Annotated in this window: 214 protein-coding genes, 5 tRNA genes, 1 pseudogene and 1 other annotated feature (2 of these 221 cut by a window edge); of the genes and pseudogenes, 131 read left to right on the forward strand and 89 right to left on the reverse strand. The window is 55.5% G+C overall.

The genetic code is table 11. The features are described from left to right. Positions 1-359: the final stretch of a class II fumarate hydratase gene (locus JYB84_RS03735; RefSeq protein ID WP_207322112.1), read on the forward strand. Its footprint begins 1015 nt before the window's first position; the window shows 359 of its 1374 coding nt (coding positions 1016-1374); its start codon lies beyond the left edge, outside the window; its stop codon occupies positions 357-359. Between the two features lie 49 nt (positions 360-408). Here the strand turns inward: JYB84_RS03735 and JYB84_RS03740 are convergent. The 5 genes from JYB84_RS03740 to rpsU form a co-directional block, all read right to left on the reverse strand. Then, positions 409-485 (reverse strand) — tRNA-Ile (locus tag JYB84_RS03740). Between the two features lie 224 nt (positions 486-709). After that, on the reverse strand, positions 710-2560 hold the full coding sequence (rpoD, locus tag JYB84_RS03745) for an RNA polymerase sigma factor RpoD (protein WP_207322113.1): 1851 nt from the start codon (positions 2558-2560) through the stop codon (positions 710-712). A gap of 124 nt (positions 2561-2684) precedes the next feature. Beyond that, positions 2685-4412, reverse strand: a complete 1728-nt coding sequence (dnaG, locus tag JYB84_RS03750) for a DNA primase (RefSeq protein ID WP_207322114.1) — start codon at positions 4410-4412, stop codon at positions 2685-2687. An 81-nt stretch (positions 4413-4493) separates the two neighbouring features. After that, positions 4494-4937: a GatB/YqeY domain-containing protein gene (locus JYB84_RS03755; protein ID WP_207322115.1), complete on the reverse strand. Its 444-nt coding sequence runs from the start codon at positions 4935-4937 to the stop codon at positions 4494-4496. 6 nt (positions 4938-4943) lie between these two features. Further along, complete coding sequence (gene rpsU, locus JYB84_RS03760) at positions 4944-5159, reverse strand: 30S ribosomal protein S21 (protein ID WP_006080725.1); 216 nt, start codon at positions 5157-5159, stop codon at positions 4944-4946. A gap of 211 nt (positions 5160-5370) precedes the next feature. Between rpsU and tsaD the strand changes: the two genes are divergently transcribed. Next, positions 5371-6384 carry a tRNA (adenosine(37)-N6)-threonylcarbamoyltransferase complex transferase subunit TsaD gene (tsaD, locus tag JYB84_RS03765; RefSeq protein ID WP_207322116.1) on the forward strand — a complete coding sequence of 338 codons (1014 nt, stop codon included), beginning with the start codon at positions 5371-5373 and terminating at the stop codon, positions 6382-6384. Positions 6385-6465: 81 nt separating this feature from the next. Here tsaD and plsY read toward each other — a convergent pair whose 3' ends face one another. Beyond that, positions 6466-7041: a glycerol-3-phosphate 1-O-acyltransferase PlsY gene (gene plsY, locus JYB84_RS03770; protein WP_207323084.1), complete on the reverse strand. Its 576-nt coding sequence runs from the start codon at positions 7039-7041 to the stop codon at positions 6466-6468. A gap of 301 nt (positions 7042-7342) precedes the next feature. Between plsY and folB the strand changes: the two genes are divergently transcribed. From folB to JYB84_RS03790, 4 genes are read left to right on the forward strand one after another with little or no spacing between them, the layout of a single operon-like run. Beyond that, entirely contained in the window at positions 7343-7696 is a 354-nt protein-coding gene (folB, locus tag JYB84_RS03775; RefSeq protein ID WP_207322117.1) for a dihydroneopterin aldolase, read from the forward strand. 40 nt (positions 7697-7736) lie between these two features. Next, positions 7737-8225, forward strand: a complete 489-nt coding sequence (gene folK, locus JYB84_RS03780) for a 2-amino-4-hydroxy-6-hydroxymethyldihydropteridine diphosphokinase (protein ID WP_207322118.1) — start codon at positions 7737-7739, stop codon at positions 8223-8225. A 15-nt stretch (positions 8226-8240) separates the two neighbouring features. Then, a complete protein-coding gene (locus JYB84_RS03785; RefSeq protein WP_207322119.1) occupies positions 8241-9041 on the forward strand; it encodes an undecaprenyl-diphosphate phosphatase in 801 nt (266 codons plus the stop codon). Positions 9042-9049: 8 nt separating this feature from the next. Then, positions 9050-9874, forward strand: a complete 825-nt coding sequence (locus JYB84_RS03790; protein ID WP_207322120.1) for a class I SAM-dependent methyltransferase — start codon at positions 9050-9052, stop codon at positions 9872-9874. A gap of 61 nt (positions 9875-9935) precedes the next feature. Here JYB84_RS03790 and JYB84_RS03795 read toward each other — a convergent pair whose 3' ends face one another. Both JYB84_RS03795 and JYB84_RS03800 read right to left on the reverse strand, forming a co-directional pair. Next, the gene (locus JYB84_RS03795) at positions 9936-10199 is read right to left on the reverse strand and encodes an Lpp/OprI family alanine-zipper lipoprotein (protein WP_207322121.1); all 264 of its coding nucleotides are present in this window, start codon (positions 10197-10199) and stop codon (positions 9936-9938) included. Positions 10200-10396: 197 nt separating this feature from the next. After that, positions 10397-11656 (reverse strand): multifunctional CCA addition/repair protein, encoded by a 1260-nt coding sequence (locus tag JYB84_RS03800; protein ID WP_207322122.1) that lies wholly within the window; start codon positions 11654-11656, stop codon positions 10397-10399. A gap of 164 nt (positions 11657-11820) precedes the next feature. On the opposite strand from JYB84_RS03800, the gene JYB84_RS03805 reads away from it, so the two are divergent. Both JYB84_RS03805 and JYB84_RS03810 read left to right on the forward strand, forming a co-directional pair. Further along, on the forward strand, positions 11821-13503 hold the full coding sequence (locus JYB84_RS03805; RefSeq protein WP_207322123.1) for an ExeA family protein: 1683 nt from the start codon (positions 11821-11823) through the stop codon (positions 13501-13503). After that, the gene (locus JYB84_RS03810; RefSeq protein WP_207322124.1) at positions 13503-14516 is read left to right on the forward strand and encodes a general secretion pathway protein GspB; all 1014 of its coding nucleotides are present in this window, start codon (positions 13503-13505) and stop codon (positions 14514-14516) included. Before JYB84_RS03805 ends, JYB84_RS03810 begins: the two co-directional genes overlap by 1 nt. A 66-nt stretch (positions 14517-14582) precedes the next feature. On the opposite strand, the gene nhaD is transcribed toward JYB84_RS03810, so the two are convergent. The 4 genes from nhaD to JYB84_RS03830 form a co-directional block, all read right to left on the reverse strand. After that, positions 14583-15830, reverse strand: coding sequence for a sodium:proton antiporter NhaD (nhaD, locus tag JYB84_RS03815; protein WP_207322125.1), 1248 nt, complete (start codon positions 15828-15830; stop codon positions 14583-14585). Positions 15831-16311: 481 nt separating this feature from the next. Next, positions 16312-17595 (reverse strand): glutamate-1-semialdehyde 2,1-aminomutase, encoded by a 1284-nt coding sequence (gene hemL, locus JYB84_RS03820; RefSeq protein WP_207322126.1) that lies wholly within the window; start codon positions 17593-17595, stop codon positions 16312-16314. A 29-nt stretch (positions 17596-17624) separates the two neighbouring features. Then, complete coding sequence (locus JYB84_RS03825; RefSeq protein ID WP_207322127.1) at positions 17625-18644, reverse strand: aspartate carbamoyltransferase; 1020 nt, start codon at positions 18642-18644, stop codon at positions 17625-17627. A 139-nt stretch (positions 18645-18783) separates the two neighbouring features. After that, on the reverse strand, positions 18784-20499 hold the full coding sequence (locus tag JYB84_RS03830; protein WP_207322128.1) for a chloride channel protein: 1716 nt from the start codon (positions 20497-20499) through the stop codon (positions 18784-18786). A gap of 127 nt (positions 20500-20626) precedes the next feature. Between JYB84_RS03830 and JYB84_RS03835 the strand changes: the two genes are divergently transcribed. Both JYB84_RS03835 and erpA read left to right on the forward strand, forming a co-directional pair. Then, the gene (locus JYB84_RS03835) at positions 20627-21430 is read left to right on the forward strand and encodes a DUF6776 family protein (RefSeq protein ID WP_207322129.1); all 804 of its coding nucleotides are present in this window, start codon (positions 20627-20629) and stop codon (positions 21428-21430) included. Continuing rightward, positions 21423-21773, forward strand: a complete 351-nt coding sequence (gene erpA / locus JYB84_RS03840; protein ID WP_207322130.1) for an iron-sulfur cluster insertion protein ErpA — start codon at positions 21423-21425, stop codon at positions 21771-21773. The genes JYB84_RS03835 and erpA overlap by 8 nt, the downstream gene beginning before the upstream one ends. A 78-nt stretch (positions 21774-21851) precedes the next feature. Here erpA and JYB84_RS03845 read toward each other — a convergent pair whose 3' ends face one another. The 4 genes from JYB84_RS03845 to JYB84_RS03860 all read right to left on the reverse strand — a co-directional run bounded on the left by JYB84_RS03845 (position 21852) and on the right by JYB84_RS03860 (position 25296). Continuing rightward, positions 21852-22265 carry a hypothetical protein gene (locus tag JYB84_RS03845; RefSeq protein ID WP_207322131.1) on the reverse strand — a complete coding sequence of 138 codons (414 nt, stop codon included), beginning with the start codon at positions 22263-22265 and terminating at the stop codon, positions 21852-21854. Positions 22266-22274: 9 nt separating this feature from the next. Then, entirely contained in the window at positions 22275-22655 is a 381-nt protein-coding gene (locus JYB84_RS03850) for a DUF2750 domain-containing protein (protein ID WP_207322132.1), read from the reverse strand. Positions 22656-22774: 119 nt separating this feature from the next. After that, on the reverse strand, positions 22775-23884 hold the full coding sequence (locus JYB84_RS03855) for an anhydro-N-acetylmuramic acid kinase (protein WP_207322133.1): 1110 nt from the start codon (positions 23882-23884) through the stop codon (positions 22775-22777). An 8-nt stretch (positions 23885-23892) separates the two neighbouring features. Beyond that, positions 23893-25296 carry a peptidoglycan DD-metalloendopeptidase family protein gene (locus JYB84_RS03860; RefSeq protein WP_207322134.1) on the reverse strand — a complete coding sequence of 468 codons (1404 nt, stop codon included), beginning with the start codon at positions 25294-25296 and terminating at the stop codon, positions 23893-23895. A gap of 124 nt (positions 25297-25420) precedes the next feature. Between JYB84_RS03860 and tyrS the strand changes: the two genes are divergently transcribed. Continuing rightward, positions 25421-26620, forward strand: a complete 1200-nt coding sequence (tyrS, locus tag JYB84_RS03865; RefSeq protein WP_207322135.1) for a tyrosine--tRNA ligase — start codon at positions 25421-25423, stop codon at positions 26618-26620. Between the two features lie 93 nt (positions 26621-26713). Here tyrS and JYB84_RS03870 read toward each other — a convergent pair whose 3' ends face one another. From JYB84_RS03870 to gltB, 7 genes are all read right to left on the reverse strand, one after another. Beyond that, the gene (locus JYB84_RS03870; RefSeq protein ID WP_407695873.1) at positions 26714-27187 is read right to left on the reverse strand and encodes a nuclear transport factor 2 family protein; all 474 of its coding nucleotides are present in this window, start codon (positions 27185-27187) and stop codon (positions 26714-26716) included. Between the two features lie 2 nt (positions 27188-27189). Beyond that, positions 27190-27813: a trimeric intracellular cation channel family protein gene (locus JYB84_RS03875; RefSeq protein WP_207322136.1), complete on the reverse strand. Its 624-nt coding sequence runs from the start codon at positions 27811-27813 to the stop codon at positions 27190-27192. Next, positions 27810-28187 carry a DUF2721 domain-containing protein gene (locus tag JYB84_RS03880; RefSeq protein WP_207323086.1) on the reverse strand — a complete coding sequence of 126 codons (378 nt, stop codon included), beginning with the start codon at positions 28185-28187 and terminating at the stop codon, positions 27810-27812. Before JYB84_RS03880 ends, JYB84_RS03875 begins: the two co-directional genes overlap by 4 nt. A 133-nt stretch (positions 28188-28320) precedes the next feature. Next, positions 28321-29310 carry a cobalamin biosynthesis protein CobD/CbiB gene (locus JYB84_RS03885; RefSeq protein WP_207322137.1) on the reverse strand — a complete coding sequence of 330 codons (990 nt, stop codon included), beginning with the start codon at positions 29308-29310 and terminating at the stop codon, positions 28321-28323. Between the two features lie 3 nt (positions 29311-29313). Further along, the gene (locus tag JYB84_RS03890; RefSeq protein WP_207322138.1) at positions 29314-30006 is read right to left on the reverse strand and encodes a 5'-methylthioadenosine/adenosylhomocysteine nucleosidase; all 693 of its coding nucleotides are present in this window, start codon (positions 30004-30006) and stop codon (positions 29314-29316) included. 187 nt (positions 30007-30193) lie between these two features. Further along, positions 30194-31624, reverse strand: coding sequence for an FAD-dependent oxidoreductase (locus JYB84_RS03895; RefSeq protein WP_207322139.1), 1431 nt, complete (start codon positions 31622-31624; stop codon positions 30194-30196). Positions 31625-31630: 6 nt separating this feature from the next. Further along, positions 31631-36079, reverse strand: a complete 4449-nt coding sequence (gene gltB, locus JYB84_RS03900) for a glutamate synthase large subunit (protein WP_207322140.1) — start codon at positions 36077-36079, stop codon at positions 31631-31633. A gap of 521 nt (positions 36080-36600) precedes the next feature. On the opposite strand from gltB, the gene JYB84_RS03905 reads away from it, so the two are divergent. The 3 genes from JYB84_RS03905 (at position 36601) to oxyR (ending at position 39136) form a co-directional block, all read left to right on the forward strand. Further along, on the forward strand, positions 36601-37524 hold the full coding sequence (locus tag JYB84_RS03905) for a TIGR01212 family radical SAM protein (protein ID WP_207323087.1): 924 nt from the start codon (positions 36601-36603) through the stop codon (positions 37522-37524). 161 nt (positions 37525-37685) lie between these two features. Then, positions 37686-38051, forward strand: a complete 366-nt coding sequence (locus JYB84_RS03910; RefSeq protein ID WP_207322141.1) for an Hpt domain-containing protein — start codon at positions 37686-37688, stop codon at positions 38049-38051. Between the two features lie 182 nt (positions 38052-38233). Further along, positions 38234-39136: a hydrogen peroxide-inducible genes transcriptional activator OxyR gene (gene oxyR / locus JYB84_RS03915; protein WP_207322142.1), complete on the forward strand. Its 903-nt coding sequence runs from the start codon at positions 38234-38236 to the stop codon at positions 39134-39136. Here oxyR and JYB84_RS03920 read toward each other — a convergent pair whose 3' ends face one another. Both JYB84_RS03920 and mutH read right to left on the reverse strand, forming a co-directional pair. Next, positions 39137-40219 (reverse strand): adenylate/guanylate cyclase domain-containing protein, encoded by a 1083-nt coding sequence (locus tag JYB84_RS03920; RefSeq protein ID WP_228289688.1) that lies wholly within the window; start codon positions 40217-40219, stop codon positions 39137-39139. 110 nt (positions 40220-40329) lie between these two features. Next, a complete protein-coding gene (mutH, locus tag JYB84_RS03925; RefSeq protein WP_207322143.1) occupies positions 40330-41004 on the reverse strand; it encodes a DNA mismatch repair endonuclease MutH in 675 nt (224 codons plus the stop codon). A gap of 693 nt (positions 41005-41697) precedes the next feature. Between mutH and rppH the strand changes: the two genes are divergently transcribed. The 9 genes from rppH (at position 41698) to JYB84_RS03970 (ending at position 49907) form a co-directional block, all read left to right on the forward strand. After that, positions 41698-42216, forward strand: coding sequence for an RNA pyrophosphohydrolase (rppH, locus tag JYB84_RS03930; protein ID WP_207322144.1), 519 nt, complete (start codon positions 41698-41700; stop codon positions 42214-42216). A 34-nt stretch (positions 42217-42250) separates the two neighbouring features. Next, positions 42251-44485 carry a phosphoenolpyruvate--protein phosphotransferase gene (ptsP, locus tag JYB84_RS03935; protein WP_207322145.1) on the forward strand — a complete coding sequence of 745 codons (2235 nt, stop codon included), beginning with the start codon at positions 42251-42253 and terminating at the stop codon, positions 44483-44485. A 51-nt stretch (positions 44486-44536) separates the two neighbouring features. Next, a complete protein-coding gene (locus JYB84_RS03940; RefSeq protein ID WP_207323089.1) occupies positions 44537-45337 on the forward strand; it encodes a sulfite exporter TauE/SafE family protein in 801 nt (266 codons plus the stop codon). 26 nt (positions 45338-45363) lie between these two features. Further along, complete coding sequence (gene lgt, locus JYB84_RS03945) at positions 45364-46173, forward strand: prolipoprotein diacylglyceryl transferase (RefSeq protein ID WP_207322146.1); 810 nt, start codon at positions 45364-45366, stop codon at positions 46171-46173. Continuing rightward, positions 46170-46964: a thymidylate synthase gene (gene thyA / locus JYB84_RS03950; protein ID WP_207322147.1), complete on the forward strand. Its 795-nt coding sequence runs from the start codon at positions 46170-46172 to the stop codon at positions 46962-46964. The genes lgt and thyA overlap by 4 nt, the downstream gene beginning before the upstream one ends. A 108-nt stretch (positions 46965-47072) precedes the next feature. Next, on the forward strand, positions 47073-48248 hold the full coding sequence (gene nhaA, locus JYB84_RS03955; protein WP_207322148.1) for a Na+/H+ antiporter NhaA: 1176 nt from the start codon (positions 47073-47075) through the stop codon (positions 48246-48248). A 2-nt stretch (positions 48249-48250) separates the two neighbouring features. Further along, entirely contained in the window at positions 48251-49153 is a 903-nt protein-coding gene (gene nhaR / locus JYB84_RS03960) for a transcriptional activator NhaR (RefSeq protein WP_207322149.1), read from the forward strand. 84 nt (positions 49154-49237) lie between these two features. After that, positions 49238-49477: an FAD assembly factor SdhE gene (locus tag JYB84_RS03965; protein WP_207322150.1), complete on the forward strand. Its 240-nt coding sequence runs from the start codon at positions 49238-49240 to the stop codon at positions 49475-49477. Beyond that, positions 49458-49907, forward strand: coding sequence for a protein YgfX (locus tag JYB84_RS03970; RefSeq protein ID WP_207322151.1), 450 nt, complete (start codon positions 49458-49460; stop codon positions 49905-49907). Before JYB84_RS03965 ends, JYB84_RS03970 begins: the two co-directional genes overlap by 20 nt. A gap of 40 nt (positions 49908-49947) precedes the next feature. On the opposite strand, the gene nadB is transcribed toward JYB84_RS03970, so the two are convergent. Continuing rightward, positions 49948-51549 carry an L-aspartate oxidase gene (gene nadB, locus JYB84_RS03975; protein WP_207322152.1) on the reverse strand — a complete coding sequence of 534 codons (1602 nt, stop codon included), beginning with the start codon at positions 51547-51549 and terminating at the stop codon, positions 49948-49950. Between the two features lie 186 nt (positions 51550-51735). Here nadB and rpoE point away from each other — a divergent pair, with 186 nt between their 5' ends. The 12 genes from rpoE to JYB84_RS04035 all read left to right on the forward strand — a co-directional run bounded on the left by rpoE (position 51736) and on the right by JYB84_RS04035 (position 61584). Continuing rightward, positions 51736-52314, forward strand: a complete 579-nt coding sequence (rpoE, locus tag JYB84_RS03980; protein WP_207322153.1) for an RNA polymerase sigma factor RpoE — start codon at positions 51736-51738, stop codon at positions 52312-52314. A 55-nt stretch (positions 52315-52369) separates the two neighbouring features. Next, on the forward strand, positions 52370-52942 hold the full coding sequence (locus tag JYB84_RS03985) for a sigma-E factor negative regulatory protein (RefSeq protein WP_207322154.1): 573 nt from the start codon (positions 52370-52372) through the stop codon (positions 52940-52942). A 10-nt stretch (positions 52943-52952) separates the two neighbouring features. Further along, entirely contained in the window at positions 52953-53891 is a 939-nt protein-coding gene (locus tag JYB84_RS03990) for a MucB/RseB C-terminal domain-containing protein (RefSeq protein ID WP_207322155.1), read from the forward strand. Further along, positions 53888-54358, forward strand: coding sequence for a SoxR reducing system RseC family protein (locus tag JYB84_RS03995; RefSeq protein ID WP_207322156.1), 471 nt, complete (start codon positions 53888-53890; stop codon positions 54356-54358). Before JYB84_RS03990 ends, JYB84_RS03995 begins: the two co-directional genes overlap by 4 nt. Before the next feature lie 106 nt (positions 54359-54464). Continuing rightward, a complete protein-coding gene (gene lepA / locus JYB84_RS04000; RefSeq protein ID WP_207322157.1) occupies positions 54465-56255 on the forward strand; it encodes a translation elongation factor 4 in 1791 nt (596 codons plus the stop codon). A 161-nt stretch (positions 56256-56416) separates the two neighbouring features. Continuing rightward, on the forward strand, positions 56417-57334 hold the full coding sequence (lepB, locus tag JYB84_RS04005) for a signal peptidase I (RefSeq protein ID WP_207322158.1): 918 nt from the start codon (positions 56417-56419) through the stop codon (positions 57332-57334). A 3-nt stretch (positions 57335-57337) separates the two neighbouring features. Continuing rightward, positions 57338-58018, forward strand: a complete 681-nt coding sequence (gene rnc, locus JYB84_RS04010) for a ribonuclease III (RefSeq protein WP_207322159.1) — start codon at positions 57338-57340, stop codon at positions 58016-58018. Beyond that, a complete protein-coding gene (era, locus tag JYB84_RS04015; RefSeq protein ID WP_207322160.1) occupies positions 58015-59025 on the forward strand; it encodes a GTPase Era in 1011 nt (336 codons plus the stop codon). The genes rnc and era overlap by 4 nt, the downstream gene beginning before the upstream one ends. Positions 59026-59031: 6 nt before the next feature. Next, positions 59032-59715, forward strand: a complete 684-nt coding sequence (recO, locus tag JYB84_RS04020) for a DNA repair protein RecO (protein WP_207322161.1) — start codon at positions 59032-59034, stop codon at positions 59713-59715. A 76-nt stretch (positions 59716-59791) separates the two neighbouring features. Further along, entirely contained in the window at positions 59792-60529 is a 738-nt protein-coding gene (gene pdxJ / locus JYB84_RS04025; protein WP_207322162.1) for a pyridoxine 5'-phosphate synthase, read from the forward strand. Continuing rightward, positions 60529-60912, forward strand: a complete 384-nt coding sequence (gene acpS / locus JYB84_RS04030) for a holo-ACP synthase (RefSeq protein ID WP_207322163.1) — start codon at positions 60529-60531, stop codon at positions 60910-60912. Before pdxJ ends, acpS begins: the two co-directional genes overlap by 1 nt. Positions 60913-61044: 132 nt before the next feature. Beyond that, on the forward strand, positions 61045-61584 hold the full coding sequence (locus JYB84_RS04035) for an Mpo1 family 2-hydroxy fatty acid dioxygenase (protein WP_207322164.1): 540 nt from the start codon (positions 61045-61047) through the stop codon (positions 61582-61584). A 36-nt stretch (positions 61585-61620) separates the two neighbouring features. Here the strand turns inward: JYB84_RS04035 and JYB84_RS04040 are convergent, their stop codons facing one another. Then, a complete protein-coding gene (locus JYB84_RS04040; protein WP_207322165.1) occupies positions 61621-62889 on the reverse strand; it encodes an HlyC/CorC family transporter in 1269 nt (422 codons plus the stop codon). A gap of 68 nt (positions 62890-62957) precedes the next feature. Continuing rightward, complete coding sequence (locus JYB84_RS04045) at positions 62958-63746, reverse strand: cytochrome C assembly family protein (RefSeq protein ID WP_207322166.1); 789 nt, start codon at positions 63744-63746, stop codon at positions 62958-62960. 253 nt (positions 63747-63999) lie between these two features. On the opposite strand from JYB84_RS04045, the gene ffh reads away from it, so the two are divergent. The 8 genes from ffh to JYB84_RS04085 all read left to right on the forward strand — a co-directional run bounded on the left by ffh (position 64000) and on the right by JYB84_RS04085 (position 70388). Next, positions 64000-65373, forward strand: a complete 1374-nt coding sequence (ffh, locus tag JYB84_RS04050; RefSeq protein WP_207322167.1) for a signal recognition particle protein — start codon at positions 64000-64002, stop codon at positions 65371-65373. A gap of 165 nt (positions 65374-65538) precedes the next feature. Next, the gene (gene rpsP / locus JYB84_RS04055; RefSeq protein WP_207322168.1) at positions 65539-65790 is read left to right on the forward strand and encodes a 30S ribosomal protein S16; all 252 of its coding nucleotides are present in this window, start codon (positions 65539-65541) and stop codon (positions 65788-65790) included. A gap of 20 nt (positions 65791-65810) precedes the next feature. Next, entirely contained in the window at positions 65811-66341 is a 531-nt protein-coding gene (rimM, locus tag JYB84_RS04060) for a ribosome maturation factor RimM (protein WP_207322169.1), read from the forward strand. Between the two features lie 15 nt (positions 66342-66356). Then, positions 66357-67109, forward strand: coding sequence for a tRNA (guanosine(37)-N1)-methyltransferase TrmD (trmD, locus tag JYB84_RS04065; protein ID WP_207322170.1), 753 nt, complete (start codon positions 66357-66359; stop codon positions 67107-67109). 27 nt (positions 67110-67136) lie between these two features. Beyond that, positions 67137-67490 carry a 50S ribosomal protein L19 gene (gene rplS, locus JYB84_RS04070; RefSeq protein ID WP_207322171.1) on the forward strand — a complete coding sequence of 118 codons (354 nt, stop codon included), beginning with the start codon at positions 67137-67139 and terminating at the stop codon, positions 67488-67490. A gap of 229 nt (positions 67491-67719) precedes the next feature. Next, positions 67720-68811: a 3-deoxy-7-phosphoheptulonate synthase gene (locus JYB84_RS04075; protein WP_207322172.1), complete on the forward strand. Its 1092-nt coding sequence runs from the start codon at positions 67720-67722 to the stop codon at positions 68809-68811. 13 nt (positions 68812-68824) lie between these two features. After that, on the forward strand, positions 68825-69964 hold the full coding sequence (gene tyrA / locus JYB84_RS04080) for a bifunctional chorismate mutase/prephenate dehydrogenase (RefSeq protein WP_207323090.1): 1140 nt from the start codon (positions 68825-68827) through the stop codon (positions 69962-69964). Between the two features lie 91 nt (positions 69965-70055). Beyond that, positions 70056-70388, forward strand: a complete 333-nt coding sequence (locus JYB84_RS04085) for a hypothetical protein (protein ID WP_207322173.1) — start codon at positions 70056-70058, stop codon at positions 70386-70388. A 124-nt stretch (positions 70389-70512) separates the two neighbouring features. On the opposite strand, the gene JYB84_RS04090 is transcribed toward JYB84_RS04085, so the two are convergent. Beyond that, on the reverse strand, positions 70513-72465 hold the full coding sequence (locus JYB84_RS04090) for a chorismate mutase (protein WP_207322174.1): 1953 nt from the start codon (positions 72463-72465) through the stop codon (positions 70513-70515). Between the two features lie 39 nt (positions 72466-72504). Next, positions 72505-72628 (reverse strand) — a sequence feature (Phe leader region). Positions 72629-72729: 101 nt separating this feature from the next. Further along, positions 72730-73071 (reverse strand): ribosome hibernation-promoting factor, HPF/YfiA family, encoded by a 342-nt coding sequence (gene hpf, locus JYB84_RS04095; protein ID WP_207322175.1) that lies wholly within the window; start codon positions 73069-73071, stop codon positions 72730-72732. A 276-nt stretch (positions 73072-73347) separates the two neighbouring features. Between hpf and JYB84_RS04100 the strand changes: the two genes are divergently transcribed. Beyond that, positions 73348-74019: a cytochrome b/b6 domain-containing protein gene (locus JYB84_RS04100; protein ID WP_207322176.1), complete on the forward strand. Its 672-nt coding sequence runs from the start codon at positions 73348-73350 to the stop codon at positions 74017-74019. A 43-nt stretch (positions 74020-74062) separates the two neighbouring features. Here JYB84_RS04100 and JYB84_RS04105 read toward each other — a convergent pair whose 3' ends face one another. Beyond that, positions 74063-74512 (reverse strand): c-type cytochrome, encoded by a 450-nt coding sequence (locus JYB84_RS04105; protein WP_207322177.1) that lies wholly within the window; start codon positions 74510-74512, stop codon positions 74063-74065. Positions 74513-74697: 185 nt separating this feature from the next. Here JYB84_RS04105 and JYB84_RS04110 point away from each other — a divergent pair, with 185 nt between their 5' ends. Further along, positions 74698-74994 (forward strand): Trp family transcriptional regulator, encoded by a 297-nt coding sequence (locus JYB84_RS04110; protein ID WP_207322178.1) that lies wholly within the window; start codon positions 74698-74700, stop codon positions 74992-74994. 4 nt (positions 74995-74998) lie between these two features. Here the strand turns inward: JYB84_RS04110 and JYB84_RS04115 are convergent, their stop codons facing one another. Continuing rightward, the gene (locus JYB84_RS04115) at positions 74999-75358 is read right to left on the reverse strand and encodes a hypothetical protein (RefSeq protein WP_207322179.1); all 360 of its coding nucleotides are present in this window, start codon (positions 75356-75358) and stop codon (positions 74999-75001) included. A gap of 143 nt (positions 75359-75501) precedes the next feature. Continuing rightward, complete coding sequence (slyD, locus tag JYB84_RS04120) at positions 75502-76086, reverse strand: peptidylprolyl isomerase (RefSeq protein WP_207322180.1); 585 nt, start codon at positions 76084-76086, stop codon at positions 75502-75504. 551 nt (positions 76087-76637) lie between these two features. On the opposite strand from slyD, the gene thrA reads away from it, so the two are divergent. The 6 genes from thrA to JYB84_RS04150 all read left to right on the forward strand — a co-directional run bounded on the left by thrA (position 76638) and on the right by JYB84_RS04150 (position 85276). Further along, positions 76638-79103: a bifunctional aspartate kinase/homoserine dehydrogenase I gene (gene thrA / locus JYB84_RS04125; protein ID WP_207322181.1), complete on the forward strand. Its 2466-nt coding sequence runs from the start codon at positions 76638-76640 to the stop codon at positions 79101-79103. Continuing rightward, complete coding sequence (gene thrB / locus JYB84_RS04130; RefSeq protein WP_207322182.1) at positions 79100-80038, forward strand: homoserine kinase; 939 nt, start codon at positions 79100-79102, stop codon at positions 80036-80038. The genes thrA and thrB overlap by 4 nt, the downstream gene beginning before the upstream one ends. 29 nt (positions 80039-80067) lie before the next feature. Beyond that, a complete protein-coding gene (thrC, locus tag JYB84_RS04135) occupies positions 80068-81351 on the forward strand; it encodes a threonine synthase (protein WP_207322183.1) in 1284 nt (427 codons plus the stop codon). 136 nt (positions 81352-81487) lie between these two features. After that, the gene (locus tag JYB84_RS04140) at positions 81488-83533 is read left to right on the forward strand and encodes a hybrid sensor histidine kinase/response regulator (RefSeq protein WP_207322184.1); all 2046 of its coding nucleotides are present in this window, start codon (positions 81488-81490) and stop codon (positions 83531-83533) included. Further along, on the forward strand, positions 83521-84612 hold the full coding sequence (locus JYB84_RS04145) for a response regulator transcription factor (RefSeq protein WP_207322185.1): 1092 nt from the start codon (positions 83521-83523) through the stop codon (positions 84610-84612). The genes JYB84_RS04140 and JYB84_RS04145 overlap by 13 nt, the downstream gene beginning before the upstream one ends. Positions 84613-84736: 124 nt before the next feature. Further along, positions 84737-85276 carry a hemerythrin domain-containing protein gene (locus JYB84_RS04150; protein WP_207322186.1) on the forward strand — a complete coding sequence of 180 codons (540 nt, stop codon included), beginning with the start codon at positions 84737-84739 and terminating at the stop codon, positions 85274-85276. A gap of 47 nt (positions 85277-85323) precedes the next feature. Here JYB84_RS04150 and JYB84_RS04155 read toward each other — a convergent pair whose 3' ends face one another. From JYB84_RS04155 to JYB84_RS04175, 5 genes are all read right to left on the reverse strand, one after another. Further along, positions 85324-85509: a DUF3545 family protein gene (locus JYB84_RS04155; RefSeq protein WP_207322187.1), complete on the reverse strand. Its 186-nt coding sequence runs from the start codon at positions 85507-85509 to the stop codon at positions 85324-85326. Positions 85510-85692: 183 nt separating this feature from the next. Next, on the reverse strand, positions 85693-87330 hold the full coding sequence (pgi, locus tag JYB84_RS04160) for a glucose-6-phosphate isomerase (protein ID WP_207322188.1): 1638 nt from the start codon (positions 87328-87330) through the stop codon (positions 85693-85695). A gap of 17 nt (positions 87331-87347) precedes the next feature. Next, entirely contained in the window at positions 87348-88304 is a 957-nt protein-coding gene (tal, locus tag JYB84_RS04165; RefSeq protein ID WP_207322189.1) for a transaldolase, read from the reverse strand. A 186-nt stretch (positions 88305-88490) separates the two neighbouring features. Then, positions 88491-89606: an OmpA family protein gene (locus JYB84_RS04170; protein ID WP_207322190.1), complete on the reverse strand. Its 1116-nt coding sequence runs from the start codon at positions 89604-89606 to the stop codon at positions 88491-88493. Between the two features lie 218 nt (positions 89607-89824). Next, a complete protein-coding gene (locus JYB84_RS04175) occupies positions 89825-92191 on the reverse strand; it encodes a phosphoketolase family protein (RefSeq protein WP_207322191.1) in 2367 nt (788 codons plus the stop codon). A 396-nt stretch (positions 92192-92587) separates the two neighbouring features. On the opposite strand from JYB84_RS04175, the gene JYB84_RS04180 reads away from it, so the two are divergent. Next, positions 92588-94033 (forward strand): alanine/glycine:cation symporter family protein, encoded by a 1446-nt coding sequence (locus JYB84_RS04180; RefSeq protein WP_207322192.1) that lies wholly within the window; start codon positions 92588-92590, stop codon positions 94031-94033. 100 nt (positions 94034-94133) lie between these two features. Continuing rightward, positions 94134-94907, forward strand: coding sequence for a peroxide stress protein YaaA (gene yaaA, locus JYB84_RS04185; protein WP_207322193.1), 774 nt, complete (start codon positions 94134-94136; stop codon positions 94905-94907). A gap of 82 nt (positions 94908-94989) precedes the next feature. On the opposite strand, the gene JYB84_RS04190 is transcribed toward yaaA, so the two are convergent. Continuing rightward, entirely contained in the window at positions 94990-96396 is a 1407-nt protein-coding gene (locus JYB84_RS04190) for a M28 family metallopeptidase (protein ID WP_207322194.1), read from the reverse strand. Positions 96397-96530: 134 nt separating this feature from the next. Here JYB84_RS04190 and JYB84_RS04195 point away from each other — a divergent pair, with 134 nt between their 5' ends. Further along, positions 96531-96827: an ArsR/SmtB family transcription factor gene (locus JYB84_RS04195; protein ID WP_207322195.1), complete on the forward strand. Its 297-nt coding sequence runs from the start codon at positions 96531-96533 to the stop codon at positions 96825-96827. A 50-nt stretch (positions 96828-96877) separates the two neighbouring features. On the opposite strand, the gene rpsT is transcribed toward JYB84_RS04195, so the two are convergent. Beyond that, positions 96878-97144 carry a 30S ribosomal protein S20 gene (rpsT, locus tag JYB84_RS04200; protein ID WP_207322196.1) on the reverse strand — a complete coding sequence of 89 codons (267 nt, stop codon included), beginning with the start codon at positions 97142-97144 and terminating at the stop codon, positions 96878-96880. Positions 97145-97395: 251 nt separating this feature from the next. Between rpsT and murJ the strand changes: the two genes are divergently transcribed. From murJ to JYB84_RS04260, 12 genes are all read left to right on the forward strand, one after another. Then, on the forward strand, positions 97396-98961 hold the full coding sequence (murJ, locus tag JYB84_RS04205) for a murein biosynthesis integral membrane protein MurJ (RefSeq protein ID WP_207322197.1): 1566 nt from the start codon (positions 97396-97398) through the stop codon (positions 98959-98961). A gap of 57 nt (positions 98962-99018) precedes the next feature. Then, a complete protein-coding gene (gene ribF / locus JYB84_RS04210; RefSeq protein WP_207322198.1) occupies positions 99019-99954 on the forward strand; it encodes a bifunctional riboflavin kinase/FAD synthetase in 936 nt (311 codons plus the stop codon). A 29-nt stretch (positions 99955-99983) separates the two neighbouring features. Next, positions 99984-102806 (forward strand): isoleucine--tRNA ligase, encoded by a 2823-nt coding sequence (gene ileS, locus JYB84_RS04215; protein WP_207322199.1) that lies wholly within the window; start codon positions 99984-99986, stop codon positions 102804-102806. Between the two features lie 9 nt (positions 102807-102815). After that, entirely contained in the window at positions 102816-103331 is a 516-nt protein-coding gene (lspA, locus tag JYB84_RS04220) for a signal peptidase II (protein ID WP_207322200.1), read from the forward strand. A gap of 3 nt (positions 103332-103334) precedes the next feature. Beyond that, positions 103335-103754 carry an FKBP-type peptidyl-prolyl cis-trans isomerase gene (fkpB, locus tag JYB84_RS04225; protein WP_207322201.1) on the forward strand — a complete coding sequence of 140 codons (420 nt, stop codon included), beginning with the start codon at positions 103335-103337 and terminating at the stop codon, positions 103752-103754. Between the two features lie 18 nt (positions 103755-103772). Continuing rightward, positions 103773-104702: a 4-hydroxy-3-methylbut-2-enyl diphosphate reductase gene (gene ispH / locus JYB84_RS04230; RefSeq protein ID WP_207323091.1), complete on the forward strand. Its 930-nt coding sequence runs from the start codon at positions 103773-103775 to the stop codon at positions 104700-104702. A 224-nt stretch (positions 104703-104926) separates the two neighbouring features. Continuing rightward, the gene (pilV, locus tag JYB84_RS04235) at positions 104927-105469 is read left to right on the forward strand and encodes a type IV pilus modification protein PilV (protein ID WP_207322202.1); all 543 of its coding nucleotides are present in this window, start codon (positions 104927-104929) and stop codon (positions 105467-105469) included. Between the two features lie 10 nt (positions 105470-105479). Beyond that, positions 105480-106481, forward strand: a complete 1002-nt coding sequence (locus tag JYB84_RS04240) for a PilW family protein (protein WP_207322203.1) — start codon at positions 105480-105482, stop codon at positions 106479-106481. 1 nt (position 106482) lies between these two features. After that, positions 106483-106953 carry a pilus assembly PilX family protein gene (locus JYB84_RS04245; RefSeq protein WP_207322204.1) on the forward strand — a complete coding sequence of 157 codons (471 nt, stop codon included), beginning with the start codon at positions 106483-106485 and terminating at the stop codon, positions 106951-106953. 4 nt (positions 106954-106957) lie between these two features. After that, on the forward strand, positions 106958-110515 hold the full coding sequence (locus JYB84_RS04250; RefSeq protein ID WP_207322205.1) for a pilus assembly protein: 3558 nt from the start codon (positions 106958-106960) through the stop codon (positions 110513-110515). Positions 110516-110520: 5 nt separating this feature from the next. After that, positions 110521-110922, forward strand: a complete 402-nt coding sequence (locus JYB84_RS04255; RefSeq protein ID WP_207322206.1) for a type IV pilin protein — start codon at positions 110521-110523, stop codon at positions 110920-110922. Beyond that, positions 110919-111212 carry a TapY2 family type IVa secretion system protein gene (locus JYB84_RS04260; RefSeq protein WP_207322207.1) on the forward strand — a complete coding sequence of 98 codons (294 nt, stop codon included), beginning with the start codon at positions 110919-110921 and terminating at the stop codon, positions 111210-111212. Before JYB84_RS04255 ends, JYB84_RS04260 begins: the two co-directional genes overlap by 4 nt. Positions 111213-111238: 26 nt before the next feature. Here JYB84_RS04260 and JYB84_RS04265 read toward each other — a convergent pair whose 3' ends face one another. Next, a complete protein-coding gene (locus tag JYB84_RS04265) occupies positions 111239-111721 on the reverse strand; it encodes a GspH/FimT family pseudopilin (RefSeq protein ID WP_207322208.1) in 483 nt (160 codons plus the stop codon). Between the two features lie 124 nt (positions 111722-111845). After that, positions 111846-112355: a GspH/FimT family pseudopilin gene (locus tag JYB84_RS04270; RefSeq protein WP_207322209.1), complete on the reverse strand. Its 510-nt coding sequence runs from the start codon at positions 112353-112355 to the stop codon at positions 111846-111848. 236 nt (positions 112356-112591) lie between these two features. Between JYB84_RS04270 and glnB the strand changes: the two genes are divergently transcribed. Further along, positions 112592-112930 carry a nitrogen regulatory protein P-II gene (gene glnB / locus JYB84_RS04275; RefSeq protein ID WP_207322210.1) on the forward strand — a complete coding sequence of 113 codons (339 nt, stop codon included), beginning with the start codon at positions 112592-112594 and terminating at the stop codon, positions 112928-112930. Between the two features lie 220 nt (positions 112931-113150). Further along, positions 113151-114440, forward strand: a complete 1290-nt coding sequence (locus JYB84_RS04280) for an NAD(P)/FAD-dependent oxidoreductase (protein ID WP_207322211.1) — start codon at positions 113151-113153, stop codon at positions 114438-114440. 5 nt (positions 114441-114445) lie between these two features. Here JYB84_RS04280 and JYB84_RS04285 read toward each other — a convergent pair whose 3' ends face one another. Next, a complete protein-coding gene (locus tag JYB84_RS04285) occupies positions 114446-115459 on the reverse strand; it encodes a LacI family DNA-binding transcriptional regulator (protein ID WP_207322212.1) in 1014 nt (337 codons plus the stop codon). Positions 115460-115869: 410 nt separating this feature from the next. Here JYB84_RS04285 and JYB84_RS04290 point away from each other — a divergent pair, with 410 nt between their 5' ends. After that, positions 115870-118494 carry a TonB-dependent receptor gene (locus tag JYB84_RS04290; protein WP_207322213.1) on the forward strand — a complete coding sequence of 875 codons (2625 nt, stop codon included), beginning with the start codon at positions 115870-115872 and terminating at the stop codon, positions 118492-118494. Positions 118495-118600: 106 nt separating this feature from the next. Then, the gene (locus tag JYB84_RS04295; protein ID WP_207322214.1) at positions 118601-120121 is read left to right on the forward strand and encodes a tryptophan halogenase family protein; all 1521 of its coding nucleotides are present in this window, start codon (positions 118601-118603) and stop codon (positions 120119-120121) included. Positions 120122-120170: 49 nt separating this feature from the next. Here the strand turns inward: JYB84_RS04295 and JYB84_RS04300 are convergent, their stop codons facing one another. Further along, positions 120171-120860, reverse strand: coding sequence for a SapC family protein (locus JYB84_RS04300; RefSeq protein WP_207322215.1), 690 nt, complete (start codon positions 120858-120860; stop codon positions 120171-120173). 542 nt (positions 120861-121402) lie between these two features. Here JYB84_RS04300 and JYB84_RS04305 point away from each other — a divergent pair. The 6 genes from JYB84_RS04305 (at position 121403) to JYB84_RS04330 (ending at position 130363) form a co-directional block, all read left to right on the forward strand. After that, a complete protein-coding gene (locus JYB84_RS04305) occupies positions 121403-124054 on the forward strand; it encodes a family 20 glycosylhydrolase (protein ID WP_407696013.1) in 2652 nt (883 codons plus the stop codon). Positions 124055-124321: 267 nt separating this feature from the next. After that, positions 124322-125215: an N-acetylglucosamine kinase gene (gene nagK / locus JYB84_RS04310; RefSeq protein ID WP_207322216.1), complete on the forward strand. Its 894-nt coding sequence runs from the start codon at positions 124322-124324 to the stop codon at positions 125213-125215. A 146-nt stretch (positions 125216-125361) separates the two neighbouring features. Next, positions 125362-126360, forward strand: a complete 999-nt coding sequence (gene nagB-II, locus JYB84_RS04315; RefSeq protein ID WP_207322217.1) for a glucosamine-6-phosphate deaminase NagB-II — start codon at positions 125362-125364, stop codon at positions 126358-126360. Between the two features lie 59 nt (positions 126361-126419). Further along, positions 126420-127553, forward strand: a complete 1134-nt coding sequence (nagA, locus tag JYB84_RS04320) for an N-acetylglucosamine-6-phosphate deacetylase (RefSeq protein ID WP_207322218.1) — start codon at positions 126420-126422, stop codon at positions 127551-127553. A 114-nt stretch (positions 127554-127667) separates the two neighbouring features. Next, positions 127668-128804: a transmembrane glucosamine N-acetyltransferase NagX gene (gene nagX / locus JYB84_RS04325; protein WP_207322219.1), complete on the forward strand. Its 1137-nt coding sequence runs from the start codon at positions 127668-127670 to the stop codon at positions 128802-128804. A 236-nt stretch (positions 128805-129040) separates the two neighbouring features. Then, positions 129041-130363: a sugar MFS transporter gene (locus JYB84_RS04330; protein WP_407696014.1), complete on the forward strand. Its 1323-nt coding sequence runs from the start codon at positions 129041-129043 to the stop codon at positions 130361-130363. A gap of 139 nt (positions 130364-130502) precedes the next feature. On the opposite strand, the gene JYB84_RS04335 is transcribed toward JYB84_RS04330, so the two are convergent. Together JYB84_RS04335 and JYB84_RS04340 are read right to left on the reverse strand one after the other, a co-directional pair. Next, a tRNA-Thr gene (locus tag JYB84_RS04335) sits at positions 130503-130578 on the reverse strand. A 6-nt stretch (positions 130579-130584) separates the two neighbouring features. Further along, positions 130585-130660: transfer RNA gene (locus JYB84_RS04340), tRNA-Phe, on the reverse strand. Between the two features lie 321 nt (positions 130661-130981). Here JYB84_RS04340 and JYB84_RS04345 point away from each other — a divergent pair. From JYB84_RS04345 to greA, 3 genes are all read left to right on the forward strand, one after another. After that, a complete protein-coding gene (locus JYB84_RS04345) occupies positions 130982-131542 on the forward strand; it encodes a cytochrome b (protein WP_207322220.1) in 561 nt (186 codons plus the stop codon). After that, complete coding sequence (locus JYB84_RS04350) at positions 131539-132114, forward strand: YceI family protein (RefSeq protein ID WP_207322221.1); 576 nt, start codon at positions 131539-131541, stop codon at positions 132112-132114. The genes JYB84_RS04345 and JYB84_RS04350 overlap by 4 nt, the downstream gene beginning before the upstream one ends. Before the next feature lie 202 nt (positions 132115-132316). Next, the gene (greA, locus tag JYB84_RS04355; RefSeq protein ID WP_207322222.1) at positions 132317-132793 is read left to right on the forward strand and encodes a transcription elongation factor GreA; all 477 of its coding nucleotides are present in this window, start codon (positions 132317-132319) and stop codon (positions 132791-132793) included. 78 nt (positions 132794-132871) lie between these two features. On the opposite strand, the gene yhbY is transcribed toward greA, so the two are convergent. Further along, positions 132872-133174 (reverse strand): ribosome assembly RNA-binding protein YhbY, encoded by a 303-nt coding sequence (gene yhbY, locus JYB84_RS04360; RefSeq protein WP_207322223.1) that lies wholly within the window; start codon positions 133172-133174, stop codon positions 132872-132874. A gap of 90 nt (positions 133175-133264) precedes the next feature. Here yhbY and rlmE point away from each other — a divergent pair, with 90 nt between their 5' ends. The 14 genes from rlmE to rpsO all read left to right on the forward strand — a co-directional run bounded on the left by rlmE (position 133265) and on the right by rpsO (position 146323). Further along, positions 133265-133894, forward strand: coding sequence for a 23S rRNA (uridine(2552)-2'-O)-methyltransferase RlmE (gene rlmE, locus JYB84_RS04365; protein WP_207322224.1), 630 nt, complete (start codon positions 133265-133267; stop codon positions 133892-133894). 45 nt (positions 133895-133939) lie between these two features. Further along, on the forward strand, positions 133940-135880 hold the full coding sequence (ftsH, locus tag JYB84_RS04370) for an ATP-dependent zinc metalloprotease FtsH (RefSeq protein WP_207322225.1): 1941 nt from the start codon (positions 133940-133942) through the stop codon (positions 135878-135880). A 57-nt stretch (positions 135881-135937) separates the two neighbouring features. Beyond that, complete coding sequence (folP, locus tag JYB84_RS04375; RefSeq protein ID WP_207322226.1) at positions 135938-136777, forward strand: dihydropteroate synthase; 840 nt, start codon at positions 135938-135940, stop codon at positions 136775-136777. Positions 136778-136844: 67 nt separating this feature from the next. After that, positions 136845-138182 carry a phosphoglucosamine mutase gene (gene glmM, locus JYB84_RS04380; RefSeq protein ID WP_207322227.1) on the forward strand — a complete coding sequence of 446 codons (1338 nt, stop codon included), beginning with the start codon at positions 136845-136847 and terminating at the stop codon, positions 138180-138182. A 168-nt stretch (positions 138183-138350) separates the two neighbouring features. Then, the gene (gene tpiA, locus JYB84_RS04385; RefSeq protein ID WP_207322228.1) at positions 138351-139133 is read left to right on the forward strand and encodes a triose-phosphate isomerase; all 783 of its coding nucleotides are present in this window, start codon (positions 138351-138353) and stop codon (positions 139131-139133) included. A gap of 1 nt (position 139134) precedes the next feature. Then, a complete protein-coding gene (gene secG / locus JYB84_RS04390; protein WP_207322229.1) occupies positions 139135-139467 on the forward strand; it encodes a preprotein translocase subunit SecG in 333 nt (110 codons plus the stop codon). Between the two features lie 12 nt (positions 139468-139479). Then, a tRNA-Leu gene (locus JYB84_RS04395) sits at positions 139480-139566 on the forward strand. A 78-nt stretch (positions 139567-139644) separates the two neighbouring features. Then, positions 139645-139721, forward strand: a tRNA-Met gene (locus JYB84_RS04400). A gap of 179 nt (positions 139722-139900) precedes the next feature. Continuing rightward, positions 139901-140356 carry a ribosome maturation factor RimP gene (rimP, locus tag JYB84_RS04405; RefSeq protein WP_207323094.1) on the forward strand — a complete coding sequence of 152 codons (456 nt, stop codon included), beginning with the start codon at positions 139901-139903 and terminating at the stop codon, positions 140354-140356. A 27-nt stretch (positions 140357-140383) separates the two neighbouring features. Next, entirely contained in the window at positions 140384-141883 is a 1500-nt protein-coding gene (gene nusA / locus JYB84_RS04410) for a transcription termination factor NusA (protein WP_207322230.1), read from the forward strand. A 25-nt stretch (positions 141884-141908) separates the two neighbouring features. Beyond that, positions 141909-144539 carry a translation initiation factor IF-2 gene (infB, locus tag JYB84_RS04415; protein WP_207322231.1) on the forward strand — a complete coding sequence of 877 codons (2631 nt, stop codon included), beginning with the start codon at positions 141909-141911 and terminating at the stop codon, positions 144537-144539. A gap of 52 nt (positions 144540-144591) precedes the next feature. Further along, positions 144592-145008, forward strand: coding sequence for a 30S ribosome-binding factor RbfA (rbfA, locus tag JYB84_RS04420; RefSeq protein ID WP_207322232.1), 417 nt, complete (start codon positions 144592-144594; stop codon positions 145006-145008). Then, positions 145008-145955: a tRNA pseudouridine(55) synthase TruB gene (truB, locus tag JYB84_RS04425; protein ID WP_207322233.1), complete on the forward strand. Its 948-nt coding sequence runs from the start codon at positions 145008-145010 to the stop codon at positions 145953-145955. Before rbfA ends, truB begins: the two co-directional genes overlap by 1 nt. Before the next feature lie 98 nt (positions 145956-146053). Then, positions 146054-146323: a 30S ribosomal protein S15 gene (gene rpsO, locus JYB84_RS04430; RefSeq protein ID WP_207322234.1), complete on the forward strand. Its 270-nt coding sequence runs from the start codon at positions 146054-146056 to the stop codon at positions 146321-146323. A 71-nt stretch (positions 146324-146394) separates the two neighbouring features. On the opposite strand, the gene JYB84_RS04435 is transcribed toward rpsO, so the two are convergent. Next, positions 146395-148437, reverse strand: coding sequence for a putative bifunctional diguanylate cyclase/phosphodiesterase (locus JYB84_RS04435; RefSeq protein WP_207322235.1), 2043 nt, complete (start codon positions 148435-148437; stop codon positions 146395-146397). A 194-nt stretch (positions 148438-148631) separates the two neighbouring features. Between JYB84_RS04435 and pnp the strand changes: the two genes are divergently transcribed. From pnp to deoD, 10 genes are all read left to right on the forward strand, one after another. Beyond that, the gene (pnp, locus tag JYB84_RS04440; protein WP_207322236.1) at positions 148632-150734 is read left to right on the forward strand and encodes a polyribonucleotide nucleotidyltransferase; all 2103 of its coding nucleotides are present in this window, start codon (positions 148632-148634) and stop codon (positions 150732-150734) included. Positions 150735-150898: 164 nt separating this feature from the next. Then, a complete protein-coding gene (nlpI, locus tag JYB84_RS04445) occupies positions 150899-151783 on the forward strand; it encodes a lipoprotein NlpI (protein ID WP_207322237.1) in 885 nt (294 codons plus the stop codon). Positions 151784-151904: 121 nt separating this feature from the next. Continuing rightward, the gene (prfC, locus tag JYB84_RS04450; protein WP_207322238.1) at positions 151905-153491 is read left to right on the forward strand and encodes a peptide chain release factor 3; all 1587 of its coding nucleotides are present in this window, start codon (positions 151905-151907) and stop codon (positions 153489-153491) included. A 142-nt stretch (positions 153492-153633) separates the two neighbouring features. After that, a complete protein-coding gene (locus JYB84_RS04455) occupies positions 153634-154398 on the forward strand; it encodes a TatD family hydrolase (protein ID WP_207323095.1) in 765 nt (254 codons plus the stop codon). A gap of 177 nt (positions 154399-154575) precedes the next feature. Further along, positions 154576-155835, forward strand: coding sequence for a NupC/NupG family nucleoside CNT transporter (locus tag JYB84_RS04460; RefSeq protein WP_207322239.1), 1260 nt, complete (start codon positions 154576-154578; stop codon positions 155833-155835). Positions 155836-156140: 305 nt separating this feature from the next. Then, positions 156141-156974 (forward strand): nucleoside-specific channel-forming Tsx family protein, encoded by an 834-nt coding sequence (locus JYB84_RS04465; RefSeq protein WP_207323096.1) that lies wholly within the window; start codon positions 156141-156143, stop codon positions 156972-156974. Positions 156975-157336: 362 nt separating this feature from the next. After that, positions 157337-158110, forward strand: coding sequence for a deoxyribose-phosphate aldolase (gene deoC, locus JYB84_RS04470; protein ID WP_207322240.1), 774 nt, complete (start codon positions 157337-157339; stop codon positions 158108-158110). Positions 158111-158252: 142 nt separating this feature from the next. Further along, positions 158253-159584 (forward strand): thymidine phosphorylase, encoded by a 1332-nt coding sequence (gene deoA / locus JYB84_RS04475; RefSeq protein ID WP_207322241.1) that lies wholly within the window; start codon positions 158253-158255, stop codon positions 159582-159584. Between the two features lie 11 nt (positions 159585-159595). Beyond that, positions 159596-160813, forward strand: coding sequence for a phosphopentomutase (locus JYB84_RS04480; protein WP_207323097.1), 1218 nt, complete (start codon positions 159596-159598; stop codon positions 160811-160813). A gap of 86 nt (positions 160814-160899) precedes the next feature. Beyond that, positions 160900-161610: a purine-nucleoside phosphorylase gene (gene deoD, locus JYB84_RS04485; RefSeq protein ID WP_207322242.1), complete on the forward strand. Its 711-nt coding sequence runs from the start codon at positions 160900-160902 to the stop codon at positions 161608-161610. 56 nt (positions 161611-161666) lie between these two features. On the opposite strand, the gene JYB84_RS04490 is transcribed toward deoD, so the two are convergent. After that, a complete protein-coding gene (locus JYB84_RS04490; protein WP_207322243.1) occupies positions 161667-162362 on the reverse strand; it encodes an AhpA/YtjB family protein in 696 nt (231 codons plus the stop codon). A gap of 79 nt (positions 162363-162441) precedes the next feature. Between JYB84_RS04490 and serB the strand changes: the two genes are divergently transcribed. Beyond that, entirely contained in the window at positions 162442-163395 is a 954-nt protein-coding gene (gene serB / locus JYB84_RS04495; protein WP_207322244.1) for a phosphoserine phosphatase SerB, read from the forward strand. A gap of 104 nt (positions 163396-163499) precedes the next feature. Continuing rightward, on the forward strand, positions 163500-164432 hold the full coding sequence (locus JYB84_RS04500; RefSeq protein ID WP_207322245.1) for an alpha/beta fold hydrolase: 933 nt from the start codon (positions 163500-163502) through the stop codon (positions 164430-164432). Positions 164433-164452: 20 nt separating this feature from the next. On the opposite strand, the gene JYB84_RS04505 is transcribed toward JYB84_RS04500, so the two are convergent. After that, on the reverse strand, positions 164453-166828 hold the full coding sequence (locus JYB84_RS04505; RefSeq protein ID WP_207322246.1) for a PilZ domain-containing protein: 2376 nt from the start codon (positions 166826-166828) through the stop codon (positions 164453-164455). A gap of 101 nt (positions 166829-166929) precedes the next feature. On the opposite strand from JYB84_RS04505, the gene radA reads away from it, so the two are divergent. Further along, positions 166930-168294: a DNA repair protein RadA gene (radA, locus tag JYB84_RS04510; protein ID WP_207322247.1), complete on the forward strand. Its 1365-nt coding sequence runs from the start codon at positions 166930-166932 to the stop codon at positions 168292-168294. Between the two features lie 8 nt (positions 168295-168302). Here radA and JYB84_RS04515 read toward each other — a convergent pair whose 3' ends face one another. From JYB84_RS04515 to ubiU, 16 genes and pseudogenes are all read right to left on the reverse strand, one after another. Continuing rightward, complete coding sequence (locus tag JYB84_RS04515) at positions 168303-168683, reverse strand: PilZ domain-containing protein (RefSeq protein ID WP_207322248.1); 381 nt, start codon at positions 168681-168683, stop codon at positions 168303-168305. Between the two features lie 176 nt (positions 168684-168859). Further along, a complete protein-coding gene (locus JYB84_RS04520; RefSeq protein ID WP_207322249.1) occupies positions 168860-169825 on the reverse strand; it encodes an AgmX/PglI C-terminal domain-containing protein in 966 nt (321 codons plus the stop codon). Next, positions 169822-170313 (reverse strand): ExbD/TolR family protein, encoded by a 492-nt coding sequence (locus JYB84_RS04525; RefSeq protein ID WP_228290881.1) that lies wholly within the window; start codon positions 170311-170313, stop codon positions 169822-169824. Before JYB84_RS04525 ends, JYB84_RS04520 begins: the two co-directional genes overlap by 4 nt. Next, positions 170310-170822 carry an ExbD/TolR family protein gene (locus JYB84_RS04530; protein WP_207322250.1) on the reverse strand — a complete coding sequence of 171 codons (513 nt, stop codon included), beginning with the start codon at positions 170820-170822 and terminating at the stop codon, positions 170310-170312. Before JYB84_RS04530 ends, JYB84_RS04525 begins: the two co-directional genes overlap by 4 nt. After that, complete coding sequence (locus tag JYB84_RS04535) at positions 170819-171514, reverse strand: MotA/TolQ/ExbB proton channel family protein (protein ID WP_207322251.1); 696 nt, start codon at positions 171512-171514, stop codon at positions 170819-170821. The genes JYB84_RS04530 and JYB84_RS04535 overlap by 4 nt, the downstream gene beginning before the upstream one ends. A 76-nt stretch (positions 171515-171590) precedes the next feature. Further along, positions 171591-171887 (reverse strand): hypothetical protein, encoded by a 297-nt coding sequence (locus JYB84_RS04540; protein WP_207322252.1) that lies wholly within the window; start codon positions 171885-171887, stop codon positions 171591-171593. Beyond that, on the reverse strand, positions 171880-172446 hold the full coding sequence (locus JYB84_RS04545) for a tetratricopeptide repeat protein (RefSeq protein WP_207322253.1): 567 nt from the start codon (positions 172444-172446) through the stop codon (positions 171880-171882). The genes JYB84_RS04540 and JYB84_RS04545 overlap by 8 nt, the downstream gene beginning before the upstream one ends. Further along, positions 172427-176605, reverse strand: a complete 4179-nt coding sequence (locus JYB84_RS04550) for a tetratricopeptide repeat protein (RefSeq protein ID WP_207322254.1) — start codon at positions 176603-176605, stop codon at positions 172427-172429. The genes JYB84_RS04545 and JYB84_RS04550 overlap by 20 nt, the downstream gene beginning before the upstream one ends. Continuing rightward, a complete protein-coding gene (locus JYB84_RS04555; protein WP_207322255.1) occupies positions 176602-177075 on the reverse strand; it encodes a hypothetical protein in 474 nt (157 codons plus the stop codon). Before JYB84_RS04555 ends, JYB84_RS04550 begins: the two co-directional genes overlap by 4 nt. Positions 177076-177259: 184 nt before the next feature. Beyond that, a complete protein-coding gene (locus JYB84_RS04560; protein ID WP_207323099.1) occupies positions 177260-177646 on the reverse strand; it encodes a CBS domain-containing protein in 387 nt (128 codons plus the stop codon). A 146-nt stretch (positions 177647-177792) separates the two neighbouring features. Beyond that, positions 177793-179556: pseudogene (locus tag JYB84_RS04565) on the reverse strand (GNAT family N-acyltransferase); the annotation flags it as partial. Then, positions 179550-180437, reverse strand: coding sequence for a UDP-2,3-diacylglucosamine diphosphatase (locus tag JYB84_RS04570; protein WP_207322257.1), 888 nt, complete (start codon positions 180435-180437; stop codon positions 179550-179552). The pseudogene JYB84_RS04565 and the gene JYB84_RS04570, both read right to left, overlap by 7 nt. A gap of 146 nt (positions 180438-180583) precedes the next feature. Next, positions 180584-184318 carry a two-component regulator propeller domain-containing protein gene (locus JYB84_RS04575; RefSeq protein ID WP_207322258.1) on the reverse strand — a complete coding sequence of 1245 codons (3735 nt, stop codon included), beginning with the start codon at positions 184316-184318 and terminating at the stop codon, positions 180584-180586. A gap of 169 nt (positions 184319-184487) precedes the next feature. After that, positions 184488-185846: a YjiH family protein gene (locus tag JYB84_RS04580; RefSeq protein ID WP_207322259.1), complete on the reverse strand. Its 1359-nt coding sequence runs from the start codon at positions 185844-185846 to the stop codon at positions 184488-184490. 432 nt (positions 185847-186278) lie between these two features. Beyond that, the gene (locus JYB84_RS04585; RefSeq protein ID WP_207322260.1) at positions 186279-187112 is read right to left on the reverse strand and encodes a U32 family peptidase; all 834 of its coding nucleotides are present in this window, start codon (positions 187110-187112) and stop codon (positions 186279-186281) included. A 13-nt stretch (positions 187113-187125) separates the two neighbouring features. Next, entirely contained in the window at positions 187126-188127 is a 1002-nt protein-coding gene (gene ubiU, locus JYB84_RS04590) for a ubiquinone anaerobic biosynthesis protein UbiU (protein ID WP_207322261.1), read from the reverse strand. A gap of 158 nt (positions 188128-188285) precedes the next feature. On the opposite strand from ubiU, the gene ubiT reads away from it, so the two are divergent. Next, positions 188286-188798 (forward strand): ubiquinone anaerobic biosynthesis accessory factor UbiT, encoded by a 513-nt coding sequence (gene ubiT / locus JYB84_RS04595; RefSeq protein ID WP_207322262.1) that lies wholly within the window; start codon positions 188286-188288, stop codon positions 188796-188798. 58 nt (positions 188799-188856) lie between these two features. On the opposite strand, the gene JYB84_RS04600 is transcribed toward ubiT, so the two are convergent. Both JYB84_RS04600 and trhP read right to left on the reverse strand, forming a co-directional pair. After that, the gene (locus JYB84_RS04600; RefSeq protein ID WP_207322263.1) at positions 188857-189108 is read right to left on the reverse strand and encodes a YfhL family 4Fe-4S dicluster ferredoxin; all 252 of its coding nucleotides are present in this window, start codon (positions 189106-189108) and stop codon (positions 188857-188859) included. Positions 189109-189516: 408 nt separating this feature from the next. After that, on the reverse strand, positions 189517-190908 hold the full coding sequence (gene trhP, locus JYB84_RS04605) for a prephenate-dependent tRNA uridine(34) hydroxylase TrhP (RefSeq protein ID WP_207322264.1): 1392 nt from the start codon (positions 190906-190908) through the stop codon (positions 189517-189519). 277 nt (positions 190909-191185) lie between these two features. On the opposite strand from trhP, the gene JYB84_RS04610 reads away from it, so the two are divergent. Next, entirely contained in the window at positions 191186-192028 is an 843-nt protein-coding gene (locus tag JYB84_RS04610) for an HDOD domain-containing protein (RefSeq protein ID WP_207322265.1), read from the forward strand. Positions 192029-192081: 53 nt separating this feature from the next. After that, complete coding sequence (locus JYB84_RS04615; protein ID WP_207322266.1) at positions 192082-193566, forward strand: putative bifunctional diguanylate cyclase/phosphodiesterase; 1485 nt, start codon at positions 192082-192084, stop codon at positions 193564-193566. Between the two features lie 9 nt (positions 193567-193575). On the opposite strand, the gene JYB84_RS04620 is transcribed toward JYB84_RS04615, so the two are convergent. Both JYB84_RS04620 and JYB84_RS04625 read right to left on the reverse strand, forming a co-directional pair. After that, positions 193576-194013, reverse strand: coding sequence for a thioesterase family protein (locus tag JYB84_RS04620; RefSeq protein ID WP_207322267.1), 438 nt, complete (start codon positions 194011-194013; stop codon positions 193576-193578). 63 nt (positions 194014-194076) lie between these two features. Next, positions 194077-194802, reverse strand: a complete 726-nt coding sequence (locus JYB84_RS04625; RefSeq protein ID WP_228289690.1) for a substrate-binding periplasmic protein — start codon at positions 194800-194802, stop codon at positions 194077-194079. A 308-nt stretch (positions 194803-195110) separates the two neighbouring features. On the opposite strand from JYB84_RS04625, the gene JYB84_RS04630 reads away from it, so the two are divergent. Further along, positions 195111-196382, forward strand: a complete 1272-nt coding sequence (locus JYB84_RS04630) for an HD-GYP domain-containing protein (RefSeq protein ID WP_207322268.1) — start codon at positions 195111-195113, stop codon at positions 196380-196382. A gap of 90 nt (positions 196383-196472) precedes the next feature. Here the strand turns inward: JYB84_RS04630 and ettA are convergent, their stop codons facing one another. Further along, a complete protein-coding gene (ettA, locus tag JYB84_RS04635; RefSeq protein ID WP_207322269.1) occupies positions 196473-198140 on the reverse strand; it encodes an energy-dependent translational throttle protein EttA in 1668 nt (555 codons plus the stop codon). A 224-nt stretch (positions 198141-198364) separates the two neighbouring features. Here ettA and glyA point away from each other — a divergent pair, with 224 nt between their 5' ends. The 12 genes from glyA to JYB84_RS04695 all read left to right on the forward strand — a co-directional run bounded on the left by glyA (position 198365) and on the right by JYB84_RS04695 (position 208626). Next, complete coding sequence (glyA, locus tag JYB84_RS04640; protein WP_207322270.1) at positions 198365-199618, forward strand: serine hydroxymethyltransferase; 1254 nt, start codon at positions 198365-198367, stop codon at positions 199616-199618. A 103-nt stretch (positions 199619-199721) separates the two neighbouring features. After that, the gene (gene nrdR / locus JYB84_RS04645) at positions 199722-200174 is read left to right on the forward strand and encodes a transcriptional regulator NrdR (protein WP_207322271.1); all 453 of its coding nucleotides are present in this window, start codon (positions 199722-199724) and stop codon (positions 200172-200174) included. Positions 200175-200205: 31 nt separating this feature from the next. Next, positions 200206-201333, forward strand: a complete 1128-nt coding sequence (gene ribD, locus JYB84_RS04650) for a bifunctional diaminohydroxyphosphoribosylaminopyrimidine deaminase/5-amino-6-(5-phosphoribosylamino)uracil reductase RibD (RefSeq protein WP_207322272.1) — start codon at positions 200206-200208, stop codon at positions 201331-201333. Between the two features lie 36 nt (positions 201334-201369). Beyond that, positions 201370-202023: a riboflavin synthase gene (locus JYB84_RS04655; protein ID WP_207322273.1), complete on the forward strand. Its 654-nt coding sequence runs from the start codon at positions 201370-201372 to the stop codon at positions 202021-202023. Between the two features lie 123 nt (positions 202024-202146). After that, on the forward strand, positions 202147-203250 hold the full coding sequence (gene ribBA, locus JYB84_RS04660; protein WP_207322274.1) for a bifunctional 3,4-dihydroxy-2-butanone-4-phosphate synthase/GTP cyclohydrolase II: 1104 nt from the start codon (positions 202147-202149) through the stop codon (positions 203248-203250). A 148-nt stretch (positions 203251-203398) separates the two neighbouring features. After that, on the forward strand, positions 203399-203875 hold the full coding sequence (ribH, locus tag JYB84_RS04665; RefSeq protein WP_207322275.1) for a 6,7-dimethyl-8-ribityllumazine synthase: 477 nt from the start codon (positions 203399-203401) through the stop codon (positions 203873-203875). Positions 203876-203890: 15 nt separating this feature from the next. Then, on the forward strand, positions 203891-204295 hold the full coding sequence (gene nusB, locus JYB84_RS04670) for a transcription antitermination factor NusB (RefSeq protein WP_207322276.1): 405 nt from the start codon (positions 203891-203893) through the stop codon (positions 204293-204295). Positions 204296-204393: 98 nt separating this feature from the next. Further along, entirely contained in the window at positions 204394-205353 is a 960-nt protein-coding gene (gene thiL, locus JYB84_RS04675; protein ID WP_207322277.1) for a thiamine-phosphate kinase, read from the forward strand. Beyond that, positions 205353-205847, forward strand: coding sequence for a phosphatidylglycerophosphatase A family protein (locus JYB84_RS04680; protein ID WP_207322278.1), 495 nt, complete (start codon positions 205353-205355; stop codon positions 205845-205847). Before thiL ends, JYB84_RS04680 begins: the two co-directional genes overlap by 1 nt. A gap of 103 nt (positions 205848-205950) precedes the next feature. After that, a complete protein-coding gene (locus tag JYB84_RS04685) occupies positions 205951-207372 on the forward strand; it encodes an NfeD family protein (RefSeq protein ID WP_207322279.1) in 1422 nt (473 codons plus the stop codon). Continuing rightward, positions 207365-208147: a slipin family protein gene (locus JYB84_RS04690; protein WP_207322280.1), complete on the forward strand. Its 783-nt coding sequence runs from the start codon at positions 207365-207367 to the stop codon at positions 208145-208147. The genes JYB84_RS04685 and JYB84_RS04690 overlap by 8 nt, the downstream gene beginning before the upstream one ends. A 35-nt stretch (positions 208148-208182) precedes the next feature. Further along, positions 208183-208626 (forward strand): VOC family protein, encoded by a 444-nt coding sequence (locus JYB84_RS04695; RefSeq protein ID WP_228290882.1) that lies wholly within the window; start codon positions 208183-208185, stop codon positions 208624-208626. Between the two features lie 3 nt (positions 208627-208629). On the opposite strand, the gene JYB84_RS04700 is transcribed toward JYB84_RS04695, so the two are convergent. The 6 genes from JYB84_RS04700 to mutY form a co-directional block, all read right to left on the reverse strand. Then, the gene (locus JYB84_RS04700) at positions 208630-209940 is read right to left on the reverse strand and encodes a sensor histidine kinase (RefSeq protein ID WP_207322281.1); all 1311 of its coding nucleotides are present in this window, start codon (positions 209938-209940) and stop codon (positions 208630-208632) included. Positions 209941-209965: 25 nt separating this feature from the next. Continuing rightward, on the reverse strand, positions 209966-210625 hold the full coding sequence (locus JYB84_RS04705) for a response regulator (protein ID WP_207322282.1): 660 nt from the start codon (positions 210623-210625) through the stop codon (positions 209966-209968). Further along, the gene (locus JYB84_RS04710) at positions 210625-210933 is read right to left on the reverse strand and encodes a PepSY domain-containing protein (protein WP_228289691.1); all 309 of its coding nucleotides are present in this window, start codon (positions 210931-210933) and stop codon (positions 210625-210627) included. The genes JYB84_RS04705 and JYB84_RS04710 overlap by 1 nt, the downstream gene beginning before the upstream one ends. Further along, positions 210920-211540: a cytochrome b/b6 domain-containing protein gene (locus JYB84_RS04715; protein WP_207322283.1), complete on the reverse strand. Its 621-nt coding sequence runs from the start codon at positions 211538-211540 to the stop codon at positions 210920-210922. The genes JYB84_RS04710 and JYB84_RS04715 overlap by 14 nt, the downstream gene beginning before the upstream one ends. A 185-nt stretch (positions 211541-211725) precedes the next feature. Continuing rightward, the gene (locus tag JYB84_RS04720; RefSeq protein WP_207322284.1) at positions 211726-211998 is read right to left on the reverse strand and encodes an oxidative damage protection protein; all 273 of its coding nucleotides are present in this window, start codon (positions 211996-211998) and stop codon (positions 211726-211728) included. A 78-nt stretch (positions 211999-212076) separates the two neighbouring features. Further along, the gene (gene mutY / locus JYB84_RS04725; RefSeq protein ID WP_207322285.1) at positions 212077-213129 is read right to left on the reverse strand and encodes an A/G-specific adenine glycosylase; all 1053 of its coding nucleotides are present in this window, start codon (positions 213127-213129) and stop codon (positions 212077-212079) included. Between the two features lie 196 nt (positions 213130-213325). On the opposite strand from mutY, the gene trmB reads away from it, so the two are divergent. From trmB to JYB84_RS04750, 5 genes are all read left to right on the forward strand, one after another. After that, positions 213326-214042: a tRNA (guanosine(46)-N7)-methyltransferase TrmB gene (gene trmB / locus JYB84_RS04730; RefSeq protein ID WP_207322286.1), complete on the forward strand. Its 717-nt coding sequence runs from the start codon at positions 213326-213328 to the stop codon at positions 214040-214042. Positions 214043-214109: 67 nt separating this feature from the next. Then, positions 214110-214436 carry a 50S ribosome-binding protein YggL gene (locus JYB84_RS04735; RefSeq protein WP_207322287.1) on the forward strand — a complete coding sequence of 109 codons (327 nt, stop codon included), beginning with the start codon at positions 214110-214112 and terminating at the stop codon, positions 214434-214436. A 3-nt stretch (positions 214437-214439) separates the two neighbouring features. Further along, complete coding sequence (glsB, locus tag JYB84_RS04740; protein WP_207322288.1) at positions 214440-215369, forward strand: glutaminase B; 930 nt, start codon at positions 214440-214442, stop codon at positions 215367-215369. A 176-nt stretch (positions 215370-215545) separates the two neighbouring features. Then, the gene (locus JYB84_RS04745; RefSeq protein ID WP_207322289.1) at positions 215546-216349 is read left to right on the forward strand and encodes a YggN family protein; all 804 of its coding nucleotides are present in this window, start codon (positions 215546-215548) and stop codon (positions 216347-216349) included. 421 nt (positions 216350-216770) lie between these two features. After that, the gene (locus JYB84_RS04750) at positions 216771-217712 is read left to right on the forward strand and encodes a LysR family transcriptional regulator (protein ID WP_207322290.1); all 942 of its coding nucleotides are present in this window, start codon (positions 216771-216773) and stop codon (positions 217710-217712) included. A gap of 488 nt (positions 217713-218200) precedes the next feature. Here the strand turns inward: JYB84_RS04750 and JYB84_RS04755 are convergent, their stop codons facing one another. The 8 genes from JYB84_RS04755 to JYB84_RS04790 all read right to left on the reverse strand — a co-directional run bounded on the left by JYB84_RS04755 (position 218201) and on the right by JYB84_RS04790 (position 225080). Next, positions 218201-220054, reverse strand: a complete 1854-nt coding sequence (locus JYB84_RS04755) for a DUF885 domain-containing protein (protein WP_207322291.1) — start codon at positions 220052-220054, stop codon at positions 218201-218203. Between the two features lie 135 nt (positions 220055-220189). Next, positions 220190-221326 (reverse strand): radical SAM family heme chaperone HemW, encoded by a 1137-nt coding sequence (gene hemW / locus JYB84_RS04760; protein ID WP_207322292.1) that lies wholly within the window; start codon positions 221324-221326, stop codon positions 220190-220192. 3 nt (positions 221327-221329) lie between these two features. Continuing rightward, a complete protein-coding gene (gene rdgB, locus JYB84_RS04765; RefSeq protein WP_207322293.1) occupies positions 221330-221929 on the reverse strand; it encodes an RdgB/HAM1 family non-canonical purine NTP pyrophosphatase in 600 nt (199 codons plus the stop codon). A 98-nt stretch (positions 221930-222027) separates the two neighbouring features. Then, a complete protein-coding gene (locus JYB84_RS04770) occupies positions 222028-222462 on the reverse strand; it encodes a DUF4426 domain-containing protein (protein WP_207322294.1) in 435 nt (144 codons plus the stop codon). 77 nt (positions 222463-222539) lie between these two features. Next, on the reverse strand, positions 222540-222827 hold the full coding sequence (yggU, locus tag JYB84_RS04775) for a DUF167 family protein YggU (RefSeq protein WP_207322295.1): 288 nt from the start codon (positions 222825-222827) through the stop codon (positions 222540-222542). Further along, a complete protein-coding gene (locus JYB84_RS04780; protein ID WP_207322296.1) occupies positions 222827-223375 on the reverse strand; it encodes a YggT family protein in 549 nt (182 codons plus the stop codon). The genes yggU and JYB84_RS04780 overlap by 1 nt, the downstream gene beginning before the upstream one ends. A 39-nt stretch (positions 223376-223414) precedes the next feature. Next, entirely contained in the window at positions 223415-224230 is an 816-nt protein-coding gene (proC, locus tag JYB84_RS04785) for a pyrroline-5-carboxylate reductase (RefSeq protein ID WP_207322297.1), read from the reverse strand. Between the two features lie 142 nt (positions 224231-224372). Continuing rightward, positions 224373-225080: a YggS family pyridoxal phosphate-dependent enzyme gene (locus tag JYB84_RS04790; RefSeq protein ID WP_207322298.1), complete on the reverse strand. Its 708-nt coding sequence runs from the start codon at positions 225078-225080 to the stop codon at positions 224373-224375. A gap of 35 nt (positions 225081-225115) precedes the next feature. On the opposite strand from JYB84_RS04790, the gene JYB84_RS04795 reads away from it, so the two are divergent. The 4 genes from JYB84_RS04795 (at position 225116) to hemH (ending at position 228948) form a co-directional block, all read left to right on the forward strand. Beyond that, positions 225116-226153: a type IV pilus twitching motility protein PilT gene (locus JYB84_RS04795; RefSeq protein WP_207322299.1), complete on the forward strand. Its 1038-nt coding sequence runs from the start codon at positions 225116-225118 to the stop codon at positions 226151-226153. Between the two features lie 22 nt (positions 226154-226175). Continuing rightward, the gene (locus JYB84_RS04800) at positions 226176-227288 is read left to right on the forward strand and encodes a PilT/PilU family type 4a pilus ATPase (RefSeq protein WP_207322300.1); all 1113 of its coding nucleotides are present in this window, start codon (positions 226176-226178) and stop codon (positions 227286-227288) included. Between the two features lie 152 nt (positions 227289-227440). Beyond that, entirely contained in the window at positions 227441-227938 is a 498-nt protein-coding gene (locus tag JYB84_RS04805; protein WP_407696025.1) for a glutathione peroxidase, read from the forward strand. A 5-nt stretch (positions 227939-227943) separates the two neighbouring features. Next, the gene (gene hemH, locus JYB84_RS04810) at positions 227944-228948 is read left to right on the forward strand and encodes a ferrochelatase (protein WP_228290883.1); all 1005 of its coding nucleotides are present in this window, start codon (positions 227944-227946) and stop codon (positions 228946-228948) included. Between the two features lie 107 nt (positions 228949-229055). Here hemH and ruvX read toward each other — a convergent pair whose 3' ends face one another. The 4 genes from ruvX to JYB84_RS04830 all read right to left on the reverse strand — a co-directional run. After that, positions 229056-229478 carry a Holliday junction resolvase RuvX gene (gene ruvX, locus JYB84_RS04815; protein ID WP_207322302.1) on the reverse strand — a complete coding sequence of 141 codons (423 nt, stop codon included), beginning with the start codon at positions 229476-229478 and terminating at the stop codon, positions 229056-229058. A 7-nt stretch (positions 229479-229485) separates the two neighbouring features. Next, positions 229486-230049, reverse strand: a complete 564-nt coding sequence (locus JYB84_RS04820; RefSeq protein ID WP_207322303.1) for a YqgE/AlgH family protein — start codon at positions 230047-230049, stop codon at positions 229486-229488. Positions 230050-230065: 16 nt separating this feature from the next. Further along, positions 230066-230395 (reverse strand): stress response translation initiation inhibitor YciH, encoded by a 330-nt coding sequence (gene yciH, locus JYB84_RS04825; RefSeq protein WP_207322304.1) that lies wholly within the window; start codon positions 230393-230395, stop codon positions 230066-230068. A gap of 160 nt (positions 230396-230555) precedes the next feature. Further along, a protein-coding gene (locus JYB84_RS04830; RefSeq protein ID WP_207322305.1) for a hypothetical protein crosses the window boundary here: on the reverse strand, positions 230556-230686 show its end. Its footprint extends 211 nt past the window's final position; 131 of the gene's 342 nt are visible here — the last part of the coding sequence; the start codon falls outside the window, past its right edge; the stop codon is at positions 230556-230558.

Raw genomic sequence — 230686 nt, forward strand, 5'->3', positions numbered from 1 at the left:
CCTGTATCACGGTTGCCGGTCAGTCGGGGAATTTTGAACTCAATGTGATGCTGCCCGTTATAGCCCATAACCTGCTGTCCAGTCTGCAACTCTTGAGCAAGGCCATGGTGACGCTGGCCGACAAGGCCATTGCCGGTTTCGAGGTCTGTGATGACAGATTGGCGCGGGATCTGGCCCGTAATCCGATCTTGGTGACAGCGCTCAATCCCGTCATCGGTTACGCCAAGTCGGCGGAGATTGCCAAACGGGCCTATGCCGAGGGCAGGCCGATACTGGAAGTGGCAGCGGAAATGACCGACATGGATAAGGAAGAGCTGGCGCGATTGCTGGATCCCGCCCGCCTCACGGGACAGGAGTAAACACAGAAAGCAAAAACGCCTGCAGAAGCAGGCGTTTTTGGCTGGAATATGGTGGCCCCTCACGGACTTGAACCGTGGACCTAACGATTATGAGTCGTGTGCTCTAACCAACTGAGCTAAGGGGCCGGCGCTTTTTGGATGTGACTCCACTCAAGCGGGTTGCAGTATACGAAGTTTGTCAGCGCTTGTCACCCGTGAATATTGGCAAAATTTCACTCTGAATGTTCAAGTGGTTATCTGTTAATCAACTGGATTTACACGGCTTGTCCATGCGGCCGGGAGAGGGGCAGGGCAGTGGCAACGAGGCCAAAGAAAAAGCCGCCCTTGGGCGGCTTTTTCTTTGGCTGGAATTACTCGTCCAGGAAGGACTTGAGTATTTCCGAGCGGCTTGGGTGGCGCAGCTTGCGCAGGGCCTTGGCTTCAATCTGACGAATACGCTCACGGGTCACGTCGAACTGCTTGCCCACTTCCTCAAGGGTGTGGTCTGTGTTCATGTCGATACCGAAACGCATACGCAGCACCTTGGCCTCACGGGCGGTCAGGCCGGCGAGCACTTCGTGGGTGGCCTGCTTCAGGCTTTCGCTGGTGGCGCTGTCCAGTGGCAGTTCGAGGGTGGTGTCCTCGATAAAGTCACCCAGATGCGAATCTTCATCGTCACCGATTGGGGTTTCCATGGAGATAGGCTCTTTGGCTATCTTCAGCACCTTGCGGATCTTGTCTTCCGGCATCATCATGCGCTCGGCCAGTTCTTCCGGAGACGGCTCACGGCCCATTTCCTGCAGCATTTGGCGGCTGATGCGATTGAGCTTGTTGATGGTCTCAATCATGTGCACCGGAATACGAATGGTGCGGGCCTGATCCGCGATGGAGCGGGTAATGGCCTGACGGATCCACCAGGTCGCATAGGTGGAGAACTTGTAACCACGACGGTATTCGAACTTGTCCACGGCCTTCATCAGGCCTATGTTGCCTTCCTGGATCAGGTCAAGGAATTGCAAACCACGGTTGGTGTACTTCTTGGCGATGGAGATCACCAGACGCAGGTTGGCTTCCACCATTTCCTTCTTGGCACGGCGGGCCTTGGCCTCACCTATGCTCATGCGACGGTTGATGTCCTTGATGGCGGCAATGGACAGGCCGGTTTCGCCCTCAATGGACTCCAGCTTGCTGCGGCAGCGCAGTACGTCGTCTTCCACCATTTTCAGATCGCCCGAGTAAGCACGGCTGGCGGCGATTTCCTTGTTGAACCAGGTCAGGTCGGTTTCATTGCCGGTGAACAGCTTGACGAAGTTCTTCTTCGGCATCTTGGCCTGTTCGACGCACAGCTTCATGATCAGACGTTCCTGAACGCGGACACGGTCCATCATTTCGCGCATGCTCTTGACCAGACGGTCGAACTGTTTGGGTACCAGGCGGAATTCCTTGAAGATTTCACCCAGCTCAAACAGCGCCTTGGTGGCTTCAGGATGTTCACGGCCCTTGGCGTCTATGACCTTGAGAGCAGTTTCGTAGGCGGTACGCAGGGCACTGAAACGCTCGCGGGCTTCCTCGGGATCAGGTCCCTTGGCGCCATCGTCGTCGCTGTCGCCGCCTTCTTCATCCTCATCTTCATCATCCACATCGTCTTCATCTTCCAGTTCATCTTCGGACAGATCTGAACCTATGTGGGTGGCGGTCGGGGCAACATCGTCTTCATCCGGATTCACAAAGCCGGAGATGATGTCTGACAGACGCAGGCCATCGGCCTCGTACTGGTCGAATTGTTCCAGGATCATGGCGATGGCCTGGGGATATTCGGCCACCGAGCTTTGTACCGTATTGATACCTTCCTCAATGCGCTTGGCGATCACAATTTCGCCTTCGCGGGTCAGCAGTTCCACAGTACCCATTTCACGCATGTACATGCGCACGGGATCCGTGGTGCGACCAAGCTCGCTCTCCACCGTCGCCAGGGCGGCGGCCGCTTCTTCGGCCGCATCTTCGTCGGTGTTGTCTTCCGACATCATCATTTCATCGGCATCCGGCGCTTCTTCGTATACGCGGATACCCATGTCATTGATCATCTGGATAATATCTTCGATCTGGTCGGAGTCGACCATATCTGCAGGCAAGTGGTCATTCACTTCTGCATAGGTTAAATAACCTTGCTCTTTACCTTTGGCGAGCAACAATTTGAGTTGCGACTGCGGAGTATGATCCATAGATATCATCCAAGTTGGGTAACTGTTACAACGACGGACGGCGCCCCACGGGCGACGTCGCGCAAATCGTCAATTATAGCCATCTGCCTAAGGCTGTGCCAGAGTTTGAAGCTGGTTTTTTGTTTCACTTCAAGCCCTTCATCACAGTGATAAGCTTTTGGAGTTGCAGCTTTTCTTCCCTGGTCAGGTCGGGTTTCATGCTCAACTCCTGGTAGCGCTGTTCTATATATTGGTTGTTCAACCAAATCAGCGCTTTTCGGAATTCCTGCTGCAAGTTCTCGTCTGCTACCTGATGTTCCCACTGGGCCAGTTTTTTCAGGGGATTCCAGTGTTCGCTCTCCCTGAACTGCTCAAGCAGCTGTGCGCTGTTAATGGCTTGCGGCCGGGTCAATTCCAACAGCAGGTTAAGTAATTCTATACCTGCCATCTTAAGGTGCTCCAACGCCGGTTGCTTGGGTAAACCCTGTCCCAACGCCGGATGCTGGACCAAGAGGGCAATGGCCAACCTAAGCGGTGTACCACGGCCCTTGAGGCCCTTTTGACCCAGTGCCTGCGAAGCCGGTTTGGTTTGCAAACCAAGCTTTTTCTTAAGATCCTCACTGCTGTTCATGCCCAGTTTGTGGGCCAGATCTTCCAGCAGCAGATTGGCAAGCACTGTGTCTTTAATCTTTTCAATCAGGGCAATGGCCTGTTTGGCAAGGTTGCCCTTGTCGGCGCCGTATTTGTCCGTGAGGGTGGCAAACAGATAATCCTGCAGCGATTGTGCCTGGGCTATCTGTTCCTCAAAGGCGTCTTTTCCTATCTTGCGTACCAGTGAATCGGGATCTTCTCCCTGATCCAAAAACATAAACTTGACTCTGTCACCGGGCTTGAGCAGCGGCAGTGCGGTATCCAATGCCCGCCAGGCGGCCTCGAAACCGGCCTTGTCACCGTCGTAGCAACAAACCACTTCTTTGGCGCTGCGCAGTAACAACTGAAACTGCTCCGCCGTGGTGGAAGTGCCGAGCGACGCCACCGCATAGTCGAGTCCGAACTGGGCCAGGGCCACCACGTCCATATAACCTTCGACTATCAAAACCCGCTGAGGGTCCCGGTGTTTTTGTTTCAATTCATAAAGGCCGTAAAGCTCATTGCCCTTATGGAAAATCGGGGTTTCCGGCGAATTAAGGTACTTGGGCGTGCCATCCCCCAATACCCGACCACCGAAACCTATAACCCGACCGCGGCGGTCGCGGATGGGGAACATCAGCCGATCGCGGAAGCGGTCGTAGCGTTTGCCGCCGTCATTCTCAATCAGCATGCCGGCAGTGAGCAACTTGTCCAGGGCGTCCTGGTTCTGGCGATAGCGACCAAGCAGGCCGCCCCAGCCTTCGGGGGCAAAGCCGATGCCGAAATCGCTGATGACCTCGGCAGACAGACCGCGCTTGTCCAAATAGGCCTGGACCCGCTGGCGGTCGGCATGTTGCCTGAGCTGACTCTGATAAAACAGCGCAGCTTCTTCCATCAACTGGTACAGATCCCGGCTCAGGCCTTCATCGCGACGGGGGCCTGAGCCCTGCTCGCGGGGCACATCCAGGCCCAGCTGGCCAGCCAGTTCTTCTATGGCATCAACAAATTCAAGCCGTTCATATTCCATGACAAAGTCGATGGCATTGCCATGGGCGCCACAGCCGAAGCAATGGTAGAACTGCTTGTCGCGACTGACGGTAAAGGAGGGTGATTTTTCGCTATGAAAAGGACAACAGGCCGAGTAATTTTTACCCGCCTTTTTCAAGGGCACCTTGCGGTCGATTAACTCGACTATGTCGGTGCGGGCTATCAGATCATTGATGAAATCACGGGGTATTGCCATCAGGTTGCCAAATTACGCCGGTCGATCAATAAAACAAACAAGCCGCGCAGATGCACGGCTTGTTCATACACTGTGAACCTATTACTGCAGTTTGGCACGAATTCGGGGGCCTATGGCTCCCAAATCTGCGCGTCCCTGCACTTTCGGCTTCAGTGCTCCCATTACTTTGCCCATGTCCGCGATAGAGGCGGCACCGACTTCAGCGATAGTGGCGTCGATCAGCGAGGCAATTTCTTCCTCGGTGAGCGGTGTAGGCAGGAAAGCTTCAATGACCTTGATTTCCGCTGCTTCCACCTCAGCCAAATCGCTGCGACCCGCTGCCTCATATTGGGCTATGGAGTCGCGGCGCTGCTTGACCATCTTGGTCAGTACAGCCAGTACTTGCTCATCGGTCAGAGTTTCGCGGGTATCCACTTCAATCTGCTTGATGGCGGCAAGGGCCAGACGAATAGTGCCCAGGCGAGCCTTGTCTTTAGCAACAAGTGCCTGTTTCATTTCGTCTTTAAGCTGTTCTGTCAGGCTCATACGGGATTAGTATAAACGTACGCGACGTGCGTTTTCGCGAGAAAGCTTCTTGGCCAGACGCTTAACTGCAGCGGCCTTGGCGCGCTTACGGGCAGTAGTTGGCTTCTCGTAGAATTCACGAGCACGCACGTCAGCCAGGATACCTGCTTTTTCACAAGAGCGCTTGAAACGACGCAGAGCTACGTCGAATGGTTCGTTTTCACGTACTTTAATAATTGGCATACGCCATCACCCCTTAGGTGTAGATTTGTATTGACTCGGATAAGGTTGGTCGACCCATCCTCGCCAAGAGGATTTAAAATGGTGCGGAATTTTACACTGACCGCTTAGACATTGTAAACCCCAAAACGAGATTCATGCCTCACTTTGGCTGGTCAAGCGCGGCGGTGACGGGTAGAATTGGCCGCCTTGCCAGAGGAGATAAAGAGAAACGATGCGGGTTCTGGGTATTGAGACTTCCTGTGACGAAACGGGAATAGCCATATATGACGATCAACTGGGATTGCTGTCGCACACCTTGTACAGCCAGGTTAAACTGCACGCCGATTACGGCGGTGTGGTGCCGGAGTTGGCCTCCAGGGATCATGTGCGCAAAATTGTGCCGCTTATCCGTGAGGCGCTGAAAAACGCCGACACCCGTATCGAAGATCTCGATGGCATCTGCTTTACCAAGGGGCCGGGTCTTATCGGTGCCCTGTTGGTGGGTGCCTGTGTTGGCCGTGCCCTGGCCTATGCCTGGAACCTGCCGGCGGTAGGCGTGCATCACATGGAAGGCCATTTGCTCGCGCCCATGCTGGAAGACGAGGCGCCTGAGTTTCCCTTTGTGGCACTGCTGGTGTCCGGCGGTCACTCCATGTTGGTGAAGGTGGATGGCATTGGCCAGTATGAAGTGCTGGGCGAGTCCATTGACGATGCCGCCGGTGAAGCCTTCGACAAAACCGCCAAGCTGATGGGCCTGGATTATCCCGGAGGCCCAAGACTGGCCAAGCTTGCCGCCTCTGGATTGCCGTCTCATTATAAATTTCCCCGTCCCATGACAGACAGACCGGGACTGGATTTCAGCTTTTCAGGCCTCAAGACCTTTGTGGCCAACACCATAGCCGCCGAGCCCGATGATCCGCAGACCCGCGCCAATATCGCCCGCGCCTTTGAAGAAGCCGTGGTGGATACCCTGGCCATCAAGTGTCGCCGCGCCCTGGAGCAGACGGGTTACAAGCGTCTGGTCATCGCCGGTGGTGTGAGCGCCAACCTGAGACTGAGGGCCGGGCTGGCCGAGCTGATGCAAAAACTCGGTGGCAAGGTGTACTACCCCAGGGGGGAATTCTGTACCGATAATGGCGCCATGATTGCCTATGCGGGGCTGCAGCGGCTCAAGGCCGGTCAGGTGGAAGATCTCGCGGTCAAGGGCCAACCCCGCTGGCCCCTGGACAGCCTGCCTGCGGTCTGATTGGCTTGAAATAAAAAACGGCGCCTTGGCGCCGTTTTTTATTGGAATTTTTATTGCTTGCAATCAATTGCTTGAAAGCAATCAGCTGCGGCGTTTACGGGACACCTTGCTTTCTTCACCCCGCAGCAGTCGCTGAATGTTGTCCTTGTGGCGGATGACAATCAGGGTCGACAGCATGGCCACCGGCAGAGTAAACCTGTCGTCCAGCCACCAGGTATAGATGGGAGCCAGAAATGCCGTCAGCAGCGCCGCCAGCGAGGAATAGCGGCTGATAAATACCAGCACCAGCCAGGTGATCACCAGCAAGATTGCCAGGGTACCACCAATTGGGGCTATGGCACCGAAGGCGGTGGCTACACCCTTGCCGCCCTTGAAACCAAAGAATATGGGGAAGATATGTCCCAGGCAGGCGGCGATGGCGATCACCCCCAGCCAAACGGATTCTATGCCGAGCTTATAGGCCACCCAGCTGGGGATGGCGCCCTTGAGCATATCGAATAACAGTACCATGGCAGCGGAGCTGGCGCCGCCGATACGCAACACGTTGGTGGCGCCGGGATTCCCTGAGCCCTGGCTGCGCGGATCCGGCAATCCCCGCAGGCGACAGACCAAGATAGCACTGGACACTGAGCCTGCCAGGTAGGCCGTGACTATCATCAGAGCAATCAGTGCAATTTCGCTGGTCAAATTGGTTTCCTTACACGTCTTGGGGTATTATCGCGGCCTGTTGGAGCGGGGGCTGCATTCCCGGGTTCGGCCTGGAACTGATACCTTGAACCGCTCCGCAAATCGCCGGCGACGCCTTAACGGAGTGCCGGGCGGTAAATCTTATCCTTCAAGGCCTTATCCTAACTGGCTTGGGCCCTGATCGAAAGCTCAATTAATCGATTGTGAGCCCATGCGCCGCCGATTATACCGGCTTTGTGTGCCACAGCTTATCTGACCTCAGGAGACACAGATGGATAAAGTGCTGATCCGTGAGTTGCGCATAGACACAGTCATAGGCATCTACGACTGGGAAAAGCAGATCCACCAGAGTCTGTTGTTGGATTTGGATATGGCCTGGGATAACCGTTTACCCGGCAGCACAGATGATTACCGCCATGCCCTGTGCTACGAAACAGTCTCCAAGCGCATAGTCGAGCTGGTGACGGCCCAGCCCATCGAACTTATCGAGACGGTGGCCGAGATGACCGCCAATTGTCTGATGACAGAGTTCGGGGTGCTGTGGGTCAAGGTGCGGGTGATGAAGCCCGGCGCCGTACCCTCGGCCACCGCCGTTGGGGTTGAAATCGAGCGCGGCCATTGCTGATGCCGCGGCGTTTTGACTGCAACAGGGGATAGAAATACTGATGGCAAGGATTTATATCAGCGTCGGCAGCAACATCAATCCACAGCACTATGTGCGTGAGGCACGTCGTTTGCTGGCCGAGGTTTTCGGCGAGCTTAGCTTGTCGCCCGTATATGAAAGTGAAGCGGTTGGCTTTGACGGCGGTCACTTCCTTAATCTGGTGATAGGTGCCGACACAGATCTTGATGTCGCCCAGGTGGTGGCCCAATGCAAACGCATTGAGCTGGAGCAGGGCCGGGATCCGCAGGCGCGCAAATTCAGCTCCCGCACCCTGGATCTCGACCTCCTGCTTTACGATCAATGTGTGTGTACCGTACCGGTGGAACTGCCGCGGGCCGAGATAGTCAAAAACGCATTCGTGCTTTGGCCGCTGGCGGATCTCGCTCCCGAAACCCAGCATCCCCTCACGGGACTGAGTTTTGCCGCCATGTGGCAGGCATTTGATAAACAAAGCCAAAAATTGTGGCCGATAGACTTTAACTGGAACTGATCCCCAAGGAATTTCATGGATACCCTACAGGTTATTATTCTTGCCCTCATTCAGGGTCTGACCGAATTTTTGCCGATTTCCAGCTCGGCCCATCTGATTTTGCCGGCGCAGCTGCTGGGATGGGAGGATCAGGGCCTGTCCTTTGATGTGGCGGTCAACACCGGCTCCTTGTTGGCTGTGGTGATCTATTTCCGTCACGAACTGTGGGCCATGGCCAAAGCCTGGACCCTGAGCATCTTCAAGCGTGAACTGTGCGCCGAGAGTAAGTTGGCCTGGTGGATCATTCTCGCCACCCTGCCGGCGATTTTCTTTGGCTTTGCCGCTAAAGATTTTATCGCCACCCATCTGCGCAGCGCTGCTGTTATTGCCGTGACAACCGTGGTCTTTGGCCTGTTGCTGTGGTGGGCAGATAAGAAGGGCGTCAGGCAGCTAAATGAATACCAATCCGGTTGGCGCAAGGCCCTGTTTATCGGTTTTGCCCAGGCGTTAGCCTTGATCCCGGGCACCTCTCGCTCAGGTATCACCATGACCGCCGGTCTGATGCTGGGCCTGACCCGAGAAGCGGCGGCGCGTTTTTCCTTCCTGATGTCTGTGCCCGTCAGTCTCGGTGCCGCCATACTGGTGACCAGGGATCTGCTCAAAAGCCCCGATGCTGTGGATGTACAGGCGCTGACCCTGGGCACGGCGATTTCTTTTGTGGCGGCCTATGCCTGTATCCACTATTTTCTGAAAATCATCAGCCGCATGGGGATGACCCCCTTTGTTATCTATCGCCTGGCACTGGGTGCCGTGCTGTGCGGCTTTATATTCCTGTGAGTGAATCCATGACAGGTCTGTTCCGATGCCCCCTCTGCGCTTTGCCATTGCATGCCCACCAGGCATCGGGCGGCTGGTATTGTGATGGCAAACACCATTTCGACAAGCGTGAGCCGGGCTTCTGGGGCTTTGCCAAACCCGCCAAGGGCAAGGTGCAGGGCGACAGCCGCGCCGAGCTGAGGGCAAAGCATTTCCTGTTGGAGTCAGGCATTTTAATGCCCGCCATCACGGCCTTGGCCGAGACAGTTACCGGGTTGGCTGGAACCGATGGCACCCTCAAGGCATTGGATTTTGATTGTGGTGATGGCTATTTCAGCCGGGCCCTGGCCGCGGCTTTGCCCAAGACCCTGGCGCTGGAGCTGCAGGCGGTGACAGAGGCTGAAAATGCGGCCTTTGCCGCGGCCAAGGCCAAGGGACCCGCCGGGATAAGCTATGCCTCCCTCAAGTCCTTACCCTATGCCGATGGTGCCTTCGATATGCTGTGGCTGATGGATAAGGCCCTCAAGGGCAAGGATGGTTTAAGGGTATTGAAGCAGGGCGGATTGCTGGTGAATCTGGCCCAGGGGCCAAGGCACCTGTGGCAACTGCGGCAATATATTTATGGCGATTTGAGTGAAAAGCCCTTTGTGGCCAATTTGCCCGCCGGGATGACACTGGTGAGTGAGCGTGCTGTCAGCTTCACCCTGGATCTCAAGCCCGAGGCGGCTTTGGTATTGCTGGAAATGACGCCCTATGCCTGGCGCCTCAAGGATGCCATGCGTCATCAAATATTGCGGGGAGATTTTTCGGCTTTGGAACTGGATTACCGGATAGTGGTGGCGCAAAAAGCCTGAATCCGGCAAATTTCAGGCAAAAAAATACCGGTAGCCCCGTTGGAGGCTACCGGCACCCACATTACTTCTTGTAGCGAGAAGCAACGTTGTCAAGACGGTCGTTGGCGCGCTTGGCTTCGGCTTGAGCGTCCATAGCAGCAGCTTTGGCAGCTTTTGCATCGGCAGCGATTTCACCTTGAGAAGCTTTCAGAGAGCTAACTTCAGCTGACAGTTGGTCAACTTTGTTGCCCAGGTTAGCAACGCTTTCTTCCAGAGCGGTAGTGTTGGCACAGCCACCCAGCAGAGCAGTCATAGCAACACCAGCAATCAGCAGTACTTTTTTCATGAAATAAATCCCTTCGAAATAGGTTGGATTTTAAGTTATCAGTTGCCTCGCAACTGAAGCGCGCTAATTATGTCACAGCCAATTTTTTTTGCTACGAATATTCATCAATTAGCCTGTTTACCTTAACTAATCCTCAGTCAATTGCAAGTCTGAAGCCGAATTGGTGAATTTTGTCACCGTTTTTTAACAGCCTATTGTCAAATTATGGGCGGATGCCCGCTACTTTGCACAATATTTTTCACCGTCTTGAACTGTGATATTTGTCTCACTCTTTGGCGCTGTAATTCGGCCTTAATTTTCGCCCCTTCAAAACCGGCTGAAATGATATTTTTTACCTCAACCTGACGGGCGATAGTAAAACATTGGCGCACATATTCGCCCTGGGGATAGGGCTGATCTTCGAAGCCGGTCCGGCCACGCATATCGGCCTCACAGGACAGCAATAGCTGCTCCAGTCGCTCAGGTTTACGCCAGAGATCGGCCATATCGAAAATCTTCACCAGGGTCTCGGCTCTGAGTTCGAAGGCCTGATGCAGATTCTGATGTTGGTCGCTGACCAGCAGGGCCAGGTCCCGGTACTCGTTGGGGATCCGCAGGCGCTCGCACATCTTCCTTATCAAAGGCAGCCCCTTTTGACCGTGGCCATGGTGCTTGGGCCAGAGTTCACTGGGGGTGACGGCCTTACCCAAGTCGTGCACCAGGGCGGCAAAACGCACCGTTTTGTCATCGCTGAGCCTGGCCGCCTGGGCCAGCACCATCAGGGTGTGAACGCCCGTGTCAATCTCCGGGTGCCAGCGCTCGGGCTGAGGGACGCCAAAAAGGGCATGAATTTCCGGAAACAGAACCTCCAGGGCACCACAGTCCTTCAGTACCTCGAAAAAGACTTGGGGGGCTTCTGTGGCCAGCGCCCGCTCCAGTTCCTGCCACACCCGTTCGGCGGTCAAAGCTTCCAGCTCGCCGCTGGCGGCTATGGTGGCCATCAGTGCCATGGTCTCCGGGGCAACCTTAAAACCCTGGGGCGCGAAACGGGCGGCGAAGCGGGCGACCCGCAGTACCCGCAGCGGGTCTTCCACAAAGGCCGCCGACACGTGGCGCAGCAATCTGGTTTCTATGTCCTTAATGCCGCCCCAGGGATCATGCAATTTACCTTGCTCGTCCTGGGCTATGGCATTGATGGTCAGGTCCCGCCGTTGCAGGTCCTCTTCCAGTGTCACCTCGGGGCTGGCATGGCAGCTAAAGCCGTTGTAGCCGCTGCCGGTTTTGCGCTCGGTGCGGGCGAGGGCATATTCCTCCTGAGTTTGCGGATGCAGGAACACGGGGAAATCCTTGCCCACCTGGCGAAAACCTGCCGCCAGCATCTCCTCCACAGTGGCACCCACCACCATATAATCCCTGTCTTTCACCGGCAGACCCAGCAGGGCATCGCGGACGGCACCGCCGACCAAAAATCGTTTCACAATGAAATCCTCTTCTCTGTATGGTCTGAGCTTATCATGGTCCCGGTGCCAATTCAGCTTGCCACCGGCCCGAGAGGCCGCCGCAGGCTTTGACTTTGACGGTCGCTGCCAGTAATTTGGGCTACAATCTTGGCCTGTGGGCCTCAAGTTTTAAGGGAATTTCCATGTACAAGGCGTTCTATGGACTGAAAGAGAGTCCGTTTTCCATCGCCCCCAACCCCGACTTCCTGTTTCTCAGCGACAGGCACAGGGAGGCCTTAGCCCACCTGACCTATGGCCTGGGGGAGACCGGCGGCTTCGTGCTGCTGACGGGGGAAGTGGGGACGGGCAAGACCACAGTGTCCCGCTGCCTGTTGCGGCAACTGCCGGACAACACTGATACGGCCTTTATTCTCAATCCCTCGCTGACGGAGCAGGAGCTGCTGGCCACCCTGTGCGACGAGCTGAAAATTCCCTACGGCGACAATCCCAGCCTCAAGCAACTGACCGACCTTATCAGCCGCTTCCTGTTGCAAAACCATCAGGCGGGCCGCAATACCGTGATGATCATCGACGAGGCCCAGCACCTGAGACCCGAGGTGCTGGAGCAATTGCGCTTGCTGACCAACCTGGAAACCGACACCAAAAAGCTGCTACAGGTCATATTGATAGGCCAGCCGGAGCTGCAGCAACTGCTGAAACGTCAGGAGTTGCGGCAACTGGCCCAGAGGATCACCGCCCGCTACCACCTGTTGCCCCTGACCCTGGAAGAAGTGGGCATGTATGTGCAGCACAGACTGCAGGTGGCGGGGCGCTTCGAGCCCCTGTTTAACCGCGGTGCCATCAAGGTGCTGCACAAATTCAGCGGGGGGATCCCGAGGCTGATCAACCTGATGTGCGAACGGGCACTGATGGCGGGTTATGCCCGCTCCAGGGTGCCCATAGATGCCCGCATGGTGAGCCAGGCCGCGGCCGAGGTACTCGGTCTGGAGGCGCCAAAACCCGGTCTGTGGCAGCGGCCGGTACCGATTGCGATAGCCACTGCCCTGACCTTCGGTGGTGCCCTGCTGTGGTTGAATCAATATAGCGGTCTGCTGCCGGGGGCCGAAGCCGGGCAACAGCCTCCTGTCACTACCCAGGCGGTGGTATCTGATACTGCCGTGGAAACTCCCGCTGCCGAAGTGGTGGCACTCCAGCCGGCAAACAGCATAGATGAGGCCCAGTCAGAGCGTCAGGCTCAGCTCCAGGCCCAGGCGAGGGTGCTGAATATCGCCATCGACGCCAGTCGCGAGATCGATACCGCCTTTGCTGCCCTGTTCGGCGCCTGGGGCGCAGCTCCTTACAGTGACTTGAGTCCCTGCCAGGGAGCACAGGCCCAGGGATTGTCCTGCCATCAGCAGCAGGGCAACTGGTTCAGTCTCACCCGGCTCAATTATCCGGCTGTGGTGTATCTGCTGGACGATGAGGGCCAGGACTTTTATGGCACCGTGCTGGCGCGCGATGGTGACTCGCTGCTGTTGCAATTGGCTGAGCAGCAACTGTGGGTGGAGCGGGACTGGTTCAACCGTCACTTTACCGGCACCTTTGAGCTGTTTTGGCAGGCGCCGGCCCAGGCTGCCAGCGACATAGGACGGGGATCGGCGCTGAGCCAGATCCAGTGGCTGGAAAATGGTCTGGCCCAGCTTGATGACCGTCCCCCAAGGCAAATGCAGAGTTTCGACAGCCAGTTGGAAATGCGCCTCAAACAGTTTCAGCGTCAACATGGTCTCAAGGCCGATGGCATTGCCGGCAGTCAGACCCAGGTACAGCTGAACCTGTATCTGAGTCGCCAGGGGCCACGTCTTGTGAGCAATGGGGGGCTGAGCTGATGTCGATTCTGCTTGATGCGGTCAGTCGCAGCCAACAGCAGCAGGGGGATTTGCTCAGCAGCCCAAGACCCTTGTATGAGGAGCCCAAGAATGGTTTGCCGCTGGCCAATTTGTGGTTGCCGGCGGCCCTGACCCTGGCGATTGCCTCGGCCTGGGGGCTGAATCATTTTCTACATGGCACAGAAGGTAGTGCAGCTGTTACCCAGGCTGCCACTCAAGCCTCTGCAATCCAGACCTCTGAAAATGAGGTTCAAACGCAGGTTTCAGCCAAGCAGCCGGTGTCGCAGCAAGCCGCCGCTGATACAGAGCAGGGGATCCAGGAAAGTGGGGTGCGTCTGGCGGGCAAGGTGGCCTTGCCTTTGTCCCGTAGTTGGCAGTCCCAAACTCCGGAGACCCAGCCATCGGGTTTTGTGCAACAGAGCCTCGAGCAAAAAAGCTCTGCACAAGATCCTGAAGGGCAAAACGTCGAAGATGCTGACGTTGCCCGGCAAACCAAGCTTGAGTCTGAAAGCTTTGACACTGAGCCGGACTCCGAGCCGATTATCCTCGGTGCCGGGGCCAATCAGCGCGGTTTGGATACACTTGCGGCCCTGAAACAGGAAGTGGCTTCGGCCGCCGCCGAGGAGGGGCTGAGCCAGGTACAAGAGAAAGCAAGGCCCCAGGTCGCCGATGCCGAGCTGGTCAGTGCCTTTCAGGCGGCACTCAAGGAGGTGGAGTTCGACAAATCCGCCAACCAGCCGGTGACCGAACCCAAGCTCGATCCCATACCAGCGCCCAAGAAGGATTATCCCAAGTACGGTGAATTGCCGGCGGCGCTGCAGCTCAGAGTGCCCGAGTTCAATATCAACGCCCATGTGTATGCCACTGCACCCAACAACCGTTGGCTCAATGTCGACGGTGCCGAGCTGCAACAGGGGGACAAGATCAAGGGGCTTCTGACCATAGTGGAGATCCGGCCGCGGGACGTGGTGCTTTCCATCGAAGGCACTGAGTTCAAGGTACCGGCTATCTAGCCGATTAGGACAAGGCTCTGACAGCAAAAAGGCGCCCTTGGGCGCCTTTTTTCATGGACTCGAGTATCAGTTGAAGAACTCGTACGCCATAAACAAAGTCAGGGCGTAGCCGACGCTGTAGGACAGCAGCAGGGATGGCACGTACTTGAGGTAGCTGACGAAGGTCAGTTCCTTCACCTTGCTCATGGCCACGATACCGGACGCCGAACCAATCACCAGCAGCGAACCACCCACACCCACGGCATAGGTCAGGCCCAGCCATTCTGGGGTGTTCAGCACAGGCTCTGCCTTCAGCAGGGCTGCGGTCAGGGGCACGTTGTCGATCAGCGCCGAACCCATACCTGTGACAAAGTTGGAGATATTGGGGTCGAACATGGCGTAGACCTCGGTCAGCATGTTCAGTGTGCCTATTTCCTTGAGCATACCCACCAACAGCAGGATCCCGAGGAAGAACAGCAGGGTGTCGTATTCCACCTGACGTATGTACTCAAGGATCTTGATTTCTTCCTTGTCGCTGCGGGCGGTGTGGCCCACCAGGAACATGATCGACAGACCGCTGAGGAAGGTCAGTACCGGTGGTATGCCGAACAGCACGTTCAGCACCATGGTCATGATAATGGTACAGAAGAAGATGATGGCGATGGCCACATCCACCTTCTGGTAACTGCGCTTGATGGGGCTGGTACTGACTTCACCGTTGGCATTCATGGAGAAGAGCACCGCCAGCAGCAGCACACTGACCGAGGCGGGAACAAACAGCGCCAGCAGTTCGGAGATATGCACGTGGCCGCTCAGGAAGATCATCAGGGTGGTTACGTCGCCTGTGATCAGTGCCACACCGCCTGAGTTCACCGCGAAGATGATCAGCACGGCCATGCGGCGGCGCATCTGCTTGTCGAGCTTGAAGGTGGTCAGCAGCCCCAGGGACACCAGGGTGGCGGTGACGTTATCACAGAAGGCCGACAGCAGCAGCGAGAAGAACGCCACCTGGATCATCAGCATGCGTACAGTCACCCGCTGGGGGAAAATCTTCTGCACCATTATCTGGATCATGCCCTTGGCGTTGAGGTAGGCCACGAAGGTCATGGTCGACATCAGGAACAGCCATAAGGTAGCAATTTCCAACAGGTTCTCGTTCAGTGATTCGGCGACAAGTTTGCTGTGCTCGCCGTCGCCGGCGTGCATGAACAGGGCCAGCCAGGAGACACAGCCGAAAAACAGGGTGGTTTTGGCTTTGTTAAGGTGGGTAACCTCTTCAAAGATGATGCTCAGCAGTGCCAGCACTGCCAAAATGATCAGAAAGGTGTAGAGCATAAATGCATTTCCAACTGCTGATTGTATTTATTCAGGCCCTGTGGGCCGAGACAAGCACTGGCTGTTTCACAAAAAGAAAAGCCGCTTGCATTTGTGCCTGTAGAAGGCGTGCGGATCAGACCATAACCAGGGGCAGAACGCAACCGTTAGCGGTATAACAATTCGTCTAATCTTTGTGAGCCGGATCGAGTGAAATGTTTCTTTTTACAGAGATAAATCTGGCAAATTTGTTGTGATGCAGTGATAAATGCTGAATTATCCTGTGGGCTTATTGGTTTTCTGGCAGCTTTAACTGACGCGTGTGGGCATCGGCAGCAGATAATATCTTGTGCCAGATCAATTACCGGATTCTGGCTGGTTTGGCGCTAAACCCCATGGCGTTTTATACCGCATCCAATATGCAGCAATTTGGACGCTATTCTTGACCTTGAATACAAAAAATAAAGGACGCCGCGGCGTCCTTTATTCGGAAGAGTGAGGCTTACTTCATGCGGGCCAGTACACGGTCGGCCGCGGCCAGGGTGGCCTCGATTTCGGCGTCGCCGTGGGCCATGGACAGGAAACCTGCTTCATAGGCGCTCGGTGCCAAATAGACACCTTCGTCCAGCATGCCGTGGTAGAAAGCGCGGAACTGTTCCATGTTGCAGCGGGTCACCTGCTCAAAACGGATAATTTCCGGCTCGTCGGTGAAGAAGAAGCCGAACATGCCACCCACATAGTTGATTGCCATGGGGATGCCGTGCTTGTCTGCGGCGGCCTTGAAGCCTTCGGCGATGCGCTTGGTCTTGGCGGCGAGTTCCTCATAGAGGCCATCGGCACACAGGGCATCGAGCTGAGCCAAACCGGCAGACATGGCGATGGGATTACCGGACAGGGTGCCGGCCTGGTACACAGGACCGGCGGGGGCCAGATACTGCATCACTTCTTTCTTGCCACCAAAGGCACCGACCGGCATACCGCCACCGATAACCTTGCCCAGGGTGGTGAGATCCGGGGTTACGCCGTAATAGCCCTGGGCGCCGCTCTTGGAGACGCGAAAGCCGGTCATGACTTCGTCGATGATCAGCAGTGCGCCGTATTGGTCACACAGGGTGCGCAGACCTTGCAGGAAACCGGGGACCGGTGGGATACAGTTCATGTTACCGGCCACGGGCTCGATAATGATACAGGCTATCTCTTCCGGGTATTGCTCGAAGAAGGTCTTCACCGAGTCCAGGTCGTTATAGACGGCGGTCAGGGTGTGCTTGGCGAAATCTTCCGGAATGCCGGGAGAGCTGGGTTGACCCAGGGTCAGGGCGCCCGAGCCGGCCTTAACCAGCAGACAGTCGGCGTGACCGTGATAGCAACCCTCAAATTTCAAAATCTTGTCGCGCTTGGTGAAACCACGGGCCAAACGGATGGCGCTCATGGTGGCTTCGGTTCCAGAGCTGACCATGCGCACCTGATCCATGGAAGGCACCATCTCAATGACCTTTTCGGCCATGGTCACTTCCAGCTCGGTGGGCGCGCCGAAGGACAGGCCGTTGTGCACCGCCTTGAGTACGGCTTCACGAATGGCAGGATGGTTGTGGCCGAGGATCATCGGGCCCCAGGAACCCACGTAGTCCACATAGGCCTTGCCGTCGGCATCATAAATGTAGGCGCCATCGGCCTTCTCAATAAAGCGTGGGGTGCCGCCAACACCGTTGAAGGCGCGCACCGGCGAGTTGACACCGCCGGGAATGGATTTCTTTGCCTGTTCAAACAAGGTTTCGGAACGGGTCATGTATAGATCCTTTATGTCTTTGGCCGATATCAGAAATCGGCTTTGCGTGAATACCAGTTAACCGCACACTCATATTTTTCCAGCTGGCTGTCGACCCCCAGAGTCAGGGCAAACAGCGCCATGCGGATCAGCAAGCCATTGTCCGCCTGGCGGAAGATGGCCAGGTTCGGATGGCTGTTCAGATCATTGTCCAGCTCGTTGGCCTGGGCGCGGGAGTCCCGTGGCAGTGGATGCATGATGACTGTGTTGGACTTGCAGTGCTGGGTATAGATGCTGCGGTTGAGCCTGAACTTGCCGCGGTACTTGTTGGCCTCTTCCTGTGATGGGAAGCGCTCTTCCTGGATGCGGGTCAGGTACAGAATATCCGCCTTGTCCAGGTGTCCTTCCAGCTGATCGGTAATTGTGACCTTGTGGCCGGCATTTTCAATGTCGGCGATCACATAATCGGGCATGGCCAGCTCGGTTGGTGAAATCAGGGTGAAATTGATGTTCTTGTACATGCACAGCAAACGCGACAGCGAGTGTACCGTACGGCCAAATTTCAGATCGCCCACCATGGCGATATGCATGCCGTCAATGCCGCGACCGCCCTGATTCAGTTCCTTTTGGATGGTGAACAGGTCCAGCAGCGCCTGGGTCGGATGTTCATTGGGGCCGTCGCCGCCGTTGATCACAGGTACCCGGCTGCCCTCGGCAAACTCACGCACCGAATAGGCATCGGGGTGGCGCATGGCGATGACGTCCGAATAGGTCGACAGTACCCTGGCCGTGTCGTACAGGGATTCACCCTTGGACAGGGAAGATGCGGCCATACCTACGGTTTCGGCCACCCTGCCACCCAGAAGATTGAAGGCGCAGCCAAAGCTGACACGGGTGCGGGTGCTGGGTTCGAAAAACAGGTTGCCCAGAATCGCACCGTCGAGTACCCGGGTACGCTTTTCTCGCAGGGCATAGGGAGCCATACGATCTGCGACACTGAAAATGGTGTGGATTGAGTCCAGATCCAACTGGTTTACGGAGAGGATGTGAGATCCCTGAAACTGAGTCATCAGCCTGTTTTCCAATAGCTAGGGGGCGTGGCAACCCTGGGTTGCGGCCCTGATTATTTGTAGGGTTTGGCTGAGGCGCAACTATAGCAGATGGCCGGGGTCTTTGAAATGGCGCCGGCCAAAATCCAGCGCTGGCGGATCAGACTTCGCCGGCACGGATTTGTTGTTGCAGATTGCCCCAGCTGATCACGCCCACCACCTGCTCCGGCGTGTCCTGATAGATGTAGACCTCACCGCTGCGTTTGGGCAGCAGCAGTTCATACACCTGATTGAGGCTGGCACTATCCGGCAGTCCCTCCATGGGTTGGCGGGACAGGGTGGTGGCATCCTCAAAAGAATGCATTTCCAGGCGCAGCATTTCTATCTGCCCTTCGGCATTGCGCACCATTACGGGCCGGCCTTCGGCCCGCTTCAATACTTCCAGCAGCAGCTCGTCATTGTTGTTCACTATCACAAAGCGCCTGTCCATCAGCGCCCGTACCCCGACCTTTTGCAGTCCCTGATTGACCGGTGGCACCTTGTACCCCAGGCCCATCAGGTCGAGCTGGCGGAAGAATACCGACTCGGTGCGAAACCATTGATGGGCGGTCAAAAACGCCGGCACCATCACGAACATGGCCGGCATTATGATGGCGGCATCATTGGTCAGCTCCAGCAGGGCCACCAGGGCGGCCAGCGGTGCACTGAGGCACACCCCCATCATGACAGTCATGCCGACTACTGTGTAGAGGCCGACGTAAGCGGCAATGGACGGGAACATCAGGCTGCTGACCAAGGCCAGTATCGCCCCCAGCAACGCACCCATACCGTAAAGGGGGCCTATCAGGCCGCCGGGGATCCCAAGACCTATGGCCGCTATGGTGGCTATCACCTTGCCGGCCAGCAGTGCCAGCAGGAACCAGAGGGCCGGATTGTCCGAGATGGCAACATCGATGGCAAAGTCCCCTGAACCCAGGGCCTGGGGCAGGGCTATGCCCACGGCCGTGGTAATGGAACCGGCCAGCAACAGCCGGGCCACCAGGGGCCAATGTTTGCCCAGTTCTGTTACCCGCAGCAGCGCTGAATTAAAGCCGGCGGAAGCCACCCCCAGCACTATGCCGCCCAGGGCCAGCACTGGGTAGTGATCCAAAGGAATGCGGATCACTTCAATACTGTCGTATTCGTGCACGTTGCCGAACACCAGCTGGCTGGACACGGCGCCACACAGGGCGGAAATAATGATGGGGAAGAAGTAATGGATCTTGTATTCGCGCACTATCACCTCGAATACGAAGATCACCGCCGCCAGCGGGGCGTTAAAGGTGGCGGCAATACCCGCCGCTATGCCGCTGGCGCACATGATGCGCACACTGTTGTCCGGCAGGTGGAATTTTTCGGCCAGCACGCTGGCACTGACGGCGCCCAGATGAATGGCCGGGCCTTCGCGGCCCACGGAAAAGTTGGTGCCCAGGGCGAACAGGGCCTGGAAAAACTGGCCCGGTGCCGACTGCAGCGGGATCTTGCCATAGTGCAATTTATAGCGGTGCAGCACATAGGCTATGCCCATGCGCCGATAGCGGCGGGAACCCAGGGCCGCCACCATCCAGATCAACAGGGCACCAATCAGTGGCAGCAGGGCTCGCCAGTTGTGCAACATGTCGCTGAAGTCCATTTCCTGGATATGGGTGTAGCTATCGGCCCATTGCAGCAACAGGCGGAACAGCAGGATCACCAAAGACGCCAGGATGCCGAACAGCAGTGCCAGGGCGCACAATTGCAGGCTGGTTCGGGCTTCGGACAACTTGTCCCTCAGCTCACCGCGAAGGTAGCTGTGGATCCCTTGCCTGAGTTTGATAAGCTTTGCTCGCACTGTCACGGAACCGCCTGCTGGAGTAGCACAAGTCCCCGCAGGTTCGACTGGCCTTGGCGGGGTGCTTGCTGTTATTCTGCGCTGCCGGAGCCGCGACTCCGGCAAAATGCTTATTATAAGAGGTTGTTATCCAATGGGGAATTATCACCGCTGGCTGGATCGGCTGCAAGTGATGGAGCGCAAATTCAGGCCATCGAGCCGCTACCTCAGCGCCCTGATGCTGGTGGCCTTTGTGCTGGGAGCCCTGAGCTACCATTCTTGGTTGGCGCTGGATAATACCCCCATCAGCCTGGGGGGCGGCAAGAGCAAGCAGCTGGCGGCACAATTAGCCGAGCAGGCCCAACAACTGGCCAGCCGCAATCTGGAGCTGGCGCTGGAGCGGGATGCCAACGACAAGCTGAAACAGATGTTTGCCGAGCAGCATCAGCAGCAGAAGGCGCTGGAGCGGGAGCTGGCCTTTTACCGGGCCATTATGGCGCCGGGGGAAAATGCCGATGGTGTGTCGATCCACGGTCTGGAATTGCTGCCCGGCTTTCAACCCGGGAGTCAAAAGCTCAAGCTGGTATTGACCCAGTTGCAAAAGCGCAAGCAGGCGCTCAAGGGGCGGATTGAGGCCACCTTGATAGGCCTGCGTGACAATAAGCCAACCGAGTTGGATATCAGCAAGGCCGGCGGCAAGTTCAGCGGTTTTGACTTCCGTTATTTTCAGGTGCTGGAATCGGACTTGTTGGTCCCGGCGGATTTTGAACTCAAGCGGGTGCGGGTCAAGGTGATAGTACCCGCCAGCCGTTGGAGCAAAGGCGCCCAGACCGAGCAGGAATTCAGCCTGCCGGAGCTGCTGGAGGGCCAAAAAGAAGCCGGTATAATACTTGAACAAAATAGTCAGGTAACGGATAATTCGGCACAGAATACTGAAGTACGAGGTAGTAATGACTGATCAAGCTGACGCAGCAATGCCCATCAAGTTTACCGACGCGGCGGCTGCCAAGGTGAAGAGCCTGTTGGAAGAGGAGCAAAACGAGGCCCTCAAGCTGCGGGTATATGTGACCGGTGGCGGTTGTTCCGGTTTCCAGTACGGATTCACCTTTGATGAGAAGGTCAACGAGGGTGACTTCACCGTTGAGAAGCAGGGTGTACAACTGGTGGTTGACCCCATGAGTCTGCAATACCTGGTCGGTGGCGAAGTGGATTACACCTCGGGCCTGGAGGGGTCACGTTTCTTCGTGAAAAACCCCAATGCCACCACCACCTGTGGTTGCGGTGCCAGCTTCTCCGTTTGATACCGAGACTGCATAGCATTGAAAAAGCCGTCCCATGGGACGGCTTTTTTGTGCCTGACGGTCGGCTTTCTCACCGACTTACTGCATCAGATTAAAGCTCTGGGTGCGCTTGAACCATTGGGCCACCTTGGGGGTGAAGGCCAGCCACACCTGCACCATGCTCAGCAGGATCAACATCGCAAAGATGGCATAATCTGACAGCTTAAGCTCCATACCGCCGAGATTGAGGCTGTTGGGGCCGGTGCTGACGTTGCTGCCCTGATCCAGTATAAAGGGCATCAGGCTCACCAGTGCCAGCTGCACCAGAGTATAACCGCGCAGAAACCACAGGCCGGCGCGCTGACGGGCGAGGATCGCCACTACCATCAGCAGGGTCAGGATGCAGAATATCTCCCCCTGTTTGGCAATCAAGCCGCTGACTGCGGCAGCCGCGTACAGCAGGCTCAGGGCAAGCAGGCGTTTGGGCATCTGCTTCAAGGGAAACTCTGCCATCACAGACTCCTAGTGTTTGGTCTTGGGTTGCAGGCGTTGTTGCAGTTCCCAGGGCTGTACCACCACACCCAGATCGTCCTGCACCGGGAACACGGCCACCATCAGTTCGTCGTCTTCCATGCCGGACACCCAGCGCTCTTCCCATTCATTCAGTGGAATGGACAGGGGCTGGCAGTCCTGCCAATCATCCACGGCCCACAGGGCGGCGGCTTCTTCCGATGGCCACATGGGGATGCAGTCTTCATCTTCAGTGGTCAGCATGACGCAGCCGTCATTGTCCTGCAGGGTCCAGATTTCCTTGTGTTCTTTGACCTGTTCTACCAGGTAGTCGTAGCGACCTTCGGGGGTGAGGGCGGTAATTTGGGCCAGGGATTTGCGCTGATTGCTCATGGTCATTTGCTCAATAAGGGGCTTAATGGGCGCGATGTTAACATCTGCCGCAGGCGAGAAAAAGTTCAGTGTGTGTAAAAGTCGGGGCCGGGGCGCTGCTGGCCCCGGCAAGAGTTGCTTCAGGCTGCGGGGAAACGGGCACCCAGCACCGCTTCGCGGCTGGCTCCCGTGACCGCCGGCAGGTTGGCCGGCAGACCCAAATCGTGCCTAAGTGCCAGCCAGGCAAAGGCGATACCCTCAACCCACTTGGGATCGACTCCCAGTGCCGAAGTTGTGGCCACACTGTAGCCCGGCAGCAGGGCCGCCAAGCGTCGCATCAGGGCGCCGTTAAGGGCGCCTCCGCCACAGACATAGAGCTCACCCTTGGCCGAGAGCTTGTTGATGTCATTGGCAATGCTGTGACAGGTGAGATCCAGCAGGGTCGACTGCACATCTTCCTCCGCCAGATTGCCATAGGGCGCCAGTTGCTGCTCCAGCCAGGCATGGTTGAACAGTTCCCGTCCTGTGCTCTTGGGGTAATCGAGTGAAAAGTAGGGGTGTGACAGCAACTGGGCCAGCAGCGCCGGGTGGGTCGTGCCCTCTTCGGCAAAGGCGCCGTCGCAGTCGAAACTTTCCTGGCGCACTTCGCGGATCCAGGCGTCTATCAGGGTGTTGCCCGGGCCGGTATCAAAGCCCAGCACCTTGTCGGCGTTACCGGGCAGATAGGTGAGGTTGGCTATGCCGCCGATATTGAGAATGACCCTTTGCTGGCCTTCGCGGGCAAACAGTTGCTGGTGGAAGGCCGGCACCAGAGGCGCGCCCTGGCCGCCAAGGGCAATATCCTTGCGGCGAAAGTCGGCGATCACGTCTATGCCCGTCATGGCCGCTATGGTGTTGGGATCGCCAATTTGCAGGGTAAAGCCCACTTCCAGATTCGGCATGTGACGCACCGTCTGGCCGTGACTGCCGATGGCGCGCACCTGGGACTTGTCCACCCCGGCAACGCTCAGTAACTCGTTGACTGCCTTGGCAAACAGCAGGCCAACGCTGCGATCGAGCCGCCCCAGGCGATTGATTTCATCCTGGCCCGGCTGGCACAGGCGCTGCAATCCCTTGAACAGGTGCTCGGGAAAGGCTTCGGTATGGCTGGCCACCAGGGCCGGGGCGTCACCGGCAAAGTCCACCAGTACGGCATCGACACCGTCCATGCTGGTGCCGGACATCAGCCCCACGTAATAGGCACTTTTCATCGGGATTCTCAGGGCGTCATCGCCACTTGCAATTGCTTGTTATGTTGAAGTTTAGCCATCAAATCCTGGCTGATAAGGCTAAATTTGGCCTTGTCGGTGGCGGCAATGGATTCAGCCTTGGGCAAATCCACGGTGCGGGGGTTGCGGTGTACGCCATTGACGATAAATTCGTAGTGCAGATGGGCGCCCGTGACCCGTCCTGTTTTACCCAGGGTGCCCACAACCTGACCCTGCTTGACCGTGTCGCCCTTTTTCACCTTGCGTTTGTTCAGATGCAGGTACTTGGTGGTATAGGTGTCGTTGTGCTTGATAAACACATAGTTGCCGTTGAACTGGTTGTAGCCCGCCTCTATCACCCGACCCCGACCGGCGGCCTTGATGGGGGTGCCTATGGCCGCCACATAGTCCACACCCCGGTGGGCCTTGACCTGGCCCGTGACCGGATGCAGACGCTTGGGGTTGAAGTTGGAACTGACGTACTTGAAGTCCACCGGTGAGCGCAGGAAGGCCTTGCGCATGCTCTGGCCGGACTCGGAATAGTAGTTGCCGTCGCTGAAACGTACCGCAGTATAACGGTCACCTTCATTGATGAATTCGGCCGCCAGAATGGCACCGTTCTTGAGGAATTCGCCATCGGCATATTGCTGCTCATAGATGAGGGCGAAGGTGTCGCCCTCACGCAGATCCAAAGCAAAATCTATGTCCCAGCCAAAAAGCGTCGCCAGCTCCATGATTTGCGACGCGGTTAAACCGGCATCCACTGCGGCATTCCAGAAGTTGCTCTTGATGCTGGCCTGGGCAAATTGGGTACGCAGTTCCACTTCCTTGACCTGCACATCTTCGCGGTAACCTTCGCCATCACGGCGGATAAACAGGGTGGAAACCGCATCTATGCGGTAGCTGAGTTCGGTGAGCTGCCCCTCGGCATCCTTGGCTATCACCAGTTCTTCACCGGGCATTATCTTAAGCAGGTTCTGCTTGGCCAGGGGCAGTTGGGTTATTTCATAGACATCGCGGCTCGACAGGTTGGCGCGCTGGAACAGAGCGGCCAGGGTGTCGCCCTTTTCCACTTCAAAGTGCTCCACCGTCTGGTGCAGTTTGTCGCTGTCCTTGGCCTCTGGCACCTGGGGCTCTTCTAATTTGGGTTCCACTATGGCGCCGGGCACGCGGGTGCCAAGCTCGGTATCGAGGTCACCTGAGTCGTTGCTGGGGGCTGTGGGAGTACGAAAGGCCAAAGGCAGCTGATAACTTTCCCCGGTTTCTGCATGGGTACTGGGCTCGTCGGCATTTTTTGATGCCTGGGCGGGCTCAGAGGGGAAAAACAGGCTGGCAGTGACAAAAAGCATCAAAATACTCACTATGATCTGGTGCTTTTTCGGGAGTAATTTGAAGAGTGTAATGACCTTTCCCATTGAGCCTTTTACCGTTTACCTGTCTCAGTTTGCCTGGGCCTAGTGTACACACTTTCATTTGCTCTGGCTAACAAGTAACATAAGTCTCTTTGATTGCATTTGAATCTCAGGGGTAGCTGCCAAAATGGCTGATTTAGACCAGGTATTAGCAGAAATTAAACGTGGTACGGACGAGATATTGCTGGAGTCCGATCTGCTGGAAAAACTCAAGGAAGGTCGCCCCTTGAGGATCAAGCTCGGCGCGGATCCTACCGCCCCCGACATTCACCTGGGTCATACCGTTATCCTCAACAAATTGCGTCTGTTCCAGGAGCTGGGGCACGAGGTGATCTTCCTCATAGGTGACTTCACCGGCATGGTGGGCGATCCGAGCGGAAAGAACAGCACCCGTCCGCCCCTGACCCGTGAGCAGGTATTGGCCAATGCCGAGACCTACAAGGAGCAGGTGTACAAAATCCTCGATCCGGCCAAGACCCGTATCGAATTCAACTCCAGCTGGCTTGAGCCGCTCGGCGCCGCCGGTATGATCCGCCTGGCCTCCCAGCAGACAGTGGCCCGCATGATGGAGCGTGACGACTTTAAAAAGCGCTATAACAGCGGCCAGTCCATCGCCATCCACGAATTTATGTACCCCTTGCTGCAGGGCTATGACTCTGTGGCGCTCAAGGCCGATGTGGAGCTGGGCGGGACAGATCAGAAGTTCAACCTGTTGATGGGCCGTGAGCTGCAAAAGGTCGAGGGCCAGAAGCCCCAGGCGGTGATCATGATGCCACTGCTGGAAGGTCTGGACGGGGTCAAGAAGATGTCCAAGTCCGCTGCCAACTACATAGGCGTCAGCGAGGCACCGGACGAGATGTTCGGCAAGATCATGTCCATCTCAGATGAACTGATGTGGCGTTACTTCGAGCTGCTGTCTTTCCGTCCTTTGGCGGAAATCGAGCAGTTCCGTGCCGATGTGGCCGAAGGTGCCAACCCCCGTGACATCAAGATTGCCCTGGCCAAGGAAATCATCGCCCGCTTCCACAACCAGGAAGCCGCCGACAAGGCGCACCAGAACTTCATCGACCGCTTCCAGAAGGGTGCCATGCCCGATGAGATGCCGGAACTGACCCTGAGCGCCGGCGCCGAAGGTCTGGCCATAGCCAATCTGCTGAAAGAGGCGGATCTGGTGGGCTCCACCTCGGATGCCATGCGGATGATCAAGCAGGGCGCGGTGAAGATGGATGGCGACAAGGTCGAAGACACCAAGCTGGTGCTGCAAGCCGGTACCCAAGCGGTATTCCAGGTCGGCAAGCGCAAGTTTGCCCGGGTGACTCTGGACTGAGAAATCCAATTCAATTCTATTGAATAAAAAGGGCGCCGCAGGGCGCCCTTTTTATTTGCAGCCATTCTTTATTCACAGCTGGTTCAATAACTGCTACTGCATCGACAGCTGGTCGGCCATGGTTTGGTAGTCGATAAGATCCAGGTGCTCCTGCACCCTGTGGTTATTGAGATCCAGCGCCAGGGTGGTCACCGCAGGCACGGCCACATCTATGATCTTGCCCGGCTTGCCAAACTGCTCACCCGGCCCCTTGAAGTGATAGTTGCCTATCATCACCACCAGTGAGCCCGTGTTGTACATGTGCTCTATGTTGAAATTGTATTCCAGCACCCCGGCATGGGCCCGTTGGAAGAAACCTATGATAAAGCGGCCGCCCTTGTATTTGCGGCCGGCGGTGCGGTCCTGGAATACGCTGTCCCTGTTGTAGAAGGTGGCCAGGGTGGCATAGTCATGATCGGTCAGTGCCTTGATGTAGTTCACCGCCATCTGCTGCTCCCTGGGCATTTCACCCGTATCGGCCAACAGCGGCGCTGCAATACACCAAAGCAAGAAACCTAAAAATCGCAATGTCACTCTCTCTTGGTTTTCAAATCAAAGGCCGGCAGCGACAGGTGCCAGCGGATCGCGGCCAGACGTATGGCCAGGGTGCTGAGCATGGCCAGCCACAGGGCAACCTTGGGACCCATGCCCAGCTGCAGGCTGACTGTGTAACCTATGCCGCCGATGATGGAGGCGGTGGCGTAAATTTCGGTCCGCAGTACCATGGGGATTTGCCGACAAAGCAGATCCCGGATAATGCCTCCTCCCACGCCGGTAATCAAGCCCATGACCACGGCGGACATGCCGTTGAGGCCCAGGCTCAGGGCCTTCTGGGCACCTATGACGGTAAAGAGCGCCAGCCCCAGGGCATCGGCTATGGGCAAGGTGTATTGGGGCACCTTGCGCGGTCTGCGTACCAGCAGCAGGGTGGCCAATACGGTCGCCAGTATCACTATGATGTAGTTGGGATCCCTGAGCCAGAACACAGGGGTGGCACCTATGATGCTGTCCCTTATGGTGCCGCCGCCGACGGCTGTCACCGCGGCCAGTACGGTCACGCCGAAGGGATCCATGCGATGCCGGCCAGCTGCCAGGGCACCGGTGAGGGCAAATACCGAGGTACCACAGAGGTCAAAGAAATAAATCCAGCTCATTTGCTCATCTCTTTGAGGTGGATGTTGAGGGCATCGACCGAAATGCGGATTTCAATTACCGACAGGATCAGTGAGTACAGCAACAGCAGCAGGCTGGCACCGAAGATCAGCGAGCCCGTGTGCAGAAAGCCAAGGTAAATGAAGATCATGCACAGCACGCACAGGGCGAAACTCAACACCCCGGCTTCCTGCATGCGACGGATAATGACGATGCGTTGCCGCAGATTTTTAATCTGATCCTGATGCACCGGCTGCTCGCCGCTGGAGAGGCTGCGGATAAGGGCCGCCAGGGCGAAGAAGCGGTTGGTGTAGGCGAGCAGCAGCAGGGAGATCGCCGGAAACAACAGGGCCGGTGTGGTCAGGGAAATTTGCATGTTTTCTAGCAAGATGAGGCTCCGAAAAAAGGATTCTGGCCCGGGGGAACTGTGTGCCGGCGGCCAGTGACCGGCAGCCCTTCATTATACTGCCTGACGCCCCGAATGACAGGGGCTGCGCTGCAGTTTGGCGTTACTGGGCTTGCAGCAGGCGCAGCACTGTCCAAGTCAGGGGCAGCTGCAGCAGAAACAGAAACCACAGCAGGCAGGCGCGGTTCGACAGCCGTACCGCCGGGGCTATGGCGCTGCGGTCCGGCTTGGGACCGCCCTTGATGGGGGCTATGGCGACGCGCTCACCATTGTGGCGCTGCGGACCGCAAAGTTCCACGCCCAGAATGTTGGCGGCCACTGTGGCCGGCCGCAGGGCATTGGCGTGGGGCTGCTTACCCGGCAAGGGCCGCAGCAGTGCGGCAAAGCCCTTGGGTCCGCCGAGTATGGCCAGGGTCAGGCTCCAGAGCCAGGAAGGCAGCAACAGCAGCACATGGCTGAGCAGCTGCACCGGGCGGCTGAAGTAGCGGTATTTAGGCGATACCGGCGGCCACACCAGCTCCAGTTGCTTAACCATGCGCACCGCCAGCACCGCAGGGGCGCCGGCGATGGCAAAGAAGAACACCACGGCGGCGGTGCCGTACACGGGGGAGGTCACCAGCTTTTCTATGGTGGCCTTGACTATGCCGACTTCCGACAGCTCGCCGGTATCCCGCGCCAGCCATTGACCGAGCTGAGCTCTGGCGTGTTCCTTGTCGTTGCGTTGCAACGCCTTGTCTATGTCTTCGGCCACCTGGGCGAAGCTGGCATCGCTCAAACACAGGTAGAGCACCAGGAACTCAAAGAACCAGGGAAAGGCCGCCAGTTGCAGCAGGAAGCTGACGATGGCCCAGAAGGGCAGGATCAGCAAGAGTGCCGAGAGCAATCCGGCGGTCAATTGTTGACTGGGATGCCTGTGGTTGTGATTCACCTTGGCGGCCAGGCGCTTGGCCAGTACTCCAAACCAGACCAGGGGCTGCATCTCCCTTGGCAACGGCGCCAGCCGTGCCAGGGGCAGGGCGCACAGCAGCACGAGGAAACCCTCGAACATGGCGCCATCGAGTTGCAGCAAGCGGTCAAAGAAGGAGGCGGTCATGGCTTACAGATGCTTTAGCAGTTCCATCACCATCAGGGCCGAGTGGTGACCGGCCTTGATCAGGTAGGACTCGAAATCCACCGGGCTGTCGTTGTTGGCATTGTCCGACAGGGAGCGGATCACCGCAAAGGGCACCTTGAACTGGTGGCAAACCTGGGCGATGGCGGCGCCTTCCATTTCACAGGCGGCCATGGTGGGGAAGTCGGCGCGCATCTTGGCTGTACGGACAGGATCGCAGATAAAGCTGTCGCCGGTGCAGACCAGGCCTTCCAGGGTTTTCACTTCACCCTGGGCGGCCACAGCTTGCTTGGCGGCGGCAGTGAGGCGAGAGTCGGCCACAAAGGCGGCCGGTTGCTGGGCCATCTGGCCAATCTCATAACCAAAAGCGGTGACGTCCACATCGTGGTAGCGCACTTCGTTGGCTATTACTATGTCGCCTATGGTCAGGCTGTCGACAAAGCCGCCGGCTGAGCCGGTATTGATCACCGCATCGGGTTGATATTCCTGGATAAGCAGGGTGGTGGCGATGGCGGCCGCCACCTTGCCTATACCGCTGCGGGTCACTATCACCTCACGGCCGCTGAGTTGGCCTTGGGTAAATTCGATGCCGGCTATGGTGCGGCTTTCACTGTTTTCCAGGGCGGCGAGCAGGTGAGCCACTTCGGGCTCCATGGCGCCTATGATTCCGATTTTCATGGGGTGACCTTATGGAATGGGAAAATATCGCCGCAATATACCATATGGCGCGGCCGGGTCACAGGGAGCGGATGGGGAAGACAAACAGTCAGGTCAAACAGTCAGGTCAAACAGTCAGGTCAAATAAAAAGGCGCATCCGCGGGTCCCCCCCTTGGATGCGCAAGACACAAGCAAGCTGTGCCGGGATCAGGCCTTGGCCGTCTCCAGGAAGTTGAGGATACCCAGGGCCGCATCGCGTCCCTCGGCAATGGCGGTGACCACCAGATCCGAGCCCCGCACCATATCGCCACCGGCGAATACCTTGGGGTTACTGGTCTGGAACGGGTTGTTGGCCTCTTTGGCGGCCTTGACCCGGCCCCTGTCGTCGAGGGCTATGCCGAAATCCGCAAACCAGGGCGCGGGGCTGGGCTGGAAACCAAAGGCGATGATGATGGCATCGGCCTCAAGCAATTGTTCACTGCCGGGAATGACCTCGGCGCTTTGGCGACCGCTGGCATCGGCCTCACCCATGCGGGTCTCGACGCATTCAATGCCCACCACCTTGCCGCCCTCGGTCTTGATGGCCGTGGGTTGGCGGTTGAACAGGAACTTGACCCCTTCCTCGCGGGCATTTTGTACCTCTCGGCGGGAGCCGGGCATGTTGGCCTCGTCGCGGCGGTAGGCGCAGGTCACCTCGGCGGCTCCCTGACGCACCGCAGTGCGGACGCAGTCCATGGCGGTGTCACCGCCACCGAGCACCACGACCTTCTTGCCGGCGAGATCAATATAGGGATGCTCGGCACTGGCAGTGCCATTATCAGTACCCATCAGCTTATGGGTATTGCCAATCAGGAAGGGCAGAGCCTGCAACACGCCATCGGCATCCTCACCGGGAAGCCCGGCAGCCATGGCCTTGTAGGTGCCCATGCCGAGGAACACGGCGTCAAATTCATTGAGCAGGGTATCAAAGGCAATGTCCTTGCCGACGGTGACGCCCAGACGGAATTCTATGCCCATGCCTTCCAGCACAGTGCGACGGGTCTGCATTACCGACTTGTCGAGCTTGAAGGCCGGAATGCCATAGGTCAGCAGGCCGCCTATCTGGGGATACTTGTCGTACACCACGGCCTTGATGCCGTTGCGGGCCAGGATATCGGCGCAGCCGAGTCCGGCAGGGCCCGCGCCCACTATGGCCACCCGCTCACGGCGTGGGGTCACCTTGCTCAGATCCGGGCGCCAGCCCTGGGCCAGGGCCGTGTCTGTGATGTATTTCTCGACATTGCCTATGGTGACGGCGCCAAACTCGTCATTGAGGGTACAGGCGCCCTCGCAGAGCCTGTCCTGGGGACAGACCCGGCCGCAGATCTCCGGCAGGGTGTTGGTCTCGTGCACCAGATCCGCCGCTTCCATAATGCGTCCCTGCTGGGCCAGCTTCAGCCAGTTGGGAATGTAATTGTGCAGCGGGCACTTCCACTCGCAATAGGGGTTACCGCAGTCCAGGCAGCGGTCTGCCTGGGCCTTCACCTCGCCCTGATTAAAGGGCTGATAGATCTCGATAAACTGACTGGTACGCAGTTTCAGCGGCTGCTTTGAAGGGTCGATGCGGCCTACTTCAATAAATTGGAAATCGTTACTCATTGTCTATTACCCCGCCTTGACCGCCAGCTTGGCCTCGGACTGCTCCAAACGCAGCAGATCGGCCATTTCCACATTCTTGGGTTTGACCAGCACGAAGCAGTCGAGCCAGTTTTCAAAATCGCTCAGGATCATCCTGGCATGCTCGCTGCCGGTCTCGGCCACATGCTGTTCTATCAGGCCCTTGAGGTGCTGCTGATGGATTACCGAGGTCAGCTTGTGGGTGTCGACCAGCTCGGTGTTGACCCTGCGACTGAAACGATTGAACTGATCGAACACATAGGCAAAGCCACCCGTCATGCCGGCACCGAAGTTCACCCCGGTTTTGCCGAGCACCAGCACTATGCCGCCGGTCATGTATTCGCAGCCGTTGTCGCCCACGCCTTCCACCACAGCTATGGCGCCCGAGTTGCGCACCGCGAAGCGTTCCCCGGCCTGACCTGCTGCGAACAGCTTGCCGCCGGTGGCGCCGTACAGGCAGGTGTTGCCTATGATGGCGCTGCGTTCACTCTGGAACGGACTGCCGACGGGCGGATACAGGGCAATCTTGCCGCCGGACATGCCTTTACCCACATAGTCGTTGGCATCACCGCACAGGGACAACTCCACCCCGGGGGCGTTCCAGACGCCGAAGCTCTGACCGGCGCTGCCGTTAAAGCTGAGTTTGAGTGCTTGTTGGCAACCCTTGACCCCATGGCGACTGGCTATGTAGCCGGACAGGGATGCCCCCACTGAGCGGTCGGTGTTGCTGATGCTGAAGCTGCCGACAAAGCCTGCGTCTTCGTCGATTGCCTGACGACATTCTTCCAGCAGGTGTTGGTTCAGCAGGCCCGGATCCGATGGTGGATTGGTCTCGCGCCAGCTGGCGGCACTGCCGGGACGTACCGTTGGGCGGTACAGTATGGGGCTGAGATCCAGGCCACGCTGCTTGTCTGTGCTGCCTTCGACGGCCTGCAGCCAATCGCTGCGGCCCACCAATTCTTCAAATTGGCTGACACCGAGTTTGGCCATCCATTCACGCACTTCCTCGGCCACAAACTCGAAGTAGGTCATCACCCGCTCCGGCAGGCCGTGGAAATGTTGCTGGCGCAGTTTCTGATCCTGGGTGGCGACGCCGGTGGCGCAGTTGTTCAGGTGACAGATACGCAGGTACTTACAGCCCAGGGCTATCATGGGCACGGTGCCAAAGCCGAAGCTTTCGGCCCCCAGCAGCGCGGCCTTGATGACGTCGGTGCCGGTCTTGAGGCCACCGTCCACCTGCAGGCGGATCTTGTGTCTCAGGCCGTTGTCCACCAGGGACTGGTGCACTTCGGCCAGGCCCAGCTCCCAGGGTGAGCCGGCATATTTGACCGAGGTCAGCGGGCTGGCACCGGTGCCGCCGTCATAACCGGAGATGGTGATCATATCCGCATAGGCCTTGGCCACGCCGGTGGCTATGGTGCCAACACCGGGTTCAGATACCAGCTTGACCGACACCAAAGCCTTGGGGTTGATCTGCTTGAGATCGAAGATCAGCTGCGCCAGATCCTCAATGGAATAGATATCGTGATGCGGCGGCGGTGAGATCAGGGTGACACCCGGACGCGCATGGCGCAGGCCGGCGATTTCAACACTGACCTTGTGCCCCGGCAGCTGTCCACCCTCACCGGGCTTGGCCCCCTGGGCAATCTTGATCTGCAGCACCTCGGCGTTCACCAGATAGTGGGCGGTCACCCCAAAGCGGCCCGAGGCAATCTGCTTGATGGCCGAGTTGCGCTCGCTGTTGAAGCGACCGGCGTCCTCACCACCTTCCCCTGAGTTGGAGCGGCCACCCAGACGGTTCATGGCAATGGCCAGGGCCTCGTGGGCCTCGGGGCTCAGGGCGCCGATACTCATGGCGGCACTGTCGAAGCGCGGATACAGAGACTTGGCCTGCTCCACCTGGTCCAGTGCTATGGCAGCCTGGCCGGCCTTGATATGGATAAGATCCCGCAGCATGGCCACGGGACGGTCATCCACCAGGCGGGCGAACTGCTTGTATTTGCCATAGTCGCGCTCCCGCAATGAGGCCTGCAGGGTATTGACCACATCCGGGTTAAAGGCATGGTACTCGCCACCCGCCACATACTTCAGCAAGCCGCCCTGGGTCAGGCCCTGATGGGGACGGAAACCGGCCAGATGCAGCTTGGCCTGATCGCGGGCAATGGCTTCGAAACCCACCCCCTCAATGCGGCTGACCACGCCCTTGAAGCAGAGTTCTATCACTTCGCTTGCCAGACCTATGGCTTCGAACTGCTGGCTGCAGCGGTAGGAGCCGACTGTGCTGATGCCCATCTTGGACATTATTTTGCGAAGGCCTTTCTCAATGCCATAGCGGAAGTTGAGCATCAGGGCGGCGAAATCGTCCTGACCGTTACGGCGGGCGAGATCGGCAATGGATTCATAGGCCAGGTAAGGGTAGATGGCGGTGGCACCAAAGCCCAGCAGCACCGCAAAGTGGTGCGGATCCCGGGCGGATGCCGTCTCCACTATGATGTTGGTGTCGCAGCGCAGGCTCTTGGATACCAGCATCTGCTGTACGGCGCCCACGGCCATGGCGGCGGGAATAATTTGGCGGTTCTTGGCCACGGCCCGGTCCGACAGCACCAGCAGTGTGGTGCCGGTGCGGGCGAGCCGCTCGGCATCTTCGGTGATCCTCACTATGGCCTTTTCAAGCCCTTCGGCCGGGTCGTAGTTAAGGTCGACCGTGTTGGCGCGATAGTAGGCCTTATCCAGCGACATCAACTGGTTAAAGTCACTGAACAGCAGGATAGGGGAGTTGAACATCACCCGGTAGGCATGGCCTGTGGTTTCGTTGAACAGGTTTTGCTCGCGGCCGACACAGGTGGCCAGGGACATCACGTGTTTTTCCCTAAGCGGATCTATCGGCGGGTTGGTGACCTGGGCAAACTTCTGCCTGAAGTAGTCGTACAGGGAACGCTGCTGGTTGGACAGCACTGCCATGGGAGTATCGTCTCCCATGGAGCCCACGGCTTCTTCGCCCTGGGACGCCAATACCCAGATCACCTGCTCCAGCTCTTCACGGCTGTAGCCGAACAGCTTTTGGTAACACAGCAGGTTTTCGGGGGTGAATTCGGCGGCACCCTGTTGCTCGGCGCTCATTTGCTCGGCGCTTTTCAGGGTACGGCTGTTCTTGGCCATCCATTCTTTGTAGGGATGACGGCGCTTGAGATCGTTATCGATTTCAAAGGATTGGTACAAACGACCGCTGAGGGTGTCGAGCACCAGCAGTTCACCGGGACCAACCCGGCCCTTTTCCACCACTTCGTCGGCGGCGTAGTCCCAGATGCCGACCTCGGAGGCCAGGGTCAGGATGCGGTCCTTGGTGATCACATAACGGGATGGACGCAGACCGTTGCGGTCAACCGCACAGGCGGCGTGGCGGCCGTTGGTCATGACTATGCCCGCCGGGCCGTCCCAGGGCTCCATGTGCATGGAGTTGAAGTCATAGAAGGCCTTGAGCTCATCGTCCATCTCGGGGTTGCTTTGCCACGCAGGCGGGATCAGCAGGCGCATGGCGCGGTACAGATCCATGCCGCCGGAGAGCAGCATTTCCAACATGTTGTCCAGAGAGGACGAGTCAGAGCCGGTTTCATTGACGAAGGGCGCGGCCTGTTGCAAATCCGGCAGCAGTGGCGAGTTGAACTTGTAGGCACGGGCGCGGGCCCATTGGCGGTTGCCGGTAATAGTGTTGATCTCACCGTTGTGGGCCAGGTAGCGGAAGGGCTGTGCCAGGGGCCACTTGGGTGAAGTGTTGGTTGAAAAGCGCTGGTGGAACAGACAGATGGCGCTTTGCAAGCGGATGTCGGCCAGATCCGGATAGAAGGCGGGCAGATCGGCGGGCATCATCAGGCCCTTATAAACTATGACCTGGCCCGAGAGGCTGGCGACATAAAAATCGGGATCGTCCGTCAGCTGTTGTTCCAGACGGCGGCGGGCCATGTACAGGCGACGTTCAAGATCCTTCTCGCGCCAACCAATGGGCGCGTTGATCAGCACCTGCACTATGCGCGGCAGGCTGGCCTTGCCTATCTCACCCAGCACATCGGGATTGACCGGTACTTCACGCCAGCCGGCGATACTCAGGGTTTCCTTTTCCAGCTCACGTTCCAGCAGAAAACGCGCGGCGGCAACCCGGTCCTGATCCTGGCTGAGGAAAAACATGCCTACGGCAAACTTGCGTGACAGGTGCCAATCGTTCTCGGCAGCAATGGCCTCAAAGAATTTAACCGGCAGCTGCATCAACAGGCCGCAGCCATCGCCGGTGCGACCATCGGCTGCAATACCACCACGGTGTTTCATCCGATCCAGGCCATGAATCGCGGTACGCACTATCCTATGGCTGGCCTCGCCATCCATCTGGGCTATCAGACCAAATCCGCAATTGTCCCGCTCAAAACTGGGATGATACAAGCTCATAACACGTTCCCCACCTGAAAAACCTCTTCCTCTACGACTCGGGGAAAGCAGTGACTGCTATAGATATGCACCCGAACTTCCCAAATTATCGTGAGAAACTCCAAAGGTCAAACCCAAAAATTGCATAAAACATGGGTAAAAAATCACGTTTAATACAGATTTTTGAAAAGGCTTACGTTGACGTCAACTGAGAAAGTTGACGTATAACATTATGAATAAATGCAATTTTAAATTTACCATCCAATTTTGTTTACCTGGGTGTAACATGGCGTCCCCATTGTTTTCGATTTAAAAATAGTGATTTTTTTTGCATACACAGTGTTTGGCGATGTTAAAAAGTGTCTGTGATTAACTATTCGAAATTTGTGATTATCTATGTGTTTTGGTTTTTGTGGCCATTCCTATTACTGATGGCCAACTGCGACTTGCCTTGACCCAGCACAGGGATTGGCGCCGTGACAGCCGCTAGACTGGCGGCTTTTGTCACAACAGAGCAGGAGCTGTCCATGTCTGAGGCCAGTCTGGGACTCGACACTTACGTGAATACCTATGGCAATGAGTGCAAGCGCCGTTTTGGCCGGCGGTTGAAGAAATTGACTCTGGATGCGGGCTTCAGCTGCCCCAACAGGGATGGCACCCTGGGACGGGGGGGCTGCACCTTTTGCAACGTACAATCCTTCAATCAAAGCGATGCGAACCTGGGAATTGCCGCCCAGTTGGCGAGCCAAAAATTGCCGGCGGCGGAGCCGGGTACGCCTTACCTGGCCTATTTCCAGGCTTACACCAGTACCTATGGTGATTACGAGGTGCTGCAGCGGCAGTACCGTGAAGCCGTGGCCGAGCGCGACATAGTGGGGCTGTTTGTGGGGACCCGGCCTGACTGTGTCCCCGATTCGGTGTTGGCGCTGCTGGCGTCGTATCAGCAACAGGGACTGGAGGTCTGGCTTGAGCTGGGGTTGCAGTCGGCCAATGATGACACCCTAAGGCGCATCAATCGTGGCCATGGCTTTGATGCTTATGCCGATGCGGTGCGGCGGGCAAGGCGTCACGGGCTCAAGGTGTGCACCCATCTGATTTTGGGCTTGCCGGGGGAAAACCACGGGGATTTTATTGATACCCATAAAAAGGTGCTGGACCTCGGGGTTGATGGTCTCAAGCTGCACCCCCTGCATATAGTGAGCGGCAGTACCATGGCCAGGCAATGGCAGGCCGGGCGACTTGAACCTGTCACCCTGGAAGACTATGCCTTCAGTGCAGCCGAACTTATCCGCCATACCCCGGCCCAGGTGCTGTTTCACCGGGTCACCGCCTATGCCAAACGGCCCATGTTGCTGGCGCCGGACTGGTGCAGCTATCGCTGGAAAGGGCAGATGGCCATTCTTGATTCGCTGCAGGCTTTGGGTGGCCAGGGGCACTATACCGACACCCCTTACCGGGCGGTTTAGGATAGCTGTGGTCCTGGTTAATCATTTGTTAAATCTGAGTTCTTTTACTCAATCCACTGCCGCCGCGGTTGCAAGGCCGGTGTGAGTGGGTATGATGGGGTAATTCATCGGGGGTGCTGCATCCCTGTCTCAGACAGAATTCTCACTTAAAGGGGAGCTACATGACGACGGCTGAACTGGACACAATTTTGGATCTCAACACCCTGGAACAATATTGCAGTGCAATAGGTGCCGGTACCCTGCTCAAGAGTGTGGTGCTGTTTGAGCAGTTGATGCCGGAATATGTGGCCAACCTGGTCAAGGCCAAGGAAGCCGGAGACAAGGAAACCCTCTGTGCCGAGGCCCACAAGTTCAAGGGTGCTGCCGGCAGTGTTGGTCTCAAGCGCATTCAGCAATATGCCCAGCTATTGCAGCATGGTGAAGAGGCCGGTTGGGATGCGGGCCATGAACTTTGGCTCGGTATGATTGCCGAGCATGCTTTTGCCGATCTGCAAAGACTCAAGTCTTTCCTTGAAGCCAAGGCCTGATTTCTGATTTCACTAAACGGCGCAGTCACTAGACTGCGCCGTTTTTATTTTCCGGCTTACCGCTGTACCCATCCTTGCCGGCTTCTCTATCCTTGCCCTAATCCTCGTCCCAATCCCGATGGCGTATTCACCCCTGATGTGTTAGGTTTTATCTATCCATTGATTAGATGGCAATCGGAAAAATGAAACATCTTCCCAGCCTGAAAAACTTCTATTACCTGGTGAATCTGCATCAGGAGCAAAACTTCAACCGCGCCGCCAAGGTGTGCCATGTGAGTCAGTCAACCTTGTCGAGCGGAATTCAGAATCTGGAAGAGCAGCTCGGACACCAGCTGATAGAGCGGGATCACAAGTCCTTTATGTTTACCGCCGTGGGTGAAGAAGTGGTGGGGCGCTGCCGTAAGATCCTGACCGATGTAGATGACCTGGTGGAGCTGGTGAAAAATCAGGGCGAACCCATGACGGGGGAGATCCGCCTTGGCTGTATTCCCACCATAGCGCCTTTCCTGCTCAGCCGCGTGGTGCGCCACTGTCAGCAGCATTACCCCGGCTTAAGCCTGCTGCTCAAGGAAGACACCACGGAAAAACTGCTGGAGGCTCTGGGCAAGGGCGAGTTGGATCTGCTGCTGTTGGCTTTGCCTGTGGATACCAGCGGTTTTCACAGCATGAAGGTGGGGGTCGATCCCTTCAAACTGGTGGTGCACCGGGATCTCGCCGGTGGCATTCATGAACCTGTGGATTACCAGGCGTTGCCGGATGAAAGCATTTTCCTGCTGCAAAATGAGCATTGCATTACCGGCCATGCGATAAGTGCCTGCCAGTTAAAGGACAGCACCAAGATCAACCCTTTTGCCGCTACCAGTTTGCACACCCTGGTGCAGATGGTCGACAGTAAGCTGGGCACCACCTTTTTACCGCAGATGGCAATAGATGCCGGGATCCTTAAGGACACTGAATTGACTGTGATGGATCCGCCGGGGGAAGCGCCCTACCGCGACATAGGCCTGGTGTGGCGCCAGACCAGCAGCCGGCTGATGACCTTCAGAACCCTGGGGTTGGCCATTCAGCAATTGCTGCAGCCTTGATCAGTCCTGCTGGGGTTTCTTCTGGCTGACGCCGAAAACCTCGATGGAGTGTTGTTTACCCTTAAGCTTCACCGGTCCCAGATCGGTCAGCTCATAATCGCTGTCGCTGCGGTCGAGCCTTGAGGCCAGCGCGCCGGAAATCAGCATCCGCTGTCCCAGAGGATTGCACTGATCCTGCAAGCGGGCCAGGGTGTTAATCACATCGCTGAAGAAACTGATCTCCTGCTTTTGCACCCCGACCACAGCGGCCACCACCTGGCCGCAGTGTGCCGCGGCCTTGAATTTGGGCACAAATCCGTAGCGCTCTTCAAAGAACTGCCTTTGCCAGGCCAGCTCCTGACTGAATTCAAAGTAGATATTCAAACAGCGATCTTTCTTGATGCCCTGCTCCATGGGCCAGTGGATCAGCACGGCATCACCCATGTAACGGTAAATTTCGGCTTCATTGTTGGCCACTGTATCCGACAGCAGGCTGAAGCTGTCCTGGATCAGGCGGCTGAATCTGTAGTCACCCAGGGATTCGGCGTGGGTGGTGCTGGCCACCATGTCCAGATAGAGGAAGAGTCGTTGTTCATACCTGGGCTTATGATATTTGCCCAGGCCAATATTGAGCAGCACCCTGGGGCCCACCAACAAGCCCATTTGCTCGATAAAGGCCAATCCCAGCCGGACGACCACCAGATAGACTATCAGTGCCTGAAATGATGGACTGTAAAGAATATGCACGGTCAGCATCTGCCTCAGGGTGGCCATGTGATTCTCTATGGCCCAGAGGTTAAGGTACTGGGTGATGTAGGCCAATGTGGTGGCACCCAGGAGCAAAAACAGCCCTTTAAACAGCACGGAGAAAAAATAGGGCAGGCGGTGGATGGCGCTGAAGTCAGTGACCAGATTCGACATCCAGTGCAGGCTGCCGAACACTATCCCCATATAGATGGCCAAGGTTGCCAGATCCGCAGAGCTGACTGCCCATTTGGGCAATTCCGGGGATTGCGCATAGCGGAAGAATACAAAGGCTGCCATGGCAATGGCCCAGGCCAAAATGGCAAACAATAGCTTCTTTGCCTGACGACTTGCTCTCACTGGGATTTCTAATCCACTTAGGGTTCAAAGAGTGGGCTAGTGTACAGAAACCCGCAAAGGCATTGCCAGCCTTAATTGTGATCTGTATCAAGGCGAATGCAGATATTGGCTCAGTCGGCAAAGGCGGCGCGCAGAATTTGCTGGGTAAAAGCGGTTTTCAGGTAAAACCCCCGCGGATTGGTGAGGCCTATGGTACCGTCTTCCCGTATGCACTCGGTCTTGGCACGGCTGTTGGCGGCCTTGGGTCTGAGCTGTAATACCTCACCGTGTCTGGCGCTAATGGATGCCACCTTTCCCAGGGCGATAAGCTCGATAATCTCTTCCCAGTCCTGTCTCAGGCTTTGTTCTTCTGCCGGCGTGGGTTGCCACAGTACCGGCATGCCGATACGGCGCTCACCAAGGGGAATGTCGCGACTTCCCTGCACCGGGATCCACAGCACCCGCTGCAATTTATGGCGTACCAGGCTATCGTGCCAGCGCAGCCCAGTGGTATCCAGCAGCGGTGCCACACAGACATAGGTGGTTTCCAGCGGTTTACCCGTGTCATCCACAGGTATGGTCTTGAGCTCCACCCCCAGGTGCAGAAAATCCTGCTGGGGTTTGGAGCCGGCGCTGGCCCCGAGTTCCAGCTCCATCAGTTGCCCAATCCAACCCTTATCCCGGCGCAGATCCTTTGGGACCCCCAGACTGTGCTCGGCAGCCAGTTGTGCCAGGCTGAGACCCGCCATACCGACGGCCCTGTCCATGAGTTCCTCTAGAGATGTGGGGCTGTTATGAATATTCATCGGCGCGATTCTACCCCCTTTGGAGAGAGAATCAATCCTGGCTGATTTTTGAGCAAGGGTGGCTGTGGACGGCCATAAAGACAAATTTACAAATCTAAGTTATTGAATATAAAAATTAAAAAAAGTTTCGGTTATCACGGGGCTTACCGGGGAAAAAGTTACTCGTGTATTTCCCCACTGTTGCCAACAATTTTATCCACAGAATTACGGGATAACTTGGTGTCGGCAGCGCTTTTAACCGATCGAAATGCCCAAGTCAACCCGAAATAAGCACTCATTTTGCAGATTTTTAGCGAGATCCCAACAGGGGCTGTGAATAAATGTACCGACTTGCCAGTCAAAAATGACGGCTAAAAACCACTGCTTAAAAATGCGCCATCTTGGTTGATGGCTGTATATGAAAAGACGTCGCATTAAAAAATATCCATATTTAACAGGTGTTAACGTCTATTTTGATAAGGCGGTTAAAGGAGGTGGGTTTGTCGCTTTTTAATCGATCCTATGGTTTTAGGTCAGTTTCAAACAGAGATATCCACAGAAATTGTGGATAGACTGGCAGTTGGATTCGGATCGCTGTTGATAATCTTGGTTTAGTGTGGATTTTATCCAACGCACCGGGATAAATAGGGGTTTGCCGCCGGCCGGGCTTTATGAAACAATCGCGCTATAACAATTTGTGTATTCGGAGTCCATGTGATTGATAGCGACGGCTTTCGCGCAAATGTGGGCATCATAATCTGTAACAGATTCGGCCAGGTCATGTGGGCCAGGCGATTTGGACAACATTCGTGGCAATTTCCCCAGGGTGGGGTCGATGAGGGTGAAACGGCAGAAGATGCCATGTATCGCGAACTGTATGAAGAAGTAGGGCTGAGACCCGAACACGTGCAGATCCTCACCTCAACCCGTTCCTGGCTCAGGTATCGCTTACCCAAGCGTCTGGTGCGCCAGGACAGCAAGCCCGTATGTATTGGCCAGAAGCAGAAGTGGTTTTTGTTACAGCTGAAGAGCCAGGAAAGCGCCATCAACCTCAATTCTTCCGGTCACCCGGAGTTTGATGATTGGCGCTGGGTCAGCTATTGGTATCCGGTGCGGCAGGTGGTCTCCTTCAAGCGGGATGTGTACCGTAAGGTAATGAAGGAGTTCGCGGCCACGGCTCTGGCATTCCAGAACAAGGAGCCGCCACCGCGCAAGCGCAGTCGCCAACGCTGACGCAGGCTGGCATTTCATTAAGAGGAGGGAGGCAGTGCTTAATACGCTCAGGGACATTACTCAGGCCGTTGCTGCGGCCCACACGCTGGAACTGGCGCTGGAATTGCTGGTGGCTCAAACCAAGGCCGCCATGGATACCCAGTGCTGTTCCATTTATATCCTTGAGCAACAAGAGCTGATCCTTTCCGCCACCGATGGTCTTGAGAAAAGTGCCGTCGGACGGGTCAAGATGCCGCTTTCCGAAGGTTTGGTGGGCTTGGTGGCCGAGCGTGAAGAAGCCATCAATCTTGCCGACGCCAGGAAACACCCCAGATTCAAACTCTTTCCCGAGGTCGCGGAAGAAGAATACCGCGCCTTCCTTGCCGCCCCCATTATTTATCAGAAACAAGTCCTTGGCGTGATAGTGGTGCAACAGGCCAGCGCCCGGCAATTCAATGAGGGTGAAGAAGCCTTTTTGATGACCTTGGCGGCCCAGCTGGCCATGGCCATCAGTGGTCTGAAGCGTCGTGCCGATGTGCAGGGGCTGGAGCAACAGATACTGTTCAACGGCACCTGTGCCTCCACAGGTATTGCCATAGCCCATGCACTGGTGCTGGGGGGAGAGATCCCCCTGGAGCAACCTGAGCTCAGGGCCGCAGATACAGTGGCGGAATTGCTGCGGCTGCGCACCGCCATCGGCCGTAGCCGTGATGCCCTGAGCGCCCTGGCGCAGAAGTTTGACGGTGAGCAGGATGAAGAGCTGTCGAGTATTTTCTCGGCGCTCCTGTCCCTGTTAGATGAAGCCAGTCTTGGGGGCGAGTATGCCCGCGAAGTAAGCCTGGGATGGCGGGCGGAGTCGGCGGTCAGCCGGGTGTCGCTGCGCTGCATTGCCCAGTTCAGCGCCATGGAAGATGCCTACCTCAAGGAAAGGGCCAGCGATATCCGTGAGTTGGGGCAGCGGGTACTCAGGCAGCTGATTGAACCGGGTCGGGTGACCCTGGAGCCGGATAAGCCGGTGATCCTGGTGGTGCGTGAAGCCGATACCGGGCTGCTGGCTGAGTTTCCGCGCCAGAAGCTCGCGGGCCTGGTTACCGAACTCGGTGGTGTCAACAGTCATGCGGCCATACTGGCCCGGGCACTCGATGTGCCGGCCATGATAGGGGTGGACCAGGTTACCCAGGCGGGACTGGATCAGAAGCTGGTGGTGCTTAACGCCAGCCGTGGGCAATTGCTCGTCTCGCCGACCCCCTCTGTGGTGGACGAATACCGCAACCTGATTTCTGCCCAGCGTGCCTTACAGCGTCGATACGCCAGCGAATTGAATGAGCCGGCGCTGACCCTCGATGGCCACAGGGTGCACTTGTTTCTCAATGCCGGGCTGCTCAGTGGCGTGGCTTCCGAAATTGCCGATGGTGCCGATGGTATAGGCCTGTACCGTACCGAGATCCCCTTTATGCTGCAGCAGCGCTTTCCCAGCGAATCCGAGCAGATAAAGGTTTACCGTCAGGTGCTGCAGGCTGCTGCCAATAAGCCCGTGGTTATGCGTACCCTGGACGTGGGTGGCGACAAACCTTTGCCTTATTTCCCCATCAAGGAAGAAAATCCCTTCCTGGGCTGGCGGGGCGTGCGCTTGTCACTGGATCATCCGGAACTCTTTCTGGTGCAGCTGCGGGCCATGTTGCAGGCTGCTGCCGATGGTGAGCAGCTCAAAATCCTCTTGCCCATGGTCAGTCACCTCGATGAGATAGACCAGGCACTGACCTATTTGGAACAGGCCTTCAACGAATTGCGCACCGACTTTAATGCACAATTGAAGCGCCCGCCCATAGGGGTCATGCTGGAGGTGCCGGCGCTGCTGTATCAGCTCCAAGAGGTGGCCGCCAGGGTCGACTTTGTCTCCGTCGGCAGCAACGATTTGACCCAGTATTTATTGGCGGTGGACCGCAACAATCCCAGGGTCAGCAGCCTGTTTGACAGCTATCATCCCGGCGTTTTGCGGGCCCTCCATGCTGCGGCTCGCGATTGCCAGTCCTATGGATTGGCCGTCAGTGTCTGTGGTGAGTTGGCCGGTGAGCCCATGGGGGCGTTATTGCTGGTTGCCATGGGTTACAGGGAACTCAGTATGAGCCAGGGCAGCCTGGCCAAGGTCAATTATCTGCTGCGACGGGTCGAGTGCCACGAGCTGGAACAACTGTTGGAGTTGGTGCTGCAGATGTCCAGTGGCTACGAGGTGCGGGAACTGGTGCGTGAGTATCTCAGCAGTCGGGAACTTTCCTCGATCCTGGACTGAGAATGATTTAAGCTATCGGCCCCGTCGATAACAAGAATAAAAGGGATGACAGTGGAAAGTGTGCTGTGGGTGTTCACCCTTTGTATCATGCTCGGCGCCCTGGTTGGTTTTATGGCCGGTTTGCTTGGGATCGGCGGTGGTTTGCTGATAGTGCCGGCCTTGCTTTATCTGCTGCCCTCCGTTGGCGTGGATGAGGCCCATTTGCCCCACGTGGCCATTGCCACCTCGTTGGCGGCCATCATACTGACATCCTTATCTTCCGCCCGGGCCCATTACAGCCGCGGCAATATCCCGTTCTCTCTGCTTAAACCTCTGTTACCTGCGGTATTGCTCGGTGCACTGGCCTCGGGCTTTGTGGCTCAGATGGTGCCCGCCGATGATCTGCGGCGGGGCTTTGCCCTGTTTGTGATCCTGATGGCGGTGCAAATGGCCTATCCGCTAAAGGCGGAGTCGCAACGATCATTGCCGGCCAACGGGCTGCTGTTCGCCATTACCCTGGTCATCGCCCTGCTGGCGGCTCTGATGGGGATTGGTGGTGGTGTGCTGCTGGTGCCGCTGCTGAGCTTTTTTGGGGTGCAGTTGCGCCAGGCTGTGGGGGTATCTTCGGTGACGGGCCTGTGTATCGCCCTGTCCGGTAGCCTGGGGTATATTCTTGCCGGCTGGCGGGTAGAAGGCCTGCCCGAGTGGACCCTGGGTTATGTTTTTGTGCCGGCGCTTTTGGGGGTGGTGATGACCTCAACCCTGGTGGCACCTTTGGGTGTTCGGGCCGCCTGTAGCTGGCCCACGCCCCTGCTTAAAAAAATCTTTGCCTTGCTGCTGGCCATTATTGGTTTGCGCTTGGTTTTGGCCTGATAAATGCCTGTTAACATGGAATTGCAATGGCACTGAATTTTCCGCATATAGATCCCATCATAGTGTCCTTTGGTCCCTTCGAGATCTTCGGCACCAGCCTTGAACCGGCACTGCGCTGGTATGGTTTTATGTATCTGGTGGGCTTTGTGGCGGCCCTGTGGCTGCTCAACCGTCAAGCCGACCGCTCCAATGGACTGTGGAGCCGGGAGCAGGTGTCGGACCTGCTGTTTTATGGCTTTCTCGGGGTTGTGCTTGGGGGGCGCGTTGGTTACGTGCTCTTCTATCATTTGGATCTGCTCCTGGCCAATCCCATGTACCTGTTCAAGATCACCGAGGGCGGCATGTCCTTCCACGGCGGTCTTATCGGGGTGATTTCTGCCATGGCCTACATAGCCTGGAAGCAGAAGCGGCATTTCTTCGCGGTGGCAGATATGGTGGCCCCTGTGGTGCCGATAGGCCTGGGCGCCGGTCGCATAGGCAATTTCATTAATGGTGAACTCTGGGGCCGGGTATCGGATGTGCCTTGGGCCATGGTGTTCCCGACCGGCGGACCCGATCCCCGTCATCCATCTCAGTTATACCAATTTGCCCTGGAAGGTGTGGCCCTGTATCTGCTGCTGTTCTGGTTCAGTCGCAAGCCAAGACAGCAGGGGGCGATTTCCGGCATGTTTTTGCTCGGCTACGGCAGTTTCCGCATTCTGGTGGAAACTGTGCGTCAACCCGATGCCCACCTTGGTTATTATCTGGGCTTTATCACCATGGGCCAGATTTTGTCCGTGCCCATGTTGGCATTGGGTTTGTATTTGATTTTGCGTAAACAGGAACCACGTGCATGAAACAGTATTTGGAATTAATGCAGCATATTCTCGACAACGGCACCGACAAGAGCGATCGCACAGGTACCGGTACCCGCTCCGTTTTTGGTTACCAGATGCGTTTCGACCTGAGCAAGGGATTCCCCCTGGTGACCACCAAGAAGTGTCACCTGCGCTCCATCATTCATGAGCTGCTGTGGTTCCTCAAGGGCGACACCAATGTGGCCTATTTGCATGAACACAAGGTCAGCATTTGGGATGAATGGGCTGATGAGAATGGCAATCTGGGGCCGGTTTATGGTGCCCAGTGGCGCAGTTGGCCGACACCGGATGGTCGTCATATAGATCAGATTAGCCAGGTCATTGAACAAATTAAGTCAAACCCTGACTCCCGCCGTTTGATTGTGTCGGCCTGGAACGTCGGCGAGCTGGACAAGATGGCACTGGCTCCCTGCCATGCGTTTTTCCAGTTTTACGTTGCCGATGGCAAGCTGTCTTGCCAGCTGTATCAGCGCAGTTGCGACGTCTTCCTGGGACTGCCATTCAATATCGCCAGTTATGCCTTGTTGACCATGATGGTGGCCCAGCAGTGCGATCTGGAATTGGGTGACTTTGTCTGGACCGGGGGCGATACCCATCTGTACAGCAACCATATGGAGCAAACCGGCTTGCAGCTGGGCCGTGAACCCAGGCCGCTGCCGACCATGACCATAGCGCGCAAGCCCGAATCCATCTTCGATTACCGCTTCGAGGACTTTGAGTTATCCGGCTACGATCCCCATCCCCACATCAAGGCGCCGGTTGCCATTTGATGCTTAAGTCTGATACCTCGGAATTTTCGAGGTATCAGGCAGAAACTTACGATTATATTTGCTAGTCTTGTTTAGGTACACTCGCTCCATATTCATTCGGAGGGTGACATGAAACGAGCTTTGCGTAATTTTTTTAGCCAGGAATCGAGCGGCGGTATCTTGCTGCTGTTGGCCGTGGCGCTGGCCATGTTGTTGGCCAATTCTCCACTCCATGGGCTTTATCAGAGTTTTATCGCCACCCCGGTGCAACTGCGCATCGGCGCCCTGGACATAGACAAACCCTTGCTGCTGTGGATTAACGATGGCCTGATGGCCTTGTTCTTTCTGCTGATTGGTCTTGAGGTTAAGCGGGAATTGCTGGAAGGTTCATTGTCCAGTCTGTCCAAGGCGTCGTTACCGACTTTCGCCGCCATAGGTGGCATGTTGGCGCCGGCACTGATTTACCTGGCCTTTAACGGCGACGATCCCCTGACCCAAAACGGCTGGGCCATCCCCGCAGCCACCGACATTGCCTTTGCTTTGGGGATCCTGGCGCTGCTTGGCAACCGGGTGCCACCGGCGCTAAAGGTGTTTTTGTTGGCGCTGGCCATCATTGATGACCTGGGTGTGATCGTCATTATTGCCCTGTTTTACAGCAGCGATCTGTCCATGACCAGCCTGTTGGTGGCCGCGGTGGCGGTCGCCGGTCTGGTGACCCTCAATATCCGTGGTGTTAACCGCCTGCTGCCCTATGGTGTGCTCGGTTTGCTGCTGTGGACTGCGGTACTGAAGTCCGGCGTCCATGCGACCCTGGCCGGCGTCGTGATAGCTTTCTGTATTCCGCTTGCCGGCAAGCGTGGCAATTCGCCCGCCAGACACCTGGAGCACAAGCTGCATCCCTGGAGCAACTGGCTGATCCTGCCACTGTTTGCCTTTGCCAATGCGGGCGTCCCCCTGGGCAATATGTCCATGGGCGATCTGCTGTCTCCCGTACCCATGGGAATAGCCCTGGGTCTGCTTATCGGCAAGCCTTTGGGGGTGATGTTGTTCAGTTATCTGGCGGTCAAGCTCAAGCTGGCTGAGTTGCCTGAAAACGTCAGTTGGCAGTCACTGACGCCGGTGGCCGTCATGTGTGGTATCGGCTTTACCATGTCCATGTTTATCGCCTCGTTGGCATTCGAGCATGGCGGCGTTGAGTTTGGCGATCTGGCTCGCCTGGGGATACTGCTGGGGTCCATGCTGGCGGCGGTGATAGGTTACCTTTGGCTTGATCGCCTGCTGCCCAAGACAGTGAGCAGGGATTGAAGATGCAGCATTTGAATTACAACCATCTGTATTATTTCTGGATGGTGCAGCGCAAGGGCTCGGTGGCCAAGGCCGCCGAGGCCCTGTGCCTGACGCCACAGACGGTAACTGGTCAGGTTCGCGCCCTGGAAGAGCGCCTGGGAGGACCGTTGTTTCGCCGGGCCGGCCGCAGTCTTGAGCCCAGTGAACTGGGTGAACTGGTATTCCGCTATGCCGATCGTATGTTCAACTTGAGTTACGAACTGCTGGACTTGCTCAATTATCGCAAGGATGCCTCACTGCTGTTCGAGGTGGGCATAGCCGATGCCCTGTCAAAGGCGCTGGCCGGTCGCATCTTGCTCACCGCCATGGATGACAAGATGCGCCTTAATTGCTATGAGGCCACCCATGAGAGCCTGATGGCCAGGCTGCGGGAGCATAAGCTTGACATCATATTGTCCGACTGTGCCGGTGAATCACTCAAATACCCGGAAATCCTCTCCAAAAAACTGGGGGAGTGCGGTGTGAGCTTTTTCTCCGTCCGTAGCTATGACAGACCCTTCCCGGCTTGTCTGGAGCAGGATGCACTGTTGATCCCGGGTAAGCGTACCAGCCTTGGTCAACAATTATGTCGTTGGTTCCATGAGCAAAACCTTGAGGTTAATATAGGCGGCGAGTTCGACGACGCCGCCATGATGAAGGCCTTTGGTCTGTTCGGTCGGGGCATATTTGTTGCCCCGTCCATTTACCGTCAGGATCTGTTGCAGCAGGGAATGCTACTGTTGGGGGAAACCCTCGACGTGCGTGAGGAGTACCACGTGATGTTTGCCGAGCGCATGATCCAGCACCCGGCGGTAAAACGCCTGCTGGCGTCGGACTTTGGGTCTTTGTTTGCCGGCGAAGAACTTTCTCCCTCGGCCGAATGATGGGATTCGCTTGCGGTGGCAAAACTGCTAGACTAGCGTCCACTTGACCGCAGTATGAGTAAGGGGAAAAAGGTGTCGGAATTGATGAACATAGCCCGAGTCAGATGGGCCTGCCGCCGCGGTATGCTGGAATTGGACGTGCTGTTTCAACCTTTCGTTGAAAAGCATTATGAGGCCATGAGCGATGCCGATAAGGCGGTGTTCGTGCGGTTGTTGGCTTGCGAAGATCCTGAGTTGTTTGCCTGGTTCATGGGACATGAGCAATGTCCGGATCCCGAGCTGGCCGCCATGGTGATCACGGTTCGTGGACGCGAGGCGCCATAACTTTTCCCTGGGGCCATCCCGCGACAGTTGGCTTTGTTTTGCGCTGTTGTGGGCCCTGAGCCTCAGTAGTTTTCTGGCCTGGCCGCGGCAAACGTCGCTGGCCTGGTTGAAAATCCTGCTTATCTTCTCGCTATGCCTGTCTTTTATCGTTGCCGCCAGGCATTTGTGGTTGTGGCGCTGGCAATTCAGCCTGGATACTGAAGGACGGGGACTGCATTCCGATGGGCGTCAGTTCTCCTTGTCTCAGCCTTTGTGGGTGTCTCCCTTCGCCTGTCTGATCTGTTTCCGCAACCAGGGACATGAGGGCGTGCTGGAGCGCCGGGGCCGCTGTGTGCTTATCTGTGCCGATATGCTGCCCGATAACCAATACCGCCACCTGTGTCGCTTGCTGCTGCAAATAAGGGACAAAAAGTCACAGACGGTGATCTAATAAAAAAGCGCCTTGCAAGGCGCTTTTTTTTATTTTCGGGTTAATCGGGCTGCAATATGGTGGGGCCCGAGTGTTCCAGCTTGGCCGGATGATCTATGTTGCAGTGCAGGCCGCGGCTTTCTTTGCGGGCCATGGCGCAGCGGATGATAAGCTCTGCAACCTGCACCAGATTACGCAGCTCCAGCAGGTTATTGCTGACCCGGAAGTTGGAGTAATACTCCTCAATTTCCTGCTGCAACATGGCGCAGCGGCGCAGGGCCCGCTCAAGGCGTTTGTCGGTACGCACTATGCCCACATAGTCCCACATAAACAGCCGCAGCTCGTGCCAGTTGTGGGCGATAACCACTTCCTCATCCGAGTCGGACACCTTGCTTTCGTCCCAGGCCGGCAGTTGTCCCGGCATGGGGATCTTGCCCAGCTGGCTCTCTATATCCTGGGAGGCGGCGCGGGCAAACACCAGGCATTCCAGCAGTGAGTTGCTGGCCAGGCGGTTGGCGCCGTGCAGGCCGGTATAGGCCACTTCACCTATGGCGTACAGGCCGTTGAGATCGGTCTGACCGTGCAAGTCCGTCATCACGCCGCCGCAGGTGTAGTGAGCAGCAGGCACCACGGGAATGGGATCCTTGGTGATGTCTATGCCCAGCTCCAGGCAGCGGCTGTAGATGGTCGGGAAGTGTTTGATGACAAATTCGGCCGGTTTATGGCTGATGTCCAAATACACACAATCAGCACCCAGACGCTTCATTTCAAAATCTATGGCCCGGGCCACAATGTCCCGCGGTGCCAGCTCGGCCCGCTCATCGAATTCCGGCATAAAGCGGCTGCCATCGGGGCGGCGCAGGAAGGCGCCTTCACCGCGCAGGGCCTCGGTCAGCAGGAAGTTGCGGGCGTCCGCGTGATAGAGGCAGGTGGGGTGGAACTGGTTGAATTCCATGTTGGCGACCCGGCAACCGGCCCGCCAGGCCATGGCGATACCATCGCCACTGGCCACATCCGGGTTGGAGGTGTATTGATAAACCTTGGAGCAGCCCCCCGTGGCGAGGGCGACGAATTTGGCCCTGACGGTTTCCACCTGCTCCTGCTCCCGGTTCCAGACATAGGCACCCAGCACCCGGTTGCCTGGGCGACCCAGTTTGCGGCTGGTGATAAGGTCGATGGCGTTGTACCGCTCCAGCACCTGGATATTGGGGTGATTGCGGGCCCTGTCCTGCAGTGTGGTTTGTACCGCCTTGCCGGTGGCATCGGCGGCATGCAATATGCGCCTGTGGCTGTGGCCGCCTTCACGGGTGAGGTGATAGGGCTGACTGCCGTCGCCTTCCTCGTCCTTGTCAAAATCGACCCCGCATTCTATTAACCATTGCATGGCGGATTTGGCATTGGCGGCTGTGTAGGTGACCACGGCCTCATCGCAAATACCGGCGCCGGCCACCAGGGTATCGGCCACATGGGACTCGACCGTATCGCCTTCGTCAAAGACAGAGGCGATGCCGCCCTGGGCGTAATAGGTGGAGCCTTCGCTTAATGGGCCCTTGGAAATTAGAATAACCTTCGTTTTTTCAGCCAGATGCAGCGCCAAAGTCAGGCCGGCCGCACCACTGCCTATCACCAGTATGTCTGATTGGTGTTCAACTGCTTGTTTCATCGGGTATCATGTCAGGTCAAATAAGTTCCGCTATGGTAAACCAAGTCGCACTTTTAAGGTACTTGCCGCCGTCGCGGTTTTTTTATAATTGCGCAGAACTTTTTATACAGACGCGAGTCTCAATAACTGAATATGATTCGAGCGACTGAGAAATCAGCAATATAGATTTGGGAGAAGTCGGCTCGGATGAGTGGACAACAAAGCGATCAACAGCTGGTAGAGCTGGTGCAGCAGGGCAATAAAAATGCCTTTAACCTGCTGGTGCAAAAATATCAGGGAAAGGTCATCAACCTGATTTCCAGGTATGTACGGAATCAGGCTGACGTGGCCGATGTGGCTCAGGAAGCCTTTATTAAGGCTTATCGCGCATTGCCCAATTTCCGTGGTGAGAGTGCGTTTTATACCTGGCTCTACCGCATTGCGGTTAATACCGCCAAAAATTACCTGGTATCCCAGGGACGCAGGGCGCCGGCCAACGATGTGGATGCCGATGAGGCCGAGTATTACGACGGCAGTGATGCGCTCAAGGAATTTGCTTCACCGGAACGGCTGATGCTCTCCGATGAAATTAAACGGGTGGTGTTTGAGACCCTGGAGTCATTACCCGAAGAGCTGAGAATGGCAATTTCGTTGCGGGAACTCGATGGCATGAGCTATGAAGATATAGCCAACATCATGGATTGCCCGGTTGGAACTGTCAGGTCGCGGATTTTCCGTGCCCGGGAAGCGATAGACAAAAAGCTCCAGCCGTTATTGGAGAACTGAAACTGAACACTCAAGCAGTCTTGATTTTAACAGCCTTGACAGAGACAGGTGCGTAATGGAAAAAACAGGTCAGGAATGGGTATCAGCCGCAGTGGACGGCCAGATCGACAACGAGTCGCTGGCGCAGTTGGCGGCAGATACAGATTCACAGCAGCAATGGGCACGTTATCACCTGATTGGGGATGCGATGCGCGGCGAGTTGCCTGAGACGATCCATCTGGATCTGAGTGCCGGCATTGCGGCCGCCATTGAGCAGGAGCCAACTGTTTTGGCACCGCGCCGTTCCTTCGCGCAGGGCAAACTGGGTGGCATGCTGCGTCACTTTGGCCAGTATGGCATTGCTGCCGCTGTGGCCCTGGTGGCCGTGGTAGGGGTACAGAATTACCAGGCCGTTGATACCGAAAGCGCCCCTTTGCCCGTGCTTAATACCCGTCCATTGGTCGGTTCTGCATCGCCGGTGAGCCTGCAGACAGGTGCTGCGCAACAAAATCAGGGCATGATCAATGAGCAGTTGTTGGAGCAGCGTCGCCGTATCAATGCGTATTTGCAGGACCATATGCTGCAACAAAGATTGAACACAGGTGTGGTTGTAGACGAGAATAGCGAGGAAACCCCGGTCAATCGCTGAAGGAGTTAGCTTGCGTTTCTTGTTATTGGTCCTTTGTGGCCTGATTTTTCCCGCCTTTGCGGATGAGATGTCCGCCAAAGCCTGGCTCGAGCAGATGAGCCAGGCCCTCAAACAACAACAGTACAAAATGTCGGTTATGCACATGCAGGCCGACCATATCCGCCCCCTGGTGTATCTGCATGGCAAGGTAGAGGGCCGGGAAGTGGCGTTTCTTGAGCATCTCAATGGTCCGGTGAAAAATGCGGTGCGTATCGACAATACCGTCACCTTTATCGAGCATGATCAACCGGCCTACAGCGTCAATGCGACCAGTATCGAAGGGCTGTGGCCGGCAATATTTGCCGGGAACATCAATGAATTGGAGCCAGGCTACCAGTTTGTCCTCGGTGGCCGCAGTCGGATTGCCGGTCGTCCCGGGCAACAGGTGCGCTTGATCCCGAGCGATGATCACAGATTTGCACTGCAGGTGTGGCTGGATATGGAAACCTTTTTGCCGCTGCGCTACGACATGCTGACCGCCAACAAGGAACTGCTTGAGCAAGTCATGGTCATTGAACTGCTGGTGCTGGATACGCCTCCGGCGCTGCTGGTGGAAGCCGCCCGTCAGGAATGGCCTCCCGTGCTGAACCAGCTTGCGCGCCAGGATGGCCAGAATTGGCAGTTTTCCTGGTTACCAGAGGGGTTCAAAATAGTGGCCCGGGACCACCACCGCCTGATGGGCAGCCAGGAAGCGGTGGAGTTTGTGGCCTTGACCGATGGCATAGCCAAAATTTCCGTGTATGTGGCCCGCGCCGGCAGCACGCCCCTGCCCGATGAGCTGGTGAGCCGCAATGGCCTGGCTCTGGTGACCGAAAAGGTGGGCAATGCCGAAGTGGTGGCTGTGGGCAAGGTACCTGCTGCGACCCTGAGCCGTATCATCCGCAGCCTGACCCTGGAATCTGCGCCATGATGGAGGAGTTGGCCCGGGTAGTGGCCATTGAACCAGAGGGCTGGGTCCAACTTGAGGTGGAACTCAAAAGCGCCTGTGGCCACTGCAGTGCCAGCGACAATTGTGGCACCTCCGCGGTAGCCAAGGCCTTCGCTCCCAAACATCAAAGATTTTCCATTCATACCGATGTCACTTGCCAGGCGGGCGATATGGTGCGCCTGGGACTGCCAGAAAGCGTGCTGCTGAAGGCGGCCGCTTTGGTGTACCTGCTGCCGCTGGCGGGCCTGCTGCTCGGTGCTGTGCTGGGGCAGAGTCTCGGCGCCTTCACCTCACTTGGCAGCGATGGTACAGCCATCGTCCTGGGGCTGGCGGGTGCTGCCGCAACTTGGTGGCTTGGCAAACGTCTTGCGACCCGGCTTGAGAGCGACAGTCAGCCCATCATATTGGCACGGCTGGGGCCGCAACTGTCCGTGGGCTCCCATTCCTGAAGTTCCCCAAGGGGCGAAATAGCATGAATCTGATTGGTATTGGGATAGCAATCGGGTACAATTTCGCACCTTTGATTTCGTCGTTCACTTTAGTCATTACAGCATAATGAAACACATTAGAAACTTTTCCATCATTGCCCACATTGACCATGGCAAATCCACTCTGTCCGACAGGCTTATCCAGGTGTGTGGCGGTCTGACCGACCGTGAAATGGCTGAACAGGTACTCGACTCCATGGATCTTGAGCGTGAGCGCGGCATCACCATCAAGGCCCAGAGCGTGACCCTGGACTACAAGGCAAAAGACGGCGAGACCTACCAGCTTAACTTCATTGACACCCCGGGCCACGTGGACTTCTCCTACGAAGTTTCCCGCTCCCTGGCCGCCTGTGAGGGCGCGCTTTTGGTGGTCGATGCCGGTCAGGGCGTAGAAGCCCAAACCCTGGCAAACTGTTACACCGCACTGGAAATGGATCTGGAAGTGGTGCCGGTACTGAACAAAATCGACCTGCCCCAGGCCGAGCCTGAGCGTGTTGCCGCCGAGATTGAAGACATAGTCGGTATCGAAGCTCAGGATGCGGTGCGTTGCTCCGCCAAGACAGGTGTGGGCATAGACGAAGTGCTCGAGACCATAGTGGCGCAAATTCCGCCGCCGCAAGGCAATCCTGAAGGTCCACTGCAGGCACTGATCATCGACTCCTGGTTCGACAGCTACCTGGGCGTTGTGTCTCTGGTGCGTATCAAGCACGGCGCGCTCAAGAAGGGCGACAAGTTCAAGGTGATGAGCACAGGCCAGGCTTACAACGCTGATCGCGTCGGTATCTTCACGCCGAAGATGAAAGACCAAGACGAGTTGAAAACCGGTCAGGTAGGCTATGTTATCGCCGGCATCAAGGAAATTCACGGCGCCCCCGTGGGTGATACCCTGACCCTGGCCAAGCACGGTGCCGAGAAACCACTGCCGGGCTTTAAGAAGGCTAAGCCTCAGGTATACGCCGGTGTGTTTACCATATCCACCGACGACTATGAAAGCTTCCGTGATGCGCTGAACAAGCTCAGCCTGAACGATGCCTCGTTGCAGTTCGAGCCCGAGACCTCTTCGGCGCTGGGCTTTGGTTTCCGTATCGGTTACCTGGGCCTGCTGCACATGGAGATCATTCAGGAGCGTCTGGAGCGGGAATACGATCTCGACCTCATCACCACGGCGCCCACCGTGGAATACGAGGTGCTGCTGACCAACGGCGAAACCGTGTACGTGGATAACCCGTCCGATCTGCCGGCCATCAACTACATCGAAGAAATGCGCGAGCCCATTGTTCAGGCCAACATCCTGGTGCCCAAGGAGTATCTGGGTAACGTGATCACCCTATGTATCGAGAAGCGCGGCGTACAGAAGAACATGGTGTACCACGGCAACCAGGTGGCGCTGACCTATGATATTCCGGCCGCCGAAGTGGTAATGGACTTCTTCGATCGCCTCAAGTCTACCAGCCGCGGCTATGCCTCGCTGGAATATAACTTTATCCGTTTCGAGCCCGCCGACATGGTGCGTCTGGACGTGCTAATCAACGGCGATCGCGTAGACGCGCTGGCGATGATCATCCACCGCTCCAACATCCGCCACAAGGGTATTGCCCTGGTGGAGAAGATGAAAGAGCTGATCCCAAGGCAGATGTTCGATATCGCCATTCAGGCGGCTGTGGGTAACCAGGTTGTGGCCCGTTCTACCGTGAAGGCGCTGCGTAAAGACGTAACCGCCAAGTGTTACGGTGGTGACGTGTCCCGTAAGAAGAAGCTGCTGCAGAAGCAAAAAGAAGGTAAGAAGCGGATGAAGCAGTTGGGGAACGTGGAAGTACCGCAGGAAGCCTTCCTCGCCGTACTCAAGCTCAACGAGTAACAGTTGAGCCTGTACTGACCAAGACCTGAGCGCCGCAGTTTGCGGCGCTTTAGTTAGTTTATCCGCCAGCGGCGGGTAAATTCACCAAAGCGCAATGCATTCAGGAACATCCTTGGTATAAAAGTGACTAACAAGACGTAATCAACCGGCAAGGAGAATTCATGGCCGCTTACTTTTCACAGATTCTGGTTCTGGTGACCCTGGTTTCGGGACTGATATGGTTTTTCGATGCCAGGTTTCAGGCCCCCAAGCGCCGCGAAGCCCTGGCATTGGCCAAGGCCAGCAATGCCAACCTCAGCGATGAAGCCGCCGAGGCCCTGGTGCGTGAGCCCTATATGGTCGAAACCGCCCATTCCATTTTCCCCGTCATCGCCTTTGTATTGGTGCTGCGCTCTTTTCTGTATGAACCATTCCAGATCCCGTCGGGCTCCATGATGCCAACCCTGTTGGTGGGGGATTTCATCCTGGTGGAGAAGTTCAGCTATGGCATCAAGGACCCTGTGTGGCGCAAGCAACTGATTAACACAGGCGACCCCAAGCGTGGCGACATAGTGGTATTCAAGTACCCTGAGAACCCGGCCATTGACTATATTAAACGGGTAGTGGGCCTGCCCGGTGACCGTATCTTCTATCAGGATAAGCAGCTGTATATTCAGCGCGCCTGCCAGGAAGGCGAAGCCTGCGGCAGCGTGCCGCAAAAGGTGGAGCGGGTATCGGTGAACTCGGGTGAGTTCTCCCATGACGGTGTGCCGCTGCTGAAATTCCGCGAACAGCTGGGCGATGTGACCCACGATATTTTGATCAACCCACGTCGCCCGGATATGCGCGGCATGTTCTTCCATAAGGACGGCCTGCCAACAGGCGAGTTCCTGGTGCCCGAAGGCCATTATTTTATGATGGGGGACAACCGTGATAACAGTACCGACAGCCGTTTCTGGGGCTTCGTGCCTGAGGAGAACCTGGTGGGCAAGGCTGTGGCCATTTGGATCAGTTTTGAATTCGAACGTGGCCCCGGCGATGTGCTGCCAAGCTGGATCCCAACTGGGGTACGCTTTAACCGGGTCGGCGGTGTAAACTAAGTCATGGAACCTATCAAGAACCTGCCCAGGCTGTGCCGTACCCTGGGCTACAGCTTCAATGACATAGGCCTGCTGAATCAGGCATTGACCCACCGCAGTGCCTCCAATCTGCACAACGAAAGGTTGGAGTTTCTCGGTGACTCCATTTTGTCGATAGTCATCTCGGACGCCCTGTATCACCAGTTTCCCAAGGCCACCGAAGGTGATTTGAGTCGGATGCGTGCCACTTTGGTGCGCGGTGATACCCTGGCCGTGATAGCCAAGGAATTTAAACTGGGTGACTACCTGACCCTGGGGCCGGGAGAGCTCAAAAGCGGCGGTTTCCGCCGTGAGTCGATTCTCGCCGATGCGGTGGAAGCCATCATAGGGGCAGTCTATCTGGATGCGGATCTCGACACCTGCCGCGGCCTGCTGCTCAGCTGGTACAAGGAGCGCCTGGCGGGCATACAACCGGGTGTGAGTCAGAAAGACGCCAAGACCACGTTGCAGGAGTATCTGCAGAGCATGAAAAAGCCGCTGCCCGAGTATCATGTGGTCGCGGTTGAGGGCGAGGCCCACGACCAGACATTTACCGTGGAATGCCGCATTGCCGATCTGTCCCAGACTGTGATCGGTGTTGGCAGTTCAAGGCGCAAGGCCGAACAGGTTGCTGCTACGCAAGTATTGGAATTATTGAAGAAATGAGTAAAAAGCCCGAGGACATTCGTCCTCAAGATGCGCCCCAGTCCGAGCCAAGCCTGGACGAATTGCTGGCCCGCATGAATGCCCAAAATGCGCCCGCGCAGCACTATGATGTGACTTATTGCGGCATGGTGGCCATAGTCGGCCGTCCCAACGTGGGCAAGTCGACCCTGCTCAACCGTCTGCTGGGGCAGAAGATCAGCATTACCTCGCGCAAACCCCAAACCACCCGTCACAGGATCATGGGGATCCACACCGAGGGACCGCACCAAATCGTGTTTATCGACACCCCAGGTCTGCATATTGAAGAGAAGCGGGCTATCAACCGTCTGATGAACCGGGCCGCTGCCAGTTCCCTGGCCGATGTGTCCATGGTGATCTTCGTGGTCGATGGTCTTGCCTGGACCGCCGACGATGAAATGGTGCTCAGCAAGCTGCGCCGTGGCGATCAGGAGCGCAAGATTGTGCTGGCCATCAACAAGGTCGACGGCATCAAGGACAAAGAAAAACTGTTCCCCCATCTTGAAGAGCTGGCGGCCAAGTATGACTTCGATGAAATACTGCCAATTTCCGCCAAGACCGGCACCAACGTGGCCCGCATCCTCGAGTTGGCGCGGGAGTCTTTGCCCGAATCTGTGTTCTTCTTCCCCGAAGATTACGTGACCGACAGATCCCAGCGCTTTATGGCGTCCGAAATCGTCCGTGAGAAGCTGATGCGCTTTTTGGGGGACGAGCTGCCCTACGATGCCACGGTGGAAATCGAGCAGTTCAAAATGATGGAAAACGGCGTGTATCAGATTAACGCCCTGATCCTGGTGGAACGCGATGGCCAGAAGCGCATGGTCATAGGTAAAAAAGGCGAGCGTATCCGCACCATAGCCTCCGAAGCGCGGATGGACATGGAGCGCCTGTTCGACAACAAGGTATTTCTCGAAGTGTGGGTCAAGGTCAAGTCCGGTTGGGCAGATGACGAACGGGCCCTGCGCAGTCTGGGCTACGGCGAAGACTGAGTTGCCATGGAAAGGGGCTACCTGCTGCACCTGCGTCCCTACCGGGAATCCAGCGCCATAGTGCAATTGCTGGTGGACGGTCAGGGACGGGTGGACGCGGTGGCCCGCCTCGGCAGCGGCAAGCGCACCGTCAAGGCCTTGCTGCAACCTTTCCAACCCCTGCTGTTTTCCCTTGCCGGTCGCGGTGAACTCAAAAACCTGCAACAACCGGAAGCCTACGCCCCAGCTGTGCCCCTTGGCGGCGATGCCCTCTATGCCGGCATGTATCTCAATGAATTGCTTATCCGCTGCCTGTCACACGGCCACGCGGGAGAAGGCTTGTTCCTGGCCTATCACCAAACCCTGATGCGGCTGGCGCTCGGTATGGACCAGGCCTGTCTGCGTTATTTTGAGCTGGCGCTGCTCTCAGAACTCGGCACCTGTCCTCCACTGGCGGAAGATGCCCTGGGGAATGTGGTACAGGCCGACAGCCACTACAGCTGGCGACCTCAGCTCGGCCTTGCCCCCGACAGCCGTGGCGACATAGCCGGTCATACCCTGTTGGCCCTCAGTAACAAGGAGCTGCAATCTGAGCAGCTGCGTCAGGCAAAACTTTTGCTGCGGCAATTACTGGCCCCCTTTGTCGGCGATAAGCCCTTGGCCAGCCGTGAATTGTTCCGCCGCCGTCACGGTGGCAATCAACCAGCCTGAGTCGCGACGATAGGACTGCACTTTGTGGCGCGGCTCAAGTACAATGGCGCCTCACCAAAAAGCCAAGGAGTTGTCGATGAGCCGCATTTTACTGGGCGTGAACATAGATCATATTGCCACCCTGCGTCAGGTCCGTGGCACCCATTACCCCGATCCTGTCCATGCCGCCGCCGTGGCCGAGCACGCGGGTGCCGATGGCATCACAATTCACCTGCGGGAAGACAGGCGCCACATCATTGATCGCGACGTGTATCTGCTGGCCAAGACCCTCAAGACCCGAATGAACTTCGAGTGTGCCGTTACCGAGGAAATGTTGAATATCGCCTGTGACATCAAGCCCACCTATGTGTGCCTGGTGCCGGAGAAGCGTGAAGAGCTGACCACTGAGGGCGGCCTGGATGTGGCCGGGCAAATGGACAAGATCCGCGCTGCGGTAACCCGCCTTGCTGCTGCCGGCATCAAGGTATCCCTGTTTATCGATGCCGATAAAACCCAGATTGACGCCGCCGTTGCCGTGGGGGCTCCGTATATCGAGATCCACACCGGCTGTTATGCCGATGCCGAAACCGAAGCCGAAGAGGCCGCCGAGCTCGACAGGATCGCCCGCATGGCCAAGTACGCCCATGAGCAGGGGCTGACGGTCAATGCCGGTCACGGTTTGCACTACCACAACGTTAAACCCATTGCCGCCATTCCCGAGTTATATGAACTCAACATAGGCCATGCGATTGTTGCCCGCGCGGCCATTGATGGTCTGGATAAGGCCGTGCGCGACATGAAGCAGCTGATGCTGGAAGGTCGTCGGGGCGAGTAATGGCAATCCTGGGGCTGGGCACTGACATAGTTGAAATTGAGCGGATCCGCGCCCAGCTGGAGCGTGGCGGTGAGCGCCTGGCCCGGCGGGTATTGACCGAGGCGGAGCTGGCCCGTTTTGCCGCCAGTGCCCAACCCGAGCGTTATCTGGCCAAACGCTTTGCCGCCAAGGAAGCGGCTGCCAAGGCACTTGGCACCGGTATAGGTCGGGGCGTGTCGTTCCAGCACATTGAGACGGACAACAATGCCGATGGGGCGCCGGTGCTGAGTTTCAGTGGCGGTGCCGCCGAACGCTTGGCCGCCATGGGTGGCAACCGGATACACCTCTCCATCGCCGACGAACGCCATTATGCGGTGGCAACCGTGATACTCTCGCGTGACTGACAGATCTGCCCGACTTTGAAGAGACGCCCAGGTGGCGTCTTTTTTATTGGCTTGAGTTGCCCCCGCGGCTCTGGTTTACTGGAAAAACCTGGCCCGCGGTAACGGCCGTGAACTTCGACCTTGGAGATAAGGATGAAATCCGCCGTTGAACAGCTCGCCAGCTATAAAAGCGTGCACCTGAATCCCACCAACCTCAAAACCCATTGTGTGGGCATTCCCCTCATTATCTGGGCCGCCGCTGTCTGGATGAGTTTGCCCAGGCTGTCCCTGCCACTTGCGGGGGAGGCGCCCCTGTCCACTCTGGCCGCGCTGTTGATACTCGGCTATTACTTGCTGCTCCATTGGCGCCTGGCATTGGGCATGGTGCTTTTTGGCACGCCCTTGGTGCTCAGTGCCCAATGGATGGCGGCGCAGCCCCATGCGCCCTGGATAGCGGCGGCGGCCTTTGGCATTGGCTGGGTGTTTCAATTGATAGGGCACAGGTTTGAGAAGGCCAAGCCAGCCTTCCTTGAAGATCTCAATCAGTTATTAATAGGACCGCTGTTCCTGATGGCGGAGCTGTATTTTGCCTTGGGGCTCGAGGCGCGGCTGAACCAGGATATTACGCCATTGGCGGTGGCCAGGCGCAGGGCCTTACAGCAGAAGAACAAGCAGCAGGCAAACAAGCCTTGATATGAAAAAGGCGCCCAGGGGCGCCTTATTACTTTATCAGGGGGCGCGGTAATGCCCCGGAATGACCCTGACGCTTTTAATCATGTTGTCCGCCACTTCCACTATTTCTATCGGATAGCCCGCCAGTCGCAGACTGGTATTGGCGGCGGGAATTTCTTCCAGGTATTCCAGGATCAGGCCGTTAAGCGTCTTGGGACCGTCGGTGGGGAAGTCCCACTTCATTTCCTTGTTGAGATCGCGAATGTTGATGCTGGCATCAATCAGATAACTGCCGTCCTGCTGGACGCTGATATCCTCACTCGGTGTCGGGATCATCGAGGTGGTAAAGTCACCGACTATTTCTTCAAGGATATCTTCCAGGGTCACCAGACCCTGAATATCGCCGTACTCATCCACCACCAGGCCGATACGTTCTTTGTTGTGCTGGAAGTTGGCCAGCTGCACATTGAGCGGCGTACCTTCGGGCACAAAATACAACTCCTTCACCGCCCGCAGCAGTGAAGACTTGCTGAACTGCTCCTTGGACTGCAGTCTCAGGGCATCGCGCAGGTGGATAAAGCCGACCGCATCATCGATATTGTCGCGGTAAACCAACACCCGGGTATGGGGACTGGTGACCACCTGGCGATTGATCACCTTGAAATCGTCGTTGACGTTAATGGCGTAGATATCCGACCGCGGCACCATGATGTCTTCCACTGTGACCTTTTCCAGATCGAGGATAGACAGCAGCATGTCCTGGTGACGTTGTGGGATGAGGGCGCCGGCTTCGTGTACCACGGTGCGGAGCTCTTCCTGGCTGAGGGCGTCGTTGGTGGCCACCGAATGTATACCCATCAGTCGCAGCATGCCCGAGGTGATGAGGTTCATCAGCTTTACAAAGGGCCAGAGGCATACCAATAGCCAGCGCAGCAACAGGCTGGAAGGATAGGCGATACGCTCAGGGTGCAAGGCAGCCAGGGTCTTGGGGGTCACTTCGGCGAAAATGAGTACCAACAGGGTCAGGATCCCAGTGGCTATGGCCACCCCGAGATCGCCCCAAAGGCGCAAGCCTATGATGGTCGCAATGGCCGAGGCCAGAATATTGACCAGGTTATTGCCGATAAGAATAAGGCCAATCAGGCGATCTGGCCGTTCCAGCAGTTTCAATGCCCTTTCCGCTCCCTTGTGGCCACTGTTGGCCAGATGACGCAGGCGGTAGCGGTTCAGGGTCATCATCGCCGTTTCCGAACCGGAAAAATAAGCGGATATGAGAATAAGGACAAACAGGAACAGCAACAGGGTGCCGGTCGATATAGATTCCAAGCAAGGGCTCCGTTATGGCCGGGAGAAGTAAGTAAATACTGGCATTTTACAGGGGTGTCAAGTCAACGTCAGTTTAGGATCAGTTCCTTGACGATGCGGGCACCAAAATAGGCCAGGGATAACAGGCCTGCACCGGTCAGGCTATATATCACCGCTGTGCGTATCTTACAGCCAACAGTGTATTGCTGCCACAACATGGCGATATAAACACACCAGGCCAGGATTGACAGTATGGCCTTGTGGCCCTTGCCATCACCAAACATGTCGTCAAGGAATACAAAGCCTGTGGCCAGGGACAGACTGAGCAGTATCACCCCTATGATGATCAGGTGGTACAGCTGCTTTTCCACCGTCATCAGCGGCGGCATGGCAGGGCTGAGCAGCAATTGCTTCTTCTTCAGCTTGTTCTGGATCATCTGCAACTGGATGGCATAGAGAGCGGCAATCATCAGTGCACTGTAGGCCATCAGCGACAGCACCACGTGGGCCAGCACCTCGGGGTGCAGCTCAAAATGGGTGATGTATTGCGGTGGTACCAACCATAACAGGGCCACACTGAGCACGGAGCAGGCGTAGATCACCGGCACCACCACTATGACCTTGAGCCTGAAGATCAGCAGGGTAAAGCTGAAGGCTATGATCCAGTTCACCAGGGAAATCACATTGGTCAGGCTGAAGTTTTGACCATCACCGGTAAACATGGCCTGGGACAGGGCAGCTGCATGCAACACCACGGCAATGGCGGCCACGGCGGCCACGGCACGGCGGTTGGGGCCATCGGCATGGAACAGTCTGCTGGTAACCAGCACCAGCGCTATGCTGTAGAAGAACATGGCAGAAGCGGAAAAAAGAACCATGGATCCGTACCCTAATCAAAGGAGTGTGGGGCCCGCTGCTGGCGGGTGTCCGAATAAATTGTCGCTAGAATAACACGAGCTTGCCGCGATTGGGCAGTGATGTAAGTTGCAAATTTCAGTCAAATCCTGTCGTTAGTCGCAGAAATTGCATTCAAGGTCGCCAAGGCGCAGGCCGGCGTTGCAGTAGCATAAACTGAGCGCATCGTTATAATACAGCCCACATTGGTCAATTCTATAGGGTTAGCACAGGACGATGTTTGAGAACCTCACCGACAGATTGTCACGCACGCTGAAAAATATCAGTGGCCGTGGTCGCTTAACGGAAGACAACATTAAAGACACCCTGCGGGAAGTGCGCATGGCACTGCTGGAGGCGGATGTTGCCTTGCCCGTGGTGCGTGAATTCGTCAATGCGGTCAAGGAACGCGCCGTAGGTCAGGAGGTGACCAAGAGCCTGACGCCGGGCCAGGTGTTCGTCAAGATAGTCCAAAGCGAGCTGGAAAAAGCCATGGGCGAGGCCAACGAGGCCCTGAACCTGGCCGCCCAGCCGCCGGCGGTGCTGATGATGGCCGGTTTGCAGGGCGCGGGTAAAACCACCAGCGTCGCCAAGCTGGCGAAATTCCTGCGCACCCGCCAGAAGAAATCCGTGCTGGTGGTCAGCGCCGACGTTTACCGTCCGGCGGCGATCAAGCAGCTGGAAACCCTGGCCAAGGAAGTGGAAGTGGAATTCTTCCCCTCCGATGTGAGCCAAAAGCCCATAGACATTGCCAGCGCGGCCATAGCCCACGCCAAGCTCAAGTTTATCGATGTGGTGATCCTCGATACCGCAGGTCGCCTGCACGTCGATGATGCCATGATGGACGAGATCAAGGCCCTGCACGCCGCGGTCAAGCCCATAGAAACCCTGTTCGTGGTCGATGCCATGACGGGTCAGGACGCCGCCAATACCGCCAAGGCCTTCAACGAAGCCCTGCCGCTGACCGGTGTGGTACTGACCAAGGTCGACGGTGACGCCCGTGGCGGTGCGGCCCTGTCCATCCGCCATATCACAGGCAAGCCCATCAAGTTCCTCGGTGTCGGTGAGAAAACCGATGCCCTTGAGCCTTTCCATCCGGACCGGGTGGCATCACGCATCCTCGGCATGGGCGACGTGCTCTCCTTGATTGAACAGGTTGAGCGCGGCGTCGATAAAGAAAAGGCCATGAAGCTGGCGTCCAAGGTGAAGTCCGGCGGCAATTTCGACCTGGAAGATTTCCGCGAGCAGTTGCAGCAGATGAAGAACATGGGCGGCATGATGGGCATGCTGGAAAAGCTGCCCGGCGTTGGCCAGTTGCCACCCGAGGCCCTGGCCCAGGTGCAGGATGGCAAGATGACCCGCCAAATGGAGGCTATCATAAACTCCATGACCCCGGGGGAACGCAAGAACCCAGACATCATCAAGGGTTCGCGCAAGCGTCGTATTGCCGCCGGTTCAGGCACCCAAATTCAGGATGTGAACCGCCTGCTGAAGCAGTTCACCCAGATGCAGAAAATGATGAAGAAAATGTCGGCCAAGGGCGGTATGCAAAAGATGATGCGCGCCATGGGTGGCATGATGCCGGGAGGCATGAAATTCCCGGGGCGTTAAGCCCCGAAATACAGCGCGAATGCCGCCGTAAAAATCGCCAGTAGCGGTTGCATTCGCCCGAAAGTCAGGTAAAATCGTCCGGCTTTCTTTCTGGGACTCTCTTGCGAACACGGGGTTCCAGTTTTTATTTTTGCTTCTGGCAAATCATTAGAGGATAAAAAACGCATGGTTACCATTCGTTTAGCTCGTGGTGGCGCGAAAAAGCGTCCATTCTACAACATCGTTGTTGCTGACAGCCGCAACGCCCGCGACGGTCGTTTCATCGAGCGCGTTGGTTTCTTCAACCCACTGGCCAAAGGTCAGGAAGAAACTCTGCGTCTGGACCTGGACCGTGTTGACCACTGGGTGGCCAACGGTGCAGCGACCACTGAGCGTGTTGCTAAGCTGATCAAAGACGCCCGTAAAGCTGCTGCTTAATGGCGTAAAGGTATAGATTGATGAGCAGTAACCAACAGCCGATAGTGGTGGGCAAAATTGGCTCTACCTACGGCATCAAAGGTTGGATGAAGATCACCTCCTATACCAATTCTGTTGAAGATATTTTTGACTACTCGCCCTGGCTTATCCAAGAACAGGGAAAGTGGCGTGAAGTGAAAGTCAGCCAGTGGCGCTTCCACGGCCAGGCGGTGATTGCCGCACTGGAAGGGGTTGAGACACGGGAGCAGGCGCAAATGCTCACTAACTGTGAGATTGCCATCCTGCCTGAGCAGATGCCTGAGTTGCCCGAAGACGAGTTCTATTGGCGCGATCTCATGGACTGCGAGGTGATTAACACCAAGGGTTATCACATGGGCAAGGTTGAACAGATCGTGGAAACAGGATCCAACGACGTACTGCTGGTGAAAGCCAACGCCAAAGATAGCTTCGGCAAAGTGGAACGTATGATCCCCTTTGTCCCCGGCCAATTCATCCTCGAGGTGAATGTGCCGGAAAAACAGATAGTAGTGGATTGGGATCCGGACTTTTAAGTCGAGGTACAACACATGTGGTTAGGGGTAATCACCCTGTTTCCCGAGATGTTCCGTGCCGTCAGTGACTTTGGAGTAACGGGTCGGGCCGTAAAGAACGGCCTGCTGGAGTTGCAAACGTGGAATCCCCGTGATTTCACCCATGACAGACACAATACCGTGGATGACCGACCTTACGGCGGCGGCCCGGGAATGTTGATGATGGTGCAACCACTGAAAGACGCTATCCAGGCAGCCAAAGCGGCGGCCGGTGAGGGCGCTAAAGTGATATATCTGTCGCCTCAGGGGCGCAAGCTGACACAGCAAGGTGCGGCTGAGCTGGCAGAATCGCGGAAGCTGATATTGGTGTGTGGTCGTTACGAAGGTATCGATGAACGCATCATACAGACGGAAGTGGATGAGGAATGGTCGGTGGGCGATTACGTGCTTTCGGGCGGTGAATTGCCGGCGATGACCCTTATCGACGCAGTCTCGAGACTGGTGCCCGGCGTGCTGGGTAAACAAGCCTCGGCGGAGCAGGATTCCTTCTCCGATGGTCTGCTTGATTGTCCCCATTACACCCGGCCCGAACAGTTGGATGGTCTGGATGTACCGGCAGTGCTGCTGAGCGGCAATCACGAAGAAATTAGACGCTGGCGTCTGAAACAAAGTCTCGGAAGAACTTTGTTAAGACGACCGGAATTATTTGAAAATCTAGCTCTGACTGACGAGCAAACCCGCCTCCTGGCGCAGTTTGTTGACGAGATGGAACATCCACAGAAGTCGTAGCTCAGTTAATACTAGTATGGAGTTTATATGAACAACATCATCAAGATGCTCAACGATGAGCAAATGAAAAAAGACGTTCCTGAGTTCGGTGCCGGTGATACCGTAGTCGTTCAGGTACGCGTTAAAGAAGGTGACAAAGAGCGTCTGCAGGCGTTCGAAGGTGTGGTTATTGCTAAGCGTAACCGCGGTCTGCACTCTGCCTTCACCGTACGTAAAATCTCTAATGGCGAAGGCGTTGAGCGTGCGTTCCAAACTCACAGCCCTATGATTGCCAGCATCGAAGTTAAGCGTCGTGGCCGCGTTCGTCGCGCCAAGCTGTACTATCTGCGTGATCGTTCAGGTAAGTCTGCACGTATCCGTGAGAAACTGGCTACCAAGTAATTCGGTACCGGTTAGACAAAGACGCAAGTGTTCGCACATTAACCCGCCTCCCGAGGCGGGTTTTTGTTTTTGGTCATTTTGTTCAAACTGAGAAAATTTCAGCTTTAAGCCTTGCTTACGGCGTAGCAGCAGGGCACACTGTGCATTCGATGTAATGGTGTAGCGTTACAGCATTGCAATTGTGTCATCCAATATGAAATGCCAGATTCAGTATTCAAGGGGAAAGGCCATGCAGCAGGATACGATAAACAACGTGCACATCAGCGCAGAGAAGGTGCTGCTGACGCCCAAAGAACTTAAGGCCGAGCTGCCCCTGTCTGCCCATGCCCAGCAATATATTCTCAGGGCCCGGCGTACGGTGGCCGACATAGTGCACCGCCGCGATAAGCGCACCCTGGTGGTAACCGGTCCCTGCTCCATCCACGATATCGCTGCTGCCAAGGAATACGCGCTGAAACTCAAGCGGCTGCATGATGAGCTCAAAGATGAATTCTTTATCCTGATGCGGGTCTACTTCGAAAAGCCACGCACCACGGTTGGCTGGAAGGGGATGATCAACGATCCCGACATGGACGGCTCCTTTGATGTGGAAAAGGGGCTGCGACTGGCCCGCGAGCTGATGATTTTCCTCGCCGAGCTTGAGCTGCCTGTGGCGACCGAAGCGCTCGACCCCATCAGTCCCCAGTACATTTCCGAGCTGGTCACCTGGTCGGCCATAGGGGCCCGCACCACGGAATCCCAGACCCACAGGGAAATGGCCTCAGGTTTGTCCATGCCGGTGGGGTTCAAGAATGGCACCGACGGCAAGCTCGACGTGGCCATCAATGCCATGAAATCCGCCGCCAGCGGCCACCGTTTTATGGGCATCAACCAGGAAGGGCAGGTGTCGCTGCTGCAGACCAACGGCAACCCCGATGGGCATGTGATCCTGCGTGGTGGCAGCGCCCCCAACTATGATGCGGACAGCGTTGCCGACTGTGAACAGCAAATCCGCCAGGCGGGGCTGACGCCCAGACTGGTGATCGATTGCAGTCACGGCAACTCGTCGAAAAACCATGAGCGCCAGCTGCCTGTGTGCCGTGATGTTTTTGCGCAGATTGCCGAAGGCAGCGACACCATCATAGGCGTAATGCTGGAGAGTCATCTCAATGCCGGTAACCAGGCCAGCGATAAGCCACTGGCACAACTGCAATACGGGGTATCTGTGACCGATGCCTGTATCGATTGGTCCAGTACCGAGGTATTGCTGCGTGAAGGAGCGGCCCAACTGGCCTCGGCGCGTCAAAGCCGTTCTGTTATGCTGAAGGCCGCCAATGGCTGACAGGATATTTGATATGACGGAAAAGACCACGGCCGAGCTGGAAAAACTGCGCGGCCTGATTGATGGCGTTGATAACCAGTTGCTGCATTTGCTGCGCAAGCGCCTGGATTTGGTGGCCCAGGTGGGCGCGGTGAAGCACGCCGCCGGACTGCCCATCTATGCCCCGGCCAGAGAGGCGGCCATGCTTGGCAAACGCCGTGAAGAAGCCCAGGCCATGGGCGTCAATCCACAGCTGATTGAAGATGTGCTCAGGCGCTTGATGCGCGAGTCCTACCTGAGTGAAAAGGATGTGGGTTTTAAGCAGATAAAACCGGATTTGGGCCAGATAGTCATCATAGGCGGCAAGGGGCAATTGGGTCGTCTGTTTGCCCAGATGTTCAGCCTTTCCGGTTATAGGGTGCAAATCCTCGACAAGGATGACTGGCAGGTGGCAGACAGCCTGTTTGCCGGCGCCGGTCTGGTGCTGGTGACAGTGCCCATAGGTAGCACCTGTGAGCTTATCCGCAGCCGCTTGGGAAATCTGCCACAGGATTGCATTCTGGCGGATCTTACCTCCATCAAGGAGGCACCACTGAACGCTATGCTGGAGACTCATAACGGTCCGGTGGTGGGGCTGCACCCCATGTTTGGCCCGGATGTTGGCAGTCTCGCCAAGCAGGTGGTGGTGGTGTGCCATGGTCGCGGTCAAACCCAATACCAGTGGTTGCTGGAACAAATTGGGATTTGGGGGGCACGTTTGGTTGAAGCCGAAGCGGTCCGCCACGACAAGGCGATGCAACTGGTGCAGGCCATGCGTCACTTCTCGTCCTTTGTTTACGGCCTGAATTTGTGCCGGGAGCAAGCCGACATAGATAGCCTGCTGGAGTTCAGCTCGCCCATTTACCGGCTGGAGCTGGCCATGGTTGGGCGCTTGTTTGCCCAGGACCCACAGTTGTATGCGGATATTATTTTTGCCCAGCAAGGCAGCCTGGAGGTCATTGCCGACTATCTCGACAATTACCGCGAGGCCCTGGCATTGCTGCAGGCGGGAGATAGACAGGGCTTTATCAGCAGATTCAATGAAGTAGCCCGCTGGTTTGGCGACTATGCGGCCCAGTTCCAGCGTGAAAGCCGCGCCATGTTGCAGTCGGTCAATGACATGAAGACGGGCTGAGAGAATTTACTGCGGTCGGTTGCGAATTTGTCGACTCCTCAGTAAGGTTAAATTAAGGGCCTTCGAGTCCGCTATATCACGGGAGATGAACATGACCCAACTGAGTCTGATGCAGACAAGTGCCGAAGATCGCAGCCTGTTGCACCTCAACTATGGGCTGATGAGTGCATTTCCCCTGTTGTTGCCGCTGTTATTGGGCCTGGTATTGAACCTGTCCCTGACCAAGGGCTGCAGCGGTCCATTGGGGCGCAGCCACTTGCGTTGGCAGCGTCATTCCATGCTGGGATTGGCGCTGTTGTTGCCACTGAGCTACAACCTGCCCCATGACGCCAGCGCCCTGGCACTGATGTCCTTAACCCTGATGTGGTTTGTGATGCGCATCGTCAAGGGCTGGGTCAGCCTTATCGATGGCATAGCACCATGAAGTAATAGCGCCGTGAAGTAATAGCGTCGTGATGTAATAACACCGTGATGTAATAACACCGTGATGTAATTGAACAATGCAAAGGGGCCCGCAGGCCCCTTTGTGTATCTGAGACTTTTCAGCATCAATTGTGTATCTGGGCCGCCACCTGGCGCACCAGCGCCTGGGGCAGGGTGTCCAAATCCAGCACCAGGCCATCGGCTCCGAGCTTGACTATAGCGTGGACCTGGCGGCTCAGCGCCTCGGGTGCCACGGCGTAGCTGGGATTGACAAGCACAGGCAGGTGGCTGACTTCCTTGAGTTCCACCAGGGACGCCAAATCGAGTGTACCGCCCGCCTGATGATGGAAGGCGCTGACGCCGGCATCGCACAGCAACAATTGCTGGTTGCCTGCTCCGAGGATCACATCGGCACTGGCCAGCCATTCCTCCAGGCTGGCCATGGAGTTGCGCTCCAATATCAACGGAGTATTGAGCCTGCCGGCCTGCTCCAGCAAGTCCTGATTGAACATCTGATTGCCGCGCAGCAGCAGAATGTCGGCAAAGGGAGCCAACTGGCTCAGTTGCGCCTCCTGCTCTATGGCAACGATGGTAACAAGCTGAAACTGGTCCAGCACCCTTGCAGCAGCTGCCAGGCGGGTCGCTGTGTCTGTGTGACGCCCGGCGCCATCAAAAATGATCCCCTGAACACCCGAGGACTTAAGTTCCTTGGCCAGATTATCCAACCCCGTGGTGGTCTGGGGCAGGGCAAACTGCACCAGTGCGGTTCTTTGACTGCCATCGAGACACAGGTGTTTGACCTGCAGCGGGCTGGCCAGTTGCTTGAATGCACGGCTGTGGCGCTTGGGCTCTGTGGTTCCTTCGGCATGCTGCTGTTGATGCTTGAGGGTATCGGGCTCGATCAGCAGCTGATGATTGCTCAGCTGGGTCGGCTTGACGGATTCGCTGGGATAACAGCCCAGTACTTTGACAAAGCGGGTGATCCGTTCCAATTCCTTCAACGCGGTTTGCATCGGTGCGCTGTTAAGATTGGCATCTATATCAAGGTAGAACATCTCTTCCCAGGGCGTGCCCGGAATGGGCCGGGATTCCAGTTTGCTCATATTGAGATTGTTGGCCTTGAGTACCAACAAAGCCTCCACCAGGGCACCCGGCTTCTGGCCTGTGGCCATGATTAGGGTACATTTGGCCGGTAATTGCTCGGGCACGTCCACCGCCTTGCGGGAGACCACGATAAAGCGGCTCTGGTTCACCTTCTGGTTGGCCAGTCCCTGTTCCAGGGCTTCCAGTTGATACAGGGCGCCACCCTCAGCGCTGCCGATGGCGGCAACACCAGGGTCATCACTCAACTGCACCTTCTCCATGGCCTCGGCGCTGGAGGCACAGTATTCCAGGCGAATACCCGGATGCCTTGCCAAATAGCGACTGCATTGGCTGATGGGCTGTGGGTGGGCATAGATAGTATGGATTTTGCCGCTTTGAGCCTCAGCTTTGCCCAGCAGGCAATGACCGACCTCTATGGTGGTTTCCCCTACAATCGCCAGGCTGGTGTGTTGCAGTACGTCATAGACTTCGTTGATTGAGCCGGAGGAAGTATTTTCGATGGGCAGAAAACCGTAATCGGCATGGCCGGACTCCACGGCTTGCACTATTTCATCAAAGTTCTGGCAACCCAGGTCAATCATTTCCACCTGACGGCGCTGGCAATAGCGATTTGCGGCCAGGAACGAATAGGATCCCCGGGCCCCCAGATACGCGACACAGTATTGTTGCTTCTGGGTTTCGGGATTGGCACGGCCATGGAGGTAGGCCTGCTGGTTGAGTACCGAATCCTCGATAATGCTTTGATAAAGTTGCACCACGAAGTGGGGGTCGAGCCCTTGTTCCCGGCCCTTTTGTACCAGGCGGGCCAGCAGTTCTTTTTCCCTTTGGGTATCGCGCACCGGCCTGACGTCGACTTCCTTGCTGCGGGCGACTTCCAGGCTGAGATCCCGACGCTTGGCGAGCAGCGACAGTATGTCATTGTCTATGGTAGTGATCTGTTCCCGGGTTTGACTCAGGGGTTGGGGTTTATCCATGCTGACCTCTATCTGTACTGCAATTTCACCTGTGTTATAAACAAAAAAGCCTCCCGGGTGGTGGAGGCTTTGGTATTTTCACTTTCTTTTTTACACAGAAATACCGCCTCCAGAGGGGAAGTGAATAAAAAAGAAAGTAAAAACGGCGAATAGTCTGTTCATGGTCTCTAAAACTAAGTTCAGGGCGCGGCAGTGTCAATCAAATCTTTTGCAACTTGCGCTAAACAAAAGCGCACCCTGGGGTGCGCTATGTGCTGTTGGGGCTTATGCCACGTTCAGTTCGTATTCGAACTCTTCCTCGGCTTCTTCCACGCCTTCAAAGCGTTGACCTTCGGCTTTATGGGTGAGGCGATTGAGCTGTTTCTCCAGCTTTTGACCCATGGCGGTAATGGCGGCGTAGAGGTTTTCGTGTTTGGCCTGGGCGAACAATTCACCGCTGGGGATACCGACCGAGGCTTCTATTTTGAAAAAGGTCTTTTCCTGACTGATGATGACATGGGGATTGATCAGGGATACATCGTGCCTTGTGAGCTTTTCAAAACGGCTTTCAATACGTGCAAGGATAGGAGCAGTGACTTCCAGTTGTTTGCTTGTGATCTTAATCATATTGTCTCACCTTCTTTTGCTTCCGTGACTTCAGACTACCAAGCACAGTGAGGAAAGTCGTGAGTAAAATCACGTTTCACGGCAGTCACATAATCGTTCGCTGTATATTTGAACGCTTGAATCCGAAACGCGAAAAACGGCCTGAAAAGGCTTGTCATGGTCCCGGTTGAGGTTCATATTTGAACGGATAACCTCGGCAGGTTATCGCGATTTTACCTTCTCATTGCCCCCTCAGTTGATTAAAATCCGGGCTTGGTATTTTGTCTGGATGTCCTAATGCATACTCAATCACACATCAAGGTTTGGGATCTGCCGGTTCGGCTGTTTCATTGGTCCATGGTGATTCTGCTTGGCCTGCTTTGGTGGAGTGCCGAGGCCGGCGAGATGGCCTGGCACCAGGTATTTGGCTTTACCCTGATGGTACTGCTGCTGTTTCGGATCCTTTGGGGACTGGTGGGCAGCGATACGGCCAGATTTGCGCGGTTTGTGCATCATCCGCTCAAGGTGTTGGCCTACGCCCGCAGCGTGCGTCGTGAGGGCGTTAAGGCCCATGTCGGTCATAATCCCCTGGGCGCGTATATGGTGGTGACACTGTTGTCTCTACTGTTGTTGCAACTGGGAACCGGTCTGTTTGCCACCGATGAAATTTTTACCGAGGGACCGCTGGTGTCCTATGTCAGTTCGGACGTGGCGTCGGCGCTGACCTGGTTGCATAAATTCAACTTTAACCTGCTGTTGCTGCTGGCGACTGTGCACGTGTTGGCTGTGATCTGGCACTTGCTCAACGGTGACCGTTTGCTGGGAGCCATGTTCACCGGTAAAAAGCCCCATATTGGTGAGAACGTCGCTGTACGCTTTGCACCGCTGAGACGTGCGCTGTTAATAGTGACTGTGTTGGGCTATTTGATTGGCAATTTTCTTATTTGGCCGGTGTTGCAGAGCATGTAATAAAAAAGCCCGCATTGCGGGCTTTGTTTTTTTGATATCACAATCAGTCTTTCTTGTAGGCGTCGTGGCAGCCTTTACAGCTCTTGCCGGTTTTCATGAAAGCCTGCTTGATGTCGTCCTGGTTATCGGCCTTGGCCACATTGGCGAGGGCGGCTGCATTTTCCTGGAACTGGGTCATCTTGGCATCAAAGTCGGCCTTATCCTGCCAGATTTTGGCCAGGGCGTCTGTGTGGCCTTTGTCCGAGCCGGGAATGAAACCCTCTATCGGTAACTTGGACAGGGCGGCGACGTGCTCGGCGCGCATGGCGAATACCTCTGCGTCAAAGGGCTTTTTGCCTTTGAGCATGGCGCCCATGTCACCGAAGTTATAGGCGATCAGGGAAAAAGCTGACTGGCGGTATCCGATGGCTTCCTTTTCGTCGTCAAAGTTGTGTGCCATCGCCATGCCGCTGAGCAGGCTGGCGCCGGCCAGTGTCATTATGATTTTCTTCATTGTTATATCTCACGTTTCCTGTGGTTGCAGCAATGCGGGGGTATTCTGGCATACTCCCATGACAATCGGAACCGCTTAATTTGCAAGCGTTTATGTATAAACGAACGCGGATGACGCCGATTGTCAGTCCCATGAGGCCTTGCTACACTGCCCGATATTGATTGCACTTAAGGAATGGGGTTGCCATGCGGGCTTCTTGGGAACTGGTTTTGGAAAAGATCCTGGCGCACCCGGACAAACAACAACTGTTGGATTTGTTCCAGTTGCTGTTGACCGAAGAGGAGCGCAGCGCTATCGCCGGCAGATTAAAGGTATTTCAGCTGTTGTTGGGAGGTGGGCTGAGCCAGCGTCAAATCGCCGCTGAGTACCAGATAAGTATCGCCACCATCACCCGTTGTTCCAATTATCTCAAACACATGAGCGACGCCGAGCGCAGCAGAATCGCGAGTCTTATCGTCTCAGACCCGGGAGATATCCGCTGAATGCTCAGGCGCGTTTGTGATGCCTATGCAAAGAGCGCCGTGCCAGCAGGTATAGACCCCAGGTTGTCATGATTAACGCCAGCATCAATTGGGTTTTGTTCTGATCCTGCTGAAACAGTTGCAGTGCGGCCGCCAGCCAGGCAAAGGGCAGCAACTCATACACCCAAAAGGGCCAAAATCCCGGTTTACGCCGCCTTGTAGGATCGGTACGCCTGTGGTCCGAGCGCAAGGCGTAAACCAGGGCGCCGGCGAGAAGCAGCAGTCCGGCGGCCAGTTGTGCTATTAATGCTGGAAAGGTCAGCATCACAATGGCGCCAAGGCTCATATAGAGATAGGGCAGTAATTCGTAGAGAAAACGATTCATTCAAGCATTCCTTTGCCGTGGGGGGAACCTGATTGTCACTGTAGCTGTTCCCCTTTTTCGATTGGTTATCTCACCAAAGAGTAACAGATAAACAAAAGGCCGAACAAATTCTGTTCAGCCTTTTGTGATCCCGCCTGAATTTATCAGCGGCAGCCGCAACCGCCGTTGCCGTCACAACCGGGCTTGGTTTCTTCCTTGTGTTCATGACCACCACAGCAACCTTCGTCGCCGTGTTCATGATGGTGGTGTCCACCGCAGCCACCGTGGGCATGGATATGACCATGGGCCACTTCTTCTTCGGTGGCGGCTCGCACCTCGACCACCTGTACACTGAAGTTCAGTGATTGGCCGGCCAAAGGATGGTTGCCGTCAACTATGACACTGTTGTCCATTACCTCGGTAACCTGTACCGGGCGCTGGCCCATTTCGGTCTCGGCGATAAAACGCATACCGGGCACTATGTCTTCAATGTCACCGAAAGCGGCCAATGGCACTTCCTGGCGCAGGCTCTCATGGTAAGGACCGTAGGCTTGCTCACACTCAATGGTCACTTCCAGATTGTCACCGGCTTGCTTGCCTTCCAAAGCGGCTTCCAAACCGGGGATCAGGTTTTCGGCGCCATGGAGATATACCATGGGTTCGCCTTCAAAGGAGCTTTCCAGCAATTGGCCTTGCTGGTCATTCAAGCGGTAGTGGATGGTAACCGCTGTGTGTTGGGTGATCTTCATAACGCCTCCGCATCTCAAAGTGGCGCAAATGATACTCAAGTTTTACCCCAGTGGCGATGATTTACATCAGGCTTTGTTAACTAACGCAGGCTTTGCCCATGGCTGCATAAAATGCGGCGCGGCATGCTGAAATTTATTCAACTGAGCCGAAATTGAATCAGTATATTAAAATCAATTGCTTGCGTGTCTTTGGTACTTTTTCTTACGTTTACGTCAACTGAGATTTTGTTCTTTTTTACCCAAAACTGCCTGTGGAAATTCATTTTTATCCCAGTTTTATTGATGATTCCTCGTTTTTGCTGCCGCTTTGTGAATTATTTGTTTAAACGCGGCTTGACAAGCGAGCGCAAAACAAGCAATTCTGTGTCCAGTTCACTCAAGGAGTCATCAGCAATGGCAAGGCATGTTTTTGTGCTCACCACCATTATTACCACCACCATTACCACCATGGGGGCGGGCTGATACACCCTGAACAAATTTGAAATCAACAAGCCCGCTTCCCCAAAGAAGCGGGCTTTTTGTTTCTTGGGCGCGGCGATTGGGAGAATGTAATGAAAGTCATGAAATTTGGCGGAACCTCACTGGCCAACTGGCCACGTTTTTCCATGGCGGCCGATATTATTGCAGCGGCGGCCAAGGATGGTCCCGTGGCGGCCGTGTTGTCGGCTCCGGCCACTGTGACCAATGGCCTGCTGGAGATGGTCGATGTGGCTGTGGCCAGACAGGATTACGCCAGCGTACTGGAGCGCGTGCGGGGTTGCTTTGTCAGCCTGTTTACCGAAGCAGGAGCACTTTTGTCACATGAGAGCCAGCAGGCTTTGCTGCTGACCCTGGCCGATCAGGTCAAGGCGTGGGAGGCCAGGTTGCATGGCGCCTCACTGCTGGGAGAGTGCCCGGACACAGTAAGGGCCGAGGTTGTGGTTGCCGGTGAGCGTCTGTCGGCACTGCTGATGCTGGACGTGATGGCGGCCAAGGGATTGCCGAGCGGTGAGTTGGATCCGCGGCAGTTGTTCCTGGCCCATGGCGGCGCCCTTGAATCTGTGGTGGATATCGCCGAGAGCAAGCAGCGCTGCCAAAGTTTGCCGCTCTCTTCCAAGCGGGTTTGGGTCATGCCCGGTTTTACCGCGGCCAACAGCGAGGGGCGCACCGTGACCCTGGGGCGCAATGGTTCAGACTACTCGGCTGCTGTGCTCGCGGCTTGCCTTGATGCCAGCAGTTGTGAGATCTGGACCGATGTCGATGGTGTCTACAATACCGATCCCCGAGTGGTGGCCGACGCCAAGCTCCTGACTCAGCTCAGCTACCAGGAAGCGATGGAGTTGTCCTATTTCGGTGCCAAGGTGTTGCATCCCAAGACCATAGCGCCCATAGCCCAGTTCCATATTCCCTGTTACATCAAAAACAGCTTTAATCCGGCCGCGCCCGGCACCCTGGTATCAAGCCAACCCGATGAAACCGGGTTGCAGGTCAAGGCCATTTCCAACCTGGATAGGCAGACCATGTTTGATGTGTCTGGACCGGGAATGAAGGGAATGGTGGGCATGGCCAGCCGCACCCTGGGAGCCATCGCTCGCGCCGGTGTGTCAGTGTCGCTTATCACCCAGAGTTCATGTGAGTACTCCATTAGTTTCTGTGTTGCCACAGCCGATGCGGCCAAGGTTGAAGGCGCCCTGAAACAGGAGTTTGAACTTGAGCTTAAAAGCGAATTATTGGAGCCCCTTGAGCAGCGTCACGGCCTAGCCATAGTGTCATTGATAGGTGATGGCATGCGCACCCACAAAGGGGTTGCCGCCAAGTTCTTTGTGGCCCTGGCCCAGGCTGGGGTCAACATAGTGGCCATAGCCCAAGGCTCCTCGGAAAGGTCGATTTCCGCCGTGGTGGAAGAATCCCGCACCCGGCACGCCATCGGTGCCTGTCACCAGAGCTTCTTTGATGTGCAGCAGTATCTGGACGTATTTTTGGTGGGTTGTGGCAATGTGGGCGCCGGCTTGCTGGCCCAGATCCGCGCCCAGGGGCAGGTGCTCAGGGAGCAACACATCAGTATCCGGGTTTGCGGCATAGCCAACTCACGAAAGATGCTGCTGGATGCCAGGGGAATAGATCTTGAAAACTGGCAGGCAAAGCTTGAGGCCAGTGAGCTTGACAGCGATTTGCCGGCCCTGGTGCGCTGGGCCAATGAGCAGCAGTTGCTCAATCCCGTGCTGGTGGACTGCACCTCCAGCAGTGACGTGGCCGGGCAATATCCGGCGGTGATGGAAGCTGGACTGCACGTGGTGACGCCCAACAAGAAAGCCAATACCCGCGAGCAGGATTTCTACCGCAGCCTGCGCAGCACTGCCCTGAAGCAGCGACGCCAGTTCCTGTACGAGACCAATGTGGGCGCCGGGTTACCCGTGATAGATAACCTGAAAAAGTTGCTGTGTGCCGGCGATAAGTTACACAAATTCAACGGGATTCTTTCTGGTTCCCTGTCGTTTATCTTCGGCAAGCTGGACGAGGGCATGAGCCTGTCGGCGGCTACGGCCATCGCCAGAGAGAAGTGTTTCACCGAACCCGATCCCAGGGACGATCTCAGCGGCATGGATGTCGCCCGCAAGGTGTTGATCCTGGCCCGCGAGGTGGGATTGACGCTGGAACTGGACGATATCAGGGTGGAATCTGTGCTGCCGGAGGGATTTGATGCCGGCGGCGATGTGGCCGAGTTTATGGCGAATCTGCCCAAGGCCGACCAGGATATTGCCGCCATGGTGAGTGCGGCCAAGGCCGAAGGCAAGGTGCTGCGTTATGTGGGTGAAATTGATGAGCAGGGCTGCCGAGTCGCCATCAAGGCCGTGGCGGCGGATGACCCTCTGTACAGCGTTAAGGGCGGTGAGAATGCGCTGGCCTTCTACAGCCGCTACTATCAACCCATCCCCTTCGTTTTGCGGGGTTATGGTGCGGGTACTGAAGTGACCGCTGCCGGGGTGTTCGCCGATCTGCTGCGCACCCTTAACTGGACCCGTGAGGTGAGCCTATGAGTGTGACAGTATATGCCCCGGCATCCATGGGGAATGTGGGGGTGGGGTTCGACTTGCTGGGGGCGGCTCTGGCTCCCGTGGATGGCAGTCTTCTGGGGGACCGGGTGACGGTTGCCGCGGCGCCGTCCGGCCTGTCACTGACATTGGCGGGCCCCTGGGCCAGCCGTCTGCCGGAGGCGCAAGCGGACAACATAGTGTACCAGTGTGCACAGTTCTTCCTTGAAGCCCAGGGCCAGTCTGATTCAGGTTTGAGCCTGGTGCTGGAAAAAAACCTGCCGGTAGGCAGCGGTCTGGGTTCCAGTGCCAGCTCAGTGGTTGCGGCCCTCTATGCCCTCAATGAGTACTTCGGCAGACCATACGATCCCCAGGGCCTGTTGGCATTGATGGGAGAATTTGAGGGCAGGATCAGCGGTGCCGTGCACTATGACAATGTGGCTCCCTGTTTTCTTGGGGGAATGCAGCTGATGCTGGATCTGCCCGGGCGGATCTGCGAAACCATTCCATGCTTTGATAATTGGTACTGGGTGGTGGCCTATCCAGGGATATCCCTGTCCACTGCCCGGATGCGGGCCCTGATGCCGGATGTATACGACCGCAAGGTCTGCATTGATTTTGGTCGTCATCTGAGCGCTTTCGTTCATGCCTGTTACCGCCAGGATGAGACCTTGGCACTGGCGGTGCTAAAGGATGTGTTGGCAGAACCATACCGAGCCTCGGCGATTCCGGGTTACCTCAAGGCCCGTGACGGCTTGGCGACCCTTGGCATGTTGACCACCGGCATCTCCGGCAGCGGTCCCACCCTCTTTTCCGTGGCCGCTGACCTTGAGACCGCAGAGCGGGCCAAAACCTGGTTGGAGCAACACTATTTGCTGGAGCCCGGCGGATTTGTGCATGTGTGCCGTCTGGATAGCCTGGGCACTCGGGTCGTTGAATAAGAGTATTGGTATTTTAAAAAGGTAACTTCATGGAATTATTCAATTTAAAGCACCCATCCGAGCGGGTGAGCTTTACCCAGGCCCTGAGCCTGGGACTGGGGCGTGACCGGGGGCTGTTTTTCCCAAGTAAGATCCCCGTGCTGGAGGATGTGGAAGCTTTGCTGGCCCTGCCTTTTGTTGAGCGCAGCCAAAAGGTGTTGGGGGCCTGGCTGGCACCCGAGCTGGGACAGGCTCTGGTGAATGAGCTGGTGGAAGCGGCCTTTGACTTCCCATTGCCGCTGCACAGGGTAGATGACCAGAGATACAGTCTGGAGTTGTTCCACGGTCCGACCCTGGCGTTCAAGGATTTTGGTGCCCGCTTTATGGCCCAGTGCCTGAGCCGACTGTCGGGAAAGGCAAAGCTGACTATTCTGACAGCAACCTCGGGGGATACAGGTGCGGCCGTCGCCGATGCCTTTTATGGGCTCGACGGCGTGCAGGTGGTGGTGCTCTATCCCAAGGGCAAGATCAGCCTGCTGCAGGAAAAGATGTTTACTACCCTGGGGCGCAATATTCATACCCTGGCCATCAACTCGGATTTTGATGCCTGTCAGGCGTTGGTAAAGCAAGCCTTTGATGACCCGCAAGTGCGTGACGGTCTGCACCTCAATTCGGCCAACTCCATCAATATCAGCCGCTTGCTGGCACAGATATGCTACTACTTCGAAGCGGTGGCCCAATATCGCAAGCTGCATCAGGATGCGCCCGTAATTGCGGTTCCCAGCGGCAACTTCGGTAATCTCACCGCCGGGCTGTTTGCCAAAGCCATGGGGCTGCCGGTGAAGCGGTTTGTGGCGGCCACCAACAGTAATGACACAGTGCCGCGCTACCTTGAAGGGCGTCAATGGGCCCCCAACAACACGGTCGCCACCATGTCCAATGCGATGGATGTGTCCGAGCCCAGCAACTGGCCCAGGGTTGAAGCCATCTTTGCCCATCAGGGCTGGGATTTGAATGAGTTGACCGGCCTGGCCCTGGATGAGGACGCCACCCGCGCCTCGCTCAAAGCTCTGGAGCGGGACGGTTATGTATCCGAGCCCCATGCGGCTATTGCGGCGGCGGCTTTGTCCCAAACCTTGGCGGACGATGAACGGGGGATCTTCCTGGCCACGGCGCATCCTGCCAAGTTCAAGGATGTGGTTGACCGGGAATTGGGATTGAACCTGCCGTTGCCCGAAGCCCTGGCGGCGGTCGCGGCCAAACCTGTATTGTCAGCGGAACTGCCCGCCGACTTTGCACTGCTTAAAGCCCACCTGCTTGAACGGTTGATGTAAGCGCCCCGCAACAGGCCGGCCATTCAGGTCGGCCTGTCCAACGCCATGAAAAATTGGCATTTGATTCGTAAGTCCTTTAGCAAAGCCGGCAAGCTTGACTAAGCTTTAGCCATGGAATCTGCCATGGATAATTGGAATGGACTCTGGCACCGCCGCCGTGAATCTCAGTTTGGATTTCCCCCCTCAATTGCTTGCCGAACTGGGCAAGCTGCAGGCCAAATTTATCCGCGGGGAAGACGTACTCCTGCCCCTGTGCCGCTTGTTGGCGGAGCAAAGCGAATCCGAAGCTGTGCTGATGATCAATGCCGATGCCATGTTCAGCGAAGATATGCCTGCTGCCGCGTCCTGTTGGTGCCGGGATCCCGTGCGTTATCTGACGCTCTGGAAGGATGTCCGCAATTGGCCCTTTGCCGGCCAGGAACAACTGGTGCATTGTTGGCACAAGTTTGTGGTATGGCCGGTCAAACAAAGCAACACCCTGGTGTTCTTTCACACTCCCAGCGAGGAGTGGTTTTCATTCCTGCTCGGCTTTGGTGATTTGATTGCGGAAATACTCATGGGGGTGTTCACCCTGCAAGCGGCCGACTGGCGGGAGAAAATTGGCCAGCAGATCCCCAGTGCCTTTGACAAGGAATTATTCCGCTCCATCGTCAGCAACAGCGACGATCTGATCCTGGTGGTGAGCCGAACTGCCAAAGGCAGCAGCGAAATTATCTATGCCAATGCCGCGGCAACCTGTGTTTCCCTGTTCCCCCGCAGTCAGTTGATTGGCCAGCCGGTCAGTTTGCTGTTCCCACCCGGGCCGGATAATCCCGAGGCCGAAGATCTGCAGCAAGCCCTGGAGCTGCAGCGGGATTTGGATTTCGAACTTTACTGCTACCGCGCCGATGGCGAGCGCGCTTTGGTGCAGCTGCATCTGGTCGCGCTGGAGCAAAGCAGTGATGCCAGCTTGTTTGCCTTGCTTGGGCGCGATCGTACCGAACAGCGTCAGTTGGAGCAGACCATGGCCCGAACCCAGAAAATGCAGGCCATTGGCCAGCTGGTGGGGGGCATAGCCCATGACTTCAACAACATTCTCGGAGTGCTCAAGGGTAATCTGGAGCTGGTCCAGTTAAAAAATGTGGAGCCCAAGCTGGACAATTACCTCAATACCGCACTGAAGGCCTGCCAGCGTGGCACCGAGCTGACCCGCAGACTGCTGCAGTTTTCCCGTGAGGAGCAGTTCAATGCCTGCAATTGCCAGGTCAACCAGGTGATATCGGATCTGCAGGAACTGTTTGCCAAGTCGCTTACGGCCAAGATCCGCCTGCAGGTCAAGTTGACACCAAATTTGCCTGATATCCGGGTCGATACGGGGGATCTTGAGGATGCGCTGCTCAATCTGGTGCTCAATGCCAAGGATGCCATGAATGACAACGGGGTATTGACCATAGGCACCGGGGAGTCTGAACTCTGCGGTTTTTTACCCGGGCTTGGCTCGAAAGTGCCGGTGGAGTCGGGCCGTTATGTATGGATCTCTGTGCTGGATTCAGGTTGCGGCATTCCTTTGCGACTGCTGGATAAAATTTTTGACCCCTTTTTCACCACCAAGGACAAAAGTAAGGGGACAGGTCTGGGTTTGGCCATGACCTATGGTTTTGCCAAGCGCTCCCATGGCTATTTGAATGTGTTGCACACGGGCTCCGACGGCACGGAGTTCAGGCTGTGGTTTCCTGCCGTCAGTGCCAAAACGCAACCACAGACAGATGTGATGGCGGAGGCCGACCTGTGCCAGGTGAAGGGCAAGGTCAGGGCGCTGCTGGTGGATGATGAGGTCGAGTTGCTTCGGGTGCTGACGGACTACTGTGAACTTCTGGGGATCGAGGTGGCGGCATACAGCGATCCCCATGAGGTGCTGGCGTTATCCCGTCAGGGTGATATCGATGCGGATCTATTGATCACCGACGTGTTGATGCCGGGGGGTATCAACGGTTATGAGCTGGCCAGTGAACTGGATGCGAAAAAGCCCCTGAGCGTGTTGCTGATCTCCGGATTTATCGGTGACATAGGGGTGAATCACCATGAGGAAATGCCCTACAAGGTGTTGCATAAACCCTTTGAGCTCAATGGGTTTGCCCTGGCGCTGGCGGAAGTGGGTATAGCGTTTGTCAACAAGGATGCGAGGCAGGCATGGAACAGTTAAAGGTGTGGATAGTGGATGATGACGAGGACTACTGCCATCTGATGCAAGAAGTACTTGAGGATGGCTTTGATGTCAGGGCCTTTGTCGACGCCAGGAGTTACCGGGATCTTATTACCCGGGAACGGCCGGATATAGTGCTGATGGATATCAATCTGCCGGATTCCAGTGGTATTTCCCTGTGCAGGGAATTGCAGGAATCGGAGCTGGATACTGCGGTCATTTTTGTATCTGGCATGAATACCCTGGAAGAGCGGCTTAAGGCCTATGAGGCCGGTGCCGTGGACTTTATTGCCAAACCATTTGAGCTCAAGGAGCTATTGGCAAAGACCCACGCGGTTGGTCACTATCAGGCGAAAAAGCGCTCGCTGGAGCAGGCCGAATCCATGTCGCGCAATATGGCCTTTCAATCCATGGGCGAGTCGGCCCAATATGGCGCCGTGCTGCAATTTTTCCGCCAATGCTTTCTGTGCCGGGATTTTCAAACCCTGGCCGATGCCTTTTTTGAGCTGATGGAGCAACTCAATCTGAATACCTGCCTGGAGATCCGGGTCAAGGATACCCATTATTTTGTGCCTGAGCATACGCCCATCAGCCCCATAGAGGCCAACATCTTTGAGTTGCTCGACAGACAGGGCAGGCTCTATGACTTTGGCGCCAGGACTGTGTGCAACGACAGGCATGTGTCTTTTCTTATCAAAAACATGCCACTACAGGATGAAGTCTTGTATGGGCGTGTGCGGGACATCATAGCCGTCGTCGTCGAGGGCCTGGAGGCCAGGGTGCTGGATATACAACGCCAGAATGCTTTGGCAAGCCTGGTGGCCGATATCGGCGCGCTGCTGGAGGGTCTTGGTGATTCCATCCGCCAGAGCGATGAGGCTTTTGGCCGCGCCATGGTCAATATCACCAATGACATTCGGGCCAGCTTTCATGTACTCGACATGACCGAAGAGCAGGAACGATTTTTTGCTGCCTTGGTTGAGCGTAACCTGCAACAGGCCAAAACAGCATCCCAGGCATTCATTGCCGTGAAAGATTCACTGTCATCTATTTTGGATATGCTGAAATCGAGTTCGTAACATTTTAAAAACAAAGCTTGATCCCGGTCACGCCCTCTCCGGATCAAGCTTGGCTATAGTGGGTAAAGTGACCACTATTGACTAGTATTTAGTTTATAAGCTTATGCCGGCGCAGGAGATGCCTATGCTTAACCGATTGATGCGGGACCATAAACACATTGCCATACTTCTGAAGATATTGAAGAGCAAGGTACTCAAACTGGAAGAGGGGGAATACGTCAACTTCAATCTGGTACGTGACGTTATCGAGTACATGCAGGGTTACGCCGAGCACAGTCATCATCCTCTGGAAGAGATTATTTATGACTATTATCTCAAGGCCAATCCGGAGCAAAAGCGCATCAACCGCTTGAGTGAGGAGCATGCCCGTCTGGTGGAAGCCTCTGGCACCCTGATGGCGACACTGAATTTAATTCTCAATGATGTGGTGGTAGCCAAGGATAAGCTGATTTCCGAGCTGAAAAACTACGTTCAGATGCAGGAACATCACATGCTGTTCGAAGAGCGGGAGATTTTTCCGCAGCTAACCTTTGCCTTGAGTGACAAGGACTGGGCTACTATCAATGAGCTGTGTCTGCAGAAACTGATAGATGACCCGTTATTCAGTGATAACGACAATCAACTATTTGATGAACTGAGAAATTATTTGGCTGTCGCTGAATAGCAGCCATTAAAAAGAGCGCCGGTTGGCGCTCTTTTGTTCAGGATACATCAGACCATCAAACTGTCGATATCGTAATCGAAATTACTGTCTATATCCTGCAGCTCTTTGAGCAGACGGTGCTTGTCCTTCAGCGCCTCTATCTCTCTCCACTTACGCTTTTTGGTACAGCCCCTGGAGCGATTTGGTCTTTCAACGACTTCATCTAGCGCACTACCATAGTCTAAACGATCCATGGCAACCTCCTGTTGTTGTGTGTTTTGTCAGCAACTAAATACCACAATAGAGGAATAGGGTGCAAGATTTGTGTTTCAATTATGTTAACTGCAAGTGACGTCTGGATGAAATCTTGTTGTTTGTTAGGTGGTTAGCGTAACGCATTGAAAAATAAGGCCAGCATGTGCTGGCCTTATTTGATGTTACAGGTGTCCCTGGCGGAAAAGCCGGATCAATCTATTGCTGGAACCATCAAGATCGGTACTTTCTTCTGCCGCACCAAGCCGTGCCAGCACATCATTACCCAGGGTTTTGCCGAGTTCGACTCCCCACTGATCGAAGGAGTTGATTTGCCAGATAACCCCTTGCACAAAGGTGCGGTGTTCGTACAGGGCGATAAGAGCGCCCAGAGTCTGTGGAGTCAACTTATCCATCAACAGGGTATTGCTGGGTTTGTTGCCATCCATCACTTTATGACGCGCTATTATGGCCTTGTCCTGGTCACTGAGCTTGCTGCCGGCAAGTTCGGCCAGAGCCTCTTCAAAGGTACGTCCCTGCATCAGCGCCTGGGTCTGACCAAAACAGTTGGAGGCCAACTGTGTATGGTGTTCACCCAGGGGATTGTGGCTTTGCAGTGGCATGATGAAGTCTGCTGGAATAAGGGCTGTACCTTGATGCAACAGCTGGTGATAAGCGTGTTGGCCATTGGTACCTTCACCACCCCAGATCACCGGGCCGGTATTGAAATCTACCCGTTCACCATCGAGGGTGACAGATTTGCCGTTACTTTCCATATCCAACTGTTGGAAGTAGGCCGGCAAACCGCGCAGGTAATGATCATAGGTCAACACCACATGGGATTGGGCATTGAAAAAGTTGCTGTACCAGACCGACAGCATGCCCATAATCACCGGCATGTTTTGTGCCAGTGGCGCTTCGACAAAATGCCTGTCCATGTCTCTGGCGCCCTGCAGCAGGGCACGGAAGTTGTCCATGCCCACCATCAGCGCTATGGGCAGACCAATGGCTGACCAGAGTGAATAACGGCCGCCGACCCAATCCCACATGGGAAATATATTGGCCTCATCCATGCCAAAGGCGGTTGCCTTGGCGACATTGGAGGTGATGGCGGCAAAATGCTTGGCTATATCCCGCTGACTGCCACCCTGACTCAGGAACCAGTCGCGGGCGCTGAGGGTGTTGGTCAGGGTTTCCTGGGTGCCGAATGACTTGGACGACATCAGGAATAGGGTGGTTTCCGGATCCACCAGTTTGAGTTTTTCCACCAGAGAGGTGGCGTCGACGTTGGCCACAAAGTGACACTTGAGTTTACCGCTCCAGTAGGGGCGCAGCGCCTGGGTGGCTATCTTGGGACCAAGAAAAGAGCCGCCAATACCAATGCTGACAATGTCGGTAATGGCCTTGCCGGTATAACCGCGCCACTCACCCGAGGTGATGGCTTCAACAAAGGCCTCCATCTTGGCCAGTGTCTGTTGTACTTCGGGCACAATATTTTGGCCATCGACATCAATTTCACTGTCGGCGCTGGCCCGCAGTGCTGTATGCAGCACTGCCCGCTGTTCAGTGGTGTTGATGCGTTCACCGGCAAACATGGCGCCTATCTTGTCCTTGAGGTTGGCGCTTTGTGCCATGGCCAGCAAAGACTGCATCACCTCTGTGGTGATCCGGTTTTTTGAGTAATCCAGCATCAGGCCCGCCGCTGATACCGACATGGCTTCGGCACGCTTGGGGTCCTCGGCAAACAGGCTGCGCATATGCGGCAGCTGTTGGCTGAGGCGTTGCAATGTTTGCCACTGGGGATAGCTATTCATCACTGTCATTGATCCACTTCCTGAAATCAGTCGGCCAACTTGGCCTTGAGCATGTCTTCGAGCTTGCCCTGATCTATGGCGAAGTTACGGATCCCTTCGGCCAGCTTGTCGACGGCCATGGCATCCTGGTTAAACTCCCAGCGGAACTGGGCTTCGGTCAGGGGATCAGCTGGTTGTTCAATGCTGGTGGCGGCGGACAGTTTGCGCACCACTGGGGTGTTGCTGTTGGCCAGTTCTTCCAGCAATGAGGGGCCAATGGTCAGACGATCGCAGCCCGCCAATTCGATGATTTCGCCGGTATTGCGGAAGCTGGCCCCCATCACCACGGTGTCGTAACCATGGCGCTTGTAATAGTTGTAGATCTCGGTCACCGAGACCACGCCCGGATCTTCGGCGGCGCTGTAGTCCTTACCTGTGCTCTTTTTGTACCAATCAAGGATGCGACCGACGAAGGGAGAGATTAAAAATACCCCGGCCTCGGCACAGGCGCGGGCCTGGGCGAAGCTGAACAACAGGGTCAGGTTGCAGTTGATGCCTTCCTGCTCCAGTTCCTTGGCAGCACAGATACCTTCCCAGGTGGAGGCCAGCTTGATCAGGATCCGTGACTTGTCTATGCCGGCATCCTGATAAAGCTTAATCAGCTTATGGGCCTTGGCGATGGAGCCTTGTTTGTCAAAGGATAGTCTGGCATCCACTTCGGTGGAGATACGGCCCGGAACCAGTTTCAGGATTTCCAGACCGATATTGACCGCCAATTTGTCACCGGCATCTTCAATTTGTTGTTCCAAATCATCGCTTTGTGCCTGCGCCCAGGCCACGGCATCGTCAATCAGGGGAGCATATTCAGGGATCTGGGCTGCCTTGAGGATAAGCGATGGGTTGGTAGTGGCATCTTCGGGTTGATAACGTTTTATCGCCTCAATATCACCTGTGTCCGCCACTATGGTAGTCAGTGACTTCAATTGCGCTAAGGTATTCGCCATGGATCTTATCCTTCTCAATGGGCCCGTTGGCCGCAGAACTTCGCTCCTGATATTAGAAGCCATTTGAGTCTGATTTCCAACCGTTCATGAAAAAAAATTACCAAATTGAACTGAGTGTTTCAGCCTGCACATGCCAGTGATGAAAAAGCCACTGCAGGCAGTGGCTTTTAATCTAGACGATCTTTGTTACTTCAGTACTGCAACTTTCTCAGAACCTGTCACCACGGCTTCCACCCGACGGTTGGCGGCGTGGGCTTCGTCGCTGTTGCCATCCATCACCGGCATGGTAATACCATAACCTTTGGCGGAGACTCTTGAAGCTGCGATACCATACTTTTCAACCAGCACCTTGGCAGTAGCCTGGGCGCGCTTGTCAGACAGCTTGAGGTTGTAGTCGGGATTGCCCACGTTGGAGGCATGGCCGCCAATCTCAACGGTAGAACCTGGATGTTGGTTCATGTAGTTGGCCAATTTTTCGATATCAGCATAAGAATTTGGGTTGATGACCGAAGAATTGTTGGCAAAACGCAGTGAACCCAAGGTATAGGTGCTGACATCATCTTTGTAGATGGTGCAGCCTTTGCTGTCGACCTTGTGATTGGATGGGGTTGCCGGACATTGGTCCTGCTCATCAAATACGCCGTCCATATCACTGTCTTTGGGCTCTTCCTTCACCATGGGCACAGGAGCCGGTGCCGGCGCTGCCTTCTTGGACTCGCCGAAACGGTAGCTCAGTTCCAGGCCCCAGTAATTGCTTTCCATTTCCAGGGTATTGAAGGCGTCGTCATCCAGATTTTCATAGCGGCGGTATTTGGCTTGCAGTTTCAGATTCTCGGTCAGTTGATAACCGACACCTGCGCCAATATAGGGGGCTATGCCACTGTCGCTGTAGTACTGACCACCGCCATCTTTGTTGTTGTACAGCAGGTAATCCATGGCACCGGCTTCGGCTGACAGACTCCACTTTTCGGCGATGGGGAAAAAGGCCACCAAGCCCAGGCTCAGGCCTCGGGCGCCGACATCGTTGAGCACGTTGCTGTAATCGACCCATTCGGCGCGGCCCAGATCGCGATAGCCCAGTTCAACACCGAAATGTTCATTAAACAGGAAACCACCAAACACATCCCAGGCATAAGGATCATCTTCACCACAGGTCATCATGGTTTTCTGATCGCAATTGGGTTCGTAGTTGTTGATACCTAAACCTGCGCCCGCATACCAGGGGCTGAGGCCGTCTGCTGCATTGGCAGCGAAGGGCAGTGCCGATACCAGCAGTAATGCTTTCAAAGAATTGTTCATCATTAATCTCCAAGTCCATTATTGTGTGACTGTGCCAGTATGCTCGGTGAGCACGGTCCGCACTTGTGCTGGCGCTTTCCTGATATTATTAGCGGACCCTGAATATTATCGCTGCCAGACGGGCTTTGCGCCATATAGTGCGGAGCAAATTTATGATTATCATAAAAAAAGCACCCATTTGGGTGCTTTTTTACTAACGGCGTTTACCACATGTTAACAACTCAGCGGGTCCAGACCCAGTTTTCGATGTAGCTGGGGTCCACGCCATTGGCCTTGATGTAGTTCTTATGGTCTACCAAGCGCTGCAACATATCAGTGGTGATGGCCACGTGTTGGGTTTCATCAATCACACCTTGCTGGAACAGTTTGTAGGCCATATCTATCACCAGGTGATAACGGGAGGTACCGTTACGCACGCCCATGTCGAATGGAGTGGTGGTAGAACCTTCTTCTTCGTAGCCTTTGATGCGGAATCGACGACTGCCCTTGTAATCAAAGATCAGTTTCTTGATGGTATTGGGGTAGCCATGGTAGTTGAACACCACACCCTTATCTTTGGTGAAGATCTCATCCATCATCCATGGCTTTTCCTGGAACTTGCGGCTGCCAAGACCATTGGAGTTGAGTTCCGACACGCTGACAAAGCGGATCCTGACCCTTGGCAGCAGCTCGCGGATAAGTACCAGCGAGGCCATACATTCCTGAGTAACATAGTCACCACAGCCTGCCAGCACCACGTCCGGATTATCATCGGAGGCGAAGTCCCACACCATGATGCCGTCTTTTGCCTGCTTGCGGGCTTCATCCAGGGTCAGCCATTGTGGCAGATCTTTCTTGCCTGCAACCAGAATGTTGAGCTTGTCACGGTCGCCAAAGGCACGCTCGGTATAAACCAGGGTGCTGTTGGCATCGGCCGGCAGATAGGCCGAGATAATCTCAGGGTGTTTCTCCAGCATGGCGCCCAGGAAGGACGGATTCTGGTGCGAGTAACCGTTGTGATCCTGACGCTCCAGCAGAGATGACAGCACCACGTTGCACGATGGCAGCGGCTTGCGGAAATGTACTCCTTGGCTGGCATAGACATACTTACAGTATTGGTCGGCCATGGAAGACACCACCTGAGAGAAGGCCTCATAGGTTGGGAACATGCCGTGACGACCTGTGACTGTGTAGCCGTGCATCATACCGAACAGCAGGTTCTCCGACAGCAGTTCCATCACCCGACCATCACGGGTCATGTCAACGTCCCAGCTTTCGATGGGCCATTGCCAGGCTCGATCTGTCTCTTCGAATACCGCCTGCAACTGGTTGGAGTAGGTTTCGTCGGGGCTGAATATCCGCAGGTTGCGTTGATCGCGGTTCAGTTTGAAGGCATCGCGCATCCACTCGCCCATCTTGTTCATGGAGAAACCGCGATGTCCTCTTGGTACTTCAGGACCATAGGCCAGTTTGGTCAGATCCGGGGTGGACAGGGCGCGCACCATTTCACCACCGTAGGACAGTTTCTGGCGACCGCAGCTCAATTCTTTGGGCGGGATCAGTGACTGAATGTCCTTGTCGAAGATCAGCTCACCCTGTTCATTCATATGGTACAGGTCGCTGAAACCGTAACTTGCCAGCCACTTGTCCAAGGCTTCCAGATGCCCCTTGTCGGTGGCGCATTTATTGACAATGACCTGGTGAGATTCGCAGTTGCCTTCCAGCTTTTTGCCCTTGTCTTCGGCAACGCCGGTCCAGCCCTTGGCGGTACGCATCAGGATCACCGGCCAGCGGGGTTTGCACACGTCTTCGCCATTGCGGGCGCGGGTCTGAATGTCATTGATCATGGCATAGGCTTGATCCATGGCGTTGACCATTTGTACATAGACGTCTTCTTGGCCCTGGTCATCCACTATGATGGGGAAATAGCCCAGGCCACGGAATTCCAAATCCAGTTCTTCGTGACTCATGCGACCCATGCGGGTTGGACCGGAGATCTTGTAGCCGTTGATATGTACAATTGGCAGCACCGCGCCGTTGGTGGCCGGATTGACCAGGCGGTTGGCGTACCAGGATGCCGCCAGTGGGCCGGTTTCCGATTCACCGTCGCCGATCAGTACAGTGGCAATCAAATCCGGATTATCAAGCACAGCACCCCAACCCACTGACAGGGAATACCCCAGCTCACCACCTTCAAGGATTTGTCCGGGAGCTTCCGGATTGGCATGGGATGGATAACCATAGGCTGCTGAAAATTTCTTACAAATGTCTTCGATGCCGGTTTCATTATAAGGAATGGTTTCCGGATAGAAGTGGCTCAGTGAACCTTCAATGAACAGGTTGGCCTGAACAGCGGGGAAACCGTGGCCTGGGCCGACGAGATAAAGGAACGGACGCTTGTGTTTGACAATGAGGCGGTTAACGTTGGCGTATACAAAGTTAATCCCTGGACAGGTACCCCAGTGTCCAAGCAGTCTGGGCTTGATATCACTGTGGGCCAATGGACGTTTATGCAAAACGTTTTGTTTAAGATAAATCTGTGACGTGGCCAGGAAGTTGGTGGCACGCACATATTTTTTCAGGGCGGTAATCTCATGCTGCTGTGTCATGGTAAGCCTCTTACTGCACAAAGATGATTAAAGTGAACTGGATTGCTTGGCGGTAACTATAGTTGTAATTAAATTACAAAAACGTGCCCTACCTCCAATTTTACTCAGAATAATTGTCTGCTTGTGTTTGGTTGCCTGGTTGTAAAGATTGTGTTTTGCAGTATTTAACAGTAGTTATCCGGTGGATTTTTGCCTGCCTCAGTCGATGCTGTGGCATTTAACTGTGAGCTTGATCACAAGGTGATTTTCCAATACTGTGCTACTTTGCAGCGCCCGGCGCGCCCATGGTTGAACGCCAGGTCTTTATCAGTCCTGTACAACAATAGATAAGCTGTTCAGCCTGTCATTCATCGGCCCTTTGAGACCGGTGTTTTCATTGGAAAGAAGCAGAATCCCATGTTAGAAACCATAGTGAATTTTTTGAACGCTCTGTTGTGGGGCAAATTATTGGTGTACGGCCTGGTTGGTGCGGGCTTGTATTTCACCGTCAGACTGGCTTTCATTCAGCTCACCCATTTTCGCCATGGGATCAAGGTATTGACCATCAGTCGCCAGGGCGGTAACAGCGGCTTGTCATCATTTCAGGTGTTTTGCACCAGCATGGCCGCGAGAGTTGGTGCAGGTAATATGGCCGGTGTTGCCGTTGCCATTGGGACTGCGGGCCCTGGTGCCGTGTTTTGGATGTGGGCCATTGCCGTTCTGGGTATGGCAACGGCGATGATAGAGTCCACCCTGGCGCAGGTATATAAGGTTAGGGACGAGGATGGACAATTCCGCGGTGGCCCTTCCTATTATATGGAAAAGGGACTTGGACAGCGTTGGATGGGCGTGCTGTTTTCCTTGTTTCTGATCCTGGCCTTTGGCTTGGTCTTCAATGCGGTACAGGCCAATACCATCAGCGGTGCCATGGAGCAGGTGTTCGGTGTTGATCCCCTTTATGTTGGCAGCCTGACAGTGCTGGCCAGCGCCTTTGTCATCATGGGCGGGCTGCGCAAGGTGGCCAGAGTGTCTGAGATCATTGTGCCTTTTATGGCCCTGGCATACATAGCCATTGCACTGGTTGTGGTTTTCTCCAATCTGGAGAAGTTGCCGGAAGTGATTGAGTTAGTTATCAAGAGCGCTTTTGGTTGGCAGGAGGCGGTCGCCGGTGGTGTGGCTTACAGCGTGGCTCAGGCCATGCAGGCCGGGATCGCCCGGGGACTGTTTTCCAACGAAGCCGGTATGGGCAGCGCCGCCAACGTGGCCGCCAGTGCCACACCAAACCCCAACCATCCCGCATCCCAGGGCTTTGTTCAGATGATGGGCGTGTTTTTCGACACTATTGTTATCTGCACAGCCACTGCTGCCATCATTTTGCTCGCCGGTGATATGGGTGGCGATGGCGACGGTATCAAGCTGACAATAGACGCGCTTACCAGTCATGTGGGAGCCTGGGGTGCCACCTTTATTGCCGGTGCCATACTGCTGTTTTGCTTCACCTCCATCATTGCCAACTACTCCTACGCTGAAACCAACGTCATGTTCCTTAACGGCAACAGCAAAAAGGGCCTGCTGTCGTTTCGTATGCTGGTGTTGGGCATGGTGATGTTCGGCTCCCTGGCGAAGATTTCTCTGGTGTGGGATCTGGCGGATGTGTCCATGGGCCTGATGGCAATAGTCAATATTGTCGCCCTGGTGATGTTGTCGGGACTGGCTATTCGGGTGATTAACGATTATCGCCAGCAACTGGCCAATGGCGACATGCCGGTGTTCGATCGCCGTAAGTTCCCCGAACTGGAAGGACAGCTGGGCGAGGGGGTCTGGACTGATGCACCCAAGAGCTCAGTTGCCGATCCAGCCTGATTAGGCGATTGTCCCAATCTAATCAACCACGCTTTCGGGCGTGGTTTTTTCATCTCGCGTCAGTATCATAATGGCTACGCAGCCAATAAGAGAGAAAACCATGCTTGTCCTTGTATCTCCAGCCAAAACCCTGGATTACGACAATCCGGCCACTACATCCAGGTACAGTTTGCCCGAACTGCTGGATCACAGTCAGGAACTGATCGAGGTCTGTCGTACTCTGACACCCGCCGATATTGCCAGTTTGATGAAGGTCAGCGACAAGATTGCCGGATTGAATGCGGCCCGATTTGCCAGTTGGAGTCGGGACTTTACGCCGGAGAATGCCAAGCAGGCGCTGTTCGCCTTTCGTGGGGATGTTTATACGGGCCTGGACGCCGACACTCTGACCGATGCCGAATTGGATTATGCCCAGCAGCATCTGCGTATCCTTTCCGGGCTGTATGGGGTACTCAAACCCTTGGATCTGATGCAGGCCTATCGTCTGGAAATGGGCAAGCCCCTGGCCAATGGACGTGGGAAAAATCTCTATGAGTTCTGGGGCGATATCATCACGGATAAGATCAATGAACAGCTTGCAGCTCAGGGCGATGATATTGTGATTAACCTGGCATCAAACGAATACTTTAAGTCGGTTAAACCCAAGCGGCTGAATGGCACCCTGGTGACGCCTGTGTTCAAGGATGGCAAGAACGGTCAGTACAAGGTCATCAGCTTTTTTGCCAAGCGGGCCCGCGGCATGATGACCCGTTTTATTTTGCAGCAAAAACCGCAACAGATAGCCGATCTGCGCTGTTTCAATAGCGGTGGTTATTATTACTGTGAAGCCCAGTCCAGCGAGTTTGAGCCCGTATTCCTGCGGGAAGAGCAATAAGCTTCCTGGCACGGACAAAAAAAGCGCTGCATTGGCAGCGCTTTTTTGTGTCAGCGTGGGCCTGATTTAATTCTGTGCCACTTTATTTTTTGGTTACCGGAATTGGCCGCAATTCAATGTCTGAATTGGCCATCAGATAGGCAAACTGGGCGTATGCCGCCACATTCTGGGCCAGGGCCTTGGGATTTATTTTGTCCAGAGTATCGTTTGGCGTGTGGTGGAAATCGAAATAATCGATGCCATTCTGCCGCAGAGATGCTACCGGTACGCCCAGTTCCGGCAGCATTGACACGTCAGGCCCTCCAGAGGCCTGATTATTACCGGCGGCCACGCCAATCTTAGCCATGTCGGCACTGAGCTCAAGCAGCTGTGGCAACGCCTTGTCATTGACTTTCCAGTCCAACTGGTAAATCCTGCCGGCGCCAAAGTCTGATTCTGCGGCAATATAGTGTTTGTCCATTTCAGCGGCATGGGCCTTTGCATAGGCTTTCCCACCGATCAATCCCAACTCTTCTGCGGCGTAAAGTACCACCCGTACGGTTCGGGCCGGTTTCCGGGGCAGCTCCTGAATAAGTTTGCCGGCAGCGGTCACAATGGCGACGCCTGCACCATCGTCAATTGCACCGGTTCCTTCATCCCAGGAATCCAAATGGGCGCCAATCAGTACGATTTCATCGGCCTTGCTGCTGCCGGTTACCTCGGCAATGACATTGTAGGATGTGGCTTGCCCTTGGGATTGCGGGGACAATTTAAGCGACAACACCACCTTGGGGTCGCGCTTCAGCATGGCGTCAATCAAATCCGCGTCCGGATTTGATATGGCCGCGGCAGGAATTTTGTTGACCCCGTCCTGATAACGCATCATGCCTGTATGGGCCATGCGATCCGAATCCGTGCCTATGGAACGGATAATGACTGCCAAGGCACCTTTCTCTGCTGCGGCGACAGCACCTTGGGAGCGTCCGGGGACGGATTTACCATAGCCGGCGCCTGTCTTGGCTCTTTCGGTTTTATGGTCAATAAAGACTATCTTGCCCTGGACCTGCGCCAAGTCTGCCGCTTTAAGCTCATCCAGGTTGGCAAAGCGAATGATCTCGGCTTCGATACCTTGTTCTGGGGTTGCCACGCTGCCACCCAGAGCCGTGATCACCAATTTTTGAGGGAAAGGGAAGGTAATATTTGCCTGGGCATCACCACGTAGCCACACGGGCACCATGACGGGCTCCTTGTAGACGCGGTCAAACCCCAGCTGCTTGAGTTTTGTCTCGGCCCAGGCCACTGCGCGGGTATCGGCTTCTGAGCCCGGTAGTCTCGGGCCCACTTCCACTGTCAGTGACTCGACTATGTCATAGCCTAAAGAAGATGCCTGGGCCTGCTCGGCTAATTGACTGGCAAGTTGTTGAATCGAGTCTTCTGCTCGCACCAGATGGCTGAAAGAGAGGGCGGTGACAATGGCACTGGCAAGCAAGTGACGGGATAGGGATTTCATGGGTTTCCTCTGTTTTTATAAGCTAGGTCGCATTTTGGAGAACAATCTAGCAAAAAGTGTGCTTTATGTCCCGACTCTATCCGTAAGGCAACGCTATATTAGGCAGGGGTTAGTATTAGGAGAACCTGCTGGTAATGAACATAGAATTGATGCAGCAGCGAGCTGATAACGCGGTTGTGCTGCTAAAAGCACTCGCCAATGAAAGACGGTTGTTTATTCTTTGCCATCTGCTCAATGAAGGGGAGATGTGCGTCGGGGAAATGAACAAGAAACTTGGATTGAGTCAATCGGCGCTTTCCCAGCATCTGGCTTGGCTGAGAAAAGACAATCTGGTGACAACCCGCAAAGAGGCGCAGACGGTATTTTATTCACTTAAGAGTGATGAAGTTAAAGAAATCATTCACTTGTTGAATAATATTTACTGCCATTAAGCAGAAACAAAAAAACCGGCGTTAGCCGGTTTTTTTATAAAAACGTCAAATTAAGCAGCCAGTGCTTTGATCCTGGCGTTCAGGCGAGCCTTATGACGGGCAGCCTTGTTCTTGTGGATCAGACCTTTGGTTGCCATACGGTCAACGATAGGCTGAGCTACAGCGAACGCTTCGGTAGCAGCTTTGTGGTCACCGCTCTTGATAGCAGCGATAACTTTCTTAACATAGGTACGCAACATTGAGCGACGGCTGGCGTTGTGCTGACGACGCTTTTCAGATTGAAGCGCGCGCTTCTTTGCAGACTTGCTATTAGCCAAGGTGCAACTCCTAAAAACTTGGGTTTATAACTTTTAAAGGCCGAGGAATATGCCTGCATTCTGCCATTTTGTCAATGACAATGATTGAATATCCATCATAAAGACAAATTAATCCAACCGACTTGGCTATCTTCAACCCAACTCGTGTAAAATGTCGCGCAATTCTACCAGCATTTCTGGCTGGGTGACAGAGCCGGATGCGTTTTTCCGCGATTTCGCTGGCATTTTGCAGCACTTTCCAGGGGGCTCCATTGAGCAGAAAATTGGTCAGGTCTGGCCTGATAGTCAGCGCCATGACTTTTATTTCGCGTGTGTTGGGTTTGGTGCGTGACGTGGTGGTTGCCAATTTAATGGGGGCGGGTGCCAGTGCTGACGTGTTTTTCTTCGCTAACAAGATCCCTAACTTTTTGCGACGCCTGTTTGCCGAAGGGGCTTTTGCCCAGGCGTTTGTGCCGGTACTGACTGAATATCAGGAAAAACACACCAGTGAGGAAATTCGCGAGTTGCTGTCAAAGGTTGCCGGCACCCTGGGGGGGCTGGTCACTCTGGTGACCCTGTTTGGCGTTGTGGCTTCGCCTGTGCTGACGGCGCTCTTTGGTGGTGGCTGGTTTGTGGCCTGGCTTAATGATGAGCCCAATGGTGAAAAGTTCGAACTGGCATCGCTGATGCTGAAGATCACCTTTCCTTATTTATGGTTTATCACCTTTACAGCGTTGGCGGGATCGATTCTCAATACCCGTGGGCGCTTTGCTGTTTCCGCTTTTACACCTGTCTTTCTCAATATTGCCATTATCGCAGCAGCCCTGTGGCTGTCGCCGCAGTTGCAGCGGCCTGAGTTGGGACTTGCATGGGGCGTATTTTTTGGTGGTTTAATCCAGTTCCTGTTTCAGATCCCGTTTTTACTGCGGGCCGGTGCCCTGGTGAAGCCCTCTTGGGGCTGGCACCATCCCGGAGTGGTAAAAATTCGCACCCTGATGCTGCCGGCATTATTTGGTGTGTCTGTGTCACAGATAAACCTGCTGTTTGACACCTTTATTGCCTCTTTCCTGGTCACAGGCTCCATCAGCTGGCTTTATTACTCAGACCGGTTATTGGAATTTCCTTTGGGCTTGTTTGGCATTGCCATTGCCACCGTCATCCTGCCGGCCTTGTCCCGCAAACATGTCAACGATGAGGGCCACGAGTTCAGTCGAACCCTCGATTGGGGGATCAGGGCTGTGATCCTGCTGGGTATGCCAGCCATGACAGGCCTTATAGTTCTGGCCAAGCCCATGTTGATGGTGTTGTTTATGCGCGGCGCCTTTGATATTTCCGATGTGACCATGGCGTCCTATAGTCTGATGGCGTACGGATCCGGCTTGCTCAGCTTCATGTTGGTCAAGGTGCTGGCGCCGGGGTACTATTCCCGTCAGGACACCCGCACCCCGGTGCGTTATGGCATAGTTGCCATGGTGAGCAACATGGTATTCAACATTTTGTTGGCCATTCCCTTTGGTTACGTGGGGCTGGCAGTCGCCACTTCCATGTCGGCTTTGCTTAATGCCGGTCTGTTATATCGCGGCTTACATAAGGCCAAGGTATACAGTGCCGGCGCGGCGACCCTGGTATTCTTGGTCAAGGTGACTCTGGCCTGTCTGCTTATGGCGGCGCTGTTATGGTACCTGCTGCCACAGCAGACAGTGTGGCTGGAATGGTCTTTCAGCCACCGGGCCGGCGTTTTGCTGGGACTCATAGGGGCTGGGACCCTGTGTTATGCTAGTGTGCTTTTGGCGACCGGTATCCGTCCCTGGCGGATGAAAGCGGCGGTTAAGGGCTGATTCTCTGTGGCGGCTGTTATATAATCCGCCAATTTACGTTGGCAGTTGTCTAATACGATGGAATTGATCCGCGGGATCCACAACATATTGCCGGCCCACAGGGGCTGTGTGCTGACCATTGGCAATTTTGATGGTGTACATCGCGGCCATGCGCAGGTTATTGCCAGTTTGGTGGAAAAGGCCGAACATTTTGGCCTGCCGGCCACCCTGATGACCTTTGAACCCCAGCCCCAGGAATTATTCCGTGGCGACGATGCGCCGGCGCGCCTGAGCCTCCTGCGCGATAAGATAGTCTTGCTTGATGAGCTGGGTATCGACAGGCTGCTGTGTGTTAACTTCAACCGCAAATTTGCTGATTGGCCGGCCGAGTCTTTTATTGAAGACCTGTTGGTGAAACGCCTTGGTGTGCGCTACCTGGTGGTTGGCGATGATTTTTGTTTTGGCAAAGGTCGACTGGGTAACTTTGACATGCTGAGGCGTGCCGGTGAAAAGTTCGGCTTTGCGGTAGTAAACACCCACAGTTTTACCCTCGGCGATCAAAGAGTCAGTTCCACCGCGGTGCGCGAGCAACTGGCCAAGGGCAACCTGGAACAGGCACGACGTCTGCTTGGCCATCCTTTTACCCTGTGCGGCCGGGTGGCCCACGGGCAGAAGCTCGGTCGCACCCTGGGATTTCCGACCGCCAATATCGCCATGAAGCGCAAGGTAGTGCCTGTGCGGGGCGTGTTTGCGGTGCGCTTGTGGTGGGACGGCAGTGACATTTATGATGGGGTGGCCAATATTGGCTTCAGACCGACGGTCAAGGGGCAGATGTGCCAGCTCGAAGTGCACTTGTTTGACTTTGACGGTGACCTTTACGGACGCCGAGTTGAAGTGGAACTGGTCGCCAAAATACGCGATGAACAGCCATTTGAGTCTTTGGATGCGCTGAAGAAACAGATTACGAATGATGCCGACAGGGCCATGGCGCTGCTTGGCGATGATGCAGGCTAATTGATAGCTTTATTAACGGTATAGGATCGATGAGCGACTATAAAAATACTTTGAATTTGCCGGAAACCGAGTTTCCGATGCGTGGAAATCTGGCCAATCGCGAGCCCGAAATGCTGGCCCGTTGGACCCAGGACAATCTGTACCAACAGATCCGTGACAGCCGCATCGGTCGAAAGCCATTCATTTTGCACGATGGCCCACCGTACGCGAACGGCAGCATTCATATTGGTCACTCGGTGAACAAGATCCTCAAGGACATCATTATCAAGTCCAAGACCATGGCCGGCTTCGATGCCCCCTATGTGCCGGGTTGGGACTGCCATGGTCTGCCTATCGAGCTCAAGGTAGAACAGAAGGTCGGTAAGCCAGGGCAGAAAATCTCTGCCGCCGAGTTCCGTGAGGAATGCCGCAAGTATGCAGCCGCCCAGGTTGACGGCCAGCGTGAAGACTTCAAGCGTCTTGGTGTGCTCGGCGATTGGGACAAGCCTTATCTGACCATGAACTTTGCCACCGAGGCTAACATAGTCCGTTCTCTGGCCAAGGTTATCTCTAACGGCCACCTGCACAAGGGCGTTAAGCCGGTGCATTGGTGTACCGATTGCGGCTCGGCGTTGGCTGAGGCCGAGGTGGAGTATGAGGACAAAACCTCTCCCGCCATCGATGTGGGTTTCAGCGTCACCGACAAGGCCGCTCTGCTGGCCAAGTTTGGCGTGTCTCACTATGACGGCGATATTGCCATGGTGATCTGGACCACGACCCCCTGGACCCTGCCTGCCAACCGCGGTCTGGCCATCAGCGCTGACTTGGATTACGTACTGGTGTCTTTCACCAAGGAAGATCAGACCCGCGCCGTGATAGTTGCCGATGTGCTTCACGAAGATTGCGTGAAGCGCTATGGCGCCGAGTCATTTGACGTGCTGGGCAGTATCAAGGGGGCAGAGCTGGAGCTGATGCGCTTCAACCATCCCTTCCTGGACTTTGATGTGCCAGTGATCCTGGGTGACCATGTGACCACTGATGCCGGTACAGGTGTGGTGCATACCGCTCCTGGCCACGGTCAGGACGACTTTGTCATCGGCCAGAAGTACGGCCTGGAAGTGGCTAACCCCGTCGGTGACAACGGTGTTTACAAGGCCGATACGCCTTTCTTCGCCGGCCAGCATGTGTTCAAGGCCAATGACAATGTGGTGGCGTTGCTGAAAGAGAAGGGCGCCTTGCTGAATCATGTGGGCTACCGTCACAGCTATCCACACTGCTGGCGCCACAAGACACCAATCATTTTCCGCGCCACGCCCCAATGGTTTATCTCCATGGATAACCAGGGACTGCGCAGCACGGCTTTGTCCGAGATAGAAAAGACCCAATGGATCCCTGATTGGGGCCAGAGTCGTATCGAGGCCATGGTGGCTAATCGTCCTGACTGGTGTATCTCGCGCCAACGTACCTGGGGCGTGCCCATCACCTTGTTTGTACACAAGGATACCGACGAGCTGCATCCGGACAGCGTATCACTGATGGAGCGGGTGGCACACAGAATCGAACAGCAGGGCATACAAGCCTGGTGGGATCTGGAAGAGAGCGAAATCCTGGGCGACGAAGCGGCGCAGTACCGCAAAGTGACCGACACCCTGGATGTGTGGTACGACTCAGGCTCCACCTTTGCGTCCGTCGTGGCTGCTCGCCCCGAGTTTCATGGTCAGCCGGTGGACTTGTACCTGGAAGGTTCGGATCAGCACCGCGGCTGGTTTATGTCGTCCTTGATGATCTCCACCGCCATGAATGGCAAGGCACCCTATAAGCAGGTGCTGACCCACGGCTTTACCGTGGACGGCAAGGGCCGCAAGATGTCCAAGTCTATCGGTAACGTGATTGCGCCCCAGGAAGTGACCAATAAGCTGGGCGCGGACATCCTGCGTCTGTGGGTTGCGGCCACCGATTACAGCGGCGAGATGACGGTATCCGATGAGATCCTCAATCGCAGCGCCGACGCCTACCGCCGTATCCGTAACACAGGTCGTTTCCTGCTGGCCAACCTCAACGGTTTCGAGCCTGCCAGTGACATGATTGCTCTCGAAGATATGGTGGCACTGGATCGCTGGATGGTGCGCCGTGCCGACAAGCTGCAACAGGAAATTATCGAGGCATACGAGCAGTACAACTTCCACCTGGTGACCCAGAAACTGATGCAGTTCTGCTCCATTGAGCTTGGCAGCTTCTACCTGGATATCATCAAGGATCGCCAATACACGGCCAAGCGCGAGAGCCATGCCCGTCGCAGCTGTCAGTCGGCCCTGTTCCATATTGCCGAAGCCATGGTGCGCTGGATTGCACCAATTCTGAGCTTCACCGCCGATGAAATCTGGCAACTGTTGCCGGGCGAGCGCAGTGCCTATGTATTTACCGAAGAGTGGTACCAAGGCCTGGCGTCAGTGACAGTCGAAGGCGATCTCAGCGATGACTACTGGCAGCAATTGATTGCCGTGCGCGACGAGGTCAACAAGGAAATCGAGCAGGCCCGCCGCGACAAGCGTCTGGGGGGCTCACTGGAAGCTGCAATTACCCTGTTTACCGATGCCGAGCTGGCGCAGAAATTGACCTTGCTGGGTGACGAGCTGCGCTTCGTACTCCTGACCTCCAATGCCAAGGTTGAAGCCATAGCTGCTGCACCTGAGGCGGCAGTGACTACCGACCTTGCCGGTTTGAAATTGCTGGTGGCCAAGACGGAAGCGGCCAAGTGTGAACGTTGCTGGCATCATCGTGAAGAGGTTGGCAGCATTGCTTCCCACGAAACCCTGTGTCAACGCTGTGTGACCAACATCGAGGGAGAAGGTGAACTGCGTCAGTTCGCCTAAGGGATGAACATGTCACTGAAGTTGAGAGACAGCGGGCTGCGCTGGTATTGGGTTGTGGCCTTGGTACTGCTATTGGACCAAGCCTCCAAACTCTGGGTTATGGCCAATTTTGAGTATAGGGAAACGCTTAACCTGTTGCCCTTTTTCAACCTGACCTACGCCCGCAACACAGGTGCGGCCTTCAGTTTTCTGGCCGAAGCCGGTGGTTGGCAACGTTGGTTATTCGCCCTTGTTGCCTTGGGGTTCAGTTTATTGCTGACCCTGTGGCTAAGACGACAGCCTGCCTCAATGTGGCGCAGCAATTTGGCCTATACCTTGGTCATAGGTGGCGCCATTGGCAATTTGATCGATCGTTTACAGCACGGTTTCGTGGTGGATTTCCTGGATTTTTTCTGGGGAACCAGTCATTACCCGGCGTTTAATATTGCGGATTCGGCGATCTTTATCGGTGCCGCCCTGATCATCATCGACAGTTTTCGCGAGTCAAAGTCTGCCGATAACGGCAGCAAGGCCGCCAAGGAGTAATAAATGTCGGTTCGTTCCTTAGTGTGTCACATGAACATAGTGCTGGCTGATGGTTCTACCGCCGACAGCACCAAAGCGTCGGGCAAACCCGCTCGCCTCAATTTAGGGGATGGCAGCCTGAGTCCTGCGTTTGAAGCTCAATTGGCAGGATTGAAACAAGGGGATAATCATAAGTTTACCCTGGCACCGGAAGATGCCTTTGGCGCCGTGAATCCGGATGCCATTCACCACATGGATCGCAGCCGCTTTCCTGCAGACATGACACTGGAGCAAGGGGTTATCCTGAGTTTCGCCGGTCCAGGTGGCAGTGAAATTCCAGGCATAGTTCGCGAGGTAGCCGGAGATTCTGTCACTGTGGATCTTAACCATCCATTGGCTGGTCACACTGTGACCTTCGAATTGGAAGTGGTTGAGGAACTGTAAATGAGTCAGGCACCACAGATGAATATCCTTCTGGCCAACCCCCGCGGTTTTTGTGCCGGGGTCGACCGGGCTATCAGCATAGTTGAGCGGGCCCTGGAGTTGTTTTCACCACCTATATATGTGCGTCATGAAGTGGTGCACAACAGGTATGTGGTGCAGAACCTGAAGGACAGGGGCGCCATCTTCGTTGAAGAGCTGGATCAGGTGCCGGACAACAGCATAGTGATCTTCTCTGCACACGGAGTGTCCCAAGCGGTCAGAGCCGAGGCAAAACGCCGAGGTTTGAAGGTGTTTGATGCCACCTGTCCTCTGGTCACCAAGGTGCATCTGCAGGTCACCCGTGCCAGCCGTAAGGGAATAGAGTGCATCCTTATAGGCCATGCCGGACACCCTGAGGTGGAAGGCACCATGGGGCAATACGATAATCCTGAAGGTGGTGTCTACCTCATAGAGTCCACCGAAGACGTGGGGCAATTGCAGGTTAAAGATCCCGATAACCTGTGCTTTGTTACCCAGACCACACTGTCGGTTGATGATACCCTGGATATCATTGCGGCCCTGCAAAAACGTTTCCCATCCATTGAAGGTCCCCGCAAGGATGACATCTGTTATGCGACCCAAAACCGTCAGGATGCGGTGCGGTCACTATCCGCTGAGGTGGACCTGCTGATAGTGGTGGGCTCAAAGAACAGTTCCAACTCGAATCGTCTTAAGGAACTGGCTAAAAAGGCGGGTACTGCAGCACATTTGGTGGATACAGCCGAGGATGTGGATCCTGACTGGTTTGGCGGGGTGAAAAAGGTCGCTGTGACAGCGGGCGCTTCTGCCCCCGAGATACTGGTTCAGCAGGTGGTTAATGCTATTACCCTTATTGCACCTAGCACTGTGGTTGAAGTGGAAGGACGCAAGGAAGATACCGTCTTTGCCGTGCCAGTTGAGCTCAGGTAAAAGCACAAAACCAATAAAAAGAGGCGTTTGCCTCTTTTTTTGTATAAAAACGCAGCCGAATATAATGAATCAATCTTTTAGATGCTATTGTTACTGGCAGCTAACATTCGACTCATCTATGATTAACAGGTAGTATGATGTTCTCTATCTAAGATTCGGATTTGCAAGGATAAATTGCCAGATTTTTTGTCAATAAAATGGCATTTTTCGGAGTTTTGACGCCGATGAAATACAGCAGGAATGGTTTTTCACTGATCGAAGTTATGGTCTCACTGGTCATTCTGGTGATAGGCCTCATTGGCATATTCAATCTGCATACAGTTGCCAAACAGAGTAATTTTGAGTCTTTTCAACAAACTCACGCGACTTATTATGCGAACGATATCATCAATCGGATGCGCCTGAATAGAACTCAGTTGGCTGGTTATGCAGGCACATATAATGGCAGTTCTTCCGCTCCCGCCAAGCCATGTATAGGCACAGCTACCGTCTGCACTTTGTCAGAAACCAAAGATTGGGATTTATATCAATGGCAGCAGTTGTTTTTGGGTGCTGCGGAAATCAGTGGTGGCAAAAAAGTTGGCGGCCTGGATACCCCCATCGCCTGTATAGGTGTTGCCGGTAATGATGTCACGGTGGTGATAACCTGGCGCGGTATACGAACAGTCTCCGATGCCGTTGATACCAGCACCACAGGTCTTGCTGCAACTTGCGGCACTAAAAGTGATCGACGACGCGTCTATGTTATTAACACTGTGATCATCTAGGACGATGCTGATGTACGCTTTTTATAAAAAACAGCAAGGTTTTTCGCTGGTCGAGTTGATGGTGGCTCTGATCATAGGTTTGTTTTTATCTGCCGGCATACTATCTATCTTTTCCATGTCGGCAACCAACGTCACCACTACCAGTCAATTCAGTCAAATCCAGGAAAATGGCCGTATTGCCCTGGCAATTTTGGAACGTGACTTAAGCCAGTTGGGTTTTATGGGGGACATCACTGGTACCGACTTTGTTATCGACGGTAATACCACTTTAGATGCCTCTATTCCAGCTGCAGTTACTAATGACTGTATTGGTGCCGGTGCCAATAATGCGACCTTCCCAAAGGATACCCCAGCGCATTTCAGAAAGCTGTGGGGTTATGAAAAGGGAGTAATTGCAGCATCATTGGAATTGAAATGTTTAGATGTCTCTGGCGTCAAGAATAAAACCGATGTTATTCAGATGAAGAGGTTGATTGGACCGAATACGGCTGCTGCGGCTTTACTTACCAACCGCTATTACCTGGCAACGACCGCCAATCAGGCTGTCTTTTTTAACGGCGCCGCCGGAGCTCCCGCCTTGGATAATGCGCGTTTTTGGGAATATCAGCATCATGTTTATTTCATCGCTGTCAATGCAAATAAAGTGCCGGAGCTAAGACGCAAGACACTGTCGACAGCCGGTATGAGTAATGATGAGCAGTTAGTGGAAGGGATAGAGAATATGCGCATCATGTACGGCTATGATAATGATGGTGATGATACCGCCGACAGGTATGTCTCGGCTGAAAATGTGACCGACCAGATGTGGGACAACGAGTTGTTTCAGCGCTTGGTGTCGATTCAAGTTTACTTGTTGGTGCGCGCAGTAGATGAGGACAAGAGTTATACCAATGATGTGCAATACACCTTGGGCGACAAGGCGATTCCGATTGCTGAAACTAAAGATCACTTTAGACGCAAAGTCGTTTCCAGCACCATAGTGCTTGAGAATCCAATGCTGATAAGGAATTGATATGAAAAGAGAACGGGGTATGGTGCTCTTTTTTGCACTGGTTGTACTGGTTATCATGACAGTTATTGGCGTGGCCCTGGCAATGAATTCCAGCCAGTCCCTAAGAATGGCTGGTGCCGGTGCTGAAAGAATAGAAGCCTTTATTTTTGCTCAAGGTTTTCAGGACAAGGTTATCAATGATAACCGTGGTGCCAACTTAGCGAATCTCAGCGCGGACGGTTTAAAAGCGACTGTGAATGATAGCGAAGGAGATGACTTGCGCTCTACCGCGGTTATTACACCACTGCCGACCCCTGCAGTGGGCGGGATAGTCAAAGATGTTTCATGCCAGCGAAGTTCGCGGGCATCGGGTGCCAATTTAATTAGTTGTAAGCGGGCAGAAATCAATACAACCACTACCTTTGGACGCAAGGGGCTCGGACAGTTAACGGTTGTTTCGGGTATTGAGCAACAGGTACTGACAGGAAACTGATGCCATGATTAAGAAATTAGTTTTTAGTGCAATAGCCTCACTAACAGTGATATCTGGTATGAGTTTTGGTGATGACACTGAGCTCTATTTGATAAGTTCGGATGTCAGCACAGGTAAAAGACCCCAGGTACTATTTATATTTGACAACTCCGGCAGTATGTCAACCGAAGATGAAAACACCTCGAGTCCATACTGCTCAGCTGCCGATGAAGCAAGTGGCACTTGTAATTATGCCACTGGGTTTGAAGAATATCTTGCAAGCTATTCTGGATATATCAATAACAAGGGGATTTATTGGAATGCCGGTGGCATAGATAACGGGAGCATGCCCACACCCGATGACCCCAATGATGCTAGGCGATTTGTCGAGGTAAGTAACAACTGTCATCAGGCCCAATTGGCCTTGGCATCCCAGGGGCGCTACACAGGATATCTTTGGGAGTTTAAATCCAGCGGCAATACCTATGAATGGAAAGATTTGGCAGACAATAATGGTCTTAATCAAAAGGATATTTTTGATTGCTATCAGGATTGGACGGAGTCAGATCCTGAGAACCCAGGCGGTAATGGTTCTTATGCTGATGGCTATCCTGCCAATGTAAAAGGCGGGTATGTGAAAGACAGGCCGGCGAAAGTTGGTATTCCGCTTGGCAAGCCTGTCACCTTATATACACCTCACTATCTGGTTTGGTACAAGTGGGTCACCACCACCACCGCGGGGCAATCCAGCGGCGGAGTAAAGTCGCGCCTTGATGTTGCCAAAGAAGCGTTACAAACGGCTCTGGAAAACCTTTCCATTCCCATTGATGCGGGTCTTGCCGTATTTAACCTTAACTATCCTGAAGAGGGATATGCTGATGGCGGGCGTATTGTATCTGCTATTAAAGAAATGACCGCTACCAATAGGGATTCGCTTATTTCTTTGATAAATGGCATGCCGGCACAGACCAATACGCCCTTGTGTGAGACTCTCTATGAGGCTTACCTGTATTTTAGCGGTGGAGCTATCCACTTTGGTAATAAGGATGCCAATAATGCTAAAGATCCTAAGGATAGAATTGATGGTTATGTAGTTAACAATCCGCCCAGTATCATATCCAGCGGTAATTATACCTCCCCATTTAAGACATGTCCTGATGTTGGCTACGTAATCTACATTACCGATGGCGCTCCGACTCTGGATGCCAGTGCAGATACTTTGATTCAGGGGTTAACAGCGAATGCCAAGGAGAAAGGCGATTATAGCCCTTTCACCTATAAGGACTTTGCAGGCATTGCACATACCAGTTACCTACCCGCACTGGCGGCTTACATGTATAACAACGATCTGGTAGTCGGAAAAAAGGATGCCAGCGGGGTTGACAATAAACAAAGTGTACGACTTTTCACCATAGGCTTTTCCGAAGGCGCGGAAGAGGCTGCAGATTTGCTTGAAGAGGCTGCATTCCGAGGCGGAAACCCAAGGATAGAGAAAGAGGTTGATGGTGTAATTGAACCTGGCATATCTACAGGCTATTACGTGGCCAAGAATAAAATGGACTTGGCAAGCGCGATGCATGACGCCCTGAAGTCAATTTTGGCCATCGATTCTTCCTTCACCTCGCCCAGTATTGCCAGCAATAACTTTGATAAAACCCAAACCTATAATTCGGCTTACTATGCCATGTTCCTGCCGAGTGAAGGCCCCCGGTGGAAGGGGAACCTCAAAAAATTGAAGGTAACCTCTTCCGGTGAATTAGTGTCTCCTGGACCTACTGCCAATGCTATTGATGACAAAGGCAATATTGCATCCTCGACCTGTACCTTTTGGAATAGTTGTCCGCGAGGTCTTAGCGATGGCAATAATGTTATCGCCGGAGGGGTCTTGCCTGGGCTTCAAAAATTGTTGAAGCAGAGAAAGATTTTGACCAATGCGGGTGGAGGCTTAACCGATATCGGCAGCGTTTCTGAGTCCACATTGTATGGCCTACTTGGCAGCCCGGCTGCCGTATCTGAGGCTGTGGCGGTACAAGTCCATTTGGATTGGCTTTATGGCGTTGATGTGGGTGACGACGACAGGGATTTGAATATCACCGAAGCCCGGGAAGACATTATGGGCGATCCCTTGCATTCCAAACCATTGGCCATCAATTTTGGACCTTCTACAACCAGTTTGGATGTGAGGGTGCTGGTTGGTACCAACCAGGGCTTGCTGCATATGTTCAAGGATTCAGATACCGGCAGCGGCGATTACAGTGTGGGGTCGGTAGAAGAGTCATGGGCATTCTTACCGGCAGAGTTGATCCACAATATACCCACGCTCAAAGAGAATACTCCCACTGGTAGCCATGATGTTTATGGCATGGATTCTTCCCCGGTGGCTTATACCGAAACCAATTCATCCGGTGCCGTGACTAAAGCCTGGGTCTATGTGGGGATGCGACGTGGAGGTGCGTCCTACTATGCCTTGGATATTACCAAACCTGATGCGCCTGCTTTGGGTTGGGTTATCAATTCAGACAAAGATGGATTTACTGATCTGGGACAGACCTGGTCAGAGCCTGTTGTAACTACGGTTCCCGGGATAGATGGCCCTGTCGTTATTTTCGGTGGAGGTTATAGCGACGCTAAATATGGCTCTGGACAAGCGGTATATATAGCAAATGCTTTTACCGGGGACTTGGTGCGCAAGTTTTCTGCAATAGGTATGGATGCCGTGCCCAATAAGGTGGCCGTGCTCGACAGCAATAACGACGGTACTACCGACAGAATATATGCGACAGACATTAGTGGTAACATTTGGCGTATGGACCTGGCCAGTAAAACCAGTACTGAATGGACTGTGTTTAAATTCGCGTCTATAGCCAGTGCTGCACCAAACGATCGCATGTTTTTTGCTGAACCTACAGTGGCGCAAACTCAGTTTACCAATTTGCACAAAGAAGGTGAGACGATCACCTATCAAACCATACCTTACGATGCGGTGACCGTTGGCTCGGGTAACCGGACTCATCCTTTGGATACCAATACGGTAGATATGTTTTATGTGTTCCAGGACAGGAACGTGGTAAGCGAACATTTCAGTAGTGATGCTCCTCCCACGACCTTGACCCTTTCAGATCTTTATAATGTAACCAGCGCTGCGCCCTCAACTGACGCCGAAAATGTCGATTTTGGTACAAAGAAAGGTTGGTACTACGACTTCACTATGGCCGGTGAAAAGACCCTGTCGGCATCGCTGATATTTGATGGCAAGGTTTACTTCACTTCATTTATCCCCCCCAGTGGTACAAGTGTTGATATTGATGCGGGTATTTGTGGGCTCTCCGGACAGGGGCGGTTGTATGTATTTGACCTACATAAGGGAACCAGAACTTACAGCCATGTATACTATGAGTTGGGTGAGCGGGTTCCAGATACTCCACAGATAGTGATCCCTGCACCGGAAAACGGTGAGGAACCTAAGGCCTATATTATAGGTGTGGGTAAAGGGGAGGCTGATGAAAGCGGCCAGTATAAGGGAACCATTAATATAGGCACCGGATTGAACGCCAATAAAATATATTTCCATATTGATGAGTAGCGAGTATGAACCGACGGAAGGGCTTTACCTTATTAGAATTAATGATCACAGTGGCAATCGTGGCTATTTTAGCTGCGATTGCTTACCCCTCATATACTCAATATGTCGCAAAAGGAAACCGCTCCGAGGGACAGGCTGCTGTCATGCGCATAGCCAATCTTCAGGAGCAGTATTACCTGGATCATCGCAGCTACACTGCGGATATGACCAAACTCGGATTGGGAGCCGATCCCTTTATTACTGAGAACGGGCATTATTCTGTGGATACGGCAGTACCGACCAGTGCAGACAGTTTCACTATTACGGCGACCCCCAAGGGGGGGCAGGCGAGTCGGGATACTGAATGTACGAGTCTTACTATTACTGATGCGGGTGTAAAAGGGCCTAAATCGGAGTGTTGGAAATGAATAAACTGTTAATGCTGTCCTTACTTTCGCTGGTTTTCTCTTCGGAGGCTGGTGCTGTAAGCTATCAGGATTTTAAATGTTATCTGACCGCCAGTCAGGGACAGAAGATTTTATTCTTTAGTTGGGAAATCAATTCTTTACAGGAAAATCAACAAAAGCTTGTTGGCAAGAAGTTAGCAGATGTGAAAGGTAAAGCTAACTTTGTCAAAGAGGTTCATGAGTGTGTGCCGATGGGGAAATCCTTTTCCAGTTTACAAGCCCGGCGGCTTGATAAAAAAACACTGAAATAACAAAACAGGTTAAGGCTGTACTTAGCTTAGGTGCAGCTTTTACCATCTGCAGCATTCTTAATAATGCCTGTCACTGAAAGTTCGACGCTTCTGGAGTAATCCGTCTTCCCGCCGGGGCAATAAATGTAGGTAGCTGCCTCGGAGGCTAAACCATTAGATGTGAAAGTAATGCTTACGCCTTTCACAGTATCATTGCTGTGAAATCCTTCAATAAGTTTAAGTGTCTCCTGGGAGTTATCCGGTTTCAGCAGGTAGACTCGTAACCCCTTATTCCAATTGGTACCACAGTCACTTGTGCCATAGGCGCATACGCCAACAGTTGCGCCATAGGAGAAGGCTTGATTGCGGGCAAGCTTTAATGCTTCCCGAATTTTGCTGATTTCACTGTCCGCGCGAGAGCGCTCATAGAAAGCAGACAGTGAAGGTAAGGCGATAGCTGCAACAATGGCTACGACAACAACTGTGACCATCAATTCGACCAAAGTAAAACCTTTCACAGCATTGTTCATTGCTTAACTCCCCACAGAAATACATCCAGTGAGTATAAGGCAGGTAAAGGGATAAATCAGCTTCTTCATGGAGTTGATTTACTGACAATTTATTGTCATTAAAGGAAATATTGACGAAAGTTGATTAGTTATTACAGTTTGCAAACTCTGAGCTTTTACGTATGCGGCCCGCATTATTGATAATGAGCGCTTTGGCAAAAGGACTATCGGGCTTTTGGGGGCAAAACTTCAGAGTACCGTTGGCACCGCTGGCGAGTCCATCGCTTAAAAACCGTAAGCTAGTACGACTGTAGTTTCTGCTATCGCCGTCTTCTACTGCTGGTAAGCGACTCAAAATTACATCTGTGCCATCCAACTCGTTAGTGCTGCCTTGATCGGTAAATGCGGTTAACTCTGCTCGCCAGTCATTACTGCATTTTCCTGATGCCAGGGGACAAATTGTGACCCTCACCCCATAACTGACTGCATGATTTCTGGCCAATTTGGCTAACGATGCCAATGCTTCGATGTTCGCATTGGCGCGTGATGCTTGATACCAGTTACTAAGGGAGGGGAGTGCGATAGCAGCAATTACTGATGTGATCAATACTGATACCATCAGCTCCACCAGTGTGAATCCTTGGCGTATATTCATCTTCTTCATCCTTGAAAAAGTCGCTGCGGCGCAGCCAATTTGAGTTTTAATTGTAGCGTTCGCCAAGCAGTTTGCTTTGGGGTTTTTAGAGATTTTCCGGCTAAGAACGACTTTGCCAATAACAGAGTGTTTGAGTTAAAGGACGAATAGCTTGGCTTTGGACTTCTGCCGGTGACGGCTGGCATGTTAAGCTAGCGTTATCAGCGCAATCCAGTGTGAGTCTCAGGAGCAAATTAATGAAAAAGGTCGAAGCCATTATCAAGCCCTTCAAATTGGACGATGTCAGGGAGTCTTTGGCGGAAATTGGCATTACCGGTATGACGGTTTCCGAAGTAAAAGGTTTTGGCCGTCAGAAAGGACACACTGAGTTATACCGTGGCGCAGAATACATGGTCGACTTTTTGCCAAAGGTGAAGATTGAGTTGGTCATACAAGACGAGTTGCTCGACCAGGCCATTGACGTGATTGTTGAAACGGCCCGCACAGGTAAGATTGGTGACGGAAAGATATTCGTGACCGATATTGAAAGAGTGATACGTATCCGCACCGGTGAAGAAAACGAAGAAGCTGTGTAACCAGTTTTTTTAAATTCGACGTTTTATGCTTTAACCCCAAGGCAAAACTCAATTGCTTTGGGGTTTTATTTTCCTGTGTGACATTTGTTGGTGTTTTATCTTGTTGTGGCTGCTGTCTTTGGTGATGGATCCTGTGGCTGGCTTGTAGAAGCAGTTGTTTTATAAGCAAGTCGTGGTATAAAGAGGGACATCTTTCAGCCGATGTAACAGGTGGATTAGGATGACAAGCAAACGGATTGTCATTGTCGGAGGCGGTGCAGGTGGTTTGGCGCTGGCGTCGAAGTTGGGACGAAGTTTGGGGTTGAAGGGCGAAGCCGATATTTGCCTGATTGACCGCAATCCAATCCACATTTGGAAACCCAAGCTGCATGAGTTAGCGGTTGGTGTTATCGATCAGTCGGTAGAAGGGGTGTTCTATCGAGATCACGGTCTGAAAAATGGTTACCGATATCAAAGGGGGGAGCTGGAGCAATGCGATCCCGATGCCAAGACCATCCAATTGGCAGCCATGTACAACGAACAAAATGAATTGCTGTTATCTCCCCGCACCTTGCAATATGACCTTCTGGTGCTCGCTGTTGGCGGGATTTCCAACAGCTTTAATACCCCGGGCGCCGAAAAACATTGCATCTTTCTTGATAGCCTCAACAGTGCCGAGCTGTTCCATCGTCGCCTGCTTGATGGCCTGATGCTGTTGAATGATTCGCACCAACGTCTCAGCATAGGCATTGTCGGTGCCGGCGCCACAGGGGTTGAATTATCCGCGGAGTTACATCATGTCATTGAGTCTGTGCGGGAATACGGTTATCAGAATATATCCAAGCACCATCTTGATATTCATTTAATAGAAGCTGCGCCCAAGATTTTGCCCCAATTACCCGATAAGGTCAGCGGTCGGGCCCAGGCGGTATTGGATCGTATCGGTGTCAGATTGCACCTGGGGGTTCAGGTGAAGGAAGTGACCCAGAGTGGCTTCGTTACCCAGGATGGCACCCTGATAAAGGCCGACCTGAAGGTTTGGGCGGCTGGGATAAAGGGGCCGAAGGTATTTGCAGATCTGACCAAATTGCCAATCAATGGCAGAAATCAGGTTGAGGTGGACGCCTGCATGCGGGTAAAGGGCCACAACGACATCTATGCCATAGGTGATTGCGCGTCCCTCATTATGGACAATGGCCAACCGGTTCCGCCCCGGGCCCAGGCGGCGTCACAAATGGCTGCGACCCTGTACCAGAACATCCTGACCAGACTAAAGGATGGCGCCGAAAAGCCGTTCCACTATCGGGATTACGGCTCCCTGGTGTCTCTGAGTCGTTTTTCCGCCGTGGGTAACCTGATGGGAAATTTACGTTCAGGCGACTTTTTTATCGAGGGTCACATTGCCCGATTTATGTATAACTCTCTGTATCAGAGGCATCTGGCCAGCCTGTTTGGCTGGTTTTCTGCTCTGGTGTACCGTTTGGCGCAAAAGCTGCTTCGCTGGCAAAGGCCCAAACTCAAACTCCACTGAGGCTGTCAGGCCGGCTTGGCGGAGGAGTCTCGCACAACGGGCTCCGGGGTAAACACCCGCGGAGCCAGCTGTTGTTGCTCGCGTCTGTTGTCGATAAGTAGCTCAGTGGCCATCTGGGCTATGCGCTGGTTGGGTTGATGGACTGTGGTTAGCTTGGGCCAGGTTTGCCTGGAGAAGGGGCTGTCCTCAAAGCCGACAATGGACAGTTCCGCCGGAATATCCACGCCTGCCAATCTGGCCGCAAACAGCGCCCCGGCGGCTATCTCATCGTTACAAGCTACTATGGCAGTCGGTCTGTTCTCCATAGCCAGTAGTTGTTTGGCACCCGCAACCCCGGATTCGAAGGAATAGTTGCCTTCAATGATGTAATCGTTTTCCAGTCTGAGTTTGGCGCGTTTCATGGCCTGTTCGAATCCGGTAAAGCGTTCCTTGGTGGATTCGTGGTGCTGATCACCACTGATAAAGGCGATTTTCTTGTGGCCGAGTTTGATCAGATGTTCGGTAATTTCCACTGCACCGTGGCGGTCATCAACCAGTACGGTTAATCCCCTGGCACCCTCAGCCCCCGAACCCGCTATGATGCGTACATAGTTGGCATCCATATCATCCAGTGCCTGCAACAACCTGGGATCCTCTGACAGCGGCGGCGTGAGTACGAGTCCCGCCAGGCGGCTATGCTTGACCAGCGCTGTCAGTTCTTCACAAATCGATTCTGATTTGGCGTTGCAGGGATGGATAAGCAGTTCATAACCGCGACCCCGACAGGCTGACAATATCCCGTTTTGCATGTCGATAATGTAGTAAGCATTGGGATTGTCATAGATAAAACCTATGACGTATGACTTGGTGCCGGCAAGGTTTCTGGCCGCAAGGTTAGGCTGATAATTCAATGCCTTAATAGCCTCATTAACCTTGTCTATGGTTTCTTGCTTTACCGATGGCTCATTGTTGGTCACCCGGGAGACTGTCTTGATAGAGACACCCGCATACTTGGCTACATCATTGATAGTGACTTTCATGGGATCCGAACTCTTGAATATCGCTGCCAAATTACCGCCCCCATGGGGGCTTATCAGCATGGTTGCTGCGATTCTGAGGTATTGAAATAAATTCAGCTAATAGTGCGGGCTTTTCAGGGGATTGGCAATGCTGAATTGCAGCCGCCTTCAATGAACTGCTGGATAGGGGGGGATTGAAATTTGTTCAAGCAATCAACTCCTATTTTAACTTGCTGTTAAGTAAAGACTATTACCATCATCGATATCTGATTTTTTGTTCCCGATGCCGACATTTTGCAGAAACAGGTCATTTTGTTGTGGCAAGACTGTTAATTATTGTGTAATGTTTGCGCTAGACATGACAGCGTTGTCATTCCTGTGGGAATGGTTGTGGATACCAAAAACGATAACAAGTATGGAAGGGAAACGAGATGCGACCATCTAGCTTTAAGAAGAGTACCCTCGCCACCAATATTGCGATCCTGCTCAGCGGCGCGGTATCTGTTGGCGCAGTAGCTGCCGAAGCGGCGGCTGAACAATCAGCCAATATTGAAAGAATTGAAGTTCGTGGCATTCGTGCCTCATTGAAGGCATCGGTTAACGCCAAGCGTTTTTCTGACGCCGTGGTCGATGCGGTCACCGCGGAAGACATTGGCAAGTTTCCTGACTCGGATGTGGGTGAGTCCCTGGGCCGTATCCCCGGTGTCTCCGTTAGCCGTCAGTTCGGTCAGGGACAGCAGGTATCCATCCGCGGTGCATCTGCCCAGTTGACCAGCACCCAGTTGAATGGCCATTCGGTGGCATCCACGGGTTGGTATGATCAGCAAGACATAGATCGCAGTTTCAACTACACCTTGCTGCCACCTGAAATGGTAGGCGGCATAGATGTGTACAAATCATCACAGGCTGATCTGACCGAGGGCGGCATAGGTGGCACTGTGATTGTAAACACCCGCAAGCCGCTGGACATGGAAGCTAACACCGTCTTTTTGAGCGCCAAGGGGGATTACGGAACGGTATCGGAAGAAATTGATCCGCAGGTATCAGGCTTGTACAGCTGGGCCAATGAAGACGAAAGTTTCGGTGTCCTGGTGGCCGGTTCCCTGGCTCAAACCGACTATCAGCGCAATGGTATCGAATCCCTGCTGGGTTGGGGCGAAATTGTGCCCACTACTTTCCAACAGGACAGGGAACGCACGGCACTCAACATCGCCCTGCAATACCGCCCCAACGATAAGCTGGAGCTGGGCCTGAACTATATGAATCTGGCGCTTGATGCCAATAACGCCAACACCTCGATATTCCTGTTCCCCACCCAGCAAGGCACAAACACCTGTACCAGTGTCAATGCGGCCGGGGTGTGCACCAAAATAAATCACACCGATGAAGGTGGTTTTGCCTGGGCTCAGACATGGGCGCGCAAGGCCAGTATGACATCGGACACCCTGGATCTGAATTTCGCCTACGATGCCGACAACTATAAGCTTGAAGGTCGTATTGGCCGTACCGAGGCAGAAGGCGGTACCGATCTCACTTCCAACTATGGTAATTCCATAGGTAAACCGGCTGATTTTGCCGGCACCTACGATGCTACCGGTGAAAAGATCCTTATCGACATCGCCAATAACAGTTTCGGGGCTGAGGATTTCAATGGTCAGCTGTCCACCGCCGGCTGGGCCTTGAAAAAGCAGCCCAACACGGATGAAGAAACCTTCGCCCAATTTGACCTGACCGTACCCGTGTCCCTTGGCGTCATCACCGCATTTAAAACCGGGATCAGCTACGCCGACCATGAAGTGACCCAGAAGACCGACAAGGCCATTCTTGACGAGTCCAAGGTGCTCACCAAGGATGCCGATGCCTACTATTCGGGCACTGTGTCTTCCGGCGCCGGCTTCACTCTGCCTGAGCCGAATTACGATGCCATGATTGCCGATGCCTATGCCGCCATCAGTGGTTTTGAAGTCGACAAGTCCGGTTACGGCACGCTGCAGGAAGAGAACCTGGCACTGTACGCCATGGCCAGTTTCGAGTCCGAAGGGGTGCGCGGTAACTTCGGTCTGCGTTATATCTCCACCGACGTTGAGTCTGACTATTACGGCCTCAATGCCCAGGGACAATTTGCCGACACTCTGAGTACAGACAAAGCCAGCTACCATGACGTGCTGCCAAGCCTCAACATCGCCTTCGATCTGGCCGATGATCTGATCCTGCGTGCTTCGGCTTCACAGGTGATTTCACGCCCCAACTACACCGATCTTTTTGCCACCCGCAAACTGCCCGGTTACAACGATGGCACGCCCGGAAACGAGAAGCTGGTCAGCGGCAATGTTGCCCTTGAGCCATTCAAGGCCTCCCAGGCAGATATCAGTCTGGAATGGTACTTTGGTGAGGAAGGTCTGTTTGCTGCCACTTACTTTATCAAGGATATCAGCTCCTTTATCACCACCCGTCAGCGCTTGAATCAGCAGATTGGTATCGAAGATCCCAACCTGATCACCCAGGGCAGCAGCCCTTGTGGTGAGGGTATCTATGATTGCTGGACCGTGAGTGAGAAATATAACGCCACCGGTGGCACCATTGACGGTATCGAGCTGCAGTTGCAGGACGCTTTCGACAACGGTTTTGGTTACTCGGTCAACTACACCTTTGCCGATGCCTCTTCCCCGGCGGAAAACTATCCAGATCAGATAGGCGTGTTCTCGGACTCATCCAAACACACTGTGAACCTGGTGGGTTACTATGAAATGGATGATTTCTCAGCCCGTCTGGCCTACAACTGGCGTTCTGAGTATATGATCCGCGAACTGCCCGGTTTCTACGGTAACCGTGAGCATCAGGATTATGGCTCCCTTGACTTCAGCGCCAGCTATGCTGTGACTGAATTCATGGATGTAACCTTCGAAGCGGTCAATATCACCGAAGAAGACAGCATCCAGTTGGGCATATCATCTGCTGATAACGAAAACGTGATCAATGAGTTCAAGGCCAACTATCCGGCCTGGAGCTTCGATGGTGAAGCCCGTTACAAGGTGGGTGTTGCGTTGCGCTTCTAATCACGCAACCGATGAAAAGCCTGGCCATTGCCAGGCTTTTTTGTCATGGGTCAGTGAAGCCGGGTCGGTAACCTGACGCTGCGCGGGACATTGGGGAGGAAGGTGTGTGAAGATTTCCAACATTGCCATAGTCGGTGGCGGCACCGCTGGTTGGCTGACGGCCAATCACTTGGGCAAGGCGCTGTCACACAGGCCTGATATCAGCCTGACGCTGATAGAAGCGCCTGATATTCCCATCATAGGTGTGGGGGAGGGGACAGTACCTTCCATTCGCCAGTCATTGCAATTGTTCGGGATCAGCGAAACCGAGCTCATTCGCCAGTGCGATGCGACCTTCAAACAATCCATTCGTTTCAACAACTGGCGCGACAGCAGGCGTCATGGTGCCAACTTCTATCATCACCTGTTTGATGCGCCAAGCCCCCTGGGTCTGGATCTGACGGCCAGCTGGCTCACCGAGGGTACCGGCAGCTATGCCGGTTGGGTGTCACCGCAACACAGTCTGTGCGAGGCTCAAAGGGCGCCCAAGGATATTACTACCAAGGAATTCAGCGGCGCGGTCAGTTACGCCTATCATTTCAATGCAGCCAAATTTGCCGCCCTGTTGGCCGATAACGCCAGGACGCGCTTTGGGGTCAAACATCTGCAGACCCGGGTTCACGGTGCAAGGGTACTTGATGATGGTGCCATAGGGGCTCTGGAGACAGACCAAGGCTTACTGGAATTTGATTTTTATATCGATTGCAGTGGCCAGAGCGCTTTTCTATTGGGAAAGGTACTCGGGGTCGACTTTATCGATAAGTCCGGCGAGCTGTTTGTGGACAGTGCCTTAACAGTGCAGGTGCCGACTGCTACCGATGCCGAGATCCCACCTTATACTCAAGCCACGGCGCATCAGGCCGGGTGGATTTGGGACATAGCCCTGTCCAGTCGACGGGGAGTAGGTTTGGTGTATTCCGGTCATCATCTGGACGACAGTGGTGCCGAACGTAAACTGCAAAAATATCTGGGTTGCAACACGGATAAGTTAACCGTGCGCAAAATTCCCATGCGGGTCGGCTACAGGGAGCGCTTCTGGCATAAAAACTGTGTTGCTTTGGGGTTGGCCCAGGGCTTTCTTGAGCCTTTGGAAGCCACATCGATTTTGCTGACGGATTTTGCCGGTAAGTTCCTGGCGGCACATTTCCCGGATCACAGGGGGCAATTGCCGCTGTTGGAGCAAAGATTCAATAAGGTGATGGGATATGCCTGGGAGCGGGTAGTGGAGTTTATCAAGCTGCATTATTGCCTGTCGGACCGAACCGATTCGGATTTTTGGCATGACAACCGCCTCGAAGCCCATATACCAGCAGGCCTCAGGGAGCGACTGGCGCTGTGGCGGGATTTCATTCCCCAGCGGGATGATTTCTTCAGTAAGTTCGAAGTGTTTGAACTTGAGAGCGTTCTCTATGTGCTCTATGGCATGGGGTTCCACAGTCACATTCAGCCGCCGGCACCGGCCTATTTGGCCCAGGCCATGACCCAGAGCCGTAAGCTGGAAGGGATAGCAGGGGAACTGTGCCGGCAACTGCCGTCCCACAGAGAGTTGATAGACAAGATCCATCGCTACGGTATGCAAAGGATCTAGCCAATAAAAAAACGCCGCAATTGCGGCGTTTCTATTTCTCTAACCTGTCTTATTCCATGACCAGGTCAATCTGGTTCAGTGAGCACAGGTGAGCATAAACAGCGGCAAACACGCCTTTCTTAACGAAATCCAGCTTAACCTCATCGCTGAGATCGGTCAGCTTTTGCTCGTCTACCACGTAGATGCCATCAAAATTGCTCTTGTTGCCTTCCTTGTCGGTCACTGTCAGCGTTTTGGGCTGCAGTAGATCGTGGTCGGTCAGGTTCTTGATGAACTGCTTGGTGGACTCGCGGAATTCAATCAGTTGACCGATGAACTGCACGCGGCTCTTCAGGAATTCGGTTTGTTCACCTTCTTCGCTGAACAGGGCTTCGCCCTCGGCTTCGTTGACGAACTGGCTGTTGACGTCAATACCAATCATGACGTTTTGCTTCTGCTCGTCCGGACCGGCAGTGAATGGCGCGACGCGCATCTGCATTGGCAGGTAGCGGCGGGTCCATTTGCCATCTTTGATGAAACGGTTGGTTTCCGGCTTGAGAGAAGAGATAGCCACGGGCAGGAACTCACCGCTTTGGGCATTCTTGGCGAAAATGATCGGGAAGCTGGTGGCGGCAGGCATAAATTCCTGCACTACCAGAGGCAGCATATGCATTTTCTCATAATCGCTGAAATCGATACCGGCTTTGACCTTGAGATTTTTGTGAACACCGTTGTTCAGAGGAACGTACTGCGCAGTCATTGTTGTTATCCTTGTCTGTGGGCCGGCAACGGGTTGAATTCATGTATCCGGCACCATGGGTGATTACATCTTCCCGGAGTCAAAGGCGGGTAGGAAAAGGCTGCTATGCATTGCCTGCAGCCTGTGCCCGCACGTCCAGGGCTTGCCGGATGTTAGCAATGCTGATGGAGCTTGTCACCAGAAAGTTAAAGGTCATTTTGTACCATCCTTGATACAACTTGATGGCCCGACTGCATGTGAAAAAATTGTAGCAATCAGCGGTTACTTTGTGTATGGTAATGCATGACAGCGTTGTCATTTGCTTGTGTTCCGCTGTTGTAAGGTCAGCATGAACAGGATGAGGTCTCCTCTTCATGCATTGCAAACGCCAGGTCGGGCGACATGGCATTTGTCTTTTGTGCAATAGTCTCTCCCCAGAAACTATGGTTGGCTGGGTGCTCTGGCAGTACCCGGCCCTTTTTTAATTGCAGAAAGTGATTAAGAAGGTGGTGGAGAGGTTGGGATCTGGTGAATGCCGGTGTGATGGATAAAAGGGGATAATAATGAAGACTTCTGCTGCAATTCTGCTGTTGCTGAGCATGATTGGCGTGAGTGCTTGCTTACCTCAGGAGCCACAGCAGGTTTCCCAGCCTGAGTTACCCGCCCCGCAGTCGTCGCCGGCAGCGTTAACCCAATCTGAGCTGCAGCGTTTTGCCGACAATCTCAAGATTAGCTACCGGGTGCTGACCAATGTCTCCGATGATCAATGTGCCCGGGACAGGGCCGGAGGGCGTTGTTTTCAGGCGGAAATCAGCCTGGCCTCTCCTTTTGAATTCAGTGCCGCTGACTGGCGAATCTATTTCAGTCAGATGCGGCCGGTACAATCGCTGAATTCCTCCGAGTTTATCATTAACCATATCCAGGGCGATCTGCACAGTATCAGCCCTTCGGCCGGCTTCAGCGGTTTCAAGGCCGGCGAGACCAAGGTTCTGCCAATCCGCGCCGACTTTTGGCAACTTTCCGAAGTCGATGCCATGCCCAACTATTATCTGGTGGCGCCCAATCTCCAGCCCGTGGTAATCGCCAGCACCCAATTGCAGCAGGACCCCGAAACCGGCCTGGAAGTGCGTCCCTACATGGTGGCGTTCACCGATGAGGAGCGCCAGTTCAAGCGCAGCCCCGAGGATAACTTGCCCTGGGCCAAGGCCAATGTCATTTATGAACGCAATCAGGATACCCCGGATAACGCCGAACTCGCCGCTGACAGTCTGTTACCGACACCGCTGCACCAGGAATTACTGCCAGAGCAAGCGCCCGTTGATCTTAAGAAGGGGATTTCCCCGGTATTTATCGGCACGCAAAGGGCTCCCGTGGCGGCCGCCCTGGCAAGGTTGGCAAGACTGGGTGTGAGAGAAGATTCCGCCGGTGTCGCGCTGGAGCTGGTCAGTGACCCTTCACTCGCCAGCGAGGGCTACCGACTCGATATCGCCGCGGGGGCCATCAAGATCAGTGCTGCCGGGGCCGCCGGTTTTTCCTACGGCCTGTCGTCGCTGGCTTCCTTGTTGGATCCCGATTCCCTCCAAATCAGTGCCATGCGTATCCGGGACGAGCCCCACTATGGTTTCCGTGGGTTGCATCTGGACCTGGCGCGCAATTTTCACTCCAAACAGCTGCTGCTGAAACTTATCGATGCCATGGCGGCCTACAAACTCAATCGTCTGCACCTGCATCTTGCCGATGATGAAGGCTGGCGCCTGGAGATAGATGGCTTGCCCGAGTTGACCGACATCGGCAGCAAACGTTGCCACGATCTGGCCGAAGACAACTGCCTTTTGCCACAGCTGGGCAGTGGCCCGGATCCTGACTCCGCCGTCAACGGTTTCCTCACTAAGGCTGATTATGTGGAGCTGCTGCAATACGCGGCCGCCAGGCAAATTCAGGTGATCCCTTCCATGGATATGCCGGGTCATAGCCGCGCCGCCATTAAGGCCATGGAAGCGCGATACCGCCGTTTGTTGGCCAAGGGTGACAGCAAAGGGGCAACCGAATATCGCCTGCTGGATCCCGAGGATAAGACCCAATACAGCTCGGTCCAATATTACAATGACAATACGCTGAACGTCTGTCTCGAATCCACTTTTCACTTTGTAGACAAGGTCATAGATGAAATTGCCAAGCTGCACCAGAGTGCCGGTGTGCCCTTGCAGCTGTATCACATCGGCGCCGATGAGACCGCCGGTGCCTGGCTGGAATCTCCGGCCTGTGAGGCATTGCTTGCTGCCGACAGCAGCATTGGTGATAAACAGCATCTGGGGGCTTACTTTATTGAGCGGGTCAGCACCATGCTGGCCTCCAAGGGCATTACGCCGGCGGGCTGGAGTGATGGTATGGGGCATGTCCGTGCGGATCGCATGCCGGCCAAGGTGCAAAGTAACAGCTGGGATCTGTTGAGCCATCAGGGGCACAGGGTGGCGCACAGGCAGGCCAATCTTGGCTGGCAACTGGTACTGTCCACGCCCGAGGTCCTGTATTTTGATTTTCCCTATGAGGCCGATCCCAAGGAACATGGCTATTACTGGGGAGCAAGGCAGAACAACAGTCGCCACCTGTTCAACTTTATGACGGACAACCTGCCGGCCAATGCCGAGCAATGGACCGACATTGAGAATCGACCCTACAGCGCCGATGACAGAGCCGGCGAGCAAGTGAGTGAGCCCTTACGGCCTGAAAACCGTATTGCAGGGATCCAGGGACAAATTTGGAGCGAAACCCTGAGATCTGATGAGCTGGTGGAATACATGGCTTTCCCACGCCTATTGATGCTGGCCGAGCGAGCCTGGCATAAGCCGGATTGGCAAGTGCCTTACCAGTACCAAGGCGCCATCTATAACGCCGACAGCGGATTCTTCAATGCTGAACTCAAATTGGCCCAGGCACAGGATTGGTACCGGATTGCCAACCTGTTGGGGCATAAGGAACTCAAAAAACTGGATTTGACCGGCATTGGCTACCGGATCCCGACGGTAGGCGCGCGCATATCCGAGGGACGTCTGTATGCCAACCTGATATTTCCCGGGCTGGGGATAGAGTACCGCCTGGGAGAGGGCGCCTGGCAAACGTACCAGGGCAGCATTGAAGTCGGTGCCGGGCCCGTACAGGTACGCGCCGTGGGGGCCGACGGTAAGCGCCGTGGTCGCAGCCTGCAAGTGCAATAGCAGAGCTGATTAGCCTGGAAACGTCCAGCGCGTTCAGTTTAGCGGCCGCATCGATGGTGGCCAACAGCTGTTCTGCTCTGGCATGGCGGTCGATTCCAGATTGGCTAACTGGCGACCATTAAGAGAAAAGTTGTCTTTCAGCTATTTGTTCAAAAGTTAATGACAGCGCTGTCATTTGTGCTGTAGTATGAACTCAACAACATCCGCTCAATGTGGCGTTCCCCTGATGCGGCAAGCGCCGGATGAATTTTTGCGATGAGGGTTTTCATGGGTCTGCACCAAAATAAAAAAGGGCAGCTGTATCTTGGCATCGATGGTGGCGGCAGTAAGTGCCGGGCAACCTTGTATGACTCTGGTGACAGGGTGCTGGGCACAGCGGTGGCCGGACGGGCAAATCCCTTGTTCGGAGTGGAGGCGACCCTGGCATCGATTCTGGCTGCCACCGAAGGGGCACTCATCGAAGCCGGCTTGTCCATGGCGGCCTGCAGTGACATTAACGCCGGAATGGGGCTTGCCGGAGTCAACGTACCGGGTTTGATGGCGCAGATGCGTCAGTGGCAACATCCGTTTGCCCACCTCTTTATCACCTCCGATTTACATACCGCCTGTCTGGGGGCCCATGGGGGCGGCGAGGGCGCTGTGATTATTACCGGCACCGGCTCCTGTGGTTTTGCCCAGGTGGGAGATGCCCGCTTGTCTCTTGGTGGCCATGGTTTTGCCTTGGGCGACAAGGGCAGTGGTGCCTGGCTGGGACTGAAGGCCGCCGAGCAGGTGTTGTTGACCCTGGATGGGTTTGGCCAGGCCACGGCCCTTGAAGCCAGGCTGTTGGCACACCTTGGCGTTGAAGATGCGTTGGGCATAGTGTCCCGACTCGCGGGGCAGTCATCGGCGACCTTTGCCGCTTTTGCCCGGGATGTGCTGGAGACCGCCGCGGCCGGTGATGCGATTGCCAATGCCATAGTCACCGAAGGGGGCGCCTATATCAGCGCCATGGCCAAACGCCTGTTCGAGCTGCAACCACCACGATTTTCCATGATAGGTGGTCTGGCCGAACCGCTGCGTCCCTGGCTCGATGGCGACGTGGTGGCCCGGCTGTCCCCGACACTGGCACCGCCGGAATATGGCGCTGTGCTGTACGCCAGGCAGCAACTAACTCAATGACTCTATGCTTAACAACGACTTAAAGCTTCATAATTAAGGTAAACCCAGATGACCAATACCCTAATGGAACCGGTTGTCATGATAGTCGGCCCCTGCGCCGGTAACGACTGATGAAGATGAATTTTTCAAGGCTTAAGGTAACTCAGATGACCAATACCCTAATGGAACTGGAGGCCCGTCAGGCTCCCGCGAAAATCTCCGCCCAGCTTGCCGCCAATGCCCAATTGGCAGACGACCTGGGGCAAAAACTGCGTGAGTTCAAGCCACGCTTTGTGATGATTGTCGGCCGGGGTTCGTCCGATCACGCCGGGGTATTTGCCAAGTACCTGATTGAAATTGAAGCCGGCATCCCAACCTTTGCCGCTGCTCCCTCGGTGGCCAGTGTCTATGGCAAAAGCTTGCAGCTGGAAGGGGCTTTGGTGATAGTGATCTCCCAATCCGGCCGCAGTCCCGATATTTTGGCGCAGGCACGGATGGCGAAAAATGCCGGTGCTTTCTGTGTTGCCCTGGTCAATGACGAAACTGCGCCCATCAAGGATATAGTCGATGTGCTGTTGCCGCTGCGCGCCGGTGAGGAAAAGGCGGTGGCAGCTACCAAGAGTTACCTCTGTACCCTGTCGGCCCTGATCCAGCTGGTGGCGGCATGGACCCAAAGTCCATCGTTGCAGCAGGCGGTGGCAAGCTTGCCCCAGGCACTGGATACGGCGGTGGCTGCGGCGCCGCAATTAACCCCTGAGGAATTGGCCGGGGTCAATAATCTGGTGGTACTGGGCCGGGGACTGGGTTACGCCGTATCCCGGGAAATTGCCCTTAAACTCAAAGAAGTCTGCTCCATACATGCGGAAGCCTTTTCCAGTGCCGAGTTTTTGCACGGTCCGGTGACCCTGGTGGAGAAAAAGCTCAATATCGTCGATGTGTGTGTGGCCGATGAATCCCACGCCAGCCATCTGGAGCAGATTGAAAATGTCAGTCAGCGCGGGGCAAGATTGCTGCACCTGAACCAGACCGATATCGGCATACACCCCAGGGTGGCGCCCTTGGCCTTGTTGCAACGTTTCTATATAGATGTGGCTTCGGTGGCATTGGCCCGTGGAATAGATCCGGATGCCCCTGCCGGTTTGAAAAAGGTTACCCAGACACTCTGAGCCAGACACTGTTCCAAACACTTTGATCCAGACACTTTGACTCAGCCACGGGAGTGAGCATGAAAACCACCTATATCGCCGAGCGTCTGTTTGACGGCGAGCAGTTTCATCACAATGTGCCGCTGTCGGTGGTCGATGGTCACATAGTGGCCTGGAATACCCTTGCCGGCGGCAGGGAAGTACGTCTCAACGGAACACTGGTGCCCGGGTTTATCGATGTGCAGGTCAATGGCGGCGGCGGTGTACTGTTCAACGACTCGCCGACCCTGGCAGGCATTGCAGCCATAGTTGCGGCCCACGCCCGCTTTGGCACCACAGCTATGCTGCCGACCCTTATCACAGACCGGCTGGAAGTGATGGAACGGGCCGCCGACGCCGTGGCCGAGGCCCTGGTCAAAGGGATGCCCGGTGTGTTGGGGATACATTTTGAGGGCCCGCATTTGTCGGTACCGAAAAAAGGCGTGCATCCGCAGCAGCATATCCGCCGCATCGGCGAGCGGGAGTTGGCGCTGCTGTGCCGTGAGGATCTGGGGCAAAGGCTGGTTACCCTGGCACCGGAAAACGTGGCGCCTGAAGTTATCCGGGCGCTGGTGGATTCGGGGGCGCGGGTGTGTCTGGGGCATTCCAACGCCGACTATGACACAGTGCAGGTGGCATTGGCGGCAGGCGCCAGCGGCTTCACCCATTTATTCAACGCCATGTCGCCACTGACTTCCCGTGAACCCGGCATGGTGGGGGCGGCCTTGGAAAGCCGCGAGGCCTGGTGCGGACTGATTGTCGATGGCCACCATGTGCATCCCGCGGCGGCTCGCATAGCCATTGCCGCCAAGCCGAAGGGAAAAATTATGCTGGTGACCGATGCCATGCCGCCGGTGGGCCAGGAGCAAGCGTCAAGCTTTGAACTTTTCGGCTCCCGTGTGCTGCGTCAGGGCGACAGGCTCAATGCCATGACGGGCGAATTGGCCGGTTGTGTGTTGGATATGGCCGGGGCGGTGCAAAATACGGTTGCCATGCTGGGCGTGGCACAGGCCGAGGCCATCAGGATGGCGACACGTTATCCGGCGGAATTCCTCGGACTGGCCGACAGCATAGGCACTCTCAAGCCGGGCATGCGTGCCGACATGGTGCTGCTCGATGATGCCGGCAAGTGCCTCGGCACCTGGATGGCCGGGGAGCAGGTTTTTGGCCTGTGAACGGATAACCCGATGCGCTAAGGCCCTGGTGGAGCTCGCTCCCTCGGGGCCTGTTTTTATTGGATACGCCAGTGACTCACAATCGATGCTCATAATAATGAAAAGGATAAGCAGATGCAGGCAACAGAACCACAGGTGAAAAGGCCGCGGTTGATGTCCCTCGATGCCCTGAGGGGCTTTGACATGTTTTGGATCCTCGGTGGTGAGAAGCTCTTTATGGCGCTGTTTGCCCTGACCGGTTGGTCATTCTGGCAAATGGCCGATACCCAGATGCACCACAGCCAATGGCACGGCTTTACCTTTTATGATTTGATTTTCCCGCTGTTTATTTTCCTCTCCGGGGTGGCGCTGGGGCTGTCGCCCAAGCGGCTCGACACCATGGCCGCTGCCGAGCGCATCCCTGTCTATCGCCATGCGTTTAAACGTTTACTGTTATTGCTGGCCCTGGGCGTGCTCTATAACCATGGTTGGGGCAGTGGCATACCGGCGCATCCCGATGAGGTGCGTTATGCCAGTGTGCTGGGGCGTATCGCCTTCGCCTGGTTTTTTGCGGCCATGCTGGTATGGCACACGGGTCTGAAAACCCAGCTGCTGGTGGCCATTGCGCTTCTGGGGGGCTATGGCGCCATGCATCTCTGGCTGCCCTTTCCCGGTGGCGCAGCAGGGCAGTTGACGCCGGAGCACAGCATCAATGCCTGGATAGACGGTCAGTTCCTGCCCGGTATCACTTATCAGCACAAAGCCTACGATCCCGAAGGCATACTCTCGACCATACCTGCCATAGTCAATGCCTTGGCCGGCGTCATGACCGGCCGCTTTATCGTCAGCAACGGTTCCCAGGGCGACTGGGGCAAGCTGGCAACGCTGGCCGGTGCGGGCGGACTTATGCTGGCGTTGGGCTGGGCACTGGATCCCCTGTTACCGGTTAACAAGGATCTTTGGACATCCTCCTTTGTGCTGGTCACCACGGGCTGGAGTTTATTATTGCTGGCCATATTCTATGGGCTGGTGGATGTACTTGGTGCCAGACGGCTGGCATTTCCCTTTGTGGTGATAGGTGCCAATTCCATCATCATTTACCTGGCATCAAGCCTGATGAATTGGGACTACCTCAGTCAGAGCCTTTTTGGTGGCATGATCAATGCGTTACCTGAACCTGCCCGGTTGCTGGGGGCCGCCATGGGCTTTCTTACTGTGCAATGGGTGTTGCTGCTGTGGATGTATCGCAAGGGCATTTTCATCCGTATTTAAGCGCCAGAGATTAAGCTGGCGCGTTCAGCATGGTTGCACAAATGAAATGACAGCGTTGTCTTTTGGGTGTGCGTGCTTTAACATCAGTGAAACATGGCGTCAGAGCCCGTTGGAAATTGGCCCCAAGCCACCACGGGTTGGCATGACCCGGGATTGGCAGGAGTGGGTGGTACCCTTGATGGATGGTTCGGCTTTTCGCTGAGCTCAATAATAAACGACACATAAGAAGCAGGCATATGAACATGACAATTGCGAGCGAGGCTCAGGTTGCGCGAAAGAGCAGCCTATTGCCGATGACCATCATCGGGGTACTCTTTTTTATCTTCGGGTTTGTAACCTGGCTGAACGGTTCACTGATCCCCTTTTTGAAGGTGATTTGTGAACTCAACGAGTTTCAGGCGCTGTTTGTTACCTTTGCCTTCTATATTGCCTATACGGTGATGGCACTGCCCATGTCTTCGATATTGCGTCGCACCGGCTACCGGAACGGTATGGCGGTGGGGCTGGGGATCATGGTGGTCGGCAGCCTGAGCTTTATTCCCGCCGCGTACAGTGCCAACTTCCTGTTGTTTTTGGGGGCGCTGTTTATCCTGGGGACGGGCCTGACCATACTGCAAACCGCGTCCAATCCCTACGTGGTCCATATTGGTCCCAAAGAAAGTGCCGCCATGCGGATTTCCATCATGGGGATCATCAACAAGGGCGCGGGTGTTATAGTACCCATCATGTTTACCGCGCTGGTGTTGTCGGGACTGGAAAACTTTGATGCGGCCCATCTTGCTGCTTTAAATGAGGTTGAGCGTGCGGCACAAATCAGCGAGCTGTCCGCTCGTTTGGTGATGCCCTATGTTTATATGGCCATAGCCCTGGTTATCCTGATCGGTTTGGTGAAGTTCTCCGGCCTACCGGAAATCGGATTTGAGGAGAGTGCATCTGCCGATGGCGAGAAGGGTAGTGTCATGCAGTTTCCGCAGGTGATACTGGGGGCGCTCGCGCTGTTTGCCTATGTGGGTATCGAGGTGATTGCCGGAGACACCATTGGTCTCTATGGTCAGTCCATTGGGGTCAGCAACTTTGCCTCTCTGACCTCCTATACCATGGTGTTTATGGTGCTCGGCTACAGTTTGGGGGTGATCTGTATTCCCCGTTTTATCAGTCAGGAAAAAGCCCTGACCCTGTCGGCCATTGCCGGCAGCCTGTGCGTGCTCGGCGCTGTGTTTGCCTCCACAGATGATACCAGTGTTGCGGCCTTGCTCTGGGGCTGGGCGGGGATCCCCTTGATCCCCAACTCTGTGGTGTTTGTCGCCATGATGGGCTTGGCCCACGCTTTGGTGTGGCCTTCTATCTGGCCCCTGGCCCTGAGTGGCCTGGGTAAATTTACCGCCCAGGGCTCGGCTCTGCTTATCATGGGGATTTCGGGTGGTGCCATTCTGCCCTTGCTGTTTGGTAAACTGGGCCATCTGGCCGGCGCCACCCAATTCGGCTATTGGATAGGTTTACCCTGCTATCTGTTCATTCTGTTTTATGCCCTCAAGGGGCACAAGATGCGCCATTGGTAGCCAAAGCTGCATAAAAAATCAGGGAAGCCTCGGCTTCCCTTTTTTATGGGGGCAATGTTGTGAACCCATTTCGTGGGGCAGTTTTGTGGGGAAAGGGCAGAAAACAAAAAAGCCACTCAATGAGTGGCTTTGCTGTTTATGGTGCCGGCACCAAGAGTCGAACTCGGGACCTACTGATTACAAGTCAGTTGCTCTACCAACTGAGCTATGCCGGCGAATAGTGGTGCCCGAACCCGGAATCGAACCAGGGACACGCGGATTTTCAATCCGCTGCTCTACCAACTGAGCTATTCGGGCAACTAAACTGAGCGTTAGTCGTCTACGCCAGACCGGGTTATTGAGCCCGTCTCGTCTGGAGTGCGCGTATAATATAGTGGCCATTTTTATCCTGCAAGCCATTTTTCGGAATTGAGGTTCGGATGCTCAGTTCTTGCTCAGGCCTGTGTTTGTTGCTGTATTTCCACCCAAAAAGCCAACTTTCCCAGCCCGCCACCAAGGCTGGACCTTTCATAAAAATCGAACGTTTTCAGCCAAATTTAGCGATTTTAGTTTCTATTGATTCCTTTATTATCCGATCAGAAGGCAAATCGAAGGCAGAAGACAAATCGAAGGATATGTATGTGGCATAACAATGACCAAAGTTATGGCTGGATTGCCATAGGCCTGCACTGGCTGTCGGCGGGTCTGGTTCTGGGGCTGTTTGCCCTGGGACTGTGGATGGTGGATCTCAACTATTACAGCAACTGGTACAAAACCGCGCCCCATTGGCACAAGAGTCTGGGGTTGGCATTGTTGCTGCTGACCTTGCTGCGCTTGTTATGGCGTTGGCTGCAAACCAAGCCGGTACCGCTTGCCGCTCACTCCGCGCTGGAAGCGCGTATCGGACGACTGGTTCACCGTGTCATTTACTTGCTGATGCTGCTGATTATGTGCTCCGGTTACCTTATTTCCACCGCCGATGGCCGCGGTATTGCTGTTTTTAACCTGTTTGAACTGCCGGCCTTGCCGTGGCAAATACCGAACCAGGAGGACTGGGCCGGTGAGCTGCACGCGCTGGCGGCCTGGAGTCTGATGGCCATGGTGGGTTTGCACCTGGTCGGTGCCCTCAAACATCAATTTATTGACCGGGATTTAACCCTTAAACGCATATTGACCCCCATCAAGGAGAATTACAGATGAACAAGTCCATTTTCGGCGCATTGCTGGCCTCAAGCATGGTGATGACGGTCGCCCAGGCTGCCGATTACAGCATAGATACCCACGGCGCCCATGCGTCGATTCAATTCAAGGTCAGCCATCTAGGCTACAGTTTTGTGGTGGGCCGTTTTAACAACTTCAGCGGTGACTTCAGCTATGATGCGTCTGCGCCGCAGGCCTCCAAGGTAGCGGTAAAGATCGACACCAACAGCCTGGACTCCAACCATGCTGAACGTGACAAGCACCTGCGCAGCAGTGATTTCCTCAATGCCGGCAAGTTCCCCGAGGCGAGTTTTGTTTCCACCGGTGTTGAATCCCAGGCCGATGGCACTCTCGCTATCACGGGACAATTCACCCTCAATGGAGTGACCAAGCCCTTGATGATCGCCGCCAACGTGGTGGGTGAAGGTCAGGATCCCTGGGGTGGCTATCGTGCCGGTTTTGTTGGCCATACCGAGTTTGCTCTCAAGGATTACGGTATCAGCTATGATCTGGGCCCGGCCTCATCCAAAGTCCAGTTGGAGCTGGTGGTCGAAGGGGTACGCAAGCAGTAGCAAGGGGCCGATAAAGCTGGCAAAAGCCCTTGGTCTTGGTTAAGCTGTCGCCATTCATTCCATGGTTGCCCCCGGCTGAAGCCGGCCCCTCCCGACAAGGGGTAAAACGGGGAACGGGGCGACCATTTCCAGATAAGTCACGCCAGTGACGGCCTTGAGCCGGCACAGGCGTGCTTTTGTTTGACAGGAGACCACAGACACTATGAATAAGGTGCCGATGACAGTGATAGGCGCAGAGCAACTGCGCAAAGAGCTGGATATATTGAAGTTTGATCGCCGTCCCAAGATCACCGAAGCCATTGCCGCGGCACGGGAGCTGGGCGATCTGAAAGAAAACGCTGAATATCATGCCGCCCGAGAAGAGCAGGGCATTTGCGAGGCCCGCATCCGTGATATCGAAGGCAAACTGTCCAATGCCCAGATTATTGATGTGACCAAGATGACCAACACAGGTCGGGTGATCTTTGGTGCCACCGTGACCATTCTCAATCTGGATACCGATCTGGAAGTCACCTACCGCATAGTGGGTGACGATGAGGCCAACATCAAAGAAAACCTGATTTCGGTTAACTCACCCATCGCCCGAGGCCTGATTGGCAAGCAGTTGGGTGACGAGGTAGCCATTACCACCCCGGCCGGCGTGACCGATTACGAGCTGGTAGCGGTGGAATACCTGTAACAGGGCTCCTGACAACGCAGTCAACAAAAAGGCCACCCTGAGGTGGCCTTTTTGTTGACTGACGATTGGACTGCCGGCTTATTTCTTCGCCTTTGGCAGGGCAATTTTCATGTCTTCTGACTGGCGGAAAAGCACCAGCACGTGACCTATAAGCTGGACTTTGGTCGCCTGGGTTTCACGGACGATGGCGTCAACGATAGCTGCTTTCAGCTCTCTGTCTTCAGAGGCGACTTTCACTTTGATCAATTCATGATGAGCGAGTGCATTATCAATTTCAGCCAGTACCCCTTCAGTCAGGCCATTGGCACCAAGCAGCACGACAGGCTTGAGGCTGTGCGCCAGGCCCTTTAAATACTGTTTCTGTTTGGTTGTTAAGTTCATTTCTACCAACTTTTGCTGAGTTACTGTTGAAAAGTCGCTATTCTACCCTCATATAGCCCTTGTGTAACTCTCATTTGTCGCGGATTTTGCATGTCAGGAAAGAAACGAACCGCCAGCTCCACCCGGTGGATGCAGGAACACTTTGATGATCACTATGTCAAACTGGCACAAAAACGCGGCCTACGCTCGCGTGCAGCCTTCAAGCTCGAAGAGCTGCAGCAAAAGGATCAATTGATTAAACCGGGTATGACAGTGGTCGACCTGGGGGCTGCGCCCGGTGGCTGGTCCCAGGTGGCAGTGAAACTGGTGGGGGATAAGGGCAAGGTCGTTGCCTGTGATATTCTGCCCATGGATCCCATAGTTGGCGTAGACTTCCTGCAGGGGGACTTTCGGGAAGAGAAGGTGCTAAACGCGTTGCTTGAGCGGGTTGGCGAGGATAAAGTGGATATAGTGCTGTCCGATATGGCGCCCAATATGAGCGGCTCGGATGGTGTAGATCAACCGCGAGCCATGTATCTGGTGGAATTGGCGCTGGATATGTGTCATCAAGTGTTGGCGCCCAACGGCAGCTTTGCCGTCAAAGTTTTTCAGGGGGAGGGCTTTGACGAGTATATGAAGGCGGTTAAAGAGGCGTTCAGGGTCGTCAAGACCCGCAAACCAGACTCATCCAGGGCCCGTTCCCGGGAAGTCTATCTGGTAGCGACAGGGTATAAGTTATAGTACCCTTGCGCATAACATCGCAAGACTTTAAAGAGGTCTAGTACATTGAGTGATATGGCAAAAAATTTAATACTCTGGGTGGTCATCGCCGTGGTGCTGATGTCCGTGTTTCAGGGTTATTCCCCCTCTTCTTCGTCGTCGCTGAAGATGGATTATTCAACTTTCCTCGATGATGTCCGTGGCGGCCAGGTGGCCCAGGTGGAGATCAAGAGCGACATGCGCACCATTAATGGTACCAAGCGCACAGGTGAAAAGTTCACCACCATTATGCCCATCTACGATCAGGACCTGATTAATGACCTGGATCGCCGCGGCATCACTTTCTCCGGCCAGGAAGCGGAAGAGTCAGGTTTCCTGACCCAGATCTTTATCTCCTGGTTCCCCATGTTGTTGCTTATCGGGGTGTGGATTTTCTTCATGCGCCAGATGCAGGGCGGTGGCGGCAAGGGCGCCATGTCCTTTGGCAAGAGCAAGGCCAAGCTGATGAGCGAAGATCAGATAAAGACCACCTTCGCCGATGTGGCCGGCTGTGACGAGGCCAAGGAAGAAGTGAAGGAGATGGTGGATTATCTGAAAGATCCCAGCAAGTTCCAGAAGCTGGGCGGACGTATCCCCACAGGTGTACTCATGGTAGGTCCTCCGGGTACGGGTAAAACCCTGCTGGCCAAGGCCATTGCCGGTGAGGCCAAGGTGCCGTTCTTTACCATTTCAGGTTCCGATTTCGTGGAAATGTTTGTCGGTGTCGGTGCCTCCCGGGTACGTGACATGTTCGAGCAGGCCAAGAAGTCCGCTCCCTGCATCATCTTTATCGATGAAATCGATGCCGTGGGCCGTCAGCGTGGCGCTGGTCTCGGTGGTGGTCATGACGAGCGTGAACAGACCCTGAACCAGATGCTGGTGGAAATGGACGGCTTCGAAGGCAACGAGGGCATCATAGTTATTGCGGCTACCAACAGACCCGATGTATTGGATGCGGCCCTGCTGCGTCCCGGTCGTTTCGACCGTCAGGTGGTCGTCGGTTTGCCCGATGTCCGTGGCCGTGAGCAGATCCTCAAGGTACATATGCGCAAGGTGCCCCTGGCCGAAGACGTCAAGGCCAGCGTGATAGCCCGTGGTACTCCGGGTTTCTCAGGTGCCGACCTGGCCAACCTGGTGAACGAGGCTGCCCTGTTTGCTGCCCGCGGCAACCGCCGTGTGGTCACCATGGAAGAGTTCGAACGCGCCAAGGACAAGATCATGATGGGCGCCGAGCGCCGCTCCATGGTGATGTCCGAAGCCGAGAAAGAAATGACCGCCTATCACGAGGCCGGTCACGCCATTGTGGGTTATCTGGTACCTGAGCATGATCCCGTGCATAAGGTCACCATCATTCCCCGTGGCCGCGCCCTGGGGGTGACCTTCTTCCTGCCGGAAGCCGATGCCATCAGCCAGAGCCGCCGCAAGCTGGAGAGCCAGATTTCCGTGGCCTACGGTGGTCGTTTGGCCGAAGAGCTGATCTACGGCAGCGAGCGGGTGTCTACCGGTGCGTCCCAGGACATCAAGTATGCCACCTCCATCGCCCGCAACATGGTGACCCAGTGGGGCTTCTCCGACAAGCTGGGCCCGCTGTTGTATGCCGATGAAGAGGGCGAGGTGTTCCTCGGTCGTTCCATGGCCAAGGCCAAGCATATGTCCGATGAAACCGCGACCATCATAGATACCGAGGTTAAGGTCATCATCGACCGTAACTACGATCGTGCCCGTCAGTTGTTGACCGACAATATGGACATACTTCACGCCATGAAAGATGCGCTGATGAAGTACGAAACCATTGATTCGCTGCAAATTGAAGATTTAATGGAGCGCCGCGAAGTCCGTATGCCGGCAGATTGGCAGAAGGATGATCACAACGGCAATGGTGACAAGGGACAGCAGTCCAAGGCCGAGGCCAAGCCAGAGCCAGAGGCCGGCGACTTGTCCGAGCCCAATGAGTCCAGCGTTAAATAATCGCTGGAAATAAAAGAAAACCCCGTTAGCGGGGTTTTCTTGTTTGCAGGAGTTCTAATGTATCAGTTGCGTGCGGCCGGTCTGACCTTGGCCCTCGATCGGCCAAGGGTCATGGGGATAGTTAACGTCACCCCGGACTCTTTCTCCGACGGTGGTGAATTTGCCGCCTTTGATGCCGCCTGTCGCCATGTGGATCTGCTGGTGGCTCAGGGGGCCGACATTATCGATATAGGTGGCGAATCCACCCGTCCCGGTGCCGCCGAGGTCTCGGTGGCAGAAGAACTTCGCCGGGTAATTCCCCTGGTGGAATATGCTGCCCGTTATCCCGGGTTGTGGATCTCTGTTGATACCAGTAAGCCCGAGGTAATGCGTGCCGCGGCCAAGGCTGGTGCCCATCTGCTCAACGATGTGCGTGCCCTGAGCGAGCCCGGCGCCCTGGAGGCCGCCGCCGAGTTGGGTTTGCCTGTATGTCTGATGCACATGCAGGGCAGCCCCAGGACAATGCAGGACAGTCCCCACTACCAGTCGCTGCTGGATGAGGTCTATGCCTACCTGCTGGGGAGGGTTGAGGTCTGTGTGCAGGCTGGTATTTCCAGAGAGAATATCGTTCTCGATCCCGGCTTCGGTTTTGGCAAAACCCTCGCCCACAACTATGAGCTGCTGGCCAGATTCGATGCCTTCAGCTCGCTGGGATTGCCGCTGTTGGCGGGCTTGTCGCGCAAGAGCATGTTGGGCAACCTGCTGGGTCGGGAGCCCAAAGAAAGGCTTGCCGGCAGTTTGGCAGGGGCTATGATAGCGGCTCAAAGAGGGGCGCACATTATCCGGGTCCACGATGTGGCCGAGACTGTCGATGTACTCAAGGTATTGGGTGCGTGTGAAAATTTCCAATCGCTGTGAGCTGTTTGCAACTGCATGGCGAATAACCTATTGGGCCCTCTGGCCGTAAGATTGATGGGGTTAAAGAGTGACAGAACGTAAATTTTTCGGAACCGATGGTATTCGTGGCAAGGTGGGGACGGGGCAAATGACCCCCGAGTTGGCCCTGAAGTTAGGCTGGGCCGCCGGCCGGGTGCTGGCAAGAACCGGTACCAAGAAGGTGATTATCGGCAAGGACACCCGGATTTCCGGCTACATGTTCGAATCAGCACTGGAAGCGGGCCTGTCGGCCGCTGGACTTAATGTGATGCTGATGGGACCAATGCCAACCCCTGCGGTGGCCTATCTTACCCGCACCTTCAGGGCCGAGGCCGGTATTGTTATCAGTGCCTCCCATAACCCCTATTACGACAACGGCATCAAGTTCTTCTCCACCGATGGCAGCAAGCTGGACGATGCCATTGAACTGGAAATTGAGGCCGAGTTGGACAAACCGCTGGAATGTGTCGAGTCTCAACATTTGGGCAAAGTGTCGCGCATCGAAGATGCCAGGGGGCGTTACATTGAATATTGCAAGGGTAACTTCCCGGCGGATCAGACCCTAGCGGGACTGAAGATAGTGGTCGATTGCGCCCACGGCGCCACCTACCACATAGCGCCAGCGGTATTCCGCGAGTTGGGGGCCGAGGTTATTGCCATAGGCGACAAGCCAAACGGTACCAATATCAACGACAAGTGTGGCGCCACCGCCATGGCGCAGATCTGTGAGACTGTGGTGCGTGAACAGGCGGATCTCGGTATTGCCCTGGATGGTGACGGTGACCGCATCATGATGGTTAACCGCCATGGTGAGGTGATTGACGGCGATCAGATCCTTTATATCCTTGCCCGCGATGCCAAAATGCGCGGCATACTCAAGGGCGGCGTCGTTGGTACCCAGATGGCCAATCTGGGGTTGGAGCTGGCGCTCAAGGCGGAGGAGATTCCCTTTGCCCGCTCCAAAGTGGGCGACCGTTATGTAATGGAAATGCTCAAAGAGCTTAACTGGCGTATTGGTGGCGAAAACTCCGGCCATATCCTCAACCTGGACCACGGTACCACGGGGGATGGCATAGTGGCCGGTATCCTGGTACTGGCGGCCATGCGTCGTCATCAACTCAGCCTCGAGCAATTGACCTCTGGCATGAAGATGTTCCCGCAAATCCTGGTGAATGTGCGTTTCGAAGGGCAAAGCAATCCACTGGAGTCAAGCCTGGTGAAAGAGGCGGTAAGCGCGGTGGAAGCCGAGCTGGGTGAACGTGGTCGGGTATTGCTGCGCAAGTCCGGAACAGAGCCCCTTATCAGGGTCATGGTGGAAGGCGAGGATGATGCCCAGGTAACCAAGTTGGCGCACCGGATTGCCGATGCGGTAAAGGCTGCTGTTTAGCAGCTTTACGCTTAATATTTAGCAGCTTAGGCTGTTAAATATGCGAATTCAGGTTGGTGAGCGTAAAAAAGCAGCATTCCAACCTGTTTTCGTAAATTTTCCGGATTTGGGTCTTGTAACTTAATAAGTGGTTCGCTATTATTCACGCCGCTTTCAGAGGAGATGGTGATGGCACTCAGACGTCCAATGGTAGCTGGCAACTGGAAAATGAACGGCAGTGCGCAATTAGCGCAGGAGTTGTTCAAGAAGTTCGCCGTAAAGCTCCAAAATGATTCTGCGGAAGTGGTCCTGTGTCCACCAACGATTTATCTGGAAAGCGTCAGGCAACTGCTTGAAGCCAACAAGGATGCCCTGAGTGGCAGTCTTGTGAGGATGGGAGCCCAAAACCTGAGTCAACATGACTTTGGGGCTTATACCGGTGAAATATCCGGGCAGATGCTGAAAGATTCCGGATGCCGATATGTGATTATCGGACATTCAGAGCGGCGCAGAATGTATGGTGAAACCAGTGATATAGTCGCTGAGAAATTCGCCGCCGCTCAGAAGCACGGTTTGACCCCGATACTTTGTGTGGGTGAATCCGGTCCAGCAAGGCAAGCGCGACGCACCTTTGAGGTGATAGCAGAAGAGCTGGATGTGGTGATCGAGAAAAACGGCACCATGGCTTTTGATAATGCCATTATCGCCTACGAGCCGCTTTGGGCTGTGGGGACAGGTAAAAGCGCTACACCAGAGCAGGCCCAAGAAGTACATGCGTTTATACGCAAGCGGCTCTCTGAGGTATCTCCCTTTATCGGTGAGAACATCAGGATCCTCTACGGTGGCAGTGTGACACCGAGCAATGCGGCAGACCTGTTTGCCCAGCCGGATGTTGATGGTGGACTGATTGGCGGAGCCAGCTTAAACTCCAGTGAGTTTTTGAGTCTGTGTTCCATAGCAATGAGCGCATAATATGTACGAAGTATTGATTGTGATTTACTTGCTGGTAGCTCTGGGCCTGATTGGTCTGGTACTGATACAGCAAGGCAAGGGAGCTGACATGGGTGCCTCTTTCGGTGCCGGTGCCTCAGGCACACTGTTCGGATCCCGTGGTTCAGGTAACTTTTTAACCCGTTCCACAGCCATCCTGGCAATTGCGTTTTTCACTCTGAGCCTGATTATCGGCAACCTGAGTGCAAACCATGCCAAGCAGGATGATCAATGGAAAGAAATAGGTGCTGCTGAGCAGGTCGTCGAAGAGGCGCCACAGCAGGCCGAAAAATCAGAGAACAAGGTTCCTGATTAATAAGCAAGATTAGCCGAGGTGGTGAAATTGGTAGACGCGCAGCCTTGAGGTGGCTGTGTCCTAACGGACGTGCGGGTTCAAGTCCCGCTCTCGGCACCAATTATGTGATTAGGTAAGAGTCAGCTCAGCCTAGTCATTGCAAGTAACGACGAGAGTCAATATACTTGCAGCAGTTGACGCGGGGTGGAGCAGCATGGTAGCTCGTCGGGCTCATAACCCGAAGGTCGTCGGTTCAAATCCGGCCCCCGCAACCAGCTCCCAGTTGGAAGTTTGACTTGCAAATTGGCAACAAATTTCCATACTGTTTACAGGTTTTTATGATGAATACCTCGTGAATACGGGGTTTTTTGTTATATGAACTTCTGAATTCGTCACGGGGTTTGTGACACTGTACTGGGGCTTTATGCCCTTTTTTGTTTTTTTGGGGGTCAAATTGGCAACGTTGGAATCCAAACTGGCAGAGATGCTGACAGCGCCCGTGGAGGCGCTTGGTTACCAGCTGTGGGGTATTGAGTACATCCAGGCGGGTAAACATTCCACGCTCAGGGTCTATATCGACAGCGAAAACGGCGTCAACATCGAAGATTGTGCCAACGCCAGCCGCCAGATCAGCGCTGTGCTTGACGTTGAGGACCCCATTTCCCATGAATACACCCTGGAAGTCTCTTCTCCCGGGGTAGACCGTCCCCTGTTCAACGCAGCTCAGTATGGTGCCTACGTTGGTGAAGAGGTCAAGGTTCAACTGACTATGCCGGTGGCGGGTAGTCGTAATTTGAAAGGTGTCATCACCAAGGTCGAAGGGCAGATGCTGAGCTTGACTGTGGATGGCAAAGAATTGGTTGTTGCCCTGGACAATATCCGCAAGGGCAATGTGATAGCTAAGTTTTGATGGTTTCAAGGTGAACGAGGCAAGACGATGAATAAAGAGATTCTGCTGGTCGCTGAGGCGGTTTCAAACGAAAAGGCCGTTCCGCGTGAAAAGATTTTTGAGGCGCTGGAAATCGCCTTGGCCACAGCAACCAAGAAAAAATACGAAGGTGATATCGACGTTCGCGTTGCCATTGACCGTAAGACCGGTGAGTACGAGACCTTCCGTCGCTGGTTGGTGGTAGACGATCAGGGCCAGGCGTTGGAAAACCCGTTCCGCGAAATTACCCTGGAAGCCGCACGCTACGAAAATCCTGAGATCCAGGTGGGTGATTTCATCGAAGATGAAATTGAGTCTGTCGTATTCGACCGCATCACCACTCAAACTGCCAAGCAAGTGATAGTGCAAAAGGTTCGTGAAGCCGAGCGCGCCCAGGTGGTTGAACAGTTCTTGGATAAAGAAGGTGAGTTGATTACCGGTGTGGTGAAAAAGACTACCCGTGACAGCGTCGTGGTTGACCTTGGCAACAACGCCGATGGCGTGCTGTTCAAGGAAGATCTGATCAGCCGTGAATCTTTCCGTCCAGGTGATCGCGTGCGTTCACTGCTGTATGCGGTGCGTCCCGAGGCCCGCGGTGCCCAGCTGTTCCTGACCCGCACCAAGCCCGAGATGCTGATCGAGCTTTTCCGCGTTGAAGTGCCTGAGATTGCCGACGAAATGATCCAGGTAATGGGCGCTGCCCGTGACCCTGGCAGCCGTGCCAAGATTGCCGTGAAGTCCAATGACCGTCGCATCGATCCTATCGGTGCCTGTGTTGGTATGCGTGGTGCCCGCGTTCAGGCCGTGTCCAACGAACTCGGTGGTGAGCGTGTTGACATAGTACTGTGGGATGATAATCCGGCCCAGTTCGTGATTAACGCCATGGCGCCTGCCGACGTGGCGTCCATTATCGTGGACGAAGACAACCACTCCATGGATATCGCCGTTGAGGCCGATTCCTTGGCCCAGGCCATTGGCCGTAATGGTCAAAACGTGCGTCTGGCCACTCAACTGACCGGTTGGGTGCTGAACGTGATGACAGTGGAAGACATGAACAAGAAGCACCAGGCCGAGAGTGCCAAGGTGGTCAGTTTGTTCATGGCAGCCCTGGATGTGGATGAAGATTTTGCCCAGGTACTGGCAGATGAAGGCTTTACCTCGCTTGAGGAAATTGCCTATGTGCCTGTAACTGAGCTGTTGTCCATCGATGGCTTCGATGAAGACATAGTAGAAGCACTGCGTGAGCGCGCCAAAGCCGCCATTTCTACCCGTGCCCTGGCATCGGAAGAAGCGCTCGACGGTGCAGAGCCCAGTGAAGAATTGCTGGCCCTGGAAGGAATGGAGCGCCATCTGGCCTTCGTACTTGCAAGCAAGGGCGTGGTAACACTGGAAGATTTGGCCGAACAAGGCATTGATGATTTGATCGAAATAGAAGAATTGACAGAAGAGAAAGCTGGTGCGCTGATCATGGCTGCCCGCAACATCTGTTGGTTTGGCGAAGATGCATAAGTCGATCAACAGGGGGAGGTAACCTATGACAGAAACAACAGTAGAGAAACTGGCCACGGAAGTGGGCAAGACGGTTGAAAGACTTATCGAACAGTTCTCTCAGGCAGGAATTAAGAAAGGCAAGAGCGACAGCGTCACCGAAGCCGAAAAACAGCAGTTGCTGGATTTCCTGAAAAAGCAGCATGGTGGCGATGCCATGCCCACCAAGATGACGCTGCAGCGCAAGACAGTGTCCACCCTGAGCGTTGCCGGTAGCGGCGGCCAGTCCAAGGACATCAAGGTGGAAGTGCGCAAGAAACGCACCTTCGTCAAGCGTGATGTGAATGAAGCCGCGATTAAGGCCGAGGAAGAGGCTAAAGCCGCCGAGGCCGCTGCTGAAGCCAAGGCCAAAGCCGAAGCTGAAGCCAAGGCCAAGGCGGAAGCCGAAGCCAAGGCTAAAGCCAAGGCTAAAGCCGAAGCCGAAGCCAAGGCCAAGGCCGCTGCAGTTGCACCGGCTCCCAAGACTCCTGAGTCCGAAGCTGCCCGTGCCGAGGCCGAGCGTCTGAAGGCCCAGCAGGAAGAAACTGCCAAGCGCAAGGCCGCCGAAGAGGAAGCCAAGGCGACCGAGAAGGCCCGTAAGCTGGCAGAAGAAAACGAAAAGCGTTGGGCCGAGGAAGAGCGTCGTCGCGCCGAAGCCGAACGTATCAGCGATCACCACCTGACCACGTCCAAAGTGGCCCGTGCTGCCGAAGACAGCTCGGATCTGGACGAAGAGAAGCGTGGCCGTCGTAACCGTAACAAGACTGCGACCAAGTCCAAGCGTGGCGGCAAAGATGCCCGCGAAGGCCGTGAGAAGCACATCAAGTACCGCAGCACTGCGCCCGAGTCCATGGCCCACGGCTTTAACAAGCCGGTTGCTGCCGTGAACCGTGACGTGCGCATCGGTGAAACCGTAACCGTGGCCGAACTGGCCCAGAAAATGGCGGTCAAGGCTACCGAAATCATCAAGCAAATGATGAAGATGGGCTCCATGGTCACCATCAACCAGGTACTGGATCAGGAAACTGCCCAGCTGGTTGCCGAGGAAATGGGTCACAAGGTAGTGCTGCTGCGTGAAAACGAGCTGGAGCATCAGGTTCTGGCTGACCGTGACGAAGACGAGAAGAAAGAATCCCGTGCGCCGGTAGTGACCATCATGGGTCACGTTGACCACGGTAAGACCTCGCTGCTCGATTACATCCGTCGCGCCAAGGTTGCGGCCGGTGAGGCCGGTGGTATTACCCAGCATATCGGTGCCTACCATGTGGAAACCGATAACGGCATGATCACCTTCCTGGATACCCCAGGTCACGCGGCCTTTACCGCCATGCGTGCCCGTGGTGCCAAGGCTACCGACATTGTGGTACTGGTAGTGGCTGCCGACGACGGCGTAATGCCGCAGACCATAGAAGCAATCCAGCACGCCAAGGCCGGTAACGTGCCCTTGATCGTGGCCGTGAACAAGATGGACAAGCCCGAGGCGGATATAGATCGCGTCAAGAGTGAACTGTCCCAGCACGGCGTAATGTCTGAAGAGTGGGGCGGCGAAAACATGTTCGCCTACGTTTCTGCCAAGGCGGGTACCGGCGTTGATGAACTGCTGGAAGCCATTCTGTTGCAGGCAGAAGTACTGGAACTCAAAGCCGTTCGCGACGGTATGGCCGCCGGTGTGGTGATCGAGTCCAAACTGGACAAGGGCCGTGGTCCTGTGGCCACAGTACTGGTTCAGGAAGGTACTCTGCGTACCGGTGACATAGTGCTCTGTGGTCTGGAATACGGCAAGATCCGCGCCATGAAGGACGAAAACGGCAAGAACATTACCGAAGCCGGTCCGTCCATTCCGGTTGAAATCCTCGGTCTGTCAGGCGTGCCTGCTGCCGGTGACGAAGCGACTGTGGTACGTGACGAGCGTAAGGCCCGCGAAGTGGCGCTTTACCGTCAAGGCAAGTTCCGTGATGTCAAGCTGGCGCGTCAGCAAAAGTCCAAGCTGGAAAACATGTTTGCCAACATGACCGAAGGCGAAGTGAAAGAACTGAACGTGGTGCTCAAGGCCGACGTACAGGGTTCTCTGGAAGCCATCTCCGACTCGCTGCGCAAGCTGTCCACCGACGAAGTGAAGGTGAACATCATAGCCTCCGGTGTAGGTGCCTTGACAGAAACAGATGCGACCCTGGCTGCGGCCTCCAACGCCATCATGGTGGGCTTCAACGTCCGCGCCGATGCCCAGGCCCGCAAGACCATCGAGAACGAGAGTGTGGATCTGCGCTACTACAGCGTAATCTACGATCTGATCGACGAAGTCAAGGCCGCCATGAGCGGTATGCTGTCGCCCGAGTTCAAGCAGCAGATCATTGGTCTGGCCGAAGTGCGCGATGTGTTCAAGTCGCCTAAACTGGGTGCTATTGCCGGCTGTATGGTTATCGAAGGCATAGTCAAGCGCAGCGCGCCAATCCGTGTACTGCGTGACAACGTGGTTATCTATGAAGGCGAGCTGGAATCCCTGCGCCGCTTCAAGGATGACGTCAGCGAAGTCCGCAATGGCATGGAGTGTGGTATCGGGGTGAAGAACTACAACGATGTTCGCGTAGGCGACCAGATCGAAGTGTTCGAAACCATTGAAGTCGCACGGACACTGTAACAACCAAAAAGGGCGGCTTTGGCCGCCCTTGTTGATTTTATGGCATTAAATTATGGCAAAAGAATTTAGTCGTACCCGCCGCATTGGCCAGCAGTTACAGCAGGAACTGGCGGCAGTGCTGCAGCGGGAAATGAAAGATCCCCGTATCGGCATGGTGACTGTCAATGACGTCGACGTGTCGCGGGATCTGAGCTTCGCCAAGGTGTTTGTCACCTTCTTCGAAGAAGATCCCAAGCTTATCGAACAAAAGCTGGCAGCCCTGGTGGCAGCAGCGCCCTATATCCGCACCCTGGTGGCCGGCCGGATGAAGCTCCGGGTCATGCCCGAACTGAGGTTCGTGTACGACAGCTCGCTGATAGAGGGCATGCGCATGTCCAACCTGGTCAGCAAGGTGATCCGTGATGACGAAGCCAAGAAAACCCAGGCCGGTCGCAGCGATGAAACCCCTGAGCAGGACGAAGATAACTGATGGCCCGTCGTTCCAAGGGCCGCGCCATCGACGGCATAGTGCTGCTGGATAAGCCTACAGGCATGAGTTCCAACTTTGCCTTGCAAAGGGTCAAGCGCCTGTACAACGCGTCCAAAGCCGGTCATACCGGGGCTCTGGACCCTCTGGCGACCGGCATGTTGCCTGTGTGTCTTGGCGAAGCCACCAAGTTTTCCTCCCATCTGCTTGATGCCGACAAGCGCTATCTGGTGACCGCCAAGCTGGGTGAGCGCACCGATACCAGCGACTCGGATGGTGAAGTGGTCAGTACCCGACCTGTCAATGTCACCCGTGAGCAACTGGATGCGGCCCTGGATACCTTCCGCGGCGACAACATGCAGGTGCCGTCGATGTTCTCGGCGCTCAAATACCAGGGCCAACCCCTGTACAAGTATGCCCGTGAAGGCAAGGAAGTGCCCCGCGAAGCCCGGCCCATCACGGTATTTGAGCTCAACTTCATCAGTTGGGAAGGTGATGAGCTGACGTTGGACATTCACTGCTCCAAGGGCACCTATATCCGTACCATAGTCGATGATCTGGGTGAGAAGCTCGGTTGTGGCGCCCATGTGATCATGTTGCGCCGAACCCAGGTGGCCAAATATCCCTACGACAGGATGGTCACCCTGGAGCAGCTGGAAGCCCTGGTTGCCGGGGCGCACGAGCGAGGTGAGGCAAGCGAGTCCGTGCTGGATCCGCTGCTGCTGCCCATGGATACCGCAGTGGCGGATTTACCGCTGATTAATCTGCCCGAAAGCGTCGGTGTCTATCTGCTCAATGGTAATCCGGTGCAGGCGCCGGGACTTAAGCCCGACCAATTGGTACGCATCAGCCTGGGTGATGAGCAGCGTTTCGTTGGCATCGGCATCATGGACAACAAGGGATTGCTGGCACCCAAACGTCTGGTGGTGTTCAGCAGGGATGGGGATTAAAGCGGTTGCTATGGCCTGTAATTAGGGCTAAAATACCGCTCCACTTTGGCTGAGTTAGTGATCGGCTGAAGCCATTTATAGAAATTTTGGAGATATTCATGTCACTAAGTACTGAAGCAAAAGCAAAAATCCTGGCTGAGTTTGGCCGTGGTGAAAACGACACTGGTTCAACTGAAGTTCAGGTAGCTCTGCTGACTGCTCAGATCAACCACCTGCAAGATCACTTCAAACAGCACGTTCACGATCACCACTCACGTCGTGGTCTGCTGCGTATGGTTAGCTCTCGTCGTAAGCTGCTGGCCTACCTGCAACGTACTGAGAACGCCCGTTACGTTGAGCTGATCCAGAAGCTGGGTCTGCGTCGCTAATCCCGAGCGGATAAATAAAAAAGGAGGCCTTGGCCTCCTTTTTTATTACCCGAATGCGGCGGATAAATTGGTTATCCGCCTATTTCACAAATGCTGGCATTGTTGCCGGCAATGTATTTTTGCTCGAACTCTTCCAACGGTAAGGGCTGGCTGAAATAAAAGCCCTGGCCAATGCCGCATTGATGGTTCCTGAGCCACTCCAATTGCTGCTCGTTCTCTATGCCTTCGGCGACTATCTTGAGATCCAATTGTTTGCCCAGCATCAGGATGGTTGATGCTATGGCACTGTCCTCCGGCAAATCCGACACAAAGCAACGGTCAATTTTCATGGTGGTGATGGGCAGGTGCCGCAGGTAGGACAGGGATGAATAGCCGGTGCCGAAATCATCCACGGCAATCCCGAAACCGGCACTCTTGAGCTGATCTAGCTTCATAATAGCCAGTTCGATATCGTTCATCAGCGAGGTTTCGGTGATTTCGATTTCCAGCAACTCCGGTGAGATCTGATGCCGCAACGCCAATTGCTTGATGTCGGGCACCAGGCTGGCATCGCTGAACTGCTGTGAGGCCACGTTCACCGCAATGGGCACGGCAAAGTTGTATTGTTTTTGCCAGTGCTTCAACACCTTGCAGCTTTGCTCTATCACCCAGCGCCCAATAGGGACTATGATGCCGGTCTCTTCCGCCACAGGAATAAAGGACATGGGGCTGATAAGGCGACCATCTTTTTGCCAGCGGATCAGGGCCTCGCAGCCCACCAGGGCACCGGTGGCCAAATCCAGCTTGGGCTGGAAGTGCAGCAGGAATTCATCATTTTTCAACGCGTCGTGCAGTGATGCCTCGGTGCGCAGCCTCACTGCGGCGCGCTCTGTCATCTGTTGCTTGAAGAAGGCCCATTGGTTGGAACCCGAGGCCTTGGCGCTGTACATGGCAATGTCGGCGTGGCGGATAAGATCCTCGGCACTGTGGCCATCTTCCGGGTACAGGGATATACCCACAGAGGCCGCAGGGTGTATGGCATGTTCGTTCAACTGTATGGGGTTATTGAGCTGCACCAGCAACTTATCGACAAAGTCGGCGGCCTGATCTGCGGTCTGGATTTCGTCTGCCAGGATAACGAACTCATCGCCCCCTAAGCGCGCCACTGTCCCCTTGTCGCCCACCACCCGTTCCAGCAGGCGGGCGATACGGGCCAGAAACTGATCCCCCAGGGCATGACCGAGAGAATCGTTGACGTTTTTAAACCTGTCCAAATCGATGAACAGCAGGGCAAAGTGGCGCTTGTGGACCCTGGCCCTTTGTATGGTGACGGCTATGGTCTCCAACAGCAGGGTACGATTCGGCAGGCCGGTGAGCGGATCCCGGGTGGCCATCTTGCGTAGTTTGCTTTGGGTTTGGCCGAATTGGATCAGAATTTGGTTAAATTTTGAGGCCACCAGACCCAGCTCATCATCCTTGTGGGATTCCGTCAGTGGCAGAAGGTTCTCGTCCGGTGATTCAGGTTCAATCTTGTCAATGGCCTCGGCAATGCGGGCTATGGGTTGGGTCAGGAAACGGTGAAACACCACCGACAGGGCCAAAGTCAGCAGCAGCGCCCGCGCCAGGGTGGCAACAAAGCCTAATTTCAGCTGTGAGAACAGGCTGTTGGTCAGTTCCTGGGTGTCGTAAAAAATGGTCAGGGTGCCGATCAGCTGTTGCTGTCGGGTGCCTTCGAAATAAAAGGGGCGGTACAGGGGGCGGGAAATTTCCCGCAAGTCTCCAAACAGACGATTACCCAGGTCAATAAAGGCGCCTTTGCCTACGCTCTTGTCGTTGCTGACCGAAACAAACAGCGAACCATCGTCAAGTTCTATGACGGCAGAGCCTACGTGTTCAACCTTGAGTACCCCCTCAAGGGTTTGGCGTGCCAGGTTGTCGTCCAGGGCCCAGACGGCGTTGGTGGAGGGTTGTTCAACCGAGTCCAGCAGTTCGTGTTGGGTAGTGATGAGCGATTGGCGGGTGCTTAACCCTACGAGTGCAATTTCTACCAGAAAAACAGCTACGGCAAAAAACAGCGCGGTAAATACAACAAGGTTGGTTTGTTTCCAGGTCAGCGATTTAAACCGGGTCGTCATTTATTAGTATCCTTGCCAATGCGTTTTAACCATAGGCGGCACATCCCTATTTCCAAGTCCCTAAAATCGACATCTTTGTCCCACTCTAGTGAAAAGAAGCTGATTTGTCATCATGATCTGCTCTTTATCTATTGATTGCAGTTGCAGTATACTTACGCGCGTAATTCAAGGTCATTAATTAAGGAATGGGTCACGTGAATCCTATCGTAAAAAGTTTTGAGTATGGTCAGCACACAGTCACTCTGGAAACAGGTGTAATCGCTCGTCAAGCCGATGGTGCCGTTATGGCCAGCATGGGCGACACTACAGTTCTGGTGACTGTTGTGGGCAAAAAGGAAGCCGATCCAGGCCGTGACTTCTTTCCTCTGACCGTAAACTATCAGGAAAAGACCTACGCAGCCGGTAAAATCCCCGGTGGATTCTTCAAGCGTGAAGGTCGTCCTTCTGAAGACGAAACTCTGATTGCCCGTCTTATCGACCGTCCTATCCGTCCTCTGTTCCCTGATGACTTTACCAACGAAGTACAGGTCATCATCACAGTGGTATCGGTAGATCCTCAGATTGAGCCGGACATCGTTTCCATGATCGGTACCTCTGCTGCACTGGCTATCTCCGGTATTCCATTCAACGGTCCTCTGGGCGCCGCCCGTGTGGGTTATGTGAATGGCGAATACGTGCTGAACCCAGGTGCCGCTGAACTGGCAGGCAGTGAGCTGGATCTGGTAGTTGCCGGTACCCAGGGTGCCGTACTGATGGTGGAATCCGAAGCCAAATCCCTGCCTGAAGAAGTAATGCTGGGCGCCGTGGTTTACGGTCACGACCAGCAGCAGGTTGTTATCAATGCCATTAAAGAGTTTGCCGCTGAAGCCGGTAAGCCACGTTGGAACTGGACTGCCCCTGTTAAGAACGAAGCCCTGGTTGCCCAAATCAAAGAGCTGGCCGAAGAAGGTCTGACCGCTGCTTACCAGATCATGGCCAAGCAAGAGCGCTACGAAGCCGTTGGTGAAGTGAAGAAAGCCACCATCGCCAAGCTGCAGGAAGTCAATCCTGAAGTAAACGTACGCGAAGCCGCCGATCTGCTGGGCAGCCTCGAGAAGAACGTGGTTCGCAGCCGTATCATCGCTGGCATGCCACGTATCGATGGCCGCGAGCCAGACATGATCCGTGCCCTGTCTGTGATGGCCGGCGTTCTGCCACGTACCCACGGCTCTGCACTGTTCACCCGTGGTGAAACTCAGGCGCTGGTGACCTGTACCCTGGGTACCGAGCGTGATGCGCAGAAGATCGACTCCATCATGGGCGAGCGCACCAACCGCTTCATGCTGCACTACAACTTCCCTCCTTACTCTGTGGGTGAAACCGGTATGGTTGGCTCGCCAAAGCGCCGCGAAATCGGTCACGGCAAGCTGGCATGGCGCGGTATCAACGCGGTAATGCCTTCTGCTGAAGAGTTCCCATACTCTGTGCGTGTGGTATCTGAAATCACCGAGTCCAACGGTTCTTCTTCCATGGCCTCTGTGTGTGGTACCTCTCTGGCCCTGATGGATGCCGGTGTACCTATCAAGACCTCTGTAGCCGGTATTGCCATGGGTCTGGTGAAGGAAGGCGATAACTTCGTGGTTCTGTCAGACATCCTGGGTGACGAAGACCACCTTGGCGACATGGACTTCAAAGTAGCCGGTACCCGTGATGGTGTGACTGCACTGCAGATGGACATCAAGATCGAAGGTATCACCAAAGAAATCATGGAAATCGCTCTGCAGCAGGCCTACGGCGCTCGCGTTCACATCCTGAACGTGATGGACCAGGCCATCGGCAGCGCCCGTCCGGATATCTCTGACCACGCGCCACGTATCACCACCATCAAGATCAACCCAGAGAAGATCCGTGAAGTGATTGGTAAGGGCGGTGCGGTTATCCGTGCCCTGACCGAAGAAACCGGCACTACCATTGAGCTGGAAGACGACGGTACAGTGAAGATTGCCTCCAACAATGCCGACGCAACCCGTGAAGCTATCCGCCGCATCGAAGAGATCACCTCCGAAGTGGAAGTGGGTCGCATGTACACAGGTAAGGTTATCCGCATCGTTGACTTCGGCGCCTTCGTGAACATTCTGCCCGGCAAAGATGGCCTGGTACACATCTCACAAATCAGTGATGAGCGTGTAGCCAACGTGTCAGACCATCTGGAACTGAACCAGGAAGTGACCGTGAAGGTCATGGAAGTGGATCGTCAGGGCCGTGTACGTCTGTCCATCAAGGAAGCCAAGGAAAAAGCAGCGCCAGCCGCTGAGTAATTCCGGCAACAGTCCGGCACCAGATAAAAAAGGAGACCTTTGGGTCTCCTTTTTTTATGCCGTCATTTGAAAAAGCCAATTAATATCAATAGTGGATGGCGGCAAAGATGGCGGATTGCTATTATGGCCGCTCCCCGTTAACAGGCGAATCAAGGTAGGTTCTGATGGTAAGTAAATTCAAGGCATTGGCAGTAGTTAGCCTGCTGGGAGCAAGCCTGATGATGAGCGGTTGCTCTGCCACGGCAAGGGCCGGCGGTGATGAGATTTCCGGTAAACTGATGGTGGCGCCTTTGCTACCGGACTATAAGCAGGAAGTCACCCTCGCCAAGCTCAATGAAGTGCTGTCTACCATGGAGCTGACCGAAGAGCAAAGGGCCAGATTCCATTACGAGCGTGGCGTACTTTACGACAGTCTGGGCCTGAGGTTGTTGGGCCGGCTGGACTTTTCCCAGGCGCTGCGTATTCGTCCCGATATCGCCGATGCCTACAACTTCCTCGGCATCTACTATACCCAGGAAGGTGAGTTCGACAGCGCCTACGAGGCTTTCGATGGCGTACTGGAGCTGCAACCCGACTATGACTATGCCTACCTTAACCGTGGCATAGCCCTGTATTACGGTGAGCGGGCCGATCTGGCCATTGCCGATATGAACCGGTTCTTCTCCCTTGACCCCAGCGATGGCTACCGCTCGCTGTGGCTGTATCTGGTGGAATCTGCCAAGGACAAACCACAGGCCTTGGCACATCTTAAACAGCACAGGCAACAGCTGAGCGGTGACGCCTGGGCCACGGTTCTGGTGGATTTTTACCTGGGTAAGGTGAATAAGTCTGAGGTCTTTGCCAAGGCCAAACAGGGCCTGAGTCAGCCAAGGGAATATACCGAGCGCCTGTGCGAAGCCTATTTCTATCTGGCCAAGACGGAAGCCGAACAGGGCAACAAGGAGCTGGCAGCCAATTACCTGCGTTTGGCGCTCGCCACCAATGTCTATGATTTTGTCGAGCACAGATATGCCAGGGTTGAGCTGGCTCGTCTGGCCGGGCAGGAATAAAGCCGACCCACAGGCAGCGCTGTGATTGTGCTCGGTGCCAATATAGGCGAAAATAGCGCCCAATTCTGATCCATCCAGGGGAGCATGCTTTGCTCCCCTTCACTTTAAAAGATAGTTATTCATGTCAAATACACTGCTTCAGGAAGTGGCTTCCCGCCGCACCTTCGCCATTATCTCGCACCCCGACGCGGGTAAGACCACCATTACCGAAAAGGTATTGCTCCACGGACGCGCCATTCAGACCGCTGGGACGGTGAAGGGCCGTGGTTCATCCCAACACGCCAAATCGGACTGGATGGAGATGGAAAAGGAACGTGGTATTTCGGTAACCACCTCGGTGATGCAGTTTCCTTACAATGACTGTCTGGTAAACCTGCTCGACACCCCGGGTCACGAAGACTTCTCCGAAGATACCTATCGCACCCTGACGGCGGTGGATTCCTGCCTGATGGTGATTGATGCAGCCAAGGGGGTGGAAGACCGTACCCGCAAGCTGATGGAAGTGACCCGTTTGCGCGACACGCCCATTGTCACCTTTATGAACAAGCTCGACCGCGATATCCGCGATCCCATGGAGCTGCTCGATGAGGTGGAAACCGAGCTGAAAATTCTCTGCGCCCCTATTACCTGGCCCATAGGCTGCGGCAAGCTGTTCAAAGGCGTCTATCACCTGCACCGGGATGAGACGGTTCTTTATCAAACCGGCCATGGTCATACTATTCAGGAAGTCCGTATTATCAAGGGATTGGATAATCCCGAGTTGGATACTGCCGTGGGTAGCGACTTTGCCGAGCAGTTGCGCGAAGAGCTTGAACTGGTGCGCGGTGCATCCAACGAGTTCGATCTTGAGCTGTTTTTGCAAGGTGAACTGACCCCGGTTTACTTCGGTACCGCGCTGGGTAACTTCGGGGTTGACCACATGCTTGACGGTCTCACCGAATGGGCGCCAGCACCCATGGCCCGTGAAACTGCCGAACGGACAGTGGCCGCGACGGAAGATAAATTTGCCGGTTTCGTGTTTAAAATTCAGGCCAACATGGATCCCAAGCACAGGGACCGTATCGCCTTTATGCGCATTGTTTCGGGCAAGTACACCCAGGGCATGAAGATGAAACACGTGCGCATTGGCAAAACAGTGAACATCTCTGACGCCGTGACCTTCATGGCAGGCGATCGTGAGCGTGCTGAAGAGGCCTTCGCCGGTGACATCATAGGTCTGCACAACCACGGCACCATACAGATAGGTGATACCTTTACCCAGGGCGAAGATATCAAATTTACCGGTATCCCCAACTTTGCTCCCGAAATGTTCCGCCGTATTCGCCTGAAGGATCCGCTGAAGCAAAAGCAATTGCTCAAGGGCCTGGTGCAGCTGTCCGAGGAAGGCGCCGTGCAGGTATTCCGTCCGCTGGATACCAACGATCTGATCGTGGGTGCTGTTGGTGTGCTGCAGTTTGAAGTGGTTGTGGCCCGCCTCAAGTCGGAATACAACGTTGAGGCTATATATGAAGCCATCAACGTTGCCACCGCCCGTTGGGTTTACTGCAACGATGCCCGCAAGTTGGAGGAATTCAAGCGCAAGTGTTCCACCAACCTGGCGCTCGACGGTGGTGATAACCTGACCTATATTGCCCCCACCATGGTGAACCTGAATCTGTCGATGGAACGTTATCCCGACATCCAGTTTGCCAAGACCCGGGAACATTAATCGGGTAAAAGCGGGCTGAGGCCCGCTTTTTTATTGCCTGAAGCAAGTGGACATTCGGCAAAGCCTGTTCGCAAAGAGAGTGCTAAGCTGACCACAAGATTCAGCAACAGTATTTGTTAAGGAACAGGCCACTATGGCTCAGCTGATAGATACCCATGCCCATCTGGACTTTTCCGAATTTGATCCTGACAGGGATACCCTGGTGCAGCAGATGCTTGAGCAGGGGATATCCAACGCCATTATTCCCGGGGTAGCGCCTGCTCTGTGGCAAAGGCAATTGGCAATTGCGCGCCAATATGGCTTCTATTACGCCCTGGGGATCCACCCCTGGTATTGTCCGCTCAAAAACGATGTGGATATTTCAGAACTGAAACTCCTGATCAATTCAAGGCGTCAAGATCATGCTTTGGTTGCAATCGGTGAGTGTGGGCTGGATAAGTTGCGTCAGGACACCTGGCCCTTCCAGCAGGCCTGGCTCGAAGCGCAACTGCAATTGGCTGACGAGCTCGGGCTGCCGGTTATTCTGCACTGTGTGCGTGCCCATGAAGAACTGCTTACCCTCTTGAGCCGCCATTCACCCTCCCGTCGTGGCGTTATCCATGGATTTTATGGTTCCCCTGAGTTGGCAGCGCGCTATTTTCGCCTGGGTTATCGCTTGGGTATTGGTGGATTGTTGTTGAATGAGGATGCAAAAAAGCTGCATTTAACTGTGCAACATTTGCCACTGGATGCCTTTATTCTGGAGACGGATTCGCCTGCCATGGCCCCCAAATCGGCCATCGACAGGCGTAATACCCCGCTGTTAATAGCCCAAATTGTCGCCAAAATGGCCAATTTGCAAAAAAAATCCAGTGTTCTAATATCAGAACGTCTGTCTGAGAATGCGGTGCAACTGTTTGAGCTGTAGTTGGTTTTGTTTGAACAGGTGTTTGTCGCAATGGCGGATTCAGGTAAGCATTTGAAATTTAACTTCAAAAACATGATCAAATCGACGATTTTCCGTAAAGGCTCGGGTATAATCTTGCTCGGAAATAGGTTGGTTAACAACATAATTAAAAAGTGTTAACAAATAGGGTGATGGTTAATGAGTATATTAATGAGCTTGGTGGGCGTAATAGTCCTGCTTGGAATAGGTTTCCTCCTTTCCAATAACAAAAAAGCGATCAGCGTTCGTGCAGTGGGTGGCGCTCTTGCCATTCAAGCTGCCTTCGGTGGTTTCGTTCTGTATGTTCCTGTCGGCAAGGATATCCTGAAGGCAGTTTCCGATGGCGTGTCCAGCGTTATCGGCTACGGTCAAAACGGTATCAACTTCCTGTTCGGCGATCTGGCCCAGTTCAAGGTTGGCTTTATTTTCGCCATCAACGTACTGCCGGTCATTATCTTCTTCTCTTCACTGATTGCCGTGCTCTACTACCTGGGCATCATGCAGTGGATCATCCGCATCATAGGCGGTGGTCTGCAGAAGGCTCTGGGTACCAGCCGTACCGAGTCCATGTCAGCCACAGCCAACATCTTCGTTGGTCAAACTGAAGCGCCACTGGTGGTACGTCCATTCGTTCCAACCATGACTCAGTCTGAGCTGTTTGCCATCATGGTGGGCGGTCTGGCTTCTATTGCCGGTTCAGTACTGGCCGGTTATGCCTCTATGGGTGTGCCTATCGAGTACCTGGTTGCCGCGTCCTTCATGGCTGCTCCTGGTGGTCTGCTGATGGCTAAACTGATGCACCCAGAGACTGAAACCACCAAAAACGAAATGGACGAGCTGCCAGCCGATCCTGACAAGCCAGCCAACGTGCTTGATGCTGCTGCCGCCGGTGCTTCCTCCGGTATGCAACTGGCTCTGAACGTAGGCGCCATGCTGATTGCCTTCGTGGGTCTGATCGCCATGATCAACGGCATCATAGGTGGTGTGGGCGGTATGTTCGGTTACGAAGGCCTGACGCTGGAACTGATCCTGGGTTATGTGTTCATGCCACTGGCGTATCTGATCGGTGTGCCATGGAATGAAGCTCTGGTTGCCGGTTCTTTCATTGGTCAAAAAATCGTAGTGAACGAGTTCGTGGCTTACCTGAACTTCGCTCCTTACCTGAAAGACGTAGCCGATGGCGGTATGCTGGTTGCAGAAACCGGCGCTGCCATGAGCGACCGCACCAAAGCGATTATCTCTTTCGCTCTGTGTGGTTTCGCTAACCTGTCTTCTATCGCGATTCTGCTCGGTGGTCTGGGTGCCATGGCCCCTAACCGTCGTCACGATCTGGCCAAACTGGGTATCCGCGCCGTTATCGCCGGTTCCCTGTCTAACCTGATGAGCGCCACAATCGCAGGTCTGTTCCTGGCGCTCTAATCGCCGACAAACAGATGTGTATCGGGCCCTGCCAGTAGGGTGGGGCCCAGTTAATACAACCAGTTTCCAAGAGCAAAGTCTGAAGCAGTATCCGTCTGAGGACGGGCCGTGATTGATGTTGATATAACGTTAATGATGTTAATTGCGGTTGGGGTCGTTTCCTGACTTTGTTCACAAAACAAAATTTTGTGTTCGTGTTTTGAGTGCAGATTCTTGTAACTTCACAAAGTCGCGCTACAATGCACGGGTCTAAAAAATGCTGTCCCCGAAGGCAGCAACAAAACCAAAGATAAATGGGGTTGATGATGAAAAACGTAAAATCTTATGCACTGGCCGCTACCGCGGTTGCAGCAATCTCCGGTAACGCTTTCGCAGCCGATCGCAGCGACATCTATGCCAGCGATTACAAGTGGATGCAGTTCAATGCCATGTACTCAATCGGTGAAAAGCCTGAGCTGAATGGTGACGAGCACAACTACATGGAAATGGAGTTCGGCGGCCGTAAGGGTATCGTTGATCTGTATGGCTATGTTGACGTGTTCAACCTGGCTAACGAATCCAGCAAGCACGGTGACAAGAACCCAGGTTCTGGCGCCAGCAAGCTGTTCATGAAGTTTGCCCCACGTATCTCTCTGGATGCCGTATTCGGTAAAGATCTGTCTGTAGGTCCTATCCAGGAAGTGTACTTCTCTACTCTGTTCAACTGGAACGGTAGCGTAGGCGACGGTGTTAACTCCACTTTCTGGGGTGTGGGTGCCGATGTGAACGTGCCATGGTTGGGCAAAACCGGCATGAACCTGTATGCCTACTATGACCTGAACAACAAAGAGTGGAACGGTTATCAGTTCTCTGCCAACTGGTTCAAGCCTTTCTACTTCTTCGACAACAAGAGCTTCCTGTCTTTCCAAGGCTACCTGGACTGGCAGTTCGGTGCTGACGAGAACCACAACGAATTTGTTCCTACCACCAGCAGCGGCGGTGACATCTTCTTCGGTCTGTACTGGCACTCTGACAAATATGCTCTGGGCTATGGCCTGAAAGGCTTCAAAGACGTATACCTGCTGGAAGACAAGGGCGGTATCGTTGGTCTGGAAACCACTGGCTGGTCTCACTACTTCACAGCCACTTACAAGTTCTAATAGAGCTTGATGCAAGGCGGGAGCCATACGCAAGTATGGCTCCACTTTCCAAGTCCTTAGTTAAGCAAATTTGACTAAGCTTGCTTAATTAAAGGTTTGTGATTTCTCGCGTTAAAAAGGATTTTTCGCGGAAGGCAGGAGCAGCAGTTCTGTTTCCCCCTTTCCGGTCTTCAAGGATTCAAGTCGTGACCCTAGCCTCGGCTAGTTGTTATCAACATTGAATACCTGACTTGATGCCAAAATGGCATCCGGCATTGCCTGAAGGCCCGGCCATAACTATAAGATAAATGTACCCAGCCACCTCCCGGCGAAGCCCTTTTGGACTGATTCCAATTCATTGATTTACGTCTCGGAGAGCTACTATGAGCGATTTGAAAAAAGCGGCACAGCGTGCCATTGAACTGATGGATTTGACCACGCTGAATGACGATGACACAGATCAGAAGGTGATCGACCTGTGTCATAAGGCCATGACGCCAGCCGGCAATACCGCTGCCATCTGCATTTATCCCCGTTTCATCCCCATTGCCCGTAAAACCCTGATCGACCTGGGCGCTGAGGATATCCGCATTGCTACTGTCACCAACTTTCCCCACGGTAACGATGACATTGCCATTGCCGTATTGGAAACCCGTGCCGCGGTAGCCTACGGCGCCGACGAAGTGGACGTGGTCTTTCCCTATCGTGCCCTGATGGAAGGTAACGAGACCGTGGGCTTTGAACTGGTGAAGGCCTGTAAAGAAGCCTGTGGCGAAGATGTGCTGCTGAAAGTCATCATTGAATCCGGTGAGCTGAAAGATCCGGCCCTGATCCGCAAGGCGTCTGAGTTGTCCATCGATGCCGGTGCCGACTTTATCAAGACCTCTACCGGTAAGGTGCCCGTTAACGCCACCCTGGAAGCCGCCGAGATCATGCTGACCGTGATTGCTGAAAAGAATCGCGCCGTGGGCTTCAAGCCCGCCGGTGGTGTGCGTGATGCTGCTGCCGCAGCCGAGTTTCTCGGTACCGCCGAGCGCATTCTGGGCGCAGATTGGGTGACCCCGCGTACCTTCCGTTTCGGCGCTTCCAGTTTATTGAACAGCCTGTTGCATACTCTTGAACTGGCCGATGCACCCAAAGGTGCCCAGGGCTACTGATCCCGGTCCAATTTGTGATCGGTATCGAGTCCTGTTACTCAGGAATTGAGTAGTATTCTTGTAAGTTAATTACAGAATTTTAGTTCAAGAGCTGAGATTGTCGCTGATAAATGAAACTCAGCGACATATCGGGAGGCAAAGTATGTTTTTGGCACAAGAGATTATCCGCAAAAAGCGCAATGGTGAGGCCCTGAGCAAGGAAGAAATCCAATTCTTCGTCAAGGGGATCACAGATAACAGCGTCTCAGAAGGGCAGATTGCGGCCCTGGGTATGGCGGTGTACTTCAATGACATGACCATGGATGAGCGTATCGCCCTGACCACGGCCATGCGCGATTCAGGCACTGTCCTCAACTGGGACAGTTTGCAACTTGATGGCCCAGTTATCGACAAGCACAGTACCGGCGGTGTCGGTGATGTGATTTCCCTGATGCTCGGCCCCATGGCAGCCGCCTGTGGCGGTTATGTCCCCATGATTTCCGGCCGCGGTCTGGGTCATACCGGTGGCACCCTGGACAAGTTTGATGCCATTCCCGGCTATCAGACCGAGCCCTCAAGCGAACTGTTCCGCAAGGTAGTCAAAGAGGCGGGCGTGGCCATCATAGGCCAGACCGGCGATCTGGTGCCCGCCGACAAGCGCTTCTATTCCATCCGCGACAACACCGCGACCGTGGAATCCATATCCCTTATCACGGCATCCATTCTGTCGAAGAAGCTGGCCGCAGGCCTGGACGCCCTGGCCATGGATGTAAAAGTGGGCAGCGGCGCCTTTATGCCCACCTACGAGGCCTCGCTGGAGCTGGCCCGCTCCATTACCGCGGTAGCCAATGGTGCCGGCACCAAGACCACGGCACTGCTCACCGACATGAACCAGGTGTTGGCATCCTGCGCCGGTAATGCCCTGGAAGTGAAGGAAGCGGTGGATTTCCTGACCGGTAAATACCGCAACCCCCGCCTCTACGAAGTGACCATGGGCCTGTGTGCCGAAATGCTGCAACTGGGTGGCCTGGCGGCAACTGAAGCCGAAGCCAGAGCCAAGCTCAATGCCGTGCTTGATAACGGCCGAGCAGCGGAAATTTTTGGCAAGATGGTGGCCGGTCTTGGCGGTCCGGTGGACTTTGTTGAGGCCTACGATAAGTACCTGCCGAAGGCGCAGATTATCCGCCCGGTTTATGCAGACCGCGAGGGTTATGCCTATAGTATGGTGACCCGTGAACTGGGTCTGGCCGTGGTCACACTCGGTGGCGGTCGCCGTAAACCCGGTGATGCCCTGGATTACAGTGTCGGTCTGTCCAATGTCTGTACCCTGGGACAGACAATCAACAAGGACACTCCGCTGGCCATGATCCATGCCCAGTCCGAGGCTGCATTCGAAGAAGCGGCCAAGGCCGTCAGGGGCGCCATCAAGGTCGCCGACAGCCAACCCGAGAAAACACCTGAGATCTACCAGTACGTACGTGCGGCGGATCTGTGAGGGAAACTATGATGAAACGTACCATTATTCTGATGCTGGATTCGTTCGGCATTGGCGCCGCCGATGATGCGGACAAGTTCGGCGATGTGGGCTCCAACACCTTTGGTCATATCGCCAAGATGTGTGCCGAGGGCAAGGCCAACAACGGCCGCGAGGGCGCATTGAAGCTGCCGAACCTGAGCCGTCTGGGGCTGGCACACGCCGCCATGGAAGCCACAGGCAGCTTTGCCGCCGGCTTCGGTGACAATGTGGAACTGATAGGCGCCTACGGCCATGCCCAGGAGCTGAGCTCCGGCAAGGATACCCCCAGTGGTCACTGGGAAATGGCCGGTGTGCCCGTGCTGTTTGACTGGGGTTACTTCAGCGATCACAGCAATTCCTTCCCCAAGGAACTGACCGACAAGATCCTCGCCCGCGCCGGGCTGGAGGATTTTCTCGGTAACTGCCATGCCTCCGGCACTCAGATCCTCGAAGATCTGGGCGAAGAGCACATGAAGAGCGGCAAGCCGATTTTCTACACCTCCGCCGACTCGGTATTCCAGATTGCCTGTCATGAAGAGACCTTCGGCCTGGAAAACCTCTATCGCCTGTGTGAAATCGCCCGCGAGGAGTTGGAGCCCTACAATATCGGCCGGGTCATAGCCCGTCCCTTTGTCGGCACAGGCCCAAGCGATTTCGCCCGCACCGGCAACCGCCGCGACTATGCGGTCGAGCCGCCATCCAAGACGGTACTGGACAAGCTCCAGGCCGCCGGTGGTGAAGTGGTCAGTGTCGGCAAGATTTCCGATATCTATGCCCACTGCGGTATCACCAAGAAGGTCAAGGCCTCAGGCCTGGAAGACTTGTTCGATGCCACCCTGGCGGAAATCAAGACTGCCGGTGACAACAGCATAGTGTTCACCAACTTCGTGGATTTCGATTCCCACTATGGCCACCGCCGCGACGTGTCGGGCTATGCCAAGGCGCTGGAATATTTCGATGCCCGCTTGCCTGAGCTGATGGCACTGTTGCAGGAAGGCGATTTACTGCTGCTGACCGCCGATCACGGCTGCGATCCCACCTGGCAGGGCACGGATCACACCCGTGAATTCGTTCCCGTGCTGGCCTATGGTGCCGGTTTGAAGGCCGGTTCCCTTGGCAAGCGCGGCAGCTTTGCCGACATAGGTCAGTCCATTGCCAGCTACTTTGGCCTCAGTCCAATGGAGTACGGTGAGTCGTTCGTCGGCTGATTGAAGAAGTTTCATTTTGGCGGTTTCCTTTGAACCGCCTATTATCAAAGACTTAAGTCTTAAACAAAAATACAGGGGTTATTCTGATGGCTACACCACACATTAATGCTGTTGACGGTGCATTTGCAGAGACAGTGCTCTTCCCGGGCGATCCGCTGCGTGCTAAGTACATTGCCGAAACCTTCCTGGAAAATGTTGAGCAGGTGACCGACGTGCGCAACATGCTGGGCTTCACCGGCACCTACAAGGGCAAGCGCATTTCCGTAATGGGCTCAGGCATGGGTATCCCATCCTGCTCCATCTACGCCACCGAGCTTATCAAGGACTACGGTGTCAAAAACCTGATCCGTGTTGGTACCTGTGGTGCCATCAGCACAGACGTGAAAGTCCGTGACGTGATCATCGGCATGGGTGCCTGTACCGATTCCCAGGTAAACCGTCTGCGCTTCAAGGGCCAGGACTTTGCCGCCATCGCCGATTACAGCCTGCTGAGTGCCGTGGTGGAATCTGCCAAGTCTCACGGTATCCAGGCCCGCGTGGGTAACATCTTCTCCGCCGATCTGTTCTACACTCCTGATCCACAAATGTTTGACGTGATGGAAAAAATGGGTGTGCTTGGTGTTGAAATGGAAGCCGCCGGTCTGTACGGTGTGGCCCACGAATTCGGTGCCCGTGCCCTGTGTGTGGTGACTGTATCCGATCATATCCGTACCGGTGAGAAGACCAGCTCCGAAGAGCGTCAGACCACCTTCAATGACATGATCATCATGACCCTGGATGCAGCCATCCAGCTCTGATAGCTTGTTAAGTTGATAAACTAAGGGCGCCATTGGCGCCCTTTTTGTTGCCGGATTCAGGTCGGATCGTTTGCTTTCTCTTGTCCGTCGGGGCTGTCTGCTGAGCCCTGGCTTTGCTCTGCCGCGCCACTGTTGGCTGCTTTTCTGATACGGTTGATACGGGCCTTGCGGCGGTCAAAATGGGCCCGCTTGAAACTCAATGCCCGGGCCAACAGCATGCCGATTAGACCGGCCACCAATAACATCAGTTGCTGCTGATCCATATTGAGCTGATGCGCTTCGCGGATCTCTTCAAAAAACAGCTTGGGATCCAGATAGACCTCCACATAGCCCAGATTGCGGCCGTCCTGCAGTACAGCTTCCACGTAGGGGGAATAGGGCGCCAGCGCCTGTTTAAGCTCTTCCGAGTCCGGCTCCAATGCCTGCTCACTGACACTCTGGGCAAAGGACAAGCGGGTACCCTGTTCGCCGTAGATGGCCGCCGCCATGACCTTGGGATCCGCCACCAGGGCGCTGGCGAGCCACTGCAATTGCTCATCATTTTGCAATTGCAGCGCAGGTGCCGCGCCATAGGCGGTCTGCTGCACCAATAATCTCGCCATCTTTTCCGTTTGGGACTTCAGAAGCAGTTGGCCTTGTAGTAGGCTTGACTGCCACAGCTGGACCAGGCCCGAGATCAGGGCCAGCGCTATGCCAATCTGCAGCAGCCGGCTGATTTTATGGCTTTTTTTGAGCCCTTTTAAATGGAACACCCTAACCCTTAGATTTGATGAGCCTTGTTCCAATCATAATGGATTGTGCGCAAGGCCGATAGCCGGAGAGCCTTAGTCCATGACCCCGAATGCCCAGTCCCTTGTTTCAGAGCAGCTCCATGCCTTGATTGGCGCGTCTTCACTGCAGCAACATGCTGAAGCCGACGCCCCCGAGGGGCAGGTACTGCGTCTGGTATGGCAGCGCGAGGGGCTGACAACGGAGATCATGGCGCGTTTGGTCGCCAGCGCCGGGCAGATAGTCTCGGTGGCGCTGCTTGAGCGTCAGTCCGGATTGCTGGGACTGGAGTTGGTGCTTAAGGACGCAGGCGAATTGCCCGGCCATCTGGCGGCATTGGATGGACTTGAGTGCTTTTTGCTTTCGAGCAAATTGCCGCGTCTTGGTGAGCCCGGCCTGCTGGTGATGGACATGGACTCCACCGCCATCAAGATTGAATGCATTGACGAGTTGGCGGCCATGGCCGGGGTGGGGGCCGAGGTGGCCGAGGTGACCGAGCGCGCCATGCAGGGGGAACTGGATTTTGAGCAAAGCCTGCGGGCCCGGGTCGGGAAACTCAAGGGGGCTGACGCGGATATCATCACCCGCCTGTGTGACAACTTGCCCCTGATGGAAGGGCTCGAGGCCATGGTGGCCGAGCTCAAGTCCCACAATTGGAAACTGGTGTTGGCGTCCGGTGGCTTCACTCCCTTTGTTGGCCATCTTAAAACCCTACTGGGGCTTGATGCGGCCTTTGCCAATGAGCTGGTTATCGAAGATGGCAAACTCGTCGGTGAGGTAACAGGCAAGGTGGTCGATGCCCAGTTCAAGGCCGATGTGGTCGGGCGCATGGGCGAGGAGTGGCAAATTCCAGCGGGCCAGAGAGTGGCCATAGGCGATGGCGCCAATGACATTCCCATGGTCAACGCTGCGGATCTCGGCATCGCTTTCCACGCCAAACCCAAGCTGGCGGCCGCCGCCGATGCCGCGATTCGCAGCCTGGACCTGCGGGTGCTGCCATTTTTGCTGCGGGCTTGAGCTAAGCGCATTTGAGTAAATGCTCTTGTGTTTGCCGGCCCCAGGCGCTAGCTTAACCGGTAAGAGTCATAGGCGGGCCTGCCCGCCACCGGTCAACAGAACCCATGCCAAATATCCCGCTCAAGCAAGAGTCCATATTTCTGCCCTATGGTGAAGGTCGCCTGCACCTGAGGCGCATCCAGCCCAGTGCCGGCGCCAGCCATGGCAGCCCCATCCTTATGCTGCACGGTGCCATGTCCAATGGGCGGGTGTTCTACAGTAATTCCGGCCGTGGCCTGGCCTGTTTTCTTGCCCGGGCAGGCTTTTGCGTCTATGTACTCGACAGCGCCGGGCGGGGCCTGAGCGAGCCCAGGCTGGGACCCGGTGTGGACCCCGGCCAGGGCAAGGTGATCCGTGAGCAGCTGCCCTTGGTACAGCAGCAACTGCTGCAATGGCATCCCAAGGCCAGCGGCGTGCATTGGTGTGCCCATTCCTGGGGCGGGGTCTTGATGGCCAGTTGCCTGGTGCGCTATCCGGAGATTGCCGCGTCGGTCCGTTCTTTGCTGACCTTTGGCAGCAAGCGTACCATCAGGGTGCAGTCACTGAAGAAGTGGTGGATGGTGGATATGGTCTGGAACCGCATTGCACCGGCACTGGCCAAACGCCGCGGCTATCTTGCCGCTGATAAACTGAAAATGGGCATGGATAACGAAAGCCTGTCCTCACTCAATGAGAGCATCGATTGGGTTCGGGGCGACTGGGTCGATCACGACGATGGCTTTGACTATGGTGCTGCGGCCAGGGGCCTGCCACCATGCTGGTTTATCGCCGCCGAGCGAGACACTGTGCTCGGTAACCCCGCCGATGTGCGTGACATGATGCTTGAGTGTCACGCCGCCGATGGCCGCTTTACCTTGCTGTCACGGGCCAACGGCAACCTGCACGATTATGGCCATGCGGATATGCTGACCCATATGGATGCCCCGGTGGATCATTTTCCGGCTGTGTTGGACTGGTATTTGGGCTTTGATCTTGCGGTGCTGGCAGACGCTAATTAATTTCCTGCCAAATCTTGCCGCTATTCCCGATACAATGCCGGATAACGCTGTAATACCTCGTGGCTGATATCCAAGAGTTCGGCCACACCCACTATCCGCCACATCTGCTCTTCCAACTGTTTGGCCTTGTGCTGGGCATGGATATGTATGTATTCCAGTTCCCGGCGAATGTAGGCCATATCGGGTTTGCCTGTGGCGGCCCGGTACAATTTCAGCGCCACAAATCGCCCCAGTATCTGACTCTGGCGGATAAAGGCCAGTTGCGCTTCCTCGCTCAGGCTGTCACGGCGGACACACTTGAGTTGTACCTTGCCCCGGGATTGGTGGGCGACCTGGATAAAGATTTCAATGCTGTCGACATCCTGCAGCGGCCGCATTTCGCGGATGGGATCTATGATGTCACGCTTGGCGGCACCATTGCCCAGCAGCGGCGTCAAATCGTACCTGAGTTTCTCGGTGCTCAGGGCGGCAAACAGATCGGCTATCGGATGGGGCTCCACTCCGACGCCTATATGGCTGACCACCGTGGCCTTGCTGGTTTTCTCGATAAACAGCGGAATACCTTGCAGGCGCCGCATCAGCAGATTCTTCATGCCATCGGACAGTTCTTTCACTTCGGCATTGTTTTCCGTCAGCTGTTCCAGTTTTTCCCTGTTGTGTTCAATCAGCTTGTTGAGAAACTCCACGCCCGCATGGGGGGTATGGCCCACAATCGCAGCCAGGTGCAGGGTGCAGCCGTCACGACGGCTGCGCACCAGTTGGTAGGGCAGTTCCTCAAGCCGGGTTTTACCGGCGAGGGCCTGCAACTTGGGCAGGCTCAGGGTGACGGGCTTATTCAATTCGAACGGCAGGCATTCGTCGAGGTTCAACTGCATGCCGCGGGTGGAGATATCGCAGCTGATCCCCTGGGCCCTGAGTTTTCCCTGGCGGATCTCCACCAGGGTCTTGAAGGCGAAGCGGGCTTCCCGGCGACGTTCACTGAACTCCAGTGCCACCTGGCGTATGGTCTGGCTGTTGAGCTTTTTCTGGCCATACACCTTGAGGGCATTGACGTTGCTGTTGTCAAACCACTGCCGGTATTGGCTGCGGGCGGCCTCGCAGGTGACGTCCATCAGCTGCAGCACATGGCTGAATCCCGCCAACTGCTGCTCGGTCAGGGCCGAGTAGCTGCCGCTGTCCCCCGGTATCATGGCGCTTTTGTATTGCTTGTCGTGATCTATGATGTCCGCGCTGAGGCGGAACACCCGCCAGCTGGGTTTGCTGGCACCAAAGCCGAGAAACAGTGGCATTTCACCCCTGTGTTTGAGCTCGGCGAGGGTTGCCGAGTAGAAGAACAGCCGACCGTTGGCGTTGTGGGTGAAGCAGAAAAACAGGCTGTGGTCCGGGTTGTTCGCTTGGTTGAGCAGGTAATTGAGCCTGCCGGGGGTCAGCATGGCGGGCAGTTGGCTGATATCTTCCTCGTCCTGAAAAAAGTGCACTATGCCCTGATTGTCATGGCTCAGCAGCAGATGGCTGATGGAAGGCACGTCGCCCTTGGGCATGAACAGCGGCAGGTGGGGCAGGTGTGCCAGGTACTGACGCTCGAATGCCAGGCCCGTGGCCGTGACCAGCACATCGTTGATATCCACCTTGTAACGGTACTTGTAGCCGTTGATCAGGTTGCCCAGCATTTTCGCCAGGGCTTCGGTGCCGCCGATGCGTTTAAGGCGCATCCAGCAATACTCATTGTTGCTGTCGGTGTCGACTATCTGGTAGTCCACCCCCTGTTGCAGATCCTCGTAATAGTATTCCTGACTCAGATCCACCAATTTAACCCGCAGCGGCTTGTCGGGATTGAAACCGTGCCTCATTGGCAGGCGTATGCGGGCGCCGCCCACTGAGAGATCCACAGTGATCCCGTTTTGGGTTTCACGACCGACCTGGGATGCCTGAATGCGGATACTGTAATTCATCCGCTCTTCGGTGCGGTTGAAATAGCTACCCATGACCACGGCCGGCAACAGGAAGGGGAGGCTGCCGGGGGACTGGAGTTCCGTCGGTGATTGGCGTTGTTGCAACCGTCGTTGCTTGTGGGCCTGCATCACCTCTTCATAGACACCCAGGGTATAGCGACCCCGGTACAGGTGCAGGGCCCGTTCAAATACCTGCCTGGCGGGGGCGTCGAGAAAGTGGACCTGGCGCTCAAGGTGTACTTCCTCGCAGGGAAGCTCACTTTTGTCACGCAAATCGATGAGCCGGCTGCAGTTGTTGCCCAGACGGGTCAGCTCCATTTTCAACAGAAAACGGGTGGAATTGGATTCATCGGCTGTCAACTGCTCGAAAACCTGAGGGAAATTGGGTTCCATCATCAAAGGTTTTAGCTGTTCGATCAGGGCTGAATGACTCTCTAGGCTCATGGGTGGATTCTTTTATAGTGCGGACGCAAGGCGCTGCTGTTAGTCTTATGTCGGCCGCCGTAGGGCGGGCTTTACCTTTTTTATACAAATTTTAGTGAGTTATGGCAAAGAATAAAACCGCTTACGTCTGCAACGAGTGTGGCCAGGACTTTCCCCGCTGGCAGGGCCAATGCAGCGCCTGTCATGAATGGAACAGTATCACAGAAGTGCGCCTGGGGGCGGTCACGACGGGCCGCAGCGACAGGTTCAGTGGCTATGCCGGTGCCGCAGCCAGTGAAATCAAGACGTTGGATCAAATCGATCTCAATGAGTTGCCCCGCATCGGCAGCAGTTTCACCGAGTTCGACCGGGTGCTCGGCGGCGGCATAGTGCCCGGCAGCGCCATCCTTATTGGCGGTCATCCCGGCGCCGGCAAGAGTACCCTGTTGCTGCAAACCCTGTGTCAATTGGCCGAAACCATGCCGGCACTTTATGTCACCGGCGAAGAGTCATTGCAGCAGGTGGCCATGCGCGCCCATCGTCTGGGCTTGCCGACCGCTAAACTCAAGATGCTGTCTGAAACCAGCGTCGAAACCATCTGCGAGATTGCCCTCAGGGAACAGCCCAAGCTGGTGGTGGTGGACTCCATTCAGGTGATGCATATCAGCGATGTGCAGTCCTCCCCCGGCAGCGTCGCCCAGGTACGTGAGTCCGCCTCCTTCCTGACCCGCTTTGCCAAGCAGCACGGCATAGCCGTCATCATGGTGGGCCATGTGACCAAGGACGGCAGCCTGGCCGGTCCCAAGGTGCTGGAACACTGTATCGATTGCTCTGTGATGTTTGAAGGCGACAGCGACAGCCGCTACCGCACCCTGCGCTCCCACAAGAACCGTTTCGGTGCCATCAACGAGTTGGGGGTGTTCGCCATGACCGAGCGGGGCCTCAAGGAAGTGGCCAATCCTTCGGCCATCTTCCTCTCCCGCGGTGACGAGGCCTCATCCGGATCCCTGGTGATGGTTGTATGGGAAGGTACAAGGCCGCTGCTGGTGGAGCTGCAGGTGCTGGTGGACAACTCGGCCCTGTCAAACCCAAGAAGGGTGGCCGTGGGTATGGACGCCAACCGTCTGGCCATGTTGCTGGCGGTGATGCATCGCCATGGCGGTCTGCAAATGGCGGATCAGGACGTGTTTGTCAACGTGGTCGGTGGGGTCAAGGTCAGCGAAACCAGTGCCGATTTGACCCTCTTGTTGGCCATGGTATCGAGTTTCCGCGGTGATATTCTGGCGCGGGATCTGGTGGCTTTTGGTGAGGTGGGCTTGTCCGGTGAAATCCGCCCCGTGCCCAATGGTCAGGAGCGGTTGGTGGAAGCGGCCAAACACGGTTTTCGCCGCGCCATAGTGCCCAGGGCCAATGTGCCCAAGCGGCCGCCCGAGGGCATGGAAATCATAGGTGTCAGCAAGCTGTCGGAGGCATTGGCGGCGCTGTGAGCCCAGGTTCAGCTATTGTCTGCGGCTTGCTCGTGCTCTTCGATAAAGCGTTCCAGTTCACGGTACAGCAGATTGGCATCACCCAGATTAAGCTCCAGCATGCGTCTTAAGTGGCTGATGCTTTCCACGTCTATGTGCAGGCACTTGAGGCCGAGCAGGCCCAGCTTGCGGTGGATGATTTCGGCTTCCATCTGCAGCTCAATATCGGATTCCGGCAGGGTGAAGGACAGGGTCAGCCTGTCTCCCAAAGGCGCAAAATTCCTGGGTTCTTCCACCAGGGCACCGTTGAGACTGAGATCCAGAATGCGGGTGCCCCAGCTTTGCGGTGGCTGATCCAGGTTGGCCCGGGTGTCAAACAGGATCCGGGAAAACTTGCGCCTTTCATTCATATTCGCTGTCCTTGTGCTGGGCTGCCGACTTTGCCGTTAAGCATACGCCAACATACGGTTTCTGTAAAAATTCCTGCCTTGAATTTCAGTGCATTGGCGAGGGCTGGTTGACGTTTCGAATTTGAATTTTGTTCGCTCTGGCTGCTGCCAAAATAACCCAGAAACGTCCACAAGCCCTAAACCGAAGGGGCAAAATCTATGTGATATTTGCCGCGCCATATCTCGGCGGCCTTGGGGCCAAAGTTCAGCAAGCGGATCCTGGCCAGCAGTTTGCGTTCCAGCTCCGGCTGCCCCAGTTCACTGGACACCAGCTCGCAGCGGGACACGCTGCCGTCGGGCTGGATTTCCAATTCAAATACGAACCTGCCCCTGAGGCCCATCTGACTGCGCAATGCCCGCAGGTAAAGGCTGTAAAATGCGGTTTTGTTGCGATCGAATACCAGGGCGATTTCTTCCTGGGTGCGCACCGACAAACTGCTTCCCCCGTCACCGCTGCTGTCATCGGCCGCGGCCCCATCCTGAGTTATTTGGCTGCTGGCAATACCGGCCAACTGAGTGCTGACGCTGGCCACTTCCGTCGCCGCTATGCCGCCGCTGTCGGCCTTGGCCTTGGCGGTAATGAGATCGCGCCGGGTGGCCTTGGCATCACCACTGTCGCCATTTTTCAGTGGCGTTGCGGCAAGGGCGGAGAGATCCAGCGCCTGGCGCAGGGTTTTGAGTGAGTCGGCTGCTGCCATGACACCGCTGCGGGCCGCCTTCTCCCTGGCCTTACGTACCTGTTGTTCGCTGGCCTCGGAGGAGAGCTTGGGCTTTTCGGGTTCGGTCCGGAGCTCGGGTTCCGGCGCTTTTGGCTCGACCAGCTCTGGCTCAGGCAGGGGTTCAGGCAGAGGCTCGGGTTCCACGGGCTTGGTGGGCTCAACCTGCTTTTCCAGCATTAACACCTTGGCCAGTTGCTGTGGCACTTCCTCCAACTTGTCCCGGGTCAATGGGGGGGCCGTTACCCCCTGATCCAGAACCACAAACACCAGCAGGATAGCGCCAACCACCGCAAGCAGCAGCCGCAGCAGACGTTCGGCGCTGCCGGGCTCCTCTGCCCAGGGCAGTACCTGCAGATCGCTTGGATACAGCAATTGAGCGCTCATTGGCCATCCTTGACCGCTTGGCTGATCACCACCATGGAGATGGCTTCATATCCGGCTTCTGTGGCGGTGGACATGATTTTTTTCAATAGCTTATAGGGTATGGCCTTGTCGCCCATTATGGTGAGGGTGCGTTCTCCCTCAACCAGTGGATGCCGCTGCTGCTGATAGGTGAGCTCATCGAACAAGGGCTGAATTAGAGCCTGGGCATCATTCTCCAGATCTGCGGCCTGGGCAATCTTGCGTCCCTGGATACTGATCCCCTGACTGTTGATATGCAGGATCAGGCTGTTGCTGACCGGGGTGTCCACATGGGCCTCCGGCAGGGTCAGTAACTGACTGGGGGGCTGCTGAATATCCGAAGAGTTCACCAGCAGGAAAAACACCAATATAGTGAATATGTCCATCAGTGACACCAGGTTGAGGCCGGGAACCGCTCTTTTTCGGGCCCGCAGCAGACGCCTTTCCTTGGCCGACATGGTCTTGCTCATTGGCTTGCCCCCATGGTTTGCGGCGCGTCGCCCAGGCTTACCTGGGGAAAGAGTTCCTTGAGCGTGCGACGGCCCTGTCCATCAACCCAGATACTGCGGCTGTAGTCCATGGCCTGAATAATGGCTTCATAGGGGGTGTCCGGCTGTGCCAGCACTGTCAGTTGCAGCATATCCGGGAAGCTGAGTTTGATGTTCGCCAGGGCCAGTTGCATGGCGCGAAAATCCCGCCCGCCATTTTCCAGGTTGGGAAAGCGCTGCAGTGGCCCCCTGAGACGATCGTTCAGCACCAGTCCATCGGCGGCCAGAATAAGCTCAAGCTCCGGCTTGTTCTTGGGGGCCGGCGGAGCGGCTTCGGTGGCCGTTTTGGGCAGGCTCAGCTCCAGAATGGAAAGCTGGTTAAAGGCCGCCGACAACAGCAGGAAGGGAATAAGCACCACCATCAGGTTGAGAAAAGCGGTAATGTCCAACTCCGGCGCCGCCCTTTGGCGCCATTTGCGCCTGACCGTCATGGTTGCAATGTCACCTGCTGTTTGGTCACTTCATCAATTTCCGTCAGACCATTGTTGGCGTTTTTGTTGATGTTGATAAGGTTGTTCAGCTTGACCGTCACTATGTCCATGCTGTCGACAATTTCATTGGTCTTGGTGGAAATAAAGGAGTGCAGCAGCAACAGCGGAATGGCGGTGATAAGGCCAAACGCCGTGGTATTCATGGCGACCGAGATACTGTTGGAAAGCAGGTTGGCCTTTTCGGCCGGATCGGCATTGGCCACGGCCGAGAAGGCGGCGATCAAGCCCAAGATTGTACCGAGCAGTCCCAGCAGCGTGGCGATATTGGCAAAGGTGCCCAGAAAGTGGGTACGCTTTTCCAGCTGGGGGATGATTTCCACCAGGCCTTCTTCAAGCATCTTTTCCACTTCGTCGACCTTACGCCCCGACACCAGATGGGTCAGGGTATAAACCAGCACCTTGGATATGTGGGCATCGGAACCGCGGACATATTCCAGTGTGCTCTTGACCTTGCCCTGCAACATCAAGGGATGTATGTGCTCCCAGGCGACCTTGTTGCGGCGCTTAATTACCCCCAGATAGAGATAACGCTCCAGCGCTATGGCCAGGCCGATGGCGAGGGTGATCATTATCGGGTACATAAAGATCCCGCCGTTCTGGATGAAGCGAACTATGCTGTAGAAGTATTCCATATTATTTCCAGATACTTACCTGATGATTTGCGGGCGGATTATACCGTCCTGGCGAAGGAATAAACCATGTCCGAGATCAAGGGGAGTCCCTGTTTGGACAGTCCCAGTCGGCTGTCGCTGTGATCACATCGAAGCGACAGGGCAATTGGGCGGGCTGCCGAACATCCAGGGGGGGCTGTATTCCCGGAAAAGGACTGTCGGCCGCTTTCCAGGGAATGAGGTAGATCACCGCCGGCAACTCCTGATCGCCTGTGATGACAAAGCCGCTGCTGTTGCCCTGGGCAACCGGCTTTGGCGCATCGGTTGTTGCCTCGCCGGAAAGCGGACAGCACAGGGGCAAAATCAGTGACAGCCACAGCCGGGGCTTACTCATTTACGGCCCTCCTGGATAATTCTTCCAGCCAGGGAGTGGCCTCGCTATCACCGCTCTGGGCCAGATACTGGCGGCAGTGAAAGGCGGCCTTTTCCGGCTGCTGCAGGTAAAGGTCGTACAGCAGGGCCAGATTGTAATGGGCGGCAGCGTACCCGGGGGCCTGGGTCAGGGCCTTTGTAAAGTCGGCCTCGGCGGCGCGAAAATCCCCTTCCTGGCGGGCCAGCACGCCGCGAAGATTGAGGGCTTCCGGCATGGGAGCCAAGGCCAGGGCGCTGTCGATGAGGGCTTTGGCCCTGGCGCTATCGCCCCGTTTGTGACTGATGATGGCCAGGTTTAACCTGGCGCCGGGGAGCTTGTCGTCCAACCTGAGCACCTGCTCAAGCAAGGCCTCGGCTCCGTCCAGTTCTCCCTGTTTGAGTTGCCCCATGGCCTGGTTGAACAGTTGCGTCACGGCAGGGTTCAGTTGTGGCCGGGGCTCAGGTGCCGGCGCGGTACTCTGGCAGCCCCACAGCAATACTGTGAGCATCAACAACATTGGCCTAATAAAGTTTTTCAACATAGTCCTCCGTCAATTCGGTTCTGGCGTAGCGGGCCGGCAGCAGGCGTTTGAGCTGCATCATGCTCTGGGCGATCCAGGGGTTGTAAAGACCCTCGGCAATACGGGCCAGATTCAGCTGGTGTAGGGCGATGGCCTTGTCTTCCAAGGGGAAAACCTGCTCTTCCAGCAAAATCTCATATTGCTCCAGCTCCAGTTCATTCAGCCCTTTGGGTGTGGGGGCGCTGAGCAGGGCTTTGGCCAGATCGCCATACAGCAGGCCCATGTGTAATGTGGCTTCGCAGGCAGGCTCTGCCAGCCCCAGGGATACGACCTGGCTGTAGTGGTCAACCGCCTTGCTCATCCACTTCTGGCGCCGCTTGATGGCCCGCTGCAGATCGCCGTTCAATAACTGGGCCTGGGCTTCCTGCTTGAAACTGTGGCCCAGCAGCAGGTGCGCTTTGGCAAACTGTGCTGTCAGGCCTTGCTGGTCCATGGCCAACAACTGCAGCAACCTTTGGCGCTTTTCCGCTTCGTTGTCGGTCATGTTCGCCAGGCGCATCCAGGCTTCAGCCATGTCCGGTTTGCTGCCGGCGCCGCTGGCGATAAAGGCCTGGTACTGCTCAGCCGCAGCCTTGGGGTTATTGGCCTTGTCGTAGTCTTCGGCGGCTTGCCAGTGGGCGGCGGCGCTGAGCGCCTTGTCATCTTGCTTGGCAGCCATCCCGGCCAGCACCGCCGCGGCCTTATTCCAGGCGGCGGTTTTTTCATACAGAAACACCAACTTTTCCGGCACAGTTGCGCTGAGGGCATGATTGGGGAAGCGGCTGGCAAAATCTTCAAAGGCCCTCAGCGCGTCTGGCCAGAGGCCCTGATTCAACTCCAAAGTGGCGGCGTCAAACAGGGCGTTGACGGCGGCGTCCACATGGGGCAGACGTTTGGCCAGGCGCCGGAACAACGTCAGGGCGCTTTGCACCTCGCCGTGCTCACGGGCAATTTCGGCCTGGCGGAAAATGCTTTCCGCCAGGCGGGCCTCGAGCATGGCGACTTGCTCTGTATCGGCGCCTTTGCCCAGCAGGGCTTCATAGCTTTGTTCCGCCTCGGCGTATTGTTGCAGGGCAAATTGGCTGTGGGCCTTGAGGGTAAGGGCAGAGCCTTGTTGTCCGGCGCTCAGGCTCAGGTCAGCGAGCCGCGCCACAGTGGCCAGTACTTTGGGGTGATCTGCGGCGGTGAAGTATTCTTCGGCCAGGGTCAGTCCTATGGTGCCGGCCGAGTCACTGTGCGGAAATTGTGTCAGATGTCGTTCTGCCAGGGTCTGCAGACGCTGGCGCAGCTCGGGTTCGGGGCCTTGTTTGACTTGCGCTTGCTTGAGTAGCGCTTGCAGCCCTTGCAGAGCCCTGTAGCTGGCAATGTCGGCCTTATCGAAGGGGGGCGCGCCATAGGAGGCCCTGACGAAATAGTCTATGGCCTCGACGGCGGCACCGCTGTCATGGAGAGCCTCGGCCAGCAGATATTCAATCCCGGCATCCGGCTGGCCACTGTGGCTCAGCAGGTTTTGGTACCAGCCGATGGCGGCCTGCCAGTCCTCTGGCCGGTTGTGTTTCTGCGCCCTGGCGTGGTGATAGCGGGCCAGTTCGCCCCTATAGGTTGTCAGCACCTTGTCCATCGCCTGGCGTATTTCGTTCGGAGCCTGTTGGCGAAAGGCTGAGTCCTGACCAAATCGTTTGCAGGCGGCGGCTTTTTCCGGCCACACCAGGGAGGGGAATTTGCCATCGCTGTAGGCTTGGATCTTGGCCTGTTGGAATTCAAAGGCGCGCGGAGAGTCCGGATAATTGTCCAGCAGGCTCTGGTAAACGGCGGCGGCATCCTGAAAGCGTGACTTGTTCAGGAAATAGTTTGCCAGCTTCAATGACAGGGGCTCAAAGAAGGGCGGCAGGCTGCCATCGGGGCGTCGCAGGATCTGCAGGCCATCGACGCCATCCAGGTAAGAGAAGGTGATGGCGCTGATCCTGAGTATTTCCTCCAGCCACAAGGCCTGGGCCTGTTGTTCCCGGGAGGACCAATGAAGGCTCAGTAATTCCACAAAGCTGGCGGCGGCCATGGGGTAGTCGCCGTTTTTGAACCTGGACCACCCCAGTTTGTAACTGGCCTTGTCACTGAATTCATCCTGCCCGGTTGACTCCAGGGCGGCATAGCTGGCGCTGGCCGCGGCATAGTCTCCGAGGGAAAATTCGGCTTCGCCCTTGCGGAACATCACCTCGCGCCACAGTGGATGGGCCGGGAAGGCGCTGCCGAAGCGGCCTAGCAGCGAAAGGGACGCTTCCGTGTCCCCCAGCATGTCTTTAACCCGGGCCAACTGATACAGCAGGTTGGCATCTTGCTGCTGTTGCAGCAGCTGCTCCAGCAGCAGTCCGGCGCCGGTCAATAATTCGGTTTGGGGCTCAAGCTCAGTGGTTTGCTCCGCCAGGCGCAGACGCAGGTCGGCTTCCTGATACATGGCCTGGCGCCTGAGCCCGGGGGCCTGGGCCTGGCTGCCCAGCTGGCCAAGCAGGGCCTGCAGTTGTGAATAGTCGGGATCAGCCAAGGACTGCATCTGTTCACCGACTCGGCCGGCACTGGGGCCGGGAGCGGCCGGATCGGCTTCCAGCTTCAGGGTGCTGCTGCTCTTGGCCGCACCATAAAGAGGAGATGCGGCAAGCAATTCCTGGGTCAGTCGCAGCAATTGCGGCTCAAGTTGTGCCAGACGCTGTTGCTCGTCCTGTTGATGGGCCCGGGCCAGTTCATCGGCCAGTTGTACTGTCCTTTGGGTCAATTGTTGCTCAAGCTGTTCCGCCTGTTGGGCACTGGCGATGAGCTTCAGTTTAATCTGTTGCAGGTGGGTGGCCACCAGAGCCTGGCGGTAAACCCTTGGCATTTGCAGCAGGGATTCCAGTTCCTGTTTGGCGCCATCAAGAACCGCATCCGATGGGGCATCCTCTTGCCACCACCTGTGTCCGAAGGCTTGCCCCTGCTCCCAGGTCGACAGGGCGACCAGGAGCCGGTAGCGCACCTGTTGCTCTGCCGGTTGACCTAGCAGCTCGGTCAGCAGCTGCTCCAATTGCAATTGCTTGCCGGCCCTGTCGAGGGTCAACCAGGTTTGTTGTGCCTTGGCTGCCATCTTGTCCCTGAGGTCATTTACCGCGGCATTGAGAGCGTCGGGCTCCTTATCCAGCAGCCTGGCATAGGCCCGGGAGCTGGTGGCAGCGGTGGCCAGCCAGTCTTTGAGTTGTTCGGTCCTGCGCTTGAGCAGCTCCAGTCGCACCAGGTTGAAGGACTTGGGGTTCTTGCCAAGTGGCTGCGCCTGCCACTGGCGCGCCAGCAGTTGCAGCAGGGATTGGCGCAGCTCATTGGCCAGTGCCAGATGTTGGTCCTGGCCAAGCAGGTTCAACAGCGCTGCGGAGGCCTCAATTTGCAGTGGGCCTTCACGGCGACTGAGCCGCAACAGCGCGGGCCTGGCCCGTTCGGGGCTGTCGCTTTGCAATAATATTTGCGCTTCGGTCCACAGCGCCAGGGCTTGTACTTCTGCATCGGGGGGCAGGGTGCGCAGCAGCGACAGTGCCCGCTCTTCCTGTCCCTCGGCCGCAGCAATCCTGGCTTGCAACAAGCGCTGAGCGACAGCGAGTGGGCCGTTTACCGGGCTAATTTCGCTCGCCAGTTCGGTTTGGGCTCTCTGCGGCTGTCCCAGCTGTAATAGCGCCATCGCCCTCAGATAGCTGCCGAGCGAGTCTGTGCCGTCCTGTGGGAGCCAGTCCAACACCTTTTGCCACTGCTGCTGATGTGCCGCCAGCAAGGCGCCAAGACGCCTGGCTGCCGGACTGTCTGTGGCCGTGCTGTCCAGTACCGCCAGGGCCTGGGCGTATTGTTCCTGGTTAAACCAATCACTGGCCAATACCAGGCGTTGGATGGGATCGCCTTTGGCGCGTTCACTTTCTGAGGGTAAGGACAGCAGACCGGTTTTGCCGCTGTGGGCGTCGAGTAAGGTGCCAAAACCCTGGCCGGTTACCGAGACTGAGGCCTGCTGCCATTGCTCAAACAGCGGGGAGAGCCACTGCCATTGCAGATCCAGTGACTCATCGTTGGCGCGCACCTGGGCAGCACCGCCAAGCAGCAGTGCCAGCAGCCACAGGTATTTGGGGCGCCGTTTCACCGTCCGCTCCAGTTAAGCAGCTCTACCTTGTTATTCAACAGGTTGAGACGAATAAACTGGGGGGAGGAGCCCTTATGGAACTGCAGTTCACTGCTGATCACGGGTTGGTTCATGCTGTGCAACAGAATCTTCAGCCTGTGCTCTCCCGGAGGCACCAGGCGGGCCGAAATCGGGGCTATGCCCCTGTCCATGAACTTGAGCAGATCTGCTGTGCTGAACACCCTGTTGGTCACCAATTGCTCATCGAGGAAAACCTCAATGCGTTCCACCAAAATAGCGGCGCCCATTTCCTTGTCGAACATCACAAAGAGCTGATCTTTATCCGGAATGAGGATCGATTCTTCCAGGTCGTAGACCTGTTGCAACAGCGCCAGCGCTTGCTGTTGTACGTGCGTGTCAGCGGCGCCGGCGTTCTGGGTCAGTGCCCAGAGCAGCAGAAGAGAGCGGAGAGCATATTGAGCCTTGAACATACCTGTATTCAGCCGGGCAAGTGCCGTATCAGATGCACAATGGGGGCTAAATCTATCACCGCAGCGCGGCAGAATTTTTGATCTCACAGGGGGTCATGCCAAGAATCAGGCTGAAAACATTACCGAAAACATGGGTATTGTGAAGCGTTTGGCATTTTTCCCGGCCGGCAGGGGGCCGGGGCTCTCAGGGATTAATGTAGTGTCTGAGCAGGTCTTTCCAGGTGACTATACCGACCAGGCTGTCGCCATCGAGTACCACCAGGCTGCCGATATTGTGCTGCAGCAGCAATTTGGCGGCCGAATCCACCGATAGGGAAGGGGGTGCGGTCACCGGATTGCGGCGCATAACCTGATGGATCCGTTTGAGCAGGGTATCGAGGTCGCGGTTGGTTTCGCCTACGGCGCCAATGTGGGGGCTGATGGCCCGCAGCAGATCCCGCTCCGACAGCATGCCGGCAAGGTGACCGTTTTCATCCAGTACCGGCAGGTGGTGGAAGGGGGCTTGTTCGAAGATATCCTTGGCCACCATCAGGCGATCGTCCATTTCCACCGTTACCACCCTGGTGCTCATCAGTTGACCTATAGTGTGTGTCACAGGCGTCCCCCGGCAATCTTCCCTAGTAAGCTATCTATATCAGAAGACTGGCTTTTTTGCTAATCCCCCCGTGGCCGGCAAGCAGGTTCTGGGGGGATTAGCCGGGATTGGCAGGTCTGTGGTCAGCAGTCCGGGTCGGTTTCCGGGCTGAATTCACCCAAATGGCTGTCGATGTAGCGGCTGCGTTTTTTAAACTTAAGGCTGTGGGTATCGACCAACACCAAACCATCGATACAGTCGCCGAAATCCGCGTCTATGCCGAAGGCGGCAAACTGGACTCCGCCTTCTTTGCACAATTCTCCGTATTGCTTGTACAGGGTGGGAATGGCTGCGCCCATGCTGGCCAGGGTTTGTTTGAGGATGCGGAAGTTTTCCTGGTAATCGAGGCCCGGGTACAGGGCATCAAGCTCCTGATTGCGCTCCGGACTCAATTGCATGGGGGTAAAGGATTGGGCCAGATCCACCCTTGCCGGAAACTGACGCAGATAAAAGTGCATCAACATTTCCTTGGCGCCGGCGGGCAACTGATTGCTGATGGATACAGGGCCAAAGAGATAGCGGTACTGGGGATGCCTGGCCAGGAATGCACCTATGCCGTACCAGAGGTAATCCAGGCTGCGTTTGCCCCAGTATTTGGGCTGGACGAAGCTGCGGCCAAGCTCCAGCCCCTGGGCGAAATAGGGGGCGAAGGCCTCGCCGAAACCGAACAGGGATTGGCTGTAGAGTGACTCCGGCCCCTGCAACTCATGAACCTTGCTGGCGCTGGCGAAACGGTAGGCGCCGACGATTTCCAGCGCCTCCCTGTCCCACAGTACCAGGTGTTGGTAATAGGGATCGTACTTGTCGGTGTCGCGGCGCTTGCCGGAACCCTCGCCCACGGCTCGGAAGGCCACTTCCCTGAGCCGACCAATCTCACGCATTATGGGGCTGGCGCCATTGTGCTCGTAGAGATAAATCAGTTTGTTGTCCTGGGTTTGCCCCAGCAATTGACACTGATTCAGCGCGGATTGCAACTCGGCGCGGGACTCGGGATGGGCAATGGCGCTCTGGGTACGGAACAGTGCCGGGCGGTTTTTGCCTATGCGATACAGGTGGTTTTTCAGCAGCCCCACCTTGGTCTTGATGTCAAAGTCATGGGTGTTGAAGGCATCGAAGGGAATAAGCTCACCGATACGGATGGGCATATTGCGTTTGCTCTGGCGGAACATTTCTTTTACCAGCAGCAAACTGGCCAGGGGCTTGTAAATCATCGAAGCGCCGTAGAAGGTAGCCGAGTTTTTGGCATCGGCATACATGGGCAGCAGCGGGGCGCCGCAGGACAGGGCCATGCGCAGGAATCCCGAGTGCCAGTGGGTGTCACGCACGCCGTTGGGCCTTAAGCGTGAGACTTCGCCCGAGGGGAAGATCAGCACTGCGCCATCGTTTTGCAGGTGCTCATGGATTTTATGCAGGTGTTGCCTCGGGGTGCCACCGCCCATGTTGCGTACCGGCAGCAATATGGAGTGCAGCGGTTTCAGTGCCATCAGCAGTTCGTTGGCCACCACCTTGATGTCCGGACGCACTTCGCTGATGAGTTTGATCATCGCCAGGGCGTCGAGGGAGCCTATGGGATGGTTGGCAAAAATCACCACCCGGCCTTCGCTGGGAATATTTTCAATGTCCTTATCCGGCACGCTGAAGCTGAAGTCGAAGCTGGCCAGCACCTGCTCGACAAAATCTACCCCTTGCAGGAAGGCGAACCTATTGGCGATGTCGTTGCATTCCTTCTCGTTCAGCAGGTAGCGCAACATGGCCTTGGTGGGCCGGGCCAACCAGGGGTTTTGGTTCAACTTGGGGAGGTTTTCGGCGACGACATTATCGACGGTAAAAATCATGGGATTCACCTTGTTTCAAACAATCCGGTTTGATGGCTGTTTGCACCGAGCAATTCGGCCGTGTGCAGACAGATTTCCTGTTCGACCCTGGGACCCTGCAGGCCTTCGTCCCAGCGCAGCAGCTGCAGCGTGCCCTGGTGGGTTTCGGCAACCAGGGTGCAGTTTTCAATCCAGTCGCCGTCATTGACGTAGATAAAACCGCCGTGACTGGACAGTGAGGGTTGATGTATATGACCACAGATCACCCCGTCCATGGCCTGGGCCCGTCCGTGGCGCACCGCGGCGTCGCGGTAGCGACTGATGGCCTGTTGCGCCTTGCCTACCCGGCGCTTGAGGTAGCCTGCCAGGGACCAATAGTGGTAACCGAGGCGGGCGCGCCAGTGGTGCAGTTGCCGATTGAGGAACAGCAGCAGGTCATAGAGATGATCACCCAGACGGGCATAGAAGCGGCCTATGCAGACCTCGGCATCAAATTGATCCCCGTGAACCAACAGCAGGCGTTTTCCCGTGGGACTTTGATGCACATAGTGCCCCTGCAGTGCCACCTGCCAGACGGTCAGGCCCGTGTAGGGTTTAAGCAACTCATCGTGATTGCCCGGGATGTAAATCACCTCTGTGCCTGCGCCGGCCAGGGCTATCAGGCGCCTGAGCAGCAGGTTGTGATTTTCGGGCCAGAAGATACGCTGTTTCAGGGCCCAGAAGTCTATGATGTCACCCACCAGATACAGCTTGTCACAGTGGACTTTATCCAGCAGTGCCAGCAGAAAGTCCGCTTTGCAGTCCTTGCAGCCCAGGTGAATATCCGACAGCCACAGGGCGTGAAACCGGGCTTTGTCAGCAGAATCTTTACCCTGGCTGATACTTTTCAGGGGGCCTGTCTTGGCATCTGGCATGGGCCACTGTCTCCCGCAGCGGATATTGGCGCCAGAATAAGGGGCGAGCTTGACCGAATGATGAATTGGCCGTGACGTCTGTGTGACAGTGGCTTGGATGATGCGCAACCACAGTAGGGGTTAGCCCTATGGCTTTAGCTTGTGTCTCAGCTGGCTGGAGTTGGCTGGGCAGTTGCTGATTTGATGATGCTGGCGGGGAGATCTATGGTGAAACAGGCACCTTTGCCGGGGGCCGTCTCAATACGAATGGAGCCTCCCAACACCTGGTTGACCAGGTTATAGACGATATTCATCCCCAGGCCACTGCCGCCGCGGCCACGTTTGGTGGTGAAGAAGGGGTTGAATATTTGCTCGGCAATCTCGGGCTCCATGCCACAGCCATCGTCGCAGTAATTCAGGTGCAGTCCCTGTTCGTCGACACTGATCCTGAGTGCCAATTTGCCGTGACGTTTATCCGGGTAGGCATGAATAATCGAGTTATTGAACAGATTGGAAATGATCTGGTAAAAAATGCCCGGATTGCTGTTGATAATCAGCTTTTGCGGGCAAGAATATGTGTACTCGTGGGGCGTGCGTGACAGCATGGGATTGAGTGACAGGAAGATTTCATCCAGGTACAGGGCCAAGTCAAAGTCCCGCAGTTCCTCATGGGACTGATCCACAGATACTTGTTTAAAGCTGTGGATCAGCTTGGCGGCCCGCTCCAGGTTGGTCAGCATCAGCCGGCAGCATTCGGCGACCTCTCCCTGGTATTGCTGGAAGTCCTCGTGTGCCACCTCGCCTTCTTCATAGGCACGGTTGAATTCCCTCACCCTGTCCTGCAGGTGGGAAGCGGCGGTCACACTGATACCTATGGGGGTGTTGACCTCATGGGTAATACTGGCGACCAGGCCGCCAAGGGTGGCCATCTTTTCCTTGTCCAATAGTTCGTCCCGGGTCAGGCGCAGCTCTTCCAGTGTGGCATTCAGCTCGTCATTGCTCTGTTGCAGCGCCCGGGTACGCTGCCGCACCCTGTCTTCCAGTTCCAGATTCAGTTGTCGCAGGGCGGCCTCGGTTTCTTTCAGGGGCTGGATGTTCTTTATGGTGCCCATAATGCGGTTGGGACGGCCCTGCTCATCGCGGGAAATGACCTTGCCATGGTTCATTACCCACTGCCAGCCGCCGTCAGGGGTCTTTCCCTGGTAACTGACCTCAAATTCATCCTTGCCCTGGTACAGGCAGGCAGACATGGCTTCCTTGGCGGCCTCAATGTTGTCGGGGTGGATCACGGCTTCTATGGTTTGTTGCAGGTTAATCTCTTTTTCCGGGTATCCGAGGAAGGTATTGGACCGGGTCAGGCGTTTTTGGGCAATTTCCCAGTCCCAGAATTCATCGCCGCTGCTCCACAGGGCCTGCTTGAGCCTCTGTTCGCTGGTGGCTATCTGTTCCAGCATCTGCATCTTTTGCTGGTACTTGCGGATACGGATAAGGCTTACCAGAGCCAGCAAACTCAGGAATGCCAGCAGGTAGAAGCTGTAGGCCCACCAAGTTTGCCAGGGAGGGGGGATTACGGCCAGGTCCAGGGGAGTGGTGGGACTCAGATGGCCATTGAGATCCCTGGCCCTGACTTCAAAGCGATATTTCCCCGGAGCGAGGCCGGTAAACACCGCTTTTTGATCGCTGCTGTCGACAATCCAGGTGTCGTTGAGGCCCAGCATGCGGTACTCGTATTTCAGTTGTTTTGCCCTGTGCAGCGAAGGAGTGTGGAAATGCAGCGCAAACTGGGTGTCTTCGTAGCCCAGGCTGATGCTTTTGGCTGCGCTGATGTCCGTATCCTGAGGGTATTTGGGGTGCTGGCTGAGACGCAATGGCCGATTCATCAACTCCAGTTGGTCAATGATGGGGGCTCTGGGGGAGCCCAGTTTCGGCAGGCTGGAGAAGTTCATCCGGTTAAAGCCATTGATCCCCCCCAAATAAATGCTGCCGTCGCTATCGATATAGCTGGCGCCGAAATTAAATTCATTGTCCTGCAAGCCATCTTCTTCGCCAAAGCTATGGATACTGCCATCGTTGAGATCCATGACACTCAGGCCGGTACCCGTGCCTATCCACAACTTTTGCTGCGGATCCAGCTGTAACAAATAGGCGATATCGCCGGCAAGGCCCGAGGTCTGGTTGTAATGCTGTAAATACAGGGTGCGGCTGTCGAGGGAAAAAACGCCGCTGTCGGACGCGATCCACAGCAAATCATCAGCAGTGATAAAAATGGAAAACAGATAGTTGGAAGGCAATGCCGGGACGCTGGTTGTGTTGTAATGGGCTATGGTCCCGTCTGCCGCCAACATGGCCAAGCCTCCACCGTAGGTCGTGAGCCAGTAGCGGCCCTGTCCGTCCTGAACCATACCCAAAACCTGATCATCCGGTAGCTGGGCGCCGCTTATGCTGTCAAAACTGTCCGACTCAGGCAGGTAGCGACCAATGCCACCATCGAGGGTGGTGAGCCAGAATTGCCCCTGGCGGTCAACAAAGCAGCTATATAGGCTGTCACTGGGCAAACTCCCGGGATCTTCACTGTTGTGCAGGTAATGCTTTAGCTGGCCGCGATCGGTATTGAGGATAAACAAGCCTTGCCCCCGGGTGCCTATCCACAATCGACCCTCTGAGTCCTCACGCAAAAAGCCGATAAAGGCCTGGTTAAGCGTGCTGTCCGCCAGACCGTGCTCCCTGAAGCCGGTAATGACGCCGGGTCTGGACTCCAAGGCCCGATACAGCCCGGCCGTGGTGCCAATCCACAGTTGGCCTAACCTATCTCTGTAGATGCTGCGCACATCGGCGTTGGGTAGATTGTTGTCGGTGAAACTCTGGGGATCGACCCGGTTAAGGGCTGCGGCTCCAAGATAGGTTTTGCTCAGGCCCGAATTGCGGGTGCCTATCCACAGCTGGTTTTCATCATCCAGCCACAGTTTGGTGAGGTTCTGGCTCACCAAACTTTGGTACTGGCTGGGGGAGTGCCTGTACCAGCCGGTCAGTTGGCGCTTGGCATCGAGCTGCAACAAACCACTGCCCTGCAGGGCGACCCAGAGGTTGTCCTGGCGGTCACGTTTGATGCTGCTGATGGGCACGGTTTCATTCTGTTTGGGGAAATGCTGGTGGAAGGAGGTCAGCACATGGGTATCTATATCGAAATGCCACAACCCCATGTCCTGAGTACCGAGCCAAAGGTCATTATTGTCTCCATCTTCGATAGCACTGATCTTGTGGTATTTGAGTTCGTCAAAGCTGAGAAATTTTTGCTGCTCACTCTGGTATAGCTGCAGACCGCTTTCTGCCACCAGCCATAGTCTCTGGTATTTGTCGCTGAACAACAGGTGTATGTGATTGCTTGCCAGACCGCTGCCATCCTCCTGACGCACGTGCCGCACCACCTTGCCACTTTCAGGGGAGAACACATAGATACCGTCACCTGCGGTGGCAAGCCATAACATGCCCGCGGCATCTTCATTGATGGCCGTGATGCGTATGCCCGACAGTCCCTGTGCCTTGCCAAACACCTCGAAGGTGTCGGTTTGTGGATGGTACAGGTTGATGTCATTGTTTTCTGTCACCAGCCACAGCTGGCCCCTGTGACTGAGGTAGAGCTGGCTGATGTTGTTGGCCGAGGGGCCATAGGGGGCGTCGCTCTGGCTGTAAACCCGGAAATGATTGCCGTCGAAGCGGTTAAGGCCCGCCTGGGTGGCGACCCAAAGATAACCCTGTTCATCGGTCAGCAGATCATTGACAGTGTTCATCGATAAGCCGTGTTCGGCTTCCAGGGTCTCAAAGCGTATCGATGCCGCCTGACACAGCAGGCTGCAACAGATTAACAAGAGACCCAAGAAGACAGAACCCAAGCGTTGAATCACGGACAGAAATCCTTGATGCGAGTAGTTTAAAGTGTAGAAGCAAATTGTGATTGTGCCAGAGCTGTGCTGGGCAAAAAGCGAGAATTTTCAAGCGTTGGAACGGTATGCGGAATAATTGTGGCGCTATAAAAAAGGGCCGTCAAAGACGGCCCCGTCAGGCTGTTAGCCGTTAGAAAATCAGGTGTGCCATGCCGGCAATCACGGGCAGGGTCACGAGGGTCCGCAGAATGAAGATCACAAACAGCTCCCAGGCGTTAACCGGGATCTTGGAACCTATCAGCAGGGCGCCCACTTCACTCATATAGATGAGCTGGGTGACCGACAGTGCCGCAATCACAAAACGGGTCATGTCCGACGCTATGCCGCTGGCGAGGATGGAAGGGATAAACATATCAGCAAAGCCCACCACTATGGTTTTGGAGGCCTCGGTGGCTTCGGGAATGCCCAGCAGTTCCAGCATTGGAATAAAGGGCAGACCCAGATAATTGAACACCGGAGTGTATTCGGCAATCATCAGCGCTACTGTGCCTATGGCCATGACCACGGGGATGACACCGAACACCATATCGACCACGTTGGTTATGCCTTCATCGACCAGCTCTTTCAGGCCCCCAGTATTGGCAGCCTTGTTCAGCGCCCGATCAAAGCCCCAGGACAGCACGTGGTGCCCCTTTGGCACGGCTTCATCGTCCGGATGACGTGGGGTGCCGTCTATATAGTCATCTTTTTTCCAGCTCAGCGGTGGCAGTTTGGGCACTATGATGGCCGCTGCCAGGCCCGCCAGACAGACGGTCAGGTAGAAGGGCACAAACAGGGCTTCCAGTTTCACCTGGGAGATCACCACCAAGCTGAAGGTAATGGACACAGCCGAGAAGGTGGTACCTATGATGGCGGCTTCCCTCTGGGTGTAAAAGCGGGCTTCATACTGCTTGCTGGTCAGCAATATGCCGACGCTGCCGTCACCGAGCCAGGAGGCCATACAGTCGATGGCGCTGCGACCTGGCAGATTGAATACCGGGCGCATTATCTTGGTCAGCAGGGTGCCGAACAGCTCCAATAGGCCAAAGTTCAGCAGCAGCGGCAGCAACAGGCCGGCAAAGATGAACACAGACAGGAGCACGGGCAGCAGATCGTTCAGCACCAGGCCACCTGTGTTGGCCGAGGTGATGGCTTCGGGGCCCATGCCGCTGAAGGTCATGACGGTAAAGATGGCGCCCAGAATGCGGATTGCCAGCCACATAGGGCTGACATCAAACAGGCCATCCAAAAACTTGTGTCTGAGTAACCACTTAGGCTTGAGCGTCGACGCCAGAATCGACACCAGGGTGCTGAATACCACTATGCCGGTGACCACAGAGGTGGCAGTGTCACCCAGCGCCGCCTGCAGCGCCTTGGAAATGATGGCGATGGGAATGGTAATGGCGTCCTGATAGCTGATGGGAGTCATGAACAGGAACAGGCCGATCAGGGACGGCACCAAAAAGGTGAGTATGGTCCTGATGTTATGGTTTTGTTTTTCGCTTGCCACTTGAGGGGTTACCTATAAATTATTCATTGAGCACCGGTTCTTGCTTCCCGGTTCAACTGCGCGGTCAAGGCAGCGCATGAAGATGCACTATCGTCATGCTGTGGGCCAGGCGCCGGCAAAGAGTACTCTCTTTTGCGTCCCGCTGTAAAACATAAGCCTGCCTGCATGGAGGTCATGCAAACAGCGCCAGGCAAACAGCATAATTATTGAGTCGCAACGACTGGAAATATTCTACCTGTGGATGAAGCGAAACTCACGACCTAATTGTTTGATTAAGAAAGTGTTGTTGATTTGTGTCGGCTTTGTTCTGGTCTCAATTTCCATACCGTAAGAGTTGTGGTTTTGCCGATGGCATTGATGATGAAGGCTTTTAGCTGTGACGCTCAGCAAAAAGGGGCCATTGGCCCCTTTTTGTGTGATTACACCGGATTGTCACAATTGCCGGATGCCGGCCTCACCAAACCAATAGCCGTTACAGCTCATGGGATTCAATATGGGCTTTTGCTGCATGTGCGGCAGTTTCTCATCGGTGGGCGAAATGCGGAAGTAATCCACCCCCATGGCTGCCATGGCATCCCATTCACCGCGCAGATCGACACAGGCCGCCGATTGGGTCTGGATGCCATTAAGGCGCAGCAATGGCTGGTTTTCCTGGGTCTGCACCAACAAGCCGCTGCTGTACTCGCGGCAGATGGTCTTGCAGCCGTCTTTGGCCAGCTTGCGATGGCGGGCGGTAAAACAGCGGGCCGAGTGCGCCAGCGGAATATGGCCGTGACCCAGCACCTCCACCTCCGGGCGAATATCGCCCAAATCGTCCAGTACCTTGGCCAGCCAGTTCCGTGACAGTTCCACCGGCATCACAAAGCGCTGCATCCCCCAGTCGTGCAAACGGCGGACGGCCGCGGCGTTATACAAATTGATGTGGGGGCCACAGACGAAGGGCAATCCGGCATCGCGGGCGTGGAACACGCCGGCCATGTCGTTGGCTTCAATGATAAATTCGCCATTGTCCACCTGGCGCTTCAGCTCGGTCAGCTCGCCGCCGGCCTCGATCAGCGCCAGGGTCGACAGCACCACGTTTTTGCCGGCATCGCGCAGCATGCGTGCCAACTGCAGGTAGTCACCCGTGGTCAGTTCACGGCGGCGACTGCACACCGCCTCCCCCAGATACACCAGCGGAATATCCGTGACCGCCACCTGGGTGTAGAAATCTTCTACCCGACTTTTTTCCCAGCAATAGAGCAGGGGGCCCAAACTCAGTTTCATGTGTTTTCTCCTGCTATTGCCATTGGCGCTCGTAGGCACCCAGGGTTGTTACCTGACCTTCTGACACCTTGGCCAGGGCTTGATCCCACTGGGTCTGGACCTGATAGCGCTCGGGGGCGGCCATAAAGGTATCAATGGCGGCACGCCACACCCGGGTGACCTGTTCCACGTAGGCCGGGCTGCGTTGGCGGCCTTCAATCTTGAGGGATACCACGCCGGCGCGGGCCAGTTCGGGCAGCAGGCTCAGGGTATTGAGGCTGGTGGGGGATTCCAGCAGGTAGCTGGGAGAATCGCTGTCCTCGGCGGTAAAGCGGCCCTTGCACACCACGGGATAGCCTATCTGCTCATTGACCTTGGCCTTGTCTATCAACACATCGTTAAGACGCGTCATGCGATTGCCGTCTTCTTCCTGCCAGCGCACCGCGTTGGCCGGTGAACAGGAGCCGCCGGTGTTGGGAGACTGGCCGGTCACATAGGATGACAGGTGGCAGCGGCCTTCGGCCATGATGCACAGGCTGCCGAAGGCAAAAACTTCCAGGTCCACTGGACTGTCCTTGGCCAGATCCCGCACCTGCTTCATCGACAGTACCCGGGGCAGCACGGCGCGCTCGATATTGAAGGCCTGTTTGTACAGCGACAGGGCGCCATGGTTGGTGGCGCTGGCCTGGACACTCAAATGCAGCGGAATATGGGGATAGCGGCTGGAGGCGTAATCCAGCAACGATAAGTCGGCGACGATCAGCGCATCGGCATTGACCTTGGCGGCCAGGTCCACCGCATGGTACCAGCGCTGTTCCTCTCCGGGCTTGGGGAAGGTGTTGAGCGTCATATACAGCTTCTTGCCGGCTCCGTGGGTAAAGCGCGCCGCTTCCTCAAGCTTTTCCGGGGTGAAGTTGAGGCCGGCAAAGGAACGGGCATTGGTGTCGTCCTTCAGGCCCAGGTAGATAGCGTCGGCACCGGCCTTGATGGCGGTCTTCAGGGCTGCCAGATTCCCTGCCGGACATAACAATTCCATGGCGTGATTCTCTTGTTGTAGGAAAAGACTGTGGCGAAAAACTGCGGCGAGTGTAGCGGGAATTGAATGCGCCGGAATTGATATAAAACAGGTTTGGGATCAAAAAATGCCGCTACACTGTGAGCCATTTCATTACCCCTGTTGCGAGTGAGGAGTTTATGTCGTTGAAATGGACCAGCCAGTTACCTGCTACCCTGGTTAACCGGGCGCCGGGTATCCTCAAGCGTCCCCTGGGCCATGTGCCCTTTGTGCTCAAGGCCAACCTGATCCGGCCGGTGCTGGAATACCTGTTCCGCGACCATGCCCGCGGCGGCGAGCTGGATTTTTTGCAGGATCATTGGGTTGGGATCAGCGTCCTGGACCTGGGACTGGAATTTGATGTCAGCTTCCAAGGCCAGTGGCGGGTGCGTCCCCGCGGCGAAACCTCGGTACGCTTCAGCGCCGCCTCCCCCGAGCTGCTGCTGATTGCTGCCGCCAAGGAAGATCCCGACACCCTGTTTTTCCAGCGTAAATTGGCCATTGAAGGGGATACCGAGCTGGGACTGGAAGTGAAAAACCTGTTGCTCGGCGTCGAGTTTGATTCCTTACCCGGACCGGTACGTCTGGCGCTGGATAAGTTGGCGACCCTGGTCATGCACAGCCGTGAGCCCGAGCTGGCCGGCCAGCATTAAGGCTAACACTATTGGATTGGCCCCCTGGGGCCATAGACTGAGCTGTCTGGCTTGAGCCTTACAGCTTGCCCGTCAGGCGGGCATATTTGACCAGCAGCTCATCCTGACTCTCGGGATGGGCCGGATCCGGGTCTATACAGTTGATGGGGCAGACCGACACGCAGGTGGGTTTGTCATAATGGCCGACGCATTCGGTGCAGCGCTCGGGATCGATTTCATAGATTTCGCTCCCCATGCTGATGGCCTGGTTGGGACACTCGGGTTCGCACATATCGCAGTTGATACAGCTGTCGTCGATAATCAGGGCCATTCACTTCCTCGGATACTACTTTTCCCCGCCTTTGGTAGTTTAGGCTCGGGCGTCACTAAAACCCGCTGATTGTACCATGGGCAAGGCGCCAATCCCTAGTCTGTATCGGTGCTGACGCTATGGCCAGTTTCGGGCCGTTGAAACCCGGCACTGAGAGCCTGGAACGTTTTTGAGTTCCCTTGCTTTTGCTGGCGCGGCTCAATAGGGCTCTTTTCGAAAAAGCTCTTTGTGGCCCTCTTAAAAAGTAGTCTTCGACAGTGCGTTGCAGCTTCTCTGACCAGGTGCACAGGCCAGTGAAGAAACGGTGAACATTCAAAACGCCAGAATCTGTTACTCAGTCCAAATACATAGGCCCTGCATTGCAGGGCCTATGTTATTCAGGGCTTATGTTATTCAGTGCGTAAAGCCTTAATCGGCTTGGGATACGGTCTGGGCGTCGTGTGGATTGCGGGTATCCTGGCCCAGCTCCAGGTTGCGCAGCAGTATTGCTTTTTCAATTTCCACTTCGGCGGGTACCGGCAGATACACTGTATGACCCGAGCCCAGACCGGCTTCGACGGCTTCACCCTTGCGGTTTTGCAGTGTGTCTATGGTGAGGCTGATGTTGCCCTGGGGGGTCATCAGCTCGACGCTGTCACCGACGCTGAACTTGTTCTTCACCTCGATTTCCGCCATGCCTTCGCCATTGCGCTTGCCGGTGAATTCGCCCACAAACTGCTGGCTGTCGCTGACCGAGTAGCCATAGTCGTAGTTCTGGTATTCATCGTGTACGTGGCGACGCAGGAAGCCTTCGGTATAGCCGCGGTGTGCCAGGCCTTCTAGGCGGGTCATCAGGCTGCGATCGAAGCCGCGACCTGAGGCGGCATCGTCTATGGCCTGACGATACAACTGAGCGGTGCGGGCCACGTAGTAGAAGGACTTGGTGCGACCTTCAATCTTGAGCGAGTCCACCCCGATGCGTGCCAGGCGTTCCACGTGCTGGATGGCACGCAGATCCTTGGAATTCATTATGTAGGTGCCGTGCTCGTCCTCGAAGGCAGGCATATATTCGCCCGGGCGGTTACCTTCCTGCAGCAGGAAAATCTTGTCTGTGGCCGGGCCCTGACCCAGGGTTGGGGTCTCAAGCTGCACCGCGCTGTCTGGGGTGTGAATGGCGACCACGTCACCGGTCTCGTTTTCCGTGGCCTCGTGGGCATCGTATTTCCAGCGACAGGCGTTGGTACAGGTGCCTTGGTTGGGATCGCGCTTGTTGATGTAACCGGACAGCAGGCAGCGGCCTGAGTAGGCCATGCACAGGGCACCATGGACAAACACTTCCAGCTCTATGTCGGGACAGCGCTGACGGATCTCTTCGATTTCATCCAGCGACAGTTCCCGGGACAGGATCACCCGCTTGATCCCCTGGGTCTGCCAGAACTTGACCGAGGCCCAGTTGATGGCGTTGGCCTGCACCGACAGGTGCACCACCTGCTCGGGGAAGGCTTCGCGCACCATCATGATAAGGCCGGGATCGGACATGATAAGGGCGTCAGGCTGCATGGCCACCACGGGCGCCATGTCGTCGATATAGGTCTTCAGCTTGGCGTTGTGCGGTGCTATGTTGCTGACCACATAGAGTTTCTTGCCAAGTGCATGGGCCTCTTCGATACCGGTTTTGAGGTTTTCCAGTTTGAAATCGTTATTGCGCACCCTCAGGCTGTATCTGGGCTGACCCGCATACACGGCATCGGCGCCATAGGCAAAGGCGTAACGCATGTTCTTCAGGGTTCCGGCGGGGGACAAGAGCTCAGGTTTAAACATAAAGATTCCCGATAAGGCTTTAAGGGTGGACGCGGTGCGCGGGGGCGGTATTTTACCCAAGGAAACTGGGGTTATGCAAATAAGCCGGCGCCGGCCGGGCTGGAGAATATCGGTCGATTTGATTAAAATCTCTGTGAACTCATGGTCTTTGCTCTATGATGGTCGGATATCTTGAGCAACACCCCCGGTCGGTGGATTTTTAAACCGTCTCTGTCAGTGGGGGCTGATATACTCATCGCTATATAACAATATTCACGGAACAGATTTGGGAGTAAAGATGTCAAGCGAACATCTGCTTTTGGTCAGTCTTTTGAAAAAGCTCAAGGACGACGCCCTGGTACTGCCCACCTTGCCCGAGGTCGCCATGCGGGTGCAAGAGGTGGTCGGCAGAGCCGATTCCAGCCTGAAACAGGTGGCCGAAATCATAGGTCAGGATGCGGCCATGTCGGCCCGTATCATCAAGGTGGCCAACAGCGCCCTCTACAGTCGTGGCGTCAAGGCGGAAAACATCAACAACGCCGTGACCCGTATCGGTTTGACCCAGATTAAGTCCATCGCCACCTCAGTGGCCATGGAGCAGCTGTTTATTTCCACCAACGAAATGGTGTGGGAAGTGATGGACGAAGTGTGGCGCACCTCCATTGACGTGACCGCTGCGGCTTGTGCCATGCTGCTGATTTACAATAAAAAGCATCCGGGCAGTGGTTTGAACTACGACACCCTGACCCTGGCGGGTCTGGTGCACAATATCGGTGCCTTGCCGGTGCTGACCGAGGCCGAGGCCCATCCACACCTGTTCAACAGCATAGAGCAACTGCGGGCGCTGGTGCGCAAGATGCAGGGGCCGCTGGGCCGGGCCGTGCTCAAGAGCTGGGACTTTGCCCCGGAAGTGACGGAAGTGGTGGAGCGCTGGGCCGATCTGCACTATCTGCCCGAGCACGTCACCTATCTCGACTTTATTCGTGCTGCGGCCTTCTATGTGGGCGAGCTCAGGGCCGGCCATGAGCTGGAGGAGCGCCTGGATGTGTTTGCCCAGCGGGGCCTGCCGGTGACGCCGGACGATCTCGCCGGTGAAGCCTTCCTCGACAGTTTCCACTCCATCAAGGCCAGTTACGAGTAAGACACACTGACTACCCGGTGCAGTGCACCGGGGTTGCGTTCCCGGAGGGGCCTATGTTGTACCTGTTGCTCCTGTTGGCTCTGGTCATACTCTGTGGTCTTTGGTGGCGCAGCGCCCGTAACCAAACGCAATTTTTACAGCAGCTTACCCAGGCCCTTTTGCAACAGAGCCAACAGCGCACACCGCTGATCTTAAAAAACATTCCCCCCGTGTTTGAACCTTTGAGTCGTGCCCTGCAGGAATTGTTGGAGCAGTTGCCGGCCAACAATGGCCGTGACCGCTTGACCGGACTGCCCAATCGGGTGGGGTTCAAGCGGGCCATGGTGCCCCTGATGCCACTGACTGCCGGGGCATTTGTGCTGCTGGATGTGCACAGATTCCGCTTTATCAACGACTTGTTTGGTTTCGCCTTTGGCGATCAGTTGTTGGTGGCCTTTGCCGAACGCTTGAAACAGTTGCATCACAGCCCCAGGTTTATCGCCCGTCTCGATGGCGACGAGTTTTTGCTGCTGTTTGATGAGCCCATGGATGAGTCCGCTCTCAATGGGCTCAAAGGGCGACTACAGGTGCCTTTTAAAATCCAGGACACCCTGGTCAGCCTAAAGCTGCATTTGGGGGCATTGGATCTCGAGCGCTTCCACACCGACATCAGCCAGATGCTCAGACGCCTGGATTTGGCGCTGAAGAAGGCCAGACGGGCACAGGATGGCCTGGCTTGCTACGCCGAAGGCGATGATGTGGCCCAGCTCAGGGAACTCAAGATAATCAACAGCCTGCCCAAGGCGCTCAAAAGTGGCCAATTGTATCTGGTGTATCAGCCCAAGTTTTCGATCAAGGCCCAGGGGTGCGATCAGTTGGAGGCGCTTATTCGTTGGGATCATCCCGAGTTGGGGCGGCTGTCACCGGCGGAGTTTATTCCGCTGGCCGAATATGCCGGTGCCATAGGCCTGGTCAGTCATTGGGCCTTGGAGCAGGCTTTGGCACAGCAACAGCGTTGGTATGCCGAAGGCTTAAGGGTTCGGGTGGCAGTGAATCTGTCCGCCGGTGATTTGGAGAACCTTGCCCTGGTGGAAGAAGTACAGGACCGTCTGGCGCACTATGATTTGCCGGGGGAGGCGCTGGCACTGGAAATTACCGAGGGCAGCCTGATGAACAATCTGCACCAGGCCGGTGCCATGCTCATTCGGCTGCGCGCCTTGGGGATCAAGGTGGCCATAGATGATTTTGGTACCGGCCACTCGTCACTGGCCTACCTCAAGCACTTGCCGGTGGATGAGGTCAAAATAGACCGCTCCTTTTTGCTGGGCATGGAAAATGATGAAAGCGCCAGGCAGATCCTGCACACCAGCATCAAGTTGGCGAGACAACTGGGGTTTGAGGTAACAGTGGAAGGGGTGGAGACCCAAAACCAGCTGCGCACCCTCAAGGCCATGGGCGCCGACAGAATTCAGGGCCTGCTTATTGCCTCACCCATGCAGGCGCCGGAGTTGGAAAGTGCCCGCGAGCGGCTGCAGTTACCAAGGCAAGCTGAGGCCTGAAGGCTCAACTCATACAGACAGCTGCAGTGCCTCCAGGCTTGCCAGCATCCGGGGTGTCATGGGGGACAGCTGCCGGTTCTGATTCATGCATACCATTTCTATATAGGCGCTGACGGCCGCTTTCTGGCCTCCCGGGCGCCAAATTTCCTGCTGCCACAGGGTGCGGTACTTGCTCTCGATAATAAAGCGGGTACGGACCTCGACAACCTCGGCAAACTCGACCCCATCATGGCACAGCATGTCACAGCGGTATACCGCAAACCCCAGCCCCTGTTGGTGCCATAACTGCTTTAAGGTATCTGCACCAATCACCTGTTCGCGGGCGCGTTCGAAGTATTTGATAAAATTGGCATGGTAGACGACTCCGGAAAAATCCGTGTCTTCATAGTAGATTTGTACCGGGAAACTGAAACTGCGGCACTGACTGAAATCGGCTTTCTGACTCAAGGCTTGGCTTCTAGGCTGGGAGATAAAATCGGCGTCCAGTGTACCACAGAGTCCAAGCCTTGCTTACTGCGCCAATTCGGTGAGCAACTGCTGGTATTCGCCGTCGCGCATCAACTCGGCCAAACCCGCATCCAGACTGGCGGCCAACTCTGCAGCAGCGGGTAAAGTGCGGGAGAAGGCCAGATAAATATTGCTCTCATGGTTGGCGAAGGCCGGCACTATCTCGTCCTCCACCCCCATGCGCTTCAGGTATTGGCTGGCCACCAGATCGTACATCACAGCCCCCTGAATGCGGCCGCACAATAACAGGTTAATCAGCTGCTGCTGACTGCTCACCTCCAGCAACCGCAGGTTTTTCAGGGAGGCAAACTCGTCGCCGTATTCATATCCTTCCATCACCCCTATCACAGTCCCCACGGGGAGCAGGTGTTTATCACGGGCGGGCAGGGGACGCTGGCGGTATTCATAGAAGGAAGCCTTGGCCACAAACAAGGGCGTTGCGCCGAATACAAACCTGTCTTCCGTGCTTTGCTGACGGGCCACATTGAACACCCCATCCACCTGGCCTTTTTCGGCCATCATCAGGGCACGGGAATAGGGCACCACCAGGGAGTCGACCTTAACACCGCTTTTGGCAAAGGCACGTTTGATAAGTTCATGGGACAAGCCGCGACCGGCATCATCGGCGAAGGGGGGCCAACTGTCTTCCGCCGCCAATTGCAATGAGGTTTGATTGGCGCCGACAGCCTGGGTCAGCAGAGAGAGAAAAAGGAGGAAAATGATGCGCATGACTGTCCCTGTAGTCCTGTCCATTTGCTGCGAATAATAACCCGCATCCAGAAGGAACAACAGCAACAAATTGCGCATATTGAATGCAGCATATCGCAAATTGAGTGAAAGTGATTAAGCCGTCTTTGGTTAGAAAAATGGCTGCTGTAAACGAGACATCTCAAAATCATATTGGTTTAGTGGGCTTGGGCTGCACAGGCTGTTTGAGTCGCGTATCCAGTTAGGTCATACTGCACCAATCAACCTCGGGATTGTTGTCGGCCCGGCAAGGAACGGCCAGCTGAAACAGTGACATTGGATGTGGATTTATGCTTAAAGAACATAACATTGCAGAAGTCAGCGTCGGCATGTACGTCGTTGAAATCACCGCGCCAAAAGACAAGTTTCGTCTCCGCAGCCAGGGGTGGCTGGAGAGCGAACGTGTTATTGAGGCCCTAAGACGCAAGGGGGTGGAGCGGCTGTTAATCGATGGCAGCAAAACCCGCGACGCAGAGCCCCTTGTCGCTCAAGCGTCCACTGAGACCCAGGCGGCGCCGCTGAAAAAAACGGTCGCTCCCCGGGAAGTCAAGACGCCCAAGCCTGCCACTGCATCGGCAGCTGTGCCGGGTGCCGGAAAGAGTGGATCTCGCGGGCTGGCCAAGGAAGAGATCATCAAGGCCAAGCAGGTTTTCGATGAGTCCAAGGCCATCCAAAAGGGGCTGTTTCACAATGCCCAGCACGGCCTGCCGCTGGACATGCCCTCGGTGAACAAGATCACCTCTGAATCCACCGAGGTGATCTTCAACAATCCCGATGCCCTGGCCTGCGTAATCAACATCCGTAAAAAAGACGAATATTTGCTGGAACACTCGGTGGCGGTGTCGGTGCTGATGACCATGTTTGCCGTGTATCTGAAGCTGGACAAGGACATCATTCAGCAACTGGCCATAGGTGCCTATCTGCACGATGTGGGCAAGATAATGGTGCCTGACGCCATACTCAACAAACCCGGCAAGCTGAGCGATGCCGAGTTTGAGCTGATGAAGTCACACGCCAGTCACTCCATCGCCATCATGCGCAAAACCCCGGGCCTGAGCCCCTTGAGCCTGGAGGTGGCGGCGCTGCACCACGAGAAACTCAACGGCAAGGGTTATCCCATGGGTGTCAGCAGCGAGCAAATCAGCCGCTACGGCCGCATGATCAGCATCTGCGACATCTTCGATGCCCTGACTGCCAACCGCTGTTACAAGGATGGCTATTCCCAGGTGAAGGCCTTCAATATTCTGCGGGCGCTGGCGGCCAACAATGAGCTGGATGCCGAGTTGGTGGATCAATTCATCCGCTGCATGGGGGTCTATCCCGTGGGCTCTGTGGTGCAGCTGGAGTCAAACCGTCTGGCGATAGTGGAAAGCCGCAATGCTCACGACCCTATCCGTCCCAGGGTCAGACCCTTCTATCACATCAGCCCCAAGCGCTTCGAGGTGGGTGAGGACATAGATTTGGCTACCGTGACCGATGACCTGATAGTCAAATGTGTCCGTGCCGATGACTTCAACCTGGATATGCAGGAAATCCTCGACCTGCTGGCACACGAAGGTTAAGCCCCTTGCTATTCAGAGCCACTGACTGAGCCGAAACGCGCCAACAAAAAGGAGACCCTAAGGTCTCCTTTTTATGCCTGAGGCAAGCGCTTACTTGGTCATGCGCTTGTACTTGAGCCTGTGCGGTTCAACTACATCGGCGCCATAGGTGTTCTTAAGCCAGGCAGAGTACTCTGTGTAGTTGCCTTCGTAGAAGTTCACCTGACCCTCGTCGCGGTAGTCGAGGATATGGGTACAGATACGGTCGAGGAACCAACGGTCGTGCGAAATAACCATGGCGCAGCCGGGGAATTCCAACAGGGCTTCTTCCAGGGCGCGCAGGGTTTCCACGTCCAAATCGTTGGTGGGTTCGTCGAGCAGCAGCACGTTGCCGCCGGCTTGCAGCAGCTTGGCCAGGTGCACCCGGTTGCGCTCACCACCGGACAGGGTGCCGATGATCTTTTGCTGATCGGCGCCGCGGAAGTTGAAGCGGCCCACGTAGGCACGGCTTGGGATCTCCAGGTTGTTGATACGCATGATGTCCTGGCCGCCGGAGATTTCCTGCCACACGGTATTCTTGTCGTTCATTGAGTCGCGGAACTGCTCAACCGACGCCAGCTGTACAGTGTCACCCAGATCTATGCTGCCGCTGTCGGGCTGCTCTGTGCCGGTCAGCATGCGGAACAGGGTCGATTTACCGGCACCGTTGGCACCGATAATGCCGACTATGGCGCCCTTGGGCACAGAGAAGGACAGGTTGTCGATAAGTACCCTGTCGCCATAGCTCTTGGTCAGGTTGTTCACCTCAATAACCTTGTCACCCAAACGAGGCCCGGGCGGAATAAACAGCTCGTTGGTCTCGTTGCGGCGTTGGTAATCCGAGCTGTTCAGCTCTTCGAAGCGGTTCATACGGGCCTTGCCCTTTGACTGACGGCCCTTGGCACCCTGACGCACCCATTCCAATTCCTTGGCAATGGTCTTTTGACGGGCGCTTTCGGTGGCGGCCTCCTGCTTCAGACGGGCATCTTTCTGTTCCAGCCAGCTGGAGTAGTTACCCTGCCAGGGAATACCCTCACCGCGGTCCAGTTCCAGGATCCAGCCGGCGGCATTGTCGAGGAAGTAACGGTCGTGGGTAATGGCTACCACAGTACCGGCATATTCCTGCAGGAAGTGCTCCAGCCAGGCCACGGATTCGGCATCCAGGTGGTTGGTGGGTTCGTCGAGCAGCAGCATCTCCGGCTTTTCCAGCAGCAGGCGGCACAGGGCCACCCGGCGGCGTTCACCACCTGACAGCACCTCGATTTTCTCGTCCCAATCCGGCAGACGCAGGGCGTCGGCGGCGCGCTCGAGGATATGGTCCAGGTTGTGGGCATCCTGGGACTGGATGATGGCTTCCAGCTCCCCTTGCTCCCGTGCCAGGGCATCGAAGTCGGCATCGGGATCGGCGTAGGCGGCGTACACTTCGTCCAGACGTTTGAGGGCATTCTTGGCCTCGTGTACCGCTTCTTCTATGGCTTCACGCACCGTCTGGTTCGGGTTCAGTTTTGGTTCCTGGGGCAGGTAACCAATTTTCAGACCCGGCATGGGGCGGGCTTCACCCTCAATTTCCGTGTCCAGGCCGGCCATGATGCGCAGCAAAGTGGACTTACCCGAGCCGTTCAGACCCAAAACACCAATCTTGGCGCCGGGGAAGAAACTCAATGAAATGTCTTTAAGAATTTGCTTCTTGGGCGGCACTATCTTGCCGACCCTGAGCATGCTGTAAACGAACTGAGCCATGAAAGATTCTCTGATCCAAAAAAATTGTCGGCAGTTTACCAATTTGCCTCTGTTACTGCCAGATGGCTGCCGGGGAATAGCTTCACTGCGGAACTGTTTTCATCATGAAACACAGTCATTGGCTGTGAGACGGATTTTCATCATCATGCGGCTGGGCTTGAAGCCGTTTGCAGAGTAGAATACCGCGCAACCCTACCTATAAGATTTGCCAGCTGGAGTGACCAATGCTGAACAAAACCATGAATATTGCCGACTATGATCCCGAGCTGTTCCAGGCGATCCAGGACGAAACCCTGCGTCAGGAAGAGCACATTGAGCTTATCGCCTCCGAGAACTACACCTCTCCCCGCGTGATGCAGGCTCAGGGTTCACAGCTGACCAACAAGTACGCAGAAGGTTATCCCGGCAAGCGTTACTACGGTGGTTGTGAGTATGTCGACGTAGTGGAAACCCTGGCCATTGAGCGTGCCAAGGAACTGTTCGGTGCCACTTTCGCCAACGTGCAGCCTCACTCCGGCTCCCAGGCCAACATGGCCGTATACATGACTCTGCTGCAACCCGGTGACACAGTACTGGGTATGAACCTGGCCCACGGTGGCCACCTGACCCACGGTTCACCGGTGAACTTTTCAGGCAAGCTGTACAACATCATTCCTTACGGCATCGATGAAGCCGGCAAGATTGACTACGTTGAGCTGGAGCGCCTGGCACTGGAGCACAAGCCCAAGATGATCATCGGTGGCTTCTCCGCATACTCGGGCATAGTTGACTGGGCCAAGCTGCGTGAAATCGCCGACAAGATTGGCGCCTACCTGTTTGTTGACATGGCCCACGTGGCCGGTCTGATTGCCGCCGGTGTGTACCCCAACCCCGTGCCACACGCCCACGTGGTGACTTCTACCACCCACAAGACCCTGGCCGGTCCCCGTGGTGGTTTGATCATCTCTGCTGCCGACGATGAAGAGCTGTACAAGAAGCTGAACTCTGCGGTATTCCCTGGTGGTCAGGGTGGTCCTCTGATGCACGTGATCGCCGGTAAAGCCGTGGCCTTCAAGGAAGCCCTGGAGCCAGAATTCAAGGTATACCAACAGCAGGTTGTGGCCAACGCCAAGGCCATGGTGGAAGTGTTCAAGTCCCGCGGCTACAAGATAGTTTCCGGCGGTACCGACAACCACCTGATGCTGCTGGATCTCATCGGTCGCGATCTGACCGGTAAAGAAGCCGATGCAGCCCTGGGCCGCGCCAACATCACGGTCAACAAGAACTCAGTGCCAAACGACCCACGTTCACCCTTTGTGACCTCGGGTATCCGTATCGGTACTCCGGCCATCACCCGCCGCGGTTTCAAGGAAGCCGAAGCCCGTGAACTGACCGGCTGGATCTGTGACGTGCTGGACAATGCCAAAGACGACGCAGTTATCGAGCGCGTGAAAGGTCAGGTACTGGAACTGTGCGCCCGTTTCCCTGTTTACGGTTAACCTTTTAACCTGAATAGGATACACTCATGGCCGCTGCTCAAGCGGCCATTTTATTTGCTCCGTTTTTGCTCCAATTAGTCCAGTTTCCGCACCAGGAGGCCCCATGCACTGCCCATTTTGCAACGCAACCGATACCAAGGTCATAGACTCACGGCTGGTGGGGGAAGGGCATCAGGTACGGCGGCGGCGGGAGTGCACCGAGTGCCACGAGCGCTTCACCACCTTTGAAGGTGCCGAACTGGTGATGCCCAGGGTCATCAAGCGTGACGGCAGCCGTCAGCCCTTCGATGAAGAGAAGCTGCGCGGCGGCATGCTGCGGGCGGTTGAAAAACGCCCGGTGTCCATGGATCAGATAGAAGAAGCCCTGACCAAGATTAAATCCACCCTGCGCGCCACCGGCGAGCGGGAAGTGCCATCGGAAATGATTGGCAACCTGATGATGGACAGCCTGATTGAACTCGACAAAGTGGCCTATATCCGCTTTGCTTCTGTGTATCGCGCCTTCGAAGACGTGTCCGAGTTCGGTGAGGCCATCGCCAGGCTGCAAAAGAACTAATCTCATCAAAACAGATAACAGGCATAGTGTTATGTGGTCTGCAACCGATACCCAAATGATGAGCCGCGCCATCATGCTGGCGCGGCGCGGCAGTTACACCACCCGCCCCAACCCCAATGTGGGTTGCGTCATAGTGGATAGCGACGGCGCCATAGTGGGCGAGGGTTGGCATATACGTGCCGGCGGCCCCCACGCCGAGGTCCATGCCCTGCGCCAGGCGGGCGACAAGGCCCGCGGCGCCACAGCTTACGTCACCCTGGAACCCTGCAGCCATTACGGCCGCACGCCCCCCTGCGCCAAGGCGCTGATTGAGCACGGCCTCAAGCGGGTGGTGGTGGCCATGACAGATCCCAATCCCGAGGTGGCCGGTCGCGGCATTAAACTATTGCAGGATGCCGGTATCGAGGTGGAATCCGGCCTGCTGGAAGGCGATGCCCGCAGCCTGAACCCGGGATTTTTATCGCGTATGGAGCGCAAACGCCCCTATGTGCGGGTCAAGCTGGCCGCAAGTATCGATGGCAAAACGGCCCTGGCCAACGGCGAGTCCAAATGGATTACCGGCCCTGAGGCGCGACGTGATGTGCAGCGGCTCCGGGCCCAAAGCTGCGCCCTTATAACAGGCATAGGCACAGTGCTGGCGGATGACCCCAGTCTCAATGTTCGCCATGCTGAGCTCGGCGGTTTGGGCAATAGTCTTGCCGAGGCCGAGCTGATTCAACCGGTGCGGGTGGTGCTGGACAGCAACTGCCGCATTTCGGCCAAGGCCAAACTCTTCGGAATCGAAAGCCCTGTGATCCTGGTGTCGGCCAGGCCCTATGAGCCGGAGCTGCTCAAAGCCTTGCCCCATTTTGTCAGCACCCTGGTGCTGCCATCGACCGATGGCCGCATTGATCTTGCCGCGCTGCTGACTCACTTGGGCCAGAGCTGCAATCTGGTGCTGGTGGAAGCCGGTGCCAAGCTGGCCGGCAGTTTTGTTGAGCAGGGTTTGTGCGATGAACTGGTGTTGTACCAGGCGCCCAAGATCCTCGGCAGCCATGGTCGAGATCTGCTGCAATTGCCGGACTTCCAGACCATGGATGCCATACCTTCCCTGACTTTGGTGGACGAGCGCCGCCTGGGCCAGGACAGAAGATTTGTTTTCAGACTCGCTGCGGCCTGAAGGCCCCGGGACAGAGCACTAGCTAGGACAGAGTATATGTTTACCGGAATTATCGAAGCCGTCGGTACCTTGAGCAGGCTGGAGCGTATGGGCGATGACATTCGCCTCACGGTCAACAGCGGCAAGCTGGATCTCAGTGACGTGCGCCTCGGCGACAGCATAGCCACCAACGGCGTGTGCCTGACCGTGGTGCAGTGCCTGAAGGACGGCTATGTGGCCGATGTTTCCGCCGAAACGGTCAAGTTGACCGGCTTTGGTGACTATCGCCCCGGCACTAGGGTTAATCTGGAAAAGGCCGTGACCCCAACTACCCGTCTCGGCGGTCATCTGGTCAGCGGCCACGTTGATGGTCGCGCCACTGTGGTATCCCGCAGCAACCTCGGCAAGGCCATCGAATTTTGGCTTGAAGCCCCGGCTGAGCTTGCGCGCTACATAGCCCACAAGGGCTCAATCACTATCGATGGCGTCAGTCTGACGGTCAACGAAGTGGACGGCAATCGCTTCCGCCTCACCATAGTGCCGCACACCGCCAGCGAAACCACCCTGCTTGAGCTGAGTGTCGGCGACAGGGTCAACTTGGAAGTGGACCAGATTGCCCGCTATCTGGAGCGGCTGATGCAATCCGGCAAAGAGCAGGGCAGCGGTGGTGTCACCATGGAGCTGCTGGCGCGCTCGGGATTTCTCGGATAAGGCACGGGCGCTGTGGGCGCCCGTCATGGTTTTTGGTCACCGGACTGGTTTTTAGCCCGGGGCCGGTTAGAATTCACCCCATCTAATAGCACAGATTCATTAGCACAGAATAAAGGTCTTACAATGGCGCTACACAGTATCGAAGAGATCATCGAGGACATACGTCAGGGCAAAATGGTTATCCTGATGGACGATGAGGACAGGGAAAACGAGGGCGACCTGATCATGGCGGCTGAGCTGGTGACTCCCGAAGCCATCAACTTCATGGCCACCTATGGCCGAGGCCTTATCTGCCAGACCATGACCAAGGCCCGCTGCCAGCAGCTGAACCTGCCGCTGATGGTCAGCAATAACAATGCCCAGTTTTCCACCAACTTTACCGTGTCCATCGAGGCCGCCGAAGGCGTGACCACGGGGATCAGCGCCCACGACCGCGCCGTCACAGTGAAGGCCGCCGTGGCCAAGGATGCCAAGGCCGCCGATCTGGTGCAGCCCGGTCATATCTTCCCGTTGATGGCCCAGGATGGCGGCGTGCTGACCCGCGCCGGTCACACCGAAGCCGGTTGCGATCTGGCCCGTCTGGCCGGTCTTGAGCCTTCCGGTGTGATAGTGGAAATCCTCAATGAAGACGGCACCATGGCCCGCCGTCCTGATCTGGAAATCTTCTCCGAGAAGCACGGCATCAAGATAGGCACCATTGCCGATCTGATTGAATACCGCAACAACACAGAAACCACTGTGGTGCGCGAGGCCCAGTGCCGCCTGCCGACCCGTTTCGGTGAGTTTGAAATGCACACCTTCCGCGACACCATAGACAACCAGCTGCACTTTGCCCTGGTGAAGGGCGAGGTCAAGGAAGACATACTGGTGCGGGTGCACCTGACCAATACCTTCAACGACCTGCTGCACTCCGAGCGCGATCAGCAGCGCAGCTGGCCGCTGGAAGTGGCCATGGAGCGCATCGCCAAAGAGGGTGGGGTGCTGGTGCTGCTGGGTAACCGTGAACACAGCAGCGATATCCTGGCCAAGGTCAAGGCCTTCGAGGCCGAGGACAAGGGCCAGGCACCGGCGTCCGCCAAGTGGGCAGGTACCTCGCGCCGTGTGGGTGTGGGCTCACAAATTCTGGCGAGTCTGGGTGTCACCAGGATGCGCCTGCTGAGCTCACCGAAGAAGTACCATTCATTGTCGGGCTTCGGTCTGGAAGTGACTGAGTACGTGGCCGAGTAAGGCACACAAAAATCCCGTTTTCGAACAAATTGCATAGGGAACGGGGCAAAAGCCTGTGGTATGATAGCGCCACTTTTTTGCCCGGGTGCCGTAAGGTGCCCAGGCTGGTTGCCCCGAGCCGGGTGCTTTAGCTGAACTAGGTAAGATAATGCACATAGTACAAGGTAATATCGAAGCGAAAACTGCCAAAGTGGCGATCGTGGTATCGCGTTTCAACAGTTTTCTGGTTGAGAGCCTGCTTGAGGGCGCCATTGATACCCTGAAACGTTTCGGTCAGGTGAGCGATGACAACATCACTGTCGTGCGCGTACCCGGCGCCTTTGAACTGCCGCTGGCCGCCAAGAAAGTGGCCGCCTCCGGCAAGTTCGACGGCATCATAGCCCTGGGTGCTGTGATCCGTGGCGGTACTCCCCACTTCGATTTCGTCGCCGGTGAGTGCAACAAGGGTCTGGCCCAGGTTTCCCTGGAATTCAATACCCCGGTTTCTTTCGGTGTGTTGACCACTGATACCATAGAGCAGGCCATTGAGCGCTCAGGTACCAAGGCAGGCAACAAGGGCGGTGAAGCTGCTCTGGGTCTGCTGGAAATGGTCAATGTGCTGCAAGCAATCGATTCACAGCTGTAACAAGTAGGAAAAATAATGAAGCCTTCTGAGCGCCGTAAGGCCCGTCGTCTGGCGGTCCAAGCCATCTATTCATGGCAACTGAGCGGTAACAACGTCGCGGACGTGGAACACGAGTTCCTCACCGAGCAAAACATCGACGGTGTCGACATCGCTTATTTCCGTGAATTGTTTGCTGGTACGGCAACCAAGAAAGCCCAACTCGATGAGATGTTACTGCCACAACTGGACCGGGACTTCGATGATGTCTCTCCGGTGGAAAAAGCCATACTGCGTCTGGCGGCCTATGAGCTGACCTTCCGCAAGGATGTGCCTTACAAGGTAGTGATTAACGAAGCCATCGAGCTGGCCAAGGCCTTCGGTGCCGAAGACGGTCACAAGTTCGTCAACGGCATCCTGGATAAGCTGGTTGCGCGCAAGTAAACTGAAAACGGTATCCTGAGGGTACCGTTTTTCATTTACGGCGGGTGTCCATTCTGGTGATTTCCGAGGCGCTGCCTGGCCGAGGCAGCGGGAATACAGTGAAAGAATTCCAACTCATAGATCAATTCTTCAATGGCCGCGGCCCTTTGCGCCGCGATGTGGTGCATGGCATAGGTGATGACTGCGCCCTGGTGCAGCCCGCCGAAGGCAAGCAACTGGCCATCTCCTGCGATACCCTGGTGGAAGGGGTACACTTCTTTGCCGATATGCCGGCACGGGCACTGGGTTACAAGGCCTTGGCGGTCAATCTGTCGGATCTGGCGGCCATGGGTGCCGAGCCCGCCTGGATGACCCTGGCTCTGAGCCTGCCCCAAGCCGAGGAAGCTTGGCTCAGTGAATTCAGCGAAGGCCTGTTCGAGGCCGCCGACTACTACGGCATAGCCCTTATCGGTGGTGACACCACCGCCAGCCCGGTGAAAATGTTCAGCATCACTGTCCATGGCCAGGTACCGGCCGGCAAGGCGCTGACCCGCTATGGTGCCCATGTGGGCGACTGGGTGTATGTGACCGGTACCCTGGGAGATTCGGCCCTGGGACTGGATCTGCTGCGCGGTGTTGAACAGACCCGACCCGAGCACAGGGAATACCTTATCGAGCGCCATTACCGTCCTGTGCCCAGAGTCCTCGCGGGTCAGTCCCTGCGCGGTTTGGCCTCCAGCGCCATAGATCTTTCCGATGGTCTGGTGTCGGATCTGGGGCATATACTCAAGGCCTCCGGCGTCGGTGCCAACATAGAAGTGGAAAACCTGCCCCTGTCCCAGGCGCTCAAGGACTCGGTCAGCCTCGACCGGGCCCTGGCCTATGCCCTGACCGGCGGCGAGGATTACGAGTTGCTGTTTACCGTGCCCGAGGCCCAGCGCGGTGCCCTGGAAATTGCCCTCAGCCATGCCGGGGTCAAGTTTGTCCGCATCGGCCAGATCAACGCCGGCAATCGCCTTAAGTTGCAGCTCAACGGTGAGCCTTTTACCCCTGAATTCAAAGGGTTTGAACACTTCTGATGCGTCTTTTATCACAGGATGAGGCGCTCAAACGCCTGTCACTTAAAAACCCCTGGCATTTCCTGGCCCTGGGCTTTGGCTCAGGCCTGGCCCGCAAGGCGCCGGGCACCTTTGGCACCCTGGCCGCCGTTCCTCTGTACCTGTTACTGGCTCAGTTGCCGCTGGCGGCCTACCTGCTGGCGACAATAGCCGCCGTGGTGCTGGGTATTTATATCTGCGATCGGGCCTCCCGCGACATGGGGGTGCACGATCATGGCGCCATAGTCTGGGACGAAGTGGCAGGTTTGCTTATCACCCTCATCGCCGCCCCCGCCGGTTGGCCCTGGCTGCTGACGGGTTTTGTGCTGTTCCGTCTGTTCGATATCCTCAAGCCCTGGCCCATTCGGGTGCTTGATGCCAGGGTCCACGGTGGTCTTGGCATCATGGCCGACGATGTGCTGGCCGGCATTTTTGCCTGGGCCTGTCTGCAGGGCCTGGTCTTCTGGCTCGGATGAGCCTGACTCTTCCCCCTAATATTCCCGTTAGAGACTATGCTTAAAGAGCCGGGTTAGATGCCCGGCTCAGCCTTTAAGTATCTGTAATTGCGGGAGCGGTTTTATGTTCAGGCGGCTGCAGCACCCATTGGCATCGTCCCAGGGTTTGAATTGCTATCTGGCCAGGTTGCTCGGCCTGCTGCTGGCGGTCTTGCTGATATTGCCGGGCCCGTCTTACTCCGAGCCGCAACCACAATCTCAGTCTCAATCTCAGTCTCCAGCCCCAGTGCTGCGCCTTGAGGTTAGTGGTGCCATAGGTCCCGGTGTATCGGATTATTTGACCCGCACCATGGCGCGTGCAGCTGAGCAGACCGAGCGGCCGCAGCTGTTGCTTATTACTCTCGATACCCCCGGTGGCCTGGTATCCAGCCTGAGGGATATCAATCAGGCGATACTGGCGTCCCCCATACCCGTTGCCTGTTTTGTCTATCCCGAAGGGGCCCGCGCCGCCAGTGCCGGCACCTATATGCTCTATGCCTGTCATGTGGCCGCCATGGCCCCTGCCACCAGCCTGGGTGCCGCCACACCGGTGCAATTGGGACCTCCCGGTGGCCAGGATCAGAAGGAAAGCAGTGAACCCTCTGATATGGAACGCAAAATTCTTAATGATGCCATTGCCTATATCCGCACCCTGGCGCAGCTGCGTGGTCGCAATGCCGACTGGGGCGAAAAGGCGGTGCGGGAAGCTGCCACCGCCACGGCCTCGGAGGCGCTGGAGCTGGGGGTAATCGACCTGGTTGCCGCCAACCCCAGGGCATTGCTTGATGCCCTCGACGGTCGCAAGTTCACCCTGGGGGCCGAGGTACATACCCTCAATACCCGCGGCGCTCCCCTGGTGGATGCCTCGCCGGACTGGCGCGCCAAGTTCATCAATACCATCACCAATCCCAACGTGGCCTATGTGCTGATGTTGCTTGGGGTCTATGGCTTGCTGCTGGAATTTTACAGCCCGGGTTTCGGCGTCTCCGGGGTGGTGGGTGCCATCTGTTTGCTGCTGGCCATGTTTGCCCTGCAGATGCTGCCGGTGAGTTATGCCGGCGGTGCCCTGCTGTTGCTGGGCATAGGCTTGCTGGTGGCCGAATCCCTGGTGCCGAGCTTCGGTATTTTGGGCTTTGGCGGCATAGTGGCCTTTGTGCTCGGTTCCATCTTTCTTATCGACAGCGAAATTGATGCCTTCCGTATCGCCTGGCCGGTGATCCTCACCTTCACCCTGGCCAGCTTTATCTTTTTCCTTGTGGTACTGACCTTTGTGCTGAAAAACCGCCGCAGGGCACCGGTCACGGGCCTTGAAGCCATGGTGGGCCAGCAAGCCCTGGTGCTTGGAGGTTTCCCCGGTGAGGGGGAAGTGATGTTTATGGGTGAGCGTTGGAACGGTCACAGCTCAGTGCCTTTGGCACCGGGTGACCTGGTGCGGGTGGATGGAATCGAGGGGCTGGTGTTGGAGCTCAGCCCAATGAATAAGCCAAAGGGAGAACAAAATGAATGAGCTAATCTCGAGTTTGAACATTTCCTTCGGGGCACTTATGGTGCTGGTGTTGGCACTGCTGCTGTCGATGTTTCGCATCATGCGTGAATACGAGCGGGCCGTGGTTTTTATGTTGGGACGATTTTACCGGGTCAAGGGGCCGGGGCTTATCATCATCATCCCCGTCATCCAGCAAATGGTACGGGTGGATCTGCGTACCGTGGTAATGGATGTGCCGTCACAGGACGTCATCAGTCGCGATAACGTGTCGGTGCGCGTCAATGCGGTGATTTACTTCCGGGTGGTGGACCCGCAAAAGGCCATCATCAATGTAGAGAATTTCCTCAATGCCACCAGTCAGTTGGCCCAGACTACCCTGAGATCTGTGCTCGGCCAGCATGAGTTGGATGAGATGCTGGCCAACCGCGATATGCTCAATGCCGATATCCGCCGTATTCTCGATTCCCACACAGATATCTGGGGGATCAAGGTGGCCAATGTGGAGATCAAACACGTGGACCTCAACGAAACCATGATCCGCGCCATTGCCCGCCAGGCCGAGGCAGAGCGGGAGCGGCGTGCCAAGGTGATCCACGCCCTCGGGGAAATGGAAGCGTCGGAAAAATTGGTGGAGGCGGCCAAAACCCTGGCGGAAGAACCCAATGCCATTTTGCTCAGGTATCTGCAAACCCTGACGGAGGTGGCGGGTGAAAATAATTCCACCATAGTGTTCCCGCTTCCCCTTGAACTGCTGAGTAAGCTCGGCAATTCGCTGAATAAGGCACCCAAGGAGTAGTGCGCCGGAGTTAAATCCGGTGAAGGACGCGCTAAGTGTTCAAGGCAAGACTCAAGCTTAAGGAGGCGGCTGTGACCAAGGCCATATACGTCAACCTGGTAGTGCAGGATTTGTCCCGTTCACGGGCATTTTTCAAGGCGCTGGGAATGCATTTCAACCCGGCATTCAGCAATGAGCAGGCTGCGGCGCTGGTGATTGGCGACGGCATCTATGCCATGTTGCACACCCCCGACAGCATGCGCCGCTTCACCGCCAAGAGTCTGGCCGATCCCGGCCGCAGTCTGGAGGTGATGCTGGCACTGCAGCAGGAACACAGAGCCGCGGTGGACAACATGTTTCACCGGGCCATAGATGCCGGAGGCATGGAGCAAAGGCCAGCCGAAGATCACGGTTTTATGTACAGTCGCTCCTTCGAGGACCCCGATGGCCATATCTGGGAGGTGTTCTGGATGGACTCCTGCCCACCCTGTGACCGCTGACCCTCAAATGGGCCAGGGTAAGAATACCCTGGCCCTCAGTCCCCCCAGGGAAGAGCGGGCAAAACCCAGTTCTCCGCCATAGCTGTCGGCTATGTCCTTGCAAATGGCCAGCCCCAGGCCGTGGCCTTCACTGTGTTCATCCAGGCGCACACCGCGCATGGTGATGCTGCCAAGTTCGGTATCGGACACACCGGCACCGTCGTCGTCGATGAGGATCGTCAGGCCGTCATTATTAGTGGAAAGTGTCAGCGCCACCTGGCTGCGGGCGTGTTTACAGCCATTGTCCAGCAGGTTGCCAAGCAGCTCCAGCAGATCGTCCCGCTCCAGCGCCAGCACCAAGTCGGGATCGTAATGGCTGTCAAGGTGGATGCCCGAGTGGATGCGTCCCATCAGGGTCAACAGGGGCGGCAGATCCTCAGCGGCATGCAGCATGCGTCCCGGCATTGCCGGTCCCACTATGGCACTGCGTTTCAGCTCCCGCTCAAGCAGGTGTTGCAGGGCGGTGAGTTGTTTGAGGCCCTCAGCCCGCTGAGACTCGGGTAAGGTGTCGAGCCAGCTTCTAAGCCCCTGTAAGGGGCGTTTCATTTCGTGTGCCAGGTTACCCAGGGCGTGGCGCGATCTTTCAACTCTCTGGCCCAGCTGCTGGATAAGTCGGCTGATCTCATCGACCAGGGGGGCGGTTTCGCTGGGCAGCTTTTCCCGGTCAAGGGCCTGACCCTGGGTGCGCAATTGGCGAATGGCCTCTGGCATGGCTGCCAGGGGGGCAAAACCCAGCTGTAACTGACGATACTGAATGGCCAACAGCGCCGCAATCAGCAGCAGTATGCCGCCGGTGGCCAGCAGCAGAAAGCGGCTGCGGCTCTGCTCCAGCGGCCCTATGTCTTCGGCAACCCATAGGGTCAAGGTCTGCCCCTGTTTGCTGATGGCAAGGCTGAGACTGAGCCAGTGCTCTTCCGCTCCGTTATTTTGATATTCAAGCCGACTTTGACCCGGTTGAAGTGGCTGAATTGTGATGTGCTTGTCAAACAGCGAGCGTGAGCGCAGCAGACCTTGGTCCGCACTCACCCCGAAATAGTGCCCCGAACCGATCCTGTGATATATGGCCGGTAGTCTGTCATTTTGCACCGCCCATTGGCTGTCCTGGTCCAGGTAAAGGGCACTTATCAGGCTGTCGGCATCATGCTGCAGCCGCGAGGCAACAAAGTCCCGGGTCAGGAGTTCAATTCCCTGGTACAGGCCCAGCAAAAGTATCGGCATGGCCAGGATCAGGGTCAGCAGCAGATTGCGGCTTAAATGTCGTTTAAGTGAATACAAGTGTCCGTTTCCCTGGCGTTGGTACTCAGTCGCTGAGCCTGTAGCCCTGGCCGCGGCGGGTTTCAATAAAATCCTTGCCCAGATACTGACGCAGGCGATTGATATAAACCTCAATCACATTGCTGTCCTTTATCTGCTCTTCTTCGTAAATGCGTTCACTGAGCTCGGACTTGGAGACTATTCTGGCGGGCTCCAGCATCAGGCAGTGCAGCAGGCGAAATTCAATGCCGGTAAGGGGGATGACAGTGCCATTGGCCAGGGTCAGAGATTGGCGGTTGATATCCAAGACCGCGCCGCCATGTTGCAGCTGATTATTGGCGTGTCCATGGTGGCGCCGCACCAGCGCTTCCAGCCGTGCCAGCAGTTCTTCGGTGTGAAACGGCTTGCCCAGATAGTCATCGGCGCCGGCCTTGAGGCCATCCACCCGTTCGTGCCAGGCATCGCGGGCGGTGAGGATAAGCACCGGCAGTCTCAGGCCAAGGCTGCGCCATTGGGCCAAAACCTCGAGGCCGGGTTTCCCTGGCAGGCCGAGGTCCAACACCACCACGTCAAAGTCTTCCTCCTGGCCCAGGAAAGCGCCATCTATGCCGTTGGCGGCATGCTCAATGGCATAGCCGGCCTTTTTCAGCACGGGTAGCAGCCTGGCAACCAGTTCCATATCGTCTTCAATCAACAGCAGCCGCATCAGTGCCCCTCATCCGTTAGCCATTCTCCGGTTGCAGCATCCAGTTTAATTTCAATTACCTGACCATTTTGGCGCAGGATCTCCAGTTCATAAATGATCCTGTCGCCTTCCTGCTCGACCTCAAGGTCGAGCAGTCGGCCATCGAGCCTGCCCTGATAGCGCTGCAGCAAGCTATCTAGTGGCAGCACCCTGCCTTGGGCGACCCAGTCCAGCACCTGGCTGGACAGATCCTTCTCCGACTCATGGGCCATCCCGGTGGTAGCCAACAGACCGCAGGCAAGCAGCAGGACGTGATTAATGCTTTTCATCTGGAGTGCCCATGGGGCGTTGTTTATTGCCGCTCAGCATGGCTCGCACCAGGTTTTCACCGTGCAGACGACTGCTCACCACCACACCGGCCACATGCAGCACGACCAGTGCCAGGGTAAAGTTGGCAAAGAATTCATGCACTTCCTCCAGTGTGTCCTCGGACCAGGAGGCCATAAAGCTGCCTGCCAGCGGCCCGTGCCCCTCAATGCCATAGGCCACCATGCCGGTGAAGCCGGTGGCAACCAAGCTGAGGAACAGCGCCACTATCATGGCTGCTCCGGCCGGATTATGGCCCAGGTAGTCCTTTACCTTACCGGCCCTGAGTCCCTTGAGATAGGCAATCACTTCCCCGGGCCCTGTGATGAAATTGACAAAGCGGGCATGGTAGCTGCCGACAAATCCCCACAGCAGACGGAAGGCCAGCAGCCCCAGGGCGGTATAACCCGCGTAGCTATGCAGCGTCATCCAGTCTTCTTCCCCTTCGGTCAAATAGGCTATGGCAAATGAGGCCACCAATGACCAGTGAAACAGACGCACCAGAGGATCCCACACCCTGATGGTTTGCATGGGCGTTGCAGTGCGATTTGAAGCTTGATTCAGTGACATGATAATGACTCCTTGGTTGGCATAGCTTAAGCCTAGCCAAGGCAAACTTAAATCAGACTTAAAATATATCCGGAAAAAGCAAGTGACCAAAACTCTGCAAGAGCTGCCGCTTTTGAAAACCGTGGCATGAAAAAAGGCCCATGTAGGGCCTTTTTTCTGGAGTAGAGGGTTATAGGAACTCCAGCTTATTCGCTTGGTGGCACGTAGCCTTCGATTTCCACTTCCTTGCCTTCAAACAGGAAGTTAACCATTTGCTCTTCCAGCAGTTTGCGATGCTCAAGATTCATCATGTTGAGCTTTTTCTCGTTGATCAGCATGGTCTGCTTTTTTTGCCACAGGCCCCAGGCCTCCTTGCTGATGGAGTCGAAAATGCGCTTGCCGAGTTCGCCCGGGTAGAGCTGGAAATCCAGGCCTTCGGCTTCTTTGTTGAGGTAAACGCAGTTGACTGTACGGGCCATAAGTACTCCTTGATTGCCGACGTTACGGGCCGGGCTTATGCATTTATGCTGATGTCTTTTAATGCTGTTTTAACGCCGCTATTTCAGGCGCTGAACCAGGGTTTCCAAAATCCGCTCGGTGGCGGCGGCCAGCCCCAGCTTTTGTGGTTGCCTGACGTTATACCAGAGAGCGCCCCCATCTTCCATGACTTGATGGGCAGAACCTGGCTTGCAGCTCAGCAATACCGGCTGGATATCCAGGTGGAAGTGACTGAAGGTATGGCGAAAACCATCCAGCAGTTCCGCTTCGCCTGCAAGTTGCTTTGCCTCAATATGGGCCCGCAGTTCCTGCTCGCTGGCGAACTGGGGGAAGCACCAGAGGCCGCCCCAGATCCCGCTTGGGGGGCGCTTGATAAGCTGCACCTCGGGCCCCTGCATTTGGATAAGCATCCAGCCCGCCTTGGCTGGTATGGTCTTTTTCGGCTTTTTACCCGGGAACTCGCTTTGGCGGCCACTGAGCTGGGCGTGGCAATCGACGGCCACGGGGCAGACGCCGCAATCGGGGCGACTGCGGCTGCAGATACTGGCGCCTATGTCCATCATGGCCTGGTTGTACTTGGCTATCTGCTCTTTAGGCGTCAGGGTTGAGGTAAGTTGCCAGAGCTGCTCTTCAACACTCTTTTGCCCCGGCCAACCGGCGATGGCGCCGTGGCGGGCCAGTACCCGTTTGACATTGCCATCCAAAATGGGGTGATGCTGCCCCAATGACAGCGACAGGATGGCGCCCGCGGTGGAGCGGCCAATACCGGGCAGCGCCAGCACAGTATCGAATTCCTGCGGAAATTCGCCCTGATGTTTATCCCTTATTTCCTTGGCGGCCTTGTGCAGGTTGCGGGCGCGGGCATAGTAGCCAAGACCTGTCCACAGGTGCAGCACCTCATCCTCAGGGGCATCGGCCAAATCCGTGACCGTCGGAAAGCGGGCCATAAAGCGCTCATAGTAGGGGATTACGGTGGCTACCTGGGTTTGCTGCAGCATGATCTCCGAGACCCAAACCCGGTAAGGGGTCTTGTTTTGCTGCCAGGGCAGGGTCTTGCGGCCGTGGCTGTCGTACCAGGCTATGATGCGGTCGGCGAAGCTTTTGGTGCTCATGGGTTTTATATAAGGAAAAGCTTGGGCTGGGCGGGCAGTGTAGCGACTGGAATCCGGGGCGACAAGGCCAAAGGGAAGCCAACCTCGCACTTGGCGCAGATCTTGGTATACTTTTTCGGCGCAAGGGCTTGCGCGGTGGGCGTAACTTTGGATAATGCCCCTTCTTTTTATTGTGTGCTATTGGGGCCAGGCCGACATGAGTGAAGTGACCACTGCCGAGTTTAATGAAGAAGGCAAGTATCTGCGCAAGATCCGCAGTTTCGTGCTGCGTGAAGGGCGTTTGACCAAGGGCCAAGCCCAGGCGATAGAAAGCCATTGGCCGGCCATGGGCCTTGATTACAGCCCTGTGGCCCTGGACTTGACCCAGGTATTTGGCCGTGAGGCAGATACAGTGCTGGAAATCGGCTTCGGTATGGGCGCCTCTCTGGTGCAGATGGCCGCCGCCGCCCCCGAACTCAACTTTATCGGTGTGGAAGTGCACAAACCCGGTATCGGTGCCTGTCTGGGGGATGCTGGTGCCGCTGGCGTGACCAACCTGCGGGTGTATCACCACGATGCGGTGGAAGTGCTGGAGCACGCCATTGCCGATGGCAGCCTGGCCCGGGTGCAGTTGTTCTTCCCCGACCCATGGCACAAGAAGCGCCACCACAAGCGCCGTATAGTGCAACCCGAATTTGTCGACCTTATTCGTCGTAAGCTCAAGGTGGGCGGTGTGTTCCATATGGCCACCGACTGGGAAAATTATGCCGAGCACATGCTGGAAGTCATGGGCGCCGCCCCCGGTTACCGCAATCAGTCGGCCGAAGGCAATTATGTACCGCGCCCCGATTATCGTCCCCTGACCAAGTTTGAGGCCCGCGGTCATCGCCTGGGTCACGGCGTCTGGGATCTGATGTTCGAAAAGCAGGATTGAATTCCGTCCGGGCAACCGGGCAAAAACCGCCGCGCCGCGGCACCATAACCAAGAAGAGGAAATCACAATGGCCAAGAATCGCAGCCGCCGCTTGCGCAAGAAACTGCGTGTGGATGAGTTCCAGGAACTGGGCTTTGACATCAGCTGGGAGTTTGATGCCAAGGTTGCCGAAGCCGATATCGACACCATAGTGGACAAGTTCATCGACGACGTTATCGAGGCGCGTAAGTTGGGCTTCCACGGTGGCGGTCACCGCGAGTGGGAAGGCATTATTGCTACTCAAACCCTGGGTAAGTGCACCGAGGAAGACAGAGCTGCGGTCAAGGCGTTCTGGGCAAACCAGAGCGTTGCCAATGTCGAAGTAAGCGATCTGTACGACATTTGGTGGGGCTAAATCGTGACCGAGCAGTTGTCGCTTGAACCAGGCTTGCTCGACGAGATAGTCCAACAAACCCGGCCGCTGCTCGGCAAGGGCAAGGTGGCGGATTATATTCCGGCCCTTGCCGACGTCGATCCCAACAAGCTTGGGATCGCCGTCACCTCCATCGACGGCACTACAGTCGGTGCCGGAGATTACCTGGAACCCTTCTCGGTTCAGAGTATTTCCAAAGTATTCAGTCTCACCAATGCCCTGATGCTCTATGAAGAGCAGGAGATCTGGAGCAGGGTGGGCAAAGAGCCCTCGGGCCATTCCTTCAATTCCCTGGTACAGGTGGAACTGGAGCGCGGTATTCCCCGCAACCCCTTTATCAATGCCGGTGCCCTGGTGATAGCCGACATGCTGCAAAGCCGCCTGGGGGCGCCCAAGCAGCGGATGTTGGAAGTGGTGCGCATGATGAGTGGCAACAACGGCATCTGCTATGACAAGCAGGTTGCCGATTCTGAATATCAGCACAGTGCCCGCAACGCCGCCATCGCCTATCTGATGAAATCCTTCGGCAATTTCCACAATGATGTGGATGCAGTGCTGCGCAATTATTTCCATTACTGCGCCCTTAAAATGAGCTGTGCCGACTTGTCCCGGGCCATGCTGTACCTGGCCAACCGGGGCCAAACCCTCAGCGGTCAGCAACTGGTCAGCGCCACCCAAACCCGCCAGCTCAACGCCCTGCTGGCCACCTCGGGGCTTTACGATGGCGCCGGCGAATTTGCCTACCGGGTTGGCATGCCGGGTAAGAGTGGCGTCGGTGGCGGCATTATCGCCGTGATCCCCGGTCTCCTGTCCGTCTGTGTCTGGTCCCCTGAGCTGGATGGCCATGGCAATTCCCTGGCCGGTACCGCCCTGCTCGAGCGCCTGTGTCAGGCATTGGGGCGCTCCATCTTCTGATCCTGCTGCCAACGCCTTGGTGAAAATCACCACTTAGTGGTGGTCAGACTCACCAAGGCTGTCATTTCTCATCGATAAAATCCGCATGAATGCAATAAAATCAATTGGATATAATTTTGGCACGCTCCGTGCTTTATCCAAACCATCGAAATCGACAATCACAGGATGGAACGCAAATGAAATTACCTTCAATGCTCACAGGGATAGCCCTCGCCACCATGATCTGTAGCACTGCACCTGTTATGGCCCATGAAGATCACCAGGAATGCAATGTCAGCCTGAATTACGATCTGACCATGGAGCCGAAAAAGATGGTGTTCAGCAGCAAGGGTAAGGAACAGTACCGCATCGAGCCGGGCAGGCTGTTTGTCGATGGTGAAGAAGTCAGCCTCAACAGCAAGCAAAAAGCGCTGCTTGAGCAGTATTCCGATGGTTTGGCCAAGCAAGTTCCCGAGTTCGTAACCTTGGTGACCGAGGCCGTGTCTTTGGCCAGTCAAGCGGTGAGCATGGCGCTGACTCCGCTGCTGGGTGATGACACAGGTGCCAAGGTGGACGAGCTGGTGGCCAATCTGCAAAAGCGTATGGACAAGGTCATGTACCGTAACGGTGACAGCTACTATGTGGGCGCCACCGAAGACTCCATGGATGAAGTATTCAACGAAGAGTTTGAGCAGGAAATCGAGCAGATGGTACAGAACTCTGTGGGTACCCTGATGATCAACCTGGGTAGCCAGATCCTCTCTGCTGACGGCGGCAGCTTCGAAGAGAAGATGGAGAATTTCGGTAAGAAGATGGAATCCATTGGCGACGATATTGAAAAGCAAATGGAAGCCCAGGCCGAGGTGATTGAGGCCCGAGCCGACAAGATGTGTGAAAACTTTGAAGAGTTGCTGGTGTTGGAAAACCGCGTCCGGGAAGAAATTCCTGAACTCAGGGATTACCCCCTGGCACAGCGTGAGCAAGTCGAGTTGCGTGAATAAACCGGGAGTGATTGAAGGTCCCCCAACCCGCTAAACCCAATGAAGTGTTTCCTTTGAACTTAGGCTGAAAAGTCTTTTGCCCCGGATCCCCTCCGGGGCTTTTTTTATTCGCTTTTTAGCCGGTTGCGCCGGGGCGGCTTAAGCCCATTTCGTGGCTTTTATAGGCCGGATTTGCCCAGGCTACCCAGGCAGTTATGACAGTAAGATGGCAGCTCGCTGGAGTCGCGGTCAGATAATTTGTTATACTTCTAAAAAATAACAAAAAATCCGGTAAAAATACCGGTGCTCCGGACTCTACCTCAGTGTGTGTTTTTGGTATATCTTCTTGAATATCATCGATATGGTATCCGTTTTTTTGCTGTGACAGCGTCCAGGCGATTAACGGCCAATAGCCAGTCGAAAACAGTTTAAGGCCAGCTTAATGTTAGAACTGTTAGAACCTATCGCCATTTTTACCCACGTAGCCCGTGCCGGTAGCTTCAGTGCTGCTGCCCGGCGTTTGGGGATTTCCAAGTCCAAGGTCAGTACCCAGGTAGCGGATCTGGAGCATAAGCTCGGGGTGCAGCTTATTCAGCGCACCACCCGCAGTCTCAGTCTCACGGAAGCAGGTCATTTGCTGTACGTGCAGGGGGAGGAATTGCTGCGCGACGCCGATCAGGCGGTGGCCAGTGTCCATAACCTCAATGATGCCACCCGCGGCGTGCTCAAGGTGGGGATTTCCCAATCCTTCGGCACCATGCACATCATTCCCGCATTACCTGAGTTTATGGCTCGTCATCCCGAGCTGGAACTGCAGGTGAGCCTGCTCGATCATAAGGTTGACGTGGTCAGCGAAGGCCTGGATTTGTTGCTCACCATGTCCGAACAATTGCCCCTGGGCATGGTGGCCCGCCCCCTGATGAAGTGCCAGTTCATGTTGCTGGCATCACCCGACTATATTGCCCGCCACGGCGAGCCGTCCAAGCCGGAGCAGCTGGTGGATCACAACTGCCTGGTGTACCACGGTGAGTGGCATGAGCACAGCGTTTGGCAGTTCAAGCGTGGCGATGATTATTGCGAGATAGGGGTTTCCGGTAACTTCCGGGTCGACAATGCGCCGGCGCTCAAGTCGGCGGCCGTCAGCGGCCTGGGCGTGGTCTATCTGGCCAGCTATCTGGTGGAAGGCGAAATAGAAAAGGGCACCCTGGTACCTTTGCTGCGGGATTGGCAATTGACCCATCACCTGCCGCTGCAGGCCGTATATCCAAGGCGCAAGCATCTGGCCCCCAAGGTCAGTGCCTTTATTGATTTCATTAAGAATCATATAGGTACGCCACCCTATTGGGACAAGCCCTACGCTGAGCTTTATGCCGAGCGACGTTGAAAGCTGGAAACTTTGTTCTGATTTAAGAACTATACTTTGGATTAGGTTTGCCTGTTTTGCTTAAGTATTTATAAATCAGCTGCTTAATGGTTTGCAGGTGATTAAATAAACAAGGCTAATTAAGGCGTTTCTAATCGGGTTGCTCAGGTCGGAGTTGCACCTTGTTCTTAAATTAATACAATGGGCGTCAGTTGATTCGGGATGATCTGAGTCCGTAGCCGGCCTGGGAATGACCCCTTCCATGTTGGATGCGCAGATCCGCTGATAGCAGTCCTGAGTCAATGCCGGTGAGAGCTGATGAACTAATTTCATTAACCATGGCTCCACTGGCCTTGAAACCATCATCCTAGTTTTTGGTTTACCCCGGCCTCACCGCTGGGGTGATTTTTTTTCGGGGTTTGAAAGCTCAAGCGCCATCAGTTCAGCAGGTCGCAATAAAAAAGCCAGGTCCGGGGACCTGGCTTTGGTTTCTTTGCTCGATAAGGGTATCAGCTGATGCTGACCGACTTAATCCAATCGTCTATCTGACTTTCCAGCACATCCAGTGGCAAGGGGCCATTCTTCAGCAGCAGGGTGTGGAATTCGCGGATATTAAACTTATCACCCATGGCTTTTTGGGCCTTGGCGCGCAGGGCGAGGATCTTGTTCATCCCCACCTTGTAGGCCGTGGCTTGGGACGGCATGACTATATGGCGCTCCACCATTTTAACCGCATCAGACTCGGCGTTGGGTGTATTTTCCGTGTAGTAGGCAATACCCTGTTCCCGGGTCCATTGCTTGGCGTGTATGCCTGTGTCCACCACCAGACGGCAGGCGCGCCACAGTTCCATGGCCAGGCGCCCGAAGTCGGAGTAAGGATCCTTGTACAGTCCCATTTCCTTGGGGAAGTATTCGGTATACAGACCCCAGCCCTCCACATAGGCGGTGTAACGACCAAAACGGCGGAACTTGGGCACATTCTCCAGTTCCTGGGCTATGGCAATCTGCATATGGTGGCCGGGAATGCCTTCGTGGTAGGCCAGGGCCTCCATCTGGTACTTGGGCATGGCCTTCATGCTGTACAGGTTGGCGTAGAAGATCCCGGGGCGACTGCCATCGGCTGAGGGTTGGTTATAGAAAGCCTTGCCGGCGGATTTTTCCCTGAAGGCCTCCACCGCCTTTACGGTAATGCCGGCCTTGGGCTTGATGCTGAATACCTCATCCAGGCGGGAACGCATGGTGTCGATAAGGGACTTGGCTTCGCTCAGATAGGCCGCCTTGCCTTCGGCATTGTCCGGATAGTAGAACTGCTCATCGTTGCGCATAAAGATGAAGAAGTCCTTCAGGCTGCCCTTGAAGCCGACCTTGGTCATGATGGCGCGCATTTCACCGTGAATCCGCTCCACTTCGGCCAGACCCAGCCGGTGGATCTCGTCCGCGCTCATGTCTGTGGTGGTGGTGCGTTTAAGGGCATCCCTGTAGAAAGCATCCCCTTGAGGGAATTTCCATACACCGTCCCTGTCATCGGCGCGCTGTTGCAGTTTCGCCACATAATCAATCAGCTGTTCGTAGGCGGGTTTGACCTGCTCCAGCAGGGCCGTTCTGGCCTCGGCCAGTAACTCGGACTTGAGCTTTTCATCCAGTTGCAGTGCTTCAATTTTGCGTTTGAAGTCGGCCCACAGGGCACTGTCTTCACCCTCGGTGAAGGGGGCGCCTGTGATGATGTTGCGGCTGTCAGATATCACGTAATTGAACACGAATTTGGGGGCAATTATGCCTTTCTCCGCCCGCAGCTCCAGCGCGGCCTGAACCTGTTCAAAACGCGGATAAATTCCCTTGAGACGGCTGATATAGGCGCGGGCATCGGACTCATCGCCTATCTGATGTTGGTTTATCAGGGTAGAGGGTGTCGTGGAGTGCACGCCGTACATCTGGTTGACGGGATAGTTGTACAGATGCCACTTGTAGTCAGCTATGTTGTCTTCCAACTGCTGCTTGTACAGTGACAGACTCAGGGCTGTCTGGGCATCCAGATAAGCTTCGTTGACTTGCTTGAGTTGTTGCAGTTGTTTTTTGGCCCGGGCCAGATCCCTGGCATCGGCCGCTTCACTAATCTCGTCCCACTTGCCATAGTCTGCGGTCTTGATCCCAAGCTCGGTTTGAGCCAGGGGACTGGCCATCACATCTTCCATGAACAGGGTTTCAAACAGCTCATTGGCCTTGGCCGACTCTGTCAGCACCCGGGTTTCAGAGGCAATGCTTTCATTGGCGGACAGCAGAGGCCTGGCCTCTGCTATTGTGATACTTCCCAGGGCGGCGCACAGGCCGAGGGCAACCAGGGTCTTGGGGAATTTATTGGACATTATTATGACTCCTGCAGATTCGTGCAGTCATCCTAAAGCAGCCATGGCTAAATTCCAGCGTGAAATGTTAGTAAATGTTTCGCTAATACATAAATAGGCACAGATGCATGAAACACCTGTGCCAGGGGAGGAGGTTCAAACGAACTGGGACAGCAGGTCGTTGACGAACATCTGTCCCTTGCTGGTGAGAGTCCAGTGGCTGTCACTCTCGGTGATGAGTCCCCGCTCGGCGGCCTTGATCATGCCTTCGGTCAGCACCTGCCGTGATAGGCCGGTGCGCTGCTCGAATTCTTCCTTGGCCATGGGGGCCATCAGCCGCAACCGGTTCATCAGGTATTCCAGGGGCCTGTCTTCCTCCGCCACCTCGGTGAGTTCAAACAGATAGTCGTCGGCGGCCAGATAGCCCTTGGGGTGCTTAATTTTGACCGTTCGTACTATGCGGTTTTCCTCCGGCAAAGTCAGCTTGCCATGGGCGCCACAACCTATGCCGAGATAATCACCGAACTGCCAGTAGTTAAGGTTGTGGCGGCACTGGAAGCCGGGTTTGGCATAGGCCGAAATTTCATATTGCTCATAGCCGAGCTGCGCCAGACGCTGCTGCCCCGCCTCATAGATGCGCCACAGCGACTCATCATCCGGCAATTGTGGCGGTCTGGAGTGAAACAGGGTATTGGGCTCAATCGTCAGCTGGTACCAGGACAGGTGTGGTGGATTGAGACCGGCGGCGGTTTCGATATCGGCCATGGCCTCGTCGAAGGACTGGTTGGGCAGGCCATGCATCAGATCAAGGTTAAAGCTCTGATAGCCGGCGGCCTGGGCCAGCTCAGCGGCGCGTACCGCCTCATCCTTGCCGTGGATCCGCCCCAGCAGGTTGAGCTTGTCCCTGGAGAAACTCTGCACCCCAACCGACAGCCGGGTCACACCGGCGGCACGGTAGGCCTTGAAGTCATCATGCTCCAGGGTACCCGGGTTGGCCTCCATGGTGATCTCTATGTCATCGCCAAAGGGGATCCGTTCGCGGACGCCCTGCAGCAGACGGCCAATATTGGCGGCATCAAACAGCGACGGGGTGCCGCCGCCGATAAATATGCTGGAAAGCGGCCTGTGCTGCACAAAGCCAAGATCGGCATCCAGATCCTTCAGCAGGGCATCCACATAGGCCTGCTGGGGCAGTTCGCCCTGCTGGCCGTGGGAGTTGAAGTCGCAATAGGGGCATTTCTGCACACACCAGGGAATATGTATGTACAGGCTCAGGGGAGGCAGTGACAGCATGGCTTAGGCTATGACCCCTTTGGCCCTGAGGGCATCGAGCAGCAATACCATGGCTTTACCGCGATGGCTGAGGGCATTTTTTTGCTCGCCGGACAGCTCGGCAGCACTTTGGTGCAGGCCTTCCGGGATGAAGATCGGATCGTAGCCATGGCCCTGGCTACCCGTGGCGGCCTCGGCAATCCGGCCTTCCCAGGATGCCTGGCAGATGATGGGGGTCGGATCCTTGGCGTGGCGCATATATACCAGCACGCACTGGAAGCGGGCGCTGCGCTGCGCTTTGCCATCCATTGCTGTCAGAAGTTTTTGCCAGTTATCTGTATCACTGGCATTTGCACCGGCGTAGCGGGCGGAATAAATGCCGGGGGCACCGTCGAGGCAGTCCACTTCCAGTCCCGAATCATCGGCGATGGCGGCAAGGCCTGTGATGGCGGCGGCGTGACGGGCCTTGATGATGGCATTTTCGACAAAGGTGGTGCCTGTCTCGGCGACTTCCGGGACGTCAAATTCGCTCTGGGCTAACACAGAAATCTGGAAGTCCGCGAGCATCTCGTTGAACTCCCTGAGTTTTCCTTTATTGCCGCTGGCAAGCACTATCTGTTTCATCTGTTACTCTGTCTGTGGATCTAAATTGGGCTCCATGATACCCCAAGCAAGCACGAGGCTCCAGATAGCACAGGGCCCGCATGCTGCGGGCCCCGGTATCATTCAACGTAGAATTTTTGCTTGAACTTGAGCGTGGTATTGAGCTGGTTGCCATGTTTGATGGCGATTTGGAAATTGATTTCCTCGTCATCGCGGTAGGGCACCTCGGCGATATAGTAGATGGCATCGCCTTCGCGTATTTCCTTGAATTTAAGGTCGACACGGGCATCGAGCAGGTTATTGGCCACGCCGCTTATCTCTACTTCCACCGCAGGGTTACCGGCGACCGAGGTGTCGAGCACCGCAATATTGATAATGCCGGTGTAACTGCTGCGCTCTATGCCATAGCTCTTGGCGATAGTTGGGGTGAGGAAGGTGCTTCCCAAGGCCATATAATGAATATCATATTGGCCGACCTGTTCCTTTTGTTCGGCACTGGCAACACCACAGAGACTGGCGGTCAGGGCGAGTACGGCGAGTAGCTGACGTAACATGGTAAAAACCTCTTGCTGGATTCTCACTTGAGTATAAGACCATGATGTCAAAGGCTCCATGATCCCGATTTATTTAGTTATAGCAGAGCCGAAACCTGTTCGGGCAGCAACTGCGGTGCCAGGATCCGTACCTGCTTGTGGCGCCCAAGCTCACCCTTGACTATCTGCACATTGGTCTTGGGCACCTTGAACAGCTTGGCCAGCCAGCGTCCCAGGTGGGCATTGGCCTTGCCGTCCACCGGCGGCGCCGTGATGGCCACCTTGAGCTCATCACCATGGAGCCCCACTATCTGATCGCGACTGGCCTTGGGCTGAATGTAAAGATTCAGCAACAGCGTATCGCCCTGCCTCTCTACTGCCGCCATCAGGCATTGGCCCAGTAAGGTATGTATTGGGCCAGCAACATGTTGATGAAGTTAAGGCCGATAAACACCACCAGTACGGAGAAGTCCAGGCCGCCGATGGGCGGAATAATCTTTCTGACCGGCGCCAACACAGGCTCGGTCAGCTGGGCTATGACCATGATAAAGGGGTTATACCCCTGGTTGAACCAGCTGAGAATGGCGCGGATAAGCAGCATCCAGAAGAACAAGACCCCGGCCTGCTTGATAACACTCACCAGGGCAAACAGGGCTATGGCCAGTGGATTGATGGGCGCCCCGGCAATCAGACTCAGCAGCACCACCTTGATGGCCACCAGGGCCAGTGCCAACACCACGGACGCGCTGTCGAGCTTGCCAATGGACGGCAGTACCCGGCGCAACGGGCCCACAATAGGATGGGTGGCCTTGACCACGAACTGGCTGAAGGGGTTGTAGAAATCGGCCCGTACCAGTTGCAGCCAAATCCGCAAAATCACCACCATGAGGTAGAGATCGAACAGGGTGTTGATTAAAAACATCATTGCGTTCATGCAAAGCTCCCTTAAAGGTTAACCGGATCCGAACCCGGCTCAGAAGGTGTCGGCCATCTCTTCGGCGCGCTTGATACAATTGTCCATGGCCTGTTTGACCAGAGGCCTGAGGCCGCCCTGTTCGAAGGTGGCTATGGCCTGGGCCGTAGTGCCGCCCTTGGAGGTAACGGCTTCCCGCAGCTGGGCCAGTGATTGCTCTGGATTGGCCTTCATCATGGCCGCGGCGCCCACCGCCGCCTGCTGTGCCAGATGGCGGGCCGCCTCTTCGGTCATATTGAGCGCCATACCGGCCTCGACCATGGCCTCCACAAACAGGAAGAAGTAGGCCGGGGAACTGCCGGCGAGGGCTATGACCTTATTGATATCCTCTTCCTTCTCGACCCAAAGAATATCACCGCAGCTTTGCATCAGCATACCGGCCAGGGCGCGGTCCGCCTCGCCTATTTTGGCGGGGGCGTACAGTCCCGTCATGCCCAGGCCCAGCAACATTGGGGTGTTGGGCATGGTGCGGATAAGTTTGACCTGCTTGCCGAAATAATCATGGTAACGGCGCTCGGGAATACCGGCGGCTATGGTGATCAGCAATTGTTTGTCTATGGCCGGACTCAGTTCGCGGCACACGGCTTCCATCAGTTGTGGCTTGACACTCAGCACCACCACATCGGCATCGCGGGCGGCCGCCAGATTGTCATGGGAGGTGTGAATACCGAAATCGGCGCGCATGGCATCGAGTTTGGGGGCGCTGGGATTGGTGGCATGAATAAGATGGGGATCATAACCGCTGGCCACCAGGCCACCTATGATGGCGCGGGGCATATTGCCGGCACCGATGAAACAGATTTTCGCTTTTGTCATTGGATCCTCAATCTTTTTCCTGCGTCTTTAGTCTGCAATATGGGGACTGGCGCCAACTTTTACAATCCGGGCCGCCGGATAAAATAGTGTCAAGCTGTTGCCGGTATGGCGGTTTCCGGCGCTGACCAAGGGGTATAGCTGCTTAAGGGGTATAACTGCGTGCGCCGAATATGGCCGTACCTATACGTACCAGGGTAGAGCCGTGGGTTATGGCCAGTTCCAGATCGTCGCTCATGCCCATGGATAAGGTATCCACCGAGGCATAAGTTTCCCTCAGGGCATCGAACAGCATCTTCATGGTCGCCAGCTCCTGCTCCAGGCGGTCACTGCCATGGGTTTCAGAAATCGGGCTTGGGATCGCCATCAGGCCGCGCAGACACAGGCCGGGCAGGGCAGAAACTTCGGCGGCAAGGGTTGCCACGTCTTCCGGTTTGACCCCAGATTTGCTGTCTTCCTGACTGATGTTGACCTGGATAAGTACGTTCAGCGGCGCCATGGCCACAGGTCTTTGCTCGCTGAGGCGCTTGGCGAGTTTGATCCTGTCGAGGGTGTGCAGCCAGGCGAACTTCTGGGCCACAATACGGCTCTTGTTGCTTTGCAGCGGGCCGATGAAATGCCATTCTATATCCGGGAACGCAGGAGCCAGTTCATCGACCTTGGCTTCGCCTTCCTGGACGTAGTTTTCGCCGAAGCAGCGCTGTCCCGCCAGGTAGGCCGTGATCACGTCCGCAGCGGGTTTGGTTTTGCTGACGGCCAGCAATTTGATTTCAGAAGGGTTTCTTGCAGCATTTTGCGCCGCTTGCGCAATCCTGTGCTGGGCGATTGAAAGTCTGTCTGCTATTGTTGTCATGTTTTAATCAATCGGTCTAAGGGATATCCCACACTATGGAAATCACTGAGTTACTTGCCTTTAGTGTAAAACACAAGGCCTCGGATCTGCACCTCTCAGCCGGTGTGCCTCCCATGATCCGTGTCGATGGCGAAGTTCGCAAAATCAACCTGCCGGCGCTGGATCACCAAGGCGTACACAATCTTGTGTACGACATTATGAATGACAAGCAGCGCAAAGACTATGAAGAGCACCTGGAAATCGACTTTTCCTTTGAGGTGCCCAATCTGGCCCGCTTCCGTGTTAACGCCTTCAACCAATCCCGCGGCGCCGCAGCCGTGTTCCGTACCATTCCCAGCGAAATCCTGTCACTGGAAACCCTGGGCGCGCCGGAAATTTTCAAGAAAATTGCCAGTTTTCCCCGCGGTCTGGTGCTGGTAACCGGCCCCACGGGCTCAGGTAAAAGTACCACCCTGGCCGGCATGATAGATTATGTGAACGAGAACCGGCACGACCACATTCTCACCATCGAAGACCCTATCGAATTCGTGCACCAGAACAAGCAGTGCCTTATCAACCAGCGGGAAGTACACAGGCACACTCACAGCTTCAACGCCGCGCTGCGCAGCGCACTGCGTGAAGACCCGGACGTGATCCTGGTGGGTGAGATGCGTGACCTGGAAACCATACGTCTGGCGATGACGGCAGCGGAAACCGGCCACCTGGTATTCGGTACCCTGCATACCACCTCAGCGGCCAAGACCATTGACCGTGTGGTCGACGTGTTCCCCGCCGGTGAAAAGGACATGGTGCGTACCATGTTGTCGGAATCCCTGCAGGCGGTAATTTCCCAGACCCTGATCAAGAAAATCGGTGGCGGCCGGGTGGCGGCCCATGAGATCATGATGGGAACACCGGCCATTCGTAACCTTATCCGGGAAGACAAGGTGGCGCAGATGTATTCTGCCATCCAAACGGGTATGGCCCACGGCATGCAAACCCTGGAGCAATGTCTGCAGAATCTGGTAAACCGTGGCCTCATCACCCGTGAAGACGCCATGGCCAAGAGCTCCAACAAACAGGCTAACTTTTAAGTAACACTTTTAAGGAACTATGATGGATGTACGTCCGTTTCTGAAGGTGATGGTCGAACGCAAGGCTTCGGATCTGTTCATCACCGCAGGCTTCCCGCCCAGCGCCAAGATAGACGGTGAGCTGCGGCCGCTGGCGGAAAATGCCTTCAACCCGGCCCAGGCGCTGGACTTTGTCGAGTCCTTGATGTCTGACGCCCAGAAAAAAGAATTCCACGAAACCCGTGAATGTAACTTCGCCTTTGCGGCCAAGGAGCTGGGACGTTTTCGTGTAAGTGCCTTCTGGCAGAGGGAATCTCCAGGTTGCGTGATGCGCCGCATCGAAACCAAGATCCCCGAGATGGACGATCTCAGGCTGCCGGCCATCCTCAAGGATCTGGTGATGAGCAAGCGCGGTCTTATCATCATGGTCGGTGGTACCGGCACGGGTAAGTCCACCTCGCTCGCCGCCATGGTGGGTTATCGCAACGGTCATGCCCGCGGTCATATTCTCACCATTGAAGATCCGGTGGAATTTGTTCACGACCACAGGCAAAGCATCATTACCCAGCGTGAGGTGGGCATAGACACCGACTCCTTCGACGCGGCGCTGAAAAGCTCCCTGCGCCAGGCGCCGGATGTGATCCTTATCGGTGAGATCCGCAGCCAGGAAACCATGGAGTTCGCCCTGTCGTTTGCCGAAACCGGTCACCTGTGTATGGCTACCCTGCACGCCAACAACGCCAACCAGGCGCTGGACCGCATCATGCACCTGGTGCCTGAAAGCAAACATCATCAATTGCTGTTCGACCTGTCGCTGAACCTGCGCGGCATTGTGGCTCAGCAGCTGGTACCCAAGGCCGACGGCACCGGCCGCCGGGCAGCCATCGAAATTCTGATCAATACCCCCAGGGTGTCGAGCATCATCCAGAAGAACGAGCTGCACCTGCTAAAAGATACCATGGCCAAGTCCAATGAACAGGGAATGCAGACCTTCGACCAGGCGCTGTTCAACCTGTATCAGGAAGGTGAAATCAGTTACGCCGATGCGCTGCACCATGCAGACTCGCCCAACGACCTGCGCCTGATGATCAAGCTCGCCAGCAAGGACTCCGGCGGTTCGGGCTTTTTGGAAGGTGTGACCCTGGATATGGATTAACCCCAGGCCGCAAGGACAGCGCCAGACCCCGGGTCTGGCGTTTTCCTGTCTGGCCTGAAGTAAACAAGAGGAGGCACGCTATGAAAACATCCTTCTTTTTGCCTGCGTTGGCCTTGTTGTCCCTGGCGCAACTGGCCTTGGCCAAGCCAGCCATGGCCGACTGCCCGGATTTTCTCAGGCAGGAAATGCGCAAATTGCACTCCGAGAAGACAGTGGATCTGTGCCAACTCACGGCCGGCAAACCCGTGCTTATCGTCAATACCGCCAGTCACTGTGGCTTTACGCCCCAGTTCAAGGGCCTGGAAGCGCTGCATCAAAAGTACAAAGATCAGGGCCTGGTGGTCCTCGGCTTTCCATCCGATGATTTTTTCCAGGAAGAAGATCGAGAGCAAGATACTGCCAAAATTTGCTTCATCAATTACGGTGTGACCTTTACCATGTTCGCCACCTCGGCGGTGTGGGGCAGCGACGTCAATCCCGTGTTCAAGTATCTGGGCGAGAAGGCCGGTTCCCCCAAGTGGAACTTCTTCAAGTACCTGGTGAGTGCGGATGGCAGCGAGGTTACCCGCTTTAACTCCCGTGTCACGCCGGAAGATCCGGCACTCGTGTCCGCCATAGAAGCGGCATTGGCTAAACATAACAAGAGTTAATTGCTTTGAAAGGACTTTCCAAACAACAGGGCCATGGCCCAAGGGGCAAGAAGGCGGTATTGCTGCTGAACCTGGGGACCCCGGATGCGCCGACGCCCAAGGCCGTGCGCCGCTATCTGGCGGAGTTTTTATCGGACCCCAGGGTGGTGGAAATCCCCAAATTGCTGTGGCAACTGATACTGCACGGCATAGTGTTGCGGGTCAGGCCCGCCAAATCCGCCGCCCTGTACCAACAGATCTGGACCGAGCAGGGTTCGCCGCTGATGGACATCAGCCTGCGTCAGCGTGACGCGCTGCGTGCCTTGCTGGCAGAGCAGGGCAGTGAGGTGCGGGTGGAGCTGGCGATGCGTTATGGCCAGCCGTCGGTGAGCTCAGTGCTGCAGCAGCTGCACAGCGACGGCGTCGATGCCATCACAGTGCTGCCCCTCTATCCCCAGTATTCGGCTCCGACCACTGGTTCCGCCTTTGATGCGGTGGCCAAAGAACTGATGGGCTGGCGCTATCTGCCGTCGCTCAACTTTATCAATAGCTACCATGACAGGCCCGAATTTATCTCGGCCCTGGCAGCCAGCATACGTCGCGATTTTGAAGCCAATGGCAAGCCGCAAAAGCTGGTGCTGTCTTACCATGGTATGCCGGAGCGCAACCTGCACCTTGGCGATCCTTACTATTGCCTGTGCCTCAAAACCAGTCGTCTGGTGGCCGAGGAGCTGGGTTTGCAGGAAGGTGAGTACATGAACACCTTCCAGTCGCGCTTTGGCAAGGCCAAGTGGCTCGGTCCCTACACGGACGCCACCATGGCCCAGCTGCCGACCGAGGGGGTAAAGGATGTGGCCGTGGTCTGTCCGGCCTTCAGCGCCGACTGCCTGGAGACCCTGGAAGAGATAGCCGGCCAAAACCGGGAAATCTTCGAGCATGCCGGCGGCGAGCGCTTCCGCTATATTCCGGCCCTCAATGATGATCCGGCCCACATAGATATGATGGCCAAGCTGGTGGCGCCCTATTTGTAACCAGGCTTGCTGCAACCAGGCTTGCTGTAACCGGGTTTGCCGGAAATGAAAAACGCCGCAGTCAGCGGCGTTTTTTATGGGGCTATTTAGGTGTGAAGGGTTGCACGTCAGGCCAGTTGGGCCTCGAAAAAGCTCTCCACTATCAGCACAGCCGACACAGCATCCACCTGACCCTTGGTCAGCGCCTTGAAGCCGCCCAACTCAAACAGTCTGGCCTTGGCATCGGCGGTGGTCAGGCGCTCGTCCTGGGTCGCCACCTTGAGGCCGAAGCGGCCCTGGAGCCGGTTGGCAAACTTGCGTGCCCTCAGGGTCATTTCCTGCTCTGTGCCGTCCATGTTCAGCGGCAGTCCCACCACCAGCAGATCAGGTTGCCATTCCTTGATAAGGCCGGCGATTTGATCCCAGTTGGGGATCCCGTCGGTGGCCTTGATGGACAGCAGCGGATTGGCGCTGCCGGTGATGCTCTGGCCCACGGCAATGCCTATGCTCTTGGTGCCGAAATCAAAGCCCATGACTGTCTTGGCTTGCATAAAATCCTCAGGCGTGGCCGGTCTGGTTGGAGATTTGCCAGGGCTCGAATCCCAGGGCGCGGCTGGCCTGTTGCCACCTGTCCTCGTGGGGGGCACCGAACAGCAGGGCGCTGTTGGCTGGAATGGTGAGCCAGCTGTTATCCGCCAGCTCCTGCTCCAGCTGCCCAGCACTCCAGCCCGAATAGCCCAGGGCCACGATAAAGTGCTCAGGCCCTTCGTTTGTGCCCACCTTGGTCAGCACATCGCGGGAAGTGGTCAGCATTATGTCATCCGACAGCTTTGTGCTGCCTGCCCAGCCGGGCTGGGGACTGTGCAGCACAAAGCCGCGTTCGGGATTGACCGGACCGCCCACTACCACCTTGGCATCCAGGGCAGGGATACGGCGCAGTTCATCGCCCTCCAGGCCCATCTGCTCCAGCAATTCGTTGACATCCAGTCCTATGGGTTTGTTGATCATCAGCCCCATGGCGCCACGGGCATCATGTTCGCAGATATAAATGACGGCGCGATCGAAAAAACCATCGGCCAGTGCCGGCATGGCGATAAGGAAATGGTTTTGCAGACTGTCCATTTTATCCTCCTACAGGTCAACCGCCGGCCAACTTCACCTGATAGCCCAGCTTTTCCAGCAGTCCCTTGAGCTGTTCGCGGTTGTCCGTCTGAATTTCGATGCAGAAGTCTTTGACTGTGCCGCCGCAGCCGCACTGTTTCTTGAGTTTTTGGGCCAATTCCTTGAGTGCCGCTTCGTCCAGTCCCAGTCCCTTGATGACGCTCACGCCCTTGCCCTTGCGGCCCTTGCTGTCCTTGTGGATCCGCACTATGCCATCCCCCTTGGGGACTTCGGCTTCTTCCCGGGGGGCATCGATACGGCCCTTGTCTGTGCTGTATACCAGCAATACGTTTGGATCGATTCTCATCTGTCGCTCTGGATGGGGTTTCTATTTTCAGTTTACCAGACTATTACCCCGGATAGCGGAGCTATTTCAGCCTCGCCGGGGCAAGGCATTATAAAGCAGAATCCAGCAGGAACCAGTAGTTAAGCCGCTAATCCCCTTGGATAATCTGATGCCTGCGTTATCAGGGCAGCAGTTGCAGGAAGCAGATAAGGGCTAGCAGCAATCCCGTGCCCAGGGCCACCGGCAGCAGAAAGCGCCTGAGTGTGGGGATGGCCACTATGGCTGCGGTCAACACGAACCCGGGCGCCGCCC

This window comes from Shewanella cyperi, from assembly GCF_017354985.1.
GTDB classification, from domain to species: Bacteria; Pseudomonadota; Gammaproteobacteria; order Enterobacterales; family Shewanellaceae; genus Shewanella; species Shewanella cyperi.

Excerpts from the sequence above, each read along its gene's own strand:
- rpoD (WP_207322113.1), bottom strand. The coding sequence starts at position 2,560 with ATGGATCATACTCCGCAGTCGCAACTCAAATTGTTGCTCGCCAAAGGT.
- dnaG (WP_207322114.1), bottom strand. The coding sequence starts at position 4,412 with ATGGCAATACCCCGTGATTTCATCAATGATCTGATAGCCCGCACCGAC.
- JYB84_RS03755 (WP_207322115.1), bottom strand. The coding sequence starts at position 4,937 with ATGAGCCTGACAGAACAGCTTAAAGACGAAATGAAACAGGCACTTGTT.
- rpsU (WP_006080725.1), bottom strand. The coding sequence starts at position 5,159 with ATGCCAATTATTAAAGTACGTGAAAACGAACCATTCGACGTAGCTCTG.
- tsaD (WP_207322116.1), top strand. The coding sequence starts at position 5,371 with ATGCGGGTTCTGGGTATTGAGACTTCCTGTGACGAAACGGGAATAGCC.
- plsY (WP_207323084.1), bottom strand. The coding sequence starts at position 7,041 with ATGATAGTCACGGCCTACCTGGCAGGCTCAGTGTCCAGTGCTATCTTG.
- folB (WP_207322117.1), top strand. The coding sequence starts at position 7,343 with ATGGATAAAGTGCTGATCCGTGAGTTGCGCATAGACACAGTCATAGGC.
- folK (WP_207322118.1), top strand. The coding sequence starts at position 7,737 with ATGGCAAGGATTTATATCAGCGTCGGCAGCAACATCAATCCACAGCAC.
- JYB84_RS03785 (WP_207322119.1), top strand. The coding sequence starts at position 8,241 with ATGGATACCCTACAGGTTATTATTCTTGCCCTCATTCAGGGTCTGACC.
- JYB84_RS03790 (WP_207322120.1), top strand. The coding sequence starts at position 9,050 with ATGACAGGTCTGTTCCGATGCCCCCTCTGCGCTTTGCCATTGCATGCC.
- JYB84_RS03795 (WP_207322121.1), bottom strand. The coding sequence starts at position 10,199 with ATGAAAAAAGTACTGCTGATTGCTGGTGTTGCTATGACTGCTCTGCTG.
- JYB84_RS03805 (WP_207322123.1), top strand. The coding sequence starts at position 11,821 with ATGTACAAGGCGTTCTATGGACTGAAAGAGAGTCCGTTTTCCATCGCC.
- JYB84_RS03810 (WP_207322124.1), top strand. The coding sequence starts at position 13,503 with ATGTCGATTCTGCTTGATGCGGTCAGTCGCAGCCAACAGCAGCAGGGG.
- nhaD (WP_207322125.1), bottom strand. The coding sequence starts at position 15,830 with ATGCTCTACACCTTTCTGATCATTTTGGCAGTGCTGGCACTGCTGAGC.
- hemL (WP_207322126.1), bottom strand. The coding sequence starts at position 17,595 with ATGACCCGTTCCGAAACCTTGTTTGAACAGGCAAAGAAATCCATTCCC.
- JYB84_RS03825 (WP_207322127.1), bottom strand. The coding sequence starts at position 18,644 with ATGACTCAGTTTCAGGGATCTCACATCCTCTCCGTAAACCAGTTGGAT.
- JYB84_RS03835 (WP_207322129.1), top strand. The coding sequence starts at position 20,627 with ATGGGGAATTATCACCGCTGGCTGGATCGGCTGCAAGTGATGGAGCGC.
- erpA (WP_207322130.1), top strand. The coding sequence starts at position 21,423 with ATGACTGATCAAGCTGACGCAGCAATGCCCATCAAGTTTACCGACGCG.
- JYB84_RS03845 (WP_207322131.1), bottom strand. The coding sequence starts at position 22,265 with ATGGCAGAGTTTCCCTTGAAGCAGATGCCCAAACGCCTGCTTGCCCTG.
- JYB84_RS03850 (WP_207322132.1), bottom strand. The coding sequence starts at position 22,655 with ATGAGCAATCAGCGCAAATCCCTGGCCCAAATTACCGCCCTCACCCCC.
- JYB84_RS03855 (WP_207322133.1), bottom strand. The coding sequence starts at position 23,884 with ATGAAAAGTGCCTATTACGTGGGGCTGATGTCCGGCACCAGCATGGAC.
- JYB84_RS03860 (WP_207322134.1), bottom strand. The coding sequence starts at position 25,296 with ATGGGAAAGGTCATTACACTCTTCAAATTACTCCCGAAAAAGCACCAG.
- tyrS (WP_207322135.1), top strand. The coding sequence starts at position 25,421 with ATGGCTGATTTAGACCAGGTATTAGCAGAAATTAAACGTGGTACGGAC.
- JYB84_RS03875 (WP_207322136.1), bottom strand. The coding sequence starts at position 27,813 with ATGAGCTGGATTTATTTCTTTGACCTCTGTGGTACCTCGGTATTTGCC.
- JYB84_RS03880 (WP_207323086.1), bottom strand. The coding sequence starts at position 28,187 with ATGCAAATTTCCCTGACCACACCGGCCCTGTTGTTTCCGGCGATCTCC.
- JYB84_RS03885 (WP_207322137.1), bottom strand. The coding sequence starts at position 29,310 with ATGACCGCCTCCTTCTTTGACCGCTTGCTGCAACTCGATGGCGCCATG.
- JYB84_RS03890 (WP_207322138.1), bottom strand. The coding sequence starts at position 30,006 with ATGAAAATCGGAATCATAGGCGCCATGGAGCCCGAAGTGGCTCACCTG.
- JYB84_RS03895 (WP_207322139.1), bottom strand. The coding sequence starts at position 31,624 with ATGAGTAACGATTTCCAATTTATTGAAGTAGGCCGCATCGACCCTTCA.
- gltB (WP_207322140.1), bottom strand. The coding sequence starts at position 36,079 with ATGAGCTTGTATCATCCCAGTTTTGAGCGGGACAATTGCGGATTTGGT.
- JYB84_RS03910 (WP_207322141.1), top strand. The coding sequence starts at position 37,686 with ATGACGACGGCTGAACTGGACACAATTTTGGATCTCAACACCCTGGAA.
- oxyR (WP_207322142.1), top strand. The coding sequence starts at position 38,234 with ATGAAACATCTTCCCAGCCTGAAAAACTTCTATTACCTGGTGAATCTG.
- mutH (WP_207322143.1), bottom strand. The coding sequence starts at position 41,004 with ATGAATATTCATAACAGCCCCACATCTCTAGAGGAACTCATGGACAGG.
- lgt (WP_207322146.1), top strand. The coding sequence starts at position 45,364 with ATGGCACTGAATTTTCCGCATATAGATCCCATCATAGTGTCCTTTGGT.
- thyA (WP_207322147.1), top strand. The coding sequence starts at position 46,170 with ATGAAACAGTATTTGGAATTAATGCAGCATATTCTCGACAACGGCACC.
- nhaA (WP_207322148.1), top strand. The coding sequence starts at position 47,073 with ATGAAACGAGCTTTGCGTAATTTTTTTAGCCAGGAATCGAGCGGCGGT.
- nhaR (WP_207322149.1), top strand. The coding sequence starts at position 48,251 with ATGCAGCATTTGAATTACAACCATCTGTATTATTTCTGGATGGTGCAG.
- JYB84_RS03965 (WP_207322150.1), top strand. The coding sequence starts at position 49,238 with ATGAACATAGCCCGAGTCAGATGGGCCTGCCGCCGCGGTATGCTGGAA.
- nadB (WP_207322152.1), bottom strand. The coding sequence starts at position 51,549 with ATGAAACAAGCAGTTGAACACCAATCAGACATACTGGTGATAGGCAGT.
- rpoE (WP_207322153.1), top strand. The coding sequence starts at position 51,736 with ATGAGTGGACAACAAAGCGATCAACAGCTGGTAGAGCTGGTGCAGCAG.
- JYB84_RS03985 (WP_207322154.1), top strand. The coding sequence starts at position 52,370 with ATGGAAAAAACAGGTCAGGAATGGGTATCAGCCGCAGTGGACGGCCAG.
- JYB84_RS03995 (WP_207322156.1), top strand. The coding sequence starts at position 53,888 with ATGATGGAGGAGTTGGCCCGGGTAGTGGCCATTGAACCAGAGGGCTGG.
- lepA (WP_207322157.1), top strand. The coding sequence starts at position 54,465 with ATGAAACACATTAGAAACTTTTCCATCATTGCCCACATTGACCATGGC.
- lepB (WP_207322158.1), top strand. The coding sequence starts at position 56,417 with ATGGCCGCTTACTTTTCACAGATTCTGGTTCTGGTGACCCTGGTTTCG.
- rnc (WP_207322159.1), top strand. The coding sequence starts at position 57,338 with ATGGAACCTATCAAGAACCTGCCCAGGCTGTGCCGTACCCTGGGCTAC.
- era (WP_207322160.1), top strand. The coding sequence starts at position 58,015 with ATGAGTAAAAAGCCCGAGGACATTCGTCCTCAAGATGCGCCCCAGTCC.
- recO (WP_207322161.1), top strand. The coding sequence starts at position 59,032 with ATGGAAAGGGGCTACCTGCTGCACCTGCGTCCCTACCGGGAATCCAGC.
- pdxJ (WP_207322162.1), top strand. The coding sequence starts at position 59,792 with ATGAGCCGCATTTTACTGGGCGTGAACATAGATCATATTGCCACCCTG.
- acpS (WP_207322163.1), top strand. The coding sequence starts at position 60,529 with ATGGCAATCCTGGGGCTGGGCACTGACATAGTTGAAATTGAGCGGATC.
- JYB84_RS04035 (WP_207322164.1), top strand. The coding sequence starts at position 61,045 with ATGAAATCCGCCGTTGAACAGCTCGCCAGCTATAAAAGCGTGCACCTG.
- JYB84_RS04045 (WP_207322166.1), bottom strand. The coding sequence starts at position 63,746 with ATGGTTCTTTTTTCCGCTTCTGCCATGTTCTTCTACAGCATAGCGCTG.
- ffh (WP_207322167.1), top strand. The coding sequence starts at position 64,000 with ATGTTTGAGAACCTCACCGACAGATTGTCACGCACGCTGAAAAATATC.
- rpsP (WP_207322168.1), top strand. The coding sequence starts at position 65,539 with ATGGTTACCATTCGTTTAGCTCGTGGTGGCGCGAAAAAGCGTCCATTC.
- rimM (WP_207322169.1), top strand. The coding sequence starts at position 65,811 with ATGAGCAGTAACCAACAGCCGATAGTGGTGGGCAAAATTGGCTCTACC.
- trmD (WP_207322170.1), top strand. The coding sequence starts at position 66,357 with ATGTGGTTAGGGGTAATCACCCTGTTTCCCGAGATGTTCCGTGCCGTC.
- rplS (WP_207322171.1), top strand. The coding sequence starts at position 67,137 with ATGAACAACATCATCAAGATGCTCAACGATGAGCAAATGAAAAAAGAC.
- JYB84_RS04075 (WP_207322172.1), top strand. The coding sequence starts at position 67,720 with ATGCAGCAGGATACGATAAACAACGTGCACATCAGCGCAGAGAAGGTG.
- tyrA (WP_207323090.1), top strand. The coding sequence starts at position 68,825 with ATGACGGAAAAGACCACGGCCGAGCTGGAAAAACTGCGCGGCCTGATT.
- JYB84_RS04085 (WP_207322173.1), top strand. The coding sequence starts at position 70,056 with ATGACCCAACTGAGTCTGATGCAGACAAGTGCCGAAGATCGCAGCCTG.
- JYB84_RS04090 (WP_207322174.1), bottom strand. The coding sequence starts at position 72,465 with ATGGATAAACCCCAACCCCTGAGTCAAACCCGGGAACAGATCACTACC.
- hpf (WP_207322175.1), bottom strand. The coding sequence starts at position 73,071 with ATGATTAAGATCACAAGCAAACAACTGGAAGTCACTGCTCCTATCCTT.
- JYB84_RS04100 (WP_207322176.1), top strand. The coding sequence starts at position 73,348 with ATGCATACTCAATCACACATCAAGGTTTGGGATCTGCCGGTTCGGCTG.
- JYB84_RS04105 (WP_207322177.1), bottom strand. The coding sequence starts at position 74,512 with ATGAAGAAAATCATAATGACACTGGCCGGCGCCAGCCTGCTCAGCGGC.
- JYB84_RS04110 (WP_207322178.1), top strand. The coding sequence starts at position 74,698 with ATGCGGGCTTCTTGGGAACTGGTTTTGGAAAAGATCCTGGCGCACCCG.
- JYB84_RS04115 (WP_207322179.1), bottom strand. The coding sequence starts at position 75,358 with ATGAATCGTTTTCTCTACGAATTACTGCCCTATCTCTATATGAGCCTT.
- slyD (WP_207322180.1), bottom strand. The coding sequence starts at position 76,086 with ATGAAGATCACCCAACACACAGCGGTTACCATCCACTACCGCTTGAAT.
- thrA (WP_207322181.1), top strand. The coding sequence starts at position 76,638 with ATGAAAGTCATGAAATTTGGCGGAACCTCACTGGCCAACTGGCCACGT.
- thrB (WP_207322182.1), top strand. The coding sequence starts at position 79,100 with ATGAGTGTGACAGTATATGCCCCGGCATCCATGGGGAATGTGGGGGTG.
- thrC (WP_207322183.1), top strand. The coding sequence starts at position 80,068 with ATGGAATTATTCAATTTAAAGCACCCATCCGAGCGGGTGAGCTTTACC.
- JYB84_RS04140 (WP_207322184.1), top strand. The coding sequence starts at position 81,488 with ATGGACTCTGGCACCGCCGCCGTGAATCTCAGTTTGGATTTCCCCCCT.
- JYB84_RS04145 (WP_207322185.1), top strand. The coding sequence starts at position 83,521 with ATGGAACAGTTAAAGGTGTGGATAGTGGATGATGACGAGGACTACTGC.
- JYB84_RS04150 (WP_207322186.1), top strand. The coding sequence starts at position 84,737 with ATGCTTAACCGATTGATGCGGGACCATAAACACATTGCCATACTTCTG.
- JYB84_RS04155 (WP_207322187.1), bottom strand. The coding sequence starts at position 85,509 with ATGGATCGTTTAGACTATGGTAGTGCGCTAGATGAAGTCGTTGAAAGA.
- pgi (WP_207322188.1), bottom strand. The coding sequence starts at position 87,330 with ATGACAGTGATGAATAGCTATCCCCAGTGGCAAACATTGCAACGCCTC.
- tal (WP_207322189.1), bottom strand. The coding sequence starts at position 88,304 with ATGGCGAATACCTTAGCGCAATTGAAGTCACTGACTACCATAGTGGCG.
- JYB84_RS04170 (WP_207322190.1), bottom strand. The coding sequence starts at position 89,606 with ATGATGAACAATTCTTTGAAAGCATTACTGCTGGTATCGGCACTGCCC.
- JYB84_RS04175 (WP_207322191.1), bottom strand. The coding sequence starts at position 92,191 with ATGACACAGCAGCATGAGATTACCGCCCTGAAAAAATATGTGCGTGCC.
- JYB84_RS04180 (WP_207322192.1), top strand. The coding sequence starts at position 92,588 with ATGTTAGAAACCATAGTGAATTTTTTGAACGCTCTGTTGTGGGGCAAA.
- yaaA (WP_207322193.1), top strand. The coding sequence starts at position 94,134 with ATGCTTGTCCTTGTATCTCCAGCCAAAACCCTGGATTACGACAATCCG.
- JYB84_RS04190 (WP_207322194.1), bottom strand. The coding sequence starts at position 96,396 with ATGAAATCCCTATCCCGTCACTTGCTTGCCAGTGCCATTGTCACCGCC.
- JYB84_RS04195 (WP_207322195.1), top strand. The coding sequence starts at position 96,531 with ATGAACATAGAATTGATGCAGCAGCGAGCTGATAACGCGGTTGTGCTG.
- ribF (WP_207322198.1), top strand. The coding sequence starts at position 99,019 with ATGGAATTGATCCGCGGGATCCACAACATATTGCCGGCCCACAGGGGC.
- ileS (WP_207322199.1), top strand. The coding sequence starts at position 99,984 with ATGAGCGACTATAAAAATACTTTGAATTTGCCGGAAACCGAGTTTCCG.
- lspA (WP_207322200.1), top strand. The coding sequence starts at position 102,816 with ATGTCACTGAAGTTGAGAGACAGCGGGCTGCGCTGGTATTGGGTTGTG.
- fkpB (WP_207322201.1), top strand. The coding sequence starts at position 103,335 with ATGTCGGTTCGTTCCTTAGTGTGTCACATGAACATAGTGCTGGCTGAT.
- ispH (WP_207323091.1), top strand. The coding sequence starts at position 103,773 with ATGAATATCCTTCTGGCCAACCCCCGCGGTTTTTGTGCCGGGGTCGAC.
- pilV (WP_207322202.1), top strand. The coding sequence starts at position 104,927 with ATGAAATACAGCAGGAATGGTTTTTCACTGATCGAAGTTATGGTCTCA.
- JYB84_RS04240 (WP_207322203.1), top strand. The coding sequence starts at position 105,480 with ATGTACGCTTTTTATAAAAAACAGCAAGGTTTTTCGCTGGTCGAGTTG.
- JYB84_RS04245 (WP_207322204.1), top strand. The coding sequence starts at position 106,483 with ATGAAAAGAGAACGGGGTATGGTGCTCTTTTTTGCACTGGTTGTACTG.
- JYB84_RS04250 (WP_207322205.1), top strand. The coding sequence starts at position 106,958 with ATGATTAAGAAATTAGTTTTTAGTGCAATAGCCTCACTAACAGTGATA.
- JYB84_RS04255 (WP_207322206.1), top strand. The coding sequence starts at position 110,521 with ATGAACCGACGGAAGGGCTTTACCTTATTAGAATTAATGATCACAGTG.
- JYB84_RS04260 (WP_207322207.1), top strand. The coding sequence starts at position 110,919 with ATGAATAAACTGTTAATGCTGTCCTTACTTTCGCTGGTTTTCTCTTCG.
- JYB84_RS04265 (WP_207322208.1), bottom strand. The coding sequence starts at position 111,721 with ATGAACAATGCTGTGAAAGGTTTTACTTTGGTCGAATTGATGGTCACA.
- JYB84_RS04270 (WP_207322209.1), bottom strand. The coding sequence starts at position 112,355 with ATGAATATACGCCAAGGATTCACACTGGTGGAGCTGATGGTATCAGTA.
- glnB (WP_207322210.1), top strand. The coding sequence starts at position 112,592 with ATGAAAAAGGTCGAAGCCATTATCAAGCCCTTCAAATTGGACGATGTC.
- JYB84_RS04280 (WP_207322211.1), top strand. The coding sequence starts at position 113,151 with ATGACAAGCAAACGGATTGTCATTGTCGGAGGCGGTGCAGGTGGTTTG.
- JYB84_RS04285 (WP_207322212.1), bottom strand. The coding sequence starts at position 115,459 with ATGAAAGTCACTATCAATGATGTAGCCAAGTATGCGGGTGTCTCTATC.
- JYB84_RS04290 (WP_207322213.1), top strand. The coding sequence starts at position 115,870 with ATGCGACCATCTAGCTTTAAGAAGAGTACCCTCGCCACCAATATTGCG.
- JYB84_RS04300 (WP_207322215.1), bottom strand. The coding sequence starts at position 120,860 with ATGACTGCGCAGTACGTTCCTCTGAACAACGGTGTTCACAAAAATCTC.
- JYB84_RS04305 (WP_407696013.1), top strand. The coding sequence starts at position 121,403 with ATGAAGACTTCTGCTGCAATTCTGCTGTTGCTGAGCATGATTGGCGTG.
- nagK (WP_207322216.1), top strand. The coding sequence starts at position 124,322 with ATGGGTCTGCACCAAAATAAAAAAGGGCAGCTGTATCTTGGCATCGAT.
- nagB-II (WP_207322217.1), top strand. The coding sequence starts at position 125,362 with ATGACCAATACCCTAATGGAACTGGAGGCCCGTCAGGCTCCCGCGAAA.
- nagA (WP_207322218.1), top strand. The coding sequence starts at position 126,420 with ATGAAAACCACCTATATCGCCGAGCGTCTGTTTGACGGCGAGCAGTTT.
- nagX (WP_207322219.1), top strand. The coding sequence starts at position 127,668 with ATGCAGGCAACAGAACCACAGGTGAAAAGGCCGCGGTTGATGTCCCTC.
- JYB84_RS04330 (WP_407696014.1), top strand. The coding sequence starts at position 129,041 with ATGAACATGACAATTGCGAGCGAGGCTCAGGTTGCGCGAAAGAGCAGC.
- JYB84_RS04345 (WP_207322220.1), top strand. The coding sequence starts at position 130,982 with ATGTGGCATAACAATGACCAAAGTTATGGCTGGATTGCCATAGGCCTG.
- JYB84_RS04350 (WP_207322221.1), top strand. The coding sequence starts at position 131,539 with ATGAACAAGTCCATTTTCGGCGCATTGCTGGCCTCAAGCATGGTGATG.
- greA (WP_207322222.1), top strand. The coding sequence starts at position 132,317 with ATGAATAAGGTGCCGATGACAGTGATAGGCGCAGAGCAACTGCGCAAA.
- yhbY (WP_207322223.1), bottom strand. The coding sequence starts at position 133,174 with ATGAACTTAACAACCAAACAGAAACAGTATTTAAAGGGCCTGGCGCAC.
- rlmE (WP_207322224.1), top strand. The coding sequence starts at position 133,265 with ATGTCAGGAAAGAAACGAACCGCCAGCTCCACCCGGTGGATGCAGGAA.
- folP (WP_207322226.1), top strand. The coding sequence starts at position 135,938 with ATGTATCAGTTGCGTGCGGCCGGTCTGACCTTGGCCCTCGATCGGCCA.
- tpiA (WP_207322228.1), top strand. The coding sequence starts at position 138,351 with ATGGCACTCAGACGTCCAATGGTAGCTGGCAACTGGAAAATGAACGGC.
- secG (WP_207322229.1), top strand. The coding sequence starts at position 139,135 with ATGTACGAAGTATTGATTGTGATTTACTTGCTGGTAGCTCTGGGCCTG.
- nusA (WP_207322230.1), top strand. The coding sequence starts at position 140,384 with ATGAATAAAGAGATTCTGCTGGTCGCTGAGGCGGTTTCAAACGAAAAG.
- infB (WP_207322231.1), top strand. The coding sequence starts at position 141,909 with ATGACAGAAACAACAGTAGAGAAACTGGCCACGGAAGTGGGCAAGACG.
- rbfA (WP_207322232.1), top strand. The coding sequence starts at position 144,592 with ATGGCAAAAGAATTTAGTCGTACCCGCCGCATTGGCCAGCAGTTACAG.
- truB (WP_207322233.1), top strand. The coding sequence starts at position 145,008 with ATGGCCCGTCGTTCCAAGGGCCGCGCCATCGACGGCATAGTGCTGCTG.
- rpsO (WP_207322234.1), top strand. The coding sequence starts at position 146,054 with ATGTCACTAAGTACTGAAGCAAAAGCAAAAATCCTGGCTGAGTTTGGC.
- JYB84_RS04435 (WP_207322235.1), bottom strand. The coding sequence starts at position 148,437 with ATGACGACCCGGTTTAAATCGCTGACCTGGAAACAAACCAACCTTGTT.
- nlpI (WP_207322237.1), top strand. The coding sequence starts at position 150,899 with ATGGTAAGTAAATTCAAGGCATTGGCAGTAGTTAGCCTGCTGGGAGCA.
- prfC (WP_207322238.1), top strand. The coding sequence starts at position 151,905 with ATGTCAAATACACTGCTTCAGGAAGTGGCTTCCCGCCGCACCTTCGCC.
- JYB84_RS04460 (WP_207322239.1), top strand. The coding sequence starts at position 154,576 with ATGAGTATATTAATGAGCTTGGTGGGCGTAATAGTCCTGCTTGGAATA.
- JYB84_RS04465 (WP_207323096.1), top strand. The coding sequence starts at position 156,141 with ATGAAAAACGTAAAATCTTATGCACTGGCCGCTACCGCGGTTGCAGCA.
- deoC (WP_207322240.1), top strand. The coding sequence starts at position 157,337 with ATGAGCGATTTGAAAAAAGCGGCACAGCGTGCCATTGAACTGATGGAT.
- deoA (WP_207322241.1), top strand. The coding sequence starts at position 158,253 with ATGTTTTTGGCACAAGAGATTATCCGCAAAAAGCGCAATGGTGAGGCC.
- JYB84_RS04480 (WP_207323097.1), top strand. The coding sequence starts at position 159,596 with ATGAAACGTACCATTATTCTGATGCTGGATTCGTTCGGCATTGGCGCC.
- deoD (WP_207322242.1), top strand. The coding sequence starts at position 160,900 with ATGGCTACACCACACATTAATGCTGTTGACGGTGCATTTGCAGAGACA.
- serB (WP_207322244.1), top strand. The coding sequence starts at position 162,442 with ATGACCCCGAATGCCCAGTCCCTTGTTTCAGAGCAGCTCCATGCCTTG.
- JYB84_RS04500 (WP_207322245.1), top strand. The coding sequence starts at position 163,500 with ATGCCAAATATCCCGCTCAAGCAAGAGTCCATATTTCTGCCCTATGGT.
- JYB84_RS04505 (WP_207322246.1), bottom strand. The coding sequence starts at position 166,828 with ATGAGCCTAGAGAGTCATTCAGCCCTGATCGAACAGCTAAAACCTTTG.
- radA (WP_207322247.1), top strand. The coding sequence starts at position 166,930 with ATGGCAAAGAATAAAACCGCTTACGTCTGCAACGAGTGTGGCCAGGAC.
- JYB84_RS04515 (WP_207322248.1), bottom strand. The coding sequence starts at position 168,683 with ATGAATGAAAGGCGCAAGTTTTCCCGGATCCTGTTTGACACCCGGGCC.
- JYB84_RS04520 (WP_207322249.1), bottom strand. The coding sequence starts at position 169,825 with ATGAGCGCTCAATTGCTGTATCCAAGCGATCTGCAGGTACTGCCCTGG.
- JYB84_RS04525 (WP_228290881.1), bottom strand. The coding sequence starts at position 170,313 with ATGAGCAAGACCATGTCGGCCAAGGAAAGGCGTCTGCTGCGGGCCCGA.
- JYB84_RS04530 (WP_207322250.1), bottom strand. The coding sequence starts at position 170,822 with ATGACGGTCAGGCGCAAATGGCGCCAAAGGGCGGCGCCGGAGTTGGAC.
- JYB84_RS04535 (WP_207322251.1), bottom strand. The coding sequence starts at position 171,514 with ATGGAATACTTCTACAGCATAGTTCGCTTCATCCAGAACGGCGGGATC.
- JYB84_RS04540 (WP_207322252.1), bottom strand. The coding sequence starts at position 171,887 with ATGAGTAAGCCCCGGCTGTGGCTGTCACTGATTTTGCCCCTGTGCTGT.
- JYB84_RS04545 (WP_207322253.1), bottom strand. The coding sequence starts at position 172,446 with ATGTTGAAAAACTTTATTAGGCCAATGTTGTTGATGCTCACAGTATTG.
- JYB84_RS04555 (WP_207322255.1), bottom strand. The coding sequence starts at position 177,075 with ATGTTCAAGGCTCAATATGCTCTCCGCTCTCTTCTGCTGCTCTGGGCA.
- JYB84_RS04560 (WP_207323099.1), bottom strand. The coding sequence starts at position 177,646 with ATGAGCACCAGGGTGGTAACGGTGGAAATGGACGATCGCCTGATGGTG.
- JYB84_RS04570 (WP_207322257.1), bottom strand. The coding sequence starts at position 180,437 with ATGCCAGATGCCAAGACAGGCCCCCTGAAAAGTATCAGCCAGGGTAAA.
- JYB84_RS04585 (WP_207322260.1), bottom strand. The coding sequence starts at position 187,112 with ATGAAACTGAGTTTGGGCCCCCTGCTCTATTGCTGGGAAAAAAGTCGG.
- ubiU (WP_207322261.1), bottom strand. The coding sequence starts at position 188,127 with ATGGAATTGTTATGTCCGGCAGGGAATCTGGCAGCCCTGAAGACCGCC.
- ubiT (WP_207322262.1), top strand. The coding sequence starts at position 188,286 with ATGTCGTTGAAATGGACCAGCCAGTTACCTGCTACCCTGGTTAACCGG.
- JYB84_RS04600 (WP_207322263.1), bottom strand. The coding sequence starts at position 189,108 with ATGGCCCTGATTATCGACGACAGCTGTATCAACTGCGATATGTGCGAA.
- trhP (WP_207322264.1), bottom strand. The coding sequence starts at position 190,908 with ATGTTTAAACCTGAGCTCTTGTCCCCCGCCGGAACCCTGAAGAACATG.
- JYB84_RS04610 (WP_207322265.1), top strand. The coding sequence starts at position 191,186 with ATGTCAAGCGAACATCTGCTTTTGGTCAGTCTTTTGAAAAAGCTCAAG.
- JYB84_RS04615 (WP_207322266.1), top strand. The coding sequence starts at position 192,082 with ATGTTGTACCTGTTGCTCCTGTTGGCTCTGGTCATACTCTGTGGTCTT.
- JYB84_RS04625 (WP_228289690.1), bottom strand. The coding sequence starts at position 194,802 with ATGCGCATCATTTTCCTCCTTTTTCTCTCTCTGCTGACCCAGGCTGTC.
- JYB84_RS04630 (WP_207322268.1), top strand. The coding sequence starts at position 195,111 with ATGCTTAAAGAACATAACATTGCAGAAGTCAGCGTCGGCATGTACGTC.
- ettA (WP_207322269.1), bottom strand. The coding sequence starts at position 198,140 with ATGGCTCAGTTCGTTTACAGCATGCTCAGGGTCGGCAAGATAGTGCCG.
- glyA (WP_207322270.1), top strand. The coding sequence starts at position 198,365 with ATGCTGAACAAAACCATGAATATTGCCGACTATGATCCCGAGCTGTTC.
- nrdR (WP_207322271.1), top strand. The coding sequence starts at position 199,722 with ATGCACTGCCCATTTTGCAACGCAACCGATACCAAGGTCATAGACTCA.
- ribD (WP_207322272.1), top strand. The coding sequence starts at position 200,206 with ATGTGGTCTGCAACCGATACCCAAATGATGAGCCGCGCCATCATGCTG.
- JYB84_RS04655 (WP_207322273.1), top strand. The coding sequence starts at position 201,370 with ATGTTTACCGGAATTATCGAAGCCGTCGGTACCTTGAGCAGGCTGGAG.
- ribBA (WP_207322274.1), top strand. The coding sequence starts at position 202,147 with ATGGCGCTACACAGTATCGAAGAGATCATCGAGGACATACGTCAGGGC.
- ribH (WP_207322275.1), top strand. The coding sequence starts at position 203,399 with ATGCACATAGTACAAGGTAATATCGAAGCGAAAACTGCCAAAGTGGCG.
- nusB (WP_207322276.1), top strand. The coding sequence starts at position 203,891 with ATGAAGCCTTCTGAGCGCCGTAAGGCCCGTCGTCTGGCGGTCCAAGCC.
- JYB84_RS04680 (WP_207322278.1), top strand. The coding sequence starts at position 205,353 with ATGCGTCTTTTATCACAGGATGAGGCGCTCAAACGCCTGTCACTTAAA.
- JYB84_RS04685 (WP_207322279.1), top strand. The coding sequence starts at position 205,951 with ATGTTCAGGCGGCTGCAGCACCCATTGGCATCGTCCCAGGGTTTGAAT.
- JYB84_RS04690 (WP_207322280.1), top strand. The coding sequence starts at position 207,365 with ATGAATGAGCTAATCTCGAGTTTGAACATTTCCTTCGGGGCACTTATG.
- JYB84_RS04705 (WP_207322282.1), bottom strand. The coding sequence starts at position 210,625 with ATGCGGCTGCTGTTGATTGAAGACGATATGGAACTGGTTGCCAGGCTG.
- JYB84_RS04710 (WP_228289691.1), bottom strand. The coding sequence starts at position 210,933 with ATGAAAAGCATTAATCACGTCCTGCTGCTTGCCTGCGGTCTGTTGGCT.
- JYB84_RS04715 (WP_207322283.1), bottom strand. The coding sequence starts at position 211,540 with ATGTCACTGAATCAAGCTTCAAATCGCACTGCAACGCCCATGCAAACC.
- JYB84_RS04720 (WP_207322284.1), bottom strand. The coding sequence starts at position 211,998 with ATGGCCCGTACAGTCAACTGCGTTTACCTCAACAAAGAAGCCGAAGGC.
- mutY (WP_207322285.1), bottom strand. The coding sequence starts at position 213,129 with ATGAGCACCAAAAGCTTCGCCGACCGCATCATAGCCTGGTACGACAGC.
- trmB (WP_207322286.1), top strand. The coding sequence starts at position 213,326 with ATGAGTGAAGTGACCACTGCCGAGTTTAATGAAGAAGGCAAGTATCTG.
- JYB84_RS04735 (WP_207322287.1), top strand. The coding sequence starts at position 214,110 with ATGGCCAAGAATCGCAGCCGCCGCTTGCGCAAGAAACTGCGTGTGGAT.
- JYB84_RS04745 (WP_207322289.1), top strand. The coding sequence starts at position 215,546 with ATGAAATTACCTTCAATGCTCACAGGGATAGCCCTCGCCACCATGATC.
- JYB84_RS04750 (WP_207322290.1), top strand. The coding sequence starts at position 216,771 with ATGTTAGAACTGTTAGAACCTATCGCCATTTTTACCCACGTAGCCCGT.
- JYB84_RS04755 (WP_207322291.1), bottom strand. The coding sequence starts at position 220,054 with ATGTCCAATAAATTCCCCAAGACCCTGGTTGCCCTCGGCCTGTGCGCC.
- hemW (WP_207322292.1), bottom strand. The coding sequence starts at position 221,326 with ATGCTGTCACTGCCTCCCCTGAGCCTGTACATACATATTCCCTGGTGT.
- rdgB (WP_207322293.1), bottom strand. The coding sequence starts at position 221,929 with ATGAAACAGATAGTGCTTGCCAGCGGCAATAAAGGAAAACTCAGGGAG.
- JYB84_RS04770 (WP_207322294.1), bottom strand. The coding sequence starts at position 222,462 with ATGTTACGTCAGCTACTCGCCGTACTCGCCCTGACCGCCAGTCTCTGT.
- yggU (WP_207322295.1), bottom strand. The coding sequence starts at position 222,827 with ATGGCGGCAGTAGAGAGGCAGGGCGATACGCTGTTGCTGAATCTTTAC.
- JYB84_RS04780 (WP_207322296.1), bottom strand. The coding sequence starts at position 223,375 with ATGAACGCAATGATGTTTTTAATCAACACCCTGTTCGATCTCTACCTC.
- proC (WP_207322297.1), bottom strand. The coding sequence starts at position 224,230 with ATGACAAAAGCGAAAATCTGTTTCATCGGTGCCGGCAATATGCCCCGC.
- JYB84_RS04790 (WP_207322298.1), bottom strand. The coding sequence starts at position 225,080 with ATGACAACAATAGCAGACAGACTTTCAATCGCCCAGCACAGGATTGCG.
- JYB84_RS04795 (WP_207322299.1), top strand. The coding sequence starts at position 225,116 with ATGGAAATCACTGAGTTACTTGCCTTTAGTGTAAAACACAAGGCCTCG.
- JYB84_RS04800 (WP_207322300.1), top strand. The coding sequence starts at position 226,176 with ATGGATGTACGTCCGTTTCTGAAGGTGATGGTCGAACGCAAGGCTTCG.
- JYB84_RS04805 (WP_407696025.1), top strand. The coding sequence starts at position 227,441 with ATGGCCGACTGCCCGGATTTTCTCAGGCAGGAAATGCGCAAATTGCAC.
- ruvX (WP_207322302.1), bottom strand. The coding sequence starts at position 229,478 with ATGCAAGCCAAGACAGTCATGGGCTTTGATTTCGGCACCAAGAGCATA.
- JYB84_RS04820 (WP_207322303.1), bottom strand. The coding sequence starts at position 230,049 with ATGGACAGTCTGCAAAACCATTTCCTTATCGCCATGCCGGCACTGGCC.
- yciH (WP_207322304.1), bottom strand. The coding sequence starts at position 230,395 with ATGAGAATCGATCCAAACGTATTGCTGGTATACAGCACAGACAAGGGC.